Source organism: Streptomyces sp. NPDC097129 (assembly GCF_055668065.1).
In genome coordinates, this window is sequence record NZ_JBVOQE010000002.1 from 568,112 (window position 1) to 798,797 (window position 230,686).

175 protein-coding genes and 4 pseudogenes (2 of these 179 cut by a window edge) are annotated in these 230,686 nt (G+C 73.4%); 83 read left to right on the forward strand and 96 right to left on the reverse strand.

The genetic code is table 11. From position 1 onward, the window contains the following. A protein-coding gene (locus AC0B9F_RS08425; RefSeq protein ID WP_471999929.1) for a gluconate:H+ symporter crosses the window boundary here: on the reverse strand, positions 1-1,052 show its 5' portion. It extends 286 nt beyond the left edge of the window; only the first 1,052 of its 1,338 coding nucleotides appear in the window; it begins with the start codon at positions 1,050-1,052; its stop codon lies beyond the left edge, outside the window. A gap of 532 nt (positions 1,053-1,584) precedes the next feature. Continuing rightward, entirely contained in the window at positions 1,585-2,460 is an 876-nt protein-coding gene (locus tag AC0B9F_RS08430) for a LysR family transcriptional regulator (protein ID WP_471999932.1), read from the reverse strand. A gap of 164 nt (positions 2,461-2,624) precedes the next feature. Between AC0B9F_RS08430 and AC0B9F_RS08435 the strand changes: the two genes are divergently transcribed. From AC0B9F_RS08435 to AC0B9F_RS08450, 4 genes are all read left to right on the forward strand, one after another. Then, a complete protein-coding gene (locus AC0B9F_RS08435) occupies positions 2,625-3,800 on the forward strand; it encodes an L-talarate/galactarate dehydratase (protein ID WP_471999934.1) in 1,176 nt (391 codons plus the stop codon). A gap of 115 nt (positions 3,801-3,915) precedes the next feature. Further along, positions 3,916-4,839: a 5-dehydro-4-deoxyglucarate dehydratase gene (gene kdgD, locus AC0B9F_RS08440; RefSeq protein WP_471999937.1), complete on the forward strand. Its 924-nt coding sequence runs from the start codon at positions 3,916-3,918 to the stop codon at positions 4,837-4,839. A 71-nt stretch (positions 4,840-4,910) separates the two neighbouring features. Next, positions 4,911-6,542, forward strand: coding sequence for an aldehyde dehydrogenase (NADP(+)) (locus AC0B9F_RS08445; RefSeq protein WP_471999939.1), 1,632 nt, complete (start codon positions 4,911-4,913; stop codon positions 6,540-6,542). A 77-nt stretch (positions 6,543-6,619) separates the two neighbouring features. Next, complete coding sequence (locus AC0B9F_RS08450; protein WP_471999942.1) at positions 6,620-8,305, forward strand: ribonuclease J; 1,686 nt, start codon at positions 6,620-6,622, stop codon at positions 8,303-8,305. 78 nt (positions 8,306-8,383) lie between these two features. Here AC0B9F_RS08450 and AC0B9F_RS08455 read toward each other — a convergent pair whose 3' ends face one another. Further along, on the reverse strand, positions 8,384-9,235 hold the full coding sequence (locus tag AC0B9F_RS08455) for a class II glutamine amidotransferase (RefSeq protein ID WP_472000886.1): 852 nt from the start codon (positions 9,233-9,235) through the stop codon (positions 8,384-8,386). A gap of 436 nt (positions 9,236-9,671) precedes the next feature. Next, the gene (locus AC0B9F_RS08460; protein ID WP_471999944.1) at positions 9,672-12,320 is read right to left on the reverse strand and encodes a helix-turn-helix transcriptional regulator; all 2,649 of its coding nucleotides are present in this window, start codon (positions 12,318-12,320) and stop codon (positions 9,672-9,674) included. A 389-nt stretch (positions 12,321-12,709) separates the two neighbouring features. Here AC0B9F_RS08460 and AC0B9F_RS08465 point away from each other — a divergent pair, with 389 nt between their 5' ends. The 5 genes from AC0B9F_RS08465 to AC0B9F_RS08485 all read left to right on the forward strand — a co-directional run bounded on the left by AC0B9F_RS08465 (position 12,710) and on the right by AC0B9F_RS08485 (position 15,285). Continuing rightward, on the forward strand, positions 12,710-12,907 hold the full coding sequence (locus AC0B9F_RS08465) for a hypothetical protein (RefSeq protein WP_471999946.1): 198 nt from the start codon (positions 12,710-12,712) through the stop codon (positions 12,905-12,907). A 481-nt stretch (positions 12,908-13,388) separates the two neighbouring features. Then, positions 13,389-14,078, forward strand: a complete 690-nt coding sequence (locus AC0B9F_RS08470) for an HdeD family acid-resistance protein (protein WP_471999949.1) — start codon at positions 13,389-13,391, stop codon at positions 14,076-14,078. A gap of 70 nt (positions 14,079-14,148) precedes the next feature. Continuing rightward, positions 14,149-14,385 (forward strand): hypothetical protein, encoded by a 237-nt coding sequence (locus tag AC0B9F_RS08475; protein ID WP_471999951.1) that lies wholly within the window; start codon positions 14,149-14,151, stop codon positions 14,383-14,385. A gap of 144 nt (positions 14,386-14,529) precedes the next feature. Then, positions 14,530-14,988 carry an SHOCT domain-containing protein gene (locus tag AC0B9F_RS08480; RefSeq protein ID WP_471999952.1) on the forward strand — a complete coding sequence of 153 codons (459 nt, stop codon included), beginning with the start codon at positions 14,530-14,532 and terminating at the stop codon, positions 14,986-14,988. Between the two features lie 90 nt (positions 14,989-15,078). Beyond that, complete coding sequence (locus tag AC0B9F_RS08485) at positions 15,079-15,285, forward strand: hypothetical protein (protein ID WP_471999954.1); 207 nt, start codon at positions 15,079-15,081, stop codon at positions 15,283-15,285. Positions 15,286-15,327: 42 nt separating this feature from the next. On the opposite strand, the gene AC0B9F_RS08490 is transcribed toward AC0B9F_RS08485, so the two are convergent. Beyond that, entirely contained in the window at positions 15,328-16,542 is a 1,215-nt protein-coding gene (locus AC0B9F_RS08490) for a cation:proton antiporter (RefSeq protein ID WP_471999956.1), read from the reverse strand. Between the two features lie 307 nt (positions 16,543-16,849). Between AC0B9F_RS08490 and AC0B9F_RS08495 the strand changes: the two genes are divergently transcribed. Further along, the gene (locus AC0B9F_RS08495; protein ID WP_471999957.1) at positions 16,850-17,494 is read left to right on the forward strand and encodes a dihydrofolate reductase family protein; all 645 of its coding nucleotides are present in this window, start codon (positions 16,850-16,852) and stop codon (positions 17,492-17,494) included. A 74-nt stretch (positions 17,495-17,568) separates the two neighbouring features. Here AC0B9F_RS08495 and AC0B9F_RS08500 read toward each other — a convergent pair whose 3' ends face one another. The 13 genes from AC0B9F_RS08500 to AC0B9F_RS08560 all read right to left on the reverse strand — a co-directional run bounded on the left by AC0B9F_RS08500 (position 17,569) and on the right by AC0B9F_RS08560 (position 36,232). Next, positions 17,569-20,367 carry a DUF5682 family protein gene (locus AC0B9F_RS08500; protein WP_471999958.1) on the reverse strand — a complete coding sequence of 933 codons (2,799 nt, stop codon included), beginning with the start codon at positions 20,365-20,367 and terminating at the stop codon, positions 17,569-17,571. 5 nt (positions 20,368-20,372) lie between these two features. Continuing rightward, on the reverse strand, positions 20,373-21,485 hold the full coding sequence (locus AC0B9F_RS08505) for an ATP-binding protein (protein ID WP_471999959.1): 1,113 nt from the start codon (positions 21,483-21,485) through the stop codon (positions 20,373-20,375). A 73-nt stretch (positions 21,486-21,558) separates the two neighbouring features. Continuing rightward, positions 21,559-23,163 carry a VWA domain-containing protein gene (locus tag AC0B9F_RS08510; RefSeq protein WP_471999961.1) on the reverse strand — a complete coding sequence of 535 codons (1,605 nt, stop codon included), beginning with the start codon at positions 23,161-23,163 and terminating at the stop codon, positions 21,559-21,561. Further along, positions 23,160-24,548: a hypothetical protein gene (locus AC0B9F_RS08515; protein WP_471999963.1), complete on the reverse strand. Its 1,389-nt coding sequence runs from the start codon at positions 24,546-24,548 to the stop codon at positions 23,160-23,162. The genes AC0B9F_RS08510 and AC0B9F_RS08515 overlap by 4 nt, the downstream gene beginning before the upstream one ends. After that, positions 24,548-25,051: a hypothetical protein gene (locus AC0B9F_RS08520; RefSeq protein ID WP_471999966.1), complete on the reverse strand. Its 504-nt coding sequence runs from the start codon at positions 25,049-25,051 to the stop codon at positions 24,548-24,550. The genes AC0B9F_RS08515 and AC0B9F_RS08520 overlap by 1 nt, the downstream gene beginning before the upstream one ends. A 268-nt stretch (positions 25,052-25,319) precedes the next feature. After that, complete coding sequence (locus AC0B9F_RS08525; RefSeq protein ID WP_471999968.1) at positions 25,320-27,614, reverse strand: SWIM zinc finger family protein; 2,295 nt, start codon at positions 27,612-27,614, stop codon at positions 25,320-25,322. Further along, on the reverse strand, positions 27,614-30,487 hold the full coding sequence (locus AC0B9F_RS08530) for an SNF2-related protein (RefSeq protein WP_471999971.1): 2,874 nt from the start codon (positions 30,485-30,487) through the stop codon (positions 27,614-27,616). The genes AC0B9F_RS08525 and AC0B9F_RS08530 overlap by 1 nt, the downstream gene beginning before the upstream one ends. Before the next feature lie 118 nt (positions 30,488-30,605). Continuing rightward, on the reverse strand, positions 30,606-31,187 hold the full coding sequence (locus AC0B9F_RS08535) for a sugar kinase (RefSeq protein WP_471999974.1): 582 nt from the start codon (positions 31,185-31,187) through the stop codon (positions 30,606-30,608). Continuing rightward, positions 31,184-32,332: an ROK family glucokinase gene (locus tag AC0B9F_RS08540; RefSeq protein ID WP_471999977.1), complete on the reverse strand. Its 1,149-nt coding sequence runs from the start codon at positions 32,330-32,332 to the stop codon at positions 31,184-31,186. The genes AC0B9F_RS08535 and AC0B9F_RS08540 overlap by 4 nt, the downstream gene beginning before the upstream one ends. Before the next feature lie 142 nt (positions 32,333-32,474). Then, positions 32,475-33,266 carry an ATP-binding cassette domain-containing protein gene (locus AC0B9F_RS08545; RefSeq protein ID WP_471999979.1) on the reverse strand — a complete coding sequence of 264 codons (792 nt, stop codon included), beginning with the start codon at positions 33,264-33,266 and terminating at the stop codon, positions 32,475-32,477. Continuing rightward, on the reverse strand, positions 33,263-34,294 hold the full coding sequence (locus AC0B9F_RS08550) for an ABC transporter permease (RefSeq protein ID WP_471999981.1): 1,032 nt from the start codon (positions 34,292-34,294) through the stop codon (positions 33,263-33,265). Before AC0B9F_RS08550 ends, AC0B9F_RS08545 begins: the two co-directional genes overlap by 4 nt. Continuing rightward, complete coding sequence (locus tag AC0B9F_RS08555; RefSeq protein WP_471999983.1) at positions 34,291-35,295, reverse strand: sugar ABC transporter substrate-binding protein; 1,005 nt, start codon at positions 35,293-35,295, stop codon at positions 34,291-34,293. Before AC0B9F_RS08555 ends, AC0B9F_RS08550 begins: the two co-directional genes overlap by 4 nt. Positions 35,296-35,494: 199 nt before the next feature. Beyond that, positions 35,495-36,232 (reverse strand): GntR family transcriptional regulator, encoded by a 738-nt coding sequence (locus AC0B9F_RS08560; RefSeq protein WP_472000888.1) that lies wholly within the window; start codon positions 36,230-36,232, stop codon positions 35,495-35,497. A gap of 129 nt (positions 36,233-36,361) precedes the next feature. On the opposite strand from AC0B9F_RS08560, the gene AC0B9F_RS08565 reads away from it, so the two are divergent. Next, positions 36,362-37,366 carry a Gfo/Idh/MocA family protein gene (locus AC0B9F_RS08565; RefSeq protein WP_471999985.1) on the forward strand — a complete coding sequence of 335 codons (1,005 nt, stop codon included), beginning with the start codon at positions 36,362-36,364 and terminating at the stop codon, positions 37,364-37,366. A gap of 89 nt (positions 37,367-37,455) precedes the next feature. On the opposite strand, the gene AC0B9F_RS08570 is transcribed toward AC0B9F_RS08565, so the two are convergent. The 4 genes from AC0B9F_RS08570 to AC0B9F_RS08585 all read right to left on the reverse strand — a co-directional run bounded on the left by AC0B9F_RS08570 (position 37,456) and on the right by AC0B9F_RS08585 (position 42,070). Further along, positions 37,456-38,640, reverse strand: a complete 1,185-nt coding sequence (locus tag AC0B9F_RS08570; RefSeq protein ID WP_471999988.1) for a cytochrome P450 family protein — start codon at positions 38,638-38,640, stop codon at positions 37,456-37,458. A gap of 94 nt (positions 38,641-38,734) precedes the next feature. Continuing rightward, complete coding sequence (locus AC0B9F_RS08575; protein WP_471999990.1) at positions 38,735-39,415, reverse strand: response regulator; 681 nt, start codon at positions 39,413-39,415, stop codon at positions 38,735-38,737. Between the two features lie 171 nt (positions 39,416-39,586). Next, positions 39,587-40,702, reverse strand: coding sequence for a hypothetical protein (locus tag AC0B9F_RS08580; protein WP_471999994.1), 1,116 nt, complete (start codon positions 40,700-40,702; stop codon positions 39,587-39,589). Between the two features lie 111 nt (positions 40,703-40,813). Next, on the reverse strand, positions 40,814-42,070 hold the full coding sequence (locus tag AC0B9F_RS08585) for a sensor histidine kinase (protein ID WP_471999996.1): 1,257 nt from the start codon (positions 42,068-42,070) through the stop codon (positions 40,814-40,816). A gap of 179 nt (positions 42,071-42,249) precedes the next feature. Here AC0B9F_RS08585 and AC0B9F_RS08590 point away from each other — a divergent pair, with 179 nt between their 5' ends. Further along, complete coding sequence (locus AC0B9F_RS08590) at positions 42,250-42,450, forward strand: hypothetical protein (RefSeq protein WP_471999999.1); 201 nt, start codon at positions 42,250-42,252, stop codon at positions 42,448-42,450. Positions 42,451-42,510: 60 nt separating this feature from the next. Here the strand turns inward: AC0B9F_RS08590 and AC0B9F_RS08595 are convergent, their stop codons facing one another. Continuing rightward, a complete protein-coding gene (locus AC0B9F_RS08595) occupies positions 42,511-42,906 on the reverse strand; it encodes a guanyl-specific ribonuclease (protein WP_472000002.1) in 396 nt (131 codons plus the stop codon). Between the two features lie 120 nt (positions 42,907-43,026). Next, positions 43,027-43,497 carry a hypothetical protein gene (locus AC0B9F_RS08600; protein WP_472000004.1) on the reverse strand — a complete coding sequence of 157 codons (471 nt, stop codon included), beginning with the start codon at positions 43,495-43,497 and terminating at the stop codon, positions 43,027-43,029. Positions 43,498-43,797: 300 nt separating this feature from the next. Here AC0B9F_RS08600 and AC0B9F_RS08605 point away from each other — a divergent pair, with 300 nt between their 5' ends. After that, positions 43,798-47,175, forward strand: coding sequence for an AfsR/SARP family transcriptional regulator (locus AC0B9F_RS08605; protein WP_472000007.1), 3,378 nt, complete (start codon positions 43,798-43,800; stop codon positions 47,173-47,175). Between the two features lie 101 nt (positions 47,176-47,276). Here AC0B9F_RS08605 and AC0B9F_RS08610 read toward each other — a convergent pair whose 3' ends face one another. The 4 genes from AC0B9F_RS08610 to AC0B9F_RS08625 all read right to left on the reverse strand — a co-directional run bounded on the left by AC0B9F_RS08610 (position 47,277) and on the right by AC0B9F_RS08625 (position 52,071). After that, on the reverse strand, positions 47,277-47,768 hold the full coding sequence (locus AC0B9F_RS08610; RefSeq protein ID WP_472000010.1) for a pyridoxamine 5'-phosphate oxidase family protein: 492 nt from the start codon (positions 47,766-47,768) through the stop codon (positions 47,277-47,279). 175 nt (positions 47,769-47,943) lie between these two features. Beyond that, positions 47,944-48,786 carry an NAD(P)H-binding protein gene (locus tag AC0B9F_RS08615; RefSeq protein WP_472000013.1) on the reverse strand — a complete coding sequence of 281 codons (843 nt, stop codon included), beginning with the start codon at positions 48,784-48,786 and terminating at the stop codon, positions 47,944-47,946. Between the two features lie 188 nt (positions 48,787-48,974). Next, positions 48,975-50,153: an acyl-CoA dehydrogenase family protein gene (locus AC0B9F_RS08620; RefSeq protein ID WP_472000016.1), complete on the reverse strand. Its 1,179-nt coding sequence runs from the start codon at positions 50,151-50,153 to the stop codon at positions 48,975-48,977. A 490-nt stretch (positions 50,154-50,643) separates the two neighbouring features. After that, positions 50,644-52,071 carry an MFS transporter gene (locus AC0B9F_RS08625; protein WP_472000018.1) on the reverse strand — a complete coding sequence of 476 codons (1,428 nt, stop codon included), beginning with the start codon at positions 52,069-52,071 and terminating at the stop codon, positions 50,644-50,646. Positions 52,072-52,255: 184 nt separating this feature from the next. Here AC0B9F_RS08625 and AC0B9F_RS08630 point away from each other — a divergent pair, with 184 nt between their 5' ends. After that, the gene (locus tag AC0B9F_RS08630; RefSeq protein WP_472000890.1) at positions 52,256-52,690 is read left to right on the forward strand and encodes a winged helix-turn-helix transcriptional regulator; all 435 of its coding nucleotides are present in this window, start codon (positions 52,256-52,258) and stop codon (positions 52,688-52,690) included. Between the two features lie 308 nt (positions 52,691-52,998). Beyond that, positions 52,999-54,174, forward strand: a complete 1,176-nt coding sequence (locus AC0B9F_RS08635; RefSeq protein WP_472000021.1) for an acyl-CoA dehydrogenase family protein — start codon at positions 52,999-53,001, stop codon at positions 54,172-54,174. A 99-nt stretch (positions 54,175-54,273) separates the two neighbouring features. Here AC0B9F_RS08635 and AC0B9F_RS08640 read toward each other — a convergent pair whose 3' ends face one another. The 3 genes and pseudogenes from AC0B9F_RS08640 to AC0B9F_RS08650 form a co-directional block, all read right to left on the reverse strand. Then, positions 54,274-60,795: a thioester reductase domain-containing protein gene (locus AC0B9F_RS08640; protein ID WP_472000892.1), complete on the reverse strand. Its 6,522-nt coding sequence runs from the start codon at positions 60,793-60,795 to the stop codon at positions 54,274-54,276. A 124-nt stretch (positions 60,796-60,919) separates the two neighbouring features. Next, positions 60,920-64,243, reverse strand: a pseudogene (locus AC0B9F_RS08645) (type I polyketide synthase); the annotation flags it as partial. Positions 64,244-64,299: 56 nt separating this feature from the next. Then, positions 64,300-78,285 carry a type I polyketide synthase gene (locus AC0B9F_RS08650; protein ID WP_472000023.1) on the reverse strand — a complete coding sequence of 4,662 codons (13,986 nt, stop codon included), beginning with the start codon at positions 78,283-78,285 and terminating at the stop codon, positions 64,300-64,302. Positions 78,286-78,538: 253 nt separating this feature from the next. Between AC0B9F_RS08650 and AC0B9F_RS08655 the strand changes: the two genes are divergently transcribed. The 3 genes from AC0B9F_RS08655 to AC0B9F_RS08665 all read left to right on the forward strand — a co-directional run bounded on the left by AC0B9F_RS08655 (position 78,539) and on the right by AC0B9F_RS08665 (position 81,042). Then, positions 78,539-78,916 carry a YybH family protein gene (locus tag AC0B9F_RS08655; RefSeq protein WP_472000025.1) on the forward strand — a complete coding sequence of 126 codons (378 nt, stop codon included), beginning with the start codon at positions 78,539-78,541 and terminating at the stop codon, positions 78,914-78,916. Between the two features lie 153 nt (positions 78,917-79,069). Then, entirely contained in the window at positions 79,070-80,497 is a 1,428-nt protein-coding gene (locus tag AC0B9F_RS08660; protein ID WP_472000028.1) for a flavin monoamine oxidase family protein, read from the forward strand. A 119-nt stretch (positions 80,498-80,616) separates the two neighbouring features. Next, positions 80,617-81,042, forward strand: coding sequence for a YybH family protein (locus tag AC0B9F_RS08665; protein WP_472000030.1), 426 nt, complete (start codon positions 80,617-80,619; stop codon positions 81,040-81,042). A 126-nt stretch (positions 81,043-81,168) separates the two neighbouring features. Here the strand turns inward: AC0B9F_RS08665 and AC0B9F_RS08670 are convergent, their stop codons facing one another. After that, entirely contained in the window at positions 81,169-81,747 is a 579-nt protein-coding gene (locus AC0B9F_RS08670; RefSeq protein WP_472000032.1) for a maleylpyruvate isomerase N-terminal domain-containing protein, read from the reverse strand. Positions 81,748-81,999: 252 nt separating this feature from the next. On the opposite strand from AC0B9F_RS08670, the gene AC0B9F_RS08675 reads away from it, so the two are divergent. Then, complete coding sequence (locus tag AC0B9F_RS08675; RefSeq protein WP_472000034.1) at positions 82,000-83,175, forward strand: acyl-CoA dehydrogenase family protein; 1,176 nt, start codon at positions 82,000-82,002, stop codon at positions 83,173-83,175. 132 nt (positions 83,176-83,307) lie between these two features. Here AC0B9F_RS08675 and AC0B9F_RS08680 read toward each other — a convergent pair whose 3' ends face one another. Both AC0B9F_RS08680 and AC0B9F_RS08685 read right to left on the reverse strand, forming a co-directional pair. After that, positions 83,308-84,213, reverse strand: coding sequence for an NAD(P)-dependent oxidoreductase (locus AC0B9F_RS08680; RefSeq protein WP_472000036.1), 906 nt, complete (start codon positions 84,211-84,213; stop codon positions 83,308-83,310). Positions 84,214-84,374: 161 nt separating this feature from the next. After that, positions 84,375-84,926 (reverse strand): flavin reductase family protein, encoded by a 552-nt coding sequence (locus AC0B9F_RS08685; protein ID WP_472000038.1) that lies wholly within the window; start codon positions 84,924-84,926, stop codon positions 84,375-84,377. A 207-nt stretch (positions 84,927-85,133) separates the two neighbouring features. On the opposite strand from AC0B9F_RS08685, the gene AC0B9F_RS08690 reads away from it, so the two are divergent. Further along, positions 85,134-86,738, forward strand: coding sequence for an aspartate aminotransferase family protein (locus AC0B9F_RS08690; RefSeq protein WP_472000040.1), 1,605 nt, complete (start codon positions 85,134-85,136; stop codon positions 86,736-86,738). A gap of 169 nt (positions 86,739-86,907) precedes the next feature. After that, the gene (locus tag AC0B9F_RS08695) at positions 86,908-89,211 is read left to right on the forward strand and encodes a BTAD domain-containing putative transcriptional regulator (protein ID WP_472000043.1); all 2,304 of its coding nucleotides are present in this window, start codon (positions 86,908-86,910) and stop codon (positions 89,209-89,211) included. Positions 89,212-90,152: 941 nt separating this feature from the next. On the opposite strand, the gene AC0B9F_RS08700 is transcribed toward AC0B9F_RS08695, so the two are convergent. The 3 genes from AC0B9F_RS08700 to AC0B9F_RS08710 are packed head-to-tail and all read right to left on the reverse strand — an operon-like array spanning position 90,153 to position 93,650. Further along, positions 90,153-92,201: a BTAD domain-containing putative transcriptional regulator gene (locus AC0B9F_RS08700; protein WP_472000046.1), complete on the reverse strand. Its 2,049-nt coding sequence runs from the start codon at positions 92,199-92,201 to the stop codon at positions 90,153-90,155. Beyond that, on the reverse strand, positions 92,128-93,030 hold the full coding sequence (locus AC0B9F_RS08705; RefSeq protein ID WP_472000048.1) for a thioesterase II family protein: 903 nt from the start codon (positions 93,028-93,030) through the stop codon (positions 92,128-92,130). The genes AC0B9F_RS08700 and AC0B9F_RS08705 overlap by 74 nt, the downstream gene beginning before the upstream one ends. A gap of 5 nt (positions 93,031-93,035) precedes the next feature. After that, positions 93,036-93,650, reverse strand: a complete 615-nt coding sequence (locus AC0B9F_RS08710) for an NADPH-dependent FMN reductase (RefSeq protein ID WP_472000050.1) — start codon at positions 93,648-93,650, stop codon at positions 93,036-93,038. Positions 93,651-93,827: 177 nt separating this feature from the next. On the opposite strand from AC0B9F_RS08710, the gene AC0B9F_RS08715 reads away from it, so the two are divergent. Beyond that, a complete protein-coding gene (locus AC0B9F_RS08715; RefSeq protein ID WP_472000052.1) occupies positions 93,828-94,571 on the forward strand; it encodes an SDR family oxidoreductase in 744 nt (247 codons plus the stop codon). Between the two features lie 92 nt (positions 94,572-94,663). Here AC0B9F_RS08715 and alc read toward each other — a convergent pair whose 3' ends face one another. Together alc and allB are read right to left on the reverse strand one after the other, a co-directional pair. Then, positions 94,664-95,779: an allantoicase gene (gene alc, locus AC0B9F_RS08720; protein WP_472000054.1), complete on the reverse strand. Its 1,116-nt coding sequence runs from the start codon at positions 95,777-95,779 to the stop codon at positions 94,664-94,666. A 68-nt stretch (positions 95,780-95,847) separates the two neighbouring features. Continuing rightward, positions 95,848-97,185, reverse strand: a complete 1,338-nt coding sequence (gene allB / locus AC0B9F_RS08725; RefSeq protein WP_472000056.1) for an allantoinase AllB — start codon at positions 97,183-97,185, stop codon at positions 95,848-95,850. A 295-nt stretch (positions 97,186-97,480) separates the two neighbouring features. On the opposite strand from allB, the gene AC0B9F_RS08730 reads away from it, so the two are divergent. Beyond that, entirely contained in the window at positions 97,481-98,284 is an 804-nt protein-coding gene (locus AC0B9F_RS08730; protein ID WP_472000057.1) for an IclR family transcriptional regulator, read from the forward strand. Positions 98,285-99,338: 1,054 nt separating this feature from the next. Continuing rightward, entirely contained in the window at positions 99,339-101,711 is a 2,373-nt protein-coding gene (locus AC0B9F_RS08735; RefSeq protein ID WP_472000060.1) for an ATP-binding cassette domain-containing protein, read from the forward strand. A 27-nt stretch (positions 101,712-101,738) separates the two neighbouring features. On the opposite strand, the gene AC0B9F_RS08740 is transcribed toward AC0B9F_RS08735, so the two are convergent. Beyond that, positions 101,739-102,047 carry a DUF5955 family protein gene (locus tag AC0B9F_RS08740; RefSeq protein ID WP_472000062.1) on the reverse strand — a complete coding sequence of 103 codons (309 nt, stop codon included), beginning with the start codon at positions 102,045-102,047 and terminating at the stop codon, positions 101,739-101,741. A gap of 181 nt (positions 102,048-102,228) precedes the next feature. On the opposite strand from AC0B9F_RS08740, the gene AC0B9F_RS08745 reads away from it, so the two are divergent. Together AC0B9F_RS08745 and aceB are read left to right on the forward strand one after the other, a co-directional pair. Further along, the gene (locus AC0B9F_RS08745; RefSeq protein ID WP_472000064.1) at positions 102,229-102,852 is read left to right on the forward strand and encodes a nucleotidyltransferase family protein; all 624 of its coding nucleotides are present in this window, start codon (positions 102,229-102,231) and stop codon (positions 102,850-102,852) included. A 222-nt stretch (positions 102,853-103,074) separates the two neighbouring features. Next, on the forward strand, positions 103,075-104,700 hold the full coding sequence (gene aceB / locus AC0B9F_RS08750; protein WP_472000066.1) for a malate synthase A: 1,626 nt from the start codon (positions 103,075-103,077) through the stop codon (positions 104,698-104,700). 56 nt (positions 104,701-104,756) lie between these two features. On the opposite strand, the gene AC0B9F_RS08755 is transcribed toward aceB, so the two are convergent. Together AC0B9F_RS08755 and AC0B9F_RS08760 are read right to left on the reverse strand one after the other, a co-directional pair. Continuing rightward, positions 104,757-105,662, reverse strand: a complete 906-nt coding sequence (locus AC0B9F_RS08755; protein ID WP_472000069.1) for a HipA family kinase — start codon at positions 105,660-105,662, stop codon at positions 104,757-104,759. Between the two features lie 20 nt (positions 105,663-105,682). Then, on the reverse strand, positions 105,683-107,206 hold the full coding sequence (locus AC0B9F_RS08760) for an IucA/IucC family protein (RefSeq protein WP_472000071.1): 1,524 nt from the start codon (positions 107,204-107,206) through the stop codon (positions 105,683-105,685). Positions 107,207-107,297: 91 nt separating this feature from the next. Between AC0B9F_RS08760 and AC0B9F_RS08765 the strand changes: the two genes are divergently transcribed. The 3 genes from AC0B9F_RS08765 to AC0B9F_RS08775 are packed head-to-tail and all read left to right on the forward strand — an operon-like array spanning position 107,298 to position 110,905. Continuing rightward, on the forward strand, positions 107,298-108,785 hold the full coding sequence (locus AC0B9F_RS08765) for an IucA/IucC family protein (RefSeq protein ID WP_472000073.1): 1,488 nt from the start codon (positions 107,298-107,300) through the stop codon (positions 108,783-108,785). 45 nt (positions 108,786-108,830) lie between these two features. Further along, complete coding sequence (locus AC0B9F_RS08770; protein ID WP_472000075.1) at positions 108,831-110,093, forward strand: VWA domain-containing protein; 1,263 nt, start codon at positions 108,831-108,833, stop codon at positions 110,091-110,093. Next, positions 110,093-110,905, forward strand: a complete 813-nt coding sequence (locus AC0B9F_RS08775) for a hypothetical protein (protein ID WP_472000078.1) — start codon at positions 110,093-110,095, stop codon at positions 110,903-110,905. Before AC0B9F_RS08770 ends, AC0B9F_RS08775 begins: the two co-directional genes overlap by 1 nt. 28 nt (positions 110,906-110,933) lie before the next feature. Here AC0B9F_RS08775 and AC0B9F_RS08780 read toward each other — a convergent pair whose 3' ends face one another. Continuing rightward, complete coding sequence (locus tag AC0B9F_RS08780; RefSeq protein WP_472000080.1) at positions 110,934-111,575, reverse strand: winged helix-turn-helix transcriptional regulator; 642 nt, start codon at positions 111,573-111,575, stop codon at positions 110,934-110,936. Between the two features lie 81 nt (positions 111,576-111,656). Here AC0B9F_RS08780 and AC0B9F_RS08785 point away from each other — a divergent pair, with 81 nt between their 5' ends. From AC0B9F_RS08785 to AC0B9F_RS08805, 5 genes are all read left to right on the forward strand, one after another. Then, on the forward strand, positions 111,657-112,865 hold the full coding sequence (locus AC0B9F_RS08785) for a pyridoxal phosphate-dependent aminotransferase (protein WP_472000082.1): 1,209 nt from the start codon (positions 111,657-111,659) through the stop codon (positions 112,863-112,865). 133 nt (positions 112,866-112,998) lie between these two features. Beyond that, positions 112,999-113,532: an HAD domain-containing protein gene (locus tag AC0B9F_RS08790; RefSeq protein WP_472000084.1), complete on the forward strand. Its 534-nt coding sequence runs from the start codon at positions 112,999-113,001 to the stop codon at positions 113,530-113,532. A gap of 3 nt (positions 113,533-113,535) precedes the next feature. Then, positions 113,536-114,135 carry a histidine phosphatase family protein gene (locus AC0B9F_RS08795; RefSeq protein ID WP_472000086.1) on the forward strand — a complete coding sequence of 200 codons (600 nt, stop codon included), beginning with the start codon at positions 113,536-113,538 and terminating at the stop codon, positions 114,133-114,135. 54 nt (positions 114,136-114,189) lie between these two features. After that, positions 114,190-114,819, forward strand: coding sequence for a hypothetical protein (locus tag AC0B9F_RS08800; protein WP_472000089.1), 630 nt, complete (start codon positions 114,190-114,192; stop codon positions 114,817-114,819). A 71-nt stretch (positions 114,820-114,890) separates the two neighbouring features. Continuing rightward, positions 114,891-115,313 (forward strand): acyl-CoA thioesterase, encoded by a 423-nt coding sequence (locus tag AC0B9F_RS08805; RefSeq protein WP_472000092.1) that lies wholly within the window; start codon positions 114,891-114,893, stop codon positions 115,311-115,313. Positions 115,314-115,424: 111 nt separating this feature from the next. Here the strand turns inward: AC0B9F_RS08805 and AC0B9F_RS08810 are convergent, their stop codons facing one another. The 8 genes from AC0B9F_RS08810 to AC0B9F_RS08845 all read right to left on the reverse strand — a co-directional run bounded on the left by AC0B9F_RS08810 (position 115,425) and on the right by AC0B9F_RS08845 (position 122,912). Next, positions 115,425-116,792, reverse strand: a complete 1,368-nt coding sequence (locus tag AC0B9F_RS08810; protein ID WP_472000094.1) for a nucleobase:cation symporter-2 family protein — start codon at positions 116,790-116,792, stop codon at positions 115,425-115,427. Positions 116,793-117,011: 219 nt separating this feature from the next. After that, positions 117,012-118,397 (reverse strand): 8-oxoguanine deaminase, encoded by a 1,386-nt coding sequence (locus tag AC0B9F_RS08815; RefSeq protein ID WP_472000096.1) that lies wholly within the window; start codon positions 118,395-118,397, stop codon positions 117,012-117,014. 69 nt (positions 118,398-118,466) lie between these two features. Further along, the gene (locus AC0B9F_RS08820; protein ID WP_472000099.1) at positions 118,467-119,879 is read right to left on the reverse strand and encodes a nucleobase:cation symporter-2 family protein; all 1,413 of its coding nucleotides are present in this window, start codon (positions 119,877-119,879) and stop codon (positions 118,467-118,469) included. Between the two features lie 65 nt (positions 119,880-119,944). Beyond that, positions 119,945-120,880, reverse strand: a complete 936-nt coding sequence (gene pucL / locus AC0B9F_RS08825) for a factor-independent urate hydroxylase (RefSeq protein WP_472000101.1) — start codon at positions 120,878-120,880, stop codon at positions 119,945-119,947. Between the two features lie 8 nt (positions 120,881-120,888). Continuing rightward, positions 120,889-121,290: a hydroxyisourate hydrolase gene (uraH, locus tag AC0B9F_RS08830; protein ID WP_472000104.1), complete on the reverse strand. Its 402-nt coding sequence runs from the start codon at positions 121,288-121,290 to the stop codon at positions 120,889-120,891. Between the two features lie 8 nt (positions 121,291-121,298). After that, entirely contained in the window at positions 121,299-121,808 is a 510-nt protein-coding gene (gene uraD / locus AC0B9F_RS08835; RefSeq protein WP_472000106.1) for a 2-oxo-4-hydroxy-4-carboxy-5-ureidoimidazoline decarboxylase, read from the reverse strand. Positions 121,809-122,289: 481 nt separating this feature from the next. Continuing rightward, on the reverse strand, positions 122,290-122,658 hold the full coding sequence (locus AC0B9F_RS08840) for a helix-turn-helix domain-containing protein (protein ID WP_472000108.1): 369 nt from the start codon (positions 122,656-122,658) through the stop codon (positions 122,290-122,292). Then, entirely contained in the window at positions 122,655-122,912 is a 258-nt protein-coding gene (locus tag AC0B9F_RS08845) for a YkoF family thiamine-binding protein (protein WP_472000112.1), read from the reverse strand. Before AC0B9F_RS08845 ends, AC0B9F_RS08840 begins: the two co-directional genes overlap by 4 nt. A 208-nt stretch (positions 122,913-123,120) precedes the next feature. Between AC0B9F_RS08845 and AC0B9F_RS08850 the strand changes: the two genes are divergently transcribed. The 4 genes from AC0B9F_RS08850 (at position 123,121) to AC0B9F_RS08865 (ending at position 127,414) form a co-directional block, all read left to right on the forward strand. Next, positions 123,121-123,960, forward strand: a complete 840-nt coding sequence (locus AC0B9F_RS08850; RefSeq protein ID WP_472000114.1) for a TIM barrel protein — start codon at positions 123,121-123,123, stop codon at positions 123,958-123,960. 72 nt (positions 123,961-124,032) lie between these two features. After that, on the forward strand, positions 124,033-124,923 hold the full coding sequence (locus tag AC0B9F_RS08855; RefSeq protein WP_472000117.1) for a 2-hydroxy-3-oxopropionate reductase: 891 nt from the start codon (positions 124,033-124,035) through the stop codon (positions 124,921-124,923). Positions 124,924-125,126: 203 nt separating this feature from the next. Beyond that, positions 125,127-126,590: a catalase gene (locus tag AC0B9F_RS08860; protein WP_472000120.1), complete on the forward strand. Its 1,464-nt coding sequence runs from the start codon at positions 125,127-125,129 to the stop codon at positions 126,588-126,590. A 563-nt stretch (positions 126,591-127,153) separates the two neighbouring features. Next, positions 127,154-127,414: a hypothetical protein gene (locus AC0B9F_RS08865; RefSeq protein WP_472000123.1), complete on the forward strand. Its 261-nt coding sequence runs from the start codon at positions 127,154-127,156 to the stop codon at positions 127,412-127,414. 842 nt (positions 127,415-128,256) lie between these two features. Here AC0B9F_RS08865 and gcl read toward each other — a convergent pair. Next, positions 128,257-130,044, reverse strand: a complete 1,788-nt coding sequence (gene gcl, locus AC0B9F_RS08870) for a glyoxylate carboligase (protein ID WP_472000125.1) — start codon at positions 130,042-130,044, stop codon at positions 128,257-128,259. Positions 130,045-130,300: 256 nt separating this feature from the next. On the opposite strand from gcl, the gene AC0B9F_RS08875 reads away from it, so the two are divergent. Continuing rightward, entirely contained in the window at positions 130,301-130,924 is a 624-nt protein-coding gene (locus AC0B9F_RS08875; RefSeq protein WP_472000126.1) for a hypothetical protein, read from the forward strand. 192 nt (positions 130,925-131,116) lie between these two features. Here the strand turns inward: AC0B9F_RS08875 and AC0B9F_RS08880 are convergent, their stop codons facing one another. Both AC0B9F_RS08880 and AC0B9F_RS08885 read right to left on the reverse strand, forming a co-directional pair. Then, entirely contained in the window at positions 131,117-132,706 is a 1,590-nt protein-coding gene (locus tag AC0B9F_RS08880; protein WP_472000129.1) for an AMP-binding protein, read from the reverse strand. Then, on the reverse strand, positions 132,703-134,373 hold the full coding sequence (locus AC0B9F_RS08885) for an AMP-binding protein (RefSeq protein ID WP_472000131.1): 1,671 nt from the start codon (positions 134,371-134,373) through the stop codon (positions 132,703-132,705). The genes AC0B9F_RS08880 and AC0B9F_RS08885 overlap by 4 nt, the downstream gene beginning before the upstream one ends. Positions 134,374-134,498: 125 nt before the next feature. On the opposite strand from AC0B9F_RS08885, the gene AC0B9F_RS08890 reads away from it, so the two are divergent. The 3 genes from AC0B9F_RS08890 to AC0B9F_RS08900 all read left to right on the forward strand — a co-directional run bounded on the left by AC0B9F_RS08890 (position 134,499) and on the right by AC0B9F_RS08900 (position 139,670). After that, on the forward strand, positions 134,499-135,323 hold the full coding sequence (locus tag AC0B9F_RS08890) for a LuxR C-terminal-related transcriptional regulator (protein WP_472000133.1): 825 nt from the start codon (positions 134,499-134,501) through the stop codon (positions 135,321-135,323). Positions 135,324-135,852: 529 nt separating this feature from the next. After that, entirely contained in the window at positions 135,853-138,663 is a 2,811-nt protein-coding gene (locus AC0B9F_RS08895) for a helix-turn-helix transcriptional regulator (protein ID WP_472000135.1), read from the forward strand. 212 nt (positions 138,664-138,875) lie between these two features. After that, the gene (locus tag AC0B9F_RS08900; RefSeq protein WP_472000138.1) at positions 138,876-139,670 is read left to right on the forward strand and encodes a S1 family peptidase; all 795 of its coding nucleotides are present in this window, start codon (positions 138,876-138,878) and stop codon (positions 139,668-139,670) included. Between the two features lie 114 nt (positions 139,671-139,784). Here AC0B9F_RS08900 and AC0B9F_RS08905 read toward each other — a convergent pair whose 3' ends face one another. Beyond that, positions 139,785-140,885, reverse strand: coding sequence for a winged helix DNA-binding domain-containing protein (locus AC0B9F_RS08905; RefSeq protein ID WP_472000140.1), 1,101 nt, complete (start codon positions 140,883-140,885; stop codon positions 139,785-139,787). 19 nt (positions 140,886-140,904) lie between these two features. Between AC0B9F_RS08905 and AC0B9F_RS08910 the strand changes: the two genes are divergently transcribed. After that, the gene (locus AC0B9F_RS08910) at positions 140,905-141,711 is read left to right on the forward strand and encodes a polysaccharide pyruvyl transferase family protein (RefSeq protein WP_472000142.1); all 807 of its coding nucleotides are present in this window, start codon (positions 140,905-140,907) and stop codon (positions 141,709-141,711) included. Positions 141,712-141,835: 124 nt separating this feature from the next. Beyond that, positions 141,836-142,144: a DUF3040 domain-containing protein gene (locus tag AC0B9F_RS08915; protein ID WP_472000144.1), complete on the forward strand. Its 309-nt coding sequence runs from the start codon at positions 141,836-141,838 to the stop codon at positions 142,142-142,144. 103 nt (positions 142,145-142,247) lie between these two features. Here the strand turns inward: AC0B9F_RS08915 and AC0B9F_RS08920 are convergent, their stop codons facing one another. The 12 genes from AC0B9F_RS08920 to AC0B9F_RS08975 form a co-directional block, all read right to left on the reverse strand. After that, positions 142,248-143,144: a glycosyltransferase family 2 protein gene (locus AC0B9F_RS08920; RefSeq protein ID WP_472000147.1), complete on the reverse strand. Its 897-nt coding sequence runs from the start codon at positions 143,142-143,144 to the stop codon at positions 142,248-142,250. 66 nt (positions 143,145-143,210) lie between these two features. Further along, on the reverse strand, positions 143,211-144,074 hold the full coding sequence (locus tag AC0B9F_RS08925; protein ID WP_472000149.1) for a glycosyltransferase family 2 protein: 864 nt from the start codon (positions 144,072-144,074) through the stop codon (positions 143,211-143,213). Next, a complete protein-coding gene (locus AC0B9F_RS08930; protein WP_472000152.1) occupies positions 144,071-145,018 on the reverse strand; it encodes a glycosyltransferase family 9 protein in 948 nt (315 codons plus the stop codon). The genes AC0B9F_RS08925 and AC0B9F_RS08930 overlap by 4 nt, the downstream gene beginning before the upstream one ends. Beyond that, a complete protein-coding gene (gene rfaE2, locus AC0B9F_RS08935; RefSeq protein WP_472000155.1) occupies positions 145,015-146,574 on the reverse strand; it encodes a D-glycero-beta-D-manno-heptose 1-phosphate adenylyltransferase in 1,560 nt (519 codons plus the stop codon). The genes AC0B9F_RS08930 and rfaE2 overlap by 4 nt, the downstream gene beginning before the upstream one ends. Positions 146,575-146,578: 4 nt before the next feature. Continuing rightward, positions 146,579-147,169: a D-sedoheptulose-7-phosphate isomerase gene (locus AC0B9F_RS08940; protein ID WP_472000157.1), complete on the reverse strand. Its 591-nt coding sequence runs from the start codon at positions 147,167-147,169 to the stop codon at positions 146,579-146,581. A gap of 65 nt (positions 147,170-147,234) precedes the next feature. Then, positions 147,235-148,455 (reverse strand): glycosyltransferase, encoded by a 1,221-nt coding sequence (locus AC0B9F_RS08945; protein ID WP_472000159.1) that lies wholly within the window; start codon positions 148,453-148,455, stop codon positions 147,235-147,237. Next, on the reverse strand, positions 148,452-149,384 hold the full coding sequence (locus tag AC0B9F_RS08950) for a glycosyltransferase (protein WP_472000162.1): 933 nt from the start codon (positions 149,382-149,384) through the stop codon (positions 148,452-148,454). Before AC0B9F_RS08950 ends, AC0B9F_RS08945 begins: the two co-directional genes overlap by 4 nt. Continuing rightward, the gene (locus AC0B9F_RS08955) at positions 149,381-150,367 is read right to left on the reverse strand and encodes a glycosyltransferase family 9 protein (RefSeq protein WP_472000164.1); all 987 of its coding nucleotides are present in this window, start codon (positions 150,365-150,367) and stop codon (positions 149,381-149,383) included. Before AC0B9F_RS08955 ends, AC0B9F_RS08950 begins: the two co-directional genes overlap by 4 nt. Then, on the reverse strand, positions 150,364-150,945 hold the full coding sequence (locus AC0B9F_RS08960) for a D-glycero-alpha-D-manno-heptose-1,7-bisphosphate 7-phosphatase (RefSeq protein WP_472000166.1): 582 nt from the start codon (positions 150,943-150,945) through the stop codon (positions 150,364-150,366). The genes AC0B9F_RS08955 and AC0B9F_RS08960 overlap by 4 nt, the downstream gene beginning before the upstream one ends. After that, positions 150,942-151,946, reverse strand: a complete 1,005-nt coding sequence (locus AC0B9F_RS08965) for a glycosyltransferase family 2 protein (RefSeq protein ID WP_472000169.1) — start codon at positions 151,944-151,946, stop codon at positions 150,942-150,944. Before AC0B9F_RS08965 ends, AC0B9F_RS08960 begins: the two co-directional genes overlap by 4 nt. Next, a complete protein-coding gene (locus AC0B9F_RS08970; protein WP_472000171.1) occupies positions 151,943-153,592 on the reverse strand; it encodes a carbamoyltransferase family protein in 1,650 nt (549 codons plus the stop codon). The genes AC0B9F_RS08965 and AC0B9F_RS08970 overlap by 4 nt, the downstream gene beginning before the upstream one ends. A gap of 149 nt (positions 153,593-153,741) precedes the next feature. Further along, the gene (locus AC0B9F_RS08975; protein WP_472000174.1) at positions 153,742-154,704 is read right to left on the reverse strand and encodes an NAD-dependent epimerase/dehydratase family protein; all 963 of its coding nucleotides are present in this window, start codon (positions 154,702-154,704) and stop codon (positions 153,742-153,744) included. Between the two features lie 130 nt (positions 154,705-154,834). Between AC0B9F_RS08975 and AC0B9F_RS08980 the strand changes: the two genes are divergently transcribed. The 3 genes from AC0B9F_RS08980 to AC0B9F_RS08990 all read left to right on the forward strand — a co-directional run bounded on the left by AC0B9F_RS08980 (position 154,835) and on the right by AC0B9F_RS08990 (position 157,056). Then, positions 154,835-155,626 (forward strand): polysaccharide deacetylase family protein, encoded by a 792-nt coding sequence (locus AC0B9F_RS08980; protein WP_472000177.1) that lies wholly within the window; start codon positions 154,835-154,837, stop codon positions 155,624-155,626. A 297-nt stretch (positions 155,627-155,923) separates the two neighbouring features. Beyond that, positions 155,924-156,364: an SRPBCC family protein gene (locus tag AC0B9F_RS08985; protein WP_472000181.1), complete on the forward strand. Its 441-nt coding sequence runs from the start codon at positions 155,924-155,926 to the stop codon at positions 156,362-156,364. Positions 156,365-156,642: 278 nt separating this feature from the next. Beyond that, positions 156,643-157,056 (forward strand): hypothetical protein, encoded by a 414-nt coding sequence (locus AC0B9F_RS08990; protein WP_472000183.1) that lies wholly within the window; start codon positions 156,643-156,645, stop codon positions 157,054-157,056. A 92-nt stretch (positions 157,057-157,148) separates the two neighbouring features. On the opposite strand, the gene AC0B9F_RS08995 is transcribed toward AC0B9F_RS08990, so the two are convergent. From AC0B9F_RS08995 to AC0B9F_RS09005, 3 genes and pseudogenes are all read right to left on the reverse strand, one after another. Beyond that, a complete protein-coding gene (locus tag AC0B9F_RS08995; RefSeq protein WP_472000186.1) occupies positions 157,149-158,300 on the reverse strand; it encodes an XdhC family protein in 1,152 nt (383 codons plus the stop codon). 58 nt (positions 158,301-158,358) lie between these two features. Further along, positions 158,359-159,825, reverse strand: a complete 1,467-nt coding sequence (locus tag AC0B9F_RS09000; protein ID WP_472000187.1) for an NCS2 family permease — start codon at positions 159,823-159,825, stop codon at positions 158,359-158,361. A gap of 363 nt (positions 159,826-160,188) precedes the next feature. Continuing rightward, a pseudogene (locus tag AC0B9F_RS09005) lies at positions 160,189-160,512 on the reverse strand (FAD binding domain-containing protein); the annotation flags it as partial. A 334-nt stretch (positions 160,513-160,846) separates the two neighbouring features. Here AC0B9F_RS09005 and AC0B9F_RS09010 point away from each other — a divergent pair. Next, positions 160,847-162,520 (forward strand): PucR family transcriptional regulator, encoded by a 1,674-nt coding sequence (locus tag AC0B9F_RS09010; RefSeq protein WP_472000191.1) that lies wholly within the window; start codon positions 160,847-160,849, stop codon positions 162,518-162,520. Between the two features lie 131 nt (positions 162,521-162,651). Next, a complete protein-coding gene (locus AC0B9F_RS09015) occupies positions 162,652-163,419 on the forward strand; it encodes a hypothetical protein (RefSeq protein ID WP_472000194.1) in 768 nt (255 codons plus the stop codon). 389 nt (positions 163,420-163,808) lie between these two features. On the opposite strand, the gene AC0B9F_RS09020 is transcribed toward AC0B9F_RS09015, so the two are convergent. Continuing rightward, positions 163,809-164,603 carry a GntR family transcriptional regulator gene (locus AC0B9F_RS09020; protein WP_472000196.1) on the reverse strand — a complete coding sequence of 265 codons (795 nt, stop codon included), beginning with the start codon at positions 164,601-164,603 and terminating at the stop codon, positions 163,809-163,811. Between the two features lie 169 nt (positions 164,604-164,772). Here AC0B9F_RS09020 and AC0B9F_RS09025 point away from each other — a divergent pair, with 169 nt between their 5' ends. Both AC0B9F_RS09025 and AC0B9F_RS09030 read left to right on the forward strand, forming a co-directional pair. Next, a complete protein-coding gene (locus AC0B9F_RS09025) occupies positions 164,773-165,645 on the forward strand; it encodes a (2Fe-2S)-binding protein (RefSeq protein ID WP_472000197.1) in 873 nt (290 codons plus the stop codon). A gap of 345 nt (positions 165,646-165,990) precedes the next feature. Next, a complete protein-coding gene (locus AC0B9F_RS09030; RefSeq protein ID WP_472000200.1) occupies positions 165,991-167,034 on the forward strand; it encodes a DUF2637 domain-containing protein in 1,044 nt (347 codons plus the stop codon). Positions 167,035-167,106: 72 nt separating this feature from the next. Here the strand turns inward: AC0B9F_RS09030 and AC0B9F_RS09035 are convergent, their stop codons facing one another. The 3 genes from AC0B9F_RS09035 to AC0B9F_RS09045 all read right to left on the reverse strand — a co-directional run bounded on the left by AC0B9F_RS09035 (position 167,107) and on the right by AC0B9F_RS09045 (position 171,321). Next, positions 167,107-167,523, reverse strand: coding sequence for an ATP-binding protein (locus AC0B9F_RS09035; protein ID WP_472000894.1), 417 nt, complete (start codon positions 167,521-167,523; stop codon positions 167,107-167,109). 372 nt (positions 167,524-167,895) lie between these two features. Next, positions 167,896-169,638 carry a pyruvate dehydrogenase gene (locus AC0B9F_RS09040; RefSeq protein ID WP_472000202.1) on the reverse strand — a complete coding sequence of 581 codons (1,743 nt, stop codon included), beginning with the start codon at positions 169,636-169,638 and terminating at the stop codon, positions 167,896-167,898. 99 nt (positions 169,639-169,737) lie between these two features. Further along, complete coding sequence (locus tag AC0B9F_RS09045; RefSeq protein WP_472000205.1) at positions 169,738-171,321, reverse strand: protein phosphatase 2C domain-containing protein; 1,584 nt, start codon at positions 171,319-171,321, stop codon at positions 169,738-169,740. A gap of 440 nt (positions 171,322-171,761) precedes the next feature. Between AC0B9F_RS09045 and AC0B9F_RS09050 the strand changes: the two genes are divergently transcribed. The 3 genes from AC0B9F_RS09050 (at position 171,762) to AC0B9F_RS09060 (ending at position 173,913) form a co-directional block, all read left to right on the forward strand. Further along, positions 171,762-172,745, forward strand: coding sequence for a helix-turn-helix domain-containing protein (locus AC0B9F_RS09050; protein ID WP_472000208.1), 984 nt, complete (start codon positions 171,762-171,764; stop codon positions 172,743-172,745). A gap of 112 nt (positions 172,746-172,857) precedes the next feature. Then, complete coding sequence (locus AC0B9F_RS09055; protein ID WP_472000211.1) at positions 172,858-173,340, forward strand: DUF456 domain-containing protein; 483 nt, start codon at positions 172,858-172,860, stop codon at positions 173,338-173,340. A gap of 198 nt (positions 173,341-173,538) precedes the next feature. Continuing rightward, the gene (locus AC0B9F_RS09060) at positions 173,539-173,913 is read left to right on the forward strand and encodes a PPOX class F420-dependent oxidoreductase (protein WP_472000214.1); all 375 of its coding nucleotides are present in this window, start codon (positions 173,539-173,541) and stop codon (positions 173,911-173,913) included. Here AC0B9F_RS09060 and AC0B9F_RS09065 read toward each other — a convergent pair. The 3 genes from AC0B9F_RS09065 to rsgA form a co-directional block, all read right to left on the reverse strand. Beyond that, positions 173,910-174,398 carry a methylated-DNA--[protein]-cysteine S-methyltransferase gene (locus tag AC0B9F_RS09065; RefSeq protein ID WP_472000216.1) on the reverse strand — a complete coding sequence of 163 codons (489 nt, stop codon included), beginning with the start codon at positions 174,396-174,398 and terminating at the stop codon, positions 173,910-173,912. The two genes, AC0B9F_RS09060 and AC0B9F_RS09065, sit on opposite strands and share 4 nt — an antisense overlap. Next, on the reverse strand, positions 174,395-175,786 hold the full coding sequence (locus AC0B9F_RS09070; protein WP_472000896.1) for a DNA-3-methyladenine glycosylase 2 family protein: 1,392 nt from the start codon (positions 175,784-175,786) through the stop codon (positions 174,395-174,397). Before AC0B9F_RS09070 ends, AC0B9F_RS09065 begins: the two co-directional genes overlap by 4 nt. Before the next feature lie 84 nt (positions 175,787-175,870). Next, the gene (gene rsgA / locus AC0B9F_RS09075; RefSeq protein ID WP_472000218.1) at positions 175,871-176,980 is read right to left on the reverse strand and encodes a ribosome small subunit-dependent GTPase A; all 1,110 of its coding nucleotides are present in this window, start codon (positions 176,978-176,980) and stop codon (positions 175,871-175,873) included. A 389-nt stretch (positions 176,981-177,369) separates the two neighbouring features. Here rsgA and AC0B9F_RS09080 point away from each other — a divergent pair, with 389 nt between their 5' ends. Then, on the forward strand, positions 177,370-178,914 hold the full coding sequence (locus tag AC0B9F_RS09080) for a N,N-dimethylformamidase beta subunit family domain-containing protein (protein ID WP_472000221.1): 1,545 nt from the start codon (positions 177,370-177,372) through the stop codon (positions 178,912-178,914). A gap of 51 nt (positions 178,915-178,965) precedes the next feature. Here AC0B9F_RS09080 and AC0B9F_RS09085 read toward each other — a convergent pair whose 3' ends face one another. Next, positions 178,966-180,288, reverse strand: a complete 1,323-nt coding sequence (locus AC0B9F_RS09085) for a radical SAM protein (protein WP_472000224.1) — start codon at positions 180,286-180,288, stop codon at positions 178,966-178,968. Positions 180,289-180,359: 71 nt separating this feature from the next. Continuing rightward, on the reverse strand, positions 180,360-181,034 hold the full coding sequence (locus tag AC0B9F_RS09090; RefSeq protein ID WP_472000227.1) for a pyridoxamine 5'-phosphate oxidase family protein: 675 nt from the start codon (positions 181,032-181,034) through the stop codon (positions 180,360-180,362). Positions 181,035-181,140: 106 nt separating this feature from the next. On the opposite strand from AC0B9F_RS09090, the gene AC0B9F_RS09095 reads away from it, so the two are divergent. The 5 genes from AC0B9F_RS09095 (at position 181,141) to AC0B9F_RS09115 (ending at position 188,241) form a co-directional block, all read left to right on the forward strand. Then, the gene (locus AC0B9F_RS09095) at positions 181,141-182,385 is read left to right on the forward strand and encodes an FAD-binding protein (RefSeq protein ID WP_472000229.1); all 1,245 of its coding nucleotides are present in this window, start codon (positions 181,141-181,143) and stop codon (positions 182,383-182,385) included. A gap of 185 nt (positions 182,386-182,570) precedes the next feature. After that, positions 182,571-183,815, forward strand: a complete 1,245-nt coding sequence (locus tag AC0B9F_RS09100; RefSeq protein WP_472000232.1) for an ROK family protein — start codon at positions 182,571-182,573, stop codon at positions 183,813-183,815. A gap of 66 nt (positions 183,816-183,881) precedes the next feature. Beyond that, positions 183,882-186,749 (forward strand): glycoside hydrolase family 2 TIM barrel-domain containing protein, encoded by a 2,868-nt coding sequence (locus AC0B9F_RS09105; RefSeq protein WP_472000898.1) that lies wholly within the window; start codon positions 183,882-183,884, stop codon positions 186,747-186,749. A 129-nt stretch (positions 186,750-186,878) separates the two neighbouring features. Next, positions 186,879-187,463 (forward strand): TetR/AcrR family transcriptional regulator, encoded by a 585-nt coding sequence (locus AC0B9F_RS09110; protein WP_472000235.1) that lies wholly within the window; start codon positions 186,879-186,881, stop codon positions 187,461-187,463. Continuing rightward, entirely contained in the window at positions 187,456-188,241 is a 786-nt protein-coding gene (locus tag AC0B9F_RS09115; RefSeq protein WP_472000238.1) for an alpha/beta fold hydrolase, read from the forward strand. The genes AC0B9F_RS09110 and AC0B9F_RS09115 overlap by 8 nt, the downstream gene beginning before the upstream one ends. A gap of 25 nt (positions 188,242-188,266) precedes the next feature. On the opposite strand, the gene AC0B9F_RS09120 is transcribed toward AC0B9F_RS09115, so the two are convergent. The 3 genes from AC0B9F_RS09120 to AC0B9F_RS09130 form a co-directional block, all read right to left on the reverse strand. Next, the gene (locus AC0B9F_RS09120) at positions 188,267-189,037 is read right to left on the reverse strand and encodes an isocitrate lyase/PEP mutase family protein (protein WP_472000241.1); all 771 of its coding nucleotides are present in this window, start codon (positions 189,035-189,037) and stop codon (positions 188,267-188,269) included. Continuing rightward, the gene (locus AC0B9F_RS09125) at positions 189,034-189,492 is read right to left on the reverse strand and encodes a hypothetical protein (RefSeq protein WP_472000244.1); all 459 of its coding nucleotides are present in this window, start codon (positions 189,490-189,492) and stop codon (positions 189,034-189,036) included. The genes AC0B9F_RS09120 and AC0B9F_RS09125 overlap by 4 nt, the downstream gene beginning before the upstream one ends. Before the next feature lie 88 nt (positions 189,493-189,580). Beyond that, positions 189,581-189,955: a VOC family protein gene (locus AC0B9F_RS09130; protein ID WP_472000247.1), complete on the reverse strand. Its 375-nt coding sequence runs from the start codon at positions 189,953-189,955 to the stop codon at positions 189,581-189,583. Between the two features lie 95 nt (positions 189,956-190,050). On the opposite strand from AC0B9F_RS09130, the gene AC0B9F_RS09135 reads away from it, so the two are divergent. Beyond that, positions 190,051-190,755: an MBL fold metallo-hydrolase gene (locus tag AC0B9F_RS09135; RefSeq protein WP_472000250.1), complete on the forward strand. Its 705-nt coding sequence runs from the start codon at positions 190,051-190,053 to the stop codon at positions 190,753-190,755. 100 nt (positions 190,756-190,855) lie between these two features. Then, the gene (mmuM, locus tag AC0B9F_RS09140) at positions 190,856-191,779 is read left to right on the forward strand and encodes a homocysteine S-methyltransferase (RefSeq protein ID WP_472000253.1); all 924 of its coding nucleotides are present in this window, start codon (positions 190,856-190,858) and stop codon (positions 191,777-191,779) included. A gap of 80 nt (positions 191,780-191,859) precedes the next feature. Here the strand turns inward: mmuM and AC0B9F_RS09145 are convergent, their stop codons facing one another. Beyond that, positions 191,860-193,485, reverse strand: a complete 1,626-nt coding sequence (locus AC0B9F_RS09145; protein WP_472000256.1) for a carboxylesterase/lipase family protein — start codon at positions 193,483-193,485, stop codon at positions 191,860-191,862. 392 nt (positions 193,486-193,877) lie between these two features. Here AC0B9F_RS09145 and AC0B9F_RS09150 point away from each other — a divergent pair. Next, positions 193,878-194,588: pseudogene (locus AC0B9F_RS09150) on the forward strand (substrate-binding domain-containing protein); the annotation flags it as partial. 363 nt (positions 194,589-194,951) lie between these two features. Here the strand turns inward: AC0B9F_RS09150 and AC0B9F_RS09155 are convergent. Together AC0B9F_RS09155 and AC0B9F_RS09160 are read right to left on the reverse strand one after the other, a co-directional pair. After that, positions 194,952-195,209, reverse strand: coding sequence for a hypothetical protein (locus AC0B9F_RS09155; protein ID WP_472000258.1), 258 nt, complete (start codon positions 195,207-195,209; stop codon positions 194,952-194,954). After that, a complete protein-coding gene (locus tag AC0B9F_RS09160) occupies positions 195,206-196,123 on the reverse strand; it encodes an isocitrate lyase/PEP mutase family protein (protein ID WP_472000260.1) in 918 nt (305 codons plus the stop codon). The genes AC0B9F_RS09155 and AC0B9F_RS09160 overlap by 4 nt, the downstream gene beginning before the upstream one ends. A gap of 243 nt (positions 196,124-196,366) precedes the next feature. Here AC0B9F_RS09160 and AC0B9F_RS09165 point away from each other — a divergent pair, with 243 nt between their 5' ends. Beyond that, positions 196,367-197,356: a phage baseplate protein gene (locus AC0B9F_RS09165; protein WP_472000263.1), complete on the forward strand. Its 990-nt coding sequence runs from the start codon at positions 196,367-196,369 to the stop codon at positions 197,354-197,356. Positions 197,357-197,396: 40 nt separating this feature from the next. Here AC0B9F_RS09165 and AC0B9F_RS09170 read toward each other — a convergent pair whose 3' ends face one another. Beyond that, complete coding sequence (locus AC0B9F_RS09170) at positions 197,397-199,901, reverse strand: ATP-dependent Clp protease ATP-binding subunit (protein WP_472000266.1); 2,505 nt, start codon at positions 199,899-199,901, stop codon at positions 197,397-197,399. A gap of 367 nt (positions 199,902-200,268) precedes the next feature. Here AC0B9F_RS09170 and AC0B9F_RS09175 point away from each other — a divergent pair, with 367 nt between their 5' ends. Beyond that, the gene (locus tag AC0B9F_RS09175; protein ID WP_472000268.1) at positions 200,269-200,667 is read left to right on the forward strand and encodes a VOC family protein; all 399 of its coding nucleotides are present in this window, start codon (positions 200,269-200,271) and stop codon (positions 200,665-200,667) included. Here the strand turns inward: AC0B9F_RS09175 and AC0B9F_RS09180 are convergent. The 3 genes from AC0B9F_RS09180 to AC0B9F_RS09190 all read right to left on the reverse strand — a co-directional run bounded on the left by AC0B9F_RS09180 (position 200,653) and on the right by AC0B9F_RS09190 (position 204,388). After that, complete coding sequence (locus AC0B9F_RS09180; RefSeq protein WP_472000272.1) at positions 200,653-201,348, reverse strand: helix-turn-helix domain-containing protein; 696 nt, start codon at positions 201,346-201,348, stop codon at positions 200,653-200,655. The genes AC0B9F_RS09175 and AC0B9F_RS09180 overlap by 15 nt on opposite strands. Positions 201,349-201,958: 610 nt before the next feature. Further along, positions 201,959-202,894, reverse strand: a complete 936-nt coding sequence (locus AC0B9F_RS09185) for an AraC family transcriptional regulator (RefSeq protein WP_472000274.1) — start codon at positions 202,892-202,894, stop codon at positions 201,959-201,961. 327 nt (positions 202,895-203,221) lie between these two features. Continuing rightward, the gene (locus AC0B9F_RS09190) at positions 203,222-204,388 is read right to left on the reverse strand and encodes a YihY/virulence factor BrkB family protein (protein WP_472000277.1); all 1,167 of its coding nucleotides are present in this window, start codon (positions 204,386-204,388) and stop codon (positions 203,222-203,224) included. Positions 204,389-204,523: 135 nt separating this feature from the next. Here AC0B9F_RS09190 and AC0B9F_RS09195 point away from each other — a divergent pair, with 135 nt between their 5' ends. The 15 genes from AC0B9F_RS09195 (at position 204,524) to AC0B9F_RS09265 (ending at position 219,406) form a co-directional block, all read left to right on the forward strand. Then, positions 204,524-206,158: an acyl-CoA dehydrogenase family protein gene (locus AC0B9F_RS09195; RefSeq protein WP_472000280.1), complete on the forward strand. Its 1,635-nt coding sequence runs from the start codon at positions 204,524-204,526 to the stop codon at positions 206,156-206,158. A 271-nt stretch (positions 206,159-206,429) separates the two neighbouring features. Further along, on the forward strand, positions 206,430-207,746 hold the full coding sequence (locus AC0B9F_RS09200) for a GAF domain-containing protein (RefSeq protein ID WP_472000283.1): 1,317 nt from the start codon (positions 206,430-206,432) through the stop codon (positions 207,744-207,746). 137 nt (positions 207,747-207,883) lie between these two features. Continuing rightward, on the forward strand, positions 207,884-209,119 hold the full coding sequence (locus tag AC0B9F_RS09205) for a hypothetical protein (RefSeq protein WP_472000285.1): 1,236 nt from the start codon (positions 207,884-207,886) through the stop codon (positions 209,117-209,119). A gap of 99 nt (positions 209,120-209,218) precedes the next feature. Next, the gene (locus tag AC0B9F_RS09210) at positions 209,219-209,791 is read left to right on the forward strand and encodes a GNAT family N-acetyltransferase (protein WP_472000288.1); all 573 of its coding nucleotides are present in this window, start codon (positions 209,219-209,221) and stop codon (positions 209,789-209,791) included. 127 nt (positions 209,792-209,918) lie between these two features. Then, positions 209,919-210,002 (forward strand): putative leader peptide, encoded by an 84-nt coding sequence (locus AC0B9F_RS09215; RefSeq protein ID WP_363262283.1) that lies wholly within the window; start codon positions 209,919-209,921, stop codon positions 210,000-210,002. 127 nt (positions 210,003-210,129) lie between these two features. Next, positions 210,130-211,830 carry a nitrite/sulfite reductase gene (locus AC0B9F_RS09220; protein WP_472000291.1) on the forward strand — a complete coding sequence of 567 codons (1,701 nt, stop codon included), beginning with the start codon at positions 210,130-210,132 and terminating at the stop codon, positions 211,828-211,830. Next, positions 211,827-212,015 carry a hypothetical protein gene (locus tag AC0B9F_RS09225; protein WP_472000294.1) on the forward strand — a complete coding sequence of 63 codons (189 nt, stop codon included), beginning with the start codon at positions 211,827-211,829 and terminating at the stop codon, positions 212,013-212,015. Before AC0B9F_RS09220 ends, AC0B9F_RS09225 begins: the two co-directional genes overlap by 4 nt. Next, positions 212,012-212,722 (forward strand): phosphoadenylyl-sulfate reductase, encoded by a 711-nt coding sequence (locus AC0B9F_RS09230; RefSeq protein ID WP_472000297.1) that lies wholly within the window; start codon positions 212,012-212,014, stop codon positions 212,720-212,722. Before AC0B9F_RS09225 ends, AC0B9F_RS09230 begins: the two co-directional genes overlap by 4 nt. Continuing rightward, positions 212,719-213,282 carry an adenylyl-sulfate kinase gene (gene cysC / locus AC0B9F_RS09235; RefSeq protein ID WP_472000300.1) on the forward strand — a complete coding sequence of 188 codons (564 nt, stop codon included), beginning with the start codon at positions 212,719-212,721 and terminating at the stop codon, positions 213,280-213,282. The genes AC0B9F_RS09230 and cysC overlap by 4 nt, the downstream gene beginning before the upstream one ends. Then, positions 213,279-214,214 (forward strand): sulfate adenylyltransferase subunit CysD, encoded by a 936-nt coding sequence (gene cysD / locus AC0B9F_RS09240; RefSeq protein ID WP_472000302.1) that lies wholly within the window; start codon positions 213,279-213,281, stop codon positions 214,212-214,214. Before cysC ends, cysD begins: the two co-directional genes overlap by 4 nt. A 2-nt stretch (positions 214,215-214,216) precedes the next feature. Then, a complete protein-coding gene (locus AC0B9F_RS09245; RefSeq protein ID WP_472000304.1) occupies positions 214,217-215,551 on the forward strand; it encodes a sulfate adenylyltransferase subunit 1 in 1,335 nt (444 codons plus the stop codon). 248 nt (positions 215,552-215,799) lie between these two features. Then, positions 215,800-216,912, forward strand: a complete 1,113-nt coding sequence (locus AC0B9F_RS09250) for an aliphatic sulfonate ABC transporter substrate-binding protein (RefSeq protein WP_472000307.1) — start codon at positions 215,800-215,802, stop codon at positions 216,910-216,912. Between the two features lie 37 nt (positions 216,913-216,949). After that, the gene (locus AC0B9F_RS09255) at positions 216,950-217,735 is read left to right on the forward strand and encodes an ABC transporter ATP-binding protein (RefSeq protein WP_472000309.1); all 786 of its coding nucleotides are present in this window, start codon (positions 216,950-216,952) and stop codon (positions 217,733-217,735) included. Further along, on the forward strand, positions 217,722-218,654 hold the full coding sequence (locus tag AC0B9F_RS09260) for an ABC transporter permease (protein WP_472000311.1): 933 nt from the start codon (positions 217,722-217,724) through the stop codon (positions 218,652-218,654). The genes AC0B9F_RS09255 and AC0B9F_RS09260 overlap by 14 nt, the downstream gene beginning before the upstream one ends. Before the next feature lie 5 nt (positions 218,655-218,659). Then, entirely contained in the window at positions 218,660-219,406 is a 747-nt protein-coding gene (locus tag AC0B9F_RS09265) for a sirohydrochlorin chelatase (RefSeq protein ID WP_472000313.1), read from the forward strand. A 112-nt stretch (positions 219,407-219,518) separates the two neighbouring features. Here AC0B9F_RS09265 and AC0B9F_RS09270 read toward each other — a convergent pair whose 3' ends face one another. After that, the gene (locus tag AC0B9F_RS09270; RefSeq protein WP_472000315.1) at positions 219,519-221,036 is read right to left on the reverse strand and encodes an EamA family transporter; all 1,518 of its coding nucleotides are present in this window, start codon (positions 221,034-221,036) and stop codon (positions 219,519-219,521) included. Positions 221,037-221,115: 79 nt separating this feature from the next. Here AC0B9F_RS09270 and AC0B9F_RS09275 point away from each other — a divergent pair, with 79 nt between their 5' ends. Continuing rightward, positions 221,116-221,997 (forward strand): LysR family transcriptional regulator, encoded by an 882-nt coding sequence (locus tag AC0B9F_RS09275; RefSeq protein ID WP_472000317.1) that lies wholly within the window; start codon positions 221,116-221,118, stop codon positions 221,995-221,997. Here AC0B9F_RS09275 and AC0B9F_RS09280 read toward each other — a convergent pair. Next, complete coding sequence (locus AC0B9F_RS09280; RefSeq protein WP_472000319.1) at positions 221,990-222,637, reverse strand: mycothiol-dependent nitroreductase Rv2466c family protein; 648 nt, start codon at positions 222,635-222,637, stop codon at positions 221,990-221,992. The two genes, AC0B9F_RS09275 and AC0B9F_RS09280, sit on opposite strands and share 8 nt — an antisense overlap. A gap of 185 nt (positions 222,638-222,822) precedes the next feature. On the opposite strand from AC0B9F_RS09280, the gene AC0B9F_RS09285 reads away from it, so the two are divergent. Continuing rightward, the gene (locus AC0B9F_RS09285; RefSeq protein WP_472000321.1) at positions 222,823-223,683 is read left to right on the forward strand and encodes an aldo/keto reductase; all 861 of its coding nucleotides are present in this window, start codon (positions 222,823-222,825) and stop codon (positions 223,681-223,683) included. Here AC0B9F_RS09285 and AC0B9F_RS09290 read toward each other — a convergent pair. Then, positions 223,655-224,203, reverse strand: a complete 549-nt coding sequence (locus tag AC0B9F_RS09290) for a DUF1697 domain-containing protein (protein ID WP_472000324.1) — start codon at positions 224,201-224,203, stop codon at positions 223,655-223,657. The two genes, AC0B9F_RS09285 and AC0B9F_RS09290, sit on opposite strands and share 29 nt — an antisense overlap. A gap of 423 nt (positions 224,204-224,626) precedes the next feature. Between AC0B9F_RS09290 and AC0B9F_RS09295 the strand changes: the two genes are divergently transcribed. Beyond that, positions 224,627-226,876: an MMPL family transporter gene (locus AC0B9F_RS09295; protein WP_472000327.1), complete on the forward strand. Its 2,250-nt coding sequence runs from the start codon at positions 224,627-224,629 to the stop codon at positions 226,874-226,876. Positions 226,877-227,047: 171 nt separating this feature from the next. On the opposite strand, the pseudogene AC0B9F_RS09300 reads toward AC0B9F_RS09295, so the two are convergent. From AC0B9F_RS09300 to AC0B9F_RS09315, 4 genes and pseudogenes are all read right to left on the reverse strand, one after another. Continuing rightward, positions 227,048-228,324, reverse strand: a pseudogene (locus AC0B9F_RS09300) (glycosyltransferase). An 89-nt stretch (positions 228,325-228,413) separates the two neighbouring features. After that, positions 228,414-229,712, reverse strand: a complete 1,299-nt coding sequence (locus tag AC0B9F_RS09305; RefSeq protein ID WP_472000900.1) for an ABC transporter substrate-binding protein — start codon at positions 229,710-229,712, stop codon at positions 228,414-228,416. A 50-nt stretch (positions 229,713-229,762) separates the two neighbouring features. Beyond that, positions 229,763-230,596: a carbohydrate ABC transporter permease gene (locus AC0B9F_RS09310; RefSeq protein WP_472000329.1), complete on the reverse strand. Its 834-nt coding sequence runs from the start codon at positions 230,594-230,596 to the stop codon at positions 229,763-229,765. Beyond that, positions 230,593-230,686 carry the end of a carbohydrate ABC transporter permease gene (locus tag AC0B9F_RS09315; RefSeq protein WP_472000330.1) on the reverse strand. The gene runs 842 nt beyond the window's last position, so 94 of the gene's 936 nt are visible here — the last part of the coding sequence; the start codon falls outside the window, past its right edge; the stop codon is at positions 230,593-230,595. The genes AC0B9F_RS09310 and AC0B9F_RS09315 overlap by 4 nt, the downstream gene beginning before the upstream one ends.

Sequence of the window (230,686 nt, forward strand, 5' to 3'; positions counted from 1 at the left end):
ACCCGCAGGATGACCGCGATGAGCCAGGCGAGGATGAGGGGCGATATGGACCAGGAGTCGGTGACGGACTTGATGTAGTCGGAGATGCCGCCTTCGACGAGGACGTTCTTGAAGGCGCCACCCGCGCCGATCACCAGCAGGATCATCGCCATCGCCTGGGCCGCGGAGGAGCATGACGCGCCGACTTCCGCCAGGCTGCGTCCGATCCTCGGTCCGAACGCCCACATCGCCAGCAGCAGCGTCAGCAGCAGCGCGATCGGGGCCGAGCCGAGGAACGCGACGGTGTGCAGAAGAGGGCTCTCGCCGGAGACGACCATGTCGGTCACCGCGGCGCCGGCGATCAGGACGACGGGGAAGAGAGCCACGGACAGCGACCAGCCGAGTCCGGGCATCTCCTCGTCGGTGAATTCGCGTTCGCTGACCAGGCCCTTGGGGATGGTGGGATTCATCGCCCTGACGAACGGCAGGCGCGGCCACAGGAGCGCGACGAGCGCGCCGGCCGGGACGGCGATGAACAGGCCGTAGAAGAGGGTCAGTCCGACCGAGGCGTGGAAGGTCGCGGCGACGGCCGTGGGGCCGGGGTGCGGCGGCAGGAAGCTGTGCATGGTGGAGAGGGCGATCGACATCGGCAGCCCGACCCACAGCAGCTTCGCACCGGTCACCCGGACCAGCGTGAAGGCGATGGGCACGATGATGATGAAGGCGACCTCGTAGAACATGGTCACGCCGATGAGCATGGAGGTGACCACCATGGCGACCTGGACCCAGCGCGGCCCGAACGCGTCGAGGAGCTTGCCGCTGATGCGCTGGGCGGCGCCGGAGTCACCCATGACGCGGCCGACCATGGCGCCGAGCCCGATGGTGAGCATGGTGTCACCGATCTGCCCGCCGATGCCGTCCGAGAGGACGTCCGGGATGGTCTTCACGGGGATGCCCTGGACCACGGCGACACCGACCGCCACCAGCAGCAGGGCCGCGAAGCCGTTCAGTTTCACCTTGGTCATGAGCAGCAGCAGAACCAGAACACTGATGGCTACTACGACGAGTGGCATGCAGCTCCCCTTTGAACTGTGGAGTGGAGCAGCCGGACCGCGCTGGGCACGGCGCGGCACGGCTGTGATGCGGGCTGGGGCGCGACGGCCGGACACGGCGGCGGTGTGCTTCGCGGCCGGGGCGGTCGGCTCGGAACGTGCGCGGGCGCGCAAGGTGGCGCCCGCGGGTGCCGGGGCGGATCGGCGATGTGGGGCGCCCACGGGTGGCGCCGGCTCCCGGTGACGCGGGCGACGGCCGGGGCGACCGGCAGGGCGGGCCGGGTCAGGGACGGGCGGTCGCTAACAGGGGTGGGGTGCCCGGTCGGTGCGGCTCGTCCTGCCGGGCGGGAGCAGGCATGGTCGATCTCCTAGACCTGGGTGTTGTGGCAGAGATGCCGCGTGCGGTCCGGCCACAGGACCGTTGGCTGAGTTGACCGTAGAGATGGTTGCGATGCACGTCTAAGTCGAATTTTGTTGGTCGCCATACCTTTCTTGCATGACTCCCTTGTGGCGAGGGTGTTCCGGCCGGATGTCGCCGGCGTCACGCGACGGGTCACATGTGCCGCAGAAGTGCCTGAAGCGCCGGATTGTCGTTGCTCTGGCGCCATACGTAGTTCAGCTCGACCGGCCGCGGGTCCGGCAGGTCCACCGGCAGGAAGGCGATGCCGTCGTAGCGCATCCGGGCGGCGCCCTCGGGCACGAGGGCGATGCCCCAGCCGCCGTTCACCAGGGCCAGCATGGTGTGCACCTGGGTGAGGTACTGGGTGACCACCGGCCGCACGCCGGCGGCCCGGAAGACGCTGACCAGCAGCTCGTGGAAGTAGCGGGCCTCGATGGGGGAATACATCAGGAAGTCCTCGCCGTCGAAGTCCTCGATGCGCATCGGGCCCGGTCCGGCGGCCAGCGGGTGCGCCGCGGGCAGGGCCGCCACCAGGCCCTCGCGCACCGCGGGGCGCGAGATGATGCCGGGGCCCGTGGCCGACGGGCGGACCAGCCCGAGGTCGAGTGAGCCCTCACCGAGAGCCTTGAGCTGGTCGCGGGTGACGAGTTCCTGCAGCAGGATCTCGACTCCGGGAAGCGCTGCCCGGGCGGTCTCGAGGAGGCTGCCGAGAGCGGAGGAGGCGCTGGCGGCCGTGAACCCGACGGCGATCGCCCCCGCCTCGCCGGCGGAGACGCGGCGCACGGCGAGCGTGGCGTGCTCGGACTGGTGCAGGATGCCGCGCGCCTCGATCAGGAAGGCCCGGCCCGCCGGGGTCAGCCGCACCGTGCGGTTCGTCCGGTCGAGCAGCTGCACGCCCAGCTCGTTCTCCAGCAACTGGATCTGCCGGCTCAGCGGCGGCTGCGTCATGTTCAGCCGTTCCGCGGCACGGGTGAAGTGCAGTTCCTCGGCGACCGCCACGAAGCTCGTCAGCTGGGTCAGCGTGAACATTGATGCTCTCCCGGTATTGCGAGATCCAAAACTTATGTTGGACGTGAATCATTGGTCACCGTAGCGTCACCGGCAGGCAGGCGGCGGCCCCGCCCTGCCGGTCGGTCGCGCGGGTCGCGGAACCGGCCGCCGCCGACCCACAGGACTCGAAAGTGGTGAGCACGATGAGCACGACGTCACACCTCGCTCCCGGACAGAGCACGACGGAGGCGACGCTCGACCGGATCGCGTGGCTGCGTCTGTCGTCGGTGACCCTTCCCCTGGCCACGCCGATCAGTGACGCGAAGGTGTTCACCGGCCGCCAGAAACCGATGACGGAGGTGGCGGTCCTCTTCGTGGAGATCGCCACCGAGCAGGGCCACGAAGGCCTCGGCTTCAGCTACTCGAAGCGGGCCGGCGGCCCGGGCCAGTTCGCCCACGCCAGGGAGATCGCCGGGAACCTGATCGGTGAGGACCCCAGCGACATCGGCAGGCTCTGGACCAAGCTGGCGTGGGCCGGCGCCTCGGTGGGACGCAGCGGCCTCGCCATCCAGGCGATCGCGGCGTTCGACGTGGCCCTGTGGGACCTGAAGGCCAAGCGGGCCGGACTCCCGCTGGCCAAGCTCCTCGGCGCGCACCGCGACTCGGTCCGCTGCTACAACACCTCCGGCGGCTTCCTCCATCTCCCGACCGAGCAGATCCTGGACAACGCCACCGCCTCCCTGGCCAGCGGCATCGGCGGCATCAAGATCAAGGTCGGGCACCCCGACAGCGCGTACGACCTCGCCCGCCTCACCGCCGTACGCGAGCACATCGGCGACGGCACCGCCCTGATGGCCGACGCCAATCAGCAGTGGGACCGGGCCACCGCGCAGCGCATGGGCCGCGCCATGGAACGCTTCGGCCTGGTCTGGATCGAAGAACCCCTCGACGCCTACGACACCCAGGGCCACGCCGCGCTCGCCGCGTCCCTCGACACCCCCGTCGCCACCGGCGAGATGCTCTCCAGCGTCGCCGAACACGCCGACCTGATCCGGCACCGGGCCGCCGACGTCATCCAGCCCGACGCGCCCCGCATCGGCGGCATCACCCAGTTCCTGAAGCTCGCCGCGCTCGCCGAACAGCACCATCTCCAGCTCGCGCCGCACTTCGCCATGGAGATCCACCTCCATCTGGCCGCCGCCTACCCCATCGAGCCCTGGGTCGAGCACTTCGACTGGCTGGAACCCCTCTTCAACGAGCGCCTGACCATCCGCGACGGCCGTATGCACCTCTCCGCCCGCCCCGGACTCGGCGTCACGCTGACCGACCGGGCCCGCGCCTGGACCACCGCCACCCACGAAGCGGGCGCCCGCCCCTAGAACTCCCGGCGCCGGGGCCTCGCCCCTTCCGGAGCAGCGCTCCGGAAGGGGCGAGGCCCCGGCGCGGCGGACCGCCGCACCGACCGCCCCGCACACCACCTCCAGGAGCAGTCCCATGACGCACTTCACCCCGGCAGAACTCGGCCGCCGTATCGGCTCCGGGCTGTTGTCCTTCCCCGTGACCCACTTCCGCGACGATCTGTCGTTCGACGAGACGGCCTACCGCGAGCACGTCGTCCGGTTGTCCAAGTACGACGTCGGCGGGCTCTTCGCCGCGGGCGGCACGGGCGAGTTCTTCTCCCTGACCCCCACCGAAGTCGAACGCGTCGTGACCGCGGCGGCCGACAGCACCCCGGACGGCACCCCGATCCTCGCCCCCGTCGGCTACGGCACCGCCACCGCGACCGAGTTCGCCGCCGCAGCCGAACGCGCCGGCGCCGACGGCATCCTGCTCTTCCCGCCGTACCTCACCGAGGCCGGGCAGGAGGGACTGGCCCAGCACGTGGAAGCGGTCTGCCGCGCCACCTCCCTCGGGGTGGTCATCTACAGCAGGGCCAACGCCGTGTACTCCGCCGACACCGTCGCCCGCCTCGCGGCCACCTGCCCCAACCTGATCGGGTACAAGGACGGCGTCGGCGACATCGACACCATGACCCGCATCCATGCCCGGCTCGGTGACCGCCTCACCTACATCGGAGGCCTGCCCACCGCCGAGACCTTCGCCCTGCCCTACCTCCAGCTCGGGGTGACGACCTACTCCTCGGCCATCTTCAACTTCCTGCCCGAGTTCGCCCTGTCCTTCTACACCGCCGTCCGCGAGCGCCGGCAGGCCGACGTCACGAAGATGCTCTCGGACTTCGTGCTCCCCTACACCGAGATCCGCAACCGCCAGCCCGGGTACGCGGTCAGCATCGTCAAGGCCGGCATGACGGCCACCGGCCGGACCGCCGGACCGGTCCGGCCCCCGCTCACCGATCTGACCCCGCAGGAGCGCGACGACCTCTCGTCCCTGATCGCCGGGCTGCCCGACGCCGCCTGACCCGAGCCCGACGCCACCTGACCCGAGCCCCTGCGTGACCCGTGCCCCGGCCCAGGAAGAAGACTTCGCACATGAGCAACGCCACCGCCCCTCACCACTCCGCCCACCCGCCGGCGAGCGATCTGACGGGGGCGATGTTCATCGCCGGTGAACGGGTCACCGGAACGGGCGCCGAGGTCCGCTCCGTGAACGCCACCACCGGCCGGCCCCTCGATCCGGCGTACCGGTACGGCGGCACGGACGATGTGCGGCGAGCCTGCCAGGCGGCCGAGGACGCCTTCGACACCTACCGCGACCTGCACCCGCGGCGGCGCGCCCGCTTCCTGGAGACGGTCGCCCGCAATCTCACCACGCTCACCGACGCCCTGGCCGACCGCGCCCACCAGGAGACGGGGCTGCCCACCGCCCGACTGGCCGGCGAGATCATCCGGACCACCGGCCAGCTGCGGCTGTTCGCCTCCGTCCTGACCGAGGGCAGTTGGCACGGCGCCCGCATCGACCCCGCCCAGCCCGACCGCACGCCCCAGCCCCGGCCCGACATCCGCCAGCAGCAGATCCCCCTCGGGCCCGTCGCGGTCTTCGGCGCCAGCAATTTCCCGCTGGCCTTCTCCGTCCTGGGCGGCGACACCGCCTCCGCCCTCGCCGCGGGCTGCCCCGTCGTGGTCAAGGCGCACGACGCCCATCTGGGCACCAGCGAACTCGCCGCTCACGCCATCCAGGCAGCCGTCGCCGAGCACCGGCTGCCCGCCGGCGTCTTCTCCCTGCTCATCGGTGACGGCCCCACGCTGGGCACCCGTCTGGTCACCGACCCGCACATCCAGGCCGTCGGTTTCACCGGCTCCCGCGACGCCGGACTCGCCCTCGGTCGCGCGGCCGCCGCGCGACCGCAGCCCATCCCGGTCTACGCCGAGATGAGCAGCATCAACCCCGTCGTTCTCATGCCCGGGGCCCTCGGCGAGCGCGCCGAGACCCTGGCCGAGGAATTCACGGCCTCGCTCACCCTGGGCGCGGGCCAGTTCTGCACGAACCCCGGTCTCGTCATCGCCGTGGACGACTCCGGCCTTCAGACGTTCCTGGACAGCGCGTGCAGCGCGGTCGACGCCGACCCGGGCGCCACCATGCTGACCCCCCGCCTGGCCCGCTCCTACCGGATCGAAGCGGAGAAGGTGTCCGCGCACCGCAGCGTGGATGTCCTCGCCCGCGGCGCCGTACCGCACTCCGCCGGCCCCGGCCAGGCGCTCCTGATGAGCGTGGCCGCGGACGACTTCCTCGCCGACCCGGAACTGCAGCGCGAGATGTTCGGCCCCGCCGGCCTCGTCGTACGGGCCCGCGACCTGAACCAACTCGCCGACGTGGTACGCCACTTGGAGGGTCAGCTCACCGCGACGGTGCACACGGCGGCCGACGACCTCGCGGACGCCCACCGGCTCCTGCCGCTCCTCGAACGACGGGCCGGCCGGGTCCTGTTCAACGCCTGGCCCACCGGGGTGGAGGTCGGCCACGCCATGGTCCACGGAGGCCCCTACCCGGCCACCTCCGACAGCCGGACCACCTCGGTCGGCTCCCGGGCGATCGAACGCTTCCTGCGCCCCGTCGCCTACCAGAACCTCCCCCGTGAGCTCCTGCCCGCTCCCCTGCGGGACGACAACCCGTACGGCATCCCACGCCGCGTCGACGGCGGCCTGCCCGGCACGGTCCGCTGATGTCCCCCGGGGCCCTCCACGACCAGATCGCGGAGGCAATGGATCACCCCGTCCCCCTCTCCGGGTAACGTCAAGGTATGAGTCATCCGCACCCTGAACTGAAAGCCGCCCCACCCCTGCCCGAGGGAGGGCTGCGGGTCGTCGCCCTGGGCGGCCTGGGTGAGATCGGCCGCAACATGACCGTCTTCGAGCACGCCGGCAAACTGCTCATCGTCGACTGCGGCGTGCTGTTCCCCGAGGAGACCCAGCCCGGCGTGGACGTCATCCTGCCGGACTTCACCTCGATCCGGGACCGGCTGGACGACGTCGTGGCCGTGCTGCTCACCCACGGCCACGAGGACCACATCGGCGGCGTGCCGTACCTGTTGCGCGAGCGGTCCGACATTCCCGTCGTCGGCTCCAAGCTGACGCTGGCGTTCTTGGAGGCCAAGCTCAAGGAACACGGCATCCGGCCGCGCGCGGTACGGGTGCGGGAGGGCGACCGGCGCCGCTTCGGCCCCTTCGACTGCGAGTTCGTGGCGGTCAACCACTCCATCCCCGACAGCCTCGCGGTCGCGATCCGCACCGGCGCCGGGATGGTGCTGCACACCGGTGACTTCAAGATGGACCAGTTCCCTCTCGACGACCGCATCACCGATCTGCGCGCCTTCGCCCGCCTCGGCGAGGAGGGCGTGGACCTGTTCCTCACCGACTCCACCAACGCCGAGGTGCCCGGCTTCACCACCTCCGAGCGGGAGCTGAACCCGGCGATCGAGCAGGTGATGCGCACCGCGCCGCGCCGGGTCATCGTCTCCAGCTTCGCCAGCCATGTGCATCGCATCCAGCAGGTCCTGGACGCCGCCCACCAGCACGGCCGCAAGGTCGCCTTCGTCGGCCGGTCGATGGTCCGCAACATGGGCATCGCCCGTGACCTGGGTTATCTGAAGGTCCCCTCGGGTCTGGTCGTGAGCACGAAGGAGCTGGAGAAGCTCCCGGACCACAAGATCACTCTGGTGTGCACGGGCTCCCAGGGCGAACCGATGGCGGCGCTGTCGCGGATGGCCAACCGCGACCACATGATCCGCATCGGCAAGGGCGACACCGTCCTGCTCGCCAGCTCCCTCATCCCCGGCAACGAGAACGCCATCTACCGGGTGATCAACGGACTCACCCGGTGGGGCGCCCACGTGGTCCACAAGGGCAACGCGAAGGTGCACGTCTCCGGGCACGCCAGCGCCGGCGAACTCGTCTACTGCTACAACATCGTCAAGCCGCGCAACGTCATGCCGGTGCACGGTGAATGGCGCCACCTGCGGGCCAACGGCGACCTCGCCATCCGTACCGGCGTCGACCCCGACCGGGTCGTCATCGCCGAGGACGGCGTCGTCGTCGACCTCGTCGACGGGCGCGCGTCGATCACCGGCAAGGTCCCCGCCGGCAACGTCTACGTGGACGGCATGGAAGTCGGCGGCGCCACCGAGGCGTCCCTCAAGGACCGCCTCACCCTGGCCGCCGAGGGCGTGGTCACGGTGGTGGCGATCGTCGACGCGGACACCGGCGCGCTCGCCGAGGCCCCCGACTTCCTGGCCCGGGGCTTCGTCCACGACGACACCACCTTCGAGCCGGTCGTCCCCGTCATCGAGAAGACCCTGGCCACCGCGGCCCAGGAAGGCGTCGGGGACGCGCGCCAGCTCGAACAGCTCATTGCCCGTGCCGTGGCGAACTGGGCGTTCCGCACCTACCGCCGCAAGCCCCTCATCATCCCCGTCATCATCGACGCCTGAGACGCCCCCGGCCGGCGAAGAAGGAGTGCGCCGCCCCGGGTGACCGCGTCACCCGGGGCGGACGCCCCCGCGCGCCCGTCACCCCACCAGTCCGGGCTCGAAGGGCTGAAGCGCGTCCTGCCCGGGCTGGATGACGCCGTAGCTGTTCTCCGGTACTTCGTTCCAGGCGCCGGCGAGTTCGCCGAGCGGTTCGGACACGATGAGCCGGGTCTCGTCGGAGACGTGCTGGAGGAACGCCGCGTCCGGGTGGAGTGCGCGCAGGGTGGCGACCTCGGTGCTGAAGTACAACGACCGCGAGTGGCCTTCGCTGGAGTAGCGGAACGCCCACACGCGTTTCCCGTCGGCCACCGCGACGGTCATCTGGAGCGGGTGCAGGATGCCGTGGGCGTGTCCCGCTTCCTCGATCACGCCCACCATGCGCGCCACCGCACCGGGCGGGTCGTCCGTCAGACCGAGGGTGAGCGCCAGGAAGAACATCAGCTCGGAGTCGGTGGACCCCTCGATGTCGGGGTACAGCACGGGATCGACGGCCACGGCGAGGTCACGCCTCATGAGGCGGAACCCGTCGATCATCCCGTTGTGCATCCACATCCAGCGGTCGTGCCGGAAGGGGTGGCAGTTGGACTGCTGCACGGCTGTCCCGGTCGCCGCCCTGATGTGGGCGAAGAAGAGGCCCGACCGGACATGGTGGGCGACCTCCCGCAGGTTGCGGTTGCTCCACGCCGGGTCGACGTCCCGCACGACGGCCGGCGTGACGGCCGGGGTGACGGCCGGGTCCTCGGCGTACCAGCCGATGCCGAAGCCGTCCCCGTTGGTCGTCTCCACCCCCATACGGGAGTGCAGGCTCTGGTCGATCAGCGAGTGTTCCGGTTCGAACAGCACCCTGCTGAGGAGGACGGGAGTACCCGAGTAGGCGATCCAGCGGCACATGGTGCACGACCTCTGTGTCAGTGCTTCACGACAAGCTTGAAGGAGATGATCAGCAGACAGGAAGCAGCCCAGCGTGCCGGCACCGATCAGCGCGGTCGCCGCCGGCAGCGAACCGTGGACACCGCCGGTGTGGTCGGCCTGGGCGCGGCGCTCCTTGCGCCGGTCACGGGCGACGACGGGGTCGGCTCTCAGCATGACGGCCGCCTTCCGGGCGTCGGCTCAGCCGCCCCAAGGGTGATCAGAGCCCGCCGGCGTCCCACGGTGTCCACCTCGTGATGTCCACCTCGTCCGGTCGGCCCGGGCCGCGGCACTCGCACCCGGGCGGCGGCCTGGCCGTCCGGCCGGCTGCCGTTCCCATCGCACCCGAAAATGCGGTGGGCCACCTCACCCCCGGCGGGGGAGAGTGCGAGCAGCCCCCGCAGTGGTCGTCGTGCCGTCAGAGGAGTCCCAGCCGGCGTCCCTGCCGCACCGCATCCGTCCGCCGGTTCACCGCGAGCTTTCGGTGGAGGTTCTTGACGTGCGTCTTCACCGTGTTCACCGACACGAACAGGTCGGCGGCGATCTCCTCGGTGGACATCATCCGAGCGAGGCGCACCAGCACATCGTGCTCGCGTTCACTCAGCCGTTCGACCAGTACGGGTGCGGGCTCGGCCCCCGCACCGGGCGTCGCGTCCCCCGGGGTGAGCCACCCGGTGGCCAGCTCCCGCAGGGGTGCTTGCGCCAGGAACGGCGCGATCCATCCGCCGGCCTCCCGGAAGGGCCGGCGCAGCCTGTCGCGGCGGGCGGTCAGCAGCGCCTCGGTGAGCAGCCGGCGGGTGGCGACTGCGTCGCCGTCGGCGTGCGCGGCCTGCGCCCGTACCAGCGTCGCGCGTACCCGCACCGCCGGGCCGACGTGCTGCGCGCGGGGCATCGCGTCGAGCGCGCGCAGGGCCGCCGACGGGTCACCGGCCGCCAGGTGGGCCCGTGCCACGCCCACCGCGCACGCCGGCTGCTCCGTGCCCAGGTCGCCCAGCACCTCCGCGGCCGCGTCCGGCCGGCCTTCGGCCAGGTAGGCGGCGGAGGCGACCAGCGCGGTGTGGCCCTCCGCCCAGGGAGAGGCGACGTCGGCCCGTACGTCCGCCGCGGTGGCGGCCATCGCGGCGCGTGTCCTGCCCCTGGCCAGCAGCAGCCGGGACGTCACGAGGGAGCGTCCCGCAGCCGTCACCGGGTCCGGCACCTCGCGGTCGGGCGTCCGGTCGAGCAGCGTCTGGGCCCGGTCCAGTTCGTCACGGTCCACCGCCACCGCCGCCATGACCAGTTCCCCGAGTCCGGAGTCGGCGCGCTGGGGGAGGCTGAACCGTTCCGACTCCGCCCGGGCGGCCGACACATGGTGCTGGGCCCTGTCCGGCCAGCCGTTGAGGTAGTCGATCAGGGCGAGATGGACCAGTGACTCCTGCCGGGGAACCGCCGTCGCCGCACCGCCATGGTCGCCGGTCACCGCGGTCAGGGCGGCTCGGGCCTCTTCCAGATGGCCCGCCCACAGCCGCGTCGAACCCACCTGGGTCAGCAAGAGGGCGGGAACTTCGGGGTGCTGGTCGAGCAGGTGCACGGGCACCTCCCGCTGGACCTGCCTGGCCGCCCGCGCCGCCTGTTCCGCCTTGTGCGGGGAGCCGGACATCCGGGCCGCGAGGGCTTCCAGCAGTGCGCAGCTCAGCTGCGTCGCAGGAGTGCCCGCATCCTCCGCGGCGAGGTGCTCCTTCGCGTGGTGCAGATGCGTCAGGCCCCGGTCGAGGTCGTGCCGGGACAGGTCACGGGCCGCCTGGACGAGGTCGGACTGCAACGTGGTCGCAGCGGGTTCCATGCTGGCGAACAGCTCGGCCAGGTCGTCGGAGCACAGGCCGCTGAACAGCTGCCCGATCGCCAGGTCGTCCACCAGGGCGCGGGCCGTGAAGTCCCAGTCACCGGCGGCCGCGCCATGGCTGACCATCTCCGGCAGGGCCCCGGACCGCCGCAGCCAGTACGCGGCCCGCCGGTGCAGTTCCGGCTCGAGGCCGGGGCACCGCTCCCGCAGATGCACACGCAGGATCTCCCGGAACAGCGGAGGGAGGCGGTACCAGGTGTGCCCGAGGTCCTCGACGAAGGCGTTCATCCGGTGCAGGCCGGCCAGGATGGGCGCGGCGTCACGGCGCCCGGTCAGCTCGTCCGCCAGGTCGGCGGAGAAACGCTCCAGAACGCTGACGCGCAGCAGCAGGTCCTGCGTGGGCTGCGGCTGCCGCTGGAGGACCTCGACCAGCAGGAAGTCGGCGACCGTGCTGTGGCCCGCCTCGAACTCCTTCAGATAGCGCTCGGGGTCCGGGCTGTGCCGGGCGGCCAGGGCGCACAGCCGCAGGCCCGCCGCCCAGCCGCGCGTGCGGTCCACCAGGGCGTCGGCCGCCGCCAGGGAGACGTGCAGACCGTGCAGCTCCAGCAGCTGGACGGCCTCCTCGGGTGTGAAGGCCAGCTCGGCGTCCCTGATCTCGGTCAGTTCACCGGCGGCGCGATAGCGGTGCAGCGGCAGCAAGGGTTCCGTGCGGCTGATCAGGACGAGGTGCAGCCCCGGCCCGGCGTGGCGCAGGAGGAACGCCAGCTGCTCCGAGACCTCGCTCGCGGCTTCGTCGTACTCGTCGATCACCAGGGTCACGCCGGTGCTGTTGCTGTTGAGCTGTGCCGCCAGGCGGTTCAGCAGGGTGCGGTCCACCTGTCGCGCGTCGGAGGGGAAACCGACGCCGGCGGGCAGCGGCACATGCGCGGTGTGCAGGGCCTTGAGCAGGTGGGCCCAGAACATGCCCGGACGCCGGACCGCGGAGTCCACGGTCAGCCAGGCCACCGGCTGCTCCAGGCCCGCGGCCCAGTCGGCGACTAGCAGGGTCTTGCCCGCCCCGGCGGCTCCGTTGACCATCACCAGCGGCGTGGGCATCGCTTCCTGGAGGCGTTCGACGAGCCGTTCCCGGCGCATGAACGTGGCAGGTCTCGTCGGCAGGACGAAACGGGTCCGCAGAAAGGGATCGCCCAACGGATCGATGTCCACGCCGGCCGGATGTCGCGGGATCTCGTCGTCAGGTGCCACAGCTCTCACCACTCGCCGGATCGCGGGGCTTCCTCACCCACCATCCATCACACCCTTTAGGACACCGGCCCGCCAGTCAGAGAAGGAAGGGCTGCTCACCGGTGGCTCGACCGGGGGCCGCCCAGGGCAAAGGCAGGGCTCAGCCAGAACGTCAGCGTCCTGAGCAGCCGCTCGCGGTCGATCCCAGCCGTCGTGGGGCGCCACGTGGACCGTGCAGCCCGCCGGACCCGTGCGGTTGGCCTGCCTCTCGTCGCACCGGAACGAGCGGGTCGCGGAGGCGGACACGGGGGTCACCTGCGCGGGGTGAGGCCCCGTGGCGCCGGAGGGCGGGAAGCTGGAACACGAAGCGCTACGAAAACTGCCATCGGCTGTCGGCGGGAGAGCGGCACATGCGTTACGAGATCCGCGTCGAGGGACACCTCTCGGAGACACTCGCCAAGGTCTTCCCGGAGCTGGATCACGTAGTGATCTTCGATGAGACGGTGCTCTACGGCCCTGTCATCGACGAGGCCCATCTGTACGGGCTGCTGGGACGCTGCCAGTCGCTGGGGCTGCGGGTGCTGGAGATGCGGCGGCTGCCCGACTGACGCCGACGGCGCGCCGCTGTCACAGGGTGGTCGCGCGGGGCCGGCCCGGGGCCAGTGTGCCGGCGTCCCGCTCGTTCTGGTCGGCGTATGCCTGCCGCCGAGCAGCAGCAGCAGCAGCAGCGGATCGTCGTGCCCTTGCCGAGCAGCAGCAGGATCCAGCACCGGGTGCCGACTCTGCCGACACCCAAACCAGAAGCGTGGTGGTGCTCCCCCGTCCGCCACGGTCCAGGGGCAGCCGGTAGTGGGCGGCCGGATCACTCATGGGGCACTTCGTCCCTCCGGGAAGTCCAGCGTGAGGTCGCGGAACCCTTGCCGTTCCAGGAACCAGCCCACCGTCACGGCACTCCGCGCGGATCACCCGCGAGGGGTGACCCCGCTCACGGTGGCGTGCGGGAGGCTGACCGGGACAGGGCGGTGCGGGCAGCGCGTGCACCGTTTCACCGGCGGTCCGGTGCCGGACCGTGCCATGCGAGGAGGAGCCATGACCGTGTCGCGTGGTCCGACGCCGCGCACCGCGTCCGAGCCCCTGACCGACGGGGCCGAAGCCGCCCGGGACGCAGACCGGACCCACCCGGCCGACGCGACGGACGCCGGTGTCGAACGGCAGTTGGCGCAGCTGGGCGGTTCCTGGACCTGGCTGCTGGGTTCGGCGGTGACGACGCTGGTGCCGGGAATCCTGATCCTGGCCTGGCCGCACGAGACGCTGCACGTCCTGGCGGTGCTGATTGGGCTGTACCTGGTCGTGACCGGTGGCTTCCGGTTCGTCGCCGCCTTCGCGCAGGAGCACGGCGACCGGCACACGGGCCTCCTGGTCGCGGTGCTCTACGTCCTGGCCGGAGTGCTGTGCCTGCGGCATCCGCTGCAGACGATCGCCGCGCTCACACTGATCACCGGCGCTCTCTGGCTCGTGACCGGCCTGATGAGCGCCTGGGCGGTCCTCGCCGCCAAGGGCATGCCGCACCGGGGCCTCGTCCTCGGCGCTGCGGCCCTCGCCGCCGTGGCGGGCGTCGTGGTGCTCGCGCTGCCCTCGGAGTCCGCCCTCGCCCTGACCCGGCTGCTCGGCCTCTGGCTGGTGCTGCTCGCCATCGCCGAACTCGGGCTCGCCCTCGCGCTGCGGTCCGCCCTGCGCAAGAACCTCTCCGCAACCGGGTCCGGCCCGCCGCCGGCGTGAGGCCCAGGAGCCAACCGGCGCGCTCACGCGGGCGTCGTGGGCCGCGGGCCACGCACTGCGGGGTGCCGGCATGAACACCGGTGCCACCAGCCGCTGGCTGGACGGTCACCGCTCGTGGACCACGGGCGCCGTCATCGGGCTGGCGGCCCTGGCCGTCGTGCTCTGGAACTACCCCACGGTCGGGGCCGTGGTGCTGATCGTCGGTCTGGTCGTCCTGGTCCTCGTCGTCCTCGCCGTCCTCGCCGTGCCGGCCTCGTCGGCGGGGCGGCCCGGCGCGGCAGCCGAACCGGGGCGGGCGGGCCCGTGAGGGGGCCGACCGCGCCTGTCACCCGGGGCAGGGACTTCACCCGCCCCGGGTGAGGCCGGGCGAGCGTCGGCGTGTGCACGCTGAGAACAGACGGGGACGGCGGCAGAACGCCTGCCCGGACCGAGAAAAAGAGATGAGGATCCCATGGACCTCGCCTACGACTACCCGCTGCTGAGCATGTTCTGGACCATGCTGTGGTTCTTCCTGTGGATCATGTGGTTCGTCCTGCTCTTCAGGATCATCGGCGACATCATCCGCGACGACGAGCTGAGCGGCTGGGGCAAGACCGGCTGGATGATCTTCGTCATCGTGCTGCCCTTCCTCGGCGTCTTCGCCTACGTCATCGCCCGCGGCAAGAGCATGGGCCACCGCGAGATCAGTCACGCCCGCGCGCAGCAGGCGGAGATGGACGCGTACATCAAGAAGACGGCGGCGAGCGACGCCGGTCGCCCGACGACCGCCGACGAACTCGTCAAGCTGTCCGACATGCGCACCCGCGGAGACATCACCGAAGAGGAGTTCCGCCGTGCCAAGGCTCTTGTCCTGAGCGAGGCCGGTACTCCGGCAGGCTCCGGGGCCACGACCGCATCCACACCTCACTGAGCACGGACGAGGAAACGAGGCGGAAAGATCACCGCCACTCCCGCGGCCCGGGGGGCGCACTCCACGAAGTTCGCCTGGACCGCAGGCCTGATGACCTTCGCCGGCGTCATGCTCACCCTCGTGGCGATCCTGGACCTCTTCGTCTTGCGGTCCGCACACCTGGCCCGCGAGCACGGCGAGAGCGCGGCGGCCGAGCGGCTGCGCCCCGACATCGCGCGGCTGTCGTCGACCGCCGACGGGGCCGAGGGAATCCGCCCCTTCGTCGAGCGCCGCGACGCCGTCTTCACCGGCCGCTGACCGCCCCGCGCTGCCCGCAGCCCCTGTCCTCCTCGGCCCCCCTCACCACGCCTCCGACTCCGTCGAGGCCTGCGCCGCCGGCTGCTCTCGGCCGGCACGACGGCGCAGTCTCATCGCCAGCAGAGGAAGGAGCAGTACGGAGAGCATCGCGGCGCCGACCAGGGCGGCGGCCTCGTCGGTGCCGAGGACCTTCTGGTCGACACCGATGGTCGTGATCGCCACGACGAGCGGCAGACAGGTCGAGGCGAAGAGAGTGAGCGCCGGCCGGTCGCCGCGCCCCAGGTCGCGCGGCGCCAGCAGATACACCGGACCTCCGCGCACCAGCAGGAACAGCAGCAGGAACATGGGCAGCAGGGCCAGGGCGCGCCCGCCGTCCAGCAGGGCCCGCAGGTCGAATTCGATGCCGGTGACGACGTAGAACAGCGGCACCAGGAAGCCGAACCCCATCGCCTCCACCTTGCCGAACACCTCGGCGCTGTGCGCGGGCGAGGCGCCGTGCAGCACGAGGCGGGTGAGGACCCCGGCGGCGAAGGCGCCGAGCAGGATATCGAGGCCGAACGCCCCGGCCAGGGCGAGCATGCCGACCAGGAGCAGCATGACGAAGCGGACCGCGAACTGCCCGCTGCTGTGCAGGGTCGTGTCGATCAGCCGCGAGAACCAGGGCGGCCGGGGCCGCAGCGCCCACCAGACGGCGCCGGCGGTGATCACCGCGAAGGCGATCAGCAGCACCGTCGACTCGCCCGGCTTGCGTCCGCTGAGCAGCAGGGCGATGGCGACGATGGGCCCGAACTCGCCGACGGCGCCGAACGCCGACACCACGGTCCCGAAACGGCTGCGCAGGTCGCCCCGGTCACGCAGGATCGGCAGGACGGTGCCCAGGGCCGTGCTGGTCAGAGCCGTGCCGATGACGAAGGCCCGGAATGTCTCGCCGCCGCTGACCAGGAAGCCGAGCCCGATGCCGAGGGCCAGGGAGGCCAGCCAGGCCCCGGCGGCACGGCGCAGGGTGGCGCCGCGGACGGCCGCGAACTCGATCTCGTACCCGGCGAGGAAGATCAGCATGGCCAGCCCGAGGTCGGACAGCGTGTCGACGACCTGGTCCGGATGGGTCCAGCCGAGGACGTCCGGGCCGATGACGATACCGAGGGCGATCTCGAAGATGACCAGCGGAACGCGGACCCGCCGCGCCGCCCCCTCCGCGAGGAGCGGGGCGAGCACGGCGGCCACCATGATCAGCAGGAGTGTGCCGGGATGGAACACGGAGCCCCCTCATCGGTGCGTCGCAGGACGGCGCCGGAGGCCGGCGGCACGTAGGGCACAGCCAGTGCCACCCTCACCCGGCCCGGCGGGCGGCACTACCTCGTATGCGCCGTGAGGGTGAACGGCGGCCGGCCGTTGGGCGGCGCGCCCGACGACAGGTGGGCGTCAGCCCACGGCACGGGGCCCGCCGGCAGATCAAGGGCGAGCGGCACCCACGGCTCTCTGCGATCTCACCCTGGGACCGATGAGTTTCTGCGGGGCCGGCGGTCCTATGACCATTGCCTTCGAACGGAACGGTCCTTGACCCATGACTCAACTGCTGCGTGTGCAGAACTTCAACGTCTCCAGTGACGGATACGGCGCCGGGGAGGGGCAGAGCCTGGAGCGGCCGTTCGGGCATGCCGACCCGGCGCGGCTGTTCGCGTGGGCGGGCGCCACGGCGAGCTGGCCCATGCGTACCGATCCCGGGGGCAGCCGGGGCCTCGACGACTACTTCACCCGGGACTTCGCCCGCAACATCGGCGCCGAGATCATGGGCCGCAACAAGTTCGGGCCCCAGCGCGGGCCCTGGCAGAACCACGAGTGGCGCGGCTGGTGGGGGGACGAGCCGCCGTTCCACACCCCCGTCTTCGTCATGACCCACCACCCGCGCCCTTCGTTCACGCTCTCCGACACCACCTTCCACTTCGTCGACGGTGATCCGGCCGGCGTCCTGGCGCAGGCGCAGCAGGCGGCGCAGGGCAAGGACGTCCGGCTCGGAGGCGGGGCGACCACCATCCGGGAGTTCCTGGACGCCGGCCTCGTCGACACCCTGCACGTGGTGGTCTCGCCGCTGAAGCTCGGATCCGGGGTACGGCTGTGGGAGTCGCCCGAGGAACTGCTCGACCGGTACCACCTGGACGTCGTGCCGAGCCCGAGCGGTGTGACGCACCATCTGTTCTGGCGCAGGTGAGAGGTGGTCGCCGGTCAGCCGGTGGCCCGCCGCGGCCGTCGCGCCTGAAGGTGCGCCGGCCGCGGCGGTCGCGGTCAGCCGGTGACCAGCAGCGCCTCCAGGGCCTCGGCGGTCCGCGGATGGCGGGCGAGCAGCGCGGCGCCGGCCGGGCCCGGTTCCGCCGTCTGCCACGGGTCCGTGCAGCCGAGCAGGTCCGCGACCGCGTCGCAGGTCGCCGGGTGGGCGGCCGGCAGGGACAGGCCACGAGGGCCGGCCGCGCGGGGGCCGGCCGGGCGCGGTGCCGCGGGCGCCGGGGCGGCCCGCCACGGCGGTGTCCACGCGTCCAGGTCCGCCAGCCGCCCCGGGAAGATGCGGCCGGCCTCGCGGATCAGCAGGGGCGCCAGCTCGGTGCCGCCACCGCGCAGGGTGGTGATCAGGGTCGGCAGCCAGGGCAGCAGCACCGGGTCCGGCAGCTGGGCGAAGGCCTGGGAGACGGCTTCGACGACGAAGTCGGCCAGGCCGGGCACCGGTTCCAGCGCGTGCAGGAAACCGCTGAGGTAGCGCGGATAGGCGGGCACCACCAGCGGGTTGCCCAGCAGCTCGGCGCACCGCGCCCGCAGCTGTGCCCGGGAGAGCCGGCCCAGTTGCGTCTGGGCCGCCCACAGCAGCGCCGTCTTCGCCGGGTCGTCGGGATGCGACTGGGCGACGGCCAGCTCCAGCTGGTTGCGGTCGCAGCCGAGGGACAGGGCGAGGCTCTCCATGCTGAACAGGAAGCCCAGCATGGCCGCCACCTGGCCCACGCCCGCGTCGTCGTCGGCGAACGCCGTCGGCAGCAGCGTGCAGTAGTGCGCGTAGCCGGTCTTGACGAACGACTCGATCCACGGCGGGAGCGTCGGCTCACTGGTGCGGTAGTACGCCAGCAGTCCGCGCACCCGGCGCAGTACCTCGGGCGCGCCGTCGACGCTGCGTTCGGTCGCCAGTACCTCCAGGGCGCGCCGGCCGAGTTCGTCGGCCAGCCGGCGGCTGTTCAGGTGGAGGGTGGCGTCCTCGACGGCCTCGAGGACCCGTGCCGTGGTCGCCTGCGGACCGTACGCCGCGCGCCGCAGCCGCTGCTCGAGGACCTGCTCGATGCTGACGCCTTCGTAGCCCAGCTCGATCAGGGCCCGCTGGTGGGTGCCGAGGGCCAGGTCCCACGACTCCTGGATGGGCCGCTCGCCGAGCCGCCGTTCGCCCATGATGGGGCGGGCGGCGCCGTGCGGCATCAGGTACCGCAGCATCCACAGCACGTCGGAGCACGGCTCGAGCTCCGGCCGGGACGCCATGTCGAGCAGGGCCCGCTGCACGCCGCGCTGGTGCAGCTTGAGGTTCAGCGGAGCCAGCCGGTCGTGGACGTCACGGGCGAGCGGCGGCAGGGCGTCGTAGCCGACCTGGCCGACGCGGTCGCCGCCGAGCATGATCTCCACCAGCCGGCGCACGTCCCGCCGGCCCGGCACGCTGTCCTTCTCGATGCAGGTGACCGCCGCGTCCTGGAAGTCGTACGGCGTCGGCTTGGCGCGTTCGCGCATCCCGGCCAGCAGGATGGACGTCTCGAAGACCGCGATGGCGTCGGCGGTGGACGCGAGGTAGCCGTTGCGGCGGGCGGCGCGCACGATCTCCACGGACCAGCCGAGCAGCTCCTGCTCGTCGAGCCGGTCCAGGACGGGCGGCCGTTGCAGGAAACCGGTGAGTTTGTCGGAGGTGTCGGCCGGTGGCGCCGGAACGGCGGCGGGTACGGCGTTGGCCGCCTTCCTCGGTTTCTTGGTGCCCGCCTGCCCGGCGAGCCGGTACGGCTCGACCCGGGTGCGCTTGAGGTTCTTCGCCCACTCGCTCGCGGCGATGGACACCGAGCCGGCCGCGAGGCCGAACTGCGCCTCGATCGCGGCATGGCTGGACGGGATCAGTCCGTGCTGCCACCTGGTGGCACTCGGCGGGCTGATCTCGAAGGTGTCGGCGCCGTCGACGCCGAACTCCTCGACGTGGCTGGCCGCGTGGAAGGCGCCGCACACGTACAGCGCGTCCGCGGGATCGGTGCCGGTCGCGGTGAGGTGGGCGCGCATCCGCGTCCACATGTACCGCTCGCGGTCCTCGTCCACGCGCACCCGGCCCGGATCGCCCGGCGCGAGACGGCGGAAGAGGCTGCCGATCAGCAGCATGACCTGACGGTAGGTGTCGTGGTCGGCGTCACCGAGGGGCAGTTCGACGTACTGGTGCCACCACTCCGACCAGTGCCGCACCCGCCCGTGCCGCAGCAGATGCTCCTCCAGTTCGGCGAAGCGCGGGCGCAGGTCGCCGATCTCCACGCCGACCGCGTCGCCGTGCAGCGCGGCCTCCTCCTCGGCGGGCGGTGCGTCCGGGTCGGCTGTTCCGGCCGCGTCTTCCTTGTTCTCCTGCCACTGGAAGACGTGGTCGGAGGAGCGGTCGACGAGCACGAGTTCGACACCGGGGGTGTCCAAGGCGTAGGCGATCGCCTGGTACTCCGCGGACGCCTCGGTGATCGGCGCGACCACCGACAGCGGCGCCCACGCGGCGGGGAAGCCGTCGACCTCGGTCGCGAACGCCTGCACCGCGACGGGGAGCCGGCAGTTGCGCAGCTCGGTCAGCAGCGGCGCCATGTCCTCGCACAGCTCCAGGTACACCACCTTCGGCTGCTTCTCGCGCAGCCGGCGCGCCATGGCGAGCGCGGAGGCGGGCGAGTGGTGGCAGACCGGGAAGATCTCCAGCGGTTCGCGCACCGCGCGGTCGACGTCGTCGACGATGCCGAGGAGGATGCCCTGAAGCGCGTCGGGGCCGTCGGCGAACGCGGTGGCTGCTTGCTGTAGTTGGCCGCGCAGGGCGGCGAAGGTTGCCTCGGTCATGGCGCTCACGACAGGGTGGCGATCGCGTCGCGGCCGCCCTCGTAGAACTCCGGCCAGGAGCCGCCCTCCTCCTTGCCGCGCGGCTCGACGACGCCGTGCAGGTACTTGTTGAGGATGGCGAGGTCCTCGGGCTCGCGCCGGGCGAGCGAGCCGACGAGCGAGGAGGCGAGGGTACGCGCGGTCAGGGCGCGCTCGCCGAAGAAGTTGCTGTGCAGAATGGCGTCCTCCAGCACGCCGATCTGCTCGGCGGTGGACAGCGCCGACTCCAGCTTCTCGTCGTCGCTCGCGGCCGCGGCCGCGGAGGCGCGCAGGTCGGCGAAGCTCTGCAGCAGCACGTCCAGCAGGGTGGGCGGCACGTCCAGCTCTATCCGGTGGCGGCGCAGCAGTTCCTCGGTGCGGAAGCGGACGATCTCCGCCTCGCTCTTCTTGTTCGTCACCACGGGGATGCGGACGAAGTTGAAGCGGCGCTTCAGGGCGGACGACAGGTCGTTGACGCCGCGGTCACGGCTGTTGGCGGTGGCGATGACGGAGAAGCCGGGCTTGGCGAAGACGATGCCGTCGCTGTCGAGTTCGGGCACGGAGATGTACTTCTCGGAGAGGATGGAGATCAGCGCGTCCTGGACATCGCTGGTGGAGCGGGTGAGCTCCTCGAAGCGGCCGATGACGCCGGCCTCCATGGCCGTCATGATGGGCGAGGGGATCATCGACTCCCGCGACTGGCCCTTGGCGATGACCATGGACACGTTCCACGAGTACTTGATGTGGTCCTCGGTGGTGCCGGCCGTGCCCTGCACGACAAGCGTGGAGTTGCGGCAGACCGCGGCGGCCAGCAGCTCGGCCAGCCAGCTCTTGCCGGTGCCGGGGTCGCCGATCAGCAGCAGGCCGCGGTCGGAGGCGAGGGTGACGATGGCGCGCTCGACGATGCTGCGGTCGCCGAACCACTTCTGGGAGATCTCCCGGTCCAGGCCGTCGGCCCGCTCGGAGCCCAGGATGAACAGCCGGATCATCTTCGGCGACAGCCGCCAGGAGAAGGGCTTGGGGCTGTCGTCGACGGACTCCAGCCAGTCCAGTTCCTCGGCGTACTTGATCTCGGCGGGGGCGCGCAACAGGTCGGACACGTCAGGGCCTTTCGGTTTCGGTGAGGAACGGGAACGGGAACGAGAAGAAGGTGGCGGCGTCGAGCGGCGGCCCTCAGGCGAGGAACGTCTTCAGCTCGTGCACGAGCTTGCGGATGTGGCCGGATATGACCGGCGTCCCGAGGTCCTTGAAGCGGTCCTTGAACCACGGGTTGACGCTGCCGCGGCCGGCGCTGGTCACCGAGCCGACCGGTATGAACTTCGCCCCGGAGCGGTGGATGGCCGCCATGCTCTCGAACAGCTGCTCGCAGTGCCATTCGTAGAAGTCGGAGATCCACACCACGACGGTGTTGCGCGGTTCGGCGATCTTCGGCTGGGCCAGGGCCATGGCGACCGTGCCGTCCGTGCCGCCGCCGAGCTGGGTGCGCAGCAGGGTCTCGAAGGGGTCGTTCACCCATGGGGTGAGGTCGAGCGCCTGGGTGTCGTAGGCGATCAGGTGGACGTCCACCTTGGGCAGTCCGGCGAAGATCGACGCCAGGATGGTGCAGTTGACCATCGAGTCGACCATGGAACCCGACTGGTCGACGACCACGATCAGCCGCTGCGGTGTCGTCTTGCGCGCGGTGTGCCGGTAGTAGAGGCGGTCGACGTAGAGCCGCTCCTGCTCGGGGTCCCAGTTGGTGAGGTTCTTCCAGATGGTGCGGTCGAGGTCGAGGTTGCGGAAGACCCGCTTGGGCGGGACGGACCGGTCCAGGGCTCCCACGGACGTCTTCTCGACCTGGGTGCGCAGCACCTCGGCGACCTCGTCGACGAAGCGGCGGATCAGCGCCTTGGCGTTGGCGAGGGCGACGCCGGAGAGGTTGTTCTTGTCGCGCAGCAGCTGCTCGATGAGCGACATGCTCGGGGTGAGCTGCGCGGCGAGCCGGGGGTCGGCGAGGACTTCACGCAGGCGCATCCTCTTGACCATGTCGGCCTCGATGGAGCCCAGTTCGGGGCCGATCGCCGGGATCAGGGTGCTGAGGTCGGGGGTCGGGAAGCCGGCTCCGGTGCCGGTCGGGCTCACTCCCGCGCCTGCGCCCGCCCGGGCGGCGCCGCTGCCCGTGCCGCGGCCGCCCCGCAGGTCGCCGGGGGCGCAGCCGAGGGCCCGCTCCAGCCAGCCGGCGTCGGCCTGCCAGCGGGCGAGCTGCCCGGCGGTGACCGTGCCGGTGCCGGAGGCGAAGACGTTGAGCAGCACCTTGGACGCCAGGGCGGCCCGCCGCACCTCGGCGGCCCGGTCGCGGCCCTCCTCCTCCGGCTCGGGCACCATCAGGCCGTCGAACTCGGCGGCCAGTTCGGGGTGGCGCTGCACGATGGCGTCGACGGAGGCCTGCGGGTCCAGCAGCGCGGGCGGCAGCCCGATGTCCTCGACGACGGCGAGGGAGGCGGACTCCAGACCGGCCTGCTCCTCGGGGTCGAAGAGGCGGGCGAGCAGGCGCCAGTACAGGACTTGCCGGCGGTTCTCGTCGGGGGTGGGGAGCGGGGGTGCGTCGGGGCCAGGGACGGAATCGGTGTCGGTGTCGGTGTCGGTGTCGGTGTCGGGGCCGATGGTCGGCTCGGTGACAGGGCCGCCGGTCGCGTCGGTGACAGGGAGGGGGCGCTCGGTGCCGGGGTTGGCCGGGCCGGCGATGCGACCGGCCGACTCGGTGGTGTGGCCCGTGGGCCCGGTGGTGTGGTCGGTCATGAGCGCAGCAGCCTTCCGGCGCGTTCGCGCAGTACGGCCACCGCGTCGGTGGCGGCCTTCTCCGCCTTGACCCCCGCCTTGTCACTCGTGCCACCGGCCCAGGCGCCGGCGTGCACCGCGACGGTCTTCTTGCGCACGGTGGTCTCCACCGCGAGCGGCTGCAGGACCCACTGCCCGGCGTCCCAGCGCAGCAGCCCGATACAGGCGCTGGAGGTGGCGACGGCCTGCGGGGTGAGCGGTCCGGCGACCGGGACGCGGTCGGTGTCGACGGCCAGGCAGTGCCCGGCGACGGTGAACGCGACCGTGGCGTCGTCCTTTTCGACGCCGTAGCCCTCCAGGAACACCGGGTGGGCCAGGCGCACCGGGTGCCGGTCCAGCGGTACGGCCTGAGGGGCGGCGGCGGTGGGCAGGGCGACGCGTGCGGTGGCGAACGGGTCGGCGCTCTCGCCGGGGCGGGCGTGCTCGTCCTGCCAGATCAGGTCGCCCTCGGCGGTGACCGGCATGTCGGTGAGGTCCATGCAGCGGCCCTCGCCGGCGGCGGCCAGGAGCGTCATGTGCGGGCGCAGCAGCTGCCACACGCCGGCGCCGAGGACCGTGTCGGGCTTCGGCACGGACACGCTCGCCCGCACCAGCCGGGGCGCGGTGCCGTCCGCGGGTTCGAACACGGCGTGCACCTGGGCCTGGGCAGCGGTGGCGTGCTCCTGCACGTCGACGCCGAGGGGCAGCAGCCGGCCGGTGACGGTCCCCGTGGCGGGCGTGGCGGCGGCGCCGGGCACCGTCAGGAGCATGCCGCGCGCCCACAGGTCGGCCCAGCGGCGCACGGGCACCCGGTCCAGCAGGGCTCCCGGGCACGACGCCGCGAGTTCGGCGGCGAAGCCGTCGAGGAGAGTCGCGAGGCGCCGCAGAGCGGGGTCGGGGAGCATCGCGGAGACCACCTGGGCGGAGCCGGAGACCACCTCGTGGTCGATGGCCTGCCAGCCGGTGCGGGCCAGGTCGCAGAGCCAGGACCGGGCGGCCGCGAGCAGGTTCGGCGCCTGGCCCCCGGCGGCGGCCGGGGCGGCCGCCTCGGCGCGGGTGCGGCCGGTGGCCTCGTCGGCCCGGGCGGCGAGCGCGTCGTGTGCCGCGCCGAGCAGGGCGGTGCGGGCTCCGGCGAGCGCGAGGAAGTGGTCCTCGCTCGCGGCGCCGGCCGCGGCCTTCTCGGCGGCCTCGGCGACTCGGGCGGCGAGCGGGCTCGCGGCGACCGCGTCGGCGAGCGCGGTCAGGCCCTCGGCCTGGGCGGGCTGCGGGCGCAGCAGACCGCCGAGCAGCGTCCGGTCGAAGACGTCGACGGCGGCCAGGGTCTCGTCGAGACCGTCGACCGGTTCGGTGAGCAGGTCCATACGCATCACGCCACCGCCCTCGTCGGCGGGAACCACTGCATCTCCGGCAACGGCGCGGTCGTGGGCGCCAGTTCGAGATACGCCAGGTGGCGCAGGAAACGGCTGAAGACGGAAGCGGCGGCCGTGCTGTCCGCCGGGGACGGGCGGGTGGTGCTCATGGCGAGGCGGATCGCCTGCGCGCCGGGCTCGCTGCCGCCGAGGTCGGCCCGCAGATAGCGGGCGACGCGCTCGGCGCCGTACTGGAGCACCGATTCGTTGATCAGGGCGCCGATGTGGTTGCAGAAGCCGCCGCGGGCGCCGCCGCAGGGGCGGTTGTTGTTGGTGCTGCACGCGTAGGCGTAGGTCCCGGCGGCGACCGACGAGACGTAGACCCGCTCGATGTCCGAGCCGCTGGAGACGACGCCCTGCAGGCGTCCGTCGGCCAGTTCCACGAACGGCACCTTGGCCAGCTTGCGCGGCCGGGCGGGCGGGATCACCCGCGTCGTGCTCGACCTCTCGACGTCGGACAACGCACCATCTCCTTTGCAGCACGAGGGAAGCCCATCGCCGGATCGGCGGGACACCAACGAACTTGGCGGGGACCACTGACAACGCCCCTTCACCGGAAGGCCGGTGCGCTTGCCCGCGGCTGACCGGGGGCGGAGTGCGCTCGGACCCTGGTCGGAGTGCGTTCGGAGTGCGGTCTCGGAGTGGAGCGGAGTGCGGTTCGGAGCGCCGTCCGTCAAACGCCGTCTGCGGGCCTGCCGGCACAGGGCGGGAGCCGGGCGACCGGTCGGTTCAGAGGTCGTCCGAGGTGCCGAGGCCCGTGAGGGCGCCGACCGGGTCCGTGTCGGGGATGCCGCGCGGCCACCAGTCGTCGGCGCCGGGCTCGGACTCGTAGGCGTACCACAAACCGTCGCGGCTCAGCCGTAGTTGGACGTGTCCGCGAGGGTGGGTGAGGCGGTTGCGCCAGGGGCGGAACGCCGGGAGGTCGGCGGCCAGGAGCGCCGGACGCGCCCGGTCGAAGCGTCCCGCCGGGGGATCCCAGGGCTCCTCCAGTACGGCGAGCCCGTCGGCGCCTCCCTGGCGCCACGCGGCGACCGCGCGCGCCAGCTCGGCCGGGGTGCGGCCGGCGGCGGAGGCGAGGGAGGAGTACAGCGCCCGGGAGCCGGCGGTGAGGCCGGAGCCGGGCCGGGCCGCCGCCAGCCGTACCGCGTCCTGCCACAGCGTCAGCTCGCCCACCTCGTCCCGGCCGGTGGCGAGCAGGGCGTGGGCGCGGGCAGCCGCGTCGGTGGCGAGCTGGTCCAGCGCGATCGGGTCGGGTCCGCCGGGGGCCGCCGGGTAGACGGGTGGCTGCTCCGGGTGCGGCGGGAGCGGCAACGGCGCGGGCAGAGGCGGGAGTTGCCGGGGTGTGAGGGCCTCGGTGGCCCGGATGCCGGGGAGCGGGGCGGGTTCGCGGTCCTGTGCGGCTCTGGCCGCGCGCGTGGCGCTGAGCCGGGCGAGCGCGTCGAGCAGTTCCCGCTCGCCGCGGCCGCGCAGCAGGAGCAGCACGAAGGGGTCGGCGTCCAGCAGGCGCGCGGTCTGGTAGCACAGGGCGGCCGCGTGTTTGCAGGGGTGGCCGTAGTCCGGGCAACTGCACCGTGGTTCCAGGTCGCCGGGACCGGGCAGCAACCGGATGCCGCAGTCGGCGAGGGAATGCGGCATCTCCTTGTCGAGCAGGGCGGCGATGTGCCCGGGCCGCTCGGCCGCGGCGTCCAGGAAACGCGCCCAGTCGGCGTCGTCGAGCGTCCGCAGCCGCACCTGCACACGGTACGGCCGGGGCCGGCTGCCCTGCACGTACGCGAGCACCGATCCCGGGGTGACGGTGATCGCGTCCACATGCCCCTGCTCGGCGTAACTCCGCCCGCGGGCCAGTCGCTTCGGGTCGAGCGCGCCCTCCTCCAGCGCCGTCACCCAGGCGTTCCCCCACCAGGTCTCGGCGAACCTCGGGTCCTCCCCGGCCGGCCGGGGTGCGAAGGCGGGGAAGGTGCGGCGCAGGTCGCCGTCCCGCGCGGGCGCGGCCATCGAGTGGGGCAGATGGGGCGCCGGAGCGGGGGCGGCGGACGGCGTGGGACGGGTGGGAGCGTCGCCGCGCGCGTCGGCGACGATCCGCCGGGGCGCCTCCGGAGGCGGGGTTGCCGGACTGCCCGCCTCGCTCGGGCCGTCGAACTCCGCGGCCACCTCATCCGTCGTGGCGTCCGTGGTGGCGTCCGTGGGCATGCGGAAGGCGCTGGCCAGCAACTGCCGCAGCTCACGCGCTCGTTGCGCGGCGGCGTCGCCGGAGGGGTGGCCGCGGTACCGCGCAGACGCCGGTTCGGCGGGACGGGACGGTCTGCGTCGCAGGGAGGACGTGCGGTCCTTCTGGTCCGCTGCGGCCGCCTTGCGCTGTGCCTCGGCGCGGGCCGCGCGCAGCGCCTCGCGGGCGCGGTCCGCCGGGGCCGCGTCATCGGCCTCGGGCCCCTGCTCCTCCGCAGCGGGCCGCTCGTCGGCCTCGTCCTGGGACGGATGTTCCGCGGCGTCCTCGTCGGCCGGCACCGCCCCGCGCCGCTGAGCCACCGCCCGCCGCAGCGCCGCGCGGGCGGCGTCCCCCGGCCTGGGCTGCTGCCCGCCACCGGGCGCCGGTACGACGTCGGAAGCGTTCCCGTGGTCCGGCGGTACGGCATCGACGGCAGCCACCTGCTCCGGCCGCATGGCGTCGGCTGCAGCCGCGTGCTCCGACCGCACGCCGTCCCTGTCGGCAGCCACGTGCCCCAGCCGCACGGCGTCACCAGTGGCCGCATCCCCCGGCCGTACGGCGTCACCAGTGGCCGTATCCCTCAGCCGCACGCCGTCACCAGTGGTCGCACCCCCCGGCCGCACGGCGTCACCGGCAACCGCATTCCCCGGTTGCGCCGCCTCGTCCTCGTGCTCGGGGCTTCTCCGCTCCCCCGCGCCGGTCCCCTCCGGCGTCGCCGTGCCCCGCTCCCGTGCCTCGCGCAGGGCCCGGCGTGCCGCCTCCGCGGGACCGTGGGCGCCGGCCGTGCCGTCATCCGCGCCGTCTTCGGTCGGAGTCATCACGCCTCCCTTCGCAGCGAGACCAGGTCGGACAGTTCACGGTCCGTCAGTTCCGTGAGGGCGGATTCGCCGGAGCCGAGGATGGCGTCGGCCAGGGCGCGTTTCGCGGCGAGCATCTCGGCGATGCGGTCCTCGACGGTGCCCTCCGTGATCAGCCGGTGGACCTGCACCGGCTGGGTCTGGCCGATGCGGTAGGCGCGGTCGGTGGCCTGTTCCTCCACGGCCGGGTTCCACCAGCGGTCGAAGTGGACGACATGGCCGGCGCGGGTGAGGTTCAGGCCGGTGCCGGCGGCCTTGAGGGACAGGACCAGGATCGGTGTCGTGCCGGCCTGGAAGCGGTCGACCATGCGCTCGCGTTCGGGGACGGGCGTGCCGCCGTGCAGCAGGTCGACCGGGACCGCGCGGGCCGCGAGGTGGGCGGTGATCAGGCGGGCCATGCCGACGTACTGCGTGAAGACCAGAGCGGAGCCGTCCTCGGCGAGGAGCGTGTCCAGCAGCTCGTCGAGCAGGGCGAGTTTGCCGGAGCGGGCGGCGAGCCGGTCGCCGACGGCCGGGCCGTGGTCCTCCTTCAGGTACAGCGCCGGGTGGTCGCAGATCTGCTTCAGCGAGGTGAGCAGTTTGAGCACCAGACCGCGGCGGCCCATGCCCTCGGCGGTCTCGATGGCGAGCATCGACTCGCGCACCACCGCCTCGTACAGCGCGGCCTGTTCGCGGGTGAGCGGCACCGGATGGTCCGTCTCCGTCTTGGGCGGCAGCTCGGGCACGATGCCCGGGTCGGACTTCTTGCGCCGCAGCAGGAAGGGGCGGACCAGGCGGGCCAGCCGCTGCACGGCCTCCTCGTCCTCGCCGTTCTCCACGGCGCGCGCGTGCCGGGCGCGGAAGGACTTCAGGGGGCCGAGCAGGCCGGGGGTCGTCCAGTCGAGCAGGGCCCACAGCTCGGAGAGGTTGTTCTCGACGGGGGTGCCGGTCAGCGCCACGCGCGCGGGCGACGGGAGGGTGCGCAGCGCCTTCGCCGTCGCCGAGAAGGGGTTCTTCACATGCTGGGCCTCGTCGGCGACCACCATGCCCCACGGCCGCTCGGCCAGGGTGGGCGCGGCCGAGCGCATGGTGCCGTACGTGGTGAGGACGAAACCGCCGTCGAGGTCGTCCAGGGTGCGCTCCGGGCCGTGGTAGCGGCGGACGGGGACGCCGGGTGCGAAGCGGGTGATCTCCCGCTGCCAGTTGCCGAGCAGGGATGCCGGGCACACGACCAGGGTCGGCTCGCTGCGGGCGCGCTTGAGGTGCAGGGCGATCACGGTGATGGTCTTGCCGAGGCCCATGTCGTCGGCGAGGCAGCCGCCGAGGCCGAGGGAGGTCATCAGCTCGAGCCAGGCCAGTCCGCGCAGCTGGTAGTCGCGCAGGGTGGCGTGCAGCCCGGCGGGCGGGTCGGCCGGGGCCACTCCGGCGGTGAGGCGGTCGCGCAGGGCGGCCAGCGTGCCGGCCGGGACCGCCTCGACCGTCTCGCCGTCGACTTCGGCGGTGCCGGTGAGGGCGACGGACAGTGCGTCGACGGGGTCGAGCAGGCCCAGATCGCGCTTGCGGGCCTTGCGGACGAGCGCCGGGTCGACGAGCACCCACTGGTCGCGCAGCCGGACGACCGGGCGGTGGGCCTCGGCGAGGGCGTCCATCTCGGTGTCGGAGAGCGGGTCGCCGCCGAGGGCCAGCTGCCAGCGGAACTGCAGCAGGTCCTCGCTCTCGAAGAAGCCGGTGCCGTCGGTCGCCGAGCCCGGCGCCGGCCGGACCACCGCGCTCGCGGTGAGGTCCTGCGCCAGGTCACGCGGCCAGTGCACGGCGACCCCGGCGCCCGCGAGCCGGGTGGCGGCCACGCCGAGCAGGTCGCCCAGCTCGTCCTCGGACAGGGCCAGCACATCGGGGGCGTCCTGCTCGGTGAGCCGGCCGAGCGGAGGCCACACGCGGGCGGCGCGCCGTACGGCGAGCGCGGTGTCGACCCGGGTGCGGGGGCCGAACGCGGCGTCGGCGTCGCCCGCCCACAGCGCCGCCGCGTCGGTGACGAGGGTGGGGTCGGCGAGGCTGTGCACCTGCACGATCGCCGCTCCGGCGCCACGCGCGCCCGCGCCGCCGGAGCCCTGGTCGAACAGGTCGTACGCCGACAGGTCCAGGCGCAGCGAGATCCGCACCCCGGCGTCCATACCGGCGGCGACCTCGGCGGCCCAGTCCTGTGCGCCGGGCAGTCGGACGGCCTCGCGGGCGGCGAAGGGCCGGCCGGAGGCGTGCGGCGCGGCCGGGGTGCGGGGCAGGGTGTCGGCGACCGCGTCGAGGAAGGCCCGCAGAAGCGCCTCCGGCTCGGGCAGCCGCAGCGGGCCCGGCCCGGGCAGCGGGACGGCGTGGCCCTCGGCGGGCAGTGCGGCGGCGACCGCGCGCAGGTGGGCGATGTCGTCCGGGTCGAGCGGGCCGGCGCGCCAGGCGTCGTGTCCGGTGGGGGTGAGGCCGGGCAGCAGGCGTCCGCGCGCGGTGAGCCGCAGCGCGTGCAGTGCGGCAGCGCCCCAGCAGGCGGTGGCGGGATGGGCGGCCGGGTCGCGGCGGGCACGCACCAGCAGCGGCAGTGCCGCGTCGAGCGGGAGGGACAGCGCCGGGGTCTGCCTGCGGCGGACGGACGTGCCGTGCGGCCGTACGACGGTCAGGTCGACCGGATCGCCGGCGGTCTCCTCGGGCAGGGAGCCGTCGTCGGGGTCCCAGAAGGCGACGCGGCTGTGGCGCGGGACGGGGGCGGGCAGGAAGACGGCCGCGAGCCGCACGGGCACGCGCTCGGCCGTCGTGGGCGGGCCGGCCGTGCGCGCTGCCGTCCGTTCCGCCACCGCGGGTACTTCGCCCATGCGTTCTGCCACCTCCCGTCCACGCGTCGGATCAGATGTCTTCGACTCTACGGGCGGGGTCTGACAATCGGCTCCGGCAGCCGGGTCGCGCCGGGACGACTCGTGGGGGCGGGCCGGTTCAGGGCACCGTGCGGGAGACGACGTACACCATCGGGTTGTCCGGGTCTGCCGTGTTCACGACGATGTCCTGGGTGGGTGCCGGGTTCTTCTGCTCGTGTGTCAGACCGCTCCACGGGCCCGGGCCGGTGAACTTCCAGCCGGTGATCTTCTGGTCGCGGTCGCTGATGGCGATGTCGTTCGCGCGCAGCTCGCCGCGGCCGGCGCCGATCCAGCGCAGGAAGTTGTCCAGATTGGCCGCCGAGGTCTGGAACTGGACGTAGAGACGGCTGGTCTTCCAGTTGTTCGTCTCGTAGTAGGCGACCTCGTGCGACTGCCGCGGGATCGGCACCTGGTACAGGCGGCGCTGTACTCCGGACGGCCAGCCCGCGGTCAGGCCCGTCGCCGAGTACTTCGCCTCCTTGTCCTTGCCGCTGTCGCGGCTCTGGTTCGCCGAGATCACCAGGTAGCCCGCCGGGACGCCGATGAGCAGCACGATGATCAGCAGGGTGAGCGTCCGGCGGCGGATCCTGTGCCGGCGGTCCTCGCGCGGCTGCTCCGGCTCGTCCGCGGGGGGCGCCTGGTGGGGCAGCGAGGCGGTCATGCCGTGTCCCGGGCCGCGCGGCGCGCCTCGATGTACCGCTCGTAGCGCTCGTGGCGCTCCACCCGGCGCCGATTGGCGCGGCGGAACCGCCGGGCCACCAGTCGCGACAGGTCGGCGGCGCCCACCATGCCGGCCTCGGGGCCGAGCTGGGCCCGTACGATGCGCGCCTCGGGGCGGTAGCCGCGCCCGGTCAGGTGCCGCTTGAAGGCGTCCCGCGCGGGTCCGATCAGCAGGTCGTCGGCCGCGGAGACGCCGCCGCCGATGACGAAGCAGGAGGGGTCGAGGGCGGCGGCGAGGTTGGCGATGCCGACGCCGAGCCACTGCCCGATGTCCTGCAGCAGCTCCACGCACATCGCGTCGCCCTCGCGGGCCAGCTCGGTGATCATCGGGCCGTTGATCTCGGCGATGTTGCCCTTGACGTGCTCGATGACCCCGTACGCCACCGGCGAGTCCGCGGCGGCCAGCTCCCTGGCCTCCCTGACGAGGGCGTTGCCTGAGCTGTACTGCTCCCAGCAGCCGCGGTTGCCGCACGGGCAGCGGTGGCCGCCGGGCACGACCTGCATATGGCCGAACTCGCCCGCCACGCCGTACTTGCCGCGCTTGACCTGGCCGTCCTCGAGGATCGCGCCGCCGATGCCGGTACCGAGCGTGATCATGACGAGGTGGTCCTCGCCGCGGCCCGCGCCGAAGCGCCACTCGGCCCACGCGGCGGTGTTGGCGTCGTTGTCGACCAGCACCGGCACCGACAGGCGCTCCGCGAGGCGGTCGCGCAGCGGCTCGTTGCGCCACGACAGGTGCGGGGCGAACAGGACGCGGTTGCGGTCGGCGTCGACCCAGCCGGCCGCGCCGATGCCGACGGCGTGCACGTCGTGCCGGTCGGACAGGTCAAGCACCAGTTCGACGATGGTGTCCTCGACGACCTTGGGGCTCTTGGACTTGTCCGGGGTCTCGGTGCGGAGCTTCTCCAGGATGTTGCCGTCGGCGTCCACGACACCGGCCATCACCTTCGTACCGCCGATGTCGATGCCGACAGTGGGCACGCGCGGGGCGGTCAGATGGGACCGGCGCTCGCGGGTGCCGACCGTCCGCAGCGCGGTGGCCCGGCGGGAGCCGATGGGGGCCGTGAAGTTGCCGTAGGTGCTCATCGCCGCCGATTCTGCCCCACGGGTGCCTTCGGCGACGAACGGGGAATCGAGGGGGTGGTTCGTGACGTAGGCCGTCCGCGGGTGGTCGGTGGTTGCTCGCGCCCACGCGGCGGAGCCGCATGTCGGCACAGTCCCGCGCCCCTCAGGGGCGCTGCAGTTCGTGGCGTAGAGCATCAAGGTCGCTGCCGCCTGCCATTTGCTGGGTCAGGTCGTCCAGGGTGATGTCGTCGCGTGTGTAGTTGCCCACCATCGTGCCGCGCCGGAGCAGGACGAAGCGGTCGCCGACCAGGTACGCGTGGTGCGGGTTGTGGGTGATCAGTACGACACCGAGACCCTCGTCACGTGCCGCCGCGACGTACTTCAGGACCACGCCCGACTGCTTCACGCCCAGCGCCGCCGTCGGCTCGTCCAGGACCAGGACCTTCGCGCCGAAGTGGACGGCCCGCGCGATCGCCACGCACTGGCGTTCGCCGCCGGACAGGGTGCCGATGGGCTGGTCGACGTCGCGCAGGTCGATGCCCATGCGCAGCAGCTCCGCGCGGGTGGTGCGGCGCATGCGGTCGACGTCCATGCGCTTGAACGGGCCGACGCCCTTGCGCGGCTCGGAGCCGAGGAAGAAGTTGCGCCACACCGGCATGAGCGGAACGACCGCGAGGTCCTGGTAGACCGTGGCGATGCCGCGGTCCAGTGCCTCGCGGGGCGAGGAGAGACGGGTCTCCTCGCCGCCGACGCGCAGGACACCGCCGTCGTGCTGGTGCAGACCGGCAATCATCTTGATCAATGTTGACTTGCCGGCGCCGTTGTCGCCGAGGACGCAGGTGATCCGTCCCGCGTGCACTTCGAGGGACACGCCCTCCAGGGCGCGGATGTTCCCGTAGTGCTTGCTGACGTCCGACAGCTCGACGAGTGCCGTCGAGGACTCGGTCCGCGTCATGTCGTGGCCTCCGCGCGCTTGCGGACCCAGGCGTTGAGCAGGGTCGCGAGGAGCAGCATCGCTCCGAGGAAGAACTTGAACCAGTCGGGGTTCCACTCGGCGAAGACGATGCCCTTGCTCGTCATGCCGAAGATGAACGCGCCGACGGCGGACCCGACCGCGCTGCCGTAGCCGCCGGTGATCAGGCAGCCGCCGATGACGGCCGCGATGATGTAGATCAACTCATTGCCGACGCCCTCGCCGGACTGGACGACGTCATAACTGAACAGCAAGTGTTGACCGGAGATCCAGGCACCGAAGGCCACGCCCATGTACAGGCCGATCTTGGTCTTCGCGACAGGGACGCCGACGGCGCGGGCCGCGTCCTGGTTGCCGCCGACCGCGAAGATCCAGTTGCCGGTGCGGGTGCGCAGCAGGATCCAGGAGGCCAGCGCGACCAGGGCGAGCCACCACAGGATGGTGACCTTGATGCCGACGCCGCCGACGGTCAGCGTCGAGGCGAAGACGTCGTGCGCGCTCGCGAATCCCTCCATGTCGGCGATGGTCTTCGTCGACACGGTGCCGTCGATCAACTTGGTGAAGCCGAGATTCATGCCGGTCAACATCAGGAACGTGCCCAGCGTGATGATGAAGCTGGGCAGCTTGGTGCGGGTGAGCATGAACCCGTTGAAGGCGCCGACGGCGAGGGTGACCAGCAGGGACACGCCGACGCCGACCCAGACGTTCGCGGTCATCTGGAAGCTGGACATGGACGAGATCAACGCCGACGACGTCACCATGACGCCGGCCGACAGGTCGAACTCGCCGCCGATCATCAGCAGGGCGACCGGGACGGCCATGATGCCGATGGTCGAGGACGCGTACAGCACCGTGCTGAGGCTGGAGGCGTGCAGGAAGCTGTCGGCGAAGAACGCGAAGAAGACGAAGACCGCGATCGCGCCGACCACCGAGCCCAGCTCGGGGCGGCCGAGCAGCTTGCGCAGCGGCGAGGTCTCCAGCAGCCGGTCGTCCGCGGTGGTGGCGGTCATCGGGTGCCTCGCTCGGCGTACTCCCGCAGCGCGGGCGCCTGGTCCTTGGTGATGATCTGCGGGCCGGTGAGGACCGGGCGGCCGCCGCCGAGGACGTCGTTGTTGTACCTGTACAGCCACAGCAGGTCGACGGCCTGGTAGCCCTGGAGGTAGGGCTGCTGGTCGACGGCGAAGCCGAGGGTGCCGTCCTGGAGCTCGGTGGCGACCTTGCCGTTGAGGTCGAAGGTGTCGATCTCGGCCTTGCTGCCCGCGTCCGCCTTGGCCTTCACGGCGGTGTCGGCGTAGGGGGCGCCGAGGGTGACGACGGCGTCGATGGACGTGTCGGCCTGGAGCTTGGCCTCGATGCCGGACTGCACGTCGGGCATGTTGGTGCCGTTGACGTAGACGCGCTGCAGGGTGCCGTGGAAGGTCTTGCCGATGCCGTCGCAGCGCTGCTCGTGACCGACGTTGCCCTGCTCGTGCAGCACGCACAGGGCCTTCTTCTTCCCGCGCTTGTTCAGCTCCTCGCCGACGGCCTCACCGGCGATCGTCTCGTCCTGGCCGACGTGGGTGAGCGCGCCGAAGGCCTTGGACTCGGCGGAGCCGGAGTTCACGGTGACGACCGGGATGCCGGCCTTCTCGGCGCGCGCGACGGCGCCCTTCATCGCGTCGGGCTTGGCGAGGGTGACGATGATGCCGTCGACCTTCTTGTCGACGGCGGCGTCGACGAGCTGCGCCTGCTGCTGGGCCTCGTCGTCGTGCGAGTACAGGAAGTTGATGTTGTCCTTGACGGCGGCCTGCTTGGCGCCGCTCTGGACGATGTCCCAGAAGGTGTCGCCGTCGCCGGAGTGCGTGATCATCGCGAAGGTCCAGCGGGGCGTGTTCACCGCCGCGTGCCCCTGCGCGGCCGCGGCCTTGCGGGCGTCCTCGGCGCGTTTGCCGCCGGTGCTGCTGCACGCCGCCAGGGACACACACAGTGCCCCTGCCCACGCGATCCCTGCCCACGTCCGAAACCGTGCCACGAGGCCGTGCCCTTCTTGCTGTCTGCCGTGCGGTGTCCTGCGAGGGGGCCCGGTGGTCTCGCCAATCCCACGCGTCCCACCGGCCCCAAACGCTCCAGTATCGGGCACGGCTCATCCCCGCCGTGCGCCCGGGGAGCGCACGGCGGTCTTATTGTCCGGACATGAGGGCGCAACCGGGCGCCGAACGCCCGCCGCGGGCTCAGGACCGCACGAGCAGCTGGAACTCGAAGGAATAGCGGCTCGGGCGGTAGATGTGGTCGCCGAACTCCACCGCGCGCCCGGTGTCGTCGAAGGTGGTGCGCTGCATGGTCAGCAGCGGGGCGCCCTGGCTCTCGGCGAGCCGCTCGGCCTCGTCTGCGGTGGCGCCTCGGGCCCCGATGGACTGGCGGGCGCTGTGCAGGGTGATCCCGGCGCTGCGCATCAGCCGGTACAGGCCGGTGCTCTCCAGCTGCGCGGTGTCCAGGTCGAGCAGCCCGGGCGGCAGGTGGTTGCACAGGTACGCCATCGGCTCGCCGTGCGCGAGCCGCAGCCGCTCCACCCGGTGCACGTCACCGCCCTCGGCGACCCCGAGCGCGGCCGCGACCTCGGCGGACGCCGGGACGATCGCGTTGACCACGACCTTGGTCTCGGGGCGCTGCCCGGCCGCCTCCAGGTCGTCATAGAGGCTGCTGAGCTCCAGCGGCCGCTTGACCTGGCTGTGCACGACCTGGGTGCCGACCCCTCGGCGGCGCACCAGCAGCCCCTTGTCGACCAGGGACTGGATGGCCTGGCGGACCGTCGGCCGGGACAGGCCGAGCCGTGCGGCGAGCTCGATCTCGTTGCCGAGCAGGCTGCCCGGGGTGAGGGTGCCGTGCTCGATCGCCGCTTCGAGCTGCTGGGAGAGCTGGAAGTACAGCGGCACGGGAGAGCCGCGGTCGACACGGAGGTCGAGCCGCACGGTCGGGTCCACTTCTGGTTTCGGCACGGCCCGAGCGTAGCTCCGTGGGCTGTTGACGGGAAGTCGTGTAGTCCGATTGTCCGGACATACGCATTGACAGGGCACGCATCGCGACCCCACTTTGTTTCCATGCGCATTGGGGTCATCGGGACCGGCCGGATCGGCACCATCCACGCGAACACTCTCAGTCGCCATCGCGACGTCGGTTCGCTGATCCTCACGGACGCCGACCCGGCGCGGGCCCAGGAGCTCGCACTGCGGCTGGGCGAGACGGCGGCGCCCGGGGTGGAGGAGATCTTCACCTGGGGCGTGGACGCCGTGGTGATCACGACGGCGACGCGGGCGCACGCCGAACTGATCGGCCGGGCGGCGCGCTCGGGGCTCCCGGTGTTCTGCGAGAAACCGATCGCGCTCGACCTGCCGGGCACGCTCCAGGCGATCGCGGAGGTCGAGGCGGCCGGCACGGTGTTGCAGATGGGCTTCCAGCGCCGTTTCGACGCGGGGTACGCGGGCGCCCGCGACGCGGTGCGCTCGGGGCGGCTCGGGCGGCTGCACACCGTGCGGGCGGTCAGCTCCGACCAGGCGCCGCCGCCTGCCGCGTGGCTGCCGCTGTCCGGCGGGCTGTACCGGGACGCGCTGATGCACGACTTCGACGCCCTGCGCTGGGTCACCGGCCGGGAGGTGTCCGACGTGTACGCCGCGGGGTCCGACGCCGGGCCGGCGATGTTCCGTGAGGCGGGCGACGTGGACACGGCGGCGGTGGTGCTGACGCTGGACGACGGCACGCTCGCCACCGCCACGGCGACACGGCTGAACGGCGCCGGGTACGACGTGCGCATGGAAATCGCCGGGGAGCGGGACCAGATCGTCGTCGGGCTGGACGACCGCACGCCGATCGCGTCCACCGAGCCGACCGGGCCGCCGGCCGCGGACAAGCCCTGGACCGGCTTCCTGGAGCGCTTCGCGCCCGCGTACGAGGCGGAGCTGATGGCGTTCGTCGAGGTGGTCCGGGGAGAGCGGGCCAACCCCTGCGACGGGCGCGAGGCGCTGCAGGCGCTGCGGATCGCCGAGGCCTGCGAGGTGTCGCGACGCGAGCGGCGGCCGGTGCGGTTGGGAGAGATGGCGGGGGCGTAGGACCGGCCGGCGGGGGGCGGGCCCTGCGGTGCGCCCGCCGTCACCTGGGCGCGTGAGCCCGCACCGCGTCCCCCTTGCCCGTCAGCTCCCTACCAGCGCACCGGCAAGCTCCGCACCCCCCGCATCAGCGTGCCCGGGAGCCAGGGGCCGGGCGGGGCGGCCAGGGCGAGAGCCGGGGTGCGTTCCAGCAGGGACCGCAGGGCGATCTGGGCCTCCAGACGGGCCAGGGGCGCACCGAGGCAGTAGTGGATGCCGTGTCCGAAGGCCAGGTGGCCGCGGGTGTCGCGGCGGATGTCGAAGCGGTCGGGGTCGGGGAAGCGGCCGGCCTCCCGGCCGACGGCGGTCAGTCCGACGAGGACCGGCTCACCCCGCTCGATCCGCCGGCCCGCGATCTCCAGCGGCTCCACGGCGAAGCGGAACGTCGTGTTCTGCACCGGTCCCTCCCAGCGCAGCGTCTCCTCCACCGCGCCGTCCACGAGGCTGAAGTCGGCGCGCACAGCAGCGAGTTGGCCCGAGTGGGTGAGCAGCGCGTACACGGCGTTGGTGATGAGGTTGACGGTGGTCTCGTGGCCGGCGACGAGCAACAGGAAGGCCATGCCGCGCAGTTCGTCCGCGGAGAGCCGGTCGCCGTCCTCGGTGACGGTGCGGATCAGGTCGCCGAGCAGGTCGTCGCTCGGGCCGGCACGGCGCTTGTCCTCGATCAGGTCGGACAGGTACGCGCCGAGCCGGGCGAAGGCCTCCTGCTCACGGGCGGCGCTGCTGGGCGCCACGGCCTCCGTGGACATGCGGCGGAACGCCGCGCGGTCCGGCTCGGGCACGCCGAGCAGTTCGCAGATCACGGTGATCGGCAGCGGGTAGGAGAAGGACTCCACGAGGTCGGCGTGGCCGAGCGGCAGCATCGCGTCGAGCAGGTCGTCGGTGATCTGCTGGATCCGCGGCCGCAGCCGCTCCACGCGGCGCATGGTGAACGCGCGGGAGACGAGGGCGCGCAGCCGGGTGTGCTGGGGCGCGTCGGTGGTGAGCAGGTGTTTGCCTATGTACTCGTCGTCGAGGAAGGTGAGCCCGATCCGGGCGGTGTCCTTGACCAGCCGGGGGTCGGTGAGCGCGGCCCGCGCCTCCTCCTGGCCCACGACCAGCCACGTCTCCTGGTATCCCTCGCCCGTGGGCAGCCGCACCCGGTGCACCGGGCCGCGCTCGCGCAGCCTGGCATACGCCGGGTGCGGGTTCTCGGTGAACCCGGTGCCGAACTCCTCGACGTCGATCACTTCGCCCACGGCTCTCCCCCTCGCTTCGGGCCGGTCCCCACCGGCCGCCGCGTACCGGCCGCTGTGCGGCCTCCCACTCCTTCCCAACGCGCGGGCGCGGCCGTCAGTGCCCGCTGCCGCCGGTTTCGTCGACCAGTCCGGCGTCGTACGCCAACAGGGCGATCTGCACACGGTTGTTGAGGCCCAGGCGGGCCAGGATGCGCGAGACGTGCGCCTTGACGGTGGCGACGCTCATGAACAGTTCGGCGGCGATCTCCGCGTTGGACAGGCCCCGGCCCACCGCGACGGCGACCTCGCGCTCCCGCTCGGCCAGCGCGGCGAGCCGTTCACGCGCGCGTGCGCCACGGTTGCCGGCGACGGTGCCGGCCGCGTGGAGCATCAACTGCCGGGTGACGGCGGGCGACAGCACCGGGTCCCCGGCGGCGACCTTGCGGACCGCGTCGATGATCTCGGCGGGCGGGGTGTCCTTCAGGACGAACCCGGCGGCGCCCGCGCGCAGGGCGCGCAGAACCTGGTCGTCGGCGTGGAAGGTGGTCAGCAGCACGACCTGCGGCGCGTCCACGCGGGAGCGCAACCGCTCGGTGGCGGTCAGCCCGTCCACGGACGGCATGCGGATGTCCATGAGCACGACGTCCGGGCGTGTGCGGTCCACCAGTTCGGCCACCTCGCCGCCGTCGCCCGCCTCACCGACGATGCCGATGTCGCCCGCCCCGCCCAGCATCAGCGACAGACCGGCCCGCACCAGCGGGTCGTCGTCGACGAGGAGCACTCTGATCACAGTCATGTCCCTACACAACCACGCCGGCGCACGACCGGTGAGCGGCTTCCCACGGCACGCACCGTCGCCCGTAACGCCCCACGCACCGCCCCACGAGCCGGTGGTGCACGCGCCCCGGCGATGCACGCGCGTGGTGGGGACGGCCCCCGCGCCACGCGCGTGCGCGACGGTGCCGGGTCAGGCGCGCAGCACCACCCCGTAGCGGGTGCGCAGCCGGCGGATCTCCCACCAGGCCACCGCCGTGACCGAGGCCGGGCCGCCGAGCAGGGAGCACAGCTGGACGACCGGCGGCCCGGGCGGCGGCCCGCCCGCGACCAGGCCGATGACCGCGAACTCCCACACCAGGACGCCCGTGAGGAGGGCGGGCAGCGCCGGGTGCACCTCCGCCGTGTTGAAGGCGCTGCGCACGGCGGGGCCGGAGGCGAACGCCACGAACAGCGCGACGTAGATCATGGGGACGAACGCGGTGAAGAACAGCAGGGGTTTGACGAAGACCCACGCGGTGCCCTGGCCGCCGCCGGCGAACCGCTGCATGCCCCAGGCCCCCGCCGCGGCGAGCAGCGGCACCAGCGTGAACGCGCCGAAGTACCACAGCACCGACCGCCCGGCGGCGCGCAGCCGCGGCCGCATCGCCTGTCGTGCCTGCGGCGAAGCCCACCGGAAGAGCACCGCCACCACCAGGGGCGCGCTGAGCAGCAGCAGCCAGGGTGTGATCACCAGCCGCGTCCAGTACTGCTCCTGGGCCTGGGCCATGTCCTCCGGCTTGCCGTAGGCGATCAGGATGAGGAACGACATGACGCCCGCGGTCCAGGCGCGCGCCTTCTGCACCCGCGTCACCTCCGGGTCCTCGATACGGCGGTGACCCCGCGCGGGGAAGACGCGCCGCGCCCTGGTGCGGGCCGAGCGGGCCATCGGGTAGCACAGGAGCAGCGGCAGGGTCAGCCCCCAGACGCAGGGCAGCAGCATCAGCGCCCACACACAGCCGTGCACGCGCTGCCGTCCGAACCGCAGAACCTCACCCAGCGGCGGCCACTCGTCGTCCCGCAGCCGACGCCACACAGAGGTGTGCGCCGGCCCCGGACCGTACGGGGAGGGACCCGGCTGCGGCGGGACGTAGGGCACGTACGGGCCCTGCGGAGGCGCTCCCGGCGGGGGCGCGTACGGCGCCGGACCGCCGGGCGGGGCGTACGGGTTGCCGTGGGGCGGGGCGTACGGGTTGCCGTAGGGCGGGGCGTACGGGTTGCCGTTCGGTGGCCAGGGTGGCTGGTACGGGTGGTGTCCCCCGGAACTCACGCTGCTGTCCTTTCGGGCGCTGATCTTGTGTCCCGCACAAGTCAACCGGCAGCAGCGTCCCAGGTCATGGCATTGCGTCAATCTCTGACAGTGCCCCGCCTCACCCCCGCCTCACCCCCACGGCAGCCACGCGCGTACCTCGAAGCCGCCGTCCGCGCGCGGTCCGTGCTCCAGGCGGCCGCCCGCGAGTGTGGCGCGTTCGGTGAGGCCGATCAGGCCCTGGCCGGAGCCGGGGACCGGCGGGGGCTCGTGGCCGGGGGGCGGGTTGCGTACGGCGACGGTGAGGCCGTCGCCCGGGGCGCCGGTGACCGTGACGGTGACCTCCGTGCCGGGGGCGTGCTTGCGGGCGTTGGTCAGGCCCTCCTGGGCGATGCGGTAGGCGGTGCGGCCCACCGAGGCGGGAACGCCGGCGGTGTCGGTGACGTGCTGATCGAGCGTGACCTTCATGCCGGCCTCGCGGGACTCGGCGACCAGCGCCTCCAGGGCGGCGAGCGTCGGCTGCGGGCGGCCCGCGTCGTCGCCGTCCCCGGCGCGCAGGACACCGATGATCTCCCGCAGGTCCTGCAGGGCCTCGTGGGCGCTCTCCCGGATGACGCCGGCCGCCCGCGCGATCTCCTCGCCGGGTGCGTCGGGGCGGAACTCCAGCGCCCCGGCGTGCACGCTGAGCAGGGTGAGCCGGTGGGCGAGCACGTCGTGCATCTCGCGGGCGATGGCCTCGCGGGCGAGCCGCTGCGCCTGCTCGGCGCGCAGCCCCGCCTCCGTCTCGGCGCGCCGCGCGCGCTCGCGCAGGCTCAGCAGCAGCTGCCGCTTGGAGCGCACGAACATGCCCCAGCCGACGACGGCGACGGTGAGCACGACGACGAAGGCGACGGCGGCGGGGTAGGACAGGTCGGCGTCGGGCCGTAGCCAGTAGTAGAACGGGATGACGGCCAGTTCGGCGGCGCCCACCCAGGCCACGTACCGGAAGGGCCGGTGCACGGCGAGGGTGAACAGGGCGATGAGGTAGGCGCCGCCGGAGGTGTCGGAGGCGAAGTTGACCGCGGTCAGCGCGATGGCGAGGGCGACCGGCCAGCGGCGGCGCAGCCATACGGCCGCGCAGGCGGCCACGCCGAACAGTTGGTCGGCGACGGCCAGCGCGTGCGGGACGTGCGGGTTGTCGCCCACCGAGTCGGCGGCGGCCAGGCCGACGCCGACGGCCAGCGCGAAGCAGGAGAAGTCGACGGCCCAGTCGCGGGCGGTGCGCCGGGGCCGGCCGGCGCGGCCGGTGACCGGGTCCAGTTCATGGGTCAGGGCCGACGGCAGCCACCACCGCCGGCCGGGGAGGACCGGCGCCCGCGCCGCCCCGTCGTCCTTCGCAGTCCGCTTCACGAGCGACCAATCTACGGAGCGCGGGCGGGCCCCACCCGCCGGTGCGGGCGGTCGTCGACCGAAGTCGCCCGGGTACCGACTTTGGTCGTACCCGCGGCCCGGGACCCGCGACCTGCGTCGGGCGCGGCCCGCCGCTCGGCCGATGCGGGTCGAGGGCGGGCGGGGTGAGGCTCGTGCCCATGAAGACGTTGCTCGAGACTCTCGGGTTCCTCGCCCTGGTGCAGGGTGTCATGGGCCTGCTGCACGAGTTCGCCGGATGGCATGTGGGCCTGGTGCGGCGGATCGGCCTGCTCGACGGCCACGAGGTGTACGCGAGCGTCGCGCTGATCGTGCTCGCGATCGCCCTGTTCGTGGCCGCCGAGCGCCTCACGGCGGACTGAGGGCGGCGGGGCCGGCGGCTCAGCGTGTCCGTTGCTGCCGAGGCCACCGTGGGCCGTGGCTCAGCAGCCGAAGTCGACCAGGTCGAACGTGGCGTAGTGGTCGCCGGTGTAGTAGTCCTCCTGCTGCTCCTCACCGGTGACGATGCGGCGGGCGCCGCGGGTGGGAGAGCCGGGCGTGATGACCGTGTACTCGTGGTAGTAGCCGCCCGGCCGGCTCGGCAGGACTCCTTCCCTGTTCTGGAAGACGACGCCGTCCTGGTCGTACGGGAAGGGGCCGCCCTGCTCGATCAGGTCCAGGGTGTCGTGCGCCTGGGACGGCAGGGCGCTGTAGCAGACGCTGCCGACGGACGTGGCGGCGGCGTCGGCCGGGGTGGCGGAGACGGTGGCGCCCATGAGGAGGGCGGACAGGACGGCTGCGGTGGCGCCGAGGCGCGAGACACGTGGGGGGAATCTCATGCGGGCATGATGACGCGCGTAGAGACTGGCATGTCAATGACAATCACCGGGTCTCCTCCTTTCCCTCCCGGGTGTTCGCGGACCGTTAACCCAGGGCTACGCCGGCACGCGCCCGGCACCTCATCGGCCGCCGCGCAGGACCCGGCCCAGGGTCTGCAGGGCGCGGTCGCGGGCCGGTACCTCGGGCAGGGCCCGGGAGGCGCACTCCAACAGGAGGGTGGCGACCGTGAGTTCCAGGTGCAGGCTCGGCAGGCGGGGCGCCCGCGGCGCACCGGCGGCCGCCGCGGCGAGCAGCGTGCGCGCCCAGTCGGCGAGCGGTGCCGTCATCTGCCGTCCGTCGGGGTGTCCGGCCGCGGCGAGGGTCGCGGGCAGGGCGTCGGCGAGGCGGGCGAGGATGTCCTCGCGGTGGTCGCGCAGCAGGGCCGCGTGCGCGGCGGGCATCGGCGGGCGCCGTGCCCGCACGTCCGGCCCGGCGGCGGCCCAGGGCGGGTTCACGCGGCTGAGCCCTTCCTGGAGGGCCGCCGCGAAGGTGCGGCCCACCAGTTCCATGCCGCCCTCGGGTACGGCGGCCGGTGCGGCGGTCTTTGTCACCGTGACTCCTCAGTTGTATGGGAAGACGGCCGGATGGCTCCGCAATAGGAGTTTCCCCTAGGGAAATCCGGCCAATTGCGGAATGAAGCTAGCTCCGCCGGCTCCCCTTCGGACCACGACCCGGTAATTGACCACTCCCCGGACCGGTCCCGCATTTCGAGCACATGAGGGCGACTCCTCCAACCTGCCCACACCCTGCACCACTTGGCTGAATCTTTACCCTCCAGGGCTGTCGTGACAGTGAGATGAACGACTATTCGCGGCCCGCCGACGGTGCGTTATCTGGGTTAATGTGGGCGCATGCGATTCGGGGTGCTCGGCCCGCTGGAAGTGCGGACCGCTACGGGGAGGCCGGTTCGGGTTCCTGAGGTCAAGGTCCGCGCACTGCTGGCGAGCCTGCTCGCCCATCACGGCGAGGTGGTTCCCACCGTCCGCCTCATCGAGGCACTGTGGGGAGGCACACCCCCCGCCAATCCCACGGCCTCGCTCCAGGCCAAGGTCTCGCAGCTGCGGCGTGCGCTGGAGGACGCCGAGGAGGGCGCCCGCCATCTGGTGATCCACCGCGCGCCGGGCTACACGCTGCGGGCCGCCGAGGACGCCGTCGACGTACGGCAGTTCCGGGCCCTGGTGGAACGCTCGCGCACGCTGGGCGACCCCCGGGCGCGGGCGGCGGCCCTCGCGGACGCGCTGGCCCTGTGGCGCGGGCCGGCGTTCGCCGACTTCGCCGACGAGCCCTTCGTCCGCTCCGCCATCGCCCGGCTGGAGGAGGAGCGGCTGACGGCGGTCGAGGAGCACTTCGACGCCCGCCTGGAACTCGGCGAGCACCGCCTGCTGCTGGGTGAACTGGCGGCCCTGGTGGCGGCCCATCCGCTGCGCGAGCGCTTGCGCATGGCACAGATGCGGGCCCTGCACCTGGCCGGCCGGTCCCCGGAGGCGCTGGACAGCTACACCGATCTGCGCCGCCACCTCGACGAGGAACTGGGCCTGGTGCCCGGGGAGGCGGCGAAAGCGCTGCAGCAGGCCATCCTGCGGCAGGACCCCGCGCTGCAGCAGCCGCCCGCGCCCACCGTGGCCGCGGCCGCGCCGCGCACACGCTCCAACCTACCGGACTTCCCCAACGCGCTCGTGGGCCGGGAGACGGAGCTTCAGGAGGGACGCCGGCTGCTCGCACGCAGCCGTCTCGTCACATTCGTCGGACCCGGCGGCGTCGGCAAGACCCGGCTCGCGGTCGCCGTGGCCGCGCAGGGGACCGCCGACTTCCCCGACGGTGTGCGGCTGGTGGAGCTGGCGGGGCTGCGACGCCGGGACCAGGGGGTCCAGCACTGGTGCCTGGCCCAGCAGGTCCTCACCGCGCTCGGCATCCGGGAGGACGCCGAGCAGACCGGAGCGCGGGCCGGGGAGGGCGCCTGCGGGCCCGAGGTGCAGCTGCTGGAGTTCGCGGCCTCCCGCCGGCTGCTGCTCGTGCTGGACAACTGCGAGCACGTGCTGGACGACGTGGCCGCGCTGGTGCGGACGCTGCTGGAGCGCGCCCCCGGCATCACGGTGCTCGCCACCAGCCGCGAACCGGTACGCCTGCAGGGCGAGACGGTGTGGCCCGTACCGCCGCTGGAACTGCCCCGCTCACCGCGGCAGGACGCCCTCGAACGCTCCAGTGCGGTCCGGCTGTTCGTGGAGCGGGCCCGCGCCGCCGACCCCTCCTTCGTACTCGACGCCGACACGGCACCGGCGGTCGCGGCCGTGTGCCGCCGCCTGGACGGCATCCCGCTGGCCCTGGAACTGGCCGCCACCCGGGTGCGGGCCCTGGGCGTCCATGAGCTGCTCGACCGGCTCGACGACCGCTTCCGCGTGTTGAACTCCGGCTACCGGGCCGCCCCGCGCCGCCAGCAGACGCTCCAGGCGACGATCGAGTGGAGCTGGAGTCTGCTCACGCCCCCGGAACAGACCGTGCTGCGGCGGCTGGCGGTGCACGCCGAGGGCTGCACCCTCGCCGCCGCCGAGGACGTGTGCGCCGGCGGGGAGATCGTGGCCGACGAGGTCGTCGACATCCTGGCCCGGCTGGTCGACCGTTCCCTGGTGACCCGCAGCGACGGCCCGGCCGGCGCCCGCTACCGGCTGCTGGAGTCGGTCGCGGCGTACGCGCAGGCCCGGCTGGAGGAGGCCGGGGAGGCTGCCGAGGTGGCGCTGCGGCACGCCGTCCACTACACCGGGCTGGCCGAGCGGGCCCGGCCGCACCTGCACGGGCCCGAGCAGCACCGCTGGCTGCTGCGGCTGTCGGCGGAGACCGCCAACTTCCTGCGCGCCGAACGGGAGGCGGTCACCGGCCGGGCCGGCGACCTGGCGCTGCGGCTGGTCAACGCCCTGGCCTGGTTCTGGGTCCTGATGGGCCGGCTCACCGAGGGCCGGCGTTCCCTGGCCGCCGCCCTGTCCGCGGCGGCCCCGCCGGACAAAGGCGCGGCCGCGGCGGAGGCCGCCACCTGGTGCGAGGGCATCGGGCTGCTGCTCGGCGAGGTGGAACCGGAGAAGCGGTGCAGGGCGCGGGAGATCGTGCCTCTGCCGCGGACGACCGGCCTGGCGCGGGCCAAGTGGTTCGTCGGGCACGCCCTGTGGGACGTGGGCGCCCTGGCGGAGGCGGAGAGCCGGCTCAACGAGGCGCTCGCCGACTTCCGGGCGCTGCGCGACGCGTGGGGCGTGGCCGCCGCGCTGAGCAGCCGGGCCGCGCTCGCGATGACCCGGGGCAGTCTGGACGCGCTGCACGACGACGCGCTGGAGGCGCGCACCCAGTTCACCGGCCTGGGCGACGCGTGGGGCCAGCTCAAGGCGGCGCAGGCACTGGCCGTGCACGCCGAGATCACCGCCGCGTACGAAGAAGCGGCGCAGCTGCACCGGGAGGGGCTGCGCATCGCCGAGTCGCTGGAGCTGTGGTCGGAGGTGTCGCGCCAGTTGTCGGGGCTGGGCCGGATCGCGCTGCTGTCCGGGCGGTACGACGAGGCCGACGAGTTCCATCGTCGGGCGCTGCGGCTGGCGGTCGAGCAGGGCAACCGGCCGGCCGAGCAGATGGCCGAGCTGGGGCTGGCCCTCGGCGCGCGCCGCCGGGGCGATCTGGACGCGGCCGTGACGCATCTGCGCCCGTGGCTGGCGTGGAACCGCAGCCGCGGGGCGAGCAACGGCCTGGCGCTGGTCCTGGCCGAGCTGGGTTTCTGCGCCGAGCTGCGCGGGGACGCGGCGGACTGCCTGGAGCGGCACCGGGACGGACTGGCCGCCGCCCTGGCGTCGCAGGACCCGCGGGCGGTCGCGCTGGCGCTGGAGGGGCTGGCCGGCGGCCACGCGCTGGCGGGCCGCGCGGAGCGGGCGGCACGACTGCTCGGGACCGCCGACGCCACCCGGGCCGGATCGGGCGCGCCCCTGCCGGCGGCGGAGCGCGCCGACGTGGAGCGGATCGCGGGGCGGGTACGCGACGCCCTGGGCGCCCAGGCCTACTCCGCCGCGTTCGGAGCCGGTGGGGAGGTGGACCACCGTGCGGCGGCCGAGGCGGAGCTGCGGGCCGCGCAGCCGCCGGGGGAACCGCAGCTCATGCAGGAGCCCACGGCCGCGTCGCCGGTCCCTCCCCCGCCGTCGGCCCCGCCCGCGGGCCGGCCGGGCGGGCGGGGACGGCTGCGGCGCATGCCGCGGCCTGCGTGAGGGTGGCGCATGCCGCGGCCGCCGGCCTGACGACGGAGCTTTTCGGTCACGGTGGGTCGGGCCGGGCGGCCCGCCCCAGCTCCCGCCCCGCCCCTGGCCGCTCAGGCGCGTGACTCGTCGGTCCAGATGCGGCTGCTCAGGTCCGAGCCGCGCAGCACCTGCACCCGCCACGGTTCGATCTTGATGACGTGGTACTCCGGGTCCTCGGGGCCGAGCCGCCAGAAATTCCGCGGGTTGTATCCGACACCGCGCGGGCTTCCCTTGGCGTACAGGTCCCAGGCGTATTTCTTGGTTTCCGCGTCGTCCACCCAGTAGGAGAGGCTGTCGACGAAGACGGCGTTCTGCCGCGGATTCCAGTACGCATACGTGGTGTGCGGATTGTTCGCCAGATGGGCCGCCTTGACGGGGGTCTTGTACGCCGCGAGCCAGCCGACCGGGCGGCCGTCCACCGTTTCCCAGATAGGCAGCAGCACGCGTGCGCGGGGGCGCCCCTTCTTGTCGACGGTGATCATCGTGCAGTAGACGATGTCCTGGACATAGCTTTCGAAGGCACTCTCGATGTCCGAGAACGAAGCCACCTTCACAGCACCCATCGCGGCACCTCAAAGAAAGTCGAAATACGAAGACCGATGAAACGAAAACACGAAGCAACGAAGCAACGTTCTCAGAGTGCCGCACCCCGGCTCCGCGCAGAAGAAGGCACTTTGAAGTCACCGACTCACCGCCGGGGAACCCGGGGTGTCGCGGGAAAGCCGGCGGGTGCGGGAATCAGGCGTTCCACGCGCCGCGCGCGGCGGCTTCCCGGACGAAATCCGTGAAGTCCCGCGGCGGGCGGCCCAGAACGCGTTCCACGGTGTGGGTGGGTGCGGCGTTCCGGCTTTCCCGGATCTGCCCGACGAGATCGGCGACGAACGTCGCGTAGTCGGGGGGCACGTCGTAGGAGACGAGTTCCGCCACGTAGTCGTCGTGTGCGACGGGGACGTAGCGGACGGGGCGCCCGGACGCGCGGGAGATCTCCTCGGCGGCCTCGGCGAGGGTGAGGGTGCGGGCGCCGCTCAGGTCGTACACGCGGCCGTGGTGGCCGTCGTCCAGCAGGGCCGCGGCGGCCACCTCGGCGACGTCCGCGGCGTCCACGAAGGGTTCACGGCCGTCGCCCGCGGGCAGCCGCAGCTCACCGGCGCGGACGGAGTCCAGCAGCACGCCCTCGTCGAAGTTCTGGAAGAACCAGTTGGGGCGCAGCACCGTCCACTCGGCTCCGGAGTCCCGCACGCCGCGCTCGCCGGCGCTCAGGTCCTTGCCGCCGACCGGGCCGGTGGTGCGGGCCTGCAGCAGGACCAGCCGTTCGACGCCGCTGTCGGCCGCGAGCTTGGCCAGGGCGGCGATCTCCGCCGCCGCGTCAAAGGTGCCGGGCTGGTCCTGACGGTCCACGAGATAGGCGGCGCGGACACCGGTGAGGGCGGCCTCCCACGTGCCGTCGTCGCTCCAGTCGAAGCGGACCTCGGCGGACCGCCCGGCGGCCCGGACCGTCGCGCCCCGGGCGCGCAGGGCCTCGACGACGCGGCGTCCGGTCTTGCCGGTACTGCCGAGGACCAGGATGTCTGACTGCGTCATGGCTTCGTCTCCCGTGCTGAAGGGGGATGTGCCGAACAGAGCGCAGGGGGCACCGGACGGGGGGATTCGTCCGGTGCCCCCTGCGGGCGTGCGGAGGAAGCGGCCGGCGCCGGAGCCCGCCTCACGTGCCGACGGCGCGGGCGCCGGTGCGCCGCGTCGGTGGCGCCGGTGCGGCGCCGCTCAACGGGTCAGAGGAACGGCGTGTCCGGAGCGAGGCCCAGCAGGGCGCGGCCGTGGACCTCCTGGTTGGTGTTGAAGACGAACAGGGCGTGCAGCGCGAGACCGCGCAGGTCGCGATGGAAGCGCTGGAAGGGCACGTCCCGCAGGATCACCGAGGCGCCGCTGGCCTCGAACAGCTCGTCGACGGCCTCCTTGGCGAGCTGGATCGCGTACCCGGCCTGGCCGCGCACCGCCGCCCGCTCCTCGACGGAGGGCAGCGTTCCCGCGTCGGCGTGCTCCTGCAGCAGCCGCAGCCAGGTCTCCTGCAGCGCCTCGGCCGCGGCGATCTTGTTCGCGGCGGTGGCGACCTGGATCTGGGTCAGCGGCGACTGGCTCTGGTCGGTCCAGGAGGTGTAGGTGATGCCGCGTCCCGGCAGCCGCTCGAGGAACAGGTCGAAGGCGCCGCGGGCGATGCCGAGGTAGGCGGAGGCGCCCTGCGCCATGAAGAACGGGATGAAGGCGTAATTGCGGCCCGTCGGGCCCGTGTTGGACCGGCCGCCGGTGGTGCCGGCGAGCACCTCGGGCAGCAGGACGACGCGGTGCGCCGGCACCTTCACGCCGTTCGCGGTGACCGTGGAACTGCCGGTGCCCGCGGCGGAGGAAGCGTGCCAGTCGTCGGCGATGTCCAGCTCGGAGAAGGGCACCAGGGCGGCGTACGGAACCGGCGTGCCGTCGGGGGCGGCCTGGATCGCGGCGAGCAGCGCCCAGCCGGCGCCGCGCGAGCCGGAGATCCACTTCCAGCTGCCGCTGAGGGAGTACCCGCCGTCCTGCGCGGTGAGGGTGCCGCTGGGGGTGAAGCCGGTGGACACCCGCACGGAGCCGTCGGCGTAGACCTCCTTCTGCGCCTCGTCCGGGAACAGGCTCGGCACCCAGGAGCTGGACACCCAGATCATCGCGACCCAGCCGGTCGCGGTGTCGGCGCGGGCGATCTCGCCGAGGATGCGCACCTGGTCGGCGACCGGGGCCTCAAGACCGCCGAAGCGGCTCGGCACGTTGAGCCGGAAAACGCCTGCCTTTTCGAGGAGTTCGATGTTCTCGTCGGGAATCCAGCGCCGTTCCTCGGCCCTGAGACCGGAATCCCGGAACCGGCCGGCCTGGGCTTTCACCTCGTCGAGCACCGCGGCGATCGCACCGTCGTTCGTGATCATTCTGCCTCCTCAGCGGTTTGCTTCCGGGCTCGTTCCGGCCGTGTTCTCCGGGGCGGATACGGAACGGTTGTACGCAGAGCCGGTGTGCGGAATTCAGTCTGCTGAGGGGTGCTCTTGGGCCGGTAATCCGAGAATCTCCGCCCCGGCCTCCTTCTCTTCGCCGGGTGTGCGCGGGGTCAGCGGCCGGTAAGCCTCCGGCCCGCACACCGAGACCGGGACGCACATTCGACGGCAACCCGGAGGGCACAGGCGCCCGCCGGAGTACGAAGGGCACACGCGCCGAGGCCCCTACGGCACACGCGCCGAAGTCCGGAGGGCACACGCGCCGAGGCCCGGACGGCACATGTGCCGTCCGGGCCTCGGCACCGGGGTGCGGAAAGGGGTTCGCCCCAGGTCCGGGGGATTGACCTGGGGCGAGTTCTCGGGCGGCCCGGCGCGCGCCGGGCCGAAGTGGCCCGCGCCGGCCCCGGTGGGCCGGCGCGGGGTTTCGTCAGTGCGTGGTCTCGACCGACTCCAGCAGCGGGCCGCTCGCCAGGGCCGGGTCCTCGGCCTGGACGCCCGAGCGGCTGCGCAGCCCGAACACGCTGACGAGGACGGCGAGCGCGGCGGCGACCAGCGGTACGACGAGCGCGGCGCGGTAGCCGTCCAGCATGGCCTGCGGTCCCGTGCCGTCGGTCGCGGCGGTGATGGCCGCGGTGGCGGAGGACAGGCCGAGCGCGGCGCCGAACTGGAAGCAGGTGTACAGCAGACCGCCGGCCACGCCCTGCTCCTCCTCGTCGATGCCCTCGGTGGCGACGATGGTCAGCGGGCCGTAGGCCAGCGAGAAGGACAGGCCGAGCACGATCAGGCTCGGGAACATCATCAGGTACGTCCAGTCCAGGCCCAGGGGCAGCATCAGAGCGTAGGACAGCACGGCCAGCAGCAGACCGCCGAAGATGACCCGGGCGTTGCCGAACTTGTTCACCAGCTTCGGGGTGAGGGTCGGCGACAGGATCGCGTCGATGCCGATGACGATCATCGCGAAGCTGGTCTGCAGGGTGGACCAGCCCCGCAGCTCCTGCAGGTAGAGCACGACGATGAACTGGAAGCCGAAGAACCCTGCGGCGAACAGCAGTCCGGCGAGGTTGGCGCGGACCAGCGAGCCGGCGCGGAACAGGCCGAGGCGGACCAGCGGGGCGGACGCCTTGCGTTCGATCAGCGCGAAGGCGACGAAGAGCACCAGGCTCGCGGCGACGGTCAGCGTGGTCTGCGCGGCCGGGACATGGGTGGCGCGCTCGACGGAGAAGACCAGCAGCAGGATCGCCGCCGTCACGCTGATCGCGCCGGCCACGTCCATGCCCTGCCCGTCGCGGTCGGGCTTCGCGGACTTGGGGATCAGGGCGGCGCCGGTGACCAGGATGAGGAAGGAGAGGATCACCGGGGCGAAGAACACCCAGCGCCAGTCGACCGAGGCGAGCAGACCACCGATCACCAGGCCGATGGAGAAGCCGCCGGCCGCGGTGCCCGAGTACACCAGCAGGGCCTTGTTGCGCTGCGGGCCCTCTTCGAAGCTGGTGGTGATGACGGACAGGCCGGCCGGGGTCATGAACGCGGCCGACACACCGGTGACGAACCGGGCGACGATCAGCATCCAGCCGTCGGTGGCGAGTCCGCCGAGCCCGGAGAACAGCAGGAACACGGTCAGCCAGAACAGGAACATCTGGCGGCGCCCGAAGAGGTCGGCGGCGCGCCCGCCGAGCAGCATGAAGCCGCCGTAGCCGAGGACGTAGGCGCTCATCACCCACTGGAGCATGCCGGTGGACATGCCCAGGTCGGCCCGGATCGACGGCAGGGCCACGTTGAGCATGGCCACGTCGACGCCCTCGAGGAAGATCGCACCACACAGCACGAACAGCACGCCCCAAGCGCGTCCGCTCATGCGATCAGTGCCGCTGTCCGGAGAGGATTGCAGTGCGGACACGGAATTGACTCCTTGCTGGAGAAAAAGGAAGGACGGAAGGGGGGCGACCGCTTGAGTCACCAACTCGTATGCCAGGCAGGCGGAAGAGCCGGGTGCGGTTCCCACTTGTAACCACAGGCATCATCGGGCAGGCTCCATGGCTATGGAAGAAGGCACTTTGAAGTCACCGACTCACTGCGCGGGTACCGCCGACTACGAGGTGATGCAGTGGGACACCCGGCAGGGCTGTGAGGTGCGGCAGATCCTGGACCGGGTGGCGGACAAGTGGTCCCTGCTGGTGATAGCGCTGCTGGAGAGCCGCACCCTGCGCTTCAGTGAGCTGCGCCGGCTGATCGAGGGCATCAGCCAGCGCATGCTCACCGTCACGCTCCGCCAGCTGGAACGCGATGGCCTGGTGAAACGCACGGTTCACCCGGTGGTTCCGCCCCGTGTCGAGTACGAGTTGACGCCGCTCGGGGCGACGCTGCACGACACGATCCGCAGCCTCGTCATCTGGACCGAGGAGCACCAGAGCGAGATCGCCTCGGCCCGCGCGGAGTACGACCAGCGCACCGCGGAGCAGGCCGAGGCGGTCTGAGTCCACGGGCGCGCCAGGGGGTCCGTGGGGGATTCTCTTCCGTTTCCCCCACGGCCCCCCTCCTCGTAATTCACCTCTGCAATGACCGCGCAATGCCTGCCCGATTCCCCCGCGATTACCAGCCGATTACCGGCGGGTGACCGAGCAATTCGCCCCGGCAGCGCCCCGGATTTCCCGGGGCGGCGCGGAAGATCTGTGCGCGGGATGACCGCACGGTGACCGGGTCGTGGCCGGGCGGTGGAACGGCCTGGCTAGCTTCCGGGCGGGATGTCCGTCTACCGGCGGGCACAGCCAGTTCGGAGGAAAGTGTGACTGATCGTCAGGTATCGGCCGGAGTGCTGGACGCCGTGCGTGCCGCCGCCCCCGTGATCCGGGAGCACGGCGCCGAGGCGGAGGAGCTGGGCCAGCCGCCGCGCGAGACGCTGAGGCTGCTGGAGCGGTCCGGGGTGTTCCGCATGGCGGTGCCCGAGCGGTTCGGCGGCCTGGACCTGCCCCCGGGGCAACAGGCGGCGGTGGTGGGCGAGGTGGCCCGCTGCTGTCCCTCGACCGGCTGGGACATGACGGTGTGGCTCACCGGCGCGGTCATGGCCGGCCTCTTCCCGGACCAGGCGCAGAAGGAGGTGTTCGACGCGGGCGCGGTGCGCGTCTCGCTCGGTTTCGCCCCCACCGGCCGTCTCACCCCCGTGACGGACGGCTATCTGCTCACGGGCCGCTGGAACTACAACTCGGGCTGCCACGCGGCCGACTGGGACTGCGTGGCGGCGGTCCTGGAGCGGGAGGACGGCACCGAGGAGGAGTTCTTCGCCCTCGTCCCGCTGCGGGAACTGTCCATCGTCGACGACTGGGACGTCTCGGCGGGCCGCGGCACCGGCAGCGCCACCACCGTCGCGCAGGAGGTCTTCGTCCCCGCGCACCGGATCGTCTCCTACGAGGGCGCCGTCACCGGCGAGACCGGTGAACGGTGGAACGCGCAGGTGCCGGGCCGGGGTTACGGCGCCGTCGCGTTCATCATGACGCTGTACGCGGCGATGGCCACCGGCATCGCCCGCGGGGCGTACGAGCTGTTCCTTCAGCGGCTGCCGGGCCGGGGCATCACCTACACCTCGTGGGAGGACCAGCGGCAGCACCCGCTCACCCAGCAGCAGGTGGCGGGCGCCGCCAACCGGATCGACGCCGGCGCCGCGCTCACCGACCGGATCGTGCGGCTGCTGCAGGAGCGCGCCGACGCGGGCGTGCCGCCCACGGACGAGGAGAAGGCGCAGGTGCGCGGCAAGGCGGCGTTCGCGGCCGACCTCGCCAAGCAGGCCGTGGAGTTGCTGCACTCGATGAGCGGCGCCTCGGTGATCAAGCGCAGTGTGCCCTTCCAGCGCTATCACCGCGACATCCTCGGCTTCTCGCTGCACGCGCTCGCCCAGGTGCACACCAACCTGGAGGTGCAGGGCCGGGTCCTGCTGGGTCTGGACCCGGGCACCGACATCCTCTGACCCACCGCGCCCCGCACCGGCCCCGCCGGTCCGCGCCCCGGGTCCCGCCGGCCGTCGTCCCCTGACCGGGGGCGGCGGCCGGCGGCGTGTGCGGCGCGGTCAGGGGGCCGGCGGGAAGTGGCCCTCCTGGACGAAGAACTCGACGTACCTGCCGAAGAGTTCCTCGGTCAGCGGCGGGCACTCGACCCCTGTGCCGGCGAGTGCCGCCTCCGTCTCCCCGGTGTCCAGGGCCGGGTAGAAGGCGTCGGTGTCGGAGGTCATCATCTCGAAGGCGTGCAGCAGCGGCAGCAGGGCGTTGTCCCGGTCCGCGCGCAGCGCCTCCCGCCACGGCTCCCGTTCCGTCTCCCGCATCCGGTACCCGAGCCGGCGCAGATACGTCACGCAGTCGGCGAGGCTCAGCGAGCTGCTGTTGAACAGGTGGTAGGTGCCGCCGGCGCCGCGGGGACGGGTGGAGATGCCGAGGATCGCGGCGCTGACGTAGTCGACGGGCAGCAGATGGAACCGGCCGCCGGCGCCGGCGGGGACCAGGCCCGCCTGGAGCAGCCCCTTGAGGCTCAGCCAGACGAAGTCGCGGGTCTGGCAGGCGCCGTTGTCGCGGTCGCCGGAGATGACGTCGACGCGGTAGACGGACACCGGCAGCCCACGCGTGCGGGCCAGCTCCACGACCTGCTCGGCGACCCACTTGCTGCGCAGATAGCCGCTGGGCAGCGCCTCGGCCGGGCCGGTCGGGTCGGTCACCTTCAGCGGGACGCCCGGGGTCACCGGACCGTCGAACACGCCGACGGTGGAGACGTGGTGGACGGGCACGGTGCGGTGCCGGGCCGCGAGCCGCAGCACTTCGCGGGTGCCGTCGACGTTGGCGTCGCGCAGCGCCTGGTAGGGCTTGAGCCAGTGCACGGAGGCACCGGCGTGGTACACGGCGTCGACGGTGCGGGCGAGGGCGTCGAACCGTTCCTCGCCGAGCCCGAGCCGGCGCTGCGCCAGGTCGCCGACGACGATCTCCAGGCGTTCCTCGTCGATGTCGTCCCACACCCGGTACCACCGCAGGTTCTCGTGCAGCCGCTGTGCGGCGGCCTGCCGGTCGGCGCCGCGGACCAGGCAGTGGATGCGGGCCGTGGTGGTGCGCATCAGGTCGCGCAGCAGGAAGGCGCCGAGGAAGCCGCTGGCTCCCGTGAGCAGGATCTCGCGCGGATCGCTGACGGTCCGTACGACCTCGGCGGCCGGGCGGATGTCGTCGGGGAGGTGGATGTCGGCCGCGTAGTCGACCTCGTCGGCCGAGGCACCGGCCGCCGGGTCGGGGGCGAGCGCGGTGAGCAGGTGTCCGGCCAGGGCGTCGGGCGTCGGGTGGTCGAAGACCACGGTGGCGGGCAGGGTCAGGCCGGTGAGCGCGGTGATGCGGTTGCGCAGTTCGACCGAGGTGAGCGAGTCGAGGCCGAGTTGCGGGAAGGAGCGGTCGGGCGCGATGCCGTCGGCGCCGGTACGGCCGAGGACGCGGGCGGTCTCCTCCAGCAGGGCGGCGAGGACCGCCGCGTGCCGTGCCCGGGGTTCGTCGAGTCCGGCGAGCCGGTCGGCGAGCGCCGGCGTGGAGTCGGTCGCGCCGTGCGCGGTGGCGCGCCGGGGGACGCGGACCAGGCCGGCGAGCACGGCGGGGATCCGGGGCTGCTCCCGCAGGACGGCCGTGTCGAGCGGGGTGGCCACGGGGTCGGGCCGGCCGAGCCGCAGCGCGAGGTCGAACAGGGCGACGCCCTGGTCGGTCCGCACGGGGCGGAAGCCGCTGCGGGCGATGCGCCGCAGGTCGGTCTCGGTGAGGTTGCCGGTGAGTTCGGAGGCCTGCGCCCACAGGCCCCAGGAGAGGGAGGTGGCGGGCAGGCCGTGGGCGGCGCGGTGCCTGGCCAGCGCGTCGAGGAAGGCGTTGGCGGCGGCGTAGGTGGACTGGCCCGGTCCGCCGACGACGGCGGCGATCGACGAGAACAGCACGAAGGCGGTCAGGTCGTGGCCGCGGGTGAGGTCGTGCAGATGCCAGGCGGCGTCCGCCTTGGGCGCGAGGACGCGGGCGAGCCGCTCGGGTGTCTGGGCGGCGATCACGCCGTCGTCGAGCACGCCCGCGGTGTGCACGACGCCGCGCAGCGGGTGTGCGGCGGGGATCCGTGCGAGCAGGGCGGCGAGGGCGTCCCGGTCGGTGACGTCGCAGGCGGCGACGGTGACCGAGGCGCCGAGCGCGGTCAGTTCCTCGCGCAGGGCCCCCGCCGTGGGGGCGTCGGCGCCGCGCCGGCTGACCAGCAGCAGGTGCCGCACACCGTGCTCGGTGACCAGGTGCCGGGCGAACAGGGCGCCCAGCGAGCCGGTGCCACCGGTGATCAGCACGGTGCCGTCCGGGTCCCAGACGGGTGAGCGGGGGCCGGTGATCCGCTCGGCGCGGACCAGCCGGGGCACCAGCACACGCGGCGCGGCACCTTCCTGCCGTACAGCGGCCCGGGCGCCCCCGGGCGAAGCGTCCTCCCGCACAGCGGCCCGGGCGTCCGCGGCCGCCGCTTCCTGGCGTACGGCGGCCTGCGGTTCGCCGGAGGCGACCACGGCGGACAGGACGGCGTCCAGGCCCGGGGCGTCCGGGTCGTGGACGTCGGCGAGGACGAGACGGCCCGGCGCTTCGGACTGGGCGGAGCGCAGCAGGCCCCAGGCGGCCGCGGCACCCAGGTCGCGGACGTCCTCGCCGTCGTCGGCGGCGACGGCGCCGCTGGTGAGGACGACCAGCGGGACGCCGTCCAGGGCGTCCTCGGCGAGCCACTGCCGGGCCAGCTCCAGCGCCCGCCCCACCGTGTCGTGCACGACGTGCGGGGGCGTGGCGCCGGAGGGCGAGGCGAGCCGCAGCCGTACGGCGTCGATCCGGGCGCCCGCGGTGACGGCGGCGGCGAGCGCGGCCGGGCCGGGTTCGCCGTCGTCGGTGCCGAGTTCGGCCCAGTGCAGCGTGGCGGGCGTCAGCGGGCGGGGGGTCCAGTGGACGCGGAACAGCGCGTCGTGGTGGCGGGCGCGGGCCGCGGCGAGCGCGCCGGCGTCGACCGCTTCGGCGGTGACGGCGTCGATGCCGGCGACGGGTTCGCCGGCCGGGTCGGCCAGGTGCACGGCGGTGGCGCCGGTGTCCGGATCGGTGGTGAGCCGGGCGCGCAGCTGCCGGGCGCCGGTCGCGTGCAGGCGGACGCCCTTCCAGGCGCGCGCCGCGCGGTCGGGTCCGAGCAGCGGGCGCAGGGCGGCGTCGAGCAGCGCGGGGTGGATGCCGTAGCCGTCGGCCTGGTCGGCGAGGCCGTCCGGCAGCCGCACCTCGGCGAACAGTTCGCCGTCGCGCCGCCATACGCCGGTGAGGCAGCGCAGTTCGGGTGCGCCGCCGGTGCCTGCGGCGGCGAACCGCTCGTGCAGGTCGGCGGCGTCCACGGCGGTGGCGTCGGCGGGCGGCCACTGCCGCAGCCGGACGGCGGGCGACGGGGTGAGCGGTGCGGCGCCCAGCACTCCGTGGGCGTGGCGCACCCAGGCGGCCGCGGGGTCCTCGGTTCGCGAGTGCACGGTCAGGGTGCGCCTGCCGTCCGGGGCGGCGGCGCCGACGCGGAGCTGAAGGTGCAGGGTGCCCTGCGCGGGCAGGACCAGCGGATCGTCCAGGGTGAGTGTCTCCACCGTGGTGCAGCCGGTCTCGTCGCCCGCGCGGACGGCGAGTTCGACGAGCACGGCGTCGGGTACGACGGCCTCGCCGGCCACCGTGTGCCCGGCGAGCCAGGGGTGGGTGCGGGCCGACAGGCCGGCGGTGAACACGGTCTCGTCGCTGTCGCCGAGGGTGAGCGCCGCGCCGAGCAGCGGGTGCTGGGCCCGGTCGAGCCCGAGCCCGGCGGCATCGGCGGTCGACTGCGGCGCCTCCACCCAGTAGCGGCGGTGCTGGAAGGCGTAGGTCGGCAGCGGGACGCGGCGGGCGCCGGACCCGGCGAAGTACGCCTCCCAGTCGACGGGGACACCGCCGAGGTGCAGGTCGGCGAGCGCCTCGACGAGGGTGCGGGCCTCGGCGCGGCCGCGCCGCTGGAGGGCGAGGACGCGGGGCCGGTCGTCCAGGATGCCGCGGTTGAGGGCGGTCAGGACGCTGTCGGGGCCGATTTCGAGGAAGGTGGTGACGCCGTGACCCTCCATCGCGCTCACGGCATCGGCATACCGCACCGCGCGCCGCACCTGACGCACCCAGTACTCCGGACGCCGCAGATCCTCGCCCTCAGCACGCCGACCCGTCAGCGTCGACACCACTGGGATACGCGGCGGACGGAACTCCACACCCTTCAGCACCGTACGGAAATCCTCCAGCATCCCCTCCATCCGCGGCGAATGAAACGCATGCGACACCACCAACCGCCGCACCCGCCGCCCCAGCCCGGCGAAGTGAGCGGCGACCTCCTCCACCGCGCCCTCGTCTCCCGAAACCACCACCGCACGCGGCCCGTTCACCGCCGCGACCCCCACCTCCCCCTCACGACCCACCAGCAGCCCGGCAACCTCCGACTCGGAAGCCTCCAGCGCCACCATCACCCCACCCTCCGGCAACGCCTCCATCAACCCTGCCCGAGCAGCCACCACCCGGCACGCATCCTCCAACGACAGCACCCCCGCCACATGCGCCGCCGCCAGCTCCCCCACCGAATGCCCCGCCACCACACCCGCAGCCACACCCCACGACTCCAGCAGACGGAACAACGCCACCTCGAACGCGAACAACGCCGGCTGCGTCCACCCCGTCCGATCCAGACGACCCTCACCGCCGCCGAACATCACCTCACGCAACGACCCACCCAGCAACGGATCCAGAACCGCACACACCTCCCCCAAAGCAGAAGCGAACACCGGGAAGACGGACGCCAGTTCACGCCCCATCCCGACCCGCTGCGACCCCTGCCCCGAGAACACGAATGCGAGTTCGCCGGGTGCGGCGCCGGGCAGGGCAAGGGCGCGGGCGGGGTCGGCGGCGATCTCGCGCAGGGCCGCTTCGAGTTCGGCGCGGTCGGCGCCGGTGACGGCGGCCCGGTGGTCGTGCAGAGTGCGGGTGACGGCCAGGGAGTAGCCGATGTCGGCGGCGGTGGGCTCGGGGTGCTGGGCGAGGTGGGCGAGGAGCCGTTCGGCCTGGGCGGCGAGGGCCTGCTCACTGCGGGCGGACAGGAACCAGGGCACCGCGGGCAGCTGTGTGCCGCCGGCCGGTTCGTCGTCCCGGTCCTGCTCCGGCGGGGCGGCGTCTTCCTCCAGGATGACGTGGGCGTTGGTGCCGCTGACCCCGAACGCGGAGACGGCGGCGCGGCGCGGCCGGTCCGTGCGCGGCCACGGACGCTCGTCGGTGAGGAGTTCCACCGCGCCGGCGGACCAGTCGACCATGGGGGTGGGCTCGTCCACGTGCAGGGTGCGCGGCAGCAGCCCGTGGCGCATGGCCTGCACCATCTTGATGACCCCACCGACCCCGGCGGCGGCGACCGTGTGCCCGAGGTTGGACTTCAACGACCCCAGGTACAGCGGCCGTTCACGCTCCTGCCCATAGGTCGCGAGCAGCGCCTGCGCCTCGATCGGGTCGCCGAGCCGGGTCCCCGTACCGTGCGCCTCCACCACATCCACGTCCGCCGCCGACAGCCGGGCATCCGCCAGCGCCTGCCGGATCACCCGCTCCTGCGACGGACCGTTCGGCGCCGTCAGACCATTGCTCGCCCCGTCCTGATTCACCGCACTGCCCCGCACTACGGCCAGCACCCGGTGCCCGTTGCGCCGCGCGTCCGACAGCCGCTCCACCACCAGCAGGCCCACGCCCTCGGACCAGATGGTGCCGTCGGCGGCCGCGGCGAAGGACTTGATCCGTCCGTCCGGGGCGAGGCCGCGCTGGCGGCTGAAGTCGACGAAGCCGCCGGGTGTCGCCGTGACGGTGGCGCCGCCGGCCAGGGCGAGCGCGGACTCGCCACGCCGGACGGACTCCACGGCGAGGTGGAGGGCGACCAGGGAGGACGAGCAGGCCGTGTCCACGGACAGCGCGGGGCCTTCGAGGCCGAGGGCGTAGGCGATCCGGCCGGAGGCGACACTGCTGAGCTTGCCGGTCATCAGGTGGCCCTCGAGTTCCTCGGGCCCGGACAGGCCGAGGTAGCTCTGCTCGATCACACCGGCGAACACGCCGGTGCTGGTTCCCCTGAGGGCGGCGGGGTCGATGCCGGCGTCCTCCAGCGCCTCCCACGCGGTCTCCAGCAGGACGCGCTGCTGGGGGTCCATGGCCGTCGCCTCGCGGGGCGAGATGCCGAAGAAGTCCGCGTCGAACAGGGCCGCCCCGTCCAGGAACCCGGCCTCGCGGGTGTAGGAGGTGCCGGGGTCGTCGGCGTCGGGGCTGTAGAGGGCGTCCAGGTCCCAGCCGCGGTCGGCGGGGAACGGGCCGATGGCGTCGCGGCCCTCGGCGACCAGCCGCCACAGCTCGTCGGGTGAGGAGACGCCGCCGGGGAACCGGCAGGCCATACCGACGATGGCGACGGGTTCCGTGGGGGCGGACTCCAGTTCGGAGATCCGCTCACGCGCCTTCTGCAGGTCCGTGGTCACCCATTTCAGATAGTCGACCAGTTTCTGTTCCCGGGCCGGCAGCGGGGTGGACGTGTCGGAGGTGGCGGGCGGCTGGACAGCAGACATGCGAAGTGAGCCTCTCGTGGAGTTCCGGGGCGGGGCACGCGGACGTGCGGGCCGTCCCGGACGGGCGGCCCGCACCCGGTCAGTCCGCCGCTCGGCCGAGCTGGGTGTCGATGAAGTCGAAGATCTCGTCGGCGGACGCGGCCGCGATCAGCTCCTCCGCGTCCGCGGGACCGGTGGCCGGAGTGGCGGTCATCACCTGCCCCGTCAGGTGTTCCAGGAGACGGCGCAGCCTGGTCGCGGCCTCGGCACGGACGTCACCGCCCTCCGGCAGCGCGCCGAGCGTGGTCTCCAGCTCGTCCATGCGGGCCCGGACGGCGGCCCGCGGGCCGGCCGGCGCGGGGGTCGCCGCGTCCAGCAGGCAGGCGGTGAGCGCGGCTGGGCTGGGGTGGTCGAAGACCACGGTGGCGGGCAGCGTCAGACCGGTGTCCGCCGCGAGCCGGTTGCGCAGCTCGACCCCGGTCAGGGAGTCGAGTCCGAGTTCCAGGAACGGCTTGGCCGGCGCGATGCCGGAGGGGTCCGTCAGCTTCAGCACGGTCTGCAGATGCGCGGTGACCATCTGCAGGACGTAGGTGTGGCGTTGGGCTCCGGTGAGCTCCGCGAGCCGCTCGGCCAGCGGTACGGCGGCGGGCTCGGCGTCCGGCTCCGGTTCCCCGGCGGTCGCCGGGAGCGGGAGGCGTCCGGGGGCGCCGTCGGCCGGAGCGACCTGGTCGAGCCAGTGCCGCCGCCGCTGGAAGGCGTAGGCCGGCAGCGGGACGCGGCGGGCGCCGGACCCGGCGAAGTACGCCTCCCAGTCCACGCGGGCGCCGCGGCTGTGCACATCGCCCAGGGCGCGCACCACGGACTCCGCCTCGGGCAGCCCGGCGCGCACGGAGGCGAGGGCGACCGTCGCGTCCGGGTCCTTCACGGCCTGGGCGGCGAGGGCGGCGAGCACTCCGCCGGGGCCGATTTCGAGGAAGGTGGTGACGCCGTGCCCCTCCATCGCGCTCACGGCATCGGCATACCGCACCGCGCGCCGCACCTGACGCACCCAGTACTCCGGACGCCGCAGATCCTCGCCCTCAGCACGCCGACCCGTCAGCGTCGACACCACCGGAATACGCGGCGGACGGAACTCCACACCCTTCAGCACCGTACGGAAATCCTCCAGCATCCCCTCCATCCGCGGCGAATGAAACGCATGCGACACCACCAACCGCCGCACCCGACGCCCCAGCCCGGTGAAATGAGCCGCAACCTCCTCCACCGCACCCTCGTCCCCCGAAACCACCACCGCACGCGGCCCGTTCACCGCAGCGACCCCCACCTCCCCCTCACGACCCACCAGCAGCCCGGCAACCTCCGACTCGGAAGCCTCCAGCGCCACCATCACCCCACCCTCCGGCAAGGCCTCCATCAAACCCGCCCGAGCAGCCACCACCCGGCACGCATCCTCCAACGACAGCACCCCCGCCACATGCGCCGCCGCCAACTCCCCCACCGAATGCCCCGCCACCACACCCGCAGCCACACCCCACGACTCCAGCAGACGGAACAACGCCACCTCGAACGCGAACAACGCCGGCTGCGTCCACCCCGTCCGATCCAAACGACCCTCACCCCCGGTGAACATCACCTCACGCAACGACCCACCCAGCAACGGATCCAGAACCGCACACACCTCCCCCAAAGCAGAAGCGAACACCGGGAAGACGGACGCCAGTTCACGCCCCATCCCGACCCGCTGCGACCCCTGCCCCGAGAACACGAATGCGAGTTCGCCGTCGGTGGGTGTACGGGGGTCGAGGGTGCGGAGTTCCGTGAGGAGGCCGGCGCGGTCGGTGGAGACGGCGACGGCCCGGTGGGCGAGGGCGGCGCGGCCGGTGGCGAGGGTGTAGGCGACGTCCAGGGGGCGCAGGCCGGGGTGGTCCTCGACGTGGGCGAGCAGCCGTTCCGCCTGGGCCCGCAGTGCCTTCGGGGTACGGCCGGACAGCACCCAGGGCAGGAGGGGCACGGGGGTGGTTTCCTGCGTGGGTTCGTCGGCGGCCTCGGCGGGGGCCTCCTCGACGATGACGTGGGCGTTGGTGCCGCCGAAGCCGAAGGAGGACACTCCGGCCCGGCGGGGGCGGTCGGAGGGCGCCCACGGACGCTCCTCGGTGAGCAGTTCCACCGCGCCGGCGGACCAGTCCACGTGCGGGGACGGCTCGTCGGCGTGCAGGGTGCGCGGCAGCCGTCCGTGGCGCATGGCCTGCACCATCTTGATGACGCCGCCAACCCCGGCGGCCGCCTGCGCGTGCCCGATGTTCGACTTCAACGATCCTAGGTACAGCGGCCGTTCCCGGTCCTGCCCGTACGTCGCGAGCAGCGCCTGCGCCTCGATCGGGTCGCCGAGCCGGGTGCCCGTGCCGTGCGCCTCCACCGCGTCCACGTCCGCCGCCGACAGCCGGGCGTCCGCCAGCGCCTGCCGGATCACCCGCTCCTGCGACGGACCGTTCGGCGCCGTCAGACCGTTGCTCGCGCCGTCCTGGTTCACCGCGCTGCCCCGCACCACCGCCAGCACCCGGTGCCCGTTGCGTCGCGCGTCGGAGAGCCGCTCCACGAGGAGCAGTCCGACGCCCTCGGCCCAGCCGACGCCGTCCGCTCCGGCGCCGAAGGACTTGCAGCGCCCGTCGGGGGCGAGGCCCCGCAGCCGGGAGAACTCGACGAAGGCGACCGGTGTGGACATCACCGTGGCGCCGCCGGCCAGGGCGAGGTCGCACTCGCCGTTGCGCAGGGCGTTCGCCGCGAGGTGCAGGGCGACCAGGGACGAGGAGCAGGCGGTGTCGACGGAGACGGCGGGGCCCTCGAAGCCGTAGGTGTAGGAGAGCCGGCCGGCCGCGATGCTGCCCGCGCTGCCGCTGAACAGGTAGCCCTCGGCGTCGTCCGGCCGCAGGTGCGGCCGGGAGCCGTAGTCGCTGTACATCAGCCCGGTGAACACGCCGGTGCGGGAGCCGCGCAGGGCGGTGGGGTCGACGGCGGCGCTTTCGAAGGCCTCCCAGGCGGTCTCCAGCAGCAGCCGCTGCTGCGGGTCGATCGCGTCGGCCTCGCGGGGCGACAGACCGAAGAACTCCGGTTCGAACCGGTCGGCGTCGTGCAGGAAGCCGCCCTCGCGGGTGTACGAGGTGCCGGTGTGCCCGGGGTCCGGGTCGTACAGGGCGTGCAGGTCCCAGCCGCGGTTGTCCGGGAAGCCGGACACGGCGTCGCCGCCGTCGGTGACCAGCCGCCACAGGTCGTCCGGCGAGGCCACCCCGCCGGGGTAGCGGCACGCCATGCCGACGATCGCGATCGGCTCGTGGCGCCGGTCCTCGCTCTCCCGCAGTTGCCTGCGTGCCTCACGGACGTCGGCGACGGCCTTCTTGAGATAGTCGCGGAGCTTGTCCTCGCCCGCCATGGTCTGTCAACTCCTGATGTAGTGGGGGTTTTCGCTCTGCGGGAGCGGTCGGGTCAGTCGAGTTCGTCGATGAGCGCGAAGAGTTCCTCGTCGGTGGCCGCGTCCAGGTCGTCGTCCTCGGTGTCCGCGCCGGCCGCGGTGTCGGCTGCGGCGAGCAGCGCGCGCAGCCGTTCGGTGATCCGGCCGTGGGCGTCGCGGTCGCCCGCGAGGGACTCGATGCGGGTCTGCAACCGGGACAGTTCGGCGAGGACCGGCTCGTCGGGGCTGGTCTCCTCCACGGCGAGCTGTGCGGCCAGGTGGGCGGCGACGGCCCGGGGGGTCGGGTGGTCGTAGACGAGGGTCGTGGGCAGGCGCAGCCCGGTCTCCTTGGCGAGCTGGTTGCGCAGTTCGACCGCGGTCAGCGAGTCGAAGCCCAGTTCCTGTACGGACCGTTCGGCCGCGACGGCGCCGGGGTCGCCGTGACCGAGGACGGCGGAGATCCGGGCCCGGACGAGGTCGGTGAGGAGCCGGTCGCGTTCCTCGGCGGGCAGCGGCGCGAGCCGTTCGGCCAGCGACGGGCCGCTGTCCGGGCCGTCCCCGGTGGCGGCGCGGGGCCTGCGGGCCGGGGTGCCGGCCAGGCCCCGCAGTACGGCCGGGAACTGGTCGCCGCTCTGCTCGCGCAGGGCCCGCAGGTCGAGCCGGGTGACGGCGAGGACGCTCTCCCCGGCCGCGGGGGCGGCGTCGAGGAGGGCCAGGGCGTCGTCGGTGGCCAGCGGCCGGAGTCCGGAGCGGGCGAGGCGGCGCAGATCGGTGTCGGCGAGGTGCCCGGTGATGCTGCTGGACTGGTCCCACAGGCCCCAGGCCAGCGACAGCGCGGGCAGTCCGTGGGCGCGCCGGTGCGCGGCGAGGGCGTCCAGGAAGGTGTTGCCGGCGGCATAGTTGCCCTGGCCGGCCGTGCCGAGCAGGCCCGCGACGGAGGAGTACAGCACGAAGGCGCTCAGATTCAGGTCGCGGGTGAGGTCGTGCAGATGCCAGGCGGCGTCCGCCTTGGGCCGCAGCACGGCGTCCAGCCGCTCCCCGGTCAGGGACTCCACCGTGGTGTCGTCCAGCACACCCGCGGTGTGCACCACCGCCGACAGCCGCTCACCGACCCGGCCGACCAGCGCGGCGACCTGCTCCCGGTCCGCCACGTCGACGGCCTCCACCGCCACGGAGACCCCGGCGTCGGTCAGCTCCTCGCGCAACTCGGCCGCTCCCGGCGCGTCCAGGCCGCGCCGGCTCACCAGCACCAGCTCCCGCACCCCGTGCCCCGCCACCAGATGCCGGGCCAGGACCGTGCCCAGCGTGCCGGTGGCGCCGGTGATCAGCACGGCGCCGTCGCCCCACCGGGGGGCGGCCGGTTCGGCAGGCGGCCGGACGCGGGCGAGCCTCGGTACGCGGACGGTGTCGCCGCGCAGCGCGCTCTGCGGCTCGGCGGCGGCGATCAGTGCGGGCAGTGCGGTGGGCAGGCGGGTGAGGTCGTCGGTGTCGACCAGCTGGATACGGCCGGGGTGTTCCGACTGGGCCGAGCGCAGCAGCCCCCACACCGGGGCGTGGACCAGGTCGGTGACGTCCTCGTCGGGCGCGGTGGCGACGGCACGGCGGGTGACCGCCACGAGGCGGGTGCCGGCGAGCCGGTCGTCGGCCAGCCAGTCCCGCACGTCCCCGAGCGCGGACCGCAGCGCGCCGCGCGCCCGCTCGGGCAGGGACGTCACCGCGCCGGGGCCGCTGAGGTACGGCACGAGCAGGACGGCCGGCGCGGGGGCGCCCTCGTCCAGCGTGCGGCGCAGGGCGGCGGTGTCGGCGTACGCGGTGAGCGGGCGGCCCGCCGGCGCGAACGCGTCCGGTTTCGTGGCGCCGAGCACGGCCCAGTCGCCGTCCGCCGGATCCGCCGCCGGCAGGGTCAGCGGGCTCCAGTCGACGCGGAGCAGTCCGTCGGTCTGCGGGGCGGACGACGCGCTCAGGGCGGCCGTGTTCAGCGGGCGCAGAGCGAGTTCGTCGATCGTGGCGAGCGGGGCGCCGGTGCCGTCGGCGACGGTCAGCGCGACCACGGGGGCCGCGTCGGTGCCGCCGCGGGTGAGCCGTACCCGCAGCGCGGCGGCCCCGGTGGCGTGGACGGTGACGCCGGAGAAGGTGAACGGCAGCAGCGGCGGGCCGTCCGGCCGGGCGACGCCGGGCAGCAGCGTGTGCAGGGCGGCGTCCAGCAGCGCGGGGTGCACGGCGAACCGGCCGGCCTGGGCGCGCTGCCCGGCGTCGAGCGTCACCTCGGCGTACAGGTCGTCGCCATCGGTCCACAGCCGGCGCAGGTTGCGGAAGGCGGGCCCGTAGGCGTAGCCGAGTGCGGTGAGGCGGTCGTAGGCGCCGGTCAGGTCGGTCTCGGTGGCGCCGGGCGGCGGCCAGGCGGTGAGACCGGCGGCGGGCGCGGCGCCGGGGTGCAGGGTGCCGTGGGCGTGCAGGGTCCAGTCGTCCTCGGCGTCGCCGTGCTCGGGGCGGGAGTGGATCCGCAGCGGACGGGTGCCGTCGGCGTCGGCCGCGCCGACGGTCACCTGGACCCGGACACCGCCGCGTTCGGGCACGGTGAGCGCGGCGGCGAGGGTGAGGTCGGCCACCGCGGGGACGCCGGTGCGCTCACCGGCGGCGAGGGCGATCTCCAGCAGGGCGGTGCCTGGCACGAGGATGTGGCCCGCGACGGCGTGGTCGGCCAGCCAGGGATGGGTGTGCAGGGAGAGCCGCCCGGTGAGGACCCGTTCGTCGCGGTCGGCGAGGGGCACTTCGGCGCCGAGCAGCGGGTGACCGGCCGCGGTGAGGCCGAAGCCGGCCGCGTCGCCGACGGTCGCCGGGGCGTCGAGCCAGTACCGCTGCCGCTGGAAGGGGTAGGAGGGCAGCTCGGCCGGGCGGGCGCCGGGGAACAGGGTGTCCCAGCGCAGGTCCGCGCCGCGCGCCGCCAGCAGGCCGAGCGCCGAGGTGAACGTCTGCCCCTCGGGGCGGCCCCGGCGCAGCGCGGCGGCGACGGCGCCGCTCTCACCGTCCAGCGACGCCTGGACCAGGGCGGTCAGCACGCCGTCCGGACCGAGTTCCAGCCATTCGGTGACGCCGTGCCGCTCCAGCAGCCGGACGCCGTCCAGGAAGCGGACGGTGCCGCGGATGTGCCGGGCCCAGTAGTCGGGCGAGGCGAGTTCCTCGGCGGTGGCGAAGTCGCCGGTGACGTTGGAGACGACCGGGATGCGCGGCGCGTGGTAGGTGAGGTCGGCGGCGATGACGCGGAACTCGTCGAGCACCTCGTCCATGTGCGGCGAGTGGAAGGCGTGGCTGACCGGCAGGCGCCGGGTGCGCGCGCCCAGCCCGCGGAAGTGCGCGGCGAGTTCGTCGACGGCGTCGGCGTCGCCGGAGACCACCGTGGAGCGGGGTGCGTTGACCGCTGCGACGGCCAGCCGCCCGCCGTAGCGGGCGACCACCTCGCGGACGTCGTCCTCCGTGGCCTCGACGGCGGCCATGGCGCCGCCTTCGCGGGCGGCCTGCATGAGCCGGCCGCGTTCGGCGACCAGGACGGCGGCGTCGGGCAGGTTCAGCACGCCCGCGAGGTGGGCGGCGGTGACCTCGCCGATGGAGTGGCCGAGCAGGTAGTCCGGGGTGAGGCCGTGGTGTTCGGCGAGCCGGAACAGCGCGGTCTCCACGGCGAACAGGGCGGCCTGCGTGAACACGGTCTGGTCGAGGAGGGCGGAGTCCGCGGAGTTCTCCGGCGCGAACAGCACCGACTTCAGCGGCCGCAGGAGTTCGCGGTCCAGGTGGGCGCACACCTCGTCGAGCGCGGCGGCGAACACCTCGGAGGCGGCGTACAGTTCGCGGCTCATGCCCAGGCGCTGGGAGCCCTGGCCGGTGAGCAGGAACGCGGTCTTGCCGCGCAGGCCGGCGGGGGCCCGCAGCGCGGTGGGGCCGCTCTCGCCCCGGGCCAGGGTGCGCAGTCCGTCGAGAAGTCCGGTCCGGTCGGCGGCGACGACGTAGGCGCGGCTGTCGTGCCGGGCCCGGGTGGCCAGGGCGTGGCCGACGTCGGCGAGCCGGGCGTCGGGGTGCCGCTCCAGGTGGTCCAGCAGCCGTTCGGCCTGGGCGGCGAGGGCCTGCTCGCTGCGGGCGGACAGCAGCCAGGGGGCGCCGGCGGCGGGGAGGGCGCCCGGGGACGCCGGTTCGGGCTCGGGTGCGGGCTCCTCGATGACGACATGCGCGTTGGTGCCGCTGATGCCGAAGGAGGACACACCGGCCCGGCGGGGGCGGTCCGAGGGCGCCCACGGACGCTCCTCGGTGAGCAGTTCCACCGCGCCGCTCGACCAGTCCACATGCGGGGACGGCTCGTCCACGTGCAGGGTGCGCGGCAGCAGCCCGTGGCGCATGGCCTGCACCATCTTGATGACGCCGCCCACCCCGGCCGCGGCCTGAGCGTGCCCGATGTTCGACTTCAACGAACCCAGGTACAGCGGCCGTTCACGCTCCTGCCCGTACGTCGCCAGCAGTGCCTGCGCCTCGATCGGGTCGCCGAGCCGGGTGCCCGTGCCGTGCGCCTCGACCGCGTCCACGTCCGCCGGTGCGAGGCCGGCGCTGTGCAGCGCCTGCCGGATCACCCGTTCCTGGGAGGGGCCGTTCGGCGCGGTCAGGCCGTTGCTGGCGCCGTCCTGGTTCACCGCGCTGCCGCGCACGACGGCCAGCACCCGGTGCCCGTTGCGCCGCGCGTCGGAGAGCCGCTCGACCAGCAGCAGGCCCACGCCCTCGGACCAGCCGGTGCCGTCGGCCGCCGCCGCGAACGACTTGGAGCGTCCGTCGGGGGCGAGGCCCCGCTGCCGGGAGAACTCGATGAACACGTGCGGTCCCGCCATCACGGTGACCCCGCCGGCCAGGGCGAGGTCGCACTCGCCGTTGCGCAGCGCGTTCGCCGCGAGGTGCAGCGCGACCAGGGACGAGGAGCAGGCGGTGTCCACGGTGACCGCGGGCCCCTCGAAGCCGTAGGTGTACGACAGCCGGCCCGATATGACGCTGGAGAGGTTGCCGGCGAGCAGGAACCCCTCGTACTCCTCCGGGCTCGCCGCGAGCCGGGACACGTAGTCGTCGTACATGGCGCCGACGAACACGCCCGTTCCGGTGCCGCGCAGCGCGGCCGGGTCCAGTCCGGCGCTCTCGATGGTCTCCCAGGCGGTCTCCAGCAGCAGCCGGTGCTGCGGGTCCATCGCGGTGGCCTCGCGCGGCGAGATGCCGAAGAACTCGCGGTCGAACAGGTCGGCGTCGTGCAGGAACCCGCCCTGGCGCACATACGAGGTGCCCGTGCGCTCGGGGTCCGGGTCGTACAGGGCGTCCAGGTCCCAGCCGCGGTTGTCCGGGAAGCCGGACACGGCGTCGCCGCCCTCGGCGACCAGCCGCCACAGGTCCTCCGGCGAGGCCACCCCGCCGGGGTAGCGGCACGCCATGCCGACGATCGCGATCGGCTCGTCGGCGTCGGCCCGGGCGGGGCGGCGCGCGGCGGCCGTGGCGGTGGCGCCGGACAGCCGGGACAGCAACAGGTCCACGACGGCCTGCGTCGAGGGGTGGTCGAAGACGACGGTGGCGGGCAGCCGCAGTCCGGTGGCCGCGGTGAGCCGGTTGCGCAGTTCCACGGCGGCCAGGGAGTCCAGGCCGATCTCCTTGAAGGCGCGCCGGGGGTCGAGCCGGTGCGGGTCGGTGTGCCCGAGGACGCCGGCGACGGTGGTGCGGACCAGGTCCAGGACCCTCTCGCGGCGCTCCTCTTCGGGGAGCGCGGCGGTGCGTGCGGCCCAGTCGCCGCCGTCGCCGGGGGCCGCCGCGGCTGCGGTGCGCCGGGGCCGGGTGCGGACCAGGCCGCGCAGCAGGGCGACCGGTTCGGCGCCGGAGGCCTGCAGGGCGGGCACGTCGACGGCGGCGGGGACGCGCAGGGCGTGGTCACCGGCGAGCGAGGCGTCGAACAGGGCGAGGCCCTGCTCGGGGCGCAGCGGCGGCAGCCCGGCCCGGGCCCAGCGGGCCAGGTCGGCTGCGCCCAGTCCGGCGCCCATGCCGTGGGTGGCGTCCCACAGGCCCCAGGCCAGCGACAGCGCGGGCAGTCCGTGGGCGCGCCGGTGCGCGGCGAGGGCGTCCAGGAAGGCGTTGGCGGCGGCGTAGTTGCCCTGGCCCGCGGTGCCGAGCAGGCCGGAGACCGAGGAGAAGGCGACGAAGGCGCTCAGATTCAGGTCGCGGGTGAGGTCGTGCAGATGCCAGGCGGCGTCCGCCTTGGGCCGCAGCACGGCGTCCAGCCGCTCCCCCGTCAGGGACTCCACCGTGGTGTCGTCCAGCACACCCGCGGTGTGCACCACCGCCGACAGCCGCTCACCCACCCGGCCGACCAGCGCGGCGACCTGCTCCCGGTCCGCCACGTCGACGGCCTCCACCGCCACGGAGACCCCGGCCTCGGTCAGCTCCTCGCGCAACTCGGCCGCTCCCGGCGCGTCCAGGCCGCGCCGGCTCACCAGCACCAGCTCCCGCACCCCGTGCCCCGCCACCAGATGCCGGGCGAAGAGGGCGCCGAGGCCGCCGGTGCCGCCGGTGACCAGGACGGCGCCGTTCCCGAACGGGCGGCCCTCGACGCCGGCGCCGCTCTCGGCACGCACCAGGCGGGGCACGCTGAACGTGCCGTCGCGCAGGGCGAGTTGTGGCTCGTCCGTGGCGAGCGCCACGGCGGGCCACGCGTCGTCGGGCAGCAGTTCGGTGTCGCTGTCCAGGAGCACGATCCGGCCGGGGTGTTCGGACTGCGCCGAGCGGGCCAGGCCCCACACGGGGGCGGCGGCGAGCGACGGCACGTCCTCGCCGGGCGCGGTGGCGACCGCGCCGCGCGTGACGACGAGCAGCCGCGCGTCCTCCAGACGCGGGTCGGCGAGGAACCGCTGGAGCAGGTCCAGGAACGCGGCCGCCGTCTCGTGCGCGGCGGCGGGCAGACCGGCGCCGGGGCCGGTGACGGCAGTCAGACCGGCGGCGGCGGGCAGCCCCGCGTCGGCGCCTGCCGCGGCGCGCAGACCGGAATCCGCGCCCGCCGCGGCGGGCAGACCGGAATCCGCGCCCACCGTGGCGGGCAGACCGGAATCGGCGCCTGCGGCGGCCAGTCGATCGGGGCGTACCAGGACCACGTCAGCCTCCGGCAGTTCGCCGCCGGTGGCCTCGGCGATCCGCAGGTTGGCGGGCGGCGGCGCGGTGAGCGGCGTCCACGCCACGTCGTACGGGGTGTCCGGGCGGCGGCCGGCGGCGGCGAGCCGGTCGGCGGTGATGGGCCGCAGGGCGAGGGCCTCCAGGGAGAGCACCGGTTCGCCGGCCGGGTCGACGGCGGTGAGGGCGTAGGTGTCGGCGCCGGTCGCGGTGACGCGGACGCGCAGGGCGGTGGCGCCGGTGGCGTGCAGACGGGTGCCGGTCCAGGCGAACGGCAGCCTGATCCCGTCGGCCTCCCGTCCCTCGGCGGCGTGCAGCACCAGCGGGTGCAGCAGCGCGTCGAAGAGGGCCGGGTGCAGTCCGAAGCGCCCGGCGGCGGCGTGCTGGTCGTCGGGCAGGGCGACCTCGGCGTACAGGTCGCCGCCGGAGCGCCACAGCGCGGTCAGACCGCGGAACGCGGGGCCGTACCCGTAGCCGAGGCCGGCGAGGCGGTCGTAGACGCCGTCGAGGGGCTCGGGCGTGGCGTCGGCGGGCGGCCAGGTGGCCGGGACGGCCGGTTCGGTGCCCGGCTCGGCCGGTGTGCCGCCGAGGACGCCGCTGGCGTGCCGGGTCCACTCCCCCGCTTCGGCCGAGGCGGTCTCGGGGCGGGCGTGGAGGGTGAAGGGGCGTTCGCCGGAGGGCTCGGGCGCCGCGACGGCGACCTGGACGCGGACCGGGGTGTGCTCGGGCAGCACCAGCGGGGCTTCCAGGGTGAGTTCGCCGACGCGGTCGAGTCCGGCGTGGCCGGCCGCGGCGAGGGCCAGTTCGAGGAAGGCGGTGGCGGGCACCAGGACGGTGCCGCCGATCGCGTGGTCCGCGAGCCACGGGTGGCTGTCCGTGGAGAACCTGCCGGTGAGCAGCAGGTCGTCGCGGCCGGCCAGGTCGACGGCGGTGTGCAGCAGCGGGTGCCCGGCCGGGTCGAGGCCCAGGGCGCGGGTGCCGGCCGGCGCCTCGGGCGCGAGCCAGAAGCGGCTGCGCCCGAAGGCGTAGGTCGGCAGGTCGACCGGGCGGCCGCCGGGGTGGAAGGCGGTGCCGTCCAGCGGGGCGCCGTGGGTCCAGGCGAGGGCCAGTGCGCCGGTGAGGGTGTCCGGTTCGGGGCGGCCCGCCCTCATCAGCGCCACGGCCGCGACGCTGTCGCCGAGCGCGGAGCGGGTGAGGGCGGTCAGTACGGGGTCGGGGCCGGCCTCGACGAAGACGGTCGCACCGTGCCGGGCGAGGGTGCGGACGGCGTCGAGGAAGCGGACGGGCCGGCGGATCTGGTCGGCCCAGTAGCCGGGCGAGATCAGCTCGTCGGCGGTGGCGAGGTCGCCGGTGACCGTGGAGACGAGGGGGATGCGGGGCGCGTGCAGGGTGAGCTGCGCGACGACCGAGCGGAACTCCTCCAGTACGTCGTCCATGTGCGGCGAGTGGAAGGCGTGGCTGACCTGGAGGGCGCGGGTACGGCGGCCCCGGGCCCGCCAGCGGTCGGCGAGTTCGCGTACGGCGTCCTCGTCGCCGGAGACGACCACGGAGGTGGGGCCGTTGACCGCGGCGAGCGCCAGGCGGCCGTCGAGCGCGGCGAGGTCGGCGGCGAGTTCGCTCTCCTCCGCCTCGACGGCGGCCATGGCGCCGCCCGCCCGCGCGGACTGCATGAGCCGCCCGCGCGCGGCGACCAGGGTGGCGGCGTCGGGCAGGGTCAGCACGCCCGCGAGGTGGGCTGCGGTGACCTCGCCGATCGAGTGCCCGGCCAGCAGGTCGGGCACCAGGCCGTGGTGTGCGGCGAGGCGGAACAGCGCGGTCTCGACGGCGAACAGCGCGGGCTGGGTGTACGCGGTGTGGTGCAGCAGTCCGGCCAGAGGACTGTCCTCGGCGGCGAACAGCACCTCGCGCAACGGGTGTTGGAGGTGCGCGTCGAGGGCGGCGCACACTTCGTCGAGCGCGGCGGCGAACACCTCGGAGGCGGCGTACAGTTCGCGGCCCATGCCGAGCCGCTGGGCGCCCTGGCCGGTGAACAGGAACGTGGTGCGGCCGGCCCCGGCGGCGCTGCCGGTGGTCACCGAGGGCGCCGGGGTGCCCGCGGCGAGCGCGTCCAGCGCGGTCAGCAGGTCCTCGGGCGTGGCGCCGTCGATGACGGCCCGCTCGGGCAGGGCGGTGCGGGTGGCGGCGAGGGACCAGCCGATGTCGGCGGGCAGCGCGGTGCCGGTGGCCGCGAACTCCCGCAGTCGCGCGGCCTGGGCGGCGAGGGCGTCCCGGTTGTGCGCGGACAGCAGCCACGGGCCCGTGGAGGCGGGGGTCTCACGGGGGGCCTCGGTCTCGGGGACGGCTTCCTCGATGACGACGTGGGCGTTGGTGCCGCTGATGCCGAACGAGGACACGGCGGCCCTGCGGGGGCGGTCCGAAGGTGCCCACGGTCGTTCCTCGGTGAGCAGTTCCACCGCGCCGGCGGACCAGTTCACATGCGGGGAGGGCTCGTCGGCGTGCAGGGTGCGCGGCAGCCGTCCGTGGCGCATGGCCTGCACCATCTTGATGACGCCGCCCACCCCAGCCGCGGCCTGCGCGTGCCCGATGTTCGACTTCAACGACCCCAGGTACAGCGGCCGTTCACGGTCCTGTCCGTACGTCGCGAGCAGTGCCTGCGCCTCGATCGGGTCGCCGAGCCGGGTGCCCGTGCCGTGCGCCTCCACCGCGTCCACGTCCGCCGCCGACAGCCGGGCGTCCGCGAGGGCCTGCCGGATCACCCGCTCCTGGGAGGGGCCGTTCGGCGCGGTCAGGCCGTTGCTGGCGCCGTCCTGGTTCACCGCGCTGCCCCGCACTACGGCCAGCACCCGGTGCCCGTTGCGCCGCGCGTCGGAGAGCCGCTCCACGACCAGCAGGCCGACGCCCTCCGACCAGGACGTGCCGTCGGCCGCCGCCGCGAACGACTTGGACCGCCCGTCGGGCGCCAGGCCGCGCTGCCGGGAGAACTCCACGAACATGCCGGGCGAGGACATCACGGTCGCGCCGCCGGCCAGGGCGAGGGTGGTCTCGCCGGAACGCAGCGAGCGTATGGCCAGGTGCAGGGCGACCAGGGACGAGGAGCAGGCGGTGTCCACGGTGACCGCGGGGCCGATCAGGCCCAGGTGGTAGGCGATGCGGCCGGAGAGCACGCTGGGCGTGGTGCCGGTCAGCACATGGCCCTCGACGGTGTCCGGTGCCTCGTGCATGCGCGGCCCGTACTCGAGGGCGGTGGCGCCGACGAAGACGCCGGTGCGGGTGCCCTTGAGGGTGGCGGCGTCCAGCCCGGCCCGCTCCACGGCCTCCCATGCGGTCTCCAGCAGCAGTCGCTGCTGCGGGTCCATGGCGAGGGCCTCGCGGGGTGAGATGCCGAAGAACTCGTGGTCGAAGAGGGGGGCGTCGTGCAGGAAGCCGCCCTCGCGGACGGTGCTGCGGCCGTTGGCGCCGGCGTCGGCGTCGTAGAGGCCGGCGTCCCAGCCGCGGTCGGCGGGGAAGCCGGAGATGGCGTCGCCGCCCTCGGCCACCAGCCGCCACAGGTCCTCCGGCGAGCCGACCCCGCCGGGGTAGCGGCAGGCCATGCCGACGATGGCGATGGGCTCGTCGGAGTCCGCGACCGGGGCGAGGTCGTCGTCTCCCGCACCGGTCCCGGCCAGCAGGGTGTCGAGGTGGCCGACGAGGGCGGCCGGGGTGGGGTGGTCGAAGAGCAGTCCGCCGGGCAGCGGCAGTCCGGTGGCGTGGGACAGCGCGTCGCGCAGTTCGACCGACATCAGCGAGTCGAAGCCGAGGTCCTTGAAGGTGCTGTGGGTCTCGACGCGGCGGCCCTCGGGGTACTCCAGGACGGCCGCGACCCGGTCGAGCACCAGGGCCGTGGTGTCGATGCCGGCCGGGGCGGGCGCGGCGGGCCGTGCGGCCGGGCGGGGCGTGGGCGCCGGTTCGGGGAGGGCTGCGGCACGGGCGGTGCCGCCGATCCAGTGGCGCTCGCGCTGGAAGGGGTAGGTGGGCAGGGCGACACGGCGACCGCCGGCGGCGGCGTGGACGGCCGCCCAGTCGACGTCGGTGCCGCGCACGAACGCGGCGGCGAGCGCCGCGAGCAGCGTGCCCGGTTCGGGCTTCCCGGCGCGCAGGGCAGCCAGGGGTGCGGCCGCATCGGTGTCCGGCAGGCAGTCGGCCGCCATGGTCGCGCAGACGGCGTCGGGGCCGAGCTCCAGCAGCGTCACGGCGCCCTCGGCCGCCAGGGCGCGGACGGCGTCGAGGTAGCGCACGGGACGGCGGACCTGCTCCACCCAGTAGCCGGGGTCGGTCCACTGGCCGGGCCCGACCGGCTCGCCGGTCACGGTCGAGACGGCGGCGACGCGCGGCTCGTGGAAGGTGAGATCGCCGACGGCCCGGCGGAACTCCTGGAGCATGGGCGCCATCAGCGGCGAGTGGAAGGCGTGCGAGACGGTCAGCCTGCGTGTCCTGCGGCCCTCGGCGGCGAGCCGGCCGGCGACGCGGGTGACCTGCTCCTCGGTGCCGGACAGCACCAGGGAGCGCGGTCCGTTGACGGCGGCGACGGCGACCTCGTCCGCGAGGCCGGCGAGCAGCGGCAGCACCTCGTCCTCGGTGGCCTCCACGGCGACCATGGCGCCGCCGGCCGGGAGGGCCTGCATCAGCCGGCCGCGGGCGGTCACCAGGCGGGCGGCGTCGGCCAGGGAGAGCACGCCGGCGACGTGCGCGGCGGCGATCTCCCCGATGGAGTGGCCGGCGACCAGGTCGGCGCGCACACCCCAGGAGGCCACCAGGCGGTGCAGGGCGACCTCGACGGCGAACAGCGCGGGCTGGGTGTACGCGGTGTCGTCCAGGCCCTCGCCGGAGTCGATCACCTCGGCGAGCGGCCGGTCCAGCAGCGGGTCGAGGGCGGCGCACACCTCGGCGAAGGCGGCGGCGAACGCGGGGAAGGCGGCGCGCAGTTCGCGGCCCATGCCGAGACGCTGGGCGCCCTGGCCGGTGAACAGCAGCGCGGTGCGTCCGGGGCGGGCCGCGCCGGTGACGGTCCGGGCTGTGGGGGCGCCGGCGGCGAGCGCGTCGAGGCCGGCCAGCATGCCGTCGCGGTCGTCGGCGAGGACGACGGCGCGGTGCGTGAACACGGTGCGGGTGGCGGCCAGCGACCAGCCCGCGTCGACGGGGTCCGGCGCACCGTCGCCGCCGAGGGCGTCCCGCAGCCGGGCGGCCTGCTCCCGCAGTGCGTCCGCACCGCGCGCGGAGACCACCCAGGGCAGCAGGGCCGGTCCGGATGCGGCCGGGACGCCACCGGCGTCCGCTGGGGCACCGGCGGCAGCTGCGGTACCGGCGGCACCAGCGGCCGCTGCGGCACCAGCGGCAGGAGCGGCAGGAGCGGAACCCACGGCCGGAACGGCACCCGCACCCGCGCCCGGGGTCGCAGGGGCACCAGAAGGGGCACCCGCGGCCGGCATGGCAGCCGTGGCCGCCGCAGCCGTGACGGACGCGGCGGGTGACGCGCCCGGGGCGGCCTGCCGGGGCGGCTCCTGCACGACGACGTGGGCGTTGGTGCCGCCCATGCCGAACGAGGAGACGCCGGCGATCAGCGGCCGTTCGGGAGCCGGCCAGCCGGTCAGCTCACGCTGGACCTCAAGGCCCAGGTCGGCGAGCGCGATGGCGGGGTTCGGGTGCTCGAAGTTCAGGCTCGGCGGCAGACTGCCGCGGCTGACCGCGAGGACGGTCTTGACCAGGCCCGCGATGCCCGCGGCGCCCTCCAGATGGCCGATGTTGGTCTTCACGGAGCCGACCCGCAGGCGCTGTCCGTCGCCGCGGTCCCGGCCGAGGACCGCACCGAGCGCGGCGGCCTCGATCGGGTCACCGACCGGCGTGCCGGTGCCGTGCAGTTCGACGTACTGGACATGCGCCGGGTCGACGCCGGCCCGCTCGTACGCCTCCCGCAGCACCTGCTCCTGGGTGGCGCGGCCGGGCACGGTGAGGCCGGGCGTCGAGCCGTCGTTGTTGACGGCGCTGCCGCGCAGGACGGCGAGGACGGTGTCGCCGTCGGCGAGGGCGCGGGCCAGCGGCTTGAGGACGACGGCGGCGCCGCCCTCGCCGCGTACGAAGCCGTTGGCCCGGGCGTCGAAGGTGTACGTGGTGCCGTCCGGGGACAGGCCGCCGAACCGCTCCTCGGTCACCGCGCCCTCGGCGAGGATGTTGAGGTTGACGCCGGCGACGAGCGCCGCGTCGGCCTCACCGGCGCGCAGCGACTCGCAGGCGAGATGGACGGCGACCAGCGAGGAGGACTGGGCGGAGTCCACGGTGAGGCTGGGGCCCTGCAGTCCGAGGTGGTAGGAGACCCGGTTGGCGATGACGCCTCGGTTGACCCCCGCCATGGTGTGCTGGGTGACCGCGGCGGCGCCGTGCTGGTACAGCAGCGCGGCGTAGTCGTCGCGCAGGGTGCCGACGAAGACGGCGGTCCGGCTGCCGCGCAGTGCGGCGGGCACGATCCCGGCGTGTTCCAGTGCCTCCCAGGCCAGTTCCAGGACCAGCCGCTGCTGCGGGTCCATGGTGGCGGCCTCGCGGGGCGCGATGCCGAAGAAGGCGGCGTCGAAGGTGTCGACGCGGTCCAGGAAGCCGCCGCGGCGCATGCCGGGGACGGTGTCCTCGGGGGCGCTCTCGCCGGTGGCGGAGCGCCAACGGCCCTCGGGCACGGGGGTGATGGCGTCCGCTCCGGCGCGCAGCAGCTCCCAGAACGCCTCGGGGCCGTCGGCGCCCGGCAGCCGGCAGGACAGCCCGACGACCGCGATCGCCTCCTGCTCGCCGCCGCGCGTCGCGGGGGATTCGGACTGGTGGTGATTCGTCATCGCTGCTCGACTGCCTTTCCGACCGAATTGCCAAGACGTGCCAGGAGACCAGAGGGGGTGGCGCAACTCGCGGGCCGATCGTAGGCAGAGGTTTCTCTCCCGGCCCTCAGTAATCGACCTCGAAGGGGTAATTCCGTTTCCGCGATGGCCAGGGAATTACCCGTCGATGAGCGGCCCGCGGAACGGCACCGAATAGTTTCCGTACCGGAAATTCCCGGACGCCGACTACCGAGAAGGCAGGTCGACTCTTCCCATGTCCCAGCTGCTGGAAGACCTGAAAAGTCACACCGCGCAATACGTCGAGGCATTCAACGCCGGCGACTTCGAGGCCCTGGACGCCTTCTACACGGACGAGGCCGTGGTCGTCTGGGAGCCGGGTCAGCCGCTCACCGGGCAGGCCCGCCGCGACTACCAGCGGGAGTTCCTCACCCGCCGCCCGAAGATCAGCACCGAGACCCGGCAGACCTTCGTCACCGGCGACACCGCCCTGCTGATCGTCGACTGGGTCATCGACACCGTCGGCGACGACGGCGAGCCGGAGCGGCTCACCGGCACCGGTGTGGACGTCCTGCGGCTCGGCGGCGACGGCATCTGGCGCTACGCCGTCGACGACCCGTACGGCCAGGAGTAACACCCTCCGGCCTCCCCCGCGCGCCCTTCACCCCCGCTTTCCCCTCACGCACATCCCCCGCGTTCCACCGTGTCCCCCCACCCCGCCGGGCACACCGCGGCCGTTAACGGGCGGCCGCGACACGATCGACGATCTACGGAAGACATCACACACATGAACGACATCACTGACGCGGCGGCGACGTCGCGACGTCCCTCGCGCCGCACCGTCCTGCGGGCGGCCGGCGCCGCCGCGCTGGCCGCGGGCCCCGTGCTCGCGGCCGGGCCGGCCGCCGCCGAGCAGGCGGCCGAGGAGGTCGCGTACGACGTCATCGTGATCGGGGCGGGATTCGCGGGGATCACCGCCGCCCGCGAACTGCGCGCCAAGGGCAAGCGGGTGCTCGTCCTGGAGGCCCGGGACCGCATCGGCGGACGCACCTACGTCGACACCTTCGCGGGCCACCAGGTGGAACTGGGCGGCACCTGGGTGGAGGCCACCCAGCCGCACATCGGGGCCGAACTCACGCGGTACGGCATAGCCCTGGAGGAGGAGCGGCCGGTCGACCGGGTGCTGCTGCCCACGCCGACCGGGCCGAAGTCCTTCGCCCCCGACGACGCCTACGCGCGGATGGGCGCCGTGCTGGAGCGGCTGTTCGAGGGGTCCCGCGACTACTTCCCGCGTCCCTTCGAGCCGCTGTACCGGTCCGACCTTCTGCAGAGCCTGGACCGGCTCTCGCTGCGCGACCGGCTCACCCAGCTCGGTCTGACGGCCGAGGAGGAGCTGCTGGTCAACGGCCAGACGGCGATCTACTCCGGCGGTTCCAGCAGCACCGGCGCGCTCACCATGCTGGCGCACTGGTGGTCGCTGGCCGGCTGGAGCAACGAGGGCTGGAACAACACTCAGCGCTGGCGGCTGGCGGGCGGCACCTCCGGGCTGCTGCAGGCCATGCTGGCGGAGGCCAAGCCGGTGCTGCGCCTGAACTCCCCGGTGTCCTCGGTCACCGACACCGGCTCGCAGGTGTACGTCACCCTGCGCTCCGGCATCCGCTACCAGGCGGCCCGGGCCGTGGTCGCCGTACCCGTCAACGTCTGGCCGGCCATCAAGTTCTCGCCGGCCCTGCCCGCCGCGCACACCACGGCGGCGAGCCAGGGCATCGCGGTGCCGACCGCGCTGAAACTGTTCATCCACGCACGGGCCGGCGCCGGCCGGTTCTACGGGCAGGGCGCCGAGGGCGGTACGCCGATCCCGATGATGATGCCCTTCAAGGACACCCCGCAGGGGCTGGTGTACGTGGCCTTCAGCACCGACCCGACGCTGGATCCGTCGAACACGGCGCAGATCACCGCCGCGGTACGGCAGTTGGGCGCGGACATCGACATCCTCGGGGTGCGCGCGCACGACTGGGGCAGGGACCCGTACGCCCGTGGCGGCTGGGCCTTCCGCAAGCCCCGGCAGCTCACGTCGCTGTACCCGGCCGTGCAGTCGACCAGCGGCCGTGTCGCGTTCGCGACCGGTGATCTGGCGAGCGGCTGGTCGGGCTTCCTCGACGGAGCGGTCGAGTCGGGCCGGCGCGCCGCCCGGCAGACGCTCGGTCTGGAGTAGGGCCCCACCGCACCGGCGGGACCGGCCCGGCGGGCGGTCCCGCGACACCGTACGTCCCTTTCCTTCGCAGCCACCGTCACAGACGCAGCCACCAACACAGAGAGGCGGGCCGGTCCACCATGGCCTACGACTTCAGCACCGACTTCGATCCCGCGCACCCCGACCTCACCGACGACACCGAGACCCAGAACGAGATCTTCCTGCAGGCGTTCAACTCCGGTGACGGGGCGCTGTTCGACAGCCTGTACCGCGAGGACGCCATCTCCAACTTCTCCGGCGAGCCGCTCACCGGCGCCGCCCGGCTCGCGTTCTTCAAGGAGTTCCTGGCCGCGAAGCCCGCGCTCAAGGCGGAGATCACGCACGCCTACGTGGCGGGCGACGTCGCCCTGGTGGGCGTGAAGTACAGCATCGACACCACCGGCGAGGACGGCGAGCCCGTCCACCTGGAGGGCGTGTGCACCGACGTCCTGCGGCGCGGTGACGACGGCCGCTGGCTGATGGCCATCGACCGGCCGGTGGCCGCCACGGGCCTGGTGGCGGAGTAACCACCGCGAACGCCCTTCCCCCGGGACGCACCGTGCCCCCTGGACCACCGGGTCCAGGGGGCACGTCGGAGTCCGACGAGGAGGCAAGTCGGCGTCCGGCGGTCGCGCGTGGTGCCCCCGGGGGGGTCAGCGCACGTCGCCGTACCAGCGCCAGTCGCTCTGCCGGGGCAGGCCGGGCAGGGCGAGACGGCCGGCGCACCACAGCAGCGTGTCCGAGGGGCGGTGGCCGGCCGGGGCGCCGGGGAAGAGCCGCTCGACGACCGGCGCGCACAGCTCGTCGTCGAGGGCGGCCTCGATGCCGAAGCCCTGGGCGATGTCCCGGCTGTGCACCAGCAGTTCGAGGACGCCGGCGGCCGCGAACGCGGTCCGGTCGCCGAAGCCCCACGGGTGCCAGGCGCGGACCTCGGGTCCGGTCACCCGCAGGGTCTGGGCGAGCAGGGCGCCGCCGATCCGTACGCCCTCGGCGATCTGGTCCGCGGGCGCCGCCGGGTCCAGGGTGAAGCGCAGCGCGATGTAGCGGTCGGTGGGCTGCGCGATCAGCAGGGCCGCGTAGCCGATGACCGCCTGCGAGAGGTGGTCGGCGGTCTGCAGGCTGCTCCACGTCAGCTCACCCGCGGGCCGGGAGAAGTCCCCGGCGCATTTCTCCAGCAGGGCCGCGCTGTCCTGCGCCGCGGCCGTCACGATGTCGTCCCAAGCATGGCTCATTCCCCACATGCTGCCAGGCCGTCCACTCTCTTTCCGGCGCGCCGACAATCGGGCGCCCATCGTCCGGTCACCGCCCGGTAATCGGTGGGAAAGACACGGGGAATCGCCCGGCCATGTATTTTCCCGCCGCCCGCGCCGTTCACGGCGCCGGCGCGATTACCGGAACGAGACCAGGGATTTCCCGGCCGGGGAATCCCACCGCTTAGCGTGAACGAGCAGTTTTCCGATCCCGTGCGACGAGGAGAAACACCGATGGCCTCCGAAGAAGAACTCGTCTCCGTCCTCGACGGGGTACACGCCGCCGTGCCGGCGCTGCGCCGCAACGGGCAGGAGAGCGAGCAGCGCCGCTGGATCGTCGAGGAGAACATCCAGCTCCTGGAGAAGGCCGGGGTCTTCCGCGCCGCGGTGCCGAAGAAGTACGGCGGTCTCGACCTGGACGCGGCCCAGCAGGCGCAGGTCGTCTCCGAGGTGGCCCGCGGCTGCCCGTCCACCGGGTGGCTCACCATGGTGTGGCTGACCAGCGCCTGGTGCGTCAGCCTGTACCCGGACCGGGCGCAGGAGGAGGTCTTCGGGTCCGGCTCCACCCGGGTGTCGATCGTGTTCGCGCCGAGCGGCACCCTCCGCCCGGTCGACGGCGGCTACCGGCTGAACGGCACCTGGCGCTTCAACTCCGGTGTCCGCGGCGCCGACTGGGATCTGCTGGCCGCCGAGGTGGAAGCGCCGGACGGCTCGCACCAGGAGCTGGTCGCGCTGGTGCCGACGTCCGAGCTGACCGTGACCGACGACTGGCACGTCTCCTCGGGCGCGGGCACCGGCAGTTGCACCGTGACCGCCGAGGACCTGTTCGTCCCGGCCCACCGCGCGGTGCTGCTGGAGGAGGCGATGGTCAGCGCCACCGGCGATCGCGCCAACACCGGTGCGACGGGCCGCAATTACGGCCTGCTGGGCTACATCCTCTCCAGTGTCGCCGCCGCGCTCATCGGTATCTCCCAGGGCGCCTACGACCTGTTCCTGGAGCGGCTGCCCGGACGCGGCATCACCTACACGGACTGGACCGACCAGCGCCTGCATCCCGTCACCCAGCAGCAGCTGGCGGTGGCGGCGAACAAGATCGAGGCGGCCCGGGCGCTGTCGGAGCGCTGGCTGGAGGTGCTGCAGCGGCGGGCCGACGCCGGGGAGCAGCCCACGGACGAGGAGAAGGCCGTCATCCGCGGCCGGACGGCGTACGCGGGACAGCTGGCCAAGGAGGCCGTGGAGCTGCTGTACGCGGCCAGCGGCGGCTCGGTGATCCGCACGGACGTGGACCTGCAGCGCTTCCACCGGGACATCCAGGGCTTCTCGCTGCACGCCCTGGTGCAGCTGGGCGCGAACCTGGAGGTGCAGGGGCGGGTCCTGATGGGCCTGGAACCCGGCACCTACTTCCTCTGATCCTCCTTCCCGGTCCGGCCCGCCCCGGCGGGCCGGACCCCTCGGGGCGGGGCCGGTGCGGCGGCCCGCCCCGGGGTACGCCGACGGGCCCGGACCACCCCCTCGTGGTCCGGGCCCGTCGGCGCGAGCGGGTCACGCCCGGCCGCGTTCCTTGTCCGGGGTGCGGAACAGCTCGATCATGCTCGCGTAGCTGTTGCCGCTGAAGCCGCCGGCGATGCTGCGCTCCATCAGGCCCTTGACGAAACGCGGCAGTTCGGCGTTGACGCCCTGCGACTCGCTCTCGTGCACCAGGTGCTGCAGCGCGCCGAAGTGCACGTCCATGGTGGCGTCCCGCGCGGGGTACGCCCCGTCGCCGGCGTCGATCTGACCGGCGTAGTCCGTCGCGAACAGCTTGACGGCGTCCACCCACTGGGTCGCCCAGGGCAGGAACTCGGACGCCTTGACACCCGCGGTGGCCAGCAGCGCGGCGCCCTGCAGGAAGCTGTTGAGCGTGCCCCACATCATGCCGAGCAGCGCCACGTCGTACAGCGGCGCGAGACCGTGGTCCTCGCCGAGGTGGGTGGTGCCCCCGCCGAGCACCCGCAGCGTCTCGCTGTGCCGCTGGTAGGCCTGCTCCGGCCCGGCGTAGAAGAACACCGACTCCGCCGCGCCCACACCGGCCGGTACGGTCATGATCGCGCCGTCGAGGTAGTCGAAGCCGGCGTCCTTGGCCCAGGCCGCGTTGGCCCGGGCCTGGTCCGAGGAGCCGGAGGACAGGTTGGCCACGACCCGGCCGGCCAGCCGGTCGGCCACCGGGTCCAGCACCGCGTGCAGGACGTCGTTGTCCGACACGCAGACGACGACCAGGTCGGCGGCCGCCACCGCGTCGGCCGGGGAGGCGGCGAGCACCGCGCCCCGCGCCACCAGGTCGTCCGCCTTGCCGGCCGACCGGTTCCACACGGTGGTCGGGTGCCCTCCCGCGAGGAATGCGGCGGCCAGCGCCTGGCCCATCAGCCCGAGGCCGATGACGGTCACCGGTGAACGGTCCTTGTCCGCCATGGAAACTCCGTTTCACAAACGTTGCGAATGTTTCCGCGTCATCAAAGCAAGGGCGGAGAACGAACACTTCACGGTCACGGCATTACCGGGTCACGGTCCGGTCATCGACGGGTCATCGGCATTACGCGGAATCGATCAGCGGTGCTTTTCAATCCCGGGCGTCATTCGGCGCCGGATTCCACCCGGCCGAAGCGGCCGTCGACGAACAGCAGTCCGCGCCCCTGCGCGACCTGGCCGGCGCCCACCACCGTCCCGATGAAGATGGTGTGGTCGCCGAAGGCGTGCGCGGCCGTCAGCTCGCACTCCAGCCAGGCGAGCGAGCCGCCGAGCAGCGGGGCGCCCGTCGTGCGGCCCGGCGCCCAGGACACCCCGTCGAACTGGGCGGCGCCCAGCGTGCGGTTCTTGTCGGCGAAGTGCCGTGCGAGCGGCTCCTGTTCCGCGCCGAGTATGTTCACGGCGAAGTGTCCGGCCGAGGTCAGCGCCCCGTGCATCACCGCGCTGTGGCCCACGCTGCACAGCACCGACGGCGGTTCGAGCGAGACGGAGCTGAAGGCGTTGGCGGTCATGGCGTGCAGATGCGTGCCGCCCACCGTGATGACGGTGACTCCGGTGGCGAAGCGCGACATGACCGTGCGCAGCACGGAGGGAGTCACCTCGTCGTGCGCGGGCGGGGCGAGGGACGCGGTGTCGAGGTCAGCGGGCGCGGAATTCATTCCGTAATCTCCGATTCTTTTTCGCGGCGCGCTTCAAGGCCCTGCCGTTGGCGAACCAGGGCCCGCATTCGTCAACGTACCGCCGGGTTCCCGACGGTCCGTCATCCGCCGGTAATCGCCTGTTCCCGCCTTTCGCACCCTCGTGGTAATGGCCGGAAAAGAGCCGGCGATGACCGGCCACTGACCGGACCGGCGCAGTCTGAAGCCATGGACACCAAGAACTCCGCGGCCGGCGGGCCGGAACTGGCCGAGCCGTATCTGCGTCAGGTGCTGGACACGGCGGGTCTGGCCGTCGAGTACGTGCGCGCCGAGGGCAACACGCTGTACCGGCGCGGCGAGGGCGACGAGGAGATCCCGGTCGCCGACTTCGCCGGCGGGTACGGGTCGGTGCTGCTCGGCCACAACCATCCGGACCTCGTGGCGTGCGCCCGGGAGCTGCTGGAGTCGGGCACCCCCGTGCACGCCCAGTTCTCCCGTCACCCCTACGCCAACCGGCTCGCCGCCGGACTGAACCGGATCGTGGGGCGCGAACTGGGCACCGACGAGCCCTACTACGCGATTTTCGCCAACAGCGGGGCGGAGGCCGTCGAGGCGGCGCTCAAGCACGCGGAGCTGGACCGGGGCCTGAAGACCGCCGCGCTGCGCGACGAGCTGGACAGCGCAGTGGAGGCGGCGCGCGCCGCCGTGGCCGAAGGCCGGGCCCAGGTCCCGGACCGTGTGCGCCGCCGGTTCGGGATCGATCCCGGCTCGCTGTCGCCGGACGCCCTCGACCAGCTGGTCGCCCGCCTCGCCGTGGACAACGCCGCCCAGCTGGACCGGCCGCCGCTGTTCCTGGCGCTGGAGGGCGGCTTCCACGGCAAGCTCGGCCTGAGCGTCCAGCTCACCCACAACGAGTCCTACCGCACCCCGTTCCGGGCGCTGGCCGCGCAGGCGCGGTTCGTGCCGATGGACCGGCCCGAGGTGCTGAAGGAGATCCACGCGCGGGAGCGGGGCGTGGTGCGGGCCCTGGAGGTGACCGGCAGCCAGATCGACGTCGTGGAGCGGGAGTTCCCGGTCTTCTGCGCCTTCCTCGTCGAGCCGGTCCAGGGCGAGGGCGGCATCCGCGTGCTGGGCGCCGAGTTCGCCGAGGCGATCCAGCGGTTCTGCGCCGAGATCGACTGTCCCGTCGTCGTCGACGAGATCCAGAGCGGCATGGGCCGCACCGGCACCCTGCTCGCCTCCTCGCAGGTGGGTCTGCGCGGCGACTACTACACGCTGGCCAAGACGCTGGGCGGCGGCCTGGCCAAGACGTCCGTGATGCTGGTGCGCGCGGCGCGCTACCGGCGGGAGTTCGAGATCGTGCACAGTTCGACGTTCGCCAAGGACAGTTTCTCCTGCACGATCGCCCTGAAGGTGCTGGAGCTGCTGGAGGCGGACGGCGGCGCCGCCTACCGCCGGGCCGAGGAGCGCGGCGCCGCCCTGCGCGCGGTACTGGAGGCCGTCCGCGCCGACTTCCCCGACGTGGTCAAGGACGTACGGGGCAAGGGGCTGATGCTCGGTCTGGAGTTCCACGACCTCGCCGGCTCGGCGTCGGAGTCGGTGCGCTCGCTGGCGGCGAGCGGACTGTTCGGCTACTTCCTGGCCGGGCATCTGCTGCACGCCCACCGGGTGCGCACCTTCCCGACGGCCAGCGCCGTGAACACGCTGCGCTTCGAGCCGTCCGTGCAGGTCTCCGACGAGGAGATCGGCCGGCTCGAGGCGGGGCTGCGGGACGTGTGCCGCCTGCTGCGCGAGGGCGCCGGCGAGCGGCTCGCGGGGGCCGCGGCGGGCTGACGCCGTCCACCACCGCGGCGGCCCCGTCTCCGCCCACCCGCACCGGGAGGCCCTGTAACGGGCCTTCACCCGTCAGGCACGTTACCGTCCTCTGGGGAACACACCGGCTTGGCACGTTCGGCCCGGGTCGGCACCACGACCGGGCCGGGGAGGAAACGGGGGGAGCGTCATGGAGTTCCGACTGCTCGGACCGCTCGAGGTGGAGGGCGCCTCGGGCCTGGTAGCGCTCGGGGGCACCAGGCAGCGTGCGGCGCTCGCCTATCTGCTGCTGCACGCGGGCGAGGTCGTGCCCACGCGGCGGCTGCTGTCCGCGATGTGGCCGGCCGACCGGGTGCCGGGCACGGCCCGCAAGATCCTGCAGAACGCGGTCTGGCGGCTGCGGCGCACCCTCGCCGTGCCGGGCGATCCGCAGTCCCGGCTGCTGACCCAGGCGCCGGGCTACGTGATGCGGGTGCCGTCGGAGCGGGTCGATCTGATCCGGTTCGAGCAGCTCGCCGACCGGGGCAGGGCGGCCCTCATCGGCCGGGACGCCGCGGGGGCGCGCGGGGCGCTGCGCGAGGCGCTGGGCCTGTGGCGCGGCCCCGCGCTCGCGGACCTCGCCGAGGCCGGCACCGACTGGCCGGAGCTGGCCGCGCTGGAGCAGAAGCGGCTCGACGTCATGGAGGACTGCTTCGAGGTCGAACTGCTCTGCGGCCACCATCAGTCCGTACTGGGCGATCTGGACGCGTTCGTCCAGGCGGAGCCGTTGCGCGAGCGGGCCTCGGGCCAGCTGATGCTCGCCCTGTACCGGTGCGGGCGGCAGGCGGACGCGCTGAACGTCTACGCCCGTATCCGGGCCGCGCTGGTCGAGGGGCTGGGGCTGGAACCGGGCCGTGAGATGCAGCAGTTGCAGCAGGCCATCCTCGCCCAGGACCCGGGGCTCGACCTGCCCGGAGGGGTCCTGCGCGGGCCGCAGCCGCCCCTGTCCGCCGCCCCCTTACCGGGCCTGCCCGCGGCGGGCGCGTCCGCGCCGGTGCACGGCGGCGGGCCGGGGCCGGTGCCGGGCGAGGGCACGCCGTCCGGTGAGCCGGCCTCCGGCGCCCCGGCCGCGCCGGGCACCGCCCGGGGTGAGGCCGCCCTTCCCGACCGCTCCCCCGCGTCCGCGACCGCGCACGGCTTCGGTGACGCCCACCTCTTCGGCACCGGGACCGCCGCCGGCGGCCGCCACCGCGACGGCTACCGGTCGGGCAGCGTGCTCATGGTGCGCTTCGGACTGGGCCCGGAGTTCGACGACCTGCCCGCCGGGGACATCGACCGGGTGCTGGACACGGTGTGCGAGCTGGCCCGTGAGGAGATCGAGAAGGCGGGCGGGTGCGCGGCCTCGTCCATAGGGTCCTTCCTGCTCGGCCTGTTCGAGGAGGAGGCCGAGCGCGACGACTGCGCGGAACGGGCCGTCCGGGCGGCCGTCGCGGTCCGTGACAGCCTGAGCGTCTCCGCCTCCCCGCTCGCCCCGCCCACCATGGTGATCAAGGGGTTGTCGGTGCACGCCGCGGTGGCGACGGGAACGGCGTACGTGTGCCGGTGGCCGCCCTCCGCGGCGGGCGGCGACGAGCCGTGGATCGGCGGGGAACTGGTCGATGCCTGTGAGGCGTTGCTGGGCCCGGCCCCGCCCGGTGAGGTGCACGTCTGCGACGAGACCCGCCGGCGCACCCGGGAGACGGTCACCTGCGGGCGGCCGTCCGGTCCGGGCGCGGGCTGGCGGGTGCACGCGGTGCGGTCGTTCGCCGGGGAGAGCGGCCGGTGCTACGGGCGGGAGTCCGACCTCGACCTGATGACCGGGTTCCTCGGGCGGGCCCGGCAGCACTCGGCTCCGCACCTGGTCACGGTCCTCGGCCCGTCCGTCCTGGACCGCAGCCGGCTGCTGCTGGAGTTCCACCGCCGCCTGGCCCAGGGGGCTGACCCGGTCCGCGTGCTGAACGGCTCGGTGACCGAGGCGGGGGACGCGCTGTCGGTGCCGGCCGGCATGCTCGCCGCCTACTGCGGCATCGGCCGCGGGCAGGACGCCCTGACGACGGAGCGGTCCCTGACCCGGGCGGTGCGCACGGTGGCTGACGCCGACACCGCCGCGGAGCTGTTGCCGGCGTTGCGGTCCCTGCTCGCGCCGGTCCGGGCGGAGGGGGAGCAGCGGCGCCTGCTGGCCGCCTGGCGCCGCTTCATGGCGCTGGCCGCCCGCACGGCCCCGCTGGTGCTCGTCTGGGACGCCCTGCACCGGGCCGACGGCGCCCTGCTCGACACCGTGGAGCAGTTGTGCGCGGACTGCCCGGACGCACCGCTGCTGGTCGTGGCCGGCGCCCACAACGACCTGCTGGCCCGCCGCCCCGGCTGGGCCGGCGGACTGCAGCACGCGATGACCCTGCGCCTGACGCCACTGGCCGAGAACACCCTGGACCGCCTGCTGCGCTCGGTATTCCTCCCGGACACGGACGCGGCCTGAACCCGCCCCCGCCGAACGGTCGCCCGGAGGGCCCCGCACCCCGGGCGCCCGGCAGCACCGCCCCCGGGCCGGGCCCACGAACCCGGCAGAGCGCACCGGGCCCGTTCAACGAACCCGGCAGCACCGCGCCGAGCCGGGTCCATGAGACCGGGCAACGCCGCGCCGGGCCGAGTCCACGAGACCCGGCAGCACCGCGCCGGGCCGAGTCCATGACACCCGGAAGCACCGCGCCAGGCCGGGTCCACGAGACCCGGCAGCAACGCACCGGGCCGAGTCCATGAGGCCCCGGGCCGGCCTGACGGAACCGGGCCCCGGGCCGAGGGAACCGGGCCCGGGCCTGGGGACGGCAGCCATTCCCCCGGTCCGGCAAAACCCCTGCCCCTGGCCCGCCGAAAGCCACCCGGCACCACCACAGCGCGTCATCGCGACGACGCTCGGCAGACGCCGCGGACCATCGGGACCGGGCCGGGAAAGCCCAAGGCGGTCCGGCTCAGCCCCGTAGCCACCGCGCCATCCGGGCAAGCCGCGGGCCCCGGTCCGTCTGTCCCTCCCTCACCACCCCCAACGACGCGTCCACCGCCACGGGTTCGGCAGACGCCCCACCCCGCCACTCACCGGGTTCGGGCCAAGGAGACCCGAGGCGGCCTCGGTTCGGCTCGGCAGGCACCGCACACCCACCAGAACAGGCCGGAACGCCCGGGCGCAGTCCGGCAGGCAGCGCACTCGACCCGACGGCCGCCGGGCTCGACCGGCACCCTGGGTCGGCCCGGCACACCCCGGCCCCGCTCCAGCAACCCCGCACACGACCCGCTGCACCCGGGCCCCAGTCCAGCCCCCTCCGCACACGCCCCGGCAGGCCCCGCCCGCCCCGCAGGCCCCCCGCCTGGCCAAGCCCGGCGTCCGCCCTCGGTCCGTGGCGCGTGGTGGTCGTGCTCAGCGTTTCAGCGGCGGGTGTCCGTCCAGGGGCCCGGCGACGGTTGCTGTTGGGCGGGGGTGCCCAGCCAGCCCGTGTCGACGGTCGGTTCGGTCGTGGCGCCGGGCAGGCGTTCCAGGGTGAGCGTGACGCTGTGCCGCAGGCCGGTGCCCCACCGGGGGCGCCGGTCGAGCAGTTCCGTCCCCAGGGCGGCGGCGACGATGAACAGCGGGACCTCGTGCGGCACCGACGCGAGCCGTTCCACCAGGTCCAGCACCGCGTCCTCCGCGAGGTGCGCGTCGTCCACGCACAGCACCAGCGGTTGCTCCCGGGCCAGCAGCACCAGCAGTTCGCACCAGGCGTCGAACGCCTCGCCCCCCTGGTCCCCGGCCGGGTGCGGCCGCCCGGGACCGAGCCGGTGCAGCAGCCGCTCCGCCGTCTCACCGCGCCCCGCCACCCGGCGTACGACGTCGGTCAGTCTGCTGTCGGCCGTGTCGGACACCGCCAGGCCGCAGCAGGCCCGCAGCACGTCGCACACGGTCCAGCCGGCCACGTCGGCGCCGCGCACCCGCACCACCCGCACCGCCTCGCCCTGGATGTGCCGGACGAAGTCGGCGAGGAACCGGGTCCTGCCCACGCCCCGCGCGCCCAGCAGGGTCACCAGGTGCGGGGCGTCGAGCCGGCGCGAGCGCGCCAGCAGGCCGGTGACGAGGGCGAGTTCGGCCTCGAACCCACCGGACGGGTCGGGCAGCGCGGCGGCCTCCCCGGCCATGCGGAGCCCGGCCACCGCCCACACCCCGGAACGCTCCGTCGGCAGGTGCCGTACCAGCGCGGCGGTGTCCCGCACCGCCTCGCCGGTCAGCTGGATCTCCCCGGACGGCACGCCGGTGAGCAGGCTGCGCGCCTCGTCGACCAGGCGCCCCACCACCCGCACGGGTACGGACGCGTCGTAGGGGTTGTGGCGCACCAGGGCCTCGCCCGCGGACACCGTCGCGTGCCAGGTCGGCCCCGGCACCTGGCTGAGGCGGGCGCGCAGGGCGACGGCGGCGCGCACGGCGTGGAGCGAGGCATCGGCCCGGTCGCCGTCCAGCCCGAACACCGCGACCGAGACGCCGCCCAGCGAGCCGGCGACGGTGCCGCCGAACTCCTCCACGCAGTCGGCCACGGCCGTGACCGCGTCGTACAGCGCACGCGAGGAGCGGGTCTCGGCGGCGGAGTCCTCCGCGGTCCGCACGCCGACCAGCAGCACGGCCACCGAGCGGCGTTCGGTGTGCAGGGCGGACGGCGCGGCGGCGCGGGGCGCGGTCCGCTCCGGCAGGCCGGGCCGCCGCTCGGGCGGCTCCGGCCGGGTGTGCACGGCGGGCAGCACGGGGACGACGGTGGCGGGTGCGGCCAGCGCCGGGTCGTGCGTGAGGATGTTCTGCTGGAGCGACTGGAGTTCGCGCGAGGGCTCCAGGCCGTGCTCGTCGACGAGGGAGCGGCGTACCCGGCTGAAGACGTCCAGCGCCTCGGCCTGCCGCCCGCAGCGGTACAGCGCGAGCATGAGCTGGCCGCACAGCCGTTCACGCAACGGCTCCTCCTCGGCGAGGGAGACGAGTTCGCCGAGGACGGAGTGGTGGTGACCGCTGCGCAGTTCGGCCTCGAAGCGGTCCTCCATGACGTCCAGCCGCAGCTGGCTCAGCGCGGTCAGCTCGGGCCAGTCGGTGCCGGCCTCGGCGAGGTCCGCCAGGGCCGGCCCGTGCCACTCCTCCAGTCCCGCGCCGAGCAGCTGCGCGGCTTCCGCGGGCCGCCCGGCGGACAGGCGGGCGCGGCCCTCGGCGACCCGGCGGTTGAAGCGGTGCAGGTCGACGGTGTCGGGATCGACGCGCAGGATGTATCCCGGCGCCTGGGTGACGAGTTCGGGGCGCGGGGCGTGCGCCGGGACGCTCTCCTCGGAGAACAGGGCGCGCAGTCCCCACACCGCGTTCTGCACGATCTTGCGGGCGGTGGCGGGCCGGTTCTCGTCAGGCCACAGCGCGCCCAGCAGTTCGCTGGTCGCCACCACCCGGTTCGCGCGCAGCAGGAGCAGTCCCAGCACCGCCCGCTGCTTGTGTCCCCCCAGCGCGAGTTTGCGCTCCCCCTCGGATGCCTCCAATGGGCCCAGTACCCGGAATTCCACTGCTTCCCCCAGTCCGTGTCCGCAATCGGCCGGCAATGACGGTGGTCACCTCGTCCAGCCGGTCACTCAGATAGAAGTGGCCCCCCGCGAAGACCAGGACCTCGTTGTCCTGCCGCGTCTGCCGTGCCCAGCCGTCCACGGACGCGACCGGTACGACCGGGTCGGCGTCCCCGACGAGCACGGTGAGGGGGGTGTTCAACGTGGGACCGGCCTGCCAGCGGTACGAGGCGAGGGCCCCGTAGTCGGCGCGCAGCGCCGGCAGCACCATGTCGACCAGTTCCGGATCGTCCAGGACGGAGGCGTCGGTGCCCCCGAGGTTGCGGACGGCGGTGAGGATGGCCGCGTCGTCCGGGAGCCGGTCGTGCCGGTTCGGTGTCGGGCCGGGCGCGCCGCGCCCGGACAGGAAGAGGCGCACCGGCGCCGGCGCGGACCTGGCCTGCAGGATCCGGGCCGTCTCGTAGGCGACGAGCGCGCCCATGCTGTGGCCGAAGAACGCGTACGGCCGGTGCGGGTCCGCGGTGAGCCGGTCGGCTATCGCCGCGGCGAGGTCGAGGAGGGAGCCCGCCGGCGGCTCGCCGCGCCGGTCCTGGCGGGCGGGGTACTGCACGGCCAGGACGTCGAGGCGGCCGGCCAGCTTGCGTGCCAGCGGCGCGTAGACGCCGGCCGAGCCTCCCGCGTGCGGGAAGCAGATCAGCCGGCACTGCGCCGGCTGCGGCTCGCCGAACCGGCGGAACCACGTGATGTCCATGTACGTCACTCCTCCGCGCGGGCGGGGTAGGGGTATGCGTACGGCTCGTGGGCCCGGGCCCAGCGCAGGGCCCGGGCCCACCAGTCGAGCCGGTCGAGCATGGCGACGGCGTCCTGGCGGCAGTCCTCGGTGTCGAGGAACTGGCCCTCGGACCCCCACCGCTCCTGGTAGTTGTGGAAGCTGACGGTCTCGGGGATCGTCATCGCGTGGGACTCGGCGAAGACCTGGCGCAGTTGGCCGACGGCGCACAGCCCGCCGGACGGGCCGCCGTAACAGAGGAACCCGACGGGTTTGGCGTGCCACTCGCTGTCGTACCAGTCGATGGCGTTCTTCAGTGACGCCGGATAGCCGAAGCGGTACTCCTGCGTCACCACGGCGAAGGCGTCGGCGGCGGCGAGCCACGGGGACAGGTCCCGCACCGCGGACGGCCGCGGCACCGCGGGGTCGGCGGTCATCAGGTCCGGGAGCCAGGCGGTGGCCAGGTCGATGACGTCCACCTCGAAGTCGCTGCGCGACCGGGCGCGGGCGGCGAGCCATTCGGCGGCCGCGAGACCGAACCGGCCCTCCCGGGCCGCGCCAACGAGGATCACCAGCCGCAGCCGGTCGTCTTCGTCGTCCATGTCCGCTCCTTCAGGCCCGTTCGAGCGCGTCTCCAGCACCGTCCCCACTGTGCGACATATGCCTTCGGAAAGCCTTCGGGTCTCCTTAGGGTCGCCTTAGGCCGCGCGCGGCGGGCCCCGCAGCTCGATGTCCGTTGCCCGCCGGTCCTGCGGGCGCGGGCGCGGTGGGATGAAGGCATGACGGAGAACACGGCTCTTCACGGCAGGACGGCTCTTGTCACCGGCGGCAGCCGGGGCATCGGGGCCGCGACGGCACTGCGGCTGGCGCGCGACGGCGCGGACGTGGCGCTGACCTACGTACAGGGAAAGGAGGCGGCCGAGGACGTCGTGCGGGCCGTCGAGGCGCTCGGCCGGCGCGCGGTGGCGCTGCGGGCGGACGCGGCGGACGCGGCCGAGGCGGCGGGCGCCGTGGAACGGGCCGCCGACGCGCTGGGCGGTCTCGACGTGCTGGTGAACAACGCGGGGGTGGGGGTGCTCGGCCCTCTGGAGAGCCTGCCGGTCACGGAGGTGGACCGGGTGCTCGCGGTGAACGTGCGGGCGGTGTTCCTCGCCTCGCAGGCGGCGGCCGCGCGGATGACCGACGGCGGGCGGATCATCACCATCGGCACGTGCATGGTCCAGCGGGTGCCGGGGCCCGGCGGCACGCTGTACGCCATGAGCAAGGCGGCGCTGGTCGGGCTGACGAAGGCCCTGGCGCGGGAGCTGGGGCCGCGCGGGATCACGGCGAACATCGTGCACCCCGGCCCGATCGACACCGACATGAACCCCGCCGACGGCCCGTACGCGGCTGGCCAGGCCGAGATGACGGCCCTGGGCCGGTTCGGCCGGCCGCAGGAGGTGGCCGCCACCGTGGCACACCTGGCGGGCGCCGCGTACGTCACGGGCGCGGAGTTCTCGGTGGACGGCGGCCACGCGGCCTGACCGGACACCCGCCGCCGGACGGGTACGCGCGCGTGGGGCGCACCGGTGCTGTCAGGCCGGTGCGCCCCACGGGTCTTTCGGCGGGCGCTGCGTCAGCCGCCCAGTTCCTGGTGGCGGGCCGCCAGGCGCGTCGAGCCGGCCTCCGTCAGGGAGCCGAACAGGCGCAGGCGGGAGATGCCGCCGTCGGGGAAGATGTCCACGCGCGCGTGCGTGCCGACGGCGGGGGCCGGCAGGACGAAGCGGTGGTTGGTGTCGGGCTGCATGCGGGTGCGCGGCAGGACCTCGACCCACTCGCCGTCCTCACCGTCCTTGACGGACACCGACGCCCAGCCGGCGCTGTTGCCCTTGAGGTAGGCGGTGTCGATCTCGATGGCGCGGATCTGGGACTGGGCGACCAGCTGGTAGCGGATCCAGTCGTTGCCCTGGTCGCGCCGGCGGCGGGTCTCCCAGCCGTCGTCCATCTTGCGGGAGCGGCCCGGCTGGATGGTGTTGGTGGCGGGCGAGTAGAAGAGGTTGGAGGCGTCCTCGACCCGGCCGCCGTTCTCCAGGGCGACCACGTCGAAGGTGCCGAGCACCTCGAGCCACTTCGGGTCGGGTACGACCTCGCCGTACACGCGCAGGCGCGCGACGCCGCCGTCGGGGTGCTGCTTGAGGCGCAGGTGCGTGAAGCGCTGCTCGACGTCGACCGCGAAGCCGTTGGCCGCGTGGCCGCCGACCGCGGTGCGCGGGACGAGCGTCGTCCACTTCACGTCGTCGGCGAGCAGTTCCTCGGGCGACGGGGAGCCCGGCACGGACGTGGCATCGAGGGAGACGGCCTGCGGGTAGTTGCCGCGGAAGTGGGCGGTGTCGACGACGACGCCGCGGACGACGCCGGGGGCGCCGAGGCGGATCAGCGCCCAGTCGTGGTCGTCCGCGGTCGGCCACGGGTGCCCGGCGGAGGCGCCGCGCCGGCGGCGGGTCTCCCAGCCGTCCATGATCTTGCCCTTGTGCCCGAAGTGCTCGGGGTCGAACTCGGCGGCCTCGGGGACCAGCAGGTTCTCGCGCTGGGCGAAGAACTCGTCGTTGGCGGCGATGACACCGGCGCCGAGCTGCCGGTCGGCGAGGTTGGCGTGGTGGGTGAAGGGGAAGTCGGCGGTGCGGTAGTCCGCGTACGGGTCGCCGCCGGAGTAGGGGTTCGCGTCGCCGGTGAAGCTGGGTATCGCCGTCACGGTGATCAGGTCCTGCCTTTCGGTTCTCAGGTCTACGGGGGTGGGAGTGGCCGATGGCGCCCCTTCGGTCAGCCGGCCCGGTTGAGCAGACGGCCCTTGGGCTCGGTGAACTCGCCGCCCGCGACGATCCGCTCGCCGCGCAGCCAGGTCGACTTGACCACGCCGTAGAGCGTCTTGCCGGCGTAGGCCGTGACGCGGTTGCGGTGCTGGAGGGCGGCCGGGTCGACGGTGAAGGTCTCGTCGGGGGCGAGGACGGCGAAGTCGGCGTCGCGGCCGGCCTCGATGGCGCCCTTGGAGCCGAGGCCGGCCAGGGCGGCCGTGCGCTCCGACATCCAGCGGACGACGTCCTCCAGGCCGTGACCGCGCTCGCGGGCCGCGGTCCACACGGCGGGCAGGCTGACCTGCAGGCCGGAGATGCCGCCCCAGGCGGTGGCGAAGTCGTCGGTCTTGAGGTCGGCGGTGGACGGCGAGTGGTCGGTGACGACGCAGTCGATGGTGCCGTCGGCGAGCGCCTCCCACAGCAGGTCCTGGTTGGCGGCCTCGCGGATGGGCGGGCAGCACTTGAACTCGCTGGCGCCGTCCGGGACCTCCTCGGCGGTGAGGGCCAGGTAGTGCGGGCAGGTCTCGACGGTGATCGCCACGCCCTCCGCCTTGGCGGCGCGGATCAGCGGCAGCGCGTCGCTGGAGGACAGGTGCAGCACGTGCACGCGCGCGTTGAGGCGCTTGGCCTGCGCGATGAGGTTCGCGATGGCGGTGTCCTCGGCGTCGCGCGGGCGGGAGGCGAGGAAGTCCGCGTACTTGGGGCCGCCGTGCTGCGGGGCCGCGTCGAGGTGGTGCGGGTCCTCGGCGTGCACGATCAGCAGGCCGTCGAAGCCGGCGATCTCGGCCATGGACTGGGCGAGCTGGTCCTGGTCGAGGTGCGGGAACTCGTCCACGCCGGACGGCGACAGGAAGCACTTGAAGCCGAAGACGCCGGCGTCGTGCAGCGGGCGCAGGTCCTTGACGTTGTCCGGCAGGGCGCCGCCCCAGAAACCGACGTCGATGTGGGCCTTCTCGCGGGCCACGTCCTGCTTGACCCGCAGGTTGTCGGCGGTCGTGGTGGGCGGCAGGGAGTTGAGCGGCATGTCGATGAGGGTGGTGATGCCGCCGGCCGCGGCCGCGCGGGTGGCGGTCCAGAAGCCCTCCCACTCGGAGCGGCCCGGATCGTTGACGTGCACGTGCGTGTCGACCAGGCCGGGCAGCAGGACGTCGTCGCCGAGGTCCTCCAGGCGGGCCGTGGCGGGTACCTCCGCGTCATGCGGGAGTACGGCGGTGATCTTGCCGTCGGCCACCACGACGGACGCGGGCCGCGTCCCCTCGGGAGTGATGACGCGCCTCGAACGCAGGACCAGTTCAGCGTCGGACACCCGGACCCCTCTCTCTGCCGCCGTGGCCCCGCCTCGGAGGCTTCAGCGGCCTCCGCGCGTCTTCCACACAGCGGAAATTCAACGAACTGTTGAAGCTACTTCGGGAGTCTTCACTCCCGCCTTCGCATCGTCAAGGGCACACTCATCCACAGTGCACCCGAACCGCCCACCCTGGACGTTTCCACAAAGCGGAATTAGAATTCCACCAGATAGAACGTAGCTACGCACAAGCGGGGAGTCAACCGACTGCCGGGTAGGCTGCTGCCTCTTCAGTCAGTCCCGAAAGGAACGCGCCGTGCCGACGTCCAGCGCCAGCACCACCGACTCCGCCAAACCCGCCGCCACGGGGGGTGTCCAGTCCCTGGAGCGCGCCTTCGACCTGCTGGAGCGCATGGCGGACGCCGGTGGCGAGGTAGGGCTGAGTGAGCTGTCCGCGAGCAGCGGACTGCCGCTGCCGACCATCCACCGCCTCATGCGCACCCTGGTGGCGTGCGGGTACGTCCGCCAGCAGACCAACCGGCGCTACGCCCTCGGTCCGCGGCTGATCCGCCTCGGCGAGTCCGCGGCCCGGCTGCTGGGCACGTGGGCGCGGCCGTATCTCGCGCGCCTCGTGGAGGAGACCGGCGAGACGGCCAACATGGCTCTGCTCGACGGCGACGAGATCGTGTACGTGGCGCAGGTGCCGTCCAAGCACTCGATGCGGATGTTCACCGAGGTGGGCCGGCGGGTGCTGCCGCACTCCACCGGCGTGGGCAAGGCGCTCCTCGCCGACTACCCGCCGGAGGAGGTGCGGGCGCTGCTGTACCGCACGGGGATGCCGGCCGCCACGGACAAGACGATCAGGACGCCGGACGACTTCCTGGCCTCCCTGGAGGAGGTCCGCCGGCTCGGTTACGCCATCGACGACAACGAACAGGAGATCGGCGTCCGCTGCCTCGCGGTCTCGGTGCCGAACTCCCCCACGGCGGCCGCGATCTCCATCTCGGGCCCGGCTGGCCGCGTCACGGAAGCCGCCACGGACAAGATCGTCCCCATCCTCCAGCAGGTCGCGGAGGAACTCTCCGAGGCCCTGACCAGCTCGGGCAACAACGGCGGCTGACCCCTGCCGGGGGCGCGGCGCTCGCGGCAGGCTCTCGCCGCCGGCGCCTGGGATGCACCGGCGACTTGGCCTGCGGCCGGGGCGCCGGCGGCGGGCGCCGGCCGGGGCGACGGCCGGGGCGACGGCCGCGGGCGCCGAGCCAGGGCGACAGGCACCGGCCGCCAAAGGCGCGGAGCGCAGGGCGACGGGCACCGGCCGGCGAAGGCGCGGAGGCCAGGGCGACGGGCACCGGCCGGCGAAGGCGCGGAGGCCAGGGCGACAGGGCGACAGGGACACGAGCCGCTGGACCCCGAGGGGGCGTGGAGGCCAGGGGCGGGACGCGCGAAGCCCGGCGCAGACCGGCACCCGGCACGGCCATCCCGGCGCCCGGCCGGCGGGGCCGCCAGGGCCACGGCGACACCAGGGCCACCTGCGGGGGCGCGGACGCCAGGGCCACCGGCGGGGGCGCGGGGCCGTGGTACGCCAGGACCACCTGCGGGGGCGCGGGGGCATGTCGCCAGGACCATCGGCGGGGGCCGCGGGGGGCGTGTCCCAGGACCACCGGCCGAGGCACGGGGGGCATTTAGCCAGGACCACCGGCGAAGGCACGCTCGCCGGGCCACGGACGCAGGCGCAGGACGCCACGGCCCCGTCGACGCGACGCGGGGGACGCCAATTTCTGACACGCCGGAGTCCCCGCACACCCCGCAGGCAGACGGGCCCGAGCGCACCCCGTCGTGCAGGACGAGCCCCGGCTCCGAGGGGCCGATGCCTGCGCCCTCCGGGGGCCGCCCCAGCCCACCCCACAGGCTGACGCACGCCCGCCGCGCGCCCCACAGGCTGACGCGCGCACCCCGCAGGCAGACGCCCACCACGAACACCCCCCATCGAGTGGACGCGTTCCTCGCCCGTACCGCAGATCCCGTCCGCCGCCGGCAGGCGAAGGTCAGGATTCGAGAAGCGCTCGCCCCCCGGTTCCCCGTAGCGTGAGTGGCACGGGCATGCGTGGGGCGCCGGCCGGGCCGGCCGGCGCGGGCGGTGTCCGTGATCGAGGGTCTGAACGGATGGAGACGCCATGACCAAGGGCACGGGGACCGGCCACGCCGCCGACAGCCATGACCTGATCCGCGTGCACGGGGCGCGCGAGAACAACCTCAAGGACGTCAGCGTCGAGCTCCCCAAGCGCCGGCTGACGGTCTTCACGGGCGTCTCCGGCTCCGGCAAGAGCTCACTGGTGTTCGACACGATCGCCGCCGAGTCGCAGCGGATGATCAACGAGACCTACAGCGCCTTCGTCCAGGGCTTCATGCCGACGCTCGCCCGCCCCGACGTCGACGTACTGGACGGCCTGACCACCGCGATCACCGTCGACCAGCAGCGCATGGGCGCCGACCCACGCTCCACCGTCGGCACCGCCACCGACGCCAACGCGATGCTCCGCATCCTCTTCAGCCGCCTCGGCAAGCCCCACCTCGGCTCCCCGAAGGCGTTCTCCTTCAACGTCGCCTCGATCAGCGGCGCCGGCGCGGTCACCGTGCAGCGCGGAGGGCAGACCGTGAAGGAGCGCCGCCAGTTCAGCGTCACGGGCGGTATGTGCCCCCGCTGCGAGGGCCGCGGCTCGGTCACCGACATCGACCTCACCCAGCTCTACGACGACAGCAAGTCCCTCAACGAGGGCGCGCTGAGCGTCCCCGGCTACAAAACCGGCGGCTGGAACCACCGCCTGTACACCGAGTCCGGCCTCTACGACGCCGACAAGCCGATCCGGAAGTTCACCAAGCGGGAACTCCAGGACTTCCTGTACCGCGCGCCGACCCGGATGAAGATCGCCGGCATCAACATGACCTACGAGGGTCTGGTCCCGCGCATCCAGAAGTCGATGCTCGCCAAGGACAAGGAGGCGATGCAGCCGCACATCCGGGAGTTCGTGGAGCGGGCCGTCACCTTCACCACCTGCCCCGAGTGCGAGGGCACCCGGCTCAACGAGGGCGCCCGCTCCTCCAAGATCAAGGGCCTGAGCATCGCCGACGTCTGCGCGATGCAGATCAGCGACCTGGCCGCCTGGGTGCGCGGCCTGGACGAGCCCTCGGTCGCGCCGCTGCTCACCTCGCTGCGCGACACCCTCGACGCGTTCGTGGAGATCGGCCTCGGCTACCTCTCGCTCGACCGGCCGGCCGGCACCCTCTCCGGCGGCGAGGCCCAGCGCGTGAAGATGATCCGCCACCTCGGCTCCTCCCTGACCGACGTGACGTACGTCTTCGACGAGCCCAGCATCGGCCTGCACCCGCACGACATCCAGCGCGTGAACGACCTGCTGCTCCAGCTGCGCGACAAGGGCAACACGGTGCTCGTCGTGGAGCACAAGCCGGAGCTGATCGCCATCGCCGACCACGTCGTCGACCTCGGCCCCGGCGCCGGCACGGCGGGCGGCACGGTCTGCTTCGAGGGCACCGTGGCGCAGCTGCGGGGCAGCGGCACCCTCACCGGACGCCACCTCGACGACCGGGCCCGGGTGAAGGACACGGTCCGCACGCCCACCGGGAAGCTGGCGATCCGCGACGCGTCCACGCACAACCTGCGGTCCGTGGACGTCGACATCCCGCTCGGCGTGCTGGTCGTCGTCACGGGTGTCGCCGGGTCCGGCAAGAGCTCGCTCGTGCACGGGTCGATGCCCGCCGACGCCGCGGTGGTCTCCATCGACCAGACCCCGATCCGCGGCTCGCGGCGCAGCAACCCGGCGACGTACACCGGCCTGCTGGAGCCGATCCGCAAGGCGTTCGCCAAGGCCAACGGCGTCAAGCCGGCGCTGTTCAGCGCGAACTCCGAGGGCGCCTGCCCCACCTGCAACGGCGCCGGCGTGGTCTACACCGACCTGGCGATGATGGCAGGGGTGGCCACGACCTGCGAGGAGTGCGAGGGCAAGCGCTTCGAGGCGTCGGTGCTGGAGTACAAGCTCGGCGGCCGCGACATCAGCGAGGTGCTGGCGATGCCGGTGACGGAGGCGGAGGAGTTCTTCGGCGACGGGGAGGCCCGTACGCCGGCCGCGCACAAGATCCTGAACCGCCTGTCCGACGTCGGGCTCGGCTACCTCACCCTGGGCCAGCCGCTCACCACGCTGTCGGGCGGTGAGCGGCAGCGGCTGAAGCTGGCGACGCAGATGGGCGACAAGGGCGGCGTCTACGTTCTCGACGAGCCGACGACCGGGCTTCACCTGGCCGACGTCGAGCAGTTGCTGGCTCTGCTGGACCGGCTGGTCGACTCCGGGAAGTCGGTGATCGTGGTGGAGCACCACCAGGCCGTCATGGCCCACGCGGACTGGATCATCGACCTGGGGCCGGGGGCGGGCCATGACGGCGGGCGGGTGGTCTTCGAGGGGACGCCGGCGGATCTCGTCGCGGCGCGGTCCACACTCACCGGTGAGCACCTGGCGACGTACGTCGGCGGTTAGCGCCTCGTCGTCTGCCCGGTTCTCCGGTCAGGCGGGCGCGTTGAAGAGCTCCACCGCCGCCCGGACCTCCCTCAGCGCCCCCGACAGTGCGCTCACCGAGCCGATCGCCCCCGCTATGAGCAGCAGGGAGCGGCGCAGCAGAGCCGGCTCGGGAGTGCCCTGGGCGGCCATGGCCGTCAGCGCGGCCAGCTCTTCCTCCGCTATGTCCCGGTCCCTCAACTCGGCCGGGTACGCGGCCAGTTCACGGTGCAGACGGGACGCCGCCGCGCGCAGTCGGCTCGCGCGCAGGTCCCCTTCGCCGCCGGTGACCGGCTTGTGCTGAACGCTCCGCAACACAGCCCTCCCCTTCGCACTCCGTCGTGCGATCTCCCTGAGCCGTCCGGTCCGCGCCGGTGCGGTGAGCCGGGGCGGGGGAGACAGTAAACGACACCTCGCCGCGGCTGCGCCAGTCCGCTGCGTCATCAAGTTGCTGCGCTGAGTGAACCCGTGGCCCCATGCGGTGCGGTATGCAGGGCGTATGACGACACCTCGCCCCCAAGCCAACAGAAATCCCAGGCACACCGTCGCCGGGCTGCTGCTCGCCGCCGGGGGCGGCCGGCGACTCGGCGGCCGGCCCAAGGCGCTGCTGGAGCACCGGGGGCGGCCGCTGGTCGAGCACGCCGCCGGGGTGCTGCGGGCGGCCGGCTGCACGCGCGTGCACGTGGTGCTGGGGGCCGCCGCCGACGCCGTACGGGAGAAGGCGCGGCTCGAGGGGTGTGTGCTCGTGGAGAACCCGGAGTGGGAGCAGGGGATGGGGTCCTCCCTGCGGGCCGGGCTCGGTTCGCTGGCCGGGAGCGAGGCGCAGGCCGCCCTCGTGTCGCTGGTCGACCAGCCGGGGATCGGGACGGAGGCCGTCGCGCGGGTGCTCGGGGCCTTCGAGGACGAGCACACCCTCGCGTCGGCCGCCTACGACGGCGTGCGCGGGCATCCGGTGCTGCTGGGCGCGGACCACTGGGCGGGCGTCGCGGCGACCGCCACCGGCGACCACGGGGCACGCGTCTATCTGCGCGAGCACGCGCGTGAGATACGGCTCATCGAGTGCGGGGATGTGGCGCGGCCGTACGACATCGACACGGAGGCCGACCTGGGCCACCTTCAGTGAACGGGGTGGCACCGAGCGCCACCTTTGCTCGACTCAGAGAATCTCGACATCAACAAACCATTGAACTTCCACCATGCGGTAACTACTATCCACTGTTCAGAAGCACCCGACCGCACAGCGGGTGCGAACCGCCCCCTTTCTGCCTGTAGGCACCGCGTGCCAGGGCAGAGTGGCGATGCACGTGGTTCGCTGAAACAGCCCCCCGTAAGGAAGTGACCGCTCATGTCCGCACCAGCGCCGTCCACGCTGGCCATCGTCGACGCCGAGCCCCTGCCCCGGCAGGAAGAGGTCCTCACCGACGCGGCGCTCGCCTTCGTGGCCGAGCTGCACCAGCGGTTCACGCCGCGCCGCGCGGAACTCCTCGCCCGCCGTGCCGAGCGCCGCGCCGAGATCGCCCGCACCTCCACGCTCGACTTCCTGCCGGAGACGGCCGCCATCCGCGCGGACGACTCCTGGAAGGTCGCCCCGGCCCCGGCCGCGCTGCAGGACCGCCGTGTCGAGATCACCGGCCCCACGGACCGCAAGATGACCATCAACGCCCTGAACTCGGGCGCGAAGGTCTGGCTCGCGGACTTCGAGGACGCCTCCGCTCCCACCTGGGAGAACGTCGTCCTCGGCCAGCTCAACCTGATCGACGCCTACACCCGCAGCATCGACTTCACCGACCCGAAGTCGGGCAAGTCGTACGCGCTGAAGCCCAACGATCAGCTCGCCACGGTCGTCATGCGGCCGCGCGGCTGGCACCTGAGCGAGCGCCACCTCGTCGACGCCGACGGCACCGCGGTCCCGGGCGCCTTCGTCGACTTCGGCCTGTACTTCTTCCACAACGCCCAGCGCCTGCTCGACCTCGGCAAGGGCCCCTACTTCTACCTGCCGAAGACGGAGTCGCACCTGGAGGCCCGCCTCTGGAACGACGTGTTCGTCTTCGCGCAGGACTACCTCGGCATCCCGCAGGGCACCATCCGCGCCACGGTCCTGATCGAGACGATCACGGCGGCGTACGAGATGGAGGAGATCCTCTACGAGCTGCGCGACCACGCCGCCGGGCTGAACGCCGGCCGCTGGGACTACCTGTTCTCCATCGTCAAGAACTTCCGTGACGGTGGCGAGAAGTTCGTCCTGCCGGACCGCAACGCGGTGACGATGACCGCCCCGTTCATGCGCGCGTACACCGAACTGCTGGTGCGCACCTGCCACAAGCGCGGCGCGCACGCGATCGGCGGCATGGCGGCGTTCATCCCGTCCCGCAAGGACGCCGAGGTCAACAAGGTGGCCTTCGAGAAGGTCCGCGCCGACAAGGACCGCGAGGCCGGCGACGGCTTCGACGGCTCCTGGGTCGCCCACCCCGACCTGGTGCCGATCGCCATGGAGTCCTTCGACAAGGTCCTCGGCGACAAGCCGAACCAGAAGGACCGCCTGCGCGAGGACGTCCACGTCGAGGCGGCCGACCTGATCGCCATCGACTCCCTGGACGCCAAGCCCACCTACGACGGTCTGGTCAACGCCGTCCAGGTCGGCATCCGCTACATCGAGGCCTGGCTGCGCGGCCTCGGCGCCGTCGCGATCTTCAACCTGATGGAGGACGCGGCCACCGCCGAGATCTCCCGCTCCCAGATCTGGCAGTGGATCAACGCCGGCGTCGTCCTGGACAACGGCGAGAAGGTCACCGCCGGCCTCGCCCGCCAGGTCGCCGCGCAGGAACTGGAGAACATCCACAAGGAGATCGGCGACGAGGCCTTCGCCGCCGGCAACTGGCAGCAGGCGCACGACCTCCTGCTCCAGGTCTCCCTCGACGCCGACTACGCCGACTTCCTCACCCTGCCGGCGTACGAGCAGCTCAAGGGCTGAGACCCGGCCGCGTCGATCCGAGTGGCCCCGGGATCTCCCGGGGCCACTCGGTCCGTTCAGCCCAGGTGCGCCGACCAGTCCTGCTGCGCGGCGGGTTTGCCGTGCAGGTCGGGGACCTGTTTGAGCCAGTCCGGCCGGCCCGCCCGGGTGCGCGCCGCCCGCCGGGCCTCGTCCGCGGCCAGTTCCTCCCGGCTGGGGAAGCCGGTGGGCAGCCACGCCTGCGAGGCCCGCACGCGCGCGTGCAGGTACGCGACGTACGCCTCGCGCATCTCGTGGGGGCTCGCGAAGTCCGTCAGCCAGGCGTCGGGGACCTCGGCAACGATCGCGCGCAGCAGCTCCTCGGTCACCTGAGGCGCCAGTTCGGCGTCGGCGGCGCGCACGTCGGGGCCGTAGTGGCCGAGGGCGTGGTGGCGGAAGTCGTAGGCCTTCTCGGGGTCGGCGCCGTCCCAGCGGTGGTGGAAGACGAGGGCGGCGCCGTGGTCGATGAGCCACAGGCGCGGGGGTGCGACGCCGAGGACGGGCCACACCATCAGGTTGGAGCTGTGGACCGTGCGGTCGACGTTCGCGGTGAGCGCGTCGAGCCAGACGATCCGGCCGGCCTCCAGCGGGTCCACGGGGAAGGACCGCGCGACGTCGGGCGTGAAGTCGACCGCGCCCGGCAGGTGGTCCATGCCGAGGTTGAGCCCGCGGCTGGCGTCGTGCAGGTCCCGCACCTCCTGGTGGGGTTCGCCGGCGGCGATCGCCGGGTCGAAGTGCACGAGCACCAGCTCGGGGAAGCGCAGCCCCAGCGCCCGGGCCAGCTCCCCCACGATCACCTCGGCGACCAGCGCCTTGCGCCCCTGCGCCGAGCCGGTGAACTTCACGACGTAGGTGCCGTCGTCGTCCGCCTCGACGATCGCGGGCACCGAACCGCCCGACCTCAGCGGGGTCACATAGCGAACAGCGGTCACATCGCGCAGCACACCGGCCAGCCTACGGCAGGTCAGGTCCGGGCCAGCGGGTTGGGCAGCGGCCGGTAGCGGGCCGCCGCACCGTCCGCCGCGCTCCAGCGCAGCAGCAGGTTGGTCTTGCCGGGCAGGGTCGGTGCGGAGAGCAGCGCGGTGACCTCGGGCAGGCCGTGGCGGGCCAGTTCGCGGCGGGCCGCCGGCCACGGGTCCAGGCCGGGGTGGTGCTCGGCGAGCGCGGCGGCGACCTCGGTGAGGTGGTTGACGACCAGGCAGTACACCAGCCGCTCCCACCCGGCCTCCGGTGACACCTCGGGCAGCAGCTTCACGCCCTCGGCGTCCCGGAAGAGGGCCTGCACGGGCATTCCGCCGGCGTCGACCGCGACCAGCGTGTTCTGCAGATGCGCCTCCAGGACGACGCCGTGGTCGGCGAAGGCGGCGAGGGCGGGCGGCACGACCGCGCGCAGGTACGCCTCCCACCAGGCCGCCGGGTCGGCCGCGGCGGCGAGCGGGCTGCCGTCGAACCCCTCCACCAGGCCGGCCGCGAGCAGCGGCGTCGCGGCGGGCAGGACGGCCCCGCCCAGGCCGTCACGGACGACGACGGCCAGCTCCTCGAAGGCGAAGCAGGCCGTGCGGTAGCCGCGGTCGCTCAGCCAGGCCGCCGGGCCGCCGAGCGCCGCGAACGCGTGCGTGACGGCCTTGTCCGTACGGCGCAGCCGGCGCAGGTCGTGCTCCCACAGCCGGCGGACGTCGTTGGTGATCCGCACATCGAGGCTGAACTTCAGGAAGAGGTCCCGCTCCGGCGCGTACACGGTGCGGATAGCGGCCGTCGGCCACACCGGGGACGCGGTCGTGCCCAGCCGGATCAGACGGCCGTCGGCGAAGGCGCCGGCGAGGGCGGGCGCGGCCAGCCGCAGCTGCCAGGGGTGGGCGGGCAGCAGCCGGTAGCCGGGCGGGGCCTCGCCGAGCGCGTCGAGGGCGGTGGTGTCGCCCTCCTGCACGACCGAGTCCGCGCGCACGCCGAGCAGGTGCAGCGGGAAACGGGCGTGCGCCTCGGGGGCGTACGGCAGCCAGGCGGCCGGCGGGCCGCCGCCGCGCGCCTTGGGGGCGGGGTGGTGGGGGTGACCGGTGATCAGGGACTGCTCGGAGCGCAGGTACGCGTCGGCGGGCGCGGGGGCGCCGTCGCGCGCGGCCAGCAGGGCTTCGACCACGTCCCGGCTGTCGGTCATCTCGGCGGGCAGGGCCGGGTTGGCGAGCCCGGTGTGCCGGTGCAGCTCGTCCGCGACGAGGGCGACCAGGGCACGGTGGTCCAGCGGCCGCCAGACGCCGTCCGTGTGCACCTCGGGCCGGGCGGGCCGGCGTGTGCCGCGCACCCGCAGCAGCCGGCCGGAGCCGGCCAGCCGGTGCACCCGCCAGGCCCCGTCGGCGCCCACCGGTTCGGCGGCCTCGCGCAGCAGGCAGTTCAGCAGGGGCGCCGCCGCATAGGCGTCGGCCCGGGCCGCGAGGTCGTCACGCGGCCGGAAATCGCCGATGGTGGGAGGCAGGAGGTCCACGCGATCCACTCGTTCCTTACGGTCCTGTCGGTCGGAGACGATCAGTATCCCCGCCGTCACGCCCCGCGTGACGCCGTCCGCGTACCCGAGGAGCCCGCCCGTGCACCGACCCCCCACCGCCGAGGCGGAGGTCGCCGCAGAACTCGCCGCCGAGCGCCCCGGCCTGGTGACCCCGTACCGGGCCGCGCTGCCCGGCGCGCGCGCCGCCGTCCTGACCCGCCTGTGGCGCGGCCTCTGTCATGAGCCGCTGCCCTGGATCACGCGCCGCGAGGAGAGCGGCGACGGCCTCACCCTGCACCTGGCGGACGGCCGCCGGCTGCACGGCCCGACGCCGGACCCGTACGCCACCGACGCCTGCGTCACCGCCGTACACCTCGACGGGGTGACGTACGAGCGGCCGGAGCGGCTGATGACGGACCTGGCGGTGCCGCACGCGGCGGGGTTCGCGACCGAGCTGGGGCACAGCGTCGCCTCGCTCGCGCTGTCCCGCGCCGGGCAGGAGGGGTTCGCGCAGGGGCGGCCCGTACTGGGCTGGGAGTGGGAACAGCGGGTCGTCGACGGGCACCCCTACCATCCGTGCTGCCGCTCGCGGCCCGGTTTCTCGGTGGCGGAGCAGCTGGCGTACGCGCCAGAGCACCGGCCGGTGGTGGAGCTGGAGCTGCTGGCGGTGCCGGCGCGGCACTGCCTGGTGGCCGACGGGTGGCCGCAGGGGCTGCGGGACGGGGAGCGGCTGCTGCTGCCGGTGCATCCGTGGCAGGCGGCGCATGTGCTGAAGCGGACCGGCCGGGCCACGCTCGCCGCGCATCCGCTGATGGCGCTGCGCACCCTCGCGCTGCCCGGCGGCCCGCATGTGAAGACCGCGCTGAGCGCCCGGCTGACGTCCTCGGTGCGGGACATCTCGGTCGGCTCGGTGCGCATGGCGGCCTCGCTGTCGGAGTTCGGCGAGCGGCTCGCCGGGCACACCGACGGCCTGCTGCACGTCACGCGCACGCTCGGCGCGGCGACGGCCCACTCCCCCGACCTGGCGGCGCAGCTGCGCGAGGCGCCGGAGGTGTACGCGGGGCCCGGTGAGGAGGTCGTACCGGTGGCGGCTCTCGAAGGCCCGCACTCCCCCGTCTGGCTGGCGGACCTCGCCCGGCTGGCCCTGACCGTGGGGCTGCGGCTGCTGGAGCTGGGCGCGGCGCTGGAGGCGCACGGGCAGAACCTGCTGGTGGTGCTGGGCCCGGCGGGCGAGCCGCGGCGGCTGGTCTACCGGGATCTGGCCGACATCCGCGTCAGTCCGGCCCGGCTGGCCCGGCACGGTATCGCGGTCCCCGGCGACCTCGCGGGCCGGATCGTCACGGACGACGTGACGGCGTTGCGGCGCAAGCTGTTCGGCTCCCTGGTGGCGGGTGCGCTGGCCGCCACCGCGGGCGACGGCCCCGCGCTGCGGGGGGCGCTGGCGGTGGCCGTACGGGATCTGCCCCCGACGCCCGACCTGGTGGCGCTGTGTCAGGAGCCGCTGCCCAGCAAGGCGTTGACGCTGATGCGGCTGACGCCGGACGTGCCCGGGGACCAGTGGACGGGGCTCCCCTCGCCGTTCGCCTGACGGACCGTTTTGGAGCCGGGGCGCGGAGATCAATAAGATCCGCCGATGATCAGAAGACAACGGCTGGCGGCGGGCGTCGGCGCCCTGCTCGCCGCGCTGGCGGCCGGGCTCGCGTTCCCGGCCGGGGCGGTCGCCGACGAGACCACCGCAAGCGCGCCGAAGGTCGACCTCGTGATCGACGTCAGCGGGTCGATGCGGACGCGGGACATCGACGGGCAGTCGCGCATGTCGGCGGCCAAGCAGGCGTTCAACGAGGTGCTGGACGCGACGCCCGAGGAGGTGCAGCTCGGCATCCGCACGCTGGGCGCCACCTACCCGGGCGACGACCGGCAGACCGGCTGCAAGGACACCGCGCAGCTGTACAAGGTCGGCCCGCTGAACCGCACCGAGGCCAAGACCGCGGTGGCCACGCTCAGCCCGACCGGCTGGACGCCGATCGGGCCGGCCCTGCTGAAGGCGGCCGGGGACCTGGACGGCGGCACCGGCTCCAAGCGGATCGTGCTGATCAGCGACGGCGAGGACACCTGCGCCCCGCTCGACCCGTGCGAGGTGGCCCGGGAGATAGCGGCCAAGGGCATCGGCCTGACCATCGACACGCTCGGCCTGGTGCCGAACGTGAAGATGCGCCGGCAGCTCAGCTGCATCGCCGAGGCCACCGGCGGCACCTACACGTCGGTGGAGCACACCGGCGAACTCGCCGACAAGGTGAACCAGTTGGTGGACCGGGCGGCCGACCCGGTGGTCACGCCGGTCGCCACCGACGGCGCGTCCTCGTGCGGGAAGGCGCCGGCGCTGAACTCCGGTCTGTACTCCGACCGCGAGGAGTTCGGGCAGCAGCGCTGGTACCGGGTGGACGTGAAGCCCGGCCAGGAACTGCGCGCCTCGGTGAGCCTGGCCGCGGACCGCTCACTGCACCCGGACTACGGGGTGCTGCTGCGCGCGGTCACGGTGCACGGCCGGGAGATCGTGCGCGGTGAGGCGGCCGGAACGGGCCGTGCCGACGTGATCTCGACGGGTCTGCGCTATCCGAAGGCCGACAGTGATGACGAGAACGCGCCGGCGGAGACGGTGTGCCTCGCGGTGACGAACTCCTTCTCGGCCGCGCCCGGTGTGAAGACCACGCCCGGCATGCCGCTGGAGCTGACCGTGGACGTCGTGAACGGCCCGTCGCACGCCGACGACGTGGCGTCCTTCGGTCTCGGCCGCGGCTGGTGGCTGCTCGGCCTGCTGGTGCTGATCGGCTTCCTCGCGGGTGTGGTGTGGGGCTGGCTGTCGCGCTGGCGTGTCGCGGTGTGGAGGACGAACTGATGAGAATCACGCACGCGTTGGGTGCGGCCCTGCTGACGCTCGGCCTCGCCGCCGCCCCCGCGGCGGCCGACTCCTCCCCGTCCGCGAGCCCGTCCGGGGCCGCCTCCGCCCCCGCGTCGGCGGGCACGTCGTTCCGTACGGCGACGGAGGTGGAGCAGGGGCAGACGGCCACCGCGAGCGCCTCCACGGGTGACTACCTGTACTGGTCGTTCCCGGCGGACGCCAAGCAGCGGCCCACCGTGAAGGCGACGGTGAAGCTGCCGCAGACGCACACGACGCAGACCTGGCAGGTCGACGTGTACGACGGCCTCAGGCGCCGTCAGGCCTGCCAGTACGGCGCGCAGACCCGCACGGCGGACGCGGGGACGTCCTCGCTGGAGCTGACCTGTGTGCTGCGCACGGTGCGCGCCTGGTCGGAGCCGTGGGCGAACGACCCGCTGCCCGGCACGTACTACGTCCGGCTGACGGCGGTGGCCGTGCAGACGGCCGACCTCGGCCGGCCCGTGAACGCCGAACTGCGGGTGGAGTCCAAGGACATCGGCGGCGCGGCGGCCGTGGACGGCCGGCTGGCCGAGCCGCTGGTGCCGGGCGTCGCGGTCACGGCGCGGCCGGACGACCAGCCGACGTCCGACTCGAAGAAGGCGGCCGTGCTGGCGAGCGTCGAGCCGGACGGCGGCTGGTCGTCCGGCTGGTGGTCCGACCGCTGGGTGTGGACCGCGATCGGCGGCGTGCTGGCCGCGCTCGCGGGCATCGGCGGGTACGCGCTGACGCGCGGGCGGGGACGCCCGTCCTACGTGCCGCCGAACGCCTGACGGAGCGTCGAGGGGCCCGCCGCGTGTGTCATGCGGCGGGCCCCTCGCGCAGTTCCTTGGCGAGGGCGCCGTCACCGGACACCTCGACGCGGCCGAGCCGGATCGCGTCGGTGAGGCCCATCTCGCCGCGGGAGATCTCCGCGCAGGTCGCGGAGTCCATGACGAGCCGGGCGTCGATCTCGCCGGGCGCGGCGCCGTCGCCGAGGAGCGGGCCCTCCTCGGCTCCGGCGTGCAGATGGAACACGCCCTCCTCCAGCCGCACTTCGACCAGCCCCTGTCCCTCGATCGCGCGCAGCAGCGGCAGGGCGAACCAGTGCGCGCGGACGGCGTCGGTGGGCCGCCGCTCCCCCAGTTCGGCCTCGCCCCAGGCGCCGAGGGCCTGGAGGACGGGCAGCAGTTCCCGTCCGCGGGGCGTCAGTTCGTAGACGAAAGCGGCTCCCGGTGGGGGCAGCCGGCGCCGGGTGGCGAGGCCGCCCTGTTCCATGTCCTTCAGCCGTGAGGCGAGCACGTCCGTGCTGACGCCCGGCAGGTCGGCGTGCAGGTCGGTGTAGCGGCGCGGTCCGGCGAGCAGCTCCCGGACGATCAGCAGGGTCCAGCGGTCGCCGACGAGGTCGAGGGCGCGGGCGGCGGAGCAGTACTGGTCGTAACTACGGCGAGTGCGGGGTGACATGCGACGCAGTCTAGACATGTTGTTGGACTTTCCAAGCTCGCACTTGGTAAAACCAAGCACCACGAGTTTCCGGAGGGGCCCATGGAGTTCCGGCAGTCGAACAAGCTCAGCGAGGTCTGTTACGAGATCCGCGGCCCGGTGATCGAGCACGCCAACGCGCTCGAGGAGGCCGGGCACAGCGTGCTGCGGCTGAACACCGGCAACCCGGCCGTCTTCGGCTTCGAGGCGCCGGAGGAGATCCTCCAGGACATGATCCGGATGCTGCCGCAGGCGCACGGCTACACCGACTCGCGCGGCGTCCTCTCCGCCCGCCGCGCGGTCGCCCAGCGCTACCAGACCCTCGGCCTCCAGGTCGACGTCGACGACGTGTTCCTCGGCAACGGCGTCAGCGAACTGGTCTCGATGGCCGTGCAGGCGCTGGTGGAGGACGGCGACGAAATCCTCATCCCCGCCCCGGACTTCCCACTGTGGACCGCCGTGACGACCCTCGCGGGCGGCAAGGCGGTGCACTACCTGTGCGACGAGCAGGCCGAGTGGTACCCGGACCTCGCCGACATGGAGTCGAAGATCACCGGCCGCACCAAGGCGGTCGTCCTCATCAACCCCAACAACCCCACCGGCGCGGTCTACCCGAAGGAGATCGTCGAGGGCGTCCTCGACCTGGCGCGCCGGCACGGCCTGATGGTCTTCGCCGACGAGATCTACGACCAGATCCTGTACGACGACGCCGTGCACCACTCGGCCGCCGCGCTCGCCCCCGACCTGGTCGTCCTCACCTTCTGCGGCCTGTCCAAGACGTACCGCGTGGCCGGCTTCCGCTCCGGCTGGGTCGTGGTCACCGGCCCGAAGCAGCACGCGAAGGACTACCTGGAGGGCCTGACCATGCTGGCCTCCATGCGCCTGTGCGCCAACGTGCCCGCCCAGTACGCCATCCAGGCCGCGCTCGGCGGCCGGCAGTCCATCCGCGAGCTGACCGCGCCCGGCGGCCGGCTGCGGGAGCAGCGGGACGTGGCGTGGGAGAGGCTGAACGAGATTCCGGGCGTGTCGTGCGTGAAGCCCAAGGGCGCCCTGTACGCCTTCCCGCGTCTGGACCCCAAGGTCCACAAGATCCACGACGACGAGAAGTTCGTCCTCGACCTGTTGCTGCGCGAGAAGATCCAGGTCGTCCAGGGCACCGGCTTCAACTGGCCCGCTCCCGACCACTTCCGCATCCTGACCCTGCCGCACGCCGAGGACCTGGAGGCGGCGATCGGCCGGATCGGACGGTTCCTGAGCGGGTACCGGCAGTAGCGGCGTCGCGGTGGGATCCGCCTCGGGGTGGGATCCGCCTCGGGGTGGGATCCGCCTCGGGGAGGTTCCGGCCTCATAGTGGAACCGGCCTCGTGGGGGTGGATCGGCCGCCGCGCACGGGTATGCCCTCACCATGACCGGCCAGCCGCTGCTGCTCCTCGACGTCGACGGACCGCTGAACCCCTTCCGTGCCCGGGTGCTGCGGCATCGCGGGTACGTCACCTGCCGGCTGCGGCCGGCGAACTGGTCGGCGCGGCAGAAGCCGGAGTCGTGGCGGCTGCGGCGGGGACTGCGGGTGCGGCTGCATCCCGGGCACGGGGCGCGGCTGCTGGCGCTGCCGTACGAACTGGTATGGGCGACCACCTGGATGCACGAGGCCAACCGGATGATCGGGCCGGTGATCGGGCTGCCGGGCGATCTGCCGGTGATCGAGTTCCCGAAGCCGTTCGCGCAGGACCCGGAGGGGCTGTGCTGGAAGACACGGCACGTGCTCGCGTGGGCAGCGGGGCGGCCGTTCGTATGGGTGGACGACATGGTCACCGACCTCGACGTGCGGCACGTCGCCGAGCACCACGGCGGCCCCGCCCTGCTGCTCACGATCGACGCGCGCAGGGGACTGCGGGAGTCCGACTTCGCGCGGCTGGAGGAGTGGGCCCGTAGCCTGTGAGGTGTGGGTGATCTCTTTCTGGTCCGGCACGGGGAGACCGAATGGTCGCGGTCCGGCCGGCACACCGGGTTGACGGACGTGCCGCTGACCGAGCACGGGCGTGAGGAGGCGCGGCGGCTGGTGCCGCTGATCCGCTCGCACCGGATCGGGGCCGCGTTCGTCAGCCCCCTGCAGCGGGCCCGCGAGACGGCCGAGCTGATCGGGGTGCGCGACGCGCGCGTGGACGCCGATCTGCGCGAGTGGGACTACGGCGGGTACGAGGGCGTCACCACCGTGCAGATCCGGCGGGAACGGCCGGGGTGGTTCCTGTTCACGGACGGGGTCGCGCCCGGGCCGCCGGAGCACCCGGGGGAGAGCCCGGAGCAGGTCGGGGAGCGGGCCGACCGGATGCTCGGCAAGGTGGACGCCGCCCTCAACAACACCGAGGGAATCGTCCTGCTCATCGCCCACGGCCACTTTCTGCGGGTGCTGACCGCCCGGCGGCTGGGGCTGCCGCCGCAGCACGGGGCGCTGTTCCAGCTGTCCACCGGTGCGCTGGGCCGGCTGGGCACCGAGCACGGGCGGCCGGTGATCGCCGGCTGGAATGTCAGACCCCCGGCGTAGCCTGCGAAGCGGATGAGATCCCGGCAGCGGGACCCGCGCAGGAAGGAGCACGCCGTGACCCGACCGCCCACCGCCGCCCAGCGGCGGGTCATCGACGCCGCCGACCCCGTCACCGGACGGCTGCGCGGCACTCCGGCACAGCTCGCGACGCTGGTCGGACACGGGCTGGCGTTCCGGCACCCGCGCCCGCCCCACGAGCACTTCCTGACCCCGGCCGGGCACCGGATACGGCAGACGCCGGAGGCCGCGCCGCCCGAGCCGGCTCCCGCGCAGCCCGTCGGCGGGGTGTTCGCCGCGCGGCCGGGCGGCGAGCAGGAGCCGCCGGACACCGGCCCCGCCCGGGTGCGTGAGGTGCACAGCGCCTGGCAGGGGCTGCTGGAGCTGCGCCGGATGACCCATCCGGACGGCGCCGTGGACCGCCCGTGCGGCTGGGAGCGTACGCATCTGGTGCAGGCCGCGGCGCTCGCCCTGGAGGCGGCGGGGCAACGGCCCGCCGGGGGCGGGCAGGACGGGTACCGGGTGCGGACGACCCCGCAGCCGGAGGCCGTCGCCGTGCACGCGGACGACCCGGACGCCCTGCGCGGCTGCGCCGCCGCTCTGGAGCGGGCGGGCTGGCAGGCCGGCGAGTACACCGAGCCCCGCACCCGGGCCCGGTATCTGCTCGCCTCCCCGCGCCGGGTGTGAGGAGTCCAGGCGTCCGCTGTGCGGGGCGTGCCAAGATCGGTGGGCAGTGCAAGGAACGCGAAGGGGAAGTGATGAGCGAGCCGTTCTCCGTCCAAATCACCGTCCGCGGATACGAGACCGACGTACAGGGGCACCTGAACCAGAGCGTGTACCTCAACTACGCGGAACACGCGCGCTGGTCGCTGCTGCAGGCGGCCGGCATCACCCAGGCCGGGCTGGTCGCCACCGGGGTCGGTCCGGTCTCCCTGGAGACCACGATCCGCTACCGGCGGGAACTGCTCGCCGGGGACGAGGTCGATGTGACGTGCGCCTTCGAGTGGGGCGACGGCAAGACCTTCCGCATACAGCAGACGATCCGCAAGACGGACGGCACGGTCGCCGCCGAGATCACGGCGGTCGGCGGACTGCTCGACCTGAAGGCCCGCCGCCTGGTGGCGAACCCGCAGGACCACTTCAAGGAACTCTCCGCCGATCCCAGCCTGTTCGGGCTGTGACCGCTGCGCGTCGAGGACCGCGGACGACGGCGGGCGGCGCCCATGGGAAAAGGCCGGGGGTGACGGTGGTCGTTCCGTCTCCCCCGGCCCGTCAAGGCGTCACCGTGGGTCTCAGTGCGCAGCGGCGATCTCCTCCCCCGCCTCCATGGGGTGGGTGACGTCCTGGGCCTCGCGGCCCTTGCCGAGGTGGTTGAAGAGCATGTTGAGCACCACGGCCGTGACGCAGCCCGTCGAGATGCCCGAGTCCAGGACGATCTTCGCGGTCTCCGGGAAGGAGTGGTAGAAGTCCGGCGCGGTGATCGGGATGATGCCGACGGCGAGGGAGACGGCGACGATCAGGACGTTGTTGTCCCGGTCGAGGCCGGCCCGCACCAGGGTCTGGATGCCGCTCGCCGCGACCGAGCCGAACAGCACCACGCCGGCGCCACCGAGGACCGGGCGGGGCACGACCGCGATCAGCGAGGCGGCCATCGGGCACAGGCCCATCAGGACCAGGAAGCCGCCGCCGGTGGCGACGACGTACCGGCTGCGGATCTTCGTCATCGCGACCAGGCCGATGTTCTGCGCGAAGGCGCTGCACATGAAGCCGTTGAACAGCGGGCTGATCGCCGAGCCGAGGGTGTCGGCCCGCAGGCCGGCCGCGATGGTCTTCTCGTCTGCGGGACGCTCGACGATCTCACCGAGCGCCAGCATGTCGGCGGTCGACTCGGTCATCGAGACCACCATCACCACGCACAGGGAGAGGATCGCCGCGAGCTGGAACTGCGGGGCGCCGAAGTGGAACGGGGTGGGGAAGCCCACGACGGCGGCGTCACCGACGGGGCTGAAGTCCGTGACGCCGAAGGGTATCGCGATGAGCGTGCCGGCTATCAGGCCGAGCAGCACGGCGATCTGCTTGACGAACCCCGTGGTGAAGCGGCGCAGCAGCAGCACGATCAGCAGGGTGATGCCGGCCAGGGTCAGGTAGGTCCCCGAACCGTAGTCGTGCGCCTTGGGGTTGGGGCCCTGGGCCCAGCCGAAGGCGACCGGGAGCAGGGACACGCCGATCAGGGTGATCACGGAGCCGGTGACGACCGGCGGGAAGAAGCGGAGCGCCTTGCTGAAGAGGGGAGCCGCGAGGAAACCGAGCAGACCGGCGACGATGACCGCGCCGAAGATGATCGGCAGGGCATCGGACTTGTCGTGGGTGGAGGCGGCCACCGCGGTCATCGGGGCGACACCGGCGAAGGTGACGCCGTTGACGAACGGCAGCCGGGCGCCGATCTTCCAGATGCCGAGGGTCTGCAGGAACGTGGCGAGGCCCGCGGTGAACAGGCAGGCGCCGGTGAGGAACGTCAGGTCGGTGCCGGACAGGCCTACGGCCGCACCGACGATCAGGGGTGGTGCGACAACTCCGGCGTACATGGCGGCCACATGCTGAAGGCCACTGGTCGCCATTTTCAGGGCGGGGAGTTTTTCGTCTACGGGGTGGGCGGCCACAGCTGCTCCTCCGGGCGGCTAACACGTCGTGAGGCGACGTGGATTTCATGGAGGTGGTGCGAGGGTCGTGCGGGACCGTGACGGGGGGCGGCGCGGGTGAGCGGTGAGACCGTTCCGGGGCGCGCGTTCACGCGCGCCCCGGAGACGGCTGCCGTGGATCCCGCTCGGATCCACGGGTCCGGCCGGGAGCCGTCCCTCCCTGCCGGAGTCTGGTGGGGATCAGCCCAGTGAGCTGATCCGGGCGAGGCGCTGAGCCTCCTCGCGGGTGGAGCGGGCGACGGCGTCCTCGTCGACGGTGAGCAGGCGCCCGTCCTCGACGATCTGCCGGCCGTTCACGAAGGACGCGGTGACCGGGGCGGCCGCGCCGAAGACCAGCGCGGTCACCGGGTCGGCGATGGAGGCGTGGGCGAGCGTGTCCATCCGCCACAGCACCACGTCGGCCAGCTTGCCCGCCTCCAGCGAGCCGATCTGGTCGGCCCGGCCGAGCACCCGCGCGCCGCCGTGGGTGCCGAGGCGCAGCGCCTGGCGGGCGTTCAGCGCGGCCTCGCGGTGCGCGCCGAGGCGGTTGATCAGCAGGGCGTTGCGCAGCTCGGTGTGGAGTTCGCCGGACTCGTTGGAGGCGGTGCCGTCGACGCCGAGGCCGACCGGGACGCCCGAGGCGAGCATGTCGGGGACGCGGGCGATGCCGGCCGCGAGACGGGCGTTGGACGACGGGCAGTGGGCGACGCCGGTCTTCGTACGGGCGAACGCGGCGATGTCGGAGTCGCTCATGTGGACGCAGTGCGCCATCCACACGTCCTCACCGAGCCAGCCCGTCGACTCGAAGTAGTCGGTCGGGCCCATGCCGAACAGCTCGTGGCAGAACTTCTCCTCCTCCACGGTCTCCGAGCCGTGGGTGTGCAGCCGCACGCCGAGCCGGCGGGCCAACCGGGCGCCCTCGCGCATGAGTTCGGTGGAGACGGAGAACGGCGAGCAGGGCGCGACGGCCACCTGGGTCATCGCGTCGAAGGAGGCGTCGTGGTGCTTGGTGACGGTGTCCTCGGTCGCCGCGAGCGCATCCTCCAGCGTCTCCACCGCGAAGTCCGGCGGCAGCCCGCCGTCCTTGACGCTGCGGTCCATCGAGCCGCGGGCCAGCGTGAACCGCACGCCCATCTCGGCGGCGGCCTTGATGATCGCGCCGGACAGGTCGCCGGACCGTTGCGGGAACACGTAGTGGTGGTCCATCGCGGTGGTGACACCGCCGCGGGCCATCATGGCGAGCGATCCCTGCGCGGCCGAGTAGCACATCTCCTCGTCGACGCGCGCCCACGTCGGGTACAGCGCGACCAGCCAGTCGAACAGGTTGTGGTCGGTGGCCAGGCCCCGGGTGATCCACTGGTAGAAGTGATGGTGGGTGTTGACCAGACCGGGCGTGGCCAGATGACCGCTCGCGTCGATCCGGCGCACCACGTTCTCCAGGCCCTCGGGGGCCTTCCCGGCGCCGACCGACTCGATCCTGTTCCCGGCGAGGACGAGGTGCCCCGACGCGTACTCGGTGTCGTCCGCGTCCACGGTGGCGATCGCACAGTTCTCGATGACGAGGCGCTGGGCTGCCGATGGTGCCATCGTGCTTCCTTGTCTTTCAGTGGCGGCCCGTGGACGCGGCGGTGTCCACGGGGAGGGCACGGCAGGACCCTAGGAGGATTTGAGTGCCGGGGCCGGCTGGCCGCTCCGGGTGCCGAGATGGTGGAAGAACAAGTTGAGCAGGACCGCGACGAGCGCGCCGGCGCTGATGCCGGAGCCGAGCACGGTCTGCGCCCAGGCGGGGAAGTCGGCGTAGAAGGTGGGGGCGGCCAGCGGGATGATGCCCGCGCCGAGCGCCACGGCCACCAGGATGATGTTGGAGCTGTCGTCCAGGCCCGCTTCCGACAGGGTGCGGATGCCGCTGACGGCGATCGAGCCGAACAGGACGATGCCCGCGCCGCCGAGGACCGGCATGGGGACCAGGGAGACGACCGCGCCGAGGACCGGGAAGGCGCCGAGGACGAGCAGGGTCGCGCCGGCGACGGCGACGACGTAGCGGCTGCGCACGCGGGTCAGTGAGACGACGCCGACGTTCTGTGCGAAGGCCGAGGTGGGGAAGCCGCCGAAGATGGGCCCGATCAGGGTGGCGATGCCGTCGGTGCGCAGGCCCCGGGTGATCGTCCGGGCGTTGGCGCGGCGGTCGCAGATCTCGCCGAGGGCCAGCATGCCGGCGGACGACTCGGTCATCAGCACCAGCATCACGATGCACAGCGACAGGATCGCCGCGGGCTGGAACTCGGGCGCGCCGAAGGCGAACGGCGTGGGCAGCGCGGCCAGCGGCGCCGACTTGAAGGCGCTGAAGTCGGCCATGCCGAACGGGATGGCGGCCAGGGTGCCGATGAGCAGTCCGAACAGCAGGGCGACCTGCTTGACGAAGCCCTTCCCGAAGCGCTGGATGAGCAGGATCACCGCGAGGGTGAAGCCGGCGAGCGCGAGGTGCTTCATGGCGCCGAAGTCGGCTGCGGTCTTGTCGCCGCCCTGCGCCCAGCTGACGGGCACGGGCATCAGGGTGACGCCGATGAGCGTGATGACGACGCCGGTGACCAGCGGCGGGAAGAAGCGCAGCAGCCGACCGAAGAAGGGGCCGACGGCCAGGCAGAAGACACCGGCGACCATCACCGCGCCGTAGATCGCGGGGAGTTGGTGGCCCTTGTCGTTGGTCTCGGCGATCGCGAGGATCGGCGCGATGCCGGCGGAGGAGGCGGCGTTGACGAAGGGCAGCCGGTTGCCGACGAAGCCCTTGACGCCGATGGTCTGGAGAATGGTCGCGACGCCCGCGATGAGCAGGGAGGCGGCGATCAGCCTGGTGCGGCCCGCGATGTCGAGCCCGCAGGCCTGACCGATGATGAGCGGAGGAGTGACAACGCCTGCGTACATGGCGGCGATGTGCTGGAGCGCGGCGGGGACGAGCCGCGAGAGGTGGAGCTTCTCGTCCACCGGGTGCACGGACGTGACGGCGTCCTCGGTGTGCACCGGCGGGGTGGAACAGGAGCCCTTCACCGGCTCCATTGCAGGCTGTGCCATTGTGTTCCCTCCGGTGTGGCGTGTCCCCGGCCCCGGCGGCCGGGGCCGGGGACACGCGTCCCGCGTCAGAGGTTGGTCATGTCGACCGGGATGAGCTGCTCGGCGCCGTCGCGCAGGATGGTGGCCTCGATCAGGCCGTAGGGGCGGTCGGCGGCGTAGTACACAGCGCCGTCCTTGGCCTCGTTGTCGATCCCGAAGGGCGACAGGTCCGAGCGGAAGTGGTGCTTGTTGGGCATCGAGAAGCGGATCTCGTCGACCTCGTCGCGGGAGTTCAGCACCCGCACGCCCATCTCGAAGAGGGTCTGCTGGAGCGAGTACGAGTAGGTCTCGGCGAACGCCTGCAGCGCGTGCTTGCGCACCCCGTTGTACGAGCGGTCCCAGTCGGGGGCGTGCGAGTCGACGCCGTCCCAGTTGTGCCGCCACCAGGTGGAGACGGTGGTGGCGAGGATACGGTCGTAGTCCTCCTTGAGGGTGGTGTACTTGTCCTTCAGGTAGCCCCAGAACTCGGAGTTCGTCGTGTTCAGGACGGTCAGGTCCTTGAACCCGGAGAGCACCTGGATGCCGTGGCCGTCGTAGGTGATCTCCGCGACGCGGGTCTCCTGGCCCTTGCGGACGAAGGAGTGCGCGATCTCGTCGGAGCCGACGAAGCGGGCGCCGGACTGCGAGGTCTCGATCCGCTCCCAGCCGTACTCCTCGACGCGGATACGGGCCCGGCTGATGGAGCCGGTGTTGTCCACGAAGTGGCGGGCGAGCTTGACGCCGAAGTCCTCGGCGCTCTCGATCCCGTGCTCCTTGGCGAAGGCGTACACCGTGTTCTTGGTGGTGTCGGTGGGCAGGACGTTCGCGTTCGAACCGCTGCGGTGGACCTCCTCCATGTCGCCGGACAGGGCGACGGAGACGTTCAGGTCCTTGATGTGGTGCGTGTCGCCATCACGCGTGATCTTGACAACGCGGTTCTCTGCCTTGCCGTACTGGTTCTGTCCCAGGACGAAACGGGTCATGGTGTCGGTCAGCTCCCTCGGTAAACGGAGTAGCCGAACGGGTTGAGCAGCAGCGGAACGTGGTAGTGCTCACCGGGCACCACCGCGAAGGCGATGGAGACCTCGGGGAAGAACACCGGCCTGCTGTTCTCGCTGTCCCGGAGCGCGGGGGCGTCCTGCTGGGCCGCGGCTTGTTTCTTGGCGAAGTACGTCTCGGTGTCGAAGTCGAGCCGTACGTGGGTGGTCCCCTCCGGCAGGGCCGGGAGGTCCTTGCACCGCCCGTCCGCGTCGGTGGCCGAACCGCCGAGTGCCTGCCAGTCCGCGTCGAGCCCGGAGCGGGCCGAGAGGTGGACGGCGACGGCCTCGGCGGGCCGGCCGACGGAGGTGTCCAGGATGTGCGTGGACACCGAGGCGGTGGTGCTGGTGCTCATGGCTGCTGTCAGTCCTCTTCGACGAGTCGTGCCAGTCGGATGCGGTTGATCTTGCCCAGCTCGGTGCGGACGATCTCCCGCTCCTGCTCCGGCGAGTTACCGATCCGCTCCTTGACGGCATCCCGCATCTGCTCACCGGTCCTGCCGGTGGCGCAGATCAGGAAGACATGGCCGAACTTCTCCTGGTACGCCAGGTTCAGTTCGAGCATCTCCGCCCTGAGCTCCTCGGTTGCGCCGGCCATGCCGCGCTGTTCCCGAGCGGAGGTGGGATCCCCCGGCTTGGGGCGGCCGATCGGCGGGTGCCCGGCCATGGCCTCCTGGAGGTCCTGCGCGGTCAGCTCCGCCATGGCGGCGTCGCTGGCTGCGTAGAGATCCTCGAGGTCGGCGTAGGGGCGGGCGGCCAGCAGCCGCCGCGCCCATGCCGTCGAGCTGCACGCCTCGAGGAGCGCGGCGCGGGCCGCGTCGTCCTCCGATGCGTTGAAGCGGGCCAGGCCCGGCGGCGTGGAAGTCGAAGTCACGGGTGCCTCCGTGGCCTTGTGCTGAACGGGCTGCGGATAGCTAACGCCCTCTGAAACATGACGTCAACAGTTTGTTGAAAATTCGGGGTAACAAATACGAGCCGTTGACGAACGGCTCCGCGGGGGGGGGGGAGGGGAGGGGGTGGTGCAGGTGGGTCGGCGGGGGTGTGCGGGGTGGGTGGGGGTGGAGGTGGGTTGGCGGGGGGTGTGCGGGGGGGTGGGGCCGCGGGGGGTGGGGCCGCAGGGAGGCCGAGCGGTCAGTGCGGGCACCTCGCCGGGATCACCCGGGTCCGGCAGAGTCGGCGGGGCCGGCGCGAGGGGCGCCCGAGGGGGGAGCCGCCCGCGGCCGGCGGCGTCGCGGGAGGCAGGGGGCCGGGTCCGCCGGGCGCGGGATCGGCCGCCTCCGGTGGGATCGGGGGTGCGGGGCGCCGAGGATGTGACCGCGCCCGGCGGGGCCGGGCACCGGGCTGCCGGCGGAGCCCTACGCGCCCTTCTGGCGGTTCAGGTAGTTGTAGACCGTGAAGCGGCTGACGCCCAGCGCGCCGGCGACCGTTTCCACGCCGTGGCGGACCGAGAAGGCGCCGCGGCCCTCCAGTATGCGGACGATCTCCTGTTTGGCCTTGCGGTCCAGGTCCGCGAGCGGCATGCCCTTGCGGCGCTCCATCGCGGCCAGGATGTGGTCGAGGGAGTCGGCCAGCTGCGGCAGCCGTACGGCGACGACGTCCGTGCCCTCCCAGGCGAGCACGACGTCGTCGGGACGGGCCTCGTCCGGCGGCATCATCTCGCCGCCGATCGCATCGACCAGCGGCTTCACGGCCGCGATGAACGGCTCGTCCCCGGTACCGCTCACTCGTCCTCCCCGATCCCGTCGATCACGTTGACCTGCAGCGAGATGCGGGTGGCGCCGGCCGCGAGCGACTTGCGCAGCAGCGCGTCGACCGCGGTGAGCACGGCGTCCGCACCGCCCTCCGCCGTGTTGCCGAACGGGCCGACGTCCACGGCGTCCAGCTCGGCCGCCTCGACGACCTCGCGGGCGACCACGGCATGCGGCGGCGCCTCGTCGAGATCGAAGGGCTCGGTCGTGAACTCCACTCTCAATCGCACGCGCACAACCTAACGCCCGGCACGCGTTTTCGGGCAGCCTCCGCCGAACGCCTGACCGGGCCCGCACAGCGCCCCTCGCGCCGCCCCCCGCTGTCCGCTGACCGGGCCCCTCTTGACAAGGGGCGACACACGACGGCAATCTTCCATTACGCAGAAACGAACTTCCGTATTACGGAAACTCGACTAACGGAAGGGAGCGCGGCCCCCGATGGGATTCGCAGACCAGCGCTTCAACGTCAACCTGTCGATCCTCTTCACGGAACTCCCGCTCCTGGAGCGTCCCGCGGCCGCCGCCGCGGCCGGCTTCACCGCGGTCGAGCTGTGGTGGCCCTGGATCGAGACCCCCACCCCCGAGCAGTCCGAGCTCGACGCCCTGAAGAAGGCGATCGAGGAAGCGGGCGTACAGCTCACGGGCCTGAACTTCTACGCCGGGCAGCTGCCCGGCCCGGACCGCGGCGCCCTGTCGGTGCCCGGCGAGGAGTCGGAGAGGTTCCGCGCCAACATCGACGTGGCCATCGCCTTCGCCCAGTCCCTGGGCTGCACCACGTTCAACGCCCTGTACGGCAACCGCGTCGACGGCGTGGACCCGGCCGAGCAGGACGCGCTCGCCCTGGAGAACCTCGTCCTGGCGGCCCAGGCCGTCGGCCGGGTCGGCGGGACGATCCTGATCGAGGCCCTCAACCAGCCCGAGTCGCCGAAGTGCCCGATCGTGAGCGCACCCAAGGCGATCGAGATCGTCGACAAGCTGAACGAGGCGACCGGCCTCGGCAACGCCAAGTTCCTCATGGACCTGTACCACCTGTCCATGAACGGCGAGGACCTGCCGTCGGTCATCGAACAGTACGCGGCCAAGACCGGCCACGTGCAGATCGCCGACAACCCGGGCCGCGGCGCCCCCGGCACCGGCTCCCTGCCGCTGGAGGACCTCCTCGACCAGCTGACGAAGGCCGGTTACGACGGCTGGGTCGGCCTGGAGTACAAGCCGGGCGACAAGCCCAGCGCCGAGGCCTTCGAGTGGCTGCCGCGCGAGGCGCGCGCCGCCCGCTGAACCCCGGGGCGCCCGTCAGCCGGCGCCACCTCACCGACGTAGCACAGCAGTAATCAGAGAGGCACCCCCGTCATGAGCAACCTTCCCAAGATCGCCTGGATCGGCCTCGGCATCATGGGCTCCCCCATGTCCGAGAACCTGATCAAGGCGGGTTACCAGGTCACCGGTTACACCCTCGAGACGGAGAAGCTGGACCGCCTGGCCGCCGCCGGCGGCACCGCGGCCGGCTCGATCGCCGACGCGGTCAAGGACGCCGACGTGGTCATCACGATGGTGCCCGCGTCCCCGCAGGTCGAGGCCATCGCCTACGGCCCGGACGGCATCCTGGAGAACGCGAAGTCCGGCGCTCTGCTGATCGACATGTCCTCGATCACCCCGCAGACCTCCGTCGACCTGGCCAAGGCCGCCAAGGACAAGGGCGTCCGCGTCCTGGACGCCCCGGTCTCCGGCGGCGAGGCCGGCGCGATCGAGGCCGTACTGTCGATCATGGTCGGCGGTGAGCAGGCCGACTTCGACGAGGCCAAGCCGATCTTCGACGCCCTCGGCAAGACCATCGTGCTGTGCGGTCCGCACGGCTCGGGTCAGACCGTGAAGGCCGCCAACCAGCTGATCGTCGCCGTGAACATCCAGGCGTGCGCCGAGGCCGTGGTCTTCCTGGAGAAGTCCGGCGTGAACCTCGAGGCCGCGCTCGACGTCCTCAACGGCGGCCTGGCCGGCTCCACCGTGCTGACGCGGAAGAAGGACAACTTCCTCAACCGCGACTTCAAGCCGGGCTTCCGGATCGACCTGCACCACAAGGACATGGGCATCGTCACCGACGCCGCCCGCAACGTCGGCGCGGCCCTGCCGGTCGGCGCCGTGGTCGCCCAGCTGGTCGCCTCGCTGCGCGCCCAGGGCGACGGCGGTCTGGACCACTCGGCCCTGCTGCGGGCCGTCGAGCGCCTCTCCGGCGCCCAGGTCTGACCCTCCCGGATCTTCCGGGCCGTGGCGGCGTTCGACACCTGTCCCGTCGCGCCCACGCGCCGCCACGGCCCGGAACCACCCATGCCCACCACTTCAACAAAACGTTGAAATTTACTTCAACAAACTGTTGACGCTCCTGGTCGGGCGTCCCTACGCTCACTGCACCGTCACCAGGCTTCAGCAGTCCCGTTCGGAAGGTCCACATGTCGAAGCGCGTGCTCACGACCGAGTCCGGCGCCCCCGTCGCCGACAACCAGAATTCCGCCTCCGCCGGCGTCGGCGGGCCGCTCCTGATCCAGGACCAGCAGCTCCTGGAGAAGCTCGCGCGCTTCAACCGCGAGCGCATCCCGGAGCGTGTGGTGCACGCCCGCGGCTCCGGCGCCTACGGACACTTCGAGGTCACGGACGACGTCACCGGCTTCACGCACGCCGACTTCCTCAGCGAGATCGGCAAGCGCACCGAGGTGTTCCTGCGCTTCTCCACCGTGGCCGACTCGCTCGGCGGCGCGGACGCCGTCCGTGACCCGCGCGGCTTCGCCCTGAAGTTCTACACCGAAGAGGGCAACTACGACCTCGTCGGCAACAACACCCCGGTGTTCTTCATCAAGGACCCGATCAAGTTCCCCGACTTCATCCACTCGCAGAAGCGCGACCCGTTCACGGGCAAGCAGGAGCCGGACAACGTCTGGGACTTCTGGGCCCACTCCCCCGAGGCCACGCACCAGATCACCTGGCTGATGGGTGACCGCGGCATCCCGGCGTCCTACCGCCACATGGACGGCTTCGGCTCGCACACCTACCAGTGGACGAACGCCAAGGGCGAGGCCTTCTTCGTCAAGTACCACTTCAAGACGAACCAGGGCATCCGCTGCCTGACCGGCGACCAGGCCGCCGAGCTCGCGGGCAAGGACCCCAACTCCCACCAGACGGACCTGCTGCAGGCCATCGAGCGCGGGGTGTACCCGTCCTGGACCCTCCACGTCCAGCTCATGCCGGCGGCCGAGGCGGCGAACTACCGCTTCAACCCGTTCGACCTGACCAAGGTGTGGCCGCACAGCGACTACCCGCTGCAGCGCGTGGGCCGCCTGGTGCTGGACCGCAACCCGGACAACGTCTTCGCCGAGGTCGAGCAGGCCGCGTTCTCCCCGAACAACTTCGTGCCGGGCATCGGTCCGTCGCCGGACAAGATGCTCCAGGGCCGTCTGTTCGCCTACGCGGACGCCCACCGCTACCGCCTGGGCGTGAACCACACCCTGCTGCCGGTCAACTCGCCGAAGGCCGTTCCGGGCGGCGCCCGGAACTACGGCCGCGACGGTCTCATGGCGCTCAACGCCCAGGGCCGCGACGCGAAGAACTACGAGCCGAACTCCTACGACGGCCCCGTCGAGACCGGCCGCCCGCTGTCGGCGCCGCTCGCGGTCTCCGGTCACACCGGCACCCACGCGGCCCCGCTGCACACCAAGGACGACGACTTCTTCCAGGCCGGCGAGCTGTACCGGCTGATGTCGGAGGAGGAGAAGTCCCGCCTGATCGCGACCATCGCCGGCGGCCTGTCGCAGGTCTCCCGCAACGACGTGGTCGAGAAGAACCTGGCCCACTTCCACGCCGCCGACCTCGAGTACGGCAAGCGCGTGGAGGAGGCGGTCCGCGCCCTGCGCGAGGACTGATCCTCCAGGCCCGTGAAGCTGCGTCCGGACCCGGCGGGGAGGCCGGGATCCGGACGCGCAGGACCCGCCGCCACGCGATCCGGATGAGGGGTGATCGCGGGGCATGGCGGGCAGGGCGAGGACCGCGGCGGCGTGCGAGCCAGTGCGGTGGTGAAGGAAACGTGACTCCCTTGCCGACGTGAGGCAAGGTGTCCGGCTCCGTCGCATACGCCGCGGTCCCAGCCCCTCGCCCCCTCGGGGGCCCATCAGACTCCGTCCGGCGGCGCGAATGTCCTGTCGCGCCCAGTCTCGCGCCGTCGGGCGGTCTCAACCGAACAAGCCTCACCGGCCGAGCGGCGCCGGATGCGGACGGTCCCGCATCCGGCGCCGCTTGGCGTTTTCCGGGGGATGGGCGCACGGAGCCCTGAGTTCACGGGGTTCTGAGTTCACGGCCTTCTGAGTACACGGCATTCTGAGTCCGCCGGGCGCGGCCGTGCACCGGCGTCGGTTCGCCCGGCTCGGCGTTCGCCCGTCTCGGCCTTCGCCGGGGTGCGGCGGCGCCGGGGCGGCAGCAGCCTTGAGACATGACGCACGCAACGGAGCACCCGCACGTCGTGGTGCACCCGCCGGCCCTGGACGGCTCGCGGCGGGTCACCGAGGGCGACGAGACGCTGGGCGTCGCCACGCACATCGACGACGTCGCCGAGATCCTGCGGCTGGCCGACCTGTACGTGACGGACGTGGCGGAGAGCGAGTTCGTCGAATGGCAGGGCGGCGGCCCCGACGACTGGCCGGGCCTGTCGGAACACCACGAGTCCACGGGCGACGTGCGCAAGGGGCCGTAGCGCTCGCGCGCGACCCCCACGCCCCGCTCTGAGCCTGCCCCGGAGGGCTTCCGCGCCCGCACGTCGTGAGCGAGCCGGGTGTTGTCCCGGACCCCACGACGAGGCCGCCTGCTGCGGGCGGGGCCATGGGCCGCCGTCACGGTCCCCCGGAGTCACCCTGCAGCTGCGGGGCAGCGTCGACGCGGGGCGGCCGGGGACCGTACCAGGACCGGCCGGGGCGGTTGCCGCTCATGCCTTCACGCGCCCTCTGGGGAAGACCGTACGCACCGCTCTGTACCGGCCCGCCGGACCGGTTGCCCGGCCTGCCCAGGGTGCGCCCCGCTCCGGCCCGGATACGGGCCCGCCTCACCGCGGCCGGGCTACCGCGCCGCACCCGTGCGACATGCCGGCGGCTCACAGACCTGCGCGAGCATCATCCGCTCCCCAGGGGCCCCGAGGGGCTCTCCGGGGAGGAGACGCTCTTCGCCGTCGCCCTGTACGGCGCACGGGCCCCGGCCACGCCGCTGCCGCGGTTCTCCCGCGCGGGCCGGGCAGACCGGCCACGCCGCCCGCGCGGACGAGGGCTTCTTCCCCTCCGGCACGGGCAGGGCCTGCGAGGCGTCACCGGCGGCGAGGCCGTCTACGGCGGGGCACGGGGGAGGACGGCGACCGAAGCTTCGACGGCGGCACGTCCTGCGGCCACCAGGGCGCACACAACGACGGCGGACACGATCACGGCGACGGGTATACAGAAGGGCGGCCCGTCCCCCCACGGAACGGGCCGCCCTCGCTCAGGCCGGTGTGTCGACCGGTGTCGGCCGGTACGACAGACCGGGGTCGGCCGGTGTGTCCGGCCGCGGTCGTCAGACCTTCAGCGGCTTGATGGACGTCGGCGCGTGGCCCGGCTCCGTGGCCAGGTCCTCGAACTCGGTGATGTCGCTGATGTCCATCGTCTTGCTCATGGCGATGTTGGTGACCCGCTCCAGGATCGCCTCGACCACGACCGGCACCTGGTACTCCGCGGCCAGCTTCTTCGCCTGCTCCAGGGCCGCGCCCAGCTGGTCCGGCTCGGTGACCCGGATCGCCTTGCAGCCCAGGCCCTCGGCGACCTTGACGTGGTCCACGCCGTAGACGCCGATCTCGGGCGAGTTGATGTTCTCGAACTCCAGGTTGACCTGGAAGTTGATGTCCAGGCCGGCCTGCGCCTGACGGATCAGACCCAGGTAGGAGTTGTTGACCAGCACGTGGACGTAGGGGACCTTGTGCTGCGCGGCGACCGCCAGTTCCTCGATCATGAACTGGAAGTCGTAGTCGCCGGAGAGCGCGACGACCGGAGCCTCCGGGTCGGCCTTGGCGACGCCGATCGCGGCCGGGATGGTCCAGCCGAGCGGGCCGGCCTGGCCGCAGTTGATCCAGTGGCGCGGCTTGAAGACGTGCAGCATCTGCGCGCCGGCGATCTGGGACAGGCCGATGGTGGTGACGTACCGCGTCTCCGGGCCGAAGGCCTTGTTCATCTCCTCGTACACGCGCTGCGGCTTCATCGGCACGTTGTCGAAGTGCGTACGGCGCAGCAGGGTGGCCTTGCGCTCCTGCGTCGAGGCGACCCACGCGCCGCGGTCGGGGAGCTTGCCCTCGGCCTTCAGCTCCTTCGCCACCTGGACGAACAGCTCCAGCGCGGCCTTGGCGTCGGAGACGACACCGTAGTCCGGCGGGAAGATCTTGCCGATCTGGGTGGGCTCGATGTCGACGTGGACGAACTTGCGCTCGCCGCGGTAGACGTCGAGCTTGTAGCCGGTGTGGCGGTTGGCCCAGCGGTTGCCGATGCCGAGGACGAAGTCCGACTCGAGGAAGTTGGCGTTGCCGTAGCGGTGCGAGGTCTGCACACCGACCATGCCGGCGTTCAGCTCGTGGTCGTCGGGCAGCGCGCCCCAGCCCATCAGGGTGGGGATGACCGGGGTGTTGGTCAGCTCGGCGAACTCGACCAGCAGGTCGGCGGCGTCGGCGCCGATGACGCCACCACCGGCGACGATGACCGGACGCTCCGAGGCCAGCAGGAAGGAGATCGCCTTCTCGATCTGCGCACGGGTCGCGGTCGGCTTGTAGACCGGCAGCGGCTCGTACGTGTCGATGTCGAAGTCGATCTCGGTGAGCTGGACGTCGATCGGCAGGTCGATCAGGACCGGGCCGGGACGACCGGAACGCATCAGGTGGAAGGCCTGCTGGAAGACGCCGGGGACCTGCGCGGCCTCCAGGACGGTCACCGCCATCTTGGTGACCGGCTTGGCGATCGAGGCGATGTCGACGGCCTGGAAGTCCTCCTTGTGGATCACGTGGGTGGGCGCCTGGCCCGTGATGCACAGGATCGGGATGGAGTCACCGATCGCGGAGTACAGACCGGTGATCATGTCGGTGCCGGCGGGGCCGGACGTACCGATACAGACACCGATGTTCCCGGGCTGGGTCCGGGTGTAGCCCTCGGCCATGTGCGAGGCGCCCTCGACGTGGCGGGCGAGGGTGTGGTCGATCCCGCCGCCCTGCTGCAGCGCCTTGTAGAAGGGGTTGATCGCTGCGCCCGGCACACCGAACGCCTGGGTGACACCCTCGCGCTTGAGGATCTCGACTGCCGCACGGGCAGCGGTCATACGAGCCATGGAGTTACTCCTGCTTCGGCTGTCGGATTCGCTCTCCCCGTCGCGCCCTGCGGTGAGGTCGTGTCCGCGTCCAGTCCAGCTCCGCCACCGGCGCCCCGGGCTTCCCCGAGACTTTCCGTATAGCGGAAACTAATTTCTACTATCTGGAAGCAATGTAAGGGGCTGGGCCAAGACCGTCAAGAGACGGACAGGCCGTGGGCGGGTGCAGCACCATGGGAGCGCCGAGCCGACGCGACGTCTGAGAGGAAGGGGGGCCATGACCGAGAGCGTTCCGGTGCGCTGCCCGTCCTGCCGACGCGAGGGGCGCTTCACCGTGCCGGTGTATCCGTGCGCGTGCGGCGCGCCCGTCGTGCCGCCGCTGGACCCGCGTACGGCGCCTGTGGCCGTGACGCACCAGGTGTGGGACGAGCAGTGGGTGTCGCTGCGCTGTGGCGCGTGCGGGCGCGACGGTGAGTGGCCGCAGCCGGAGCTGGGGTGCCCGTGCGGCACCGTGGTACGGGTTCCGGTGGCCCGTGGCGAGCCGGGGCCGTGGGACGCGGTCGTCGCGGCCGCGCGGCTGCTGCACCGGCTCGGCCACCGGGAGGTACGGCGCGCCCGCCGGCGCCCGCCGCAGGGCATCGGCCTGGTCGCCCCCGGCCTGGTTGCCCACGTCGACCCGGGCGCGCGGCCGGCCTCCCTGCGCGACGTGGAATGCCTGTGGCTGACGGCGATGATCCGCTCGGCGCGCGGTGTGCACTTCTCCCGGGCCGGCTACACCGCCGACGCCCGCGCCCGCGCGGACGGCCTGGACATCCCGCTGTTCGACCTGGACGCGGCCGGCCCGCCCCGCCCGCTCAACGACGCCGCCCGCGCCTTCGCCGCACAGGGGCCGGCGTCCTGAGCCCGCCGACCCCGGCACCTCACGCGTCCTGAATGCTCAGCCCGTCGGTGCCGCGCCGGCCGGGGGGCGCCCGGTAGTACAGCGGCGGCGAGCGCGGGGAGCCGGCGGCCACGAAGGCGCGGCGCCCGTCGGTGCCGCGCCGCGCCCCCCGGGGGGCGCCCCCCAGGCCTCTCCCGTGCGGCGGAAACCGGCTCAGCCGGCGTACTTCTGGCGGAGTTCCACCTTGCGCACCTTGCCGGACACCGTCATCGGGAAGGTGTCCAGGAGCTGCAGCCGGCTGGGGATCTTGTAGTGGGCCAGCCGGCCCTCGCAGAAGGCGCGGACGTCCTGGAGGGTCGGCGGGTCGGCCGGGTCGCGCGGGATGACGCAGGCCAGCACCTCCTCGCCGTACTTCTCGTGCGGGACGCCGACCACCTGGACGTCGCGGATCTTCGGGTGGCCGTAGAGGAACTCCTCGATCTCGCGCGGGTAGACGTTCTCCCCGCCCCGGATGATCATGTCCTTGATGCGGCCGACGATCTCGACATAGCCGTCCTCACGCATCACCGCGAGGTCCCCGGTGTGCATCCAGCGCCCGGTGTCGATCGCCTCGGCGGTCTTGCCGGGCTCCTGCCAGTAGCCGAGCATCACGCTGTAGCCGCGGGTGCACAACTCCCCCGCCTCACCCCGGGGTTGCGTGACGCCGGTGGCCGGGTCGACGACCTTCACCTCGATGTGCGGCAGCACGCGGCCGACGGTGCCGGTGCGGTGCTCCAGGTCGTCCTCCATCCGGGTCTGCAGGGACACCGGGGAGGTCTCGGTCATGCCGTAGCAGATGGAGACCTGCTCCATGTGCATCTCGGCGACCACCCGCTTCATGACCTCCACCGGGCAGGGCGAGCCGGCCATGATGCCGGTGCGCAGCGAGGTGAGGTCGTACTGGGCGAAGTCGGGCAGGTTCAGCTCCGCGATGAACATGGTCGGTACGCCGTAGAGCGAGGTGCAGCGTTCCTGCTGGACCGCCTCCAGGGTCGCCTTCGGGTCGAAGGACGCGGCCGGGATCACCATGCAGGCGCCGTGCGAGGTGGCCGCCAGGTTGCCCATGACCATGCCGAAGCAGTGGTAGAAGGGAACCGGGACGCAGATCCTGTCCTGCTCGCTGTAGGCGATCAACTCACCTACGAAGTAACCGTTGTTGAGGATGTTGTGGTGGGAGAGCGTGGCCCCCTTGGGGAAGCCCGTGGTGCCCGAGGTGTACTGGATGTTGATGGGGTCGTCGCAGGACAGGGCCTCGTGCGTCAGGTCCGGGGTGGCGCGGGCGAGCAGCGCCTCCCAGCTCGGGTCGCCGATGTACACGACCTCCCGCAAGTCGTGGCAGCTGCCGCGCACTTCGTCGACCATCGCCCGGTAGTCGCTGCTCTTGTGGCTGAGGGAGGCGACGAGCAGCCGGACGCCGGACTGGTTGAGGACGTACTCGACCTCGTGGGTGCGGTAGGCCGGGTTGATGTTCACCATGATCGCGCCGATGCGGGCGGTGGCGTACTGGACCAGGACCCACTCGGGGCAGTTGACCGCCCAGATGCCGACCCGGTCGCCCTTGGCGATGCCGCTCGCGAGGAGCGCCCGCGCCAGCGTGTCGACGTCGGCGCCGAACCGGGCGTACGTCCAGCGCCGGCCGGACGGCACGTCGACGAGCGCCTCGCGCTCCGGCCAGGTCGCCACGGCGCGGTCGAGGTTGGCGCCGATGGTGTCGCCGAGCAGGACGGTCCCGCTCGTGCCGTGCGTGTAGGACAGTGCGGTCACCGGAAGTCCTCCTCGCGGTACTCGTCGTCCGACCCCGCGGCCGTGGCCTCGCGCAGTTCGATACGGCGGATCTTGCCGGACACCGTCTTGGGCAGTGCGCCGAACTCCAGACGCCGGATGCGCTTGTACGGCGCCAGCACCTGACGGGAGTGCTCGAAGAGCATCTTGGCGGTGTCCGGGCCGGGCTCGTAGCCCTCGGCGAGGACGACGTACGCCTTCGGCACGGCCAGGCGCAGCTCGTCCGGCGCGGGCACGACCGCGGCCTCGGCGACCGCCTCGTGCTCCAGCAGCGCGCTCTCCAGCTCGAACGGGCTGATCTTGTAGTCGGACGCCTTGAAGACGTCGTCGGCCCGGCCGATGTAGGTCAGGTACCCCTCCTCGTCCCGGGCGGCGATGTCGCCGGTGCGGTAGTAGCCGCCGGCCATCGCCTCCGCCGTACGGTCGGCGTCGCCGTGGTAGCCGGTCATCAGGCCCACCGGGCGCTCCGCCAGGTCGAGCGCGATCTCGCCCTCGCTGACGCCGGGCGCGCCGGAGACCGGGTCGAGCAGTTCGACGCGGTAGCCGGGGCTGGGCCGGCCCATGGAACCGGTCTTGAGGGCCTGCCCCGGCGTGTTGGCGACCTGCACGGCGGTCTCCGTCTGCCCGAAGCCGTCCCGGATGGTGCGGCCCCAGGCGCGCCGCACCTGCTCGATGACCTCGGGGTTGAGCGGTTCGCCGGCGGCGACGACCTCACGGGGCGGGGTGGCCAGCTGGGTCAGGTCGGCCTGGATGAGCATGCGCCACACGGTCGGCGGGGCGCAGAACGTGGTCACGCCGGCCCGGTCCATCTCGGACATCAGGCGGGCCGGGTCGAAGCGGCTGTAGTTGTGGATGAAGACGGTCGCCTCGGCGTTCCACGGCGCGAAGAGGTTGGACCAGGCGTGCTTGGCCCAGCCCGGCGAGGAGATGTTCAGATGCACGTCCCCGGGCTTGAGACCGGCCCAGTACATGGTCGCGAGGTGCCCGATCGGGTACGAGGTGTGGGTGTGCTCGACCAGCTTGGGGCGGGCGGTGGTACCGGAGGTGAAGTACAGCATCAGCGGGTCGTCGGCGCGGGTCGGGCCGTCCGGGACGTAACCGGCCGGGGCCGCGTAGCCGTCCTCGTACGGCTCCCAGCCCTCCGTGGGCAGCCCGCCGACGCTGATCCGGGTGTAGGCGCCGGGCACCTCGGCGAACTTCTCCGTGTCCTCCGCGCGCACGATCACATGCTTGACCCGGCCCCGCTCCACGCGGTCGCGCAGGTCGGCGGGGCCGAGCAGCGGGGTGGCGGGGATGACCACCGCGCGCAGCTTCATCGCGGCGAGCGCGGTCTCCCACAGCTCGGCCTGGTTGCCGAGCATGACCAGCACCCGGTCCTCGGCGGCCACACCGCGGTCGCGCAGCCAGTTCGCGACGCGGTCGGAACGGTCGGACAGCTCGGCGAAGGACAGCCGGGTCTCGGTGCCGTCCTCCTCGACGATGTGCAGCGCCGTGCGGTCGTTGCCGTCGGCGATCACGTCGAACCAGTCGAGCGCCCAGTTGAAGTACTCGGGCCGGGGCCAGCGGAAACCGGCGTAGGCGCCTGCGTAGTCCTCGCGGTGCTCCAGCAGGAAGTCCCGTGCCCTGCGGAAGTCGTCCGTCGCCGTCATCTGTCCTCCTGTGTGCCGGACCATTGCCGGGCGGCTCGGGTACATCGTGTAATCCGTGATGCAGGTCTCACTACCCCCGAACGGGGGTGGAGGCCTCGAAACAGCCGCAGTGAGGGGTCGACCAGGTGACAGCGGACGCGTCCGACGTGGTGGAGATACGCGGTGCGCTGGCGCGGCTGCGCCGCGGCACCGGGCTGCCGGTGGCCTTCGGCGGGCTGGTGGACGCCGGGCACCGGCAGATCCGGATCAGCGAGCTGAGCGGCAACGCCACGTCGGCGCTGCGCTCCCTCGCGGTGACCTCCGGCAACGGGCTGGGCGGCAAGGCGGTGGCGCTGACCCGGCCGTGCGCGGTGGCGGACTACTCCTCGTCCCGGCAGATCAGCCACGAGTACGACGCGGCCGTCGCCGAGGAGGGTCTGCGTTCGGTGCTCGCGGTGCCGGTGGTGGTACGGCGGCGGGTGCGGGGGGTGCTGTACGGCGCCCTGCGCAGCGCCCAGCCGCTCGGGGACCGGGCGCTGAGCGAGGCGGTGGCGGCGGCGCGGGACGTGGAGCAGGCGCTGGTGGTGCGGGAGGAGGTGCGCGAGCTGCTGGTGGCCGCACGGCCTCCCCGGGCGCGTCCCGCGAGGGGCTGGGAGCAGGTGCGGGAGGCGCACGCCGCCCTGCGGGCGCTGGCTCCGCGGATCGGTGATCCGTCGCTGCGGGCGGAGCTGCTGGGGGTGTGCGGGCTGCTGGCGCCGGGGGCGCAGGCGTCGGCGGTGACGTTGGCTCCGCGGGAGCTGGACGTGCTGGCCTGCGTGGCGGACGGCGCCACCAACGCGGCGAGCGCCGAGCGGCTCGGGCTGCGTCCGGAGACGGTGAAAGCCTATTTGCGGTCGGCCATGCGCAAGCTCGGGGCGCACACCCGCGGGGAGGCGGTGGCGGCTGCGCGGAGGGCGGGGCTGTTGCCGTAGCCATGGCCTGCCGGCGGCCTGGGGTGATACCTGCGGGTGCCTGCGGGTGCCTGCGGCGCTCTGTGCGGGTCCGTCGTGGCTGCTCGCGCTGTTCCCCGCGCCCCTCGGGTGCCTGCGGCGGTCTGTGCGGGTCCGTCGTGGCTGGCCGCGCCGTTCCCCGCGCCCCTCGGTTGCCTGCGGCCGCCCATGCGGGTCCGTCGTGGCTGGCCGCGCCGTTCCCCGCGCCCCTTGGGTGCCTGCGGCCGCCCGTGCGGGTCCGTCGTGGCTGCTCGCGTCGCTCCCCCCGACCCTTGGGGGCCTGCGGCCGCCCGGGGCGCGGCTGGGGGCGGGCCGGCTTGTCGGCGTGGCGGGGGGTCCCTCTGGGCAGGGGAAAGAGGGGGCGGCAGCGTTGTCATTCAGCCAGACGGCGCCGTGAATTTTTCGTTGCGCAAGGGTGTTGTTATATCCCTCACGACATCGTCCGTCCGAATTTCCTGCGCGGTTGCCTAGAATTTGGCCCGGACACGACACACGGAGGGGAGCGGTAACCGTGCGACGGGACTTCCAGGAGCCTGCCCGATGCCGCCCCGACCTGGTCATCGGCCGGGAGGAGCTGTTCAGCGCGGCGCGTGAGCGGCTCGCGTCCGGAGGCAGCGTGCTGCTGCACGGACCGGCCGGAATAGGAAAGTCGACCGTGCTGCGGGCATTGGCCGCGGAAAACTGCTTCCAGTCCGGCACCGTCTTGCGCTGCTCGGCCACCGAGTCCGAATCCCATCTGCCCTTCCTCGCCCTCGCCGACCTGTTCGGGCTGGTCCTGGACCGGATCGCCGACCGGCTGCCCGGCGCGCAGCGCACCGCTCTGGAGTCCGCGCTGACCGGGCGGGGCGAATCGACCCTGCAACGGGACGGTCTCGCGTTGCGGCTGGCCGTGCTGTCGGCGCTGCGGGCGCTGGCCGAGGACGGGCCGGTGCTGGTCGTGGCCGACGACTTCCAGTGGCTGGACTCGGCCAGCGCCGAACTGCTCGGGTTCGCCGCCCGGCGGCTCGGCGACACGCCGGTGCGCATGCTGTGCGCGGTGCGCACCGAGGCACAGGAGTACGACCGGTATCTGCGCTCCTGTCCGCCCGACACGCTCGCCGTGCGACTCGGTCCGCTCACCCGTGCCCAGGTGTCCGCGCTGCTCGACCACCGGGGGTTCACCGGGCTGCCGAGGTCCACGGTGCGCGACATCCACCGCACCAGCGGCGGCAACCCGCTCTTCGCCCAGGAGCTGGGCCGCGCGCTCGCCGAGAACCCGACGCCGCCGCGGCCGGGCGAGCCGTTGCCGGTGCCGACCTCGCTGCGGGCCCTGGTGCTCAGCCGGCTGGACCTGCTGTCCGACGAGGCCCGCCGCACCCTGCTGGTCGCCAGCGCCGGCGCCCGTCCGACGGCGGCGCTGCTGCACGCGGCCGGGCGGGACAACGCCGAGGCCGAGTGCGCGCGCGCCGCCGAGCTGGGCCTGCTCACCACCGAGCCGGAGGCCCCGGCGGTGCGGTTCGCGCATCCGCTGATCTCGGCCGCGCTGTACGCGGAGGCGCCCGCGCACGAGCGGCGCGCCGCGCACGCCGCGCTGTCCACGGCCGCGTCGGACCCGATCGAGCGGGCCCGGCATCTGGCGCTGGCCACCATCGGCACCGATCCGGGCGTCGCCGCGTCGCTGGCCGAGGCCGCCGCGCTCGCCCGGGACCGCGGGGCGCCGTCGGTGGCGGCCTCCCTGGGGCTGCTCGCGGCCCGGCACACACCGGCCGGCGGGCACCCGGACGAACGGCGGCTGCAGGCCGCGGAGGACGCGATCACGGCCGGCGAGGCGGACCTCGCCCGGGACATCGCCCGCGAGGTCCTCACCCGGGCCACCGTGGCGGCGGAACGGGTGCGGGCGTGGATGGTGGTGATCGAGGCGGCCGGGCAGGCCCTCGGTGACGTGGACGCCGTCTTCCCGCAGGCGCTGACCGACGCCGGGGACGACCCCCGGCTGCTCGCCCTGGTCCACTACCAGCTGGCCTGGCGCGCCCTGGTCGTCGAGGGCGACTTCGCCGAGGCCCGGCAGGAGGCGGCGCACGCGGCGGAGCTGGCCGCGCGGGCCGGGAACCGGCGCACCGAGCTGATGGCGCTGTCCTTCCAGGCGTCCACCGAGACCCTGATGGGCCACCCGGACGCACCGGTCACCGTCAAGCGGGCCCTGAAGGAGCCGCAGGACCCGTATGTGGCGTGCCATCACAACGGCGCCGGGGCGGCCCGCTTCCGCTGGCTACTGATGAGCGATCAGCTCCCCGAGGCCCGTACGACGATCAGCGCGCTGCTGCGCGAGGTGCGCCGGCGCGGCATGGTCGAGAGCGAGGTGCACTTCCTGCGCGCCCTCGCCGAGACCGAGCTGCTGTCCGGGCACTGCGGGCGGGCCCTGGACCTGGCCCGCGAGAGCCTCAGACTGGCCCGCGACTCCGGGATCGGCGAGGGCGCGTCCGCGATGCTGGCCTCGCTCGCCGAGGCGTCCGCCGGGGACGTGGAGCGGGCGGAGGCGCTGGCCCGGGAGGCCGCCGCGCACGCCGAGGAGGACGGTGACCAGATGTACCTCTCGCGGGCGCTGGCCGCCCTCGGGCACGCCCAGTTGGTCGCCGGGGACGCGCGCGGGGCCGTGGTGGCGCTGCGCCGGGTGCGGGAGCTGGAGGCCGGCCTCGGCATCACCGACCCGGCCCGCGGCCGCTGGCACGGCGACCTCGCCGAGGCGCTGGTGCGGATCGGCGAGGTGGGTGAGGCGCAGGAGGTGCTCGACACGGCCCGCGAGCACGCGCTGCGGCTGCGCCGGGAGAGTGTGCTCGCGGTGCTGGACCGGGCCGGGGCGCTGGTGCGGGCGGCCCGGGGCGACACGGAGGCCGCGCTCGCGCAGCTGACGTCCGCTCAGGACCGGCTGGCCAAGCTGGGGTACGGCCTGGAGGAGGCGCGGGCCGCGTTCGCGCTGGCCCGGCTGCGTGCCGGGCGGCCGGGGCCGACGTCGTACGACGAGGCGGCGCGGCTGTTCCGGCGCTGCCGGGCGCTGCCGTGGCTGCGGCAGGTGGAGGAGGCCGCTCAGGCGGCCACGGCCGCGGCGGCCCAGCGGCCGGCCCCGGCGCCGGCCGGGCTGCACACCGCGCTGGACTCGCTGGCCTCGATGGAGCGTCAGGTGGCGGGCCTGGTCATGGAGGGCGCCACCAACCGGGAGATCGCCGCCCGGCTGTTCATCAGCGTCAAGACGGTGGAGGCGACCCTGACCCGGGTCTACCGGAAGCTGGGGATCCGCTCCCGGGTGGACATCGTGCGGCTGGCGGCGGGGCGTCACGCGAAGTGAGGCCCGCGCGGGTTTACTGCCGTCGTGGGTGAACAGCGGGGCGATCGAGGGTTTTCCCTGCCCGACTCCCTTAGGGGGTTCCCTCATTGGGAGGGCGGCGGCGCGGGTTCTAGCGTGAGGGACGTGCCGCTCGCCCGGGCACACGGGGGTCGGTCCCGCGTCCCCCACACACCCGTGCGAAACCCCCACCGGCCACCCCACCGAGGAGACTGATGTTCGGGCTCACCCGTGCGAGATCGACCGCCGGCAGGACCGCCGCGGCCGTCGCCGTCGCCTCCGCAGCGGCGCTCTTCAGCGCTCCCTCCGCCGTCGCCGCCCCGCAGCCCGTCGTGGGCGGCACGACCACCACGACGACGGCGTACCCGTTCATGATGCAGATCACCGACGCCTCGCAGAACCAGTTCTGCGGCGGCACCCTCGTCGCCCCGACCAAGGTGGTCACGGCCGCGCACTGCATGGCCGGCGAGACCACGTCCAGCGTGCGGGTCGTGGGCGGCCGCACCTACCTCAACGGCACCAACGGCACGGTCGGCCGGGTCAGCAGGATCTGGGTCGATCCGGACTACACGGACGCCTCCAACGGCGACGACGTGGCCGTGCTGACGCTGTCGACGTCGATGCCGTACACGACGGCGAAGTACGTCTCGCCGTCCGACACCTCGGTGTACGCGGCGGGCACCACGGCCCGCATCCTCGGCTGGGGCACGACCGCGGAGAACGGCAGCTCCTCCAACCAGCTGCGCACCGCCACGGTCCCGGTCGTGTCCGACGCGAGCTGCAAGACTTCCTACGGCTCTGACTTCGTGCAGAGCGACATGGTGTGCGCCGGGTACTCATCCGGTGGCGTGGACACCTGCCAGGGCGACAGCGGCGGTCCCCTGCTCATCGGGGGCGTCCTGGCAGGGATCACTTCCTGGGGCGAGGGTTGCGCGGAGGCGGGTTACCCGGGTGTGTACACCCGGCTGACCACCTTCTCCAGCCTCGTGACCGCACAGGTCACTTCATGACACGGTCATGACCCCAGAAGGCTCCTGAGTAACCCTCAGGTGATGACCAGGGGGGCGTTGCGGGCTTCCACGAGCAGCCCGCACCGCCCCCCTACCCATGGGCGGCCCGAGCCCTCAGGGCCGTACCGTGCCGAAGCGGATGTCGTACGACGACCGCGGGTGCAGCGTCGCGAGCATGCGTTCCGCCTCGGCCGTGATCTGCGCCCGCAGGGCCCGGCTCGGGGTGGTGAACGGCTCGATGACGAGGGCGTCCGCCTCCAGCGCCCACAGGCCCGCGAGGAAGCCGTCGACGAGGAGGGTGCGGTAGGCCTGGTTGCCCTGCCAGCTGCGGCCCCGGTGCTCGGGCGGGACGACCCGGCCGCGGTCGGCGTGGGAGAGCAGCAGGTTGTCGAACTCCGGCAGGAAGCGCGGCGGGGCCGGCGTGTCCGGGTCGGGGCGGGGCGCGTCGGGCAGGTCGAACAGCTCGACGCCGTTCTCGTCGCGGAAGGTGAGCAGCTGGGGCCGGAGCCGTTCGAAGGCGTCGCGCAGCCGGGTGAGGCCCGCCCAGGTCTGCATGTCCTTGACCGAGGCGGGGCCGAAGGCGGCGAGGTAGCGCAGGACGGTCGCGTCCGGGGCGGCGGGCGGCTCGGCGGGCCGGCCCAGCCAGTGCTCGGCGGTGGTGAGCGCCACCTGCCCGCTCGCGCCCCACAGTCCGCGCGGGGTGACCTGGACGAGCGGCAGGGTGCAGCGGGCGGCGACGCCGAGGGCCTGCGGGTCGGCGTCCGGCCAGTGCGGGTGCAGTGCCTCGCGCAGCTGCTTCAGGGTGCGCGGCTCTTCTTCGACGAGGTCCCGGGCGAGTGCGGCGAGCCGGTCGAGGTCGACGCCCGTCAGGCCCTTGCGGAACGCGGTCAGTTCGCGGGTGCGGGCGGGCTGGACCAGCGGGCGCAGGGTGAGGCAGTCGTCGGCGGTGTGGGTGTGGATCGTGGAGCGCACGGTGACGATGCGGGCGACGGCGCGGTCGGCCATGAGCCGGGAGAGCTGCTCGGGCGCGAAGCCGTCGAGGCGGGCGGCGAGCGCGTAGTAGGGCGGTTTGACGTTCTGCGCCTGCAGTCCGAGGAGGTGGGACACGGCCTCCTGGGCGGTCAGCGGCGACCGGGTCAGCAGGAGTTGCCGCTGCAGGGTCGCGCGGTTGAGGGCACGGGTGCCGAGCACGGGAGCCGTCGTCGTCTTGGCCATGCCCGCACGGTAGCCGGAGTTGCGGACACCTTCTGTCCGCGAGGCCGCGCCCGCCTTCCGTCGCCTGGACGACGTACGCCCCGAGGCCTACACGCACCTGGTGTTCGTGTGCGGGCCACTGCACGGTCCGCAGCTCGATGACCTGCACCGGTGGTTCGCGCACTGCACGCGGATCGCCGTCGGCACGTCGGTGACCGACCCGCGCAGCCGGGCCGTCACCGGTTTCCACCAGGTGCCCGCGCGGGACGCGCCGGGCGCGCAGCCGTCCCTGGACCTGGCCGCCCGCGCCCCGGCACCGCCCGCCCGGCCGGTGGTCGGCGTGATCCTCACCCACGGCCGGCACGAGTACGGCGGGCAGCGGCGGCACGCCGAGGTCGCCGAGGCGGTCACGGCGTGGCTGGCCGGGCGGGACTGCGCGCGGCTCGAACTGGAGACACGGCTGGACGCCCACGACTGGCGGCTGTGCGCGACGGCCGCCCAGTTCGAGGCGGTCCTGGCGCGCCTGGACCTGATCGTCACGGACCGGCCGCACGGACTGGTGCCGACCCTGCGCGCCGGGACGCCGGCGCCGGCGATCGGCCCGGTGGCGGGCGGCGCGAAGGTGACCGCGCCGGCGCGGGCCTGCGGCTGGGCCGCCCTGCTGCCGGCGGACCGGGTGGACGGTGACGGGCTCGGCCGCTGGTGGCAGTGGTGCCTGGGCGAGGGCCGCGAGCGGGCCCGGAGCATCGCGGCCGGCTTCCGCGAGGCGGACCCCGCGACCGGCGCGGACGACGCCGACGGCGCGGCCGTGTTGCCGGCTGCTCTGCGGGGCGCCCCGGCCGGTTAGCCCGAACGGCGGGCGGGGCACCCGCGAAGAACACCCCCTGCGACGTTTTCCCCTGGGGGCGCCCCCGATCCCCCCGGGGGGCGCCCCGAGGAACGCCCCTCCCGACGTTTCCCCTGGAGGCACCGTGTCGATCGGCCGACTCCCCGACCACGAACAACGGATACTGGACGACCTGGAGCGTGACCTGCGGCGCGACCGCCGGCTCACGCGCCGGCTGCGCACGCTCCAGCGGCGGCGGGCGTCCTGGCTGTCCCGGCTGGCCGCCTACCGGCCGCATCCGCTGACCGTCGCCGCGCTGCTCGCGGTGGCCGTCGGACTGATGGTGACCGGCATCAGCACCTCACACCCCGCGGTGATCTGGGCGTTCGCCCTTGTCTGGCCGGTGTCGCTGTTCGCCGCGTTCCGGCTGCTGTGCCGGTGGACGGAGCCCTGAGAGCGCCCGGAACGCCGTGAGGCGGGAGCGGGACAGCCGTCCGCACGGCTGCCCCGCTCCCGCTCGTGCTCTCTCAGCCCGCGCGCAGCCCGCGCCGGTGCGCTCAGCCCACGTAGCTCCGCGCCTTCGACCGGCGCTGGGCGTCCTCCAGCAGCCGCATCCGCGCCTCCACCGCCGCGAGCAGCACCCGCCGTTCCCGCAGCACCCACGGCAGCGCGACCGCGGCCTCGGCGAACGCCCGCAGCGACACCGTGTCGCGGGGGACCGTGCGCGCGAGGTGCACGGTGCGGCGCAGCGCGGGGCGGGCCGGCCGGCGCAGCCAGGTGAACCACAGGGTGTTGCGGATGCCGTGCGCCCGCCGCAGGGTGGCGTCCCGCGCCCGGGACGGCTGGTGATGGATCGTCAGATGGTCGGCGTACGTCAGCCACCAGCCGTTCGCGGCGAGGTCGACGGCGAGCAGCTCCTCCTCGCCGCCGAGCCACAGCCGGGGGTGGAAGCCGCCCGCGGCGCGGAAGGCGTCGGTGCGCAGCACGGTCGCGGCGGCCAGGAAGGAGCCGAGGGCCGGTCCGGGCAGCCAACGCGGGCCGCGGACGGGTGAGTTGCGCAGCTCCTCGGTGATCGGGTCCTCGGTGGAGCCGGGTTCGACGAGGATGCGGGCGGTGACCGTGGCCAGCGCGGGATGCCGGTCGAGCAGGTCGGCGGCGCCGGACAGCGCGCCGGGCGACCACCAGGAGTCGTCGTCGCAGAACGCCACGTAGGGCGTGCGGACCTCGCGCACCGCGAGGTTGCGGCCGACGGCGCCGAGGTTGCGCCCGGGCCGCAGCAGCCGTACCCGGGGGTGGTGGTGGGCGACGGCGTCGGCGGTGCCGTCGGCGGAGGCGTTGTCGACGACGATCACCGGTGGGTTCTCGGGGAGTTCGGCCAGGTGGCCGAGGGTGCGCAGGAGTTCGGCGCGCCGGTTGTGGGTGATGACGACGACGGTGGTGCGTGGGTCGGTCATGGGCGGCCTCCCTCCGGCGTGCGCGGGTCGGTCATGGGCGGCCTCCCTCCGGCGTGCGCCGGTCGGTCAATTGCGGGCTCCGTCGAGCGTGCGGGCGGCGCGCTCCAGGTACGGCGGGAGGGGGCGGCGGGCGCGCAGGGCGGCGGGCAGCCGGGTCAGGGTCTCGCGCAGGGCCTGCCGGGAGACCGGGTCGCGGCGGGCCTCGGCGGCCAGGTCGCGGGTGCGGGCCAGGGCGTGCGGCAGGGGGCGGCGCAGCCAGGCGGTGAGGACGTCGTTGCGGCGCTGGGCGGCCGGGCGGCCGGGGCGGGGCGCCGCCGGGTCGGGGTGGTGGTGGGCGACCACGTCCGGGCAGTGGGTGACGCCCCAGCCGCGGGCGGCGAGGTCGTAGGCGAGCAGGGTCTCCTCGCCGCCGAAGAACAGCACCGGGTGGAAGCCGCCCGCGTCCAGGTAGGCGGTGCGGCGCACCACGCTCGCGCAGGCGAGGAAGCCGAGCACCTGGGTGCCGGGCAGGTCGGTGGCGGGGCCGAGCGGGGAGCGGGCGAGGACGTCGTTGAGCGGGTCCTCCTCCTCGGCGGGGCCGACGAGGGTGCGTGCGGAGATCAGGCTGAGCCGGGGGTGGGCGTCCAGCAGCTTCGCGGCGAGTTCCAGGGCGCCGGGCGCCCACCACGAGTCGTCGTCGCTGAAGGCGATGTACGGCGTGTTCAGCGCGCGGACGCCCTCGGTGCGGGCGGTCGCGCCCCGGTTCCCGGCCAGCGCGAGGACCTTCACCTGCGGGAAGTCGCGGGCGAGCAGGGCGTGGGTGTGGTCGCGGGAGGCGTTGTCCACGACGAGGATCTCCGGCCGCTCGGGCAGGGCGGTCAGCCGGCGCAGAGTGCGGGCCAGGCGGTCCGCGCGGTCGCGGGTGGCGATGACGATGCCGAGATCGGTCATGACGGCAGCCGGTCGTAGGTGTGCAGGACGTCGTCGGGGGTGATCCGCAGCAGTGCCGGGTCGGTCCGGGTGCCGTGCGGGTCGCCTGCCTCGGGGCCGGGGCGCCACAGCACCTGGTGGCGCGGGTCGTCCGGTGGCCCCCACAGGCTGGGCGCGACGGGCCCGAACAGGGTCACCGAGCGCGTGGCGTGGGCGACGGCGAGGTGCGCGATGCCGGTGTCGCCGCTGATCACGGCGCGGGCGCCGGCGACCAGGGCGGACAGCCGGGCGAAGGGCAGGCCGCCGCCGAACGTGTCGGTGTCGGGCAGCCGGGCCGCCTTGGCGAGCCGGGCGACGAGGTCCTCCTCGCCCTCTCCCCCGGTGACGACGACCCGCAGTCCGCGCTCGCGCAGGGCGGTCGCGACGGCGGCGTACCGCTCGATCGGCCAGCAGCGCGAGGGCGCCCCGGCACCCGGGTGCAGGACGACGGCGTCCGGCGCCGGGGACGGTCCGGGCGGTGCGGGCAGCCGCAGGTCGGCGGGGTCCGCGGGCACGCCGTAGTACGCCAGGAAGCGGCACCAGCGGTCCCGTTCGTGCTCCTGCGCCCACCACGGCGGCCCGTCGATCTCCGAAGTGCCGGCATGCTCGAAGGCCCAGAGCCGGCCCGGACGCAGCGTCTGGAGCAGCCGGTGGCTGGGCGGCCCGTTGCCGTGCAGGTCGACGGCGAGGTGGGGTGGCGGGCCGGTCCAGTCGATGTGCCGCGGTACGGCGCGGCCGGGTGCGGCGGCGGGCAGCAGCCGGTCGACGGCTCCCGTGGCGCCGGCGACGGGCGTCAGCGCTGCGGGCGCGGCGAGGATCAGTTCGTGGCCGGGGAAAGCGCGGCGCAGGGCGCGCAGCGCGGGCACCCCGGCCAGCAGGTCGCCGAGGCCGAGGGCGCGCAGGACGAGGAGGCGGGGCCGGGTCACCGGGCGCCCTCCGCGGCGCGGGCGATCAGTGCGGTGGAGGAGCGGCCGTCGAGGTAGGGCAGCAGCACGGCCTGTCCGCCCCACTCCCGCAGCAGCGCCGCCTCGGGCAGGTCGGCGCCGGTGTAGTCGCCGCCCTTGACCCATACGTCGGGGCGCAGTTCGGCGAGCAGTCGCTCGGGGGTGTCCTCGTCGAACACTGCGACGGCGTCGACGCAGCCCAGGGCGCGCAGCACGCGGACCCGGTCGGCGAGCGGGTTGACGGGGCGGCCGTCGCCCTTGCGGCGGCGTACGGAGTCGTCGGAGTTGACGCACACGACGAGGCAGTCGCCGATGCGCCGGGCGGCCTGGAGCAGTCCGACGTGCCCGGCGTGCAGCAGGTCGAAGCAGCCACCGGCGGCGACGACGGTACCGCCGAGGGCACGGACCCGGGCGGCGACGGCGAAGGGGTCGTCGTCCGACGCGCCGTCGCCGGCGGGCGCGCCGTAGTCGGCGGGCGCGCCGTAGTCGGCGGGCGCGGTGGGGCCGGCGGACGCGCCGTAGCCGGCGGACGCGCTGGAGCCGGCGGGCGCGGCCGGGGCGGCGGCACGGCCGGACGCCGCGGGTGTGTGCGTGGCGCCGGGTGCCGGCGGGGTGATCGCGGCGGCGCCGCCGGCCCCGACGAAGGCGGTCGCCGCGGCGACGGCACCCTGGAGCGCCTCGCCCACCAGGGCTCCGTCGGCGAGCAGTGAGGCCGCCGTGGCGGCGAACCGGTCACCGGCGCCGCAGGGGTCGCCGTCGTGGGCGGCGGGCGCGGGCACCAGCAGCGGGTGATCGCCGTACGACAGCAGGGCGCCGCGCACGCCGAGGGTGACGGAGACGGCGCCGACGCGCCAGTGCCGCACGAGCGCGGCGGCCTGCCCGGCGGCCTGCCGCAGCTCCCCGCCCCGCAGCTCCCCGCCTCGCAGCTCCACGCCCCGCAGGTCGGCTGCGGCGTCCGTCTGCCGGGCGAAGACCTCCGCTTCGGAGCGGGCCGGGGTGACCAGCCGGGTGCCCGGCACCGGAGGGCCGCCGCGCGGGTGCGGGTCCCAGACCAGCGGCGGGCGTTCGGTCAGGACGTCCCGCAGGGCGTCGGCCGCGCCGCGGCCGTAGTCGGACACCAGTACGGCCGGGGCCGCCCGCAGCACGGCGCGGGCCTCGTCGGTGGCCGCGCGGACCCGGCCGTCGCCGCGGTCCAGGCGGACCACGGGGCGGCCGCGGGCCAGCACGCGGGTCTTCTCCGACAGCGGAGCGGTCAGCGGCAGCGCGAGCACCTCCACGCGGCCGGCCAGGAGTTCGCGCAGCCGTGCGCTGGCCGGGTCGTCGCCGAGGCCGGTGATCAGGGTGACGGGCCGGCCGTCGGCGGCGGCGAGGTACGCGGCGAGCGCGGCGCCGCCGGGCCGCACGCGTTCCTCGCAGCCGGCGACGACCGGCACCGGCGCGTCCGGCGCGAGGCGGTCGGCGCTGCCGGTCAGGTCGCGGTCGAGCAGCGCGTCGCCGACCACGACGAGGGGGGCCCTGGAAGAGGCGGGCGTCGTCATCCGGTCACCTCCCGTGGATGCGCTCCACTGCCGCGTCGAACGCCTGGCAGATCATGTGGACGGCGACCAGGTGGAGTTCCTGCACGGTCGCGGTGGAGGCGGCGGGCACGCACAGCGCCTCGTCGCTGCCCGCCATCAGCGGGTTGGGGGCGCCGCCGGTCAGCGCCCACACGGTCAGGCCGGCCTCCCGGCCCGCGTGGGCGGCGGACAGCAGGTTGGCGCTGGCGCCGGACGTGGACAGCAGCATCAGCACGTCACCGGGGCGGCCGTGGGCGCGGACCTGTCGGGCGAACACCTCGTCCACGCCGTAGTCGTTGGCGATGGCGGTGGTGGCGGAGGTGTCGGCGTGCAGGGCGATCGCGGAGAACGGCGGCCGGTCGTCGCGGTAGCGGCCGACCAGCTCGGCGGTCAGGTGCTGGGCCTGCGCGGCGCTGCCGCCGTTGCCCGCGGCGAGCAGGCGTCCGCCGCCGCCGAGCACCTTGGCGAGCTGCTCGCCCCACCGCTCGGTGAGGTAGGAGCGTTCCTTGAAGTGGCCGAGGGCGTCGAGGAGTTCGTCACAGTGTGCCGCCACCGGTGACGGTGCGTGGGTGCTCATGCCGCCCCCTTTCGTGTGTGCGGGGGCGCTCACGCGGCCACCCTTCGTGTGTGCGGGGGCACGCATCACGCCACCTCCGTGCGCAGGCCGCGTCCGACGGCGACCTGGCGGTAGACCTGTTCGACGCCATCGGCGACCCGGTGCCAGGTGTAGCGGGCGAGGACGCGTTCCCGCCCGGTCTCGCCCATACGGCGGCGCAGGTCGTCGTCGCCGAGGAGTTCGCGTACGGCGGCGGCGACCGCCCAGGCGTCCCCGGCCGCGACCCGGCGTCCGGTGACGCCGTCGGCGACGGTGTCCTTGTGGCCGCCGACGTCGGTGGCGACGACGGGCACGCCGCACGCCATGGCCTCCAGCGGCACGATGCCGAACGGCTCGTACACGGGCGTGCACAGCACCAGGTCGGCGCTGGCCATGACGGCGGGCATGTGCGCGGGGTCGACGGCGCCGATCAGTCTCACCCGGTCGGCGACACCGGCGCGTTCGGCGAACTTCAGCAGCCGCTCGGCCTCCGGGTCGGTCTCCAGCAGTCCGGGCGGCGGGCCGCCGGCGATGAGCAGTTCGGTGCCGGGGATGCGGGTGAGGGCGCGGATCGCCTTGTCGTAGCCCTTGCGGCGCACGAGCCGCCCGCAGGACAGGATGCGGTGGCGCTGCTCGCGCGGCGGCACATGGCGGCGGTCGCGGGCGCCGGGGTGGAAGTGGTCGGCGTCCACGCCGCACGGCACCACGGACACCCGCTGCGGGGAGACGCCCATCTCGGCCAGTTCGTAGACCTCGTCGGTGCAGGTGGCCAGGATGCGGTTGCAGGAGCGGCCCAACTGCCGTTCGATGCCGACGCGTTCGAAGGGGCTGGTGTCGCGGCGGCCCTGGTGGCGCCGCTTGACGGTGCCCAGGGCGTGGAAGGTCTGCACGACGGGGACGGCGTGGGGGTGGGCGCCGATGCGGGCGGCCATGCCGGACATCCAGAAGTGGGCGTGCACGGCGTCGGGGCGCTCGCGCTGCCACGCCCGCGCCAGGTGGGCGCCGAACCCCGGCATGTATGGGAACAGCTCGTCCTTGGGGACGGGCCGGGGCGGCCCGGCCGGCACGTGCTCGACGACGGTGCCGCCGGGCATGGTCACCCGGTCGGGCAGGTCGCCGGAGTCGCGCCGGGTGTAGACGGTGACGTCGTGTCCGCGCGCCGCCAGCTCCTCGCTGAGCCGGGCCACGTACACGTTCTGGCCACCGGCGTCCACCCCGCCGAGCACCGCGAGGGGGCTCGCGTGCTCGGACACCATGGCGATCCTCATCGGGTCACCTCCTTCAGCAGCCGCTCCCAGTCGTCCAGGAAGCGGGTCAGCCCGTACCGGGCGAGCGCCGCGGCGCGAGCGCCCTCGCCGACCGCGCGGGCGTGCAGCGGGTCGGCGACGAAGTCCCGTACGGCGTCTTTCAGTACGTCGACGCGGTTGGAGACCACCCCGGCGCCCTCGGGCACCGCCTCGCTCACCTCGGTGGTGGCGAGTGCCACGACCGGCATTGCCAGGTGCATCGCTTCGAGCAGGGACAGGCCGAGGGAGGTCCAGCGGACCGGGTGGAGGTAGAGCCGGCGGCGGGCCAGCTGCGCGTGCAGTTCGCGCTGCGGCAGGTCGAAGGTCCGTACGCCGGGCAGCGTGAGCCGGTCGGTCTTCATGCCGAAGACGTCCAGCGCGGCGGCCTCGGCGAAGAACGGCAGCAGGTCCGTGCCGGTGGTACGGCCGCGCCGGACGGGCTCGTTGACGACGACGGCGGCGTGCGGCACCTCGCCGGTCCACAGCGGGCCGGGGTCGACGATGCCGTGTTCGACGACCGCGGTCGGGGCCCGGCCGTTGTCCCACATCAGCCGGTTGAAGTGGGTGACGTGCACGATCGGGACGGTGGACTGGCCGGCCATGGGGTGCTCGGTGTCGGGGACGTCGCCGTGCGGGGCGTTGTGCTCCAGGTACACCATCGGCGGGCGGCGGCCCAGCCAGTCGTCGACCAGGGCGAGTTCGTGGGGGCGTTGCAGGACGACGAGGTCGATCTCCTCGTCCCGCAACCGCTCGGGCGCCACCTCCAGCACGCTGTCGGGCCAGTCGAAGGTGCGGGCGCGGCCGAGGCCGTCGGGGCCGCGGTCGGGGGTGACCGGGACGAGGTAGGTGTGCGGGCCCTGGACGAAGGACGTCGTCCAGGAGCCGTGCACGTGCCAGATCAGGATCCTCATGCCTGCATCACCTTCTCCACTGCGGCAACCACGTCGTGGGCGGTCACGGACTGAAGGCACGGGTGGCCGGGGACGGGACAGGTGCGGGCCCGGCTGCCGGCGCAGGGCGCGCTCTGGTCGCCGAGCAGCACGTACGGCACGCCGTAGGGGCGCCAGCGCTCGGCCGGGACGACGGGGGCGAACAGGGAGACGACGGGGGTGCGGACGGCGGCCGCGAGATGGGCGGGGCCGGTGTTGCCGGTGACGACGGCGGCGGCGCGGGCGAGGACGCCGGCCAGCTCCGGGGCGCCGGTACGGCCGCCGAGGTCGAGCCCCGTGTCCCCGGCGACGTGCGCGGTCAGCTCCCGCTCGCCGGGCCCGCCGGTGACGACGACGCGGTGTCCGGCGGCGGTCAGTTCGCGCACGGCCTCGGCGCAGCGGCCGGGGCTCCAGGCGCGGGCGGGGACGCTGGCGCCGGGGTGCAGCACGACGTAAGGGCCCTCACCGGTCAGCGCGCGGGTGTCGGGCGGCGGCAGGACGGCGAGCCGGCCGTCGTCGGCGCGCGGGAACCCGGCGGCCTCGGCGAGGTCCAGGGCGGCCTGCGCCTCGTGGGCGTGCGGGGCTCGCTGGTGGCGTACGTCGAGCAGGGAGCCGGGGTAGTCCACGCTGTCGGCGGCGAGCCGCTTCACCCCGGCCAGCCGCAGCAGCAGCGCGGTGGGCAGCGGGGACTGGTGGAACGACGTCAGGATCAGCCCGGTGTCGGCGTCGAGGGCGGCGGTCAGCGCGTCGATCTCGGCGCGGCGTACGGGCGGCGGGTCGAGACCGGCCCAGGGGGCGTCCCAGACGACGGCCTCGTCGACGCCGGGCAGCATGCGGGCGGCGGGTTCGCCGAGCGGCCCGCACAGCAGGGTGACGTGGTCGGCGCGGGCGGCGACGGCGCGGATCGCGGGCCCGGCGAGCAGCACGTCGCCGAAGCTGTCGAGCCGCGAGACGAGAGCCCTCATCGCGCCTCCCGGTAGGCGCCGGCGACGGGCCGCTCGTCGACCAGGACCCGGCCCCGCGGCGGGCCGTTCAGCAGGGCGCGCACCGCGGTCTCCAGGTTGGGCGCCACATGGCCGGCGCTCGCCGTCTCCTCGGGGCGGGTCACCGGTGTCGGGACGAGGATGCCGTGGGCGCCGGCCCGGCGGGCGGCCTCGACGTCGGCGCCGATGTCGCCGATCACGGCGAGGCGGCCGGGGGGCGTGCACAGCCGGCCGGCGGCCCACAGGATCATGCCGGGCTGCGGCTTGCGGCAGTGGCAGCCGTCGTCGGGGCCGTGCGGGCAGATCGCGAACACGTCGAAGGGGCCGAGCAGTTCGTCGACGCGCTCGTTGACGCGGCGCACGTCGGCCTCGGTGATCAGGCCGCGGGCGACGCCGGACTGGTTGGTGACGACGCCGGTGGCGATGCCGTGGGCGCGCAGCAGCTCGACGGCCTCGCGGGCGCCGGGCACGGGCCGCACCAGGTCCGGGTCGCCGTTGTAGGGCACGTCCTCGACGAGGGTGCCGTCGCGGTCGAAGAGCACCGCCCGGATCGCCGTCACAGCGCCACCTCCCGCCAGGGCGGGGCCCCGCGGTGCCGTACCAGCCCGTTCAGCCAGTGCCAGGTGGCCGCGGGCGGGATGAGCACGCTGGTGGCGAGCATGGTGTCCACCTCGTGCCGGGTGCGCGGTCCGGGCGCGATGCGCGTCCAGGCGAACTCGGCGGTGCCCGCCGCCCAGCCCAGCGCGGCGAGGACGGCGGCCTGCCGGTGTCCGGTGAGCGCGCAGCCGACGGCGGTGAGACCGGCCGCGGTGGTGGCGAGGTGGCCGCGGATGCGGCCGCGCGGGGCGAGGGCCCGGTGCCACCAGTCGGGGCCGTGCAGGTAGCGCATCAGGGCGTCGTCGGCGTTGCCGCGCTGGGCGCGCAGCGACACCCAGCGGTCGGCGGGCCGTACCGGGTGGCGGGTGGTGCGCCGGCCCTGCCGGATGCGCCAGCCGGCGTCCAGGACCCGCAGGGCGAGGTCGGCGTCCTCGCGGAAGGCGCGCCTGAAGCGTTCGTCGAAGCCGCCGACCTGCTTGAGGGCGTCGGTGCGGTAGGCCATGTCGGCGGTGATCCAGCGGGCCTGCGCGAGGCCCGCGGTGGCGCGCTCCCAGTCGGTGGGCCGCCGGTGCCCGGGCAGGGGTACGGCGATGACGCCCTGGACCGCGCCGGTGTCCGGGGTGGTCTCCTGGAGGTCCTGCACCAGCTGGGCGCACCAGTGCGGGCCGACCTGGACGTCGTCGTCGAGGAAGGCGACCCAGGGGGCGGTGACGGCCTGGGTGCCGGTGTTGCGGGCGGCGGCCGGGCCGCGGCCGCCGCTGGTCACGACGAGGGTGCGGGCGCGCAGGTCGCCGAGGACGCTGAGCGGGTGGTCCAGCGCGGCCGGGTCGGGGTCGGGGCCGGGCCGGTCGTCGACGACGACGATCTCGTCGGGGCGCGGCCCGGTGGCGGCGGCGAGCGCGGCCAGGCAGTCGGCGAGCGTGTCGCGCACCAGGGTGGGGATCACGACGGCGTATGAGGTCATGCGCCGTGTCCCTTCGCGTAGGCCCGGCCGCGGCGCACCGCGTACGGTCCGATGGCGAGCAGGTCCACGGGCGCGGAGCCGAAGCACTCCAGCGCGTCGCGCGGGTCGTCGACCATGGGCCGCCCGGCCGTGTTGAGGCTGGTGTTGACGACGACGGGAAGTCCGGTTCGGCGCTCGAACGCAGCCAGCATGCGGGCGACGAGCGGTTCGCGCCGCTCCTCGACGGTCTGGATGCGGGCGGTGCCGTCGACGTGGACGACGGCGGGGATGCGGTCGCGCCAGGCGGGGTGCACGTCGTGCACGAAGAGCATGTACGGGCTGGGGAGCGGCCCGTCGAACAGTTCGGCGGCGCGTTCGGCGCGCACCATGGGCGCGACCGGGCGGAACTCCTCGCGGCCCTTGACGTGGTTCAGCCGCTCCAGGTTCTCGGCGCGGCCGGGGTGGGCCATCAGGGAGCGGTGGCCGAGGGCGCGGGGGCCGTACTCGCTGCGGCCCTGGAACCAGGCGACGACGCCGTCCCGGGCGAGTTCCTCGGCGACCGTCTCGGCGATGTCGTCGGGCCGCTCGTAGGGCACGCCGGCGGTCTCCAGCCAGGTTCGCAGTTCCTCGTCGCTCCAGCCGCGGCCCAGGGCGGCGCCGGGCATGGGCTCGGTGTCCTCGGCCCGCGCGGCCAGGAAGAGGGCGCCGCCGAGCGCGGTGCCGGCGTCACCGGCGGCGGGCTGCACCCACACGTGCTCGTACGGTCCCTGCTGGGCGATCTTGGAGTTGGCGACGCAGTTGAGGGCGACGCCGCCGGCCATGGTGAGGGCGTCGCCGCCGGCCTCCCGGTGCAGCCAGTGCACCAGCTCCAGCAGGGTCTCCTCCAGGACGGCCTGGGCGCCGGCGGCCAGGTCGGCGTGGTCCTGGGTCCACGGCTCGTCCTTGCCGCGGGCGGGGGCGAAGGCGGCCCAGTCGACGCCGTGGGCGCGAAAGCCGCCGTCGCCGGTGGCGTGGACGTGCTCCCTGAGCCGGTCGAGGAAGCGGGGCTTGCCGTAGGAGGCGAGCGCCATGACCTTGAACTCGTCGCTGGAGCGCAGGAAGCCCAGGTGCTCGGTCAGCTCCTCGTAGACCAGGCCGAGGGAGTCGGGCAGGGCCTGGGTGTGCAGGGTGTCGAGCTTGCCGTCGTCGAAGCGTCCGGCCAGGTGGGAGGCGGATTCGCCGCGGCCGTCCAGGACGAGGACGGCGCTGTCGGGGTGCGGTGAGGCGGGCCCGGCGGAGGCGGCGTGCGCCACGTGGTGGGGGACGAAGACGACCCGCTCGGGGTCCAGGCCGGGCAGCGCCTCGGCGAGGAACTCGGGGGCGCGGCGGGCGTACTCCAGGCGCAGCGGGTCCCAGGGGTCGTTCAGGCCCATGTCGGCGGCGGGCCGGGCCAGCTTCGGGTCGAAGGAGTACGTGACGGCGTCGAGCTCCTCCGGACGCAGCCCGGCGTGTTCCAGGCACCAGCGCGCCGACAGTTCGGGCAGTTCCCAGGCGGAGAACGGCAGGGGCCGTTTGCCGTGCTTGCGGCGGCTGAAACGCTCTTCCTCGGCGGCGGCGACGGTACGCCCGTCCACGACCAGAGCGGCGGCCGGATCGTGGAACAGGGCGTTGATTCCAAGGATGCGCATGGGGCTTGCTCCGTCCCGGGAGGCGGTCGGGGGCTCTGGGGTGTGCGGGTGCCGCGGTGCAGCTGGCTCAAACACTTGGAGACAGCTGCGACCGAAATAAGCTGATTTTTCACTCTCAGTCAGGAGAAATCGACCCGCTGCGGATGAACTCAGGCCGCCACGGACCGCGAGAACCAGCCGATCGTCCGCTTCAGGCCCTCGGTCCAGTCGACCTGGGGCTGCCAGCCCAGCAGCTCGCGGGCGAGCCGGGTGTCGGGGCGGCGCCGGCACGGGTCGTCCACGGGGCGCTCGACGAAGCGGACCCGGGAGGCGGAGCCGGTGAGGTCGATGATCCGGCGGGCCAGCTCCAGCATGGTGATCTCGTCGGAGCCGCCGATGTTGACCGGGCCGGCCTCGCCGGAGGTGGCGAGGGCGAGGATGCCGCTGACCGTGTCGTCGACGTAGCACAGCGAGCGGGTCTGGCCGCCGTCGCCGGCGACCGTGAGGGGCATGCCGTCGAGGGCCTGCGCGATGAAGGTGGGCACGGCGCGGCCGTCGCCGGTGCGCATACGGGGGCCGTAGGTGTTGAAGATCCGCACGATGGCGGTGTCGGTGCCGTGGACGCCGTGGTGGGCGGTGACCAGGGCCTCGGCGAAGCGCTTGGACTCGTCGTAGACGCTGCGCGGGCCGTTGGGGTTGACGTTGCCCCAGTAGGTCTCGCGCTGGGGGTGCTCCAGGGGGTCGCCGTAGACCTCGGAGGTGGAGGCGAGCAGGAAGCGAGCGCCGTCGGCGTGGGCGCGTTCCAGACCGAGGCGGGTGCCGGCGGAGCCGACCTCGAGGGTTTCCAGCGGCAGCCGCAGGTAGTCGGCCGGGGAGGCCGGGCAGGCGAAGTGCAGCACCAGGTCGAAGCGGCCGGACAGGGCCCGCCAGACGGCCGGGTCGGTGGCGTCGCCGCGGACGAAGCGGAAGCCGGGGCGGGTGTTCAGCTCGGCCACGTTGGCACGGGAGCCGGTGGCGAGGTTGTCCAGGCAGACGACGTCGCAGCCGTCGTCCAGCAACCGGCCGCACAGATGGGACCCGACGAATCCGGCTCCGCCGGTGACCAGCACCCGGCGCCAGGGGTGTGCGCTCACGGGGCTCTCCTTGCTCTCGGATGCACTTGCGTGTCCGCGCGAGTAACCCGGTGAGCACCGTCACATTCATGAATCGGGCAGCGATCCAGGACTATACATCAAGCGTATACACGCTATGTATAGTCGCGCCATGCCTTCACTGACCAGGAAGACGACAAGAACGGGGAACGCGTTCCGGGCCGCGGCGATCTTCTCCGCCGCGACCGCCGTGACGCTCGCGCTGAGCGGCTGCACACGCCTGGAGACCACCGCGCCGAGCGACGCCCGCGCCCATCCGGCGGCCACCGTCCAGGCGGCCCGTTACGGCACGGCCGACTGCCGCCAGGCCAAGTGCATCGCCCTCACCTTCGACGCCGGGCCCAGCGAGAACTCCGCGCGGCTGCTGGACATCCTGAAGCAGAAGCAGGTGCCGGCGACGTTCTTCCTGCTCGGCGAGCGGCACATCGACAAGTACCCCGAGCTGGTCAAGCGGATGGCGGCCGAGGGCCACGAGGTGGCCAGCCACACCTGGGACCACAGGATACTGACCAAGATCAAGCCGGAGGAGATACGCGAGGAGCTCAAGCGCCCGAACGACGCGATAGAGAAGCTCACCGGGCACAAGCCGACACTGATGCGTCCGCCGCAGGGCCGCACCAACGACACGGTGAACAAGATCTCCAAGGAGATGGGCCTCGCGGAGGTCCTGTGGAGCGTCACCGCGAAGGACTACACGACGAACGACTCCGCGCTCATCCAGAAGCGCGTGCTCGACCAGGCGTCCCGGGACGGCATCATCCTGCTGCACGACATCTACCCGGGCACCGTGCCCGCGGTCCCCGGCATCATCGACGCCCTCAAGGAACGCGGCTACGTCTTCGTGACGGTGCCGCAGCTGCTCGCCCCGGGGAAGGCGGAGCCGGGAAAGGTGTACCGGCCCTGAGCGACCTCCCTGACGTGCGAGCCCCCGGCCCGCGCCCGGGCCGCTTCGGCCGGACCCCTTGACGAACGGCCTCCGGCTCCACGGCGTGGCCGGGCTCGCGCGGGCAGGGCTCCGGGTCCACGGGCCCCGACCATGCGCACTGCCCCCCTGCGCCGCCCAGCCGACCGGACGCCCCGCCCTCCCGCTGAGCGCGTCCCCCGGGTCGGAGCGGGCCTCTCGGCCGGCGTGCGCTGCTCCGGCCGGGTGAGCGGGCCGCAGACGCGCCGCTGAGGTGGCCAAAGTCCCTAGGATCCTGACGTGGTCCACTTCCGTCTCGAACGCACCGTGCCGCTCCCCCAGCCGGAGGCCTGGCGCCGGCTCACCGACTGGCCCCGGCACGGTGACGCGGTGCCGCTGACCCGGATGATCGTGCACCCGCCGGGGCCCACCCGCGTAGGAACGGTCGTGACGGCACGCACCCGCCTCGGCCCGCTCGCCTTCGACGATCGCATGGAGGTCACCCTCTGGCAGCCGCCGGGCGAGGGCGCCCCCGGCCGCTGCCGGTTGCAGAAGCACGGCCGGGTGGTGCTCGGTTGGGCCGAGATCGAAGTACATCCCGGCCCGGGCGGCCGCAGCAGGACGCAATGGCGGGAGGAACTGAGGGTGCGATTTCTGCCGAGCGTCTTCGATCCCGTACTGCACGCGACGGCGCGGGCCGTTTTCGGACGGGCGATGAACCGGCTGCTCAGAGGAGCTTGAGTCAACTCCGTCAGATATTCAATTATCTTGGGGTAATCAAGAGTGGAATCCTCTATTTCGAATCCGGATACCGGACATTCGGCATCCAATTTAAGCCCGAAAGTAAAAGAAATGAGCCACACCGGGGCAGAGGCAATGACACCTTCAACGTTCTGTTGACTAGCCCTTGCTGCTTAATTAATCTCCTTCTCGACACAAGAGCGGGAGTCACGGAAAATCCGATGCCCACCGGGGCAGCCATGGTGCCGACTCCCGCCTTTAGGGAGGGGAATCTCTTTATGCGACTCTTCAAGCACGGCGGGGCGACGGCCGTCGGCGCCGGACTGATCACGGCCGGCCTGCTGGCAACAGCGACTCCCGCTTCGGCTTCTGCGGTCAAGTGCAATCCCAGAGCGCAACTGGGAGCCACCTGCATCAACGTGAAGGGCACCGGACTGAAGGTGGAGCGAGTCGCCGCCTTCAAGCCCGGCCCTGGCAACGTCGTGGTACTCACGGGGAGCTTCAAGATCGAGGCCGTGAGCGGTGGGCGGGTCCTCTACTCGAAGACCTCTCGCGTCAAGGACTGGAAGGGCAACGAGTGGTTCACCGTCTTGCCCCAGCGGAACTTCCCGAACAACACTCAGCTGTGCGCCACTTCCTACCGAGCCGGCCGCTACAAGGAGAAAACTGCCTGCGTCACCGTCCACAGCTGATCGGTGAATAACGGACGACCCTGAAAACAGGAACGGCCTGGAAGCCCACAAGTGCTTCCAGGCCGTTCTTCATGCGAGCGGAAATACATAATTCAGGCTACGGAGCCGATGCGACGGGGCGGTTCCGGAGGGGCATAACGGTGAATCGGGGTATGTGCGCCCGCCAGGGACACGCCCGAGCCGCCGCGGCCGTGGGCGACGATCTCCGCGGCGATGGACAGGGCCGTCTCCTCCGGCGTACGGCCGCCGAGGTCGAGGCCGATCGGGGAGTGCAGGCGGGCCAGTTCGAGGTCGGTGACGCCGACTTCGCGCAGTCGCTCGTTGCGCGCCAGGTGAGTGCGGCGCGAGCCCATCGCGCCGACGTACGCCACCGGCAGCCGCAGCGCGAGTTTCAGCAGCGGCACGTCGAACTTGGCGTCGTGGGTCAGCACGCACAGCACGGTCCGGGCGTCGACCTCGGTGCGCTCCAGGTACTCATGGGGCCATTCGACGACGATCTCGTCGGCGTCCGGAAAGCGGGCCCTCGTGGCGAAGACGGGCCGCGCGTCGCACACGGTGACGTGGTAGCCGAGGAACTTGCCCATCCGGACCAGCGCGGAAGCGAAGTCGATCGCGCCGAAGACGATCACGCGGGGCGGCGGCACGGAGGACTCGATCAGGAGGGTCAGTGGGGCGCCGCAGCGCGAGCCCTGCTCGCCGATCTCCAGGGTTCCGGTGCGGCCGGCGTCCAGGAAGGCGCCCGCTTCGGCGGCGGCCGTGCGGTCCAGCTCGGGGTGGGCGCCGAAGGAGCCCTCGACGTGGCCGCCGGGGAGTGCCAGCAGGGGCCGGCCGGTCAGTTCGGCGGGGCCGGTGACGATCCGCGCGACCGCCGCCGCCTCCCCACGGGCGGCGGCGGCCAGCGCGGCCGCGAACACCGGGCGGGCCGGATCACCGGCCCGCACCGGGGTGACGAGGATGTCGATGACGCCGCCACAGGTCAGGCCGACGGCGAAGGCATCCTCGTCGCTGTACCCGAAGCGCTCCAGGACGGTCTGCCCGTCCTGGAGCGCCTGCCGGCACAGCTCGTACACGGCGCCCTCCACACAGCCGCCGGAGACCGAACCGATCGCCGTGCCGTCGGCGTCGGCCGCGAGGGCGGCGCCGACCGGGCGGGGCGCACTGCCGCCGACGGCCACCACGGTGGCCACGGCGAAGTCACGCCCCTGCTCGGCCCACCGGCTCAGGTCCTCGGCGATGTCCAGCATCCGTCTCCTCGACCTCCGTCTCCTTGACCGCGGTCGCGTGAAGGGTGCCCCCGGGCGGCTAGTGCACACCCAGCAGGGAACGGAGTGGATGGAGGGCGAAGTAGATGATGAAGAGGGCGGTCAGTCCCCACATGAACGGGCCGATCTCCCGCCACTTCCCCTGGGCGACCTTGATCGCGGTGTAGGAGATCACGCCGGCGGCGACACCCGGGGTGATCGAGTAGGTGAACGGCATGATCACGACGGTGAGGAAGACCGGGATCGCGACGGAGCGGTCAGCCCAGTCCACGTGACGGGCGTTCATCATCATCATCGCACCGATGGTGACGAGGGCAGCCGAGGCCACCTCGCGGGGCACGATCGCCGTGAGCGGCGTGAAGAAGAGACAGAGGGCGAAGAACCCACCGGTGACGACCGAGGCGAGTCCGGTTCTGGCGCCCTCGCCGACGCCGGTGGCGGACTCGATGAACACGGACTGTCCGGAGCCGCCCGTGACACCACCGATGACACCGCCGGCGCCGTCGATGAACAGAGCCTTGGACAGACCGGGCATCCGGCCCTTCTCGTCGGCGAGCTTGGCCTCGGTGCCGATGCCGATGATGGTGGCCATGGCGTCGAAGAAGCCGGCGAGCACCAGCGTGAAGACGATGAAGGTGACCGTCATGTAGCCGACGCCGCCCAGGCCGCTGAAGGACACCTTGCCGATGAGCGAGAAGTCCGGCATCGACACCACGCCGCCGTGCAGCGCGGGGCCCTCGCCGTTGGCCCAGGCCTTGTCGTCGGTGAGGCCTGCGGCGTTGACGATCATGGCGAGGACAGTGCCGGAGACGATGCCGATGAGAATGGCGCCCGGAACGTTCCGGGACTGGAGCATGAAGATCAGCAGCAGCGTGACCGCGAAGAGCAGCACGGGCCAGCCGACGAGCTCGCCTCCGTTTCCGAGGGTGACGGGCGTGGCCTGCCCGGCGTGCACGAAGCCGGCCTTCACCAGACCGATGAACGCGATGAAGAGGCCGATGCCGATCGTGATGCCGTGCTTCAGGGGCAACGGGATCGCGTTCATGATGAGCTCGCGCAGTCCCGTGACGACCAGGAGCATGATCACGACGCCGTAGGCGACGCACATGCCGAGGCCCTGGGCCCAGGTCAGGTCCTTGTTGCCCATCACGAGGCCGGCCAGCACGCCGGAGACGGAGAGTCCCGCCGCCATGGCGAGCGGAACCTTGCCGAACCAGCCCATGAGAAGGGTGCAGAACGCCGCTCCGAGCGCGGTTGCCGTGATCAGAGCCTTCTGCGCGAGCGTGTCCCCGGACTTGTCGGCGCCGGAGAGGATCACAGGGTTGAGCAGCAGGATGTACGCCATCGCCATGAAGGTGGTGACGCCGCCGCGCACTTCACGCGCGACTGTCGATCCCCGCTGGGATATGTGGAAGTACCGGTCGAGCCAGGACCGTCCTGCCGGGACGCGGCTGCCCGAGCCCGCGTCTTCGGCGGTGGTCCTGGGCTCCACTGACTGCTGGGTCATGGTGCCATCTCCCAAGGTTCAAAGGGGCACCCGCGTGGAACCTGCGGCGCCGGAAGTGGGCCGCGGCTGCGGGATTTGGGAAAGGACGGCCCGGGGGACGGCCCGAGACGAACGAACTGCAGGTACTACAGGTACTTCAAGGCCCGCGAGCGGAGCGGAACTCAAAGAGGGTTCCTCCGGGCGGCGCGTGGAGGGTGTGACGTTCCCTGCGCCGCCCGGAGAGTCTGGGTGTTACGCCGTGCCCGCCGGATGACCGGGCCGCACCGGGGTGCGGTCCGGATCGGGCGCCGGCGGCGTGGCGGATCGCCGCGCGCAGGCCCGGCGCCGGTGACCGGGCCGGTGCCTTCGCGGGCTGTCCGCCTTCGGGATCGTGCGGGTGCCCCGGGCCACCGGGTCCCGCTCGTCCTGCGCGCCGGGGGCGCGGAGGACGGGGCGGGCACCACCGGTGGGAGAAGCCGTGCCGAGGCCGCCCCCGGCGCCGCCGCGGTCACGGATCCGCGGGGAGGCGACCGTGTGCGAGGCGAGCGCGCGGCCGGGCAGCTCGGCACGGAGACTGTCGATGATCTGCGTGTACGGGGCACCGGCCTCGACCGTCGCGTCGGTACCCCCCGCGATCGGCACCCTGCCGGGGCGCTCGGCCTTGGCGGCGAGCGGTTCCTCCCGGCTGGTGTGGCGAAGGAAGTCCATGACCGGCTCTCTTCTTCGTCTCGTGGTCGTGCAGATCAAGTCAATCCGCGTGCGGTGGGGGTGGCTCGTTCACGTGGTGTTCACCGAAGTGGACTCAGTACACCGCCGAGCGCTCCATCCCGGTCAGTCACGGAAACCATGAAGGAATTGGGTGGCCAGAAGAGGCATCTTGTAGATTCGTATGAAGTGAGGGGCTCGGTAACCTCCACGCCTTGCTCTGGCAACAGAGAACACACCCCAGGAGCCCGCGGGCGCGACCGCCCGGCCACGTCACCCGGCTCCCCGGCACAAGATTCATCCGAAGTTTTCGAGACAAAGAACGGCGGCGACGAGAATGCGGCTGCGCGCACTGCTGGACACCGATGCGCTGGGCCTGAGGCTCCTCGGCGGCGAGGACGAACTGGACCGCACCGTGCGCGGTGTGATGACCACGGACCTGCGCGACCCCAGCCGCTACCTCTCCGGCGGTGAGCTGGTGCTCACCGGCCTGGCCTGGCGCCGGGACGCCGACGACTCGGAACCGTTCGTGCGGATCCTGGTGCAGGCCGGCGTGGCCGCGCTCGCGGCCGGCGAGGCGGAACTGGGCGATGTGCCCGACGACCTCGTCCTGGCCTGCGCCCGCCACCGCCTGCCCCTGTTCGCGGTGCACGAGTCGGTGGCGTTCGCGACGATCACCGAGTACGTCGTACGGCAGGTCTCCGGCGAGCGCGCCGGAGACCTCGCCGCCGTCGTGGACCGGCACCGCCGCATGATGACCTCCGGTCCCGCGGGCGGCGGCCCCGACGTGGTCCTGGACCTGCTGGGCTCCGACCTCGACCTGCGCGCCTGGGTGCTCTCCCCCGCCGGCCGCCTGATCGCCGGCTCCAAGGAGGCCGGACCGGCGCTCCCCGCCGAGGTGTGCGGCCGGCTCGCGGCCCAGCACCTGGCGGCGACCCGCACCGGACGCCGCGGCCCGCACCGGGTGACGGTCGGCGCGACGACGTACTCCCTGTTCCCGGTCCGCAGCAGCGGCCGCTCCCCGCAGGCCGCCCGCGACGTGCGCGAGACGGTCCTGTCGGACTGGCTGCTCGCCGTCGAGGCGGACGCCTCCGACTGGGCCGAGGAGCGCCTGGACCTGCTGCAGGGCGTCACCCAGCTGATCGCGGTCGAACGGGACCGCCGCGACGCGGCCCGCACGGTCCGCCGCCGCCTGGCCCAGGAGGTCCTCGAACTGGTCCAGACGGGCGCGGCCCCGGCGGAGATCGCCGCACGCCTGCGGGTGGCCGCTCCCGTGCTCCTGCCCGGCCTGGGCGCGGCCCCGCACTGGCAGGTGGTCGTGGCCCGCGTGGAGTGGGACGGCGGGGACGTCGAGGGCGGTCCGGTCGCCCAGACCCTGCTCGAGGAGATCCTGGTCGATCCCCAGGCCACCGGTCCCGAGCCCTCCGACCGCATCGCGGTCGCCCACACCGGCGACGAGGCGATCGCGCTGGTCCCCCTCCCGGCCGTCGCCACCGAGCACGACGGCACGGAGACCGGCATCCTGGCCGACGCGCTGCTCCAGACGGTACGGGACCCGCTGACCGCCGGCCTGGACGGCGACGGCCGGGTCACGCTCGGTGTGAGCGCCGCGGTGCACTCCGCGGAGGGACTGCGCGGCGCGCTGGAGGAGGCCCGGCACGCCCGCCGGGTGGCCGCCGCCCGCCCGGGCCAGGTCTGCGCGGCAGGCCACCAGGAACTGGCGAGCCACGTCCTGCTGCTCCCGTTCGTCCCCGACGACGTCCGCCGCGCCTTCACGGCCCGCCTCCTGGACCCGCTGCGCGACTACGACCGCCGCCACCGCGCCGAGCTGATCCCGACCCTGGAGGCGTTCCTCGACTGCGACGGCTCCTGGACCCGCTGCGCCACCCGTCTCCACCTGCACGTCAACACGCTGCGCTACCGGGTCGGGCGAATCGAGCAGTTGACGAGCCGGGACCTCTCGCGCCTCGAGGACAAGCTGGACTTCTTCCTGGCGCTGCGCATGAGCTGACCGAAGAGCGACCCGACTTTGTGAATTCCTTCACCCACCCCCTTGGCTCGGCGCCGCGATTGGTGCTGGAATGCCGCCACTACTCATAGCTCGATGGCGTGCTCGGGGAGGGCAATGTGGCGCATTCCGCCATGTCTGGTACCGGAACGACCGCAGCTGACGATCCTCTCCAGACCGCGGTATGGCGGCTGCGCTCGCGCGCATGCTGGGCCGACGCGGCGGAACTGCTGAAGCCGCACACCCCGGCCCTGGCTCTCCAGCGGGCCGCGCTGCTGGCGGAACGCTGCCTGTACACCGAGCAGGGCTGGGGGGAGGCGGAGGACGCGCTGCGCACCGCGGAGGCGCTGGCGCACACGGACGAGGAGCGCGGGGCGGCCGCTTGTGAACGCGGGTACGTGGCCTACGCCGCGACCCTGCACGGGGTGCGCGACCGGGCCGACGAGGCCCGCGCCGCGCTCGGCCGGGCGGCGGCCCTGATCCCGCGCGACTCCCCCGCCCGGGCCCTGCTGGACTTCCGCCGCGGCCTGGTCGCCCAGAACCTCAGCGACGCCCCCCAGGCGGCCCAAGCGGCGTTCCGCCGGGCCCACGCGGGCGCGACGGCCCACGCCGACGCCTTCCTGCTCTCCTTCACCTGGCGCCACCTGGCCGGCCTGGCCCTGCGCGACGGCGAACTGGCCGAGGCCCGCCACGGCTTCACCGAATCCCTGCGCCTGCGCGAGGAACTGGGCTACCTCGTCGGCACGGCCCCGGCCCTGGCGTCCCTCGCGGACACCGAACCAGAACCGGAGGCGTCCCGCCTGCGCGAGGAGGCCCGCCGCCTCTTCCGCCTCCTGGGCGGAGTCCCCACCTGGCTCTCCACCCAACTGACCCCACCAACGCCGGGAACGGCAACGGCGTAAACACCCAAGGCCGGCCGCAGCTCTGCCGCTCCAAGGGCGCGCCACGACGTTGGTGCACCCGCCGACGGCGGGAAGGGGACGGGGTGGGGGGTGTCCGCCTGCAGCGTCCGGCACCGGCACAGGGCGCCCGCGTCGAAAACGGGCGGCCGGACCGAGGACGGACACCCCCCACCCCGGCCCCGACCCACAACCCACCGCAGGCGCGACAGCAACCACCCACCGGACAGCAACGGGCCGCCGCAGGCACGAAAAGGGGCGCGGGGCGGTGTCGATATGCGGCTCCGCCGCATGGGCGCGACCAGCCACAACGCACCCGCAGACGACCACGCACCCAGCGCCGCAGGCACCCGCGAGCAACCACCCACGAACCCGCAGACGGACAAGCACCGTCACCCCAAATGCCCGGAAACCAGCTCCCGCACCACATCCACCGCCCCCCCGATCAACGCATCCAGCAACGCCACATGCTCAGCCGCATCCGCCAACAGCTCCGCCCGCCCCCCACCCGACGGCCACTGCCCGCGCCGATACAGGTCATCGACGATCCGCACCAACTGCGCATTGCCGGCCAGCCCCAGCACCCCCCGATGGAACGCCCGGTCCGACTCCGCGTACGCGGCCCGGCACCCGGACGCCGCCGCCCGCACCGTCGCCTCCGCCAGCGGCCGCAGCTCCGCCCACCGCTCCACCGGCACCACCCGCGCGAGCCGCAGCACCACCGGCACCTCGATCAGCGCCCGCACCTCCGCCAGCTCGGCCAGCTCACGCGCGTCCCGCGCCACGACCCGGAACCCCCGGTTGGGCACGACCTCCACCGCGCCCTCGAGCGCCAGCTGCTGCATGGCCTCCCGCACCGGCGTCGCCGACACCCCGAACCGCTCCCCCAGCACGGGCGCGGAGTACACCTCGCCGGGCTTCAGCTCCCCCACGACCAGCGCGCTGCGCAAAGCGTCCAGGATCTGCCCTCGCACCGAGGCACGCTGCACCACCGGCCGCTCGCTGTGCGTGTGCTCACCGCGCACCACCTGTTCAGGCTGCTCCAGCGGTTCCGGCTGTTCCGGCTGTTCACGCCCGGCAGCCAGCCGGTCCACATCCGCAGCCGTCGGCTGCTGCGGCACGTACATCCCCCGCACGGCGGGAATCCCGGAAGACCTTCCGGCGGAGCCCTGCGCCCCCTGCTCCACGGCTCCTCCTCCGGGCTTGTCAGTACTTGGGGTCATTACGACGGGTTGTTACTCGTCCGTCAAGCACCTTAGGCCCAGAAGCCACCAGCTCAAATCCCGTCACGATCCACTAAGGAGATCCACTAAGGTAAGCCTTACCTTCAGTCCCGCCCAGGATCGGTGGTCCCCCATGCCCGCAGCAGCTCCCACCTCGCCCCCCGCCCCGGCCCCCGCCGCCGCCCCCACCCCCACCACCGACGCCTACACCCGCCTCACCGAGGCCTACCCCGGGCTGACGATCACCGAGCTCCAGCCGTCCGACGACCTCCCCCACGGCGCCCCATGGACCGCCGCCGCCGCGCTGGCCCACGACCCGGCCACCCTGGACGCCTACCTGGCCTGGGGCAACGCCCAGGTGCTGCGCGACTACGGCACCCGCGCCCGCCCCGACGTCGTCGCGAGCTTCGGCCTGCACCGCTACGCCTGGCCTGCCTGTCTGCTGATCACCGTCCCGTGGTTCCTGCACCGCCGCGTCCCCCGGCTGCCCGTGACCCACGTCTCGTACGACCGCACCGCCGGCCGCATGGCCGTACGGCCCGCCCCCTTCGCCTGCCTGCCGGGCGACCCGGCGGCCGACCACCCCGCGGCGCGCGTGGTCCCGGACGAGGAGGCCCTGCGCGCGGAGGTGCGCGGCGCGATCGCCGAGCACGCCGAACCCCTGCTCGCCGCGTTCGGCCCGCGCATGCGGCGCCGCGGACGCGCGCTGTGGGGCATGGTGACGGACGAGGTGGTGGAGGGCCTGTGGTACGTCGCCCATCTGCTCGGCGAGGAGGAGCGGGCGCGCCACGAGCTGGAGTTGCTGCTGCCGGGCGCGACGAAGCCGTACGCCGGCGCGGCGGCGTTCCGTGAACTGACCGGTCCGGAGGGCGAACGGCTCCCCACCCGGGACCGGGCGAGCTGCTGCATGTTCTACACCGTGCGCCCCGAGGACACCTGCGCCACCTGCCCCCGCACCTGCGACGCGGACCGCCTCACCAAACTCCTCTCGGCCGCCACCGCGTGACGCTCGCTCAGCGCCAGCGCCCCCGCGCGCGGGAGCACTTGACGCCCCCTCGGGCATCCGCGTCCCCGGGCATCCCCTAAGATCAGCCGCGAGTGGGACACACGTACGGGCACAGCCGTTTCACACCTTCCTCGCCACCCGCAGGAAGTTCCCGTGGAACCACCCGTACGGGTAGTCTTATTCGAACTCAACTCCCGCCCCTCACGCGGCAGTTCGAGCAGAACGCCGTCCTGGGCATCCCCTTGCACCTCCTTGGCGGCCTCTTGCCCCGAAACCCCCTGAGGGCCGGCGGGATTGGGCCACTATGGCGGGCGTTACGCCCTCTCCCAATGCAAGGGACCCGTGATGAGACTGACCGACATATCGCTGAACTGGCTGCTTCCGGGCGCCGTACTGCTCCTGGGCATGCTGGCGGCGGTGGCGGTGCTCGCGCGCGGAAAGCGCACCTCCGGGGAGAACGCGAGCACGGACGACTCGTGGGAGCGCGCCGAGGAGCGCCGCAGGCGCAAGGAGGCCCTCTACGGCACGTTCTCCTACGTGCTGCTCTTCTGCTGCGCCGCGGTCGCGGCCGCGCTCTCCTTCCACGGACTGGTGGGCTTCGGCGAGCAGAACCTGAACCTGACCGGTGGCTGGCAGTACCTGGTCCCGTTCGGCCTGGACGGGGCGGCCATGTTCTGCTCCGTGCTCGCGGTGCGGGAGGCCAGCCACGGCGACGCCGCCCTCGGCTCCCGGCTGCTGGTGTGGATGTTCGCGGCCGCGGCCGCCTGGTTCAACTGGGTGCACGCGCCGCGCGGCATCAGCCACGCCGGTGCCCCGCACTTCTTCGCGGGCATGTCCCTGTCGGCGGCCGTGCTGTTCGACCGGGCGCTGAAGCAGACCCGCCGGGCGGCGCTGCGCGAGCAGGGGCTGATCCCGCGGCCGCTTCCGCAGATCCGGATGGTGCGCTGGCTGAGGGCGCCGCGCGAGACGTACAGGGCCTGGTCGCTGATGCTCCTGGAGGGCGTTCGCAGCCTGGACGAGGCCGTGGACGAGGTGCGCGACGACAAGCGGCGCAAGGAGGAGGCGCGCCGGCTGCAGCGTGAGAAGGAGCGCGTGGAGCGGGCGCAGCTGAAGGCCATCAGCCGCGGACACGGCGGTTTCGCCGGCCGTGGCACTGGCCGTGAGGTGGAGGTGCAGGCGGTGGAACGCGGCGGCAACGAGCTCTCCGCGGAGCCTGCCATATCCACCCCGGAGCAGCTGCCCATGCGCGTGCGGCCCTCCCTGCAGCCCGTCCGGAAGGGGTCTGAGGCGATCACCGTCGACCTCACCGCGGAGGACGACACACAGGCCCTGCCGCGGCTCGACTCCCTGGAGCGCAAGCTCAAGGACCTCGAGCAGCAGTTCGGCTAGGGAGAATCCGACGGGGCGGGGCCGCGACCGGACAAGGTCGCGGCCCCGCCCCGTGGTGCACCCCTGACCCGCTCACGCGGCGTGCAGCTCGAACCAGACCGACTTCCCCACCCCGTGCGCCCGCACTCCCCACGCGTCCGCGAGGGACTGCACCAGCATCAGCCCCCTGCCGTGCGTGTCGTCTTCGGCGTCCGCCACGCGCAGCCGCGGTCTGCGGCCGACGAAGTCCCGCACCTCGACCCGCAGGCCGCGCGGCCAGATCGTCGCCGTCAGCACCGCTTCGTGGCCGGTGTGCACGAGCGCGTTGGTGACCAGTTCGCTGGTCAGCAGCTCCGCCGTGTCGGCTCCCGCGGTCCTTCCCCACTGCCCGAGCAGGTCCCGCAGGGCCCTGCGTGCCTCGGGCACGGCCCGCAGGTCGCGTCGTGCGAGCCGGCGCCGCAGCTGCGGCGCCGGTATCCGGTCCCCGGCGCTGTCCGTCCTGTCCTCCACTGCCTCCGCCGAGTAGGCCCCCGTCGTCACCGGTACGCTCCTTCGTGCCTGCCTGGTCATGATCCCCGCCTGCGTGCCGATGGCCGTATCCCTCCTGCTCGAACACGTTCCCTTCGGATGCATGCCCGGCCGGCCGGGAGGCAGTCATCCGGGATCGGCGACGACCGGTGTTCGGCCACCGCGCCGCCCGGCGGCGCACACGCTCCCACGGCCACCGGGACGCCCGTGCCGGGCGTGGACGGCTCCCGACCACATCGTGGGCGGCGCGTCCGCGGAGCGAGTGGCCACAGGGAACACACCGCGCCCGCGTCCCGGCGCGGGAACTTGGCCGGATCGCGACGTTACGGAAGACGGACCGGGCGGCGGGACGCCCTAAGGGCGCGGCACGTTACGCAGGTTGGAGCGGGCCATCTGGACCATGCGGCCGACCCCGCCGTCGAGCACCATCTTCGAGGCGGACAGGGCGAAGCCGGTGACCATCTCGGCGCTGATCTTCGGCGGGATGGACAGCGCGTTGGGATCGGTGACGACGTCGACGAGCGCCGGGCCCTTGTGCCGGAAGGCGTCCTTGAGCGCACCGGCGAGCTGCTTGGGCTTCTCCACCCGGACCCCGTGCGCCCCGCAGGCGCGGGCGACCGCGGCGAAGTCGGGGTTCTTGTTGGCGGTGCCGTAGGAGGGGAGCCCCGCGACCAGCATCTCCAGCTCCACCATGGACAGCGCCGAGTTGTTGAACAGTACGACCTTCACCGGCAGGTCGTACTGGACGAGGGTGAGGAAGTCGCCCATCAGCATGGAGAAGCCGCCGTCGCCCGACATCGACACCACCTGCCGGCCCCGGTCGGTGAACTGCGCGCCGATCGCCATGGGCAGCGCGTTGGCCATCGAACCGTGCGAGAAGGAACCGATGACACGGCGGCGGCCGTTGGGCGAGATGTAGCGGGCGGCCCAGACGTTGCACATCCCGGTGTCGACGGTGAACACGGCGTCGTCGTCGGCGAGTTCGTCGAGTACGGCGGCCACGTACTCCGGGTGCAGCGGGACGTGCTTGTCGACCTTGCGCGTGTAGGCCTTCACCACGCCTTCGAGCGCGTCGGCGTGTTTCTTGAGCATTTTGTCGAGGAAGCGCCGGTCGTCCTTGGTCCGCACCCGCGGGGTGAGGCAGCGCAGCGTCTCGCGGACGTCTCCCCACACGGCGAGGTCCAGTTTGGAGCGCCGGCCGAGGTGTTCGGGCCGCACGTCCACCTGCGCGATCTTCACGTCGTCGGGCAGGAACGCGTTGTAGGGGAAGTCGGTGCCGAGCAGGATCAGCAGGTCGCACTCGTGCGTGGCCTCGTAGGCGGCGCCGTAGCCGAGCAGCCCGCTCATCCCGACATCGAAAGGATTGTCGTACTGGATGAACTCCTTGCCCCGCAGCGCGTGTCCCACCGGGGATTTGATCTTCTCGGCGAATTCCATGACCTCGGCGTGCGCCCCGGCGGTGCCGCTGCCGCAGAACAGGGTGACGCGTTCGGCGCCGTCGATCAGGTCGACGAGCCGGTCGATCTCGGCGTCGCCGGGTCGGACCGTGGGCCGGGCGGTGACCAGGGCGCTCTCCGCGACCCGCTCGGGCGCCGGCTCGGCCGCGATGTCGCCGGGCAGGGCGACGACGCTGACGCCGCTGCGGCCGACGGCGTTCTGGATGGCGGTCTGCAGTAGCCGCGGCATCTGCTGGGGGTTGGAGATCAGCTCGCTGTAGTGACTGCACTCGCGGAACAGCTGGTCGGGGTGGGTCTCCTGGAAGTAGCCGAGACCGATCTCGCTGGAGGGGATGTGGGAGGCGAGGGCGAGGACCGGGGCCATGGAGCGGTGGGCGTCGTAGAGGCCGTTGATGAGGTGGAGGTTGCCGGGCCCGCAGGAGCCCGCGCAGGCGGCGAGCCGGCCGGTGATCTGGGCCTCCGCCCCCGCGGCGAAGGCGGCGGTCTCCTCGTGGCGGACGTGGATCCAGTCGATGGCGGCGTTGCGGCGCACGGCGTCCACGACCGGGTTGAGGCTGTCGCCGACGACGCCGTAGAGACGCTTGACGCCGGCGCGGACGAGGATGTCGACGAACTGTTCGGCGACGCTCTGCTTGGCCATGGCTTCTCGTCTGCCCCTTCGCTGTCCGGCGGATGCCCTCGGCTCGGTCCGGGGCCGCTCGCGCCGCCCCGCCTTCCCATGGAGGCACAGCGGGCGCGGTTACGCCTCCCAAACGGCTGCGGCCGTACGGTCGTCCGCGTACCCCTTGACCCGCACCTGGGCGTCGGCGAGGAAGGCGGCGAGACCCGGCGGTTCGGCGGCGGACCACCGGCCGCCGAGGTGGGCGGCGAGTTCCGGTTCACCGGCGAAGGGCTCGGCCAGGCCGGCCGTGCACATCAGCAGCACATCACCCGGACGGGCGAGCGAGGCGCGGAACCGGAACGGTGGGCGGGGCGGTTCGGGCGCCGGTTCGTAGGGGCTCGGGGGCGTCGGGATGTTGAGGTCCATGGTGAGCCGGTCGCCCTGCGGCGTCTCGGCCGGCGGCGACCCGAACCCGACGACGGGCTCACCCCTGGGCACCTCGCTCACCTGTGGCTCGAGGTCCTGCCACGCGCCGCCGCGCAACCGGAACAGTCCGCCGTCGCCGACGCCGAAGAACACCCGGGTACGGCAGGCCGGGTCGGTGGGCAGCAGCAGACAGCGCAGCGTGGCGGAGTACTCCTCGGGCGCCAGGCCCTGTTCGGCGGCGGTGGCGCGCAGCCGGCCGAGGCTGCGGTCGGTGAGCCGGTTGAGCCCCGACTTCAGATCACCGCGCCGGGCGGCCCGCAGATCCTCGACGAGCCGGACGTGACTGCGGCCCACGGCCCGGCCGATCCAGCGGCACACCTCGGCCGCGGCCCGGTGCGCGCCCGGCGTGGCGCGGACGCCGGACGCCATGGCCACGAGCACCAGGGCGTGCTCCCCGCTGCCGAACCGGGCGGTGAGTAGCGCGTCCCGGCGCGGCTCCCCGCGAAAGCGCGCGGAGTCCCCGCGCACCGACACGGCCCGCACGGTGCACACCCCGTACCGGGCCCCGTCCAGCACGGTGTCCGGCACGAGATCGTCCAGGTCGTCGGGGTCGGCGGCGGGCAGCGCGGTGGGCTCGGCCTCATAGGTGGGCGGCCCCGAGCCGACGTGGGAGCGGGGCTCGGGAAGCGGGACGGGCCGAACGGACGCGGGCCGCTCGCTCACGTCGGCCGCGGGGGCGCCGCCCGCAGCGGCCTCCGCCACGCGCCCAACGGCCATGGCAGTGTCGGCCGCGGGAGCAACGCCGGCGGCGGCTTCCGCCGGGGAGTCGTCGGTTCTGCGGCCGCTGTCCGCGTCGTACGCCCCGGGTCGTCCCGGCGACCGCGGTGCCGGCTCCTCGGAGCCGGGCGGTGTCGCGGGCGGCGGTTCCCAGGGGGCGCGCGGGCTCCCGAACCCGCCGGTGGGTGGTGCGGCGTCGGCCGGGGGACGGTCCCGCTGGGACGGTACGGCGGGCGGCGCCAGCGGCGGTGGCGGTACGGCGGGCGGCACCGGCGGCAGTGGCGGTACGGCGGGCGGTGCCGGCGGCGGCCCGGAGGTGTCCGGGGCGCGGGCGGTGTCCCGGGGTGCGCCGTCGGGTGGGGCGGCCGGCCGCCGGCCGAGCGTGCCCGCCGCCGACGCGAAACGGTCGTCCAGTGAGTCGGGCGCCGCCGTCGGGCCCGTGTCCGTCGTGGAGTCGTCGTACAGCTGTCCCCACCAGTCGTCTTCTCCGCCGGTGGGCCTTCCCCCCTGCTGGCTCATGCTCCCGATTGTCCACCGGACGGCCCGGATGAAAACGGGGCATGGGGAAAATCGGGCACCCGGACGTGCGACGGACGGCGTGTCGGGCGATCCGTCGAACATGGAGGCGAACGCCGGGACGTCGCCGTGCAGTTGATGGCCGCCGGGCGGCCCCACCCCCCACGGGAGGACCGCCCGGCGACGACAGGGTGACCGGGCCCCGTACCCCCCGCGCGCGTGTGCGCGTCGCGGGCCCCGGTCACGTCGGGGGAACGGTCGCGCGGCGGATCGCCGGATGATCACAGGAAGCGGCCGTGGCCACACCTTGGCAGAGGAAGCGGTCCTGCGGCGATGATGTCGGGCGGCGGGTTTGCGCCGTGGCTGTTTTCCGCCACGGCGGGACAGGGCCTGGGGCGCATGCCCCTTGCTGGTGGATTCCGGGACGGGGAGGGCGCGCGCTGATGCTGGCGGCGATCGGGCTGGACGAGACGGACGAGTCGGCGTACCGCGCCCTGGTGTCGCTGGGCGCGGCCGACATACCGGACCTGTCCCGCCGGCTGTCGCGGGCCGAACCGGACACCGAGCGCGCTCTGCGCCGCCTGGAGCGGCAGGGTCTGGCCGCGCAGTCCTCCGGCCGGCCCGGCCGCTGGGTGGCCGCCCCGCCCGGGGTGGCGCTGGGCGCGCTGCTCACGCAGCGCCGGCACGAGCTGGAGACGGCCGAGCTGACCGCGGCCCTGCTGGCGGAGGAGTACCGGGCGAGCGCCGCCGAGCCCGCCGTGCACGACCTGGTCGAGGTGGTCACCGGCGCGGCCGCCGTCGCCCAGCGCTTCCTGCAGTTGCAGCTCGGCGCGACGGAGGAGGTGTGCGCGCTGGTCACCGGAAAGCCGATGGTGGTGTCCGGCATGGAGAACGACGCCGAGGAGCAGGCGGCGGGGCGGGGCGTGCGCTACCGCGTGGTCGTGGAGCGCTCCGTGCTGGATCTGCCGCACGGCTTGACGGAGCTGACCGCGGCGCTCTCGCGCGAGGAACGGGTCCGCGTGGTGGACGAGGTCCCGACGAAGCTGGTGGTCGCCGACCGCGCGCTCGCCCTGGTGCCGCTCACCTCCCGCCGCGCGGAGCCCGCCGCGCTGGTGGTGCACGCGAGCGGGCTGCTGGAGCTGCTGTCGAGTCTGTTCGAGTCGGTGTGGCGGGGGGCGATGCCGCTGCGGCTCGGCCCGCAGGGGGTGACCGAGGAGGGACCGGACGGCCCCGACGGCACCGATCTGGAGATCCTGTCGCTGCTGCTCGCCGGGCTCACCGACGCGAGCGTCGCCAAACAGCTCGACCTGGGCCTGCGCACCGTGCAGCGCCGGGTGAAACGGCTGATGGAGCTGGCCGGCGTCACCACCCGCCTCCAGCTCGGCTGGCACGCGTACGAGCGGGGCTGGGTGACCCGGGGCGCGTAGGTCCGCCGGGAGCCGGCCGGGCGGGCGGACGGGTGCCTCCGGCGGCCCGCGGCGTGCCCCGCGCTGCACCTCCCCATCTGCGCGTTCCCGTTCGCTCCGGCACTCTGGGCAGATGGGAGTGTGGGAACTCCTGCTGGTCGGCGTGGTCCTGCTGCTCGGCCTGTGCGGAGTGCTGGTGCCCGGCGTGCCCGGCTCATGGCTGGTGTGGGCCGCGGTGCTGTGGTGGGCGCTGACGGACCCCCAGCCGGTCGCCTGGGGCGTCCTGGTGGGCGCCACCGCTCTCATGCTGCTGTCCCAGGCGGTGCGCGGGATGCTGCCGCCGCGCCGGCTGCGCGACGCGGGCGCCACCCCGCGCATGGCCGTGTACGCCGGGCTCGGCACGCTGGCCGGTTTCGTACTGCTTCCCGTGCTGGGCGCGGTCCCCGGCTTCCTCGGCGGCATCTATCTCGCCGAGCGGCTGCGGCTGGGCCGGCACGGCGAGGCCCGGGCGGCCCTGCGCACGGCGATGCGCTCCGGCGGCTGGAGCGTGCTCGCGGAACTGTTCACCTGCCTGCTCATCACGGCGGCCTGGCTGGGCACGGTCCTCCGGGGCTGACCGGCCGGGGGCGCGAGCGGGTCCCTGGGGGGCCCGAGCCGGAGCCGGCCCCGGCCACCTCCGCCCCAGGTTTGAAGTCCCGACCGTGGCCGCCCCCACTGCCGGCCCTCGTCCGCCCGGGACCGCCCCGCCGTAAGTCCGGGGGCCTAGGGCGAGGATCCGATGTGCCGTGGCGGGGGCGGGTGGTTGGGTGGGGCCATGACGGAATTCAGTGCGGTCGAGCGCGCGTATCTGCGGTCGCAGCGGGTGGGGCGGATGGCCACGGTCGACGGGACCGGGCAGCCGCAGGCCAACCCCGTCGGCTTCTTCCTCCAGGACGACGGCACCGTCCTGATCGGCGGGTTCGCCATGGGGACCACCAAGAAGTGGCGCAACCTGCAGAAGAACCCCAAGGTCGCCCTGGTCGTCGACGACATCGTGAGCGTCCGGCCGTGGCGGGTGCGCGGTGTCGACATCCGCGGTGAGGCCGACCTCCTCGTCGGCCCGCACGAGCTGGGCCCGCACTTCAGCGAGGAGGTCATCCGCATCCGCCCGCTGCGGATCCACAGCTGGGGCCTGGAGGAGACCCCCTAGAGGACGCCCTCCAGCGTCAGCAGCCGCGTCTTGCGTTCGAGGCCGCCCGCGTACCCGGTGAGCGAGCCGTTCGCGCCGATCACCCGGTGGCAGGGGCGCAGGACCAGCAGCGGGTTGGCGCCGATCGCGCCGCCGACGGCTCGCACGGCGGCGCGGGAGACGCCGATCCGCGCGGCGATCTCGCCGTACGTCGTGGTCGCCCCGTAGGGCACGGAGTCCAGGGCGTGCCAGACCTGCTCGCGGAAGGCGGTGCCGTGCGCCCGCAGGGGCAGGTCGAAGTCTTTCAGGTCGCCGGCGAAGTACGCGGCGAGCTGCTCGGCCGCCGCGCGGAAGGGGCCGTCGTCGTGCCGCCAGCCGTCCTGGACGGTCCGGCCGCCCTTCTGCCCCGGCACGGACAGCGAGGTCAGCGCGCCGTCGGCGTCGGCGGTGAGCAGCAGCGGCCCGATCACGCTGTCGAGGTGGGTGAAGTACGTCGGGGTGGTCATCGGTTCTCCAACTCCCCTGCGGCGAGCAGGTGCTGTACGGCGTAGGAGCGCCAGGGGCGCCAGGTGTCGGGTACGGGCCGGCCGGGCGGGGCGACGTCCGGGTCGCCGAGGGCGCGGGCGCGGATCACGGCGACGGTGGCGGCGTCCACGCCGGGCAGCGTGCGCAGTGCCTGCTCGGCGTCGTCCCGGTCGGCGCCGGGGTCGAGGCGCACAGCGCCGTCGGCGAGGGCGGCGGCGAGCGCGCCGACGGGGCCGCCGGGCTCGGCCTGCGCGAGGGCGGCCGGGTCGGGAAAGAGGCGGGTGAGGCTGCCGCAGGGCGCGTCGAGGCGTTTGCCGTACGCGACGACGAGGCGCTGCGTCTCGGCCGGGCCGGCCAGGGCGCGCACCGCCACCTCCTCCGGGTCGGCGGCGCCGGGCGAGCGCAGCCCGGGGCGGGCGGCGACCAGCGGGGCGAGCCGCGGGTCGGCGCCGAGCCGCTCGTCGACGGCGTACGGGTCGGCGTCCAGGTCGAACAGCCGGCGCAGCCGCTGGACGGCCGTGGTGAGGTCGCGCGGGTCGGTGAGGTGCAGCCGGGCGGCGAGCCAGCCGCCGGGGTGGGCGGCCGAGGCCCGGGTCTCGGTGCCGGTGCGCTCCTCGACGCGGGCGATCCCGGTGCCGTACGGCAGTCGCAGGGTGCGCCGGTAGGTGCGGGCGCCGGGCCGGCCGCTGACCTCTTCCACGCCGGGGACGGCCTCGCGGGCCAGCAGGTCGAACACCGGGGCCGCCTGGTAGGGACCCCGGTACGCGAGCCGCAGCGGGATGCCGGCGCCGGGCGTGTCGCCGCGCCGGGCGGCGGGTGCGGCGGCCCGCAGCTCGCTCGGGGTGGAGGCGTAGACGGCCTTGATCGTGTCGTTGAACTGCCGGACGCTGGCGAACCCGGACGCGAACGCGATCTCGGTGATCGGCAGCTCGGTGGTCTGCAGCAGCACGCGCGCGGTGTGCGCCCGCTGCGCCCGGGCCAGCGCGACCGGCCCGGCGCCCAGTTCGGCGGTGAGCTGGCGCTGCACCTGCCGGGCGCTGTAGCCGAGGCGTACGGCGAGCCCGGCGACGCCTTCGCGGTCGACCACGCCGTCGCCGATCAGCCGCATGGCGCGGCCGACGACGTCGGCGCGGACGTCATGGTCGGCCGAACCGGGCACGGCGTCCGGACGGCACCGCCGGCAGGCCCGGAATCCCGAGCCCTGCGCGGCGGCGGCCGTCGCGTAGAACCGCACATTGCTGCGTTTCGGCGTCACGGCCGGGCAGCTGGGGCGGCAGTAGATCCCGGTGGTCTCGACGGCGAAGAAGAACTCCCCGTCGAACCGGGCGTCCCGGCTCCGCACGGCCTCGTACCTGCTGTCCTCGTCCATCACGAGGTCCAGTCTCCGCCACCGCGCGGTAGGCGGCTGGCGGAAATCGGACACCGAGGTGACGTACGGTCCAGCCCCCGGGGGCTAGCTGAAGCGCCCCCTCTTCGCCTCCATCGCCGCCCTCCCCACCGCCCCTCGCCGCTTCCACTCCTTGCGGAGCTCCGCGCGCAGCCGGGCGTCGGTCTTGGCGACGATGTACTGGTTCTCACGCTGGAGCTTGCGGTAGCTCTCCAGGCGCCGTTCCGGCAGCTCGCCCGCCTCCAGGGCGGCCCGCACCGCGCATCCCGGCTCGCTTTCGTGGCCGCAGTCGTGGAACCGGCACTTCTCGGCCAGCTCCTCGATCTCGGCGAAGACCTGGCCGACCCCGGTCCCGGCGTCCCACAGGCCGACGCCCCGAAGGCCGGGGGTGTCGATGAGGACGCCGCCGCCGGGCAGGGCGAGCAGGTTGCGCGTGGTGGTGGTGTGCCGGCCCTTGCCGTCCACGTCGCGGATCGCCTGGACGTCCATCACGTCCGCGCCGAGCAGCGCGTTGGCGAGGGTGGACTTGCCGGCGCCGGACTGCCCGAGCAGCACGGAGGTGCCTCCGCCCAGGACGGCGGCGACCACGTCGAGCCCCTCGCCCTGCTCGGCGCTGACGGTCAGCACGGGCACGCCGGGCGCCGCGGTCTCGATGTCCTGGACGAGATACCCGAGCGTCGCCGCGTCGGGCACGAGGTCGGCCTTGGTGAGCACGACCACGGGCTGCGCCCCGGACTCCCAGGCGAGGGCGAGGAAGCGTTCGATGCGGCCGAGGTCCAGCTCCGCGCCCGCGGAGACGGCGACGACGGCGTGATCGACGTTGGCGGCGAGGATCTGCCCCTCGGACCGCTTGGAGGAGGTGGAACGCACGAAGGCGGTGCGGCGCGGCAGATACGTCCGTACGTAGCGGGGCGTGCCGCCGGGTTCGACGACGGCCCAGTCACCGGTGCACACGACTCGCATCGGGTCGTGCGGGGTGACGAACGCGGTGTCGGCGCGGACCGTGCCGCCGGCGGTGACGACGTCGCACTGACCGCGGTCGACGCGCACCACACGGCCGGGCAGCAGGCCCTGGCCGGCATAGGGGGCGAACTCGGCTTCCCAGCCCTCGTCCCAGCCGTAGACGGCGAGCGGGTGCGGCGAAACCGAAGAAGAAGGAGAAGAAGAGAGAGGCAAGGGGGACCCTTCACAGGGGCGGCCCCGGCTCGGCGCGGGTGTGCGCCGTGAGAGAGGTCAGCCGGAGGCCACGGAGGTGGAGTGGATGTTCTTCTGGTTGCGGGCAGCGCCCATCACAGAGACAGCCATCGGTCACACCTCCCGTTCCTCACTCAGCCGGCAGCGGCGGCGAACGCCGCCTGTGAAGCAGTCCTGACTGTAGAGCGGCCCGCGCGCGGACGCCACCGGTTTTCAGCTCGACGCCGTCCCGCGCGACCGCGTCCGCACTCACGGGGCGTGGACGCGGTCGCGCGGGACGGCGTCGAGCAGGGCGCGGGAGCACTGCGGTTGCGCGCGGCGCCGCTCCTGGCGAGGCTGAGGCGGGCGTACTTGCAGGAGGTGACGTGGCCGTGGCACACGGAACGGACGCATCCGGCGGGCCGGGTCGCCGCCGCTTCCTCGGCCTGTGCGCCGGTGCGGGCCTCGGCGCCGCCGCGTGCACGGCCGCACCGGACGGCTCGCATCCCACCGTCACCCACGCCGGGCGGCACCGGCCCGAGGCCGAGCGGGACGCACCGGGCACCGCCGACTGGCGGCTGGGCGCGACGGGACCGCCCGACGCCGTGGCCGGCTACACCGACCGGGTGAGCGTGACGCCCGGCGAGGAGTTCGCCCTGCACGTGTCGACGACCGCCCCGTCCTTCCGGGTCGGCGCGTTCCGCGTCGGCTGGTACGGCGGACGGCAGGCCCGGCTGATCTGGGCCTCGGACCGCATACCCGGCCGCGCCCGGCCCGCGCCGCGGCTGCTGCCGAAGACCCGTACCGTGCACGCCGACTGGCCGGCCACCCTCACCGTGCACACCGGCGGCTGGCCCGAGGGGGCGTATCTGCTGCGGCTGGAGGCGGAGAGCGGATACCGGCGCTATGTCCCGCTGATCGTCCGTTCCGCCGAGGGCGCGGGCCGCACGGTCCTGCTGCACGCCCCGGCCACCTGGCAGGCGTACAACCGCTGGGGCGGCAGCAGTCTGTACGCCGGCCCGCTCGGGGATTACGCGTCCCGCTCCCTCGCGGTGAGTTTCGACCGCCCTTACGACGGCGGCGGCGCCGAGAAGTTCCTGGTGTACGAGCGGGCGCTGGTGGTGCTGGCCGAGCGGCTCGGCGTTCCGCTGGCGTACACGACCGGCATCGACGTGCACCGGGACCCGTCGGTGCTGCGGGGCGCGCACGCCGTGGTGTGTCTGGGGCACGACGAGTACTGGACGCCCGAGCAGCGTGCCCATGTCACCGCCGCGCGGGACGCGGGCACGAACGTCGCGTTCCTCGGCGCCAACACGTGTTTCCGCCGGATCCGGCTGGAGCCCGGCTCGGCGGCGGACGCGCGCACGGTGGTCTGCTACAAGAGCTCCTTCCGCGCCGACCCCTGTTACGGCTCCCGTCCCGCCCTGGTCACCACCGACTTCCGGCTGCCGCCGGCGGCCGACCCCGAGTCGTCCCTGACCGGGGTGCTCTACGAGGGCTTCCCGGTCGACGCGCCCTACGTCGTCGAGGCGGCCGACCACTGGCTGTACGAGGGCACGGGGGTGCGCCCCGGTGAGCGTTTCGCCCATCTCGTCGGCGTCGAGTACGACCGGGTGCCCGAGGGTTCCCCTTCGCCGGGGCCGCTGGAGATCACCGCGCACTCGCCGCTGGTGTGTCACGGCCGGGCGAGCCACAGCGACTCGGCGTACTACACGGCGGCGAGCGGGGCCGGGGTGTTCGCCACCGGCACCATGCGCTGGGTGGAGGGCCTGGTGGCGGCAACCGGCGAACTCGGCCACGACCACGGCATGGACGCCCGTACCCGCGCCTTCGTCACGCGCACCACCGAGAACCTGCTGCGCGCCTTCGCCCGGGGCCCGGCCGCCCGCCACACGCCGCCGCCTCGCCCGAACTCGGCCACGGTGTACGGCGCGTGAGGACGGCCGCCGGCGTCCCGGGCCGGGTGCCGGTGCCGCCGGGCGGGAGCGTCAGCTCACTGTCGCCGTGTCCTGCGCCGGGAGGCTGTCCATGAAGGAGCTGACGGAGAAGACGGCCTGACCGGGTCCGGGCGGGCCGTAGCCGGGGGGCGAGGAGAGCCCGAAGTCCTCCATGGTCTGCCGGTAGGCCTGCAGCAGCCGGATGTGGTACTCCAGCGGCGCGCCCTGCGGGTTGGCCTTGCCGAGCGGTGTGGTGGGCTCGGGGCACCAGGTGGTGAAGCGGGGCGTGATGCCGTGCGACATGAAGAAGCGCAGGCCCTCGGTGGTGGAGGCGATGGCCTCGTCGACCGTCTTGAAGCCGAAGGGCTCGGCCATCTCCACGCCGGCCACGAAGTTGGGGATGACGTTGCGCGCGCCGAACACCTCGGCGGAGTCGAGGATCCGCTTGTGCCACTCGTCGCGGCCGACGTACCGCTCCTTGCCGGGGCAGTACATCTTGAACAGATACTCGTCCCACACCTCGTAGTTGGGGTGGTAGATCTGCACGCCGTAGTCCTTGAAGCGCTGCACGTCCGCCTTGGGCAGCGCCTGGGCGACGACCTTGCCGATCCAGCGGCCGGGGAAGCGCTCCTCGATGGCCTTGGCGTAGTGGCCGTAGAAGTCGGCCTCGTCCCGTCCCGAGACGGTCTTGGTGATCGCGCCGCCGGTCAGCGTGTAGGCGGTGGACGCCTTCTGGGTGTCGTACCGGTCGATGATCTCCAGGGCCTCGAGGACCTCCTCGACGTCCTTCACCCCGGTGTAGGGCCGCCCGGCGGCCTTGTGCTGGCGCCAGTTGTGATTGATGTCGCAGTACTGGCACTCCTCCTTGGCGCCGAAGTACTGGCAGACCCGGAAGACGGTGAGGTAGATCAGGTAGCCCCACTGGATGGTGGGGGCCACCTCCATCACGGACTTCCCGTTGGACAGGGTGTGCCGGTAGTACTCCGGCATCGGCGGCACGCCGACGTCGGCGATCCGCTTCCCGTCGAGGTAGAGGCCGAGCACGCCGTCCTCGCCGGCGGCGACCCGGTAGGGCGAGGCGGGGTTCACCCGCACGGAGACGACCGTGCGGCGCAGGTCGTAGGGGCCGCCGGTGAGGATGATCTCCTCCGGCGGCCGGCGCAGCGCGGCCTCGCCCAGCTCGGGCAGCGTGCCGTGGTCGAAGGAGAAGATGAAGTAGGACTTCGGCTTCACCTCGCCGCTCTCGTTGTCGCTCAGCGCCGACGGGTCGAAGGCGACACCGCCGCGCAGCAGGTCCTCCTTGAAGACGGCTTCCCGCGGCACCTGCGGAAACCGCTCCATCAGGTCCTCGACCAACGCGGTACGGCTGCCCATCCGACTCTCCTTACGGTTCAGGCCTCCCGGCTCAGGCGTACGACTCCTCACGGTATGCCCTGCCTCTGACATCAGCCGTGCCGGGTCCCCTCGCGGCGCGCGATGTGGACCGGCACGGGGGTGTCCGGGGGCAGCAGGGGGTCGGGGACGGGCGCGCCCCAGACCTGGGTGAGCGGCAGGGTGCCGGCCCACAGGCCCAGCTCGGCGTCGGGGCCGTCGCCGTCGTCGGGCGCGCCGGTGCGGATCTTGACGGAGGCCTCTTCCAGGGAGACGGCGAGCAGGGTGGTGGCGGCCAGTTCCCTGCGGCTGGGGCGGCGCGCGTACGCCCACTGGCCGGGCGTCGCGTGCTCGGTGAGGCGGCGCAGGCCCTCCAGCTTCTCCTCTGGTTCGGTGACCGTGCGGGCCTCGCCGTGGATCACGGCGCTGCGGTAGTTGACGCCGTGCTCGAAGACGGACCGCGCGAGGACCAGGCCGTCCACGTGGGTGACGGTGACGCACACGGGCGTGGAGCCGGCGAGGCTGCGGCTGGCGACGGAGCCGTGGACGTACAGCCACCGCTCGTCGCGGCCGTAGACCGTCGGTACGACCAGGGGCCGTCCCTCGATCACGACGCCCAGGTGGCAGACGAACCCGGCGTCTAGGATCGCGTCGAGATCCGCCCGGGCCAGGCTGCCCTGCTCCCGCAGGCGGCGGTGCCGGGTGAGGTCGGTCTGCGGGAGGGCTGCGGGAAGCGACTGTGGCGTCATGCGGGAAAAGTTACCGAAAACGCATGCCGCAAGCGATACGAGCGATGGAAACAGCAGCCCTCAGGCGGGAAAACAACGGAATCAGTTGATCAGGAGGGGCGCCTCGATGGCCGAGAGCGTGACGAACTGGGCGGGCAACATCACGTACACCGCCAAGGAGCTGCACCGGCCGCGCTCGCTCGACGCGCTGCGCGCGGTCGTGGCGGGCGGCGACCGGGTGCGGGTGCTGGGCAGCGGGCACTCCTTCAACGCGATCGCGGACCCCGGCGCCGAGGGCGTCCTGCTGACGCTCGACGCGCTGCCCGCCGAGACGGACGTCGACACGGCGGCGCGCACCGTGCGGGTGGGCGGCGGGGTGCGCTACGCCGAGCTGGCCCGCCGGGTGCACGCCCACGGCCTGGCCCTCGCCACCATGGCCTCCCTGCCGCACATCTCGGTGGCCGGTTCGGTGGCGACCGGCACGCACGGCTCGGGGGTCGGCAACGGGCCGCTCGCCGACGCCGTACGGGAGGTGGAGATCGTCACGGCGGACGGCTCCACCGTCGTGATCAGCCGGGGCGACGCGCGTTTCGGCGGCGCGGTCACCTCGCTCGGCGCGCTCGGCGTCGTCACCGCGCTCACCCTCGACCTGGAGCCCGCCTTCGAGGTCGAGCAGCACCTGTACACCGAACTGCCGCTGGACGGGCTGGACTTCGAGACCGTGGCGGCCTCGGCGTACAGCGTCAGCCTGTTCACCGACTGGCGGGCCCCGGGCTTTCGGCAGGTGTGGCGCAAGCGGCGCACCGACGAGCCGCTGCCGGACTTCCCGTGGGCCGTGCCCGCCAAGGTGGCGCTGCACCCGGTACCGGGGATGCCGGCGGAGAACTGCACCGGGCAGTTCGGCGTGCCCGGGCCGTGGCACGAGCGGCTGCCGCACTTCCGGGCGGAGTTCACGCCGAGCAGCGGGGCGGAACTGCAGAGCGAGTACCTGCTGCCGCGCGCGCACGCCGGCGACGTACTGCGCGCCGTCGACGGCATCCGGGACACGGTCGCCGGTGTCCTGCAGACCTGCGAGGTGCGCACGGTCGCGGCGGACGCGCAGTGGCTCAGCCCCTCCGGCGGGCGGGACAGCGTCGCCGTGCACTTCACCTGGGTGGCGGACACGGCGGCCGTTCTCCCAGTGGTCCGCCGGCTGGAGGAGGTGCTGGAGCCGTTCGCGCCCCGGCCGCACTGGGGGAAGGTGTTCACCACCCCGGCCCCGGCGCTGCGCGGACGCTACCCCCGGCTCGCCGACTTCGGGGCGCTGGTACGGGAGCTGGACCCGGCGGGGAAGTTCACCAACGCGTTCGTGGCGGACGTCCTCGCGCAGTGAGAGCGTGCGGCGGGGACACCTTCCCCACTGCACCCGGACTTTTCACAACCCCTTTAGTAACCCCTTGCAGAGGCTCCGGCCGTCGCCCTAGCCTCGACTTGGCCCCGACTTGGCCTCGACCTGACCTCAGGCCTGGCCTCGACCCGGTCTCGACCCGGCCTCGACGGCGAAAGGAGGCGATCAGAGTGAAGCGCACGTCCCGTGACATCCGCACCGCGAACCGCTACGAGGTGCTGCGCCGGATCATCGCCTCGTCGCCCGCCTCACGGCAGGAGCTGGCGGCCGCCACCGGCCTGTCGCTCGCGACCGTCGCCACGCTCGTCGGCGAGCTGCTCGACCTGCGGATGGTCACGGAGGTGGGCTACGAGGACTCCGCCGGCGGCCGTCCCCGCGGGCTGGTCGCCGTCGACACCACCGGCGGCTTCCTGATCGGCGTCGACATCGCGGAGACGTACGTCCATGCCGAGCTGTTCGACCTCGCGCTGACGGTACTGGCCCGCGCCGACGAGGAGGTGGGCCCCGGCGAGCGCCGCCCCGGGCAGCTGGTCGCCCGCGTCGCCGCCGCCGTCGGCTCGGTGATCGCGCAGGCCGGCGTCGACGAGACCCGCGTGCTCGGCGTCGGAGTGAGCGTGCCGGGGCAGGTGGACCAGGACCGCGGCGTCGCCGCGTACGCCTCCAACTGGGACTGGCACGACGTGCCGCTGCGCGACCTGCTCGCCGAGCACCTCCCCCACCCGCTCCATCTGGACAACCCGCTGCGCGCCTGCGCGGTGGCCGAGTTGTGGTTCGGCGCCGCCCGGGGCCGTGACGACGCGGTGGTGGTCAACCTCGGCACCGGGGTGGGCGCCGGCCTGGTGCTGGGCGGCGTGGTCCACCGCGGAGTCAGCAACAGCGCCGGCGAGTGGGGGCACACCACGCTCGTGCTGGACGGGCGGCCGTGCCGCTGCGGCGGCCGGGGCTGTGTGGAGACGTACGTCGGCGCGCCCGCCATCGTCCGCGATCTGCGCGAACTCGCCCCGGACAGCCCCCTGTTGCATCCCGGCGACCAGGGCGCGACCATCGCCGCGCTGGGCCGGGCCCTCGCCGACGGCGATCCGGTGGCCCGGCAGGTGCTCCGCGGCACCGCCCGCTACCTGGGCGCCGCCGTCGCGGACCTGGTGAACGTCCTCAACCCGGAGGTGGTCGTGCTCAGCAGCTGGGTCGCCGCCCGGCTGGGCGAGCCGCTGCTGGACGCCGTACGCGAGGCCGTCGCCCGGCACGCGCTCGGACGGCCGCTGGCGGCCACCGAGATCGTCCTCTCCCCCGTCCCCACCGACCCGGTGTGCCTGGGCGCCGCCACGTTCGCGCTGGAAGGCGCGCTCCGGGCCGCCGGAGCGCGAGGCGCCCGGCGCACCGCCCCCGCGAGAACCCGCACCGCGTCCCCGTCCTGACGGCGCCGGGTCGCGCGCCGCCGCTCACCGCCCGGAGACCGAGAACTCTCACCGTCTGGAGATTCGATCACCTTGCGCACGACCACCATCGAGTACCTCGAGAACGTCTCCCCCGGCGACGGGTCCCTGCCGCCGCGCGCCTGGTACGCCACCTCCGACGCGGCACGGCTGTCGCTGAACGGCAGGTGGCGGTTCCGGCTGTCGGAGACGGCCGACGCCGAGGACGACGCGTTCGCCGAGCCCGGCCACGACACCGGCGACTGGGCGGACGTCACGGTCCCCGGGCACTGGGTCCTCCAGGGCCACGGCGCGCCCGTCTACACCAACCACCTCTACCCGTTCCCGGTCGACCCGCCCCGGGTGCCCACCGAGAACCCGACCGGCGACCATGTGCGCGTCTTCGACCTGCCGGAGGACTGGCCGGCCGACGGCGGCGCCGTGCTGCGCTTCGACGGGGTGGAGTCCTGCGCCCGGGTGTGGCTCAACGGCACGGACCTCGGCACGTTCCAGGGCTCCCGGCTGCCGCACGAGTTCGCGGTCGGGCATCTGCTGCGGCCGGGCGGCAACGTGCTCGCCGTCCGCGTCCACCAGTGGTCGGCGGGCTCCTACCTCGAGGACCAGGACCAGTGGTGGCTGCCGGGCATCTTCCGTGACGTCACCCTGCTGCACCGCCCGCCCGGCTGCGCCGCGGACTTCTTCGTCCACGCCTCCTACGACCATGTCAGCGGCCGGGGCGCCCTGCGCGTGGACTCCGACGTCGACGGCCGGGTCACGGTGCCCGAGCTGGGCGTGGACATCGCCACCGGGGAGTCGGCGACCGTCCCGGTGGAGCCCTGGTCCGCGGAGAGGCCGCGGCTGTACGACGGGGTGCTCGCGACCCGGGGCGAGCGGGTCGCGCTGCGCATCGGCTTCCGCACGGTCGAACTGCGCGACGGACTGATCCGGGTCAACGGCGAACCGGTCCTCTTCAAGGGCGTCAACCGGCACGAGTGGCACCCGGACAAGGGCCGCGCGCTGGACGCGGACACCATGCGGGAGGACGTGCTGCTGATGAAGCGGCACAACATCAACGCGGTGCGCACCTCCCACTGTCCGCCCCACCCGGCCTTCCTCGATCTGTGCGACGAGCTGGGCCTGTGGGTGATCGACGAGTGCGACCTGGAGACCCACGGCTTCACCGACCAGGAGTGGCGGGGCAACCCCGTCGACGACGACCGCTGGACGCCGGCCCTGCTGGACCGCGCCGCCCGCATGGTCGAACGGGACAAGAACCATCCGTCGGTCGTGTTGTGGTCGCTGGGCAACGAGGCCGGCACCGGGCGCGGCCTGACCGCGACGGCCGACTGGATCCGCGGCCGGGACACCTCGCGTCTGCTGCACTACGAGGGCGACCGAAGCTGCCGTGACACGGACGTCTACTCGCGGATGTACGCCTCGCACGAGGAGGTCGAGCGGATCGGCCGGGGCCTGGACGGCGGCCCCGAGAAGCGGCGCACGCTGCCCTTCATCCAGTGCGAGTACGCCCACGCCATGGGCAACGGGCCCGGCGGACTGGCCGACTACCAGCGGCTGTTCGAGCGGTACGAGCGGCTGCAGGGCGGTTTCGTGTGGGAGTGGATCGACCACGGGATCACCCATCCCGAGCTGGGCTACGCCTACGGCGGCGACTTCGGCGAGGAGCTGCACGACGGCAACTTCGTCTGCGACGGGCTGCTGTTCCCCGACCGGCGGCCCTCGCCGGGACTGCTGGAGTTCAAGAAGGTGATCGAGCCGGTCGGGATCGAGGGCGACGGCGGCACCGTACGGGTGACGAACAAGCAGGACTTCGCCGACCTGTCCGCGCTGGCCTTCACCTGGTCCCACGAGGTGGACGGCGAGAGCGTCGCGCGGGGCGCGCTGCCCGTCCCGCCCCTGGCGCCCGGCGAGTCGGCCGACCTGAAGCTGCCCGAGCCGCCCGAGGCGCGGAGCCCCGGGGCGGAGACGCAGTGGACGGTGCGCGCCCTGCTGGCGGCGGACACGGCGTGGGCGCCGCGCGGCCACGAGGTGGCCTGGGGGCAGTGGACGGTCTCGCGGCGCCCGGCGCCGTACGTCGCCGCCTCCGCCCGCCCGGTGTCCGGTGGCGGCCGGATCACGCTCGGCCCCGGGGTCTTCGACGCCCGCACGGGCGCGCTGCTCTCGGTCGGCGACGTGGCCGTGGAGGGGCTGCGGCTGGACGTGTGGCGGGCGCCGACGGACAACGACAACGGCGCGTCCTGGCAGGACCGCGTGCGCCACGGCGCGCTGTGGCGCACGCTCGGTCTGCACCGCATGCGGCACCGCCTCGACGCGGTGGACGTGAGCGGCGACGCGCTGACCGTGCGCACCCGGGTGGCGCCGGCCGCCCGGGACGTGGGGCTGCGCACGGCGTACCGGTGGACGTCGGACGGGGACCGGCTGAAGCTGACGGTGTCCGTGGGCCTGGAGGGCGACTGGAGGGCGCCGCTGCCGCGGCTCGGGGTCCGCTTCGCTCTGGTGGCGGCCGACGAGGTGCGCTGGTTCGGCGGCGGCCCGGGCGAGGCGTACCCGGACACCCGGCAGGCGTCGGCGATCGGTCGGTGGCACTCGACGGTGGACGCGCTGCAGACGCCGTACGTCCGCCCGCAGGAGAACGGCGCCCGCGCGGATGTGCGGTGGGCGGAGCTGGGCGGGCTGCGCGTCGAGGGCGACCCGGAGTTCTGGCTGACCGCCCGGCGCTGGACGACGGAGCAGCTGGACGCGGCCGCGCACCGCACCGACCTGGCGCCCGGCAGCGGTTCCGCCGCGCGGGTGTGGGTCAACCTCGATCACCGCCAGCACGGCATCGGCTCCGCCTCCTGCGGCCCGGGCCCGCTCCCGCAGTACGTCCTGCACGCCGAACCCGCCGAGTTCTCGTTCGTCTTCTCCCCCACCGTCTGACGCCCGCCTGCGACGGCCCGCCCCAGCCGCCCGGCACGGGGCGGGCCGTCACGCGTGCTCACGCTTCCCCTTGCCGCCCTTCCTGGCCTAGGCTTCCACCTAGAGCCCCTAGGAAACGGAAGGTGCCCCATGGCGCGCGCCGGTCTCACCGCCGACCGTCTCGTCGCGGCCGCCGCCGAACTCGCCGACGAGGCCGGGTTCGACAACGTCACCCTGTCCGCGCTGGCCCGGCACTTCGGGGTGAAGGACGCGAGCCTGTACTCGCACATCCGCAACCTGCAAGACCTGCGCACCCGGCTCGCCCTGCTGGCCGGCGGGGAGATGATCGACGAGATCGCCACCGCCGTGGCGGGCCGCGCCGGCAAGGACGCGCTGGCCGCGTTCGCCGGCGCCTACCGCGCGTACGCCCTGGCGCACCCGGGCCGCTACGCCGCCACCCAGATCCGCCTCGACCAGGCCCTGGTCACCGACTCCCCCGCGCTGCGCCGCACCGCGGAGATCACCTACGGCATGCTGCGCGCCTACGGCCTGAAGGAGCCCGACCTCACGGACGCCGTGCGCCTGCTGCGCAGCACCTTCCACGGATACTGCGCCCTGGAGGCCGGCGGCGGCTTCGGCGCCCCCCGGGACGTGCAACGGTCCTGGGACCGGGCGATCGAGGCGCTCCACGTGGCCCTCGCGAACTGGCCCCAGGAGGAGATCGCCCATGACTGAGCCGTCCTACGACGTCCACGGCAGCGGACCGGTCCTGCTCGTGCTGCCGGGCGGCGCCGGGCACCCGATGGGGCTGGACGCGCTGACCCGGCGGCTGGCCGGGTGCTTCACCGTCGTCGTCCTGGACCCGCTGGGCCTCGCCCACGGACGCCTCGGCCGGCCCGTCGCCGAGCAGCGGGTGCAGGACTGGAGCGAGGCCGCGCACCAGGTCCTCGACGCGGTGCTCCCCGCGGGCGCGCCGGCCCGCGTGCTCGGCTTCAGCTCCGGCGCCGTCGCCGCCCTCGACCTGCTCGCCCGGCACCCACGGCGGCTGCGGCACGTCGTCGCCCACGAGCCGCCGTGCGTGGCAGCGCTCCCCGACGGCCACCTGCGGCACGAGGGTTTGCGCGCGGTGTACGACACATACCGCCGCGCGGGCCTCGCCGCCGCCGGTGCCCGGCTGGCCGCGGAGCTGGACGGCCGCCCCGCGCCGGAGCAGCCGCCGGGACAACCGCCTGCCCCCGGCGAGGAGTGGCGGACGCCGATGGGTGTCTTCCTCAGCCGCGTCCTCGTCCCGTTCTCCGGTTACGTGCCCCCGGCCGAGCACCTCACCCTCGCGGCGGGCGCCACCTCGCGCGGGCAACTGCCGCACCGGACGGCCGCCCTGCTCGCCGAGCGCCACGGCAGCCCGCTGCTGGAACTGCCGGGCGGACACCTGGGAGCCGCCGAGTTCCCGGAGGCGTTCGCGGACGGCGTCATGGAGGCGCTCGCCCGCGCTTCCCACGCGGGCGCCGCCTAGGCGGACGTCGAAAGGCCGGCGCCGCCTAGGTGGGCGTCGGCGGGGCGGCCAGGGCGAGGACCGCGTCGTACGGCGGCGTCGTGCCCTCCACCGGCCGCCCGTCCCGCACCCGGGCCGCCGCCTCGACGGCCGCGCCCAGCGCCCGCCGGTACAGCAGCGAGCCGAGGCTGACGCGGCGTACGCCGAGGTCGGCGAGGTGGGTGACGTCGGGGCCGCCCGGCGTGTACAGGATGTTCAGCGGCACCGTCAGCCGCCGCACCAGCTCGGAGATCGCCCGGGGCTCGCTCAGTCCGGGCACGAACACCCCGTCGGCGCCCGCCTGTTGGTACAGATCGACGCGTCGCAGAGTCTCCGGGCAGGGGTCGCCGTCACCCAGCCAGTACGTGTCGGTGCGGGCGTTGACGAAGAGGCCGGGCACCGCCTCCTTGACCGCGGCGATCTTCTCGGCGTGCAGACCGGCGGGTCCCAGCCCGTCCTCCAGATTGATCCCGGCGGCTCCCGCCTCCCACAACCTGCGGGCCAGTTCGGCGACTTCGGCGGGGTCGTCGCTGAAGCCGCCCTCGGCGTCCACGCTCAGCAGGAACGAGCCCGATCCGAGGACGAGCGCGAGGCGCAGGGTCTCCTCACGGGTCGCCGCCGCCGCGTCGGGCATCCCGGCGGCCGCCGCGACCCCCAGACTCGTCGTGCCGACCGCCGGGAACCCCTCCCCGGCCAGGGCGTGGGCCGAGGCGTGGTCCCAGGCGCAGGGCAGCAGCAACGGCTCACCCGTGCGGTGCAGTGCGGCGAACGCGGTCATGCCAGATCACCCACCGCGTCCGCGTAGTACGTCGACTCGGCCACATGCAGGGCGAGTTCGCGGAAGCTCCAGCCGTCACCGGGCGAGTGGTCGAGCCGGTCGTCGGTGAGCGCGTCCAGCCGTACGGCCCACACGCGGGCGAGCCGGGTGAGCCGGCTGCGCGCCTCGTCCAGGTCCTCGCGGGTGAAGGGGGCGAGGTCGGCGGGCGTGGTGACGGCGGAGGCGTGCCAGTGGTCGGGCAGCGGCGGCTCTCCGGCCAACCGGGCCTCCAGCTCGGCGAGATGGTCGACGAGGTGGTCGGCGACCCGGCGGATCGCCTTGTGCGGGGTGTACACCCGGCCGTCGACGTGCGTGGGCGTACCGTCCCAGGCGGTCCAGCCGTCGGCGAGCGCGAGCACGTGGCCGACCATGCCGGCGACGGCCTGGGCGGGGGTGGGGTCGGTGCGTCGGTTCATACCGGCACGCTAGGCGCGGAACGCTTCGGCGCCGGCCGAAGTGTCCGCGACCTCCCGGCGTTCCGGCCCCGGCCCGTACCCCGGCGGCTCAGCCGCCCGCGGCGCGCTCCCCGGCGCTGCGCTCCACGCAGAACTCGTTGCCCTCGGGGTCGGCGAGAACGGCCCACCCGGTGCCGTCCGGGTTGCGGCGGTCGGCGACGAGTGTGGCGCCGAGGGCGAGCAGGCGCTCGACCTCCTCCTCACGGGTGCGGTCCTGCGGCTGGAGGTCGAAGTGCAGCCGGCTGCTTCGCGGCTTGCCCTCCCCGACGCCGACGAACAGCAGCCCGGCGCCCTCGATCTGCGCCTCGGGATCCCCCGGCCGGTCGTCGTCGTGCAGGGGAAGTCCCAGCACCTCGGACCAGAAGGCGGCGAGCCGGTAGGCGTCGGCGGAGGCGATCGTGGTGTGGCGGATGGCAGAGGTCACACCGGGATTGTCGGGGAGGGCGGGCGCCCGGACAACGCAATAACGGATGCTGCGGGTGCGGACGACGTGACGGCAGCCGGGAGACGGCCGGGAACATGGGCGGGACGGGATACACGACAGCCGAGTACGGCGAGGTCACCGTCCACGTGCATGAGCGCGACCTCGCCGCGCTGCGCTCCCGCGAGGCGATGACCGCCGCGCTCGGCCTCCCGCCGGGCGCGAGAGCCCGGGCGGACGCCGGACTGCGGGACAGCTTCCATGTGCGGGGGCGTCCGGACGCGCACGCCTTCAAGGACGGCACCGTGTTCGACCTGGGCGGGCGCACCGTGACCGTCGTGCACCTGCCGGGCCACACCGCGGGCCACTGCGGCTTCTTGATCGAGCCGGACGGCTTCCTGTTCGTCGCGGACATCGACCTGACGTCGTTCGGCCCGTACTACGGCGACGCCGGCAGCAGTCTCGCCGGCTTCGAGGCGTCGATGCGCCGCTGCCGGGACATCGACGCCCACTGGTACGGCACCTCCCACCAGAAGGGCGTGATCGACGGCGCCGACGAGTTCCGGCGCCGGCTGGACGCCTACGCGGCCGTGGTGGAGAAGCGGGACACGGCGCTGCTCTCGTTCCTCGGCGAGCCGCGCACGGTCGAGGAGATCGCCGCACACCGGCTGGTCAACCGGCCCCACGTCGAAGGACCGCACGTGGGACCGGTGGAGCGCAGGACGGCGGCGCAGCACCTGGACCGGCTGCGGGAGGCGGGGCTGGTCGAGAGGGTGGAGGAGGACCGGTTCCGGGCGCGGTAGGCCGGCACCGGGTCACGGCGGCGCTCCCCCTCGGCGGCGACAAGGGGATGACCGCCGGGTTCAGTGTCCCGCGAGGAGGCCGGCGGGTTAGCGTCGGACCATGACGAGCGACACCCCTCCCCCTCTCGCCGACGCCCTCGCCGCAGGGACGGTCGTCCTCGACGGCGGGATGTCCAACCAGCTGGAGGCCGCCGGGCACGACCTGAGCGACGAACTGTGGTCGGCGCGGCTGCTCGCCGAACGGCCCCAGGCGATCATCGAGGCGCATCTCGCGTACGCCGAGGCGGGCGCCGACGTGGCGATCACGGCGAGCTACCAGGCGACCTTCGAGGGCTTCGCGAGGCGCGGGATCGGCCGCGCGGAGGCGGCCCGGCTGCTCGGGCTGAGCGTGGAGGCGGCCCGGCAGGCGCGGGCGCGGGCCCGCGCCGAGGGGGTGACCCGGCCGCTGTGGGTGGCCGCGTCCGTCGGCCCCTACGGGGCGATGCTCGCCGACGGCTCCGAGTACCGGGGCCGCTACGGGCTCACGGTCGCGGAGCTGGAGCGTTTCCACCGCCCGCGGATGGAGGCGCTGGCGGCTGCCCGGCCGGACGTGTTCGCGCTGGAGACGGTCCCCGACGCCGACGAGGCCGCGGCCCTGCTGCGGGCGGTGCGCGGACTCGGGGTGCCGGCGTGGCTGTCGTACACCGTCGACGGGGACCGCACCCGCGCCGGGCAGCCGCTGGAGGACGCCTTCGCGCTCGCCGCCGACGTGGACGAGGTGATCGCGGTCGGCGTCAACTGCTGTGCCCCGCGGGACGTGGCCGCCGCCGTCGCCACCGCGGCGCGGGTCACCGGCAAGCCGGTGGTGGTCTACCCCAACAGCGGCGAACGGTGGGACGCCGGGACGCGCGCCTGGGACGGCCGCTCCACTTTCGCGCCCGAACAGGTGCGGGGCTGGCGGGAGTCGGGCGCCCGGCTGATCGGCGGCTGCTGCCGGGTGGGCCCGGAGGCGATCACCGCGATCGCCCGCACGCTCGCCACGTGACGGGCGGCGGCCGGCCGGAGCGGAGACGGCCGGTCACGCTCCGGCCGCGAGAGCACCGCCGGCCCGCGGGGACCCCGGGTTCAGCGGCGGCGCAGGGCTGACGTGCGGCGCAGGCGGCGGACGGCGGAGCGCAGTTCCACGCTCCGGGCGGCCGGTCCGGCCGCCGGGGGTGTCCGGGCGGCGGCCACGGCCGCCTGCGCGACGGCGTCCAGACGCCACAGGGCGAGTTCCCGGTCGCGCGGCCCGAGGGCGGTGTACGGGTCGCGCACGGCGTCCGGGCGGCTCTCCTCGCGCGCTCCCGCCAACTCGCCGAAGACCCGCACCGGATGCGCGGTGTCCCACGGCTCCCAGCCGGGGTCGCCGTCGGCGACGAAGCGCACCCAGGCGCGGTGCATCTGGTCGGCCAGCTGTTGCGGTCCGCCCTCACCGGCCAGTTTGGCCGCCTCGGGGACCTCGCCGGTGTCGAAGACGAAGCCCAGTTCGAGGGCGTGGCAGGCGCCGAGGCCGGACAGCAGCGACGGCCAGGCGAACTCGTAGACGTACGCCGAGCCGGGGCGGGCGTCGGCCAGGCGGTGCAGCGGGATCCGCAGCAGGTGGTCGGTGACGAGCTGGCCGACGATCTCCGCGGTACCGGCGTCGGGGTGCAGGGCGCGGTAACCGCGCACGACCTCGTGACCGCAGCGGCAGCGGGCCATGGCTCCCGCGAGGGCGACCGGGCCGAGCCGGTCGACGCGTTCGACGAGACCGCCCGGGACCAGCCACAGCCGGTACTCGTCGCGGGTCCAGCCCAGCAGCAGTTCGGCGCCGGACGCGGCGTCACCGTCGACCAGGGCCTGGAGCGGGTCGCGGGGCACCAGGTCGCCGTCGACGACGATGCCGAACGACGGCCCGCCCAGCACCGGGCTGCTCAGCCGCCCGATCTCGGCCTGGGTACGCAGCAGCAGGTCGCGGTCGACGGCGGCGAACGCCTCGGCGGTGGCGGGCACCTTCAGCCGGGCCGCCATCCGGCGCACCATGCGCCGCACCTTGTCCCGGTCGAGGGACTCCGGCGGCCCGCTCTGCAGGACGGCGCGCCGGAACAGGCCCTGTGCCTGCGGCGCGGCGATCAGCGCGCCGGTGCTGATGGCCCCGGCGGACTGGCCGGCCAGGGTGACGCGCGCGGGGTCGCCGCCGAAGGCCGCGACCGCCTCGTGCACCCACTGCAGGGCGGCGAGCTGGTCACGCAGGCCGGGGTTCGCGGGGGCGTCGGGGAACAGGCCGTATCCCTCCACGCCCAGCCGGTAGTTCACCGACACGAGCACCACGCCGTCGCGGGCGAAGGGGTGCCCGCCGTACACGGGCACGGCCGAGGAGCCGCGGGTCAGGGCGCCGCCGTGGAACCACACCAGCACCGGCAGCCGGGCCGCGGGATCCGGGTCGGGGGTCCAGACGTTGAGGTTGAGGCAGTCCTCGCCCGGCACGACCGGGTCCGACAGGTACTTCTCGAAGGCCTCCGAGTACGGCGGCTTCGGCGGCGTCGGACCGAAGGTTCCGGCGTCCCGCACCCCGTCCCACGGCTCGGGCGGCGCGGGCGGCCGGAACCGCAGCGGGCCCGACGGGGGCGCCGCGTACGGGATGCCCCGGAACACGGCGACGCCGTTCTCGTACCGGCCGCGTACCCGCCCGTGGGGGGTCGCGACCACCGGGTCCTTCCGGTCTGCCGTCATACGCCCACCAGCCCTTCGCCGCGCTCGTACTCCGGTCTCACCAGAGCACCACAGCCGCGCCCGGTATTCCGGTGCAGGGGGGCGGCATTGGGCTGTTCGGCGTAAGCCGCCTTTGGGCAGGTGAGGCTCGCGCGGGTCCGCGTTCTCCGGCGTTCCCCGGTGTCTTCACCTGGCGTGGCCGCGCCCCCTAGGATAGCAAGCGCTTTCTACTGGCAGCCGGTGCCGTGCCGGAGGTTTTCGACCGGACGCCGGTGCCGCGCAGGCCGGACGTTGCGATGGCCCTCGGGCGGGCCGGAGAGGTGGTTCCCGATGGTCCGTACGGGGAGTACGAGCGTGGCGGCCGGGCCGACCCTGGCCGTCGTCGCCCGGGAGGCGGGGCCGGTGAGGACGGCGGCCGACGGCAACACGGCTGGCTGGACAGGCTCGGTGCGCGGGGCTCGGCCGGAGTGCTGTACCACTTGGCGGAGCTGACGGAGCCGCAGCAGGCCTGGCTGGAGCAGCGCCGCGTCCCGTTCGTGATGATCGACCCGGCGGTGGAGCCACGGCCGGGCGTGGTGTCGGTGGGCGCGGCGAACTGGCGGGGCGGGGTCACGGCGACGGAACACCTGCTGGCGCTCGGCCATGAGCGGATCGCCGTGATCGCCGGGCACCGGGAAACGTCGGTGAGCGGTGCGCGGGTGGCCGGGTACCGCTCGGCGCTGTCGGCGGCGGGGGTGCGGCACCGCCCCGAGTATGTGCGCCACGCCGGTTCCGACGAGACGGCGGCTCGGCGCCGTATGCGGGAGCTGCTGGCGCTGCCCGAGCCGCCCACCGCGGTCTTCGCGTGCTCCGACCGGATGGCGTTCGGGGTGTACGAGGCGGTGGCGGAGCGGGGGTTGAGGGTGCCGGACGACGTCAGCGTCATCGGTTTCGACGACTGTCCCGAGGCCCGCTGGACCACTCCGGCACTGACCACGGTGCGGCAGCCACTGGCAGAGATGGCGGCGACGGCGCTCGGGCTGCTGGTGCGGATGATGAACGGCGACCGCCCGGAGAGCACCCGCACGGAACTGTCGACACGGCTGGTACGACGGGCGAGCACGGGGGTCCCGAAGGGGGCGTGACGGGGGGTCGGCACGGGCGGCGTCGGGCGCGGCCTCGGCCTCGGGCTCACAGCCAGGGGGCGTGACTGACAGGTCCGGCACGGGCGGCGTGCGCGCAGCCAGGGGGTGCGTGACGGGCCCGGCACGGGAATGGGGCGCGCACTCGCGGTGGGGCACCGCCTGCGCGGGGTGCTCCGCCGTAGTGCGGCGCGGACACCGGCCTGCGGGCCTGGCCGGGGGTGCGGGGCAAACACCCGTCAGGCGCGGCCGACCGTGGGTGCGGCGCGGACTCCCGCCCCGCGCGCCCGGTCGTGCGCGCGGGGCGGGTGCGCGATGGGTGCCGGCGCCGGTGGATGCCGGCGCCGGCAGGAGCGGCGGCCCGCTTCAGTGCGTGCGGGTCGCGCCGACGAGGGCCTGCATCAGGTCCACGGCGCTGCCGTCGTGGTCGCTGCCGGCGGTGCCGCTGCCGGTCTGGAGGTTCGCGGTGCGGTCCACTTCCAGGACCGAGTCCGCCTGGGAGTTGTCGATGACGGTGATCAGGCCGCCCTGGGCCGCCGCCGGTGCCGCCGAGGCGCCGAGCACGGCCGCCGCGAGGACCGCGGCCGTGCGCAGCCGCCCGGCGGCCGGGCGCGCGCCGCTCACGCCGGGACGCCCTCGGACTCGGCCTGTGCGACGGCGGCCTCCGCCTCGGCGACGGTCTGTCCGGCGGTGGGCGCCGTGCGCAGGCGGGCGATGTTGCGTTCCAGCAGCCGGGTGGCGGCCTTGACGCCGACGCCGCGCGCGGCGTCGACCTCGGGCAGCCGGCCGTCGGCCTCCTTGAGCCCGGCGAGCGCGGAGTCCATCGCCTCGTGCGCGGCGAACAGGCACGGCGTGCTGTAGATGGCGACGTCGACACCCAGGTCGGACAGCTCGCTCAGCGACAGCCGGGGCGACTTGCCGCCGGCGATCTGGTTGAACAGCACCGGCTTGCCGCCGACCACCTCGCGGATGCGGCGGATCCACTCCACGCTGCGCACCCCGTCGACGAGGACCACGTCGGCGCCGGTGGCGGCGAGCCGCTCGGCGCGGTGCAGGATGTCGTCCTCGTCGGTGGCGTCGGTGCGGGCCACCACGACCAGGTCGCGGCGCGCCTTGAGCACCTGTTCCAGTTTGTCGAGGTACTCGTCCAGCGGCAGCACCTGCTTGCCGTCGGCGTGGCCGCAGCGGCGGGGACGCTTCTGGTCCTCCAGGATGACTCCGGAGGCGCCGATCCGCTCCAGCCCCTCGACGACATGGCAGGCGACCTCGGGGTCGACGTAGCCGTCGTCGATGTCGACGAGCAGGTGGTGGTGCGGGAAGGCGCCCCGCAGCCGCTGGACGAACGCCAGCATGTCGGGCCAGGCGATGAAGCCGATGTCGGGCAGTCCGTAGTAGGACGCGGCGAAGCCGAACCCGGAGACGAACATCCCGTCGTAGTGCCGGGCGGCGATCGACGCGGAGTACATGTCGTACACGCCGATCAGCGGGGTGGTCCCGGGTGCGGCGATCTGCTCGCGCAGCTTGTTCCCGTAAGTCAACGTTCAGCTCCTTGGATGGGGTTGAACACAGGGGCCCGAAGGGCGACCGCGGAGACCACGGACCCCCTTTACCAGGACAAAAGGATCTCTATACCGGGCGCCTACCGTCTCGTTGAGAGCGCTTTACTCACCCCAATGGCGGAAGCGGTTCACCGGAGAAACGTCACTGAAGGGCCATGTGCACCGCCGTCGTAACGTGCCCTAGGGTTCACGCTTTGACGTGCACTCAGCAAAAGGAATCACATGTCCCACACCGACGGCTGGACCCGCCGTTCCCTGCTGCGCGCCGGATCCGGGCTGGGCCTCGCCGCCCTCGGCCTGGGCGCGGCCTCCTTCCCCGCCTCCGCGGCCGTTCCCGCCTCGCAGCGCTTCGACCTGACCCAGCCGTCCTACGACCTGTACCGCGGCAAGTCGCTGCACGATGTGACGGTTCAGCAGGGGTTCGCCTTCGACAACGTCAACCGGCGCCTGTTCGTCGCCCAGCGGCTCGACGGGTCGGCGGACACGGCCGGCGATCTGTGCGTCACGCAGCTCGACTTCGCGGGCAACTACGTCGGTTACATGCATCTGACCGGTTTCGGGCACGGCGTCGCCTTCGGCGCGCAGGGCGTGGGCAGCTCCACCTACCTGTGGACGGAGGTGGACTCCACGAACGGCTACGGCCAGCGGCTCGCCCGGTTCAAGTTCACCAGCGGCACGACGCTGGCGCACACGTCCTCCGCGCTGACCAAGTACACGCCCGTCGCCGCGGCCACCCAGCACACCTGCTCCATCGACCCGGTGAACAACCGGCTGATCGTCCGGTACCAGCTCACCGACGGCAAGCACATAGCCGCCTACGACCTCGACGCCGCCACCAACGGCGACTTCAGCAGCCCGCTCGCCGACTTCAAGCAGCCGTCGCTGCCCACCCTGTCCCCCACCTTCCAGGGCTACACCGCCTACGGCCAGTACCTGTACGTGCTGACCGGCGACAGTTATGACGTCACCGGCAAGGACGCCGCCGGCAACGAGATCGTCAACTCCGAGATCACGAGCATCGACATGAACACAGGCGCGATCGCCCAGGGCCCGGTGCTGACGAAGGCCGGTTCGACCCTGGACTTCCGCGAGCCGGAGGGCCTGGCGATCTACCAGACGGCCGCCGGCGAGGTCCGTCTCTTCCTCGGCTTCGCCTCGGGCGTCGCGGGCGACCGCCGCTCCAACCTCTTCTACAAGAACGTCCTGGTCTGACACACCGGGCCTGGCGTAACCCGCGGTGGGCCGGCCCTTCTCAGGGGGCCGGCGTCACCTCGGCCGGGCGCTCCACCCGGCACACCAGAGCATCGCCCACGACGTCGGCGACGATCGTGTCGCCGGGGTCGGCCTCGTCCGCCAGCAGCAGGGAGGCGATGCGGTTGTCCAGTTCGGCCTGGATGGTGCGGCGCAGCGGGCGGGCGCCGAACTCCGGCTGATGGCCGTGCGCGACGAGCAGCTTCTTCGCCGCCTCGGTGACCTCCAGCTCCAGCCCCTGGGCGCGCACCCGGCGCCGGCTGGCGTCCAGCAGCAGGTCCACGATCCGGTCGAGGTCGGCCTCGGTGAGGGCGTGGAAGACGACGATGTCGTCGATCCGGTTGAGGAACTCCGGCAGGAAGCGGCCGCGCAGGTCCTGCATCAGCTCGTCCTTGATGCCGCTGACGTCGCCGTGGTGGGCGAGGATGCGCTGGGCGCCGATGTTGGAGGTCATCACGACGACCGTGTTGCGGAAGTCGACCGTGCGGCCCTGCGCGTCGGTGAGCCGTCCGTCGTCGAGGACCTGCAACAGCGTGTTGAACACGTCCGGGTGAGCCTTCTCCACCTCGTCGAACAGCAGCACGCTGTACGGCTGCCGGCGCACCTTCTCGGTGAGCTGGCCCGCCTCCTCGTGGCCGACGTACCCGGGCGGGGCGCCGACGAGCCGGGAGACGGTGTGCTTCTCCTGGAACTCGCTCATGTCGAAGCGCACCAGCCGGTTCTCGTCACCGAACAGCAAGTCGGCGAGCGCCTTGGCCAGTTCGGTCTTGCCGACGCCGGTCGGGCCGAGGAAGAGGAAGGAACCCACGGGCCGGTTCGGGTCGCCCATGCCGGCCCGGTTGCGGCGTACCGCCTGGGCGATGGCGGTGACCGCCTCGTCCTGGCCGACGACCCGGGAGTGCAGGGCGTCCTCCAGTTTCAGCAGGCGCTCCTTCTCGGTCTCCGTCAGCTGGGCCACCGGGATGCCGGTGCGCCGGGAGAGGACCTCGGCGATGTCGGCGGCGGTGACCTCCATGACGCCCTCGCGGCGCTCGGCGACGCCGGCGATCTCCGCCTCGACCTCGGCGATGTGCTCCTTGATGTCGGCGGCCTTCTCGAAGTCCTCGGCGGCGACGGCCTGGTCCTTCTCCCGGTTCAGCTTGGCCAGCCGGTCCTCGCGCTCGGCGACCTCGGTGGACTTGCCGAGGGAGCGCAGCCGTACCCGCGCCCCGGCCTGGTCGAGCAGGTCGATCGCCTTGTCGGGCAGGAACCGGTCGGTGACGTACCGGTCGGACAGCTCGGCCGCGGCGACGAGCGCGTCGTCGGTGTAGCGGACCTGGTGATGGGCCTCGTAGGAGTCGCGCAGGCCCTCCAGGATCAGCACGGTCTCCTCGACACTGGGCTCGGGCACCGTCACCGGCTGGAAGCGGCGCTCCAGCGCGGCGTCCTTCTCCACGTACCGCCGGTACTCGTCGAGGGTGGTGGCGCCGACGACGTGCAGTTCGCCGCGGGCGAGGGCGGGCTTGAGGATGTTCCCGGCGTCCATCGAGCCCTCGCCGGTGGCGCCCGCGCCGACGACGGTGTGCAGCTCGTCGATGAACAGGATCGTCGACTCGGAGGCGGCCTTGACCTCGTCGATGACGTTCTTCAGCCGCTCCTCGAACTGCCCGCGGTACTGGGCGCCGGCGATCAGCCCGGTCAGATCCAGGGCGACGACCCGCTTGTCCTTCAGCGTCTGCGGCACGTCACCGGTGACGATCCGCTGTGCGAGCCCCTCCACGATGGCGGTCTTGCCGACGCCCGGCTCGCCGATGAGGACGGGGTTGTTCTTGGAGCGGCGGGAGAGGATCTCCACGGTCTGCTCGATCTCCTCGGCGCGGCCCACGACCGGGTCGAGCTTGCCGGCCCTGGCCTCCTCGGTCAGGTCACGGCCGTACTCGTCGAGGGTGGGCGTCGCACTCGCCGGGCGGCTCTCGGCCCGTTCGGGGCGGGCGGCGGTCTCGGCGGCGCGGCGCAGCCCGTCGAGTTCCAGACCCGATCCGGTGAGCAGCTTGGCGGCGGCCGCGTCGGGCGAGTCCAGCAGCGCGCCGAGGATGTGCTCCGGGCCGATGTACGACACGCCGGTCGCCTGCGAGCGGGCGTGGGCGCGCAGCAGCACCCGTTTGGCGGCGGGGGTGAGGCCGGGCTGCGCCGAGGGGGTGCCGCTCTCGCCGGGCAGCACGGCGGCGATCTTCCCGGCGAGGCCGTCCGGGTCGAGACCGGCCTGGGTGAGCAGCCCGCGGGCCGGTTCGACCTGGGTGCAGGCCCACAGCAGGTGCTCGGTGTCCAGGTCGGGGCTGCCGTCCTCGGCGGCCTTGCGGGTCGCGCGGTTGATGAGGTCCTGCGCGGACTCGGTCAGCAGCCGCCCGATCGGCACCCGCTGCACCTGCGGCGGGGAGGCGCCCGGGGACATGCCGAAGAACCGGTTGAGGATCTCCGAGAAGGGGTCCTGGCCGCCGAAGGAGGCACCGAAGGGGGGCATCGTCATGATCGCCGTCCGGAACGTGGAGGGGCAGGGAAAAGGGAGCGGGCAGGAGCGCGCGGTGGGCGAGGTCCGTCGGCGCACCGCGCGCACACGGGCCGGGCCAGGGCCGCCGCACTCCAGTGGAACAACAGCGTGACGCCCCCGCAACGCGAGGCCGCCGGGCGCCGGGCACCCGAGGAGCGCCATGCGTGCCCGTACTCCTGCCCGTACTCGTGCCCGTACTCCCGGAGGACGGCGCTGGATCTGTCCGGGGGGCCGCCGGGCAGGTCGTTCAGGGTGGACACGCCCGGCGTTGCGGCCGGTGGCCTTCGGCCCAGGCACGTCCGATTCCTTCAAGACGGGCGGCCGCCCCGGTCCCTACGGTGGCCGTATGACTCCACGATTCGACGCCATCGGACTGGTGGTCTCCGACATGGCCGCCTCCGTCCCCTTCTACCGGCGGCTCGGGTTCGCGTTCCCCGACGGGGCCGAGCGCGAGCCGCACACCGAGGCCGAGCTGCCCGGCGGGCTGCGGCTGCTGCTGGACACCGAGGACACCGTGCGCTCCTTCCACCCCGGGTGGCGGCCGCCGACGGGCGGCCCCCGGGCCGGCCTCGTACTGCGCTGCGCGGACCCGGAGGAGGTCGACACGGTGTACGACGACATGGTGGGCGCCGGGTACCACGGCGAGCTGAAGCCGTGGGACGCCTTCTGGGGGCAGCGGTACGCGGTGCTGCACGACCCGGACGGCACCGGCGTCGAGCTGTTCGCGCCGCTAGCCCAGGGCTGAGCCGCGCAGCAGTTCACCGAGCGGCATCCCGGCCAACTCCCTCATGTCACGGGCGAGATGGGCCTGGTCGGCGTATCCGGCGCGGGTCGCAGTCTCGGCGTAGGGGGTTCCCGCACGGGCCAGGGCGAGCGCGCGCTGGAGCCGCAGGACGCGGGCGAGGGTCTTCGGGCCGTAACCGAAGGCGGCCAGCGAGCGGCGGTGCAACTGGCGGGCGCTGAGGCCGAGTTCGTCGGCCGTGACGCCGACCGGACGGCCCGCGCCCAGCGCGTCGACGAGACGCCGCAGCAGCGGGTCGGGCGGCTCGGTGTCGGCGGCGCGGCGCAGCGCCGCCTCCTCCAGGGCCCGCGCGGGGTCGCCGCCGGCGTCGACACGGGCGCGCAGCCGCCGCACCCGTACCGCGGGCCACAGATCGGCCAGATCGACGCGGCGGTCGCGCAGCACGTGCGCGGGGACGCCGAGCAGGGCCGGGGCGGTGCCGGGGAAGAACCGCACACCGACGTACGGGACGGGAGGTCCCGCCGGGAGGTACGCGCGCGTGTCGGGCCCGGCGACGATCAGCCGCCCCTCGCTCCACATCAGATCCATACAACCGTCGGGCAGCACGGGCAGCGCACCCCCACCCGACGGACTGTTCGTCCACACCACGGCCCCGGGCACCCGCGACCCCCACTCCGCGTACACACGCCCAGGCTACGCGCGCGCCCGCCGACCGCCAGAGCAGCCTCGACACCCCAATCCGACGCGGCCAGCGAGCCCACCGGCGGGGAAAGCAGGCCCGGCACCACAGCCGACGCGGCACGCGAGCCCCGCCGGCCGGTAGAGCAACCTCGGCCCCCATCCGGCGCGGCGATGAGGAAGCCGTACCACCGCCACGGCCCGCGAACGCGCGCTCGGGCAACGCCAACGCGGTGGCACCGGGGGGCCTCGCCGTCGCGGCGGGACCGCCAAGGAGGGCATGGGGCCGGCCCTGGTCTCGGTGCGTGGCGCGCGTGGAACACGACCCGCAGGCTCCCGGCGCCCTCGCCGCCAACCTCATCGCAGCGCACCGCCGCGGAGGCCCCCGGCGCGGACATCGCCACCTGCAACGCGGCGAAGGAAAGGTCGGTGGCCTGACCGGCGCGGCGTGTGATCGCGGAGGCCCCCGGCGCGTTCGCCCTTCGGCGCCGGCGCGGCGGGCCGTCGCAGAGGCGCCCGGCGTGGGTGTTCCCGCCTCCGGCGCGGTGCCCGGGGTGTGGGCGCGGAGCCTCGTGTGTGGTCGCGGCCGGTGCGGTGGGCTGCGGCCGGGCCCTCGTTACGTCTCCCCCGCCCGGTACTGCTGCGGGCTGACTCCGTAGGCGCGCTTGAAGGCCGTGGAGAGGGCGAAGGCGCTGCCGTAGCCGATGCGGTGGGCGATCGCGGCGAGGGTGTCGTCCGTGTCGCGGAGGCGGTCGGCGGCCAGGGCCAGGCGCCAGGCCGTGAGGTGCGCCATCGGGGACTGGCCGACGAGCTCGGTGAAGCGCCGGGCCAGGGCCGCGCGGGAGACGCCGGTCTTGGCGGCGAGCGCGGCCACCGTCCAGGGGTGGGCCGGGTCGTCCTGGAGCAGCCGCAGCGCGCGGCCGACGACCGGGTCGGCGAGCGCCCGGTACCAGGCGGGGGCCTCGGCCGAAGGGCGGGAGAACCACGCCCGCAGCGCGGCGATGACCAGCAGGTCCAGGAGGCGGTCGAGGACGACCTCCTGGCCGGGTTCGTCGCGCACGATCTCGTCCGTCAGGATCGGGGTGAGCGGGCACGGCCACTCGGCGGCGGTCAGCGTCAGCAGTGGCGGCAGGGCGTCCAGCAGGCGGCCGGAGATCTCGCCCTGCAGCGGATACGTGCCGATGAGCAGCACGGTCGCGCCGTCGAGCCGGCTGCCCCAGCTGCGCACGCCGAGGTCCATGGAGCCGTTCAGGGCGCGGCCGTCGGGGTAGGTGCAGCGCCCGCCGGGCAGGATGACGGCCTGCGGCCCGGTCGCGGGGTCGTCGGCGCAGGTGTAGGCGTCGGGGCCGCGAGCGATGGCGAGGTCACCGGCCCGCAGCCGGACCCGCTCCCCCGTGTCCGGGACGATCCAGGTCTCGCCGCGCACCGCGAGCATCACGGTCAGCGGCGCCCGGTCCTCCACCCGTACGCTCCACGGCGGATCGAAACACGCCCGGATCATGAACGCGCCACGGGCGCGGGGCCCCTCCAGGAGGGATGCGAGGGCATCCATGGGGGCAGCGTAGACGCCCGCCCGCGGAATCATCCGTTCATCATCCGGCGACCGCCCGCCCCGGAACCCGGGTTCACGGCTCACGGCTCGCGGCTCACGGCCCGCGACTCGCGGCACGTGGCACGCGGCACGTGGCACGCGGCTCACGGCCCGCGACTCGCGGCACGCGGCACGCGGCACGCGACTCGCGGCACGTGGCACGTGGCACGTGGCACGTGGCACGTGGCCCGCGGCCCGCGGCCGCCCCATCGCGCCGCCGGCACCTGCCCCCCTTGAAGCAGCCCCCTGCCGGTCCAACCCCCGGCCCCCCAACCGCCCCCGGCGTTCTCACTTCTCCGGCGGGCCGCCCTCTTCCCCGTGCGGCTTGTGCGTGCTCTTCGCGTGGGTGCGCAGGCGGCCCGTCACATCCTCCGGAGGAAGGAAGCGGGACCAGCGTTCGGGGAACTCCGACGGCATGTCCGGGTCGTCGGGGTCGTCGGGGTCGAGTTCGCGGGTGGCCGTGGCCCGGGCGACGTAGTCGGCGACCTGGGCCTCGCGCACCCGTTCCTGCGCGGCGCGCGCCGCGGCCGTGGCGGCGGCCGGCCACACCCGGTCGATCGCGGCGTTGACCGCGGCCCCGACGAGCACGGCGAACGCGGACACACCGATCCACAGCAGGACGGCGACCGCGGCCGCCAGCGAGCCGTAGATCGTCGCGCCCTCGATGGTGTGCTGGAGGTAGATCCGCAGCAGGAAGCTGCCGAGCACCCACATCGCGAGGGCGACGAGCGCGCCCGGCACGTCCTCGATCCAGGGTGAGCGCACCGGCACGGACACGTGGTACAGCGTGGTCAGGAAGGCGATCGACAGCACGATCACCACCGGCCAGTACAGGACCTGCACCACCGTCGTCGACCAGGGCAGGATCCCCACCACCGCGTCCGGGCCCGCGACCATCAGCGGCAGCGCGATCGAGCCGATCAGCAGCGCCACGACGAACAGCAGGAACGCCATCAGCCGGGTCTTGACGATGCCGCGCACGCCGTCGAGGCCGTACATGACGGTGATGGTGTCGATGAAGACGTTCACCGCCCGCGAGCCCGACCACAGGGCGAAGACGAAGCCGACGGAGATGACGTCGGGCCGGCCGCCCTTGAGGACGTCGTCCAGGATCGGTTGCGCGATCTCCCGCACACCCCGGTCGGACAGGACGGTGCGCGAGGCCTCCAGCAGGTTGTTCCTGAGGCTGGTGATGGTGTCGGTGCCGGTCCAGGCGTCGACGTAACCGAGCAGGCCGATGAGGCTCAGCAGCAGCGGCGGCACCGACAGCAGCGAGAAGAACGCCGCCTCGGCGGCCAGGCCCAGGATGCGGTACTCGATGCAGGAGTTGACGGTGTCCTTCAGCAGCAGCCAGGCGGTCCGGCGCTTGGAGACGTTCCGGTAGAGCGCACGCGCCCGGTGCAGACGACCGGAGGGGCTCGGCGGGGGCTCGGGTGACTGACTTGCTGACTGCACGCCCTAAAGGTATCCGTCGCCGGAGGGTGCGCTCACATCGCAGGTCGCCCCGGTGCCGGGCGGCCCCGGGCGGGCGGGCTCGCGGCCCGTGTCGGGCGGGTCATGAGCGCGCGACCGGCGGGTAGGTTGCCGTACATGGCAGGCAGCACGCACACCGTGACCAACCAGCCGGAGCCGCTGGCCGGGTACGACGTCTTCTCCGCCGACCGCGCGCTGGTGGCCGCGGTGCGGCGGCACCTGGATCCGGGCCTGCACGGCGAGGCCCTGGCCGACCTGTCCGGGCTGGGCCGCTCGGCGGGGTCGGCGCAGGTGCAGGAGTGGGGTGCGCAGGCCAACGACAACCCGCCCCGGCTGCGCTCCCACGACCGTTACGGCAACCGGATCGACGAGGTGGAGTTCCATCCGGCCTGGCACCGGCTGCTCGGCAAGGGCGTCGGGGCGGGCCTGACCTCGGCGTGGAACCGGCCGGGCGGCCATGTGCGGCGGGCGGCCGCGTTCGTCGTGTGGACGCAGGTCGAGGCGGGCAACACCTGCCCGCTGTCGATGACCCACGCGGCCGTGCCCGCGCTGCGCACCGACCCGGAGTTGGCCGCCGAGTGGGAGCTGCGGCTGACGTCCACCGTCTACGACCGGGGGCTGAGGCCGGCGGCGGACAAGGCGGGCGTGCTGTTCGGGATGGGCATGACCGAGAAGCAGGGCGGCAGCGACGTCCGGGCGAACACGACGGCCGCGCGGCCGCTCGCCGAGGACGGGACGTACGAGCTGACCGGGCACAAGTGGTTCTGCTCGGCGCCGATGTCGGACGGCTTCCTGGTGCTGGCGCAGGCGCCCGGGGGCCTGACCTGCTTCCTGGTGCCGCGGGTGCTCCAGGACGGCTCGCGCAACGTGTTCCTGGTGCAGCGGCTGAAGGACAAGCTCGGCAACCGGTCGAACGCTTCGGCGGAGGTGGAGTTCGCCGGGACGTGGGCGCGCCGGGTCGGTGAGGAGGGACACGGGGTGCGGACCATCATCGGGATGGTCGCGGCGACCCGGCTGGACTGTGTGCTGGGCTCGGCGGGGCTGATGCGGCAGGCGGTCGCCCAGGCGGTCCACCACTGCGCCCAACGGGAGGCGTTCGGCGGGAAGCTGATCGACAAGCCGCTGATGCGCAACGTTCTGGCCGATCTGGCGCTGGAGTCGGAGGCGGCGACGACGCTGGCGCTGCGGCTCGCCCAGGCCTGCGACGACGACTCCGAACAGGCGCGGGCGCTGCTGCGGATCGCCGTGCCCGCGGCGAAGTTCTGGGTGACCAAGCGCTGCCCCCCGGTGGCCGTGGAGGCCGCCGAGTGCCTGGGCGGCAACGGGTACGTCGAGGAGTCGGGGCTGCCCCGGCTGGTGCGCGAGTCGCCGCTGAACTCGGTCTGGGAGGGCGCCGGCAATGTGCAGGCGCTGGACGTGCTGCGGGCGCTGCGACGGGAACCGGCCGCGCTGGACGCGTATCTGCGGGAGGTCGGGCTGGCGCGCGGCGCGGACCACCGGCTGGACGCGGCGATCAAGGACCTGCTGACCGAACTGGCCGACCTGGAGGGCGTCGAGGCGCGGGCCCGGCGGCTCACGGAGCGCCTCGCGCTGGTCCTGCAGGGCTCGCTGCTGGTGCGGTTCGCACCGCCGGAGGTGGCGGACGCGTTCTGCGCGGGGCGGCTGGGCAGCGACGGCGGCGCGGCCTTCGGGACGCTGCCGCACACCCTGGACCTGGCGTCGGTCGTGGAGCGGGCCCGCCCGGTGTCCTGAGCGGTCCGGGAGGCTGCCGTGGGAACGGGGGTGGTGCTGCGCCGACACGGCACCACCCCCGCGCAATGGCCCCAAGCAAGGCCAGGTACGCCGCTCGGGGACGGCGTGGCTTAATTTTCAACGAACCGGGTGACGGTCCACCAGGGTTGCAGGGGGTTGCAATATGACCGGACTGCGTCCTTCCGTCGGCGGCGGTCGGCAGACTGGATCCGACTCGGCACGACCAGCGGAACAGACCGGAAAACGACCCTCGTTGCGGTTGACATCCGGTATGCACGACCCTTTCCGGGAGGACCCAGTGGCGAACCCGCCGATCAACGTGACGCACCTCGCCGCCGTCGACGCGGCGCGCGCGGCGCGGGTGCTCAGCGAGGTGCGCGCGGCCGCGCTCGCGGGGCAGCGGACGCGGGTCGCGCCCCGCCCGGTGATCGAGGAGTCCTGGGGGCGCATGCTGCGCAGCGGGGTCGATCCGGAGCACGACTTCCGCTCCGATCTGCTGAGCGACGCCGAGCTGCGCCGGCGGCGTGACGCGTCACCGCTGAAACAGGTGCTGCCGGTGTTGCGCCAGGGGCTGCTGTCGGTGGCGGACGTCGCCCGGCACATCATGGTGGTCGCCGACGCCGACGGCCGGGTGCTGTGGCGGGAGGGCTGCGCGCCGGTGCTGCGCAAGGCCGACCATCTCGGCTTCGAGCTCGGCGCGGACTGGCGCGAGGACGTGGTCGGCACCAACGGCGTCGGCACCCCGGCGGTGGTGCGGCGGCCGGTGCAGGTCTTCGCCGGCGAGCACTTCGTGCGCAGCCAGACCTCCTGGACGTGCACGGGCGCGCCGATCACCGACCCGCGCGACGGGAAGCTGCTGGGCGTGGTCGACGTCAGCGGACCGCTGGAGACGATGCATCCGGCCACGCTGGCCTGGGTGGACTCGGTGGCCAAGCTGGCCGAGGCGCGGCTGCGCGAAGCGCACAGGGACGCGCTGGAGCGGCTGCGGGCGGTGGCCGCGCCGGTGCTGGCGCGGATGGGCGGCCGGGCGCTGGTGGTGGACCGCGACGGCTGGACGGCCGCCGTGACCGGGATGCCGTACACCGGGCGGGTGGCCCTGCCGCGGGCGGTGCGGGCGGGGCGGCGGTGGCTGCCCGCGCTCGGCATGTGCGCGCTGGAGCCGCTGGCGGGCGGCTGGCTGGTGCGGGCCGACGACGAGCCGCTGCCGCCGGGCGCGACCCGGATCCTGCTGGACCTGGCCCAGCCGCGCCGCTGGTCGGTGACCGTCTCCTCGTCGGCCGGCAGCTGGAGCCACGAACTGAGCCCCCGGCACGCGGAACTGCTGTACCTGCTGGCGGTGCGGCGCGCCGGGCGCAGTGCGGCACAGCTCGCGCACGACATGTTCGGCGACCCGGCGCGCACGGTGACGGTGCGGGCGGAGATGTCCCGGGTACGGCGCTATCTCGGGGGGTTCCTGGCCCACCGGCCGTATCGTTTCAGCGAGGACGCCGAGGTCGACCTGCTGCTCCCCGACGATCCCCGGGACCTGCTGCCCCACTCGACGGCGCCGGGCGTGGTGCGCGCACGTGGCACATCCGCCGTGCCGTAGGGGGCATTTCGGGCAACTGGGTGGTCTGCACCCGGCGGGGGCACCGGCTGCCGTAGCATCCCCTACGGGTCGCCCCACCTGCTCCTTGCTCAACGTGAGGATCACAAGGCGCAGTTGGCCCGCCTCGGGAGGACGGTATGACACATCGAGGACGGCACCGCCGGCGCCGGCGGGGTGCGGCACTGCGCGCGGTCCTGGCCGGGACCGCTCTCGCGCTGACCGCCGCGGCCACCATGATCAGCGCCTCGCAGGCCACGGTCGCCGACGACCCCGGCGCGCTCGAACGGCTCACCTCCCCCACCGGCTCCGACGCGCCCGCGCTGACCGCCGCCCCGGTACCGCGGGGCGCCCTGGACCTCCTCGCCACCTCGATGGGACGGCCGGTCGGCCTGGACGCGGTGCTGCGCGGCGCCGACCACACCCTGCGCCCCGCCGACGACTGCTCGGCCGAGGAGAAGCGGGCGCTGCCCGTCGCGCCCGCCGCCACGCGCGCGTACTGCTTCCCCGGCGCCGACACCGCCGGCTGGCGGCCGGGCGCCGTGGCCGTGTCCGGGGACGGCACCGGCCGGGTGCTCGCCTCCGCCTGGTCCCGCGGCGCTCTCGCCAAGGTGGCGTTCGTCGACGCGAGCGATCCGCGCCACCTCGCCTACAGCTGGGCCCTGCTCGCCCTGCCGGTGGACGGCGGCCGGGACTACCGCGCGCTGACCTCGGACGTGACCGGCATGGTCTGGGACCACGACACGCTGCTGGTCACCGCCGGGGCACGGGACCGGGCGGCGCTGTACGCCTTCGACGTGCGCCGCGCGCTGCGGGCGGGCGTCGACAGCGCGGCCGTCGGCCGGCTGCCCGGCGGCTGGTCTGCTGCCGGCGCCCGGTTCGTGCTGCCTGCCGTCGCCTCCTATGGAGCGGTGGGTGACAGTGCGCGTACCGCCGCCGGTCTCGGTCTGGACCGCAGCGGGGCGCGGACCGCGCTGGCCGTGGCCGAGCGGGTGCCGGCCGGCGAGCACCGGCCGACCCGGCTGTGGCGCTACCGGCTCGGCGGCGACGGACTGCCGCTCACCGGCACCGCACGGCGGGCCGTGCCGGACGCGGTGTACACGACGAAGGCGACCGAGGTGCGGGGCGTGCTGCCGTACGGCTCCCACTGGTACGTGGCCCGCGCGGGCGACGACGCGGACGGGCGGGGCATGCTGTGGCGCCAGGACGCGGACGGCGCCCGCACCACGGCGTGCGGCTCGGATGACACCCACCTGTGCTGGAGCGATGCGCCCGGGTCCCTGTCCTACGCCCCCGGCACCGGTGAGCTGTGGTCGCAGTCGGGCGGCACGCTCTTCGCCGTACCGCTGACCGCACTGGACGCCGCCCTGCGCTGACCTCGCCGGACCCGGCCGTGCCCCGACCCGGCGGCCGGCCCCGCGCCCCGGGCGGTCCGGCGTCGACACGGCGGCGGACGGGATGGTTCCCTGTCCACCATGGCCAACATCCCCGTGACCACCTGGTCCCTCGAGCAGACGTCCCCCACCGACCTCCTGCCGGCCGCCGCGCCGGAGGGTGACGTGCGGATCGTGCGCGCCGAGGTGCCCTCACCCGAGTTCAGCCGTTTCCTGTACGCCTCGGTCGGCGGCGACATCCGCTGGACGGACCGGCTCGGCTGGAGCCACGCGCGGTGGCTGGAGCACCTGGACCGTCCCGGGGTCGAGACGTGGGTGGCGTACGACCGGGGGACGCCCGCGGGGTACGTGGAGCTGGAGGCGCAGGACGACGGGGTCGTGGAGATCGTGTACTTCGGTCTGCTCCCGGCCTTCCGCGGGCGGCGGATCGGCGGCCATCTGCTGTCCTCGGGCGCCGCGCGCGCGTGGGACCTGGCCGAGCGGTGGCCGGGGCTCGCGCAGACCAAGCGGGTGTGGCTGCACACGTGCAGCAAGGACGGCGAGTTCGCCATGGACAACTACCGGCGCCGGGGCTTCACGCTGTTCGACACCAAGGTGGAGGAGGAACCGGACGCGCCGGCTCCGGGTCCCTGGCCGGGCGCCTACCCTGCCTGACCTGCGCGGACAAGACCCCTCACGCATCTTGTGACCGACAACACCCTTGTCTCACTCTACGGGACAAGGGTGTCCACATGACGGACGAAGCTGGACTGTGTCCAGATCGCCGTGCCACGCTTCCGTCATGTCCGGAACTGGAATCGCCTTGGTGAGTCGGCGTCACGTCGATCTCGGCCGCATGTCCAGCGCCATCTGTCCGACGCGCTGAGACCAGAGAGCACCACCGGTTCCCCGTTTTCCCGTCGCCTGCCGCGCAACGACGCGCACCCATGCCCAACGCGCAACGACACGCAGGTCAGAGCCTCTTTCCGCCTGTCCCGAAGGACGTATCAACCATGGCCGCCACCCCGCAGAACCCTGCCGCCTCCGCGCCCCGCCGCAAGGTGAGCCGTCACCGCGGCGAGGGTCAGTGGGCCGCGGGTCACTTCACCCCGCTCAACGGCAACGAGCAGGTCAAGAAGGACGACGACGGTCTCAATGTGCGGACACGCATTGAGACGATCTACTCCAAGGCGGGCTTCGACTCGATCGACCCGAGCGACCTGCGCGGCCGGATGCGCTGGTGGGGGCTGTACACCCAGCGCAAGCCCGGGATCGACGGCGGCAAGACCGCGATCCTGGAGCCGGAGGAGCTGGACGACCGTTACTTCATGCTGCGCGTGCGCATCGACGGCGGCGCCCTGACCACGCAGCAGCTGCGGGTGATCGGCGAGGTTTCGCAGGAGTTCGCGCGCGGCACGGCCGACATCACCGACCGGCAGAACGTGCAGTACCACTGGATCCGGATCGAGGACGTGCCCGAGATCTGGAACCGGCTGGAGGCCGTGGGCCTGTCCACCGTCACCGCCTGCGGTGACACCCCGCGCGTGATGGTCGCCTCCCCCGTCGCGGGCATCGCCGAGGACGAGATCATCGACGGCACGCCGGCGCTGGAGGAGATGAAGCGCCGCGTCCTGAACAACCCGGCGTACTCGAACCTGCCGCGCAAGTTCAAGACCGCGATCTCCGGCTCGCCGCTGCTGGACGTGGTGCACGAGATCAACGACGTCGCCTTCGTCGGCGTCCGCCACCCCGAGCACGGCCCCGGCTTCGACGTGTGGGTCGGCGGCGGCCTGTCCACCAACCCCAAGCTGGGTGTGCGGCTCGGCGCCTGGGTGCCGATCGACGAGGTCCCGGACGTCTACGAGGGCGTCGTGTCGATCTTCCGCGACTACGGCTACCGCCGCCTGCGCAACCGCGCCCGGCTGAAGTTCCTGGTCGCCGACTGGGGCCCGGAGAAGTTCCGGCAGGTGCTCCAGGACGAGCACCTGGGCGGGCGCAAGCTGATCGACGGACCCGCTCCCGAGCAGCCGGTGCAGCAGTGGCGCGACCACATCGGCGTCCACCGCCAGAAGGACGGCCGCTTCTACGTCGGCTTCGCCCCGCGCGTCGGCCGCGTCGACGGCTCCACCCTGACGAAGATCGCCGACCTCGCGGAGGCGCACGGCTCGGGCCGGGTGCGCACCACCGTCGAGCAGAAGATGATCATCCTCGACGTCGAGCAGGACCAGGTGGACTCGCTCGTCGACGAGCTGGAGGCGCTGGACCTCACGGCCCGCCCGTCCACGTTCCGGCGCGGCACCATGGCCTGCACCGGCATCGAGTTCTGCAAGCTCGCCATCGTCGAGACCAAGCAGCGCGGCTCCACCCTGATCGACGAGCTGGAGCGCCGCCTGCCGGAGTTCGACGAGCCGATCACCATCAACCTCAACGGCTGCCCGAACGCCTGCGCCCGTATCCAGGTCGCGGACATCGGTCTCAAGGGCCAGCTGGTCCTGGACGACAACGGCGAGCAGGTCGAGGGCTACCAGGTGCACCTCGGCGGCGCGCTCGGCCTTCAGGCCGGCTTCGGCCGCAAGGTGCGCGGGCTGAAGGTGACCGCGGACGAGCTGCCGGACTACATCGAGCGGGTGCTCACCCGGTTCCAGGCCGAGCGCCAGGACGGCGAGCGGTTCGCGGTCTGGGCGGCCCGCGCCTCCGAGGAGGCCCTGTCGTGAGCGAGCGTGCGGCGCCCTTCCACTGCCCCTACTGCGGTGAGGAAGACCTGCGCCCGAGTGAAACCATGGAAGGCCGTCACGGCGCCTGGGAATGCGCGGCCTGCAACCGCGCATTCCAGCTGAAGTTCCTCGGGCTGCTCGCCCGGGGGCTGAAGCAGGCCGACAACCAAGGGGACTCGATATGACGACGGCTCAGAAGGAGCGCACGGCCGACGAGTTGAAGGCGCTCGCCGAGCAGGCCGGCCGTGACCTGGAGGACGCCTCCGCGCTGGAGATCCTCCAGTGGGCGGTCGACACCTTCGGCAAGGGCTTCTGCGTCACGTCCTCCATGGAGGACGCGGTCGTCGCGCACCTCGCGTCCCGCGTGCTGAAGGGCGTGGACGTGGTGTTCCTCGACACCGGCTACCACTTCGAGGAGACCATCGGCACCCGCGACGCGGTCGAGGCCGTGATGGACGTCAACGTCATCACGCTCACCCCGCGCCAGACGGTCGCCGAGCAGGACGCCCAGTACGGTCCGAAGCTGCACGACCGCGACCCCGACCTGTGCTGCAAGCTGCGCAAGGTGCAGCCGCTGGAAGAGGGCCTGAAGGGCTATCAGGCCTGGGCGACGGGTCTGCGCCGCGACGAGTCCCCGACCCGGGCGAACACCCCGGTGGTCGGCTGGGACGACAAGCGGCAGAAGGTCAAGATCTCCCCGATCGCGCGCTGGACCCAGGACGACGTGGACGCCTACGTCACCGAGCACGGCGTGCTCACCAACCCGCTGCTGACGGACGGCTACGCCTCCGTCGGCTGCGCCCCCTGCACCCGGCGGGTGCTCGAGGGCGAGGACGCGCGCGCCGGCCGCTGGGCGGGCCGCGCCAAGACCGAGTGCGGGCTGCACGGATGACGACGAACCATCAGGAGACTGACGTGACGAGCGGAGCCACCGTCTGGCTCACGGGTCTGCCGAGCGCCGGCAAAACCACCATCGCGTACGAGCTGGCGGGCCGGCTGCGGGCCGAGGGGCACCGCGTGGAGGTGCTCGACGGCGACGAGGTCCGCGAGTTCATCTCTGCGGGCCTCGGCTTCAGCCGCGAGGACCGGCACACCAACGTGCAGCGCATCGGCTTCCTCGCCGAACTGCTCGCCCGCAACGGCGTGAAGGCGCTCGTCCCGGTCATCGCGCCGTACGCGGACAGCCGTGACGCGGTGCGCAAGCGGCACGAGGCGAACGGCACGGCGTACCTGGAGATCCACGTGGCCACACCGGTCGAGGTGTGCTCCGTGCGGGACGTCAAGGGGCTGTACGCCAAGCAGGCCGCGGGCGAGCTGTCGGGCCTGACCGGGGTCGACGACCCGTACGAGGAGCCCGAGACGCCCGATCTGCGGATCGAGTCGCAGAACCAGACCGTGCAGGAGTCCGCGGCCGCCGTGCACGCCCTGCTCACCGAAAGGGGACTGGCATGACGACCGTCGCCACCACCGCGCAGGAGGGTACGGACACGTACGCCCTGTCGCACCTGGACGCCCTTGAGTCCGAGGCCGTGCACATCTTCCGCGAGGTCGCGGGCGAGTTCGAGAACCCGGTGATCCTGTTCTCCGGCGGCAAGGACTCGATCGTCATGCTGCACCTGGCGCTGAAGGCGTTCACGCCGTCGCCGGTGCCGTTCTCCCTGCTGCACGTGGACACCGGGCACAACTTCCCCGAGGTCCTCGACTACCGCGACCGCGCGGTGGCCCGGCACGGGCTGCGGCTGCATGTCGCGTCCGTGCAGGACTACATCGACCGCGGGGTGCTCAAGGAGCGCCCGGACGGCACCCGCAACCCGCTGCAGACGCTGCCGCTCACGGAGAAGATCCAGGCGGAGAAGTTCGACGCGGTCTTCGGCGGCGGCCGCCGCGACGAGGAGAAGGCCCGCGCCAAGGAGCGGGTGTTCTCGCTGCGCGACGAGTTCTCCCAGTGGGACCCGCGCCGCCAGCGCCCCGAGCTGTGGAACCTGTACAACGGCCGGCACGCCCCCGGCGAGCACGTCCGCGTGTTCCCGCTGTCCAACTGGACCGAGCTGGACGTGTGGCAGTACATCGCCCGGGAGGGCATCGAGCTGCCGCAGATCTACTACGCCCACGAGCGCGAGGTGTTCCAGCGCGCCGGCATGTGGCTGACCGCCGGCGAGTGGGGCGGCCCCAAGGACGGCGAGAACGTGGAGAAGCGCCTGGTGCGCTACCGCACGGTCGGCGACATGTCCTGCACGGGCGCCGTCGACTCCGACGCCGACACGATCGAGAAGGTGATCGCGGAGATCGCCGCGTCCCGGCTCACCGAGCGGGGCGCCACCCGGGCCGACGACAAGATGTCCGAGGCGGCGATGGAAGACCGCAAGCGCGAGGGGTACTTCTAGAGATGAGCACGATCACGACCGAGGAACTCTCGGCCACCACCCTGCTGCGGTTCGCCACCGCCGGTTCCGTCGACGACGGCAAGTCCACCCTGGTGGGCCGGCTGCTGCACGACTCCAAGTCGGTCCTCACCGACCAGCTGGAGGCCGTGGAGCGCGCCTCCGCGAGCCGCGGCCAGGAGGGCCCGGACCTCGCGCTGCTCACCGACGGCCTGCGCGCCGAGCGCGAGCAGGGCATCACCATCGACGTGGCCTACCGCTACTTCGCCACGCCCCGGCGCCGGTTCATCCTGGCCGACACCCCGGGCCATGTGCAGTACACGCGGAACATGGTCACCGGCGCCTCCACCGCCGAGCTGACGGTGATCCTCGTCGACGCCCGCAACGGCGTCGTCGAGCAGACCCGCCGGCACGCCGCGATCGCCGCGCTGCTGCGGGTGCCGCACGTGGTGCTCGCCGTGAACAAGATGGACCTGGTCGGCTACGCGGAGAAGGTGTTCGCGGCGATCGCCGAGGAGTTCACCGCGTACGCCACCGAGCTGGGCGTGCCCGAGGTGACCGCGATCCCGATCTCGGCGCTCGAGGGCGACAACGTCGTGGAGCCGTCGGCGAACATGGACTGGTACGGCGGCCCGACCGTGCTGGAGCACCTGGAGACCGTCCCGGTCGCCCATGACCTGAGGCACTGCCACGCACGCCTGCCCGTGCAGTACGTGATCCGGCCGCAGAGCGCCGAGCACCCCGACTACCGCGGTTACGCGGGCCAGATCGCCGCCGGCACCTTCCGGGTCGGCGAGTCCGTGACCGTGCTGCCGTCCGGGCGGGCCACGAAGATCACCGGTATCGCCCTGCTGGGCGAGTCCGTCGACGTGGCCTGGACGCCGCAGTCGGTGACCCTCCTCCTCGAGGACGACATCGACATATCGCGCGGCGACCTGATCGTGCCCAGCAAGGACGCGCCGCCGACCACGCAGGACATCGAGGCGACCGTCTGCCACGTCGCCGACGCCCCGCTCACCGTCGGCCACCGGGTGCTGCTCAAGCACGGCACCCGCACGGTGAAGGCGATCGTGAAGGACATCCCGTCCCGGCTGACGCTGGACGACCTGTCCCTGCACCCGCACCCGGGGCAGCTCGCCGCCAACGACATCGGCCGCGTGAAGATCCGCACCGCCGAGCCGCTGCCGGTCGACTCCTACGCCGACTCGCGCCGCACCGGCTCGTTCATCCTGATCGACCCCAGCGACGGCACCACGCTGACCGCGGGCATGGTCGGCGAGTCGTTCGCCGCGCCGGAGCCGGTCAAGGACGAGGCCGACGAAGACGGTTGGGACTTCTAGGACATGAACTCCTACGACTACTACGGGACGTTCGCGAAGGAGGGCGGCCGCGTCGGCAGCGGCGCCCTCGGCAGCGGACAGGGCGGAGTCGCGCGATGTGTGCGCTGACCGCTCCGTTCCGCCACCCTGGGGGTCCCCCCTGCTCGAGGAGCTTGGGGGAGTCCCGGAAGAGACGAAAACCCTTTGCCGACTTCCCGGCCACGACCTAGAAGACCGTGACCGCCGGGCCTCCGAGAGGACACCCTCCCGTGCCTGCCACACGCTCCACGCTCCTTCGCCGCGGCATCACCGCCGTGGCCGCTCTTCCCCTGCTCGCCCTCGCCGCCTGCGGTTACGGCTCCGAGGCCAAGGACGCCCCCGCCGCCCAGAAGGTCGCCGCGGGCGCCAAGCAGATCGACGGTCTGGACTCCGTCAAGATCGGCTACTTCGGCAACCTGACGCACGCGACCGCGCTGGTCGGGGTCCAGAAGGGCTTCTTCCAGAAGGAGCTGGGCGCCACCAAGGCGGACTACCAGATCTTCAACGCCGGCCCGTCCGAGATCGAGGCGCTGAACTCGGGCTCCATCGACATCGGCTGGATCGGCCCGTCCCCGGCGATCAACGGCTACACCAAGTCCAAGGGCAAGAACCTGCGCATCATCGCCGGTTCGGCCTCCGGCGGTGTGAAGCTCGTCGTGAACCCGAAGAAGATCACGTCCGTCAAGGACGTCAAGGGCAAGAAGATCGCCACCCCGCAGCTCGGCAACACCCAGGACGTCGCGTTCCTGAACTGGATAGCCGAGCAGGGCTGGAAAGTCGACGCGCAGAGCGGCAAGGGTGACGTGTCGGTGGTCCGCACCGACAACAAGGTCACCCCGGACGCCTACAAGTCGGGCTCCATCGACGGGGCGTGGGTGCCGGAGCCGACCGCGTCCAAGCTGGTCGCCGAGGGCGCCAAGGTGCTGCTGGACGAGTCCGACCTGTGGCCGGACAAGAAGTTCGTGATCACGAACGTCATCGTGTCGCAGAAGTTCCTCAAGGAGCACCCGAAGGCCGTCGAGGCGGTGCTGAAGGCCTCCCTCGAGTCCAACAAGTGGATCAACGCCAACCCGGAGCAGGCGAAGGCCGCGGCCAACCAGCAGCTGGAGGCCGACTCGGGCAAGGCGCTGCCGGCCAAGGTCCTCGACCCGGCCTGGAAGTCGATCCAGTTCATCGACGACCCGCTGGCCGCGACCCTCAGCACCGAGGCCGGCCACGCGGTCAAGGCCGGTCTGCTCAAGCAGCCGAAGCTGGACGGCATCTACGACCTCACCCTCCTGAACAAGGTGCTGAAGGCCGAGGGCAAGCCCGCAGTCGCCGACGCCGGACTCGGCGTCAAGTAAGCCCGACCACCCGTTCAGTCCCCAGGAGGTGACGACCATGGCCACCGCGATCATGAAGGCCGAAGGCGCCCAGGCAGTCGAGTACGCCGCCCGTATCGAGCACGTGTCGAAGTCCTTCGCCGGGCCCGCCGGGCAGCAGCTCGTGCTGGACGACATCAGCCTCGATGTCGCTCCGGGCGAGTTCGTCACCCTCCTGGGGGCCTCGGGCTGCGGCAAGTCGACGCTGCTGAACCTGGTGGCGGGCCTGGAGCGGCCCACCGCCGGCAGCATCGACACCGACGGGCGTCCGGCCCTGATGTTCCAGGAGCACGCGCTGTTCCCGTGGCTGACCGCGGGCAAGAACATCGAACTCGCCCTGAAGCTGCGGGGCGTACCCAAGAGCGAGCGGCGCGACCGCGCCGAGGACCTGCTCGAACTGGTCCGGCTGAAGGGCTCGTACGGCAAGCGGGTGCACGAGCTGTCCGGCGGTATGCGCCAGCGCGTGGCGATGGCCCGCGCGCTCGCGCAGGACAGCCGGCTGCTGCTGATGGACGAGCCGTTCGCGGCGCTGGACGCCATCACCCGGGACGTCCTGCACGACGAGCTGACCCGGATCTGGCAGGAGACGGGCGTGTCGGTGCTGTTCGTGACGCACAACGTGCGCGAGGCGGTCCGGCTCGCCGAGCGGGTCGTGCTGCTGTCCTCCCGGCCGGGCCGGGTGGCGCGCGAGTGGCGGGTGGGCATCCCGCAGCCGCGGCGCATCGAGGACGCGCCGGTGGCCGAACTGTCCCTGGAGATCACCGAAGTACTGCGTGGGGAGATCCGCCGTCATGGCCAGCACTGACACCACCGGCACCACGGCGGACAGCCCCGTCCGGGCCACCGCGGACACCGCCGAGCGGGCCGGGGGCCTCGGCGGCCTGGAGGCGGGCCTGGACGCCCTGGAGACCTCGGCGACCGGCCGCCCGCCCTTCCGCGAGACCCTCGTCAAGAAGATCCTGCCGCCGATCGTCGCGGTCGCGGTGGTCCTGGTGATCTGGCAGGCCCTGGTCTCCCTGAAGATCGTCGACGACCCGACGAAGCTGCCCACGCCCGCCGACGTCGGCGCCGAGTTCAAGGACGCCTGGCTCAAGGGCGAGCTGCTCGGCTACATCTGGACGTCCATCTCCCGTGGTCTGCTCGGCTTCCTCTTCGCGCTCGCCATCGGCACCCCGCTGGGGCTGATCGTGGCGCGGGTGAAGTTCGTGCGGGCCGCGATCGGCCCGATCCTGTCCGGCCTGCAGTCCCTGCCGAGCGTGGCGTGGGTGCCGCCGGCGGTGATCTGGCTGGGTCTGGACAACTCGATGATGTACGCGGTGATCCTGCTCGGCGCGGTCCCGTCCATCGCCAACGGCCTGGTCTCCGGCATCGACCAGGTGCCGCCGCTGTTCCTGCGGGCGGGCCGCACGATGGGCGCGACCGGTCTGCGGGGCGCCTGGCACATCGTCATGCCGGCCGCGCTGCCGGGCTACCTCGCCGGTCTGAAGCAGGGCTGGGCGTTCTCCTGGCGGTCGCTGATGGCCGCGGAGATCATCGCCTCCTCCCCCGACCTCGGCATCGGGCTGGGCGCGCTGCTGGAGAACGGCCGCAACGCCAGCTCCATGTCCATGGTGTTCGAGTCCATCATCATGATCCTGTTCGTCGGCATCGCGATCGACCTGCTCATCTTCAGTCCCCTGGAGCGGGCCGTGCTGCGCAGCCGCGGCCTGCTGGTGAAGAGCTGAGTCCCATGTCCCACGCCCCCGTCCTCCTCGTCATCGCCCACGGCAGCCGCGACCCGCGGCACGCGGCGACCGTGCACTCCCTGGTGGAGCGCGTACGGTCGCTGCGGCCGGGCCTGCGCGTGGAGACCGGGTTCCTGGACTTCAACGTCCCCTCGGTGCGGGGGGTGCTGGAGTCCCTGGCGGCGGAGGGCGTCCGCGATGTCGTCGCCCTGCCGCTGCTGCTGACGCGGGCCTTCCACGCCAAGGCGGACATCCCGGCGGTGCTGCGGGACGCCCCGCGGAGCCTGCGGATCCGGCAGGCGGACGTCCTCGGTCCGTCGCCGCTGCTGCTGTCGGCGCTGGAACGGCGGCTGTACGAGGCGGGGCTGACCCCCGCCGACAAGTCCTCGACCGGGGTCGTACTGGCCTCGGCGGGGTCCACCGACCCGGAGGCGATCGCAGTGATCGCAGCAATCGCGCGGGAGTGGCGGCACACCGGTTGGTGCGCCGTGCGGCCTGCGTTCGCCTCCGCGTCCCTTCCCCGGACCGAGGACGCGGTGCGCTCGCTGCGGGCTTTGGGCTGCGAGAAGGTGGCCGTTGCGCCGTACGTCCTGGCTCCCGGGTTTCTGCCGGACCGGATCGCGCGGGGCGCGCATGCCGCGGACGCGGATGTTCTCGGGGATGTGCTGGGGGCGGCACCTGAGGTGGCTCGGGTGCTGTTGGAGCGGTACGAGGCGGCTCTGGTGCGGGTGCCTGCGGCGCTGGGGGCGTGAGTTGCGTCTGCCGGGTTCTGTCGTCTTGCGGCTGCGGCGCCGTTGTGGTTGTTCGCGCCCACGCGGCGGAGCCGCATACCGGCAGAGCCCCGCGCCCCTTTCGGGGCGCGTTTCAGGTGGCCTGCACCGTGATGTGACGGTCCTCGCCCGGGTTCTCCAGTTCGTCGAGTATCGCCACGGCCAGGTCCTCCGCGCTGATTCCTGAGCTGCCGTCGGGTGCGGTGAGGAGGGTGTCGGTGCCTCGCCGGTACCGACCGGTGCGGGCGCCGGGGGCCAGCTCCGCCGGGGGGCTCAGGTAGACCCAGTCGGCGCTCTCGTGCTCCCGGCAGGTTTCCAGTTGGGCGATTCCGGCGGCCGCCACGGATCGGTACTCGGCGGGGACGTACGCCGGGTTGTCGGCGAGCAGGAGAGTGGCGTTCCCGGGGCTGCGCAGCGCGCCCGCGCCGCCGACCACCAGGACGCGGGTCCCCCTCTCCGCGGCGACGTCCAGCACCGTGCGGGTGGTGGCCGTGAGGAACGCGGGGTCGGCCGGGAAGGTCCGTACGGCCAGGACGACGGTGTCGGAGCCGGCCAGTGCCTCGCGCAGGGCGGTCGGGTCGCTCGCGTCGACCGGGACCGGGGTGACGTCCGGGTCCACGCTCGCGGGCTTGCGGGACAGGGCGCGCACCCGGTGTCCGCGCGAGCGGGCCTCGTCGATCACGCGGCTGCCGACCATCCCGGTGGCGCCGAGCACGGCGATCGTCATGTGGGTCGTCATCGTGGGTCTTCTCCTGACATTGAACTGGGCCGCGAGCATAGCGGCGAGAGCGAGGACGAAACCGGCGGTCTGCAACCAGGTCAGCGACTCGCCGAGGGCGATGCCGACGACGGTCGCGACCAGCGGCGACAGCAGGATCAGGGGGGCGGACGCGCCGACCGGGAGCCGGCCGATCCCGCGGAACCACAGGGTGTAGGCGATGAGTCCGCCCATGCTGCCCAGCCACAGATAGCCGCCGGCCGCGCCGGCGCCGATCCGGTCCGGCACCCCCTCGACGGCGAACGTGAGCGGGAGCAGCAGCAGTCCGCCGGCCGTGAGCTGCCACCCGGCGAGGGTGAGCGGACCGATCCCGGCGGGGCGGCCCCAGCGCTTGGTGAGGACGACTCCGCCGGCCATCCCGGCCGTGCCGCCGAGGCCGGCGAGCACGCCGACGGCGTCCAGCCGGGCCTGCGGGCCGAGGACGACCAGGGCGACGCCGAGCACGCCGAGCACGCCCCACGTCCAGCGCCAGAGCGTCGGCCGCTCGTGCAGCACGGCGATGGCGAGCCCGGCGACCAGGAGCGGCTGGGCGGCGCCGAGGGTGGCGGCGACGCCGCCGGGCAGTCGCTCGGCGGCCACGAACAGCAGCGGGAACAACGCGCCGATGTTGAGCACGCCGAGGACGGCGGCCTTCCCCCACCAACGGCCGCGCGGCAGCGTCCGGGTGAGCGCCAGCCCGGCCAGCCCGGCGGGCAGGGCGCGCATCAGCGCGGCGAACAGAGGGTGGCCGGGCGGCAGGAGTTGTGTGGTGACGGCGTAGGTGGTGCCCCAGCACGCGGGGGCGAGCGCGGTGAGGGCGACGGTCGCCGGCCGCCGCGTGGACGAGGAGTGCATGCCGGGAAGTCTGGTGCGGTGCCCCTCATGCGTCCAACGCATGGTTGTCATGGCACCCATGAACCAGCACCATGATCGTGTGGATCTCCAGCAGATGCGCTACGTCGTCGCCGTCGCCGACACCCGCAACTTCACCCGGGCCGCCGAGCGCTGCTTCGTGGTGCAGTCGTCGCTCAGTCACCGCATCGCCGCGCTGGAGCGGGAGTTGGGCGTGAAGCTGTTCGCCCGCTCCAGCCGGCGCGTCGAACTCACCAGTGCCGGGGCCGCGTTCGTCGCCGCCGCGCGCGAGTGCCTGGCCGCCGCGGACCGCGCGGTCGCCGACGCCCTGGCCGCGACCGGGGTGGTCCGGGGCCGGCTCGCCGTCGGCGTGATCGTCACCACGGCGGCCGTCGACGTGCCCGAGTTGCTCCAGCGTTACCGGGCCCGGCATCCGGGCGTCCGGGTCGGTCTGCGTTCCGGCCGCAGCGACGAACTGGCGGCGGCGATCCGCGACGGTGACCTGGACATCGCCTTCCTCGGCATGCCCGAGGACGAGCGGCCCAGCGGGGTGGAGACCCTCGTCCTCGACCGTGACGAGCACGTGCTGGTGGTGCCGGCCGGGCACCGGCTCGCGGACGCCGAGCGGGTCACCCTGGCGCAGATCGCCGGGGAGACGTTCGTGGACTTCGTCGAGGGCACGCCCGCCCGGGCCCAGTCGGACCGGGCGTTCGCCGCCGCCGGGCTGGCCCGGGACGTGGCGTACGAGGCCGGCGTGGTGGAGATGATCACCGGGCTGATCGCACGCGGCCTCGGTGTGGCGCTGCTGCCGTCGGCGTTCATCCGGCCGCTGGCCGCGGGCGATGCCGGTCTGGTGCTGGTGCCGGTGGTCGACGGGCCGCGCCGGGCGGAGTTGCTGGCGTGGAGCCGGTTCAACCCCAGCCCGGCGACCCGGGCGATGCTCGATGTGCTCGGGGTCAGGTGAAGGACAGTCCGCCCGTGCGGGTCCGCTTCAGTTCGAAGAGGTCGGGGTCGGCGGCCAGGACGCGGAAGCTGTCGAAGAGTTCGGCCGCCCGCTGCCCGCGCGGGATCGCCCGCAGTACGGGACCGAACCACACCGTGCCGTCGACGTGGATCGTCGGTGTCCCCACGTACGCCCCCGACTCGGGTTCGGCGCCGGCCTCGTGGCTGCGGCGCACCGCGTCGTCGTAGGACGCGTCGTGCGCGGCGGCGGCGAGGTCGGCGGGCAGGCCGAGTTCGGCGAGGGAGTCGGCGATCACCGCGTCGAAGTCCTCCTGCCCCCGCTCGTGGATGCGGCTGCCGAAGGCGGTGTACAGGTCGCGCAGGACCTTTTCGCCGTGCTGCTGCGCGGCGGCCACCGCCACCCGGACCGGGCGGATCGACTTGTCGACCAATGCGCGGTACCAGTCGGGCAGTTCGTTGCCGGTGTTGTGCAGGTACAGGCTCATCACATGGAAGCGGAGGTCGAGGGGGCGCTGCCGTTCGACCTCCAGCAGCCAGCGGGAGGTGATCCAGGCGAAGGGGCAGGCGGGGTCGAAGTAGCAGTCGACGCGGGTGGGCGAGGTGGGCGTGGGCGAGGCGCCGGTGGGCGAGGTGCTGGTCATGGCGGCGACGCTACCGGCCGGGCGGCCCGGAGGAACGGGCCATTCGAGGGCCGGTTCCGTGGGCCACTCGACGGCACGTGCACGGTCATACGTCGTACGTCATGCCGTCCACGCCAGGGAGTGGCCCCGCGGCCTGCTTCGACAACCGCGACCGCTCATCGGCCGGCACCGGTTACGCTGCCGAAATGATCGATCAGATATTCGTGCTCGGCGGCGACCTGCCGGTCCGGCGTCTGGGGTACGGCACCGCCCAGCTCACCGGCCCCGGCTACTGGGGGCACCGCGGCGATCCCGCCGACGCGGTGGCGGTGCTGCGCCGGGCGGTGGAACGCGGCGTGACGCTGATCGACACGGCCGACAACTACGGGCCGTACCTGGCCGAGGAGCTTGTCGCCGAGGCGCTGCACCCCTACCCCGAGCACCTGGTGATCGCCACCAAGGGCGGCGTCGTGCGCACCAGCGACAACGCCTGGCACATCGACGGCCGCCCCGGGCATCTGCGCGCGGCCTGCGAGGCGAGCCTGAAGCGGCTGCGCGTGGACACCGTCGGCCTGTACCAGCTGCACCGCCTGGACCCGGCCGTGCCGGTGGCCGAACAGCTCGGCGCGCTGGGCGAGTTGCGCGCCGAGGGCAAGATCCGGCACATCGGTCTGGACACGGTCACCGCCGGGCAGCTCGCCGAGGCCCTGACCTCGACGCCCGTCGCGGCCGTGCAGAACCGCTACCACGTCCTGGACCGCGCCTCGGAGCCGCTGCTGGCGCTGTGCGAGGAGCGCGGCATCGCGTTCCTGCCCTGGTTCCCGCTCGGCAACGGGACGCTGGCCCGGGACCCGGTGTGCGCCTCGGTGGCCGCGGCGCACGGCGTCACGCCGGCCCAGGTCGCGCTGGCCTGGCTGCTGCACCGCTCCCCCGTGCTGTGCCCGACGCCCGGCACGGGCAGCCCGGAGCACCTGGAGGAGAACCTCGCCGCGGCGGACGTACGGCTGACGGACGGGGACCTGGCCCGGCTGGACGCGCTCAGCTCCGGGTCATCTCCGCGAGCTTGACGACGGTGTTCCAGTTGCGGGTCGTGGCGATCAGGCCCTTGCTGACGCGCGGCCGCCGGGACAGGGCCTCGGCGAGCTTGGAGCGGCCGAGGCCCTCCGGGGCGTACAGATACAGGGCGCGGTCGCCGAGGCGGAACTCCTCCGGGGCGTAGGCGGCCGGGTCGATCTCCGCGAACCGCTCGGGGCCGGCCTGCTCGGAGAAGTACGTGACGTGCAGCTGCTTGGCCTCCAGCTCGGCCGCCGGGAACGGGCAGGCGTCGACGACCGCGCTCAGATAGGCGTGGTCGCGCACGATCACGTCGACCCCGAAGCCGAACCGCTCCTCGATCGCGGCCGTGAGACCGGCGGCGAGGGAGTCCTCGCCGCCGTGCGCCGAGGAGAACACGGCCTGGCCGCTCTGCAGGTAGGTGCGTACGTCGTCCAGGCCGAGGCCACTCATCAGGGTGCGCAGGTCGGCCATCGGCAGCTTCCTGCTGCCACCCACGTTGATACCGCGCAGCAGCGCCGCATAGGTCGTCATCCGCCCACCATAGAGCGGCCGTCGTGCCCCGTGGGGGCGGGCACGACGGCCGTGGTCCCGGAAGGGATTGCGCGAAACTCTGGCCGATGAGGCGGGTGCGGATCAACATCTCCACACAGCTGTGACTTGTTCAACAACCTTTCGTAATCACAAAGCGGCACCGGACCGGCGGATCGGACACGTCCGTGCCCGCGGCTCGCCCTCTCCACCTTCGGCGCCACCCTGATCGACAGCCCTCAGGGCGGGTGACAGATGTAAGGGGCACCCTCCGCCCCTGTGGGGAGGCCGCGGTGTCCGCAGGGAGGAGCGGGGGCGGCGGCGGCTCACCGGGCAGCACGACGAGATGGCTTTATGCGGCCCCTACCGTCGAGGTGAAAGGTGGCGGCAGGGGGCCGCCACCGTGCACAAGGGGGCAGGCCCGTCATGGGGAGTGGAGAAGCGCGGGTGCGGGGGATCGCCGCCCGGGCGGGCGGCTGGAGCGCCCGGCACCGGTGGGCGGCGGTCGGCATCTGGGTGCTGTTCGTCGTCCTGGCGATGGGGCTGGGGTCCGCGGCGGGCCGGGTCGACGTCGACGACAGCGACCAGCTCAAGGGCGAGACGCACACCGCGGCTCAGATCATCAAGGACGCCGGGATCAAGGAGCCCGCGAGCGAGACCGTCCTCGTCCAGGCGGCGGACGGCCGGTTGCAGGCGACCGACGCGGAGTTCCGGTCCGCCGTCGACGCCGTCGTCAAGGCCGTCGACGGCACCGGCCGGGTCACGGACGTGACATCGCCGTACACCACGCACACGATTTCCAAGGACGGGCACAGCGCGCTGGTGCAGTTCGACATGCGCGGTGACGCGGCCACCGCCGGCGACCGGGTGGAGCCGGTGCTGAAGGCCGTCGAGGGGGTGCAGAAGGAGCACGCCGGCACGCTGCGGATCGAGGAGATCGGCGGCGCGAGCATGAACAAGACGTTCAGCGACGCGTTCGGGGACGACTTCCAGAAGGCCGAGTACTCGGCGGTGCCGGTGGCGCTCGGCATCCTGCTCATCGCCTTCGGCGCGCTGGTGGCGGCGCTGCTGCCGGTGGCACTGGCGATCACCGCGATCATGGCGACGATGGGCCTGATGGGGCTCGTCAGCCACTTCCAGCCGATGAGCGACACCGCCAACTCCGTAATGCTGCTGGTCGGTATGGCGGTCGGCGTGGACTACTGCCTGTTCTATCTGCGCCGTGAGCGCGAGGAGCGGGAGGCCGGCCGGGACGCGCGCACGGCCCTCAGGATCGCCGCCGCGACCAGCGGCCGGGCCATCGTGGTCTCCGGTGTGACCGTGTGCGTGGCGATGGCGGGCATGCTGTTCACCGGGCTCGCCACCTTCGAGGCGATGGGGCTGGCCTCGCTGATGGTGGTGGCCGTCGCCATGGTCGGCTCGGTGACCGTGCTGCCGGCGCTGCTGTCGCTGCTGGGCGAGCGCGTGGAGAAGGGCCGTCTGCCGTTCCTGAACCGCCGTCGCCGCAAGGGCAACGGGGAGAGCCGGTTCTGGTCGGCCGTCGTCAAGGCCGTCCTGGCCCGGCCGGTGGTGTCCGTGGTGGTCGCGGGCGGCGCGCTGCTCGCCGTGGCGGCGCCGGCGCTCGGCATGAAGACGCAGCAGCTCACCCTGGACCAGGAGTTCGGCGACTCGCTGCCCATCGTGCAGACCTATAACCGGGTCAACGACGCCTTCCCGGGCGGTTCGGAGCCGGCCGAGGTGGTCGTGAGGGCCAAGGACATCGGCGCTCCCGAGGTGAAGGCGGCGCTCGCCGACTTCCGTGACCGGGCGATCTCCTCGGGCGCCTCACGCGGCCCGGTCGACATCAAGGTCCACGAGAAGCAGAACGTCGCCTTCGTCTACGTCCCGCTGGTCGGCGGCTCCGACCAGGACACGGCGGTCGTCAGCCTGGAGAAGCTGCGCGACGACGTACGCCCGGCGACCCTGGGCAAGGTGGCGGGCGTCCAGGCGCCGATCACCGGGCAGGTCGCCGGCTCGCACGACTTCAACGACCAGCTCGTCGGCTCGGTCGTACCGGTCTTCGTCTTCGTGGTGGTGTTCGCCTTCGCGCTGATGCTGCTGTCCTTCCGCTCCCTGACCATCGCGATCACCTCGATCGTGCTGAACCTGCTGTCGGTGGGCGCCGCGTACGGCATCCTCGTCGCGGTCTTCCAGCACGGCTGGGGCGCTTCCCTGGTCGGCGCGGAAGGGGTCGGCGCGATCATCACCTGGCTGCCGCTGTTCCTGTTCGTGATCCTGTTCGGCCTGTCGATGGACTACCACGTGTTCGTCGTTTCCCGGATCCGCGAGGCGCGGCTGCGCGGGCGGTCGACGAAGGACTCGATCACGCACGGCGTGGTCACCACGGCAGGTGTGGTCACCAGCGCCGCGGTCATCATGGTCGCCGTCTTCGCGATCTTCGGCACGCTGTCGATGCAGTCGATGAAGCAGATGGGTGTGGGCCTGGCGGCCGCCGTCCTCATCGACGCGACCGTCATCCGGGGCGTGCTGCTGCCGGCGGTCATGGCGCTGCTGGGCGAGCGCAACTGGTACCTGCCGAAGTGGCTGCACCGGCTGCCTGACCTGACCCACGACGAGGCGCCGGAGGCCATCGCGGCCGAGCCGGCGCGGGGCGAGGGCGAACCGCTGCGGGTGTGACGTCCCCGCCGCGGCCCGAGGGCCCGCCGGTCGTCTCCGGACCGGCGGGCCCTCGCACGCGCCGGCATCGCTCAGCGCACCGCGTGCGGCGTCCCTCAACGCGCCGCAGTGCGGCCTCCCGCGGCGACCGCGTGCGGCGTCCCTCAGCCGACCGCGTCCGGCGTGCGTCCCTCAGCGGCCGCGTGCGGGCAGTTCGGCCTCGATCAGGTCCGCTGCCCGCCGGGTGCCGCCCTCCTGGGCCATCGCGGCCTGGATCTCCTTCAGCCGCCGGGCCACCTCCGCGTCGCCGACGAGGGCGAGGGCGGCCTCGCGCAGCACCTCGGCGGTGGCCTCCTCCGTCGCCAGCCGCCGTGCCACGCCGAGCTGCTGGAGCATGTCGGCGTTGCCGAACTGGTCCGCCGCCTGCGGTACGGCGATCATCGGCGTACCCGTGGCCAGCCCCTCCTGGCTGCCGCCCGCCCCGGCGTGCGTGACGAACAGGTCGGCCTCCTTCAGGATCGCCAACTGCGGCACCCAGTCCCGGACTTCCACGCCGGGCGGTACGTCGCCGAGCTCGGCGGGGTCGACGTGCTTGCCGATCTGCAGCACGGTGTGCCAGCCGGGCAGGTCGCCGAAGGCGCGCACGCACTCCCGGTAGAAGTCGGGCCGCTTGGTGAAGGCGGAGCCCAGCGACACCAGCGCCACCTTCTCGGCGCCGGCGGGCCGCTGCCATGTGCCCTGTGCGGCGCGGTCGCCCTGGCAGGCGCCGACGAAGGTGTACACGCGCTCGTCGACCCGGTCGGCGTGCGGCTGCAGCGCCTTCGGGATCAGCACGAGGGAGCGGGCGGGCCGGCCGGCGAAGTCGTCGGGGTGCTGGGCGATCCCGTTCTCCTCGAGCCAGGCCTGGAAGCGCGCGTAGTAGGCCTGGCCGCGCGGCGTCTTCCTGGGCTTCGCCCACATCGGTTCGGCGACCTCCTCCTCGTAGCCATCCCAGGCGACGAGGCTGGGCGAGAGGGAGATCGCGGGGACGCGCCAGCGGTGGGCGAGGACGCGGGCCGGGTAGGAGGCGATGTCATGCAGCACGAGGTCCGGTTCGTCGCCGCGATAGGCCTCGATCAGCTGCGGCAGGGCCTGGACGGCGTCGTTCAGGAACGGTTCGACGTTGTCCAGCAGGGTGTCGCCCCAGGCCGACGGGTCGTCGTCGGGCGAGGGCAGGGTGGAGTTCCACACTTTCGGTTCGGCGCCGGTCGCGGCGACCTTGTCCGCGAAGACGGGCGGGATGGCGTAGGTGACCCGGTGCCCGCGCGCGACGAGCTCCCGGATCACTTCCAGGCTGGGGTTCACATGGCCGTGGGCGGCGATGGAGAACATGGCGATGTGGGCGCGACTGGTCATGCGCCGCACCCTAGTACGAGACGAGACGTCTCGTCCAAGCGTTTTCCCGAGAGCGATCCGTTCCGGTCACGCAAAGGGGACGGAGAGAGAGAGGGGGACGGGGAGGGGGACGGAGAGGGGACGGAAAGGGAAGCAGGACCGCCGTACGGCCGCCGTGGAGCGGTCAGCGCTGGTAGCGGGCCAGGACCAGGTTGCCCTCGTGCTCCAGGCGGCGGCGCAGTTCGGGCAGGCCGATCGCGCCGCTGTAGTACTCCTGGAAGGCCGGCGTGGCCACCTTGTCCTTCCACTCGGGGTAGCCGCGCACCGACTGTGCGGGCGCCGAGGTGAGCCGGCCGGCCAGGGCGGTGCCGGTCGCCCAGCCGTCCTTCGCGGTGTGCAGGGCGGGGTCCCGCAACGCCTCGGTGCCCGTGGGCAGCATCCAGTCGCCGAGCGCCAGCCGGACCATGTTCGCCGGCCGCAGCAGGAAGTCGAGGAAGGCGGCGGCCTCCTTCTTGTGCGGGCTGTCCTCGGCGATCGAGAGGGTCTGCGGGCTGACGCCCTGAGTGAGCCCGCCGGCTCCGGCCGGGGCGGGCAGCACCTGCCAGGCGAAGCCCTTCGGCGCCTGCTGGGCGATCTGCTGGCGGTAGGAGAAGCCGAGCGGCACCATCGCGTACCGGCCGCCGAAGAAGCCGGGCAGGGTGTCGGAGCCGCCGCTGCCGAGGGTGGAGCGCGGGGCGCTGTGGTCGGTCGCCACCTGGTCGCGGATGGTGCGCGGCACCTCGGCGTCGGCGGCCTCGAAACGGACGGTGACCTTCCCGTCGGCGCCGCGGTGGAAGAGCCGGCCGCCCGCGGACAGCGACAGGTTCAGCGTCGCGGACACCGGCTCCTTCAGCGGCCAGGCGACCCCGTACCGGCCGTCGCCGCTCAGCCGTTCGGTCACCTGCCGGAACTCGCGCCAGCTCCACGGGTGTTCGGGCGTCGGGACGCGGACGCCCGAGCGGCGCAGCCAGGTGGCGTTGGCGACGAGCACGCGCGGCTCCTGGAGGAACGGCACGCCGTAGACGCCGTCGCCGAAGGTGGTCGTCGCCCAACTGTGCTGCGGGATGGCGTCCTTGAGCCGCCGCGGGAGCAGGCCGGTGAGGTCGGCGAGGTAGCCGCCGTGCGCGAAGTCGGCGAGGTCGTCGGCGGCGTCATGGATGACGTCGGGCGCCTCGCCGCCCTCGAAGGAGGTGAGCAGCTGGTCGTGGACGCTGTCCCAGCTGCCCTGGACGTACTTCACCTGCACGTCCGGGTGCGCGGTGTTCCACTCGCGCACCAGCTCCTCGGTGGCGCGCACGGACTCGTCCTGCCAGGCCAGGGACTGGAAGCGCAGGGTGATCCGTCCGCCGTCCGCGGGATGCGGTGAGCAGGCGGCGAGCAACAGCAGGAGCACCGCGAGCAGCCGGGTGCGCGTCGGTGCGGTGCCCTTCGGTGGGGTGCGCATCAGTGCCGGTGCGGTGCCCTTCGGTGGGGTGCCCTTCGCTGGGGTGCGCATCAGCCTCTCACCGCCCCGGCGAGCAGTCCGCCCGCGATCCGCCGCTGCACCAGCGCGAAGAAGGCCAGCGAGGGGATCGTGGCGAGGACGGACGCGGCGGCCAGCGGCCCGAGGTCGGCGACACCCTCGGCCCCGATGAAGTGGGTGAGCACCACCGGCAGGGTCTGTTTCTCCGGGGTCTTGAGCAGCACCAGCGCGAAGAAGAACTCGTTCCACGCGGTCACGAACGAGAACAGCGCCGTCGCCGCGATGCCCGGGGCGAGCAGCGGCGCCGTCACCGAGACGAGGATCCGCAGCCGCCCGGCCCCGTCGACGGCCGCCGCCTCCTCCAGTTCGGCGGGGACGGCCCGGACGTAGCCGGTGAGCAGCCACAACGCGAACGGCAGCGCCCACACGACGTACACCATGACCAGCCCGGCCGGGGAGTCGACCAGCCGCAGGGCGCGCAGCAGCAGGAACAGCGGGATGATCAGCAGGACGAACGGGAACGCCTGGCTGACCACCACCCAGCCGCTCGCCGCCCGGGCGAGCCGGGTGCGGTGCCGGGCCAGGACGTACGCCATCGGCGTGGCCAGGCATACGGCGATCAGCGCGGCGGCGAGCGCGACGAGCAGGGAGTTCGCCGCGGACCGCAGCAGGGGCTGTTCGTCGAAGGCCTGACGGAAGTTGGCGAGGGTGGGGTCCTGCGGGATCCAGGTGGGGTGCAGACGGGCCAGTTCGCGCGGCGGCTTGAAGGCGGTGGACAGCAGCCACAGGAAGGGGAACGCGAGGAAGACCAGGTACGCCAGCAGGGCGGCGTACTGGCCGGCGCGGGTGCTCCTGCGGACCTTCACCGCTCCTCGCCTCCCCGCAGCCGGCCCGCCAGGAACACGGCGAGACAGACGGCGACCACCGCGACCAGCACGCAGCCCATCGCGGCGGCG

Coding starts and splice junctions, on each gene's coding strand:
- AC0B9F_RS08590 (WP_471999999.1), top strand. CDS start 42,250: ATGAAGACGTTGCTCGAGACTCTCGGGTTCCTCGCCCTGGTGCAGGGT.
- AC0B9F_RS08860 (WP_472000120.1), top strand. CDS start 125,127: ATGTCGAAGCGCGTGCTCACGACCGAGTCCGGCGCCCCCGTCGCCGAC.
- AC0B9F_RS09270 (WP_472000315.1), bottom strand. CDS start 221,036: ATGCACTCCTCGTCCACGCGGCGGCCGGCGACCGTCGCCCTCACCGCG.
- AC0B9F_RS09195 (WP_472000280.1), top strand. CDS start 204,524: ATGGCAGGCAGCACGCACACCGTGACCAACCAGCCGGAGCCGCTGGCC.
- kdgD (WP_471999937.1), top strand. CDS start 3,916: ATGACGCACTTCACCCCGGCAGAACTCGGCCGCCGTATCGGCTCCGGG.
- AC0B9F_RS08665 (WP_472000030.1), top strand. CDS start 80,617: ATGGCCTACGACTTCAGCACCGACTTCGATCCCGCGCACCCCGACCTC.
- AC0B9F_RS08515 (WP_471999963.1), bottom strand. CDS start 24,548: ATGCGTATGGACCTGCTCACCGAACCGGTCGACGGTCTCGACGAGACC.
- AC0B9F_RS08525 (WP_471999968.1), bottom strand. CDS start 27,614: ATGACTCCGACCGAAGACGGCGCGGATGACGGCACGGCCGGCGCCCAC.
- AC0B9F_RS08885 (WP_472000131.1), bottom strand. CDS start 134,373: ATGACGGCGACGGACGACTTCCGCAGGGCACGGGACTTCCTGCTGGAG.
- AC0B9F_RS09220 (WP_472000291.1), top strand. CDS start 210,130: ATGGCCGCCACCCCGCAGAACCCTGCCGCCTCCGCGCCCCGCCGCAAG.
- AC0B9F_RS09120 (WP_472000241.1), bottom strand. CDS start 189,037: ATGACCGCGTTCGCCGCACTGCACCGCACGGGTGAGCCGTTGCTGCTG.
- AC0B9F_RS09030 (WP_472000200.1), top strand. CDS start 165,991: ATGAGACTGACCGACATATCGCTGAACTGGCTGCTTCCGGGCGCCGTA.
- AC0B9F_RS08435 (WP_471999934.1), top strand. CDS start 2,625: ATGAGCACGACGTCACACCTCGCTCCCGGACAGAGCACGACGGAGGCG.
- AC0B9F_RS09165 (WP_472000263.1), top strand. CDS start 196,367: ATGTCCCACACCGACGGCTGGACCCGCCGTTCCCTGCTGCGCGCCGGA.
- mmuM (WP_472000253.1), top strand. CDS start 190,856: ATGACGAGCGACACCCCTCCCCCTCTCGCCGACGCCCTCGCCGCAGGG.
- AC0B9F_RS08705 (WP_472000048.1), bottom strand. CDS start 93,030: ATGGACATCACGTGGTTCCGCCGGTTCGGCGAGCCGCAGCCGGCGCAG.
- AC0B9F_RS08660 (WP_472000028.1), top strand. CDS start 79,070: ATGAACGACATCACTGACGCGGCGGCGACGTCGCGACGTCCCTCGCGC.
- rfaE2 (WP_472000155.1), bottom strand. CDS start 146,574: ATGACGACGCCCGCCTCTTCCAGGGCCCCCCTCGTCGTGGTCGGCGAC.
- AC0B9F_RS08780 (WP_472000080.1), bottom strand. CDS start 111,575: ATGTCACCCCGCACTCGCCGTAGTTACGACCAGTACTGCTCCGCCGCC.
- AC0B9F_RS08690 (WP_472000040.1), top strand. CDS start 85,134: ATGGACACCAAGAACTCCGCGGCCGGCGGGCCGGAACTGGCCGAGCCG.
- AC0B9F_RS09065 (WP_472000216.1), bottom strand. CDS start 174,398: ATGACCACCCCGACGTACTTCACCCACCTCGACAGCGTGATCGGGCCG.
- AC0B9F_RS08995 (WP_472000186.1), bottom strand. CDS start 158,300: ATGCTGGACATCGCCGAGGACCTGAGCCGGTGGGCCGAGCAGGGGCGT.
- AC0B9F_RS08715 (WP_472000052.1), top strand. CDS start 93,828: ATGACGGAGAACACGGCTCTTCACGGCAGGACGGCTCTTGTCACCGGC.
- AC0B9F_RS09135 (WP_472000250.1), top strand. CDS start 190,051: ATGGGCGGGACGGGATACACGACAGCCGAGTACGGCGAGGTCACCGTC.
- AC0B9F_RS08875 (WP_472000126.1), top strand. CDS start 130,301: ATGACCGAGAGCGTTCCGGTGCGCTGCCCGTCCTGCCGACGCGAGGGG.
- AC0B9F_RS09305 (WP_472000900.1), bottom strand. CDS start 229,712: ATGCGCACCCCACCGAAGGGCACCGCACCGACGCGCACCCGGCTGCTC.
- AC0B9F_RS08805 (WP_472000092.1), top strand. CDS start 114,891: ATGAGCGAGCCGTTCTCCGTCCAAATCACCGTCCGCGGATACGAGACC.
- AC0B9F_RS08815 (WP_472000096.1), bottom strand. CDS start 118,397: ATGGCACCATCGGCAGCCCAGCGCCTCGTCATCGAGAACTGTGCGATC.
- AC0B9F_RS08630 (WP_472000890.1), top strand. CDS start 52,256: ATGGAAGAAGGCACTTTGAAGTCACCGACTCACTGCGCGGGTACCGCC.
- AC0B9F_RS09050 (WP_472000208.1), top strand. CDS start 171,762: ATGCTGGCGGCGATCGGGCTGGACGAGACGGACGAGTCGGCGTACCGC.
- AC0B9F_RS08865 (WP_472000123.1), top strand. CDS start 127,154: ATGACGCACGCAACGGAGCACCCGCACGTCGTGGTGCACCCGCCGGCC.
- AC0B9F_RS08540 (WP_471999977.1), bottom strand. CDS start 32,332: ATGAGCACCTACGGCAACTTCACGGCCCCCATCGGCTCCCGCCGGGCC.
- AC0B9F_RS08670 (WP_472000032.1), bottom strand. CDS start 81,747: ATGAGCCATGCTTGGGACGACATCGTGACGGCCGCGGCGCAGGACAGC.
- AC0B9F_RS08965 (WP_472000169.1), bottom strand. CDS start 151,946: ATGACCTCATACGCCGTCGTGATCCCCACCCTGGTGCGCGACACGCTC.
- AC0B9F_RS09055 (WP_472000211.1), top strand. CDS start 172,858: ATGGGAGTGTGGGAACTCCTGCTGGTCGGCGTGGTCCTGCTGCTCGGC.
- AC0B9F_RS09205 (WP_472000285.1), top strand. CDS start 207,884: ATGACACATCGAGGACGGCACCGCCGGCGCCGGCGGGGTGCGGCACTG.
- AC0B9F_RS09145 (WP_472000256.1), bottom strand. CDS start 193,485: ATGACGGCAGACCGGAAGGACCCGGTGGTCGCGACCCCCCACGGGCGG.
- AC0B9F_RS08605 (WP_472000007.1), top strand. CDS start 43,798: ATGCGATTCGGGGTGCTCGGCCCGCTGGAAGTGCGGACCGCTACGGGG.
- AC0B9F_RS09175 (WP_472000268.1), top strand. CDS start 200,269: ATGACTCCACGATTCGACGCCATCGGACTGGTGGTCTCCGACATGGCC.
- AC0B9F_RS08950 (WP_472000162.1), bottom strand. CDS start 149,384: ATGAGGATCCTGATCTGGCACGTGCACGGCTCCTGGACGACGTCCTTC.
- AC0B9F_RS09060 (WP_472000214.1), top strand. CDS start 173,539: ATGACGGAATTCAGTGCGGTCGAGCGCGCGTATCTGCGGTCGCAGCGG.
- AC0B9F_RS09090 (WP_472000227.1), bottom strand. CDS start 181,034: ATGACGCCACAGTCGCTTCCCGCAGCCCTCCCGCAGACCGACCTCACC.
- AC0B9F_RS09230 (WP_472000297.1), top strand. CDS start 212,012: ATGACGACGGCTCAGAAGGAGCGCACGGCCGACGAGTTGAAGGCGCTC.
- AC0B9F_RS08820 (WP_472000099.1), bottom strand. CDS start 119,879: ATGGCACAGCCTGCAATGGAGCCGGTGAAGGGCTCCTGTTCCACCCCG.
- AC0B9F_RS08680 (WP_472000036.1), bottom strand. CDS start 84,213: ATGGCGGACAAGGACCGTTCACCGGTGACCGTCATCGGCCTCGGGCTG.
- AC0B9F_RS08990 (WP_472000183.1), top strand. CDS start 156,643: ATGCGACTCTTCAAGCACGGCGGGGCGACGGCCGTCGGCGCCGGACTG.
- AC0B9F_RS09170 (WP_472000266.1), bottom strand. CDS start 199,901: ATGACGATGCCCCCCTTCGGTGCCTCCTTCGGCGGCCAGGACCCCTTC.
- cysD (WP_472000302.1), top strand. CDS start 213,279: ATGACGACCGTCGCCACCACCGCGCAGGAGGGTACGGACACGTACGCC.
- AC0B9F_RS09215 (WP_363262283.1), top strand. CDS start 209,919: ATGTCCGGAACTGGAATCGCCTTGGTGAGTCGGCGTCACGTCGATCTC.
- AC0B9F_RS08685 (WP_472000038.1), bottom strand. CDS start 84,926: ATGAATTCCGCGCCCGCTGACCTCGACACCGCGTCCCTCGCCCCGCCC.
- AC0B9F_RS09260 (WP_472000311.1), top strand. CDS start 217,722: ATGGCCAGCACTGACACCACCGGCACCACGGCGGACAGCCCCGTCCGG.
- AC0B9F_RS08855 (WP_472000117.1), top strand. CDS start 124,033: ATGAGCAACCTTCCCAAGATCGCCTGGATCGGCCTCGGCATCATGGGC.
- AC0B9F_RS08455 (WP_472000886.1), bottom strand. CDS start 9,235: ATGTGCCGCTGGATCGCCTACTCGGGTACTCCCGTCCTCCTCAGCAGG.
- aceB (WP_472000066.1), top strand. CDS start 103,075: ATGTCCGCACCAGCGCCGTCCACGCTGGCCATCGTCGACGCCGAGCCC.
- AC0B9F_RS09110 (WP_472000235.1), top strand. CDS start 186,879: ATGGCGCGCGCCGGTCTCACCGCCGACCGTCTCGTCGCGGCCGCCGCC.
- AC0B9F_RS08850 (WP_472000114.1), top strand. CDS start 123,121: ATGGGATTCGCAGACCAGCGCTTCAACGTCAACCTGTCGATCCTCTTC.
- AC0B9F_RS09015 (WP_472000194.1), top strand. CDS start 162,652: ATGTCTGGTACCGGAACGACCGCAGCTGACGATCCTCTCCAGACCGCG.
- AC0B9F_RS08475 (WP_471999951.1), top strand. CDS start 14,149: ATGAACACCGGTGCCACCAGCCGCTGGCTGGACGGTCACCGCTCGTGG.
- gcl (WP_472000125.1), bottom strand. CDS start 130,044: ATGGCTCGTATGACCGCTGCCCGTGCGGCAGTCGAGATCCTCAAGCGC.
- AC0B9F_RS08980 (WP_472000177.1), top strand. CDS start 154,835: ATGCCTTCACTGACCAGGAAGACGACAAGAACGGGGAACGCGTTCCGG.
- AC0B9F_RS09295 (WP_472000327.1), top strand. CDS start 224,627: ATGGGGAGTGGAGAAGCGCGGGTGCGGGGGATCGCCGCCCGGGCGGGC.
- AC0B9F_RS08470 (WP_471999949.1), top strand. CDS start 13,389: ATGACCGTGTCGCGTGGTCCGACGCCGCGCACCGCGTCCGAGCCCCTG.
- AC0B9F_RS08695 (WP_472000043.1), top strand. CDS start 86,908: ATGGAGTTCCGACTGCTCGGACCGCTCGAGGTGGAGGGCGCCTCGGGC.
- pucL (WP_472000101.1), bottom strand. CDS start 120,880: ATGACCCGTTTCGTCCTGGGACAGAACCAGTACGGCAAGGCAGAGAAC.
- AC0B9F_RS08450 (WP_471999942.1), top strand. CDS start 6,620: ATGAGTCATCCGCACCCTGAACTGAAAGCCGCCCCACCCCTGCCCGAG.
- AC0B9F_RS09085 (WP_472000224.1), bottom strand. CDS start 180,288: ATGGGCAGCCGTACCGCGTTGGTCGAGGACCTGATGGAGCGGTTTCCG.
- AC0B9F_RS08550 (WP_471999981.1), bottom strand. CDS start 34,294: ATGACCGCCACCACCGCGGACGACCGGCTGCTGGAGACCTCGCCGCTG.
- AC0B9F_RS09025 (WP_472000197.1), top strand. CDS start 164,773: ATGCCCGCAGCAGCTCCCACCTCGCCCCCCGCCCCGGCCCCCGCCGCC.
- AC0B9F_RS09245 (WP_472000304.1), top strand. CDS start 214,217: ATGAGCACGATCACGACCGAGGAACTCTCGGCCACCACCCTGCTGCGG.
- AC0B9F_RS08445 (WP_471999939.1), top strand. CDS start 4,911: ATGAGCAACGCCACCGCCCCTCACCACTCCGCCCACCCGCCGGCGAGC.
- AC0B9F_RS08530 (WP_471999971.1), bottom strand. CDS start 30,487: ATGGGCGAAGTACCCGCGGTGGCGGAACGGACGGCAGCGCGCACGGCC.
- AC0B9F_RS08770 (WP_472000075.1), top strand. CDS start 108,831: ATGATCAGAAGACAACGGCTGGCGGCGGGCGTCGGCGCCCTGCTCGCC.
- AC0B9F_RS08510 (WP_471999961.1), bottom strand. CDS start 23,163: ATGACCGACCACACCACCGGGCCCACGGGCCACACCACCGAGTCGGCC.
- AC0B9F_RS08955 (WP_472000164.1), bottom strand. CDS start 150,367: ATGAGGGCTCTCGTCTCGCGGCTCGACAGCTTCGGCGACGTGCTGCTC.
- AC0B9F_RS09000 (WP_472000187.1), bottom strand. CDS start 159,825: ATGACCCAGCAGTCAGTGGAGCCCAGGACCACCGCCGAAGACGCGGGC.
- AC0B9F_RS09210 (WP_472000288.1), top strand. CDS start 209,219: ATGGCCAACATCCCCGTGACCACCTGGTCCCTCGAGCAGACGTCCCCC.
- AC0B9F_RS08920 (WP_472000147.1), bottom strand. CDS start 143,144: ATGACCGACCCACGCACCACCGTCGTCGTCATCACCCACAACCGGCGC.
- AC0B9F_RS08465 (WP_471999946.1), top strand. CDS start 12,710: ATGCGTTACGAGATCCGCGTCGAGGGACACCTCTCGGAGACACTCGCC.
- AC0B9F_RS08925 (WP_472000149.1), bottom strand. CDS start 144,074: ATGACCGATCTCGGCATCGTCATCGCCACCCGCGACCGCGCGGACCGC.
- AC0B9F_RS09285 (WP_472000321.1), top strand. CDS start 222,823: ATGATCGATCAGATATTCGTGCTCGGCGGCGACCTGCCGGTCCGGCGT.
- AC0B9F_RS08480 (WP_471999952.1), top strand. CDS start 14,530: ATGGACCTCGCCTACGACTACCCGCTGCTGAGCATGTTCTGGACCATG.
- AC0B9F_RS08610 (WP_472000010.1), bottom strand. CDS start 47,768: ATGGGTGCTGTGAAGGTGGCTTCGTTCTCGGACATCGAGAGTGCCTTC.
- AC0B9F_RS08545 (WP_471999979.1), bottom strand. CDS start 33,266: ATGACGCGGACCGAGTCCTCGACGGCACTCGTCGAGCTGTCGGACGTC.
- AC0B9F_RS08595 (WP_472000002.1), bottom strand. CDS start 42,906: ATGAGATTCCCCCCACGTGTCTCGCGCCTCGGCGCCACCGCAGCCGTC.
- AC0B9F_RS08655 (WP_472000025.1), top strand. CDS start 78,539: ATGTCCCAGCTGCTGGAAGACCTGAAAAGTCACACCGCGCAATACGTC.
- AC0B9F_RS08575 (WP_471999990.1), bottom strand. CDS start 39,415: ATGACTGTGATCAGAGTGCTCCTCGTCGACGACGACCCGCTGGTGCGG.
- AC0B9F_RS09125 (WP_472000244.1), bottom strand. CDS start 189,492: ATGAACCGACGCACCGACCCCACCCCCGCCCAGGCCGTCGCCGGCATG.
- AC0B9F_RS08710 (WP_472000050.1), bottom strand. CDS start 93,650: ATGGACGACGAAGACGACCGGCTGCGGCTGGTGATCCTCGTTGGCGCG.
- AC0B9F_RS08900 (WP_472000138.1), top strand. CDS start 138,876: ATGTTCGGGCTCACCCGTGCGAGATCGACCGCCGGCAGGACCGCCGCG.
- AC0B9F_RS08745 (WP_472000064.1), top strand. CDS start 102,229: ATGACGACACCTCGCCCCCAAGCCAACAGAAATCCCAGGCACACCGTC.
- uraH (WP_472000104.1), bottom strand. CDS start 121,290: ATGAGCACCAGCACCACCGCCTCGGTGTCCACGCACATCCTGGACACC.
- AC0B9F_RS08675 (WP_472000034.1), top strand. CDS start 82,000: ATGGCCTCCGAAGAAGAACTCGTCTCCGTCCTCGACGGGGTACACGCC.
- AC0B9F_RS09280 (WP_472000319.1), bottom strand. CDS start 222,637: ATGACCAGCACCTCGCCCACCGGCGCCTCGCCCACGCCCACCTCGCCC.
- AC0B9F_RS09255 (WP_472000309.1), top strand. CDS start 216,950: ATGGCCACCGCGATCATGAAGGCCGAAGGCGCCCAGGCAGTCGAGTAC.
- AC0B9F_RS09200 (WP_472000283.1), top strand. CDS start 206,430: ATGCACGACCCTTTCCGGGAGGACCCAGTGGCGAACCCGCCGATCAAC.
- AC0B9F_RS08735 (WP_472000060.1), top strand. CDS start 99,339: ATGACCAAGGGCACGGGGACCGGCCACGCCGCCGACAGCCATGACCTG.
- AC0B9F_RS08625 (WP_472000018.1), bottom strand. CDS start 52,071: ATGAGCGGACGCGCTTGGGGCGTGCTGTTCGTGCTGTGTGGTGCGATC.
- AC0B9F_RS09095 (WP_472000229.1), top strand. CDS start 181,141: ATGGCCGAGAGCGTGACGAACTGGGCGGGCAACATCACGTACACCGCC.
- AC0B9F_RS09265 (WP_472000313.1), top strand. CDS start 218,660: ATGTCCCACGCCCCCGTCCTCCTCGTCATCGCCCACGGCAGCCGCGAC.
- AC0B9F_RS08785 (WP_472000082.1), top strand. CDS start 111,657: ATGGAGTTCCGGCAGTCGAACAAGCTCAGCGAGGTCTGTTACGAGATC.
- AC0B9F_RS08485 (WP_471999954.1), top strand. CDS start 15,079: ATGACCTTCGCCGGCGTCATGCTCACCCTCGTGGCGATCCTGGACCTC.
- AC0B9F_RS08535 (WP_471999974.1), bottom strand. CDS start 31,187: ATGACCGCCTCGCTGCCCCACCAGGCGCCCCCCGCGGACGAGCCGGAG.
- AC0B9F_RS09010 (WP_472000191.1), top strand. CDS start 160,847: ATGCGGCTGCGCGCACTGCTGGACACCGATGCGCTGGGCCTGAGGCTC.
- cysC (WP_472000300.1), top strand. CDS start 212,719: ATGACGACGAACCATCAGGAGACTGACGTGACGAGCGGAGCCACCGTC.
- AC0B9F_RS08620 (WP_472000016.1), bottom strand. CDS start 50,153: ATGATCACGAACGACGGTGCGATCGCCGCGGTGCTCGACGAGGTGAAA.
- AC0B9F_RS08615 (WP_472000013.1), bottom strand. CDS start 48,786: ATGACGCAGTCAGACATCCTGGTCCTCGGCAGTACCGGCAAGACCGGA.
- AC0B9F_RS08945 (WP_472000159.1), bottom strand. CDS start 148,455: ATGAGGATCGCCATGGTGTCCGAGCACGCGAGCCCCCTCGCGGTGCTC.
- AC0B9F_RS09290 (WP_472000324.1), bottom strand. CDS start 224,203: ATGACGACCTATGCGGCGCTGCTGCGCGGTATCAACGTGGGTGGCAGC.
- AC0B9F_RS08905 (WP_472000140.1), bottom strand. CDS start 140,885: ATGGCCAAGACGACGACGGCTCCCGTGCTCGGCACCCGTGCCCTCAAC.
- AC0B9F_RS08565 (WP_471999985.1), top strand. CDS start 36,362: ATGCGCATTGGGGTCATCGGGACCGGCCGGATCGGCACCATCCACGCG.
- AC0B9F_RS09115 (WP_472000238.1), top strand. CDS start 187,456: ATGACTGAGCCGTCCTACGACGTCCACGGCAGCGGACCGGTCCTGCTC.
- AC0B9F_RS09070 (WP_472000896.1), bottom strand. CDS start 175,786: ATGGACGAGGACAGCAGGTACGAGGCCGTGCGGAGCCGGGACGCCCGG.
- AC0B9F_RS08970 (WP_472000171.1), bottom strand. CDS start 153,592: ATGCGCATCCTTGGAATCAACGCCCTGTTCCACGATCCGGCCGCCGCT.
- AC0B9F_RS08775 (WP_472000078.1), top strand. CDS start 110,093: ATGAGAATCACGCACGCGTTGGGTGCGGCCCTGCTGACGCTCGGCCTC.
- AC0B9F_RS09045 (WP_472000205.1), bottom strand. CDS start 171,321: ATGAGCCAGCAGGGGGGAAGGCCCACCGGCGGAGAAGACGACTGGTGG.
- AC0B9F_RS09040 (WP_472000202.1), bottom strand. CDS start 169,638: ATGGCCAAGCAGAGCGTCGCCGAACAGTTCGTCGACATCCTCGTCCGC.
- AC0B9F_RS08430 (WP_471999932.1), bottom strand. CDS start 2,460: ATGTTCACGCTGACCCAGCTGACGAGCTTCGTGGCGGTCGCCGAGGAA.
- AC0B9F_RS08495 (WP_471999957.1), top strand. CDS start 16,850: ATGACTCAACTGCTGCGTGTGCAGAACTTCAACGTCTCCAGTGACGGA.
- AC0B9F_RS08650 (WP_472000023.1), bottom strand. CDS start 78,285: ATGACGAATCACCACCAGTCCGAATCCCCCGCGACGCGCGGCGGCGAG.
- AC0B9F_RS08790 (WP_472000084.1), top strand. CDS start 112,999: ATGACCGGCCAGCCGCTGCTGCTCCTCGACGTCGACGGACCGCTGAAC.
- AC0B9F_RS08940 (WP_472000157.1), bottom strand. CDS start 147,169: ATGAGCACCCACGCACCGTCACCGGTGGCGGCACACTGTGACGAACTC.
- AC0B9F_RS09185 (WP_472000274.1), bottom strand. CDS start 202,894: ATGGATGCCCTCGCATCCCTCCTGGAGGGGCCCCGCGCCCGTGGCGCG.
- AC0B9F_RS08500 (WP_471999958.1), bottom strand. CDS start 20,367: ATGACCGAGGCAACCTTCGCCGCCCTGCGCGGCCAACTACAGCAAGCA.